This is a genomic window from Pandoraea sp. XJJ-1, from assembly GCF_026802345.1.
Lineage (GTDB): Bacteria > Pseudomonadota > Gammaproteobacteria > Burkholderiales > Burkholderiaceae > Pandoraea > Pandoraea cepalis.
This window is the reverse complement of the sequence record NZ_CP113827.1, coordinates 2926915-3153060: the sequence shown is the minus strand read 5'-3', so window position 1 is coordinate 3153060 and position 226146 is coordinate 2926915. Positions and strand designations below refer to the sequence as shown.

The window sequence follows — 226146 nt, the reverse complement described above, 5'->3', positions numbered from 1 at the left end:
CGATACGGTGGTGACGGGGAGTTGGGGCAACGACCTGACCTTGCTCGTCAAGGCCGCACGCGAACAGGGGATGGAGCTCAAGTTCTACACGTTCTATGGCAACGCCCTCGGCGCGCCGGCAGCACTGGGCGAGGCCGGGGTTGGCCGCGTGTATGCCGTGGCCGAATGGCACCCGAACGTGGGCGGCGAGGCGTCGGATGCGTTCTACAAGGCGTTCCGTGCGCGTTATCCGGAGGCGCGCGACGACTATGCGCTGCTGCGCATGAGCGTGATGATCGACATGATCGCCGCGGCGCTCGAGCAGGCCGGCACCACCGATGTGACGACCGTGGCGCGGGCGCTGCAGAACCGCCGGATTCGCGAGGCGCCGGTCGACGCATGGATGCGTCCGAACGACCACCAGCTGATCGAGCCGTTGTACGTGTCGGTCATGCGCCGCGCGGGCGAGCCGGGGGTGAAGTTCGACAACGAGGGCTCGGGCTTTGGGTTCAAGACAGTGCTCGAGCTGCCCGCCAATAAGGTGGCATTGCCCAGTACTTGCCGGATGGCCCGCCAGCGGTGAATGGCCGGGAAGGGCAGAAGGGCTGGCGTGACGGGAAAAATAATTGGTCGAAATTTTCCGGATAATCCGTTGAAATTGTCCGGATTATTTGGTGGAGCGCCCGGTTTTCAGCGCTCAAGCCGTTCGCTCGGCCCCGTCTGAGGCGGCGTGGCGAGGAAAAGTATGGCATCCGGGAGGCAACTCCCGTATAATCGCGCACTTGCAGTTTTGTTTATGTGCGGCAATGCCGCGCATGTTTTTGTAAGTTCACGGCACGGCCATTCTTCCGTGACCGCGTGTATCCAAAGGAAAGCAAATGACTACCGCAATGACCAAGAAGTCGGACGTCGTGGCGCAATTCGCCCGTGCCGCTAACGATACCGGCTCCCCCGAAGTGCAAGTTGCGCTGCTCACCACGCGCATCAACGAACTGACGCCGCACTTCAAGGCGCACATGAAGGATCACCACAGCCGCCGCGGTCTGCTGCGCATGGTGAGCCGTCGCCGCAAGCTGCTCGATTACCTCAAGGGCAAGGACGCAGATCGTTACCGCGCCCTGATCGAGAAGCTGGGCCTGCGTAAGTAAGCGATTGCGATTACGACGAGATGCCTGTATCAGCGTGCTGATGCAGGCATTTTGTTTTTGGGCGCTCCCTGACGGATGTCCTGAGGATGTCCGGCCGGTCGCGTACCTCACCGTTGGGCTGGGTTCTCCCCGGTTCCAGCAGTTCCTGTAGTTCCCACTTTATGGGGCCTCGTCGATAAGCAGGGCTTGTGTCATTCCAGCGTCGCCCGAGCGATGCCAATGCCTACGCGCCAAGGTGCCGGGCAACGCTGGAATGGCATAACACTCCCCCCTGCGAGGCGTCGGGATCACCCCGGCAGCGATATCGCGCCGCTGCTGCATTCGCGCGATTCGATATAGGAGTGCAAATGTTCAATAAAGTCGTCAAGTCTTTCCAATGGGGACAAAACACGGTTCGCATGGAGACGGGTGAGATTGCTCGCCAGGCATCCGGTGCCGTGCTCGTCGACATGGACGATACGGTCGTGCTGGCCACGGTCGTGGGTGCGAAGAGCGCCAAGTCGGGGCAGGATTTCTTCCCGCTGACCGTCGACTATCTGGAAAAGACTTACGCCGCCGGCAAGATCCCGGGTGGCTTCTTCAAGCGTGAAGGCCGTCCGTCGGAAAACGAAACGCTGACGTCGCGCCTGATCGACCGCCCGATCCGCCCGCTCTTCCCGGAAGGCTTCTACAACGAAGTCCAGGTGGTTGTGCAGGTCGTTTCGCTGAACCCGGAAGTGCCGGCGGATATCCCGGCCCTGATCGGCGCATCGGCAGCGCTGTCGATCTCCGGTCTGCCGTTCAACGGCCCGGTAGGCGCTGCGCGCGTGGCCTACGTCGACGGTCAGTACGTGCTGAATCCGTCGCGTGAGCAGATCGCCCAGTCGAAGCTCGACCTCGTCGTTGCCGGTACGGAGCAAGCCGTGCTGATGGTCGAATCGGAAGCGAAAGAGCTGCCGGAAGACGTGATGCTGGGCGCCGTGGTGTTCGGTCACGATCAAATGCAAACGGCGATCAACGCCATTCACGATCTGGTGCGCGACGCAGGCAAGGCCGAGTGGGATTGGGCCCCGGCCGCGAAGAATGAAGCGCTGATCGCACAGGTGTCGGCACTGGCGGACGCCTCGCTGCGCGCCGCTTACCAGACGCGCGAAAAGCAAGCGCGTACGCAACAACTGCGCGCCGTGACCAGCGACGTGATCGCCAAGCTGGGCGAAGCGGCGAGCGCCAAGGGCGAAGCCGCGCCGGACAGTATCGAAGTGGGCAACATCCTGTTCGATCTGGAAGCCAAGATCGTGCGTAGCCAGATTCTGGCTGGCGAGCCGCGTATCGACGGCCGCGACACGCGCACCGTGCGCCCGATCTCGATCCGCACCGGCGTGCTGCCGCGTGCCCACGGTTCGGCGCTGTTCACGCGTGGCGAAACGCAGGCCCTCGTGGTGGCCACGCTCGGCACCAAGAGCGACGAGCAGATCATCGACGCGCTGCAAGGCGAGTACCGCGATCGCTTCATGCTGCACTACAACTTCCCGCCGTTCTCGACGGGTGAAACGGGTCGCGTGGGTTCGCCCAAGCGCCGCGAAATCGGTCACGGCCGTCTGGCCAAGCGCGCTTTGGTGGCGTGCCTGCCGGGCGCCGACGATTTCGGTTACACCGTGCGTGTGGTGTCGGAAATCACCGAATCGAACGGTTCGTCGTCGATGGCGTCGGTGTGCGGTGGCAGCCTCGCCATGCTGGACGCCGGTGTGCCGCTGACGGCGCCGGTCGCCGGTATCGCGATGGGCCTGATCCTCGAAGGCAACAAGTTTGCCGTGCTGACCGATATTCTCGGCGACGAAGATCACCTGGGCGACATGGACTTCAAGGTGGCGGGTACGTCGAACGGCGTCACCGCACTGCAGATGGACATCAAGATCCAGGGCATCACGAAGGAAATCATGCAGGTCGCCCTGGCGCAAGCCAAGGAAGGCCGTCTGCATATTCTCGACAAGATGGCGCAAGCGCAGTCGGGCGTGCGTACGGAACTGTCGGAATTCGCGCCGCGCATGGTCACCATCAAGATCAACCCGGAAAAGATCCGTGACGTGATCGGCAAGGGCGGTTCGGTGATCCGCGCACTGACGGAAGAAACCGGCACGAGCATCGATATCTCGGACGACGGCGTGGTGACGATTGCCAGCCCGAGCGCCGAAGGCATTGCGGAAGCGAAGCGCCGCATCGAGCTGATCACCGTGGAAGTCGAAGTGGGCCAGGTGTACGACGGTACCGTGCTGAAGCTGCTCGAGTTCGGCGCGATCGTGTCGGTGCTGCCGGGTAAGGATGGTCTGCTGCACATCTCCGAAATCGCCAACGAGCGTATCAAGGACATCAACGAGTACCTCAAGGAAGGCCAGGCGGTGCGCGTGAAGGTGATCCAGCAGGACGACAAGGGTCGTCTGCGTCTGTCGCACAAGGCGCTGACGGACGAAGAAAAGCAGGGTAGCCCGGCGCTGGTCAAGCGCGAAGGCGACGCTCAGTAATTCCGATGTCGGTATGAGGCTTGGCGGCGCGCGTTGGTGCGTCGCTGTGCCAAAGAAAACGGCGACGCTTGCGCGTCGCCGTTTTTTTATCCATCGCACGGATCGGCAAAATAATGCGGAAAAAATGCGAGAAGGGTATTTACAGAAAATGGGTTTGTCTTTAGAATCTCACTTCTCTGTTCGGGGGGTATAGCTCAGCTGGGAGAGCGCTTGCATGGCATGCAAGAGGTCAGCGGTTCGATCCCGCTTACCTCCACCACGGATTCCGAAGCTTGATTTTCAGGCGCATCGAACAAGCAAGATTCTTGCGAAAACGATGCAAATCACTTGAAAATAAAGCTTCACAATCGAAGAAATGTTGTTTAGAATAGCGTTCTTCGCGAAATGCAGTAAAGCGAAACAGACAAGATTGTGACGATTTTGTCCCCTTCGTCTAGAGGCCTAGGACATCACCCTTTCACGGTGAGTACAGGGGTTCGAATCCCCTAGGGGACGCCAGAATTGGTGCCGGTAGCGAGTCGGTATCAGTTTAAAATGCCACGCAGTTGGTGGCGTAAAGCCCGCTGGAAGTTTGGCGGGTTTTTTTGTCGGTTTTGGAGCGGTAGTTCAGTTGGTTAGAATACCGGCCTGTCACGCCGGGGGTCGCGGGTTCGAGCCCCGTCCGCTCCGCCAAAACCTACGCAGTTCGGCAATCTGCGCGTAACAACGCTGCAGTGTCGAATCGCTGGCAGGAAAGCAAAGTGAATCACATCACGATGCTGCAGCAAGTTTGGAGCGGTAGTTCAGTTGGTTAGAATACCGGCCTGTCACGCCGGGGGTCGCGGGTTCGAGCCCCGTCCGCTCCGCCAAACGAAGAAAGCCCAGGCTAATGCCTGGGCTTTTTTTTGTCGTTCGACGTTCATGATTTCGAGTCCTGCAACGGGGCTTTCGGGGCGTTTCGATACTATTTTCTCCCGATGGCTGTCGCCCTGAAAGTGTGTGCGGATTTTTCGCGCAATTTCTTGAAGATGTGCAAATAGTGCGCATCGATGATGGGCGTTGATCGCGCGCGGTAAGCTGTCGGGCCGTGGTGATGTTCCGAGTCGGCCCGAGGCGTGTGCGTTCAGCCTTTGACGCGTACGATCCAGCGCAGATAGAGCAGCAAGCCGACGGCGGCGACCGCCAGGCTCGCGCTGTTGGCGAACCAGAATCCTGCGGCGCCATGCAGCCACGCCGGGGACAGCCCGCCGACGTCGAAGCCCAACACATAACCGCCCCCCAGTCCGACACCCCAGAGCGACACGGCATAGATGACGGTCGGGATCACCGCAACCTTCCATGCGCGCAACACGAAGACGGCACTCACCTGCAAGGCATCGAATACGTGATAGCCGGCGACGATGGCGAGTAATGGCGTCGCGACCGCCGCGACCAGCGGATCCGACGTATAAGCTGCCAGAACCCACGGCCGGCAGAGTCCCATGACGCTCGCCAGCAACACGCCCAGCAGGCCAGCAAACTCGACGCCGCGGCGCCCGACCCGGCGCGCCAAGCGAAAGTCGCGCTTGCCGATGGCCTGTGCGGTGAGCGTCGCCGTCGCAATCGCAATCGACATCGGCAGCATATACATAAGCGCGCCGAGGTTCGCGGCAATCTGGTGACCGGCGAGCGTCACGTCGCCCAGGCGAGCAATGAAGATGGCCATGAACGAGAACGCCGTCACTTCGATCAGGTAGCTCAGTCCCATGGGTATGCCGAGCTTGAGCAGCGCACGAATCGCCGGCCAGTGCGGCCAGCAGAATCGGGAAAAGGTGGCGAAGGCACGCAACTTCGCGTGACGTGCCATCAGTGTGAGTCCGAGCGCACATGAGACCCAGTTGATGGCGGTCGTGGCAATGGCGCAGCCGGTGCTGCCGAGCGCTGGAATACCCAGCCGTTCGATGCCGTAAATCAGTGCCAGATTCAGCGGGACTTTCAAGGTCAGTCCCGTGACCTGAATGGCCATGACGATGCGGGGCTGCGCCACGGCGGTGGACAGCGAGGAGTACACACGAAAGAGCAGCGCGGCGGGCAGGCCGAACGCGAGCATCTGGAGATAGGCGCTCGCGCGCGCTTCGAGTTCGGGGGATGCTTCGGAGAGTCGCAGAATGAACTGCGGATGCGATAGCAGCAGGACACCCGGCACGGCGAGAAACCCGGCGAGCCAGAACGCCTGCCGCACTTCCTCGCCGATGCTTTCGCGCTCTCCTGCCCCGAAGCGTTGCGCGGCGATCGGGGAGAGCGCCACGAGCACGCCCATCAGGCCGACATACACCGTGATGTAGATCGACCCACCGAGTGCGAGCGATGCGAGATCGAACGCCGAGGCGCGACCGACCATTGCCGTGTCCATCACCCCGAAGGCGATGACGGCCAACTGGCCGATGAGCACCGGCCAGGCCAGTTCGGCAATGCGTTTGATGTCGTGCCACATGGCGTTGCGTGAGCGTCGCTAGGGATGGGGGATGGGGTTAGCGCGGACGCGCCCCGCGCCGCCCCGGACGCTCCTGCAATACATAAAGGCGGAAGCGCTCGTCGCGGTCGGCCGCGCGGCGGCCTTCCCAGAGCTGGCGCCATTCGTAGGGCGCCAGCGACAACGGTTCGCTGTAGTCCTGCGAGTCTTGACGCAGCAGCACGTCGCAATCGTCGTTGGCCGTGCCGAAGCGCATCTTGCCGAAGTAGGCGAACGACGCGAGCTGCGCGTCGCCGACGCGAGCCGTGCGAATGCACGTGTAATCGGCGGGGAGATGGGCGGCGATCTGTGCGGCCACGTCGCGATAGGTTCTGCCGTAGTTCACGACGGGCAGCCACAGCGTCATGAGCAATACCCACATGAGGGTTGTGCCGCCAGACGACAGCACCACGCTGCGCCACAGGACTTTCGGGCTGCGCGACACGCGCCACGCCACCAGTGCGACCCAGGCGCCGGTCACGATCAGGGCGCTGATCAGCGTGACCCAGCTGAACTCGGGGGCGAAGCCCGGGACCAGGCGTCGCAGATTGCGCGCCGTGGAGGCCGGAAAACCGGTGATGCCGGCGAGCCAGACGATCCAGACGAAGCCTGCCAGCACGGTGAACGACAGCACGGCGAACCAATCGATGGCGTTGACCGTGCCGCGCTTGAGCGTGGGCAGGCCGAAGGCGGCGATGATCGACAGCGCGGGCAGCGCCAGCATGAAGAGCTGATTGCCCTGATGCGCCTGCAGCACGATCAGCACAAGAATCACGACGGCAAAGGCAAGCGCAATCGCGATGTGGGGCGCGCGTCGCATGCCGCGCCACGAGTAAAGCGACCACGCGGCAAGCGGCCATGCGGGCCAGGCAAACAGCGCCAGGTTCTTGGCGATGTAGCTCAGCGAGGCGAGCGTCGGGCCGCTGAAGGTGTCCATGCCGATATCCGTCCACTCGCCGAGCCATTGGCGTGCGCCGCTGGCAAACTTGAGCGCCGCTAGCGGCCACGTGCAGGCAATGAGCAGCGTCACCGGCGTGGAGATCAGCAGTAGCATGCGCAAGGGCAGGGCGCGGCAGACAATGGCAGCGGCAATGCCTGCGAACCAGAGCGAGAGCGTCATCAGCGGCGAGGACGCGAGCGCCATGCCGCCCAGGGCGAGGCCGAACCAGACGGCGCCCTGACGCGGCTTGTCGAGGCTGCGCACGAGGCCGTAAATCGCCATCGAGATAAGCGTGAGCTGTCCGACGGCGGCCGTTGTCTCGTGTCCACGCTCGGCCAGCCCGAAGCAGGCCAGCAGAATCAACAGGGCGCCGTCCGCGAGCGTGCGTCCATAGTCGCGCGGTTCTGGCTCGCCACCAAAGGCGTATTTGAACGGTTGCACTTCGGGGCGGCGACCGAGCAGATAGGTGCCGTACCAGATGAACGTGCAGGTCGCGTAGAAGCACAGCCCGGTGACAATGCGCGCGGCGTCGGGGGCGTCGAGCCACGAGAAGGCGCGTATGGCGAGCGCACCGAGCCACGAGACGAGCGGGCCGGTGTCGTAAATGGGTTTGCCCGCGATGTTCGGCAGCAGCCAGTCGGACAAGTGACCGTGTGCCATCGTCCACATGACGCCGAAACCTGCGGCGTCTTCGTTTTTCCACGGATCGCGACCGAACAACCCCGCCAGCACATAGATGACACAAATGGCGATCAACAGCGAACGCGGTAGCGCGCTGGTGGCGGAGGCGGTGATGCGAACTCGTTTCATAGGCCGGACGACAGGATCGGCACGGCGGCCGGATCGGGGAGACTCAGAGGGCGAGCCGGAACGGGCTCGAAGGTGAAACTCGGGGTGCTGCTCAGGGTAAAACCAAGGGAAAACTCGGGCAAATCGGAAAAGCCGACAGTATGACAGTAAGCCGTGCGGTGGCGCAGACCAGACCCAAGAAAAAAGGGCAGCCTGAGCTGCCCCTTTCCAATGCTTTCCACAACGCCGGGGTGTTGCCCCAAGGTGCTGGCCCGCCAGTCTCTGCCGGACCCCGCAGCGCGTTGTGTGGCGCGTCGCCGATAAAACTTAGGCGATCTTGCCGCCGGCGCGGTTGCCGAACTTCTGGCGGAACTTGTCGACGCGGCCAGCCGTGTCCATGATGCGCTGTTCGCCGGTGTAGAAGTTGTGCGAAGCCGACGACGTTTCGATCTTCACGAGCGGGTAGCTCTTGCCATCCTTCTCGGCCGTTTCCTTGGTGTGGATCGTCGAGCGGGTGATGAATTCGAAGTCGACGCCGGGCGTCATGTCGCGGAACAGGACTTCGCGGTATTCGGGGTGAATGCCTTCTTTCATGATGTACCTTGGGTTAAGTCGGTAGCCAGTCTGCGCGGGAGGAGGTTCGCCCGAGGTTTGTTACCCCGGGAGGCACCCCGTTGGCCCGCTAACGCCATCGTCGTCATGCGACGGGAGGGACGTCAACCACTTTCCGGGTGAGTAAAACGCGCATTATGCCATGAAAACAATGACTTTCGCAAAGTTTTCACGGGTCGCCGGCGGGCGTGGATGCCGCTGTGCCGGGCGCGGCGTCGCCAGTGCCGGCGCTCACCGCCGGATCTTGCAGGAAATAGCGCGAGAACAGCGCGTACAAGGCGGGATAGGCGTCGCGAAAGGCCTCCGGGGCCACAAAGAACGCCTCGGCGCAGACGGCGAAGAACTCCGATTCGTGTTCGGTGGCGTAGGGGTCGAGCAGCGACGACGAGGCAAACGCTTCCCAGTGGGCATCGGGAACGTTGGACACATCGTGGCAGAACGCCTCGTACGCGGGATCGAAGACATCGCACCAGGCTTCGGGCGTGAGGTCGCCATGCACGCGCCGCAGCATCGGCGGCACGCCGTCGGCTTCGCCGCCTTCCATGTCGATCTTGTGGACGAACTCGTGAATTACCACGTTGTACGCCAGGACATCGCTCGCTTGCACATCCTGCCATGACAGAACGACAGGCCCGCCTTCCCACGCCTCGCCGCTCGCCTCCTGAGCGATGTCGTGCACGACGCCGGCTTCGTCCTGCACGGTTTTGCGAATCAGGAACTCGCCGGGATACAGCACGATGCCCGTCCAACCGCGATACAGCGCGCTCGGCAAATTGAGAATCGGCAGGCAGGCTTGCGCGGCCACCGAGACACACATCGCTTCGGTCAACGGCAGGTCGTGCGCCGTCGAAAAGTGTTTGCGGCCCAGGAAATCGGTCGCGAGGGCGCGCAGCTTGTCGAGGTCGGCCGCGCTGCGGCGTGTCAGGAATGGCAGGGCGCCGACGACTTCGCGCCAGACGGCATCGTCGATCGTGGGGCGTGTGTGGGCGCGTCGGAGGCGGGCGAGCAGGGTTCGGAGCATGAGGAGCGAAGTCGGATGATTTGACGCAGTCGCGGTGAATCTCAGGGGAGGGCCTTTGAGCACCGATGGCGTACCGATGCCAATTTAACTGCTTTTGCGCCGCCGCAACGAGCGTGCCACACAGCGCGGCGGCGGTGCTCAGTCGGGCAGCACCTTGCCCGGATTCATTAGCCCGAGCGGGTCGAAGGCCGTCTTCAGCGTGCGCATCAGTGCGAGTTCGACCGGCGACTTGTAATGCGCCGAGGCGTCGCGTTTGAGTTGCCCGAGGCCGTGCTCCGCGCTGATGGTGCCGTGATGGGCATGCACGCTGTCATGCACGGCGGCGGTGACCGCCGTCTGATGCCGATGAAGGAATTGGGCGGGATCGACGCCTTCGGGCGCCATCACGTTGTAGTGCAGATTCCCGTCGCCCAAATGGCCGAAGGTGACCATGCGGGCACCGGGCGCCACGCGCTGCACGATCGGGTCGGTGGCTTTGAGAAACGCGGGCACCCGGGATACCGGCACCGCGATGTCGTGCTTGATGTTGAGCCCCGTGGCCGACTGCGCCAGCGGAATGCTCTCGCGCAAGTGCCATAGCGCATTCGATTGCGCCAGGCTGTTCGCGACAATGGCGTCGTGCACGATACCCTGATCGACGGCCGCGTTCAGCAAGCGCTCCAGCAGATCGCGCGCATGCGCTTCACTCTCGTTGTCCGAGAGTTCAAGCAGCACGGTCTGGGCATGAGGTTGCGCGAACGGATAACGCTGCTGCGGGAAGATTTGCGCTACGAGTTGGAGGCAGAAGTGGGACATCAACTCGAAGCCCGTGAGCAGCGGACCTGCCATGCGTTGCGCCAGATTCAGAAGGGCCAGGGCGTGCGCGGGGCTTTCCAGAGCGGCGAGCGCCGTCATGCGCGCCACGGGTTGTGCGAAGAGCTTGAGTGTTGCCGCGGTAATCAGCCCGAGCGTGCCTTCCGCGCCGATGAAAAGATCGCGAAGATCGTAGCCGGTGTTGTCCTTGCGCAGCCCGCGCAAGCCCTCCCACAGTTCGCCTTGCGGCGTGACCACCTCGAGGCCGAGGCACAGTTCGCGCGTATTGCCGTATCGCAACACGGCGGTGCCGCCGGCATTCGTCGCGAGATTGCCACCGATCGTGCAACTGCCCTCGGCGGCCAGGCTCAGCGGGAAGAGGCGCTCCGCGCTGGCGGCCGCCGCCTGCACGTTCGCGAGCAGGCAGCCGGCCTCGGCAGTCAGGGTCATGTTCTCGGCATCCACCTGTCGGATGCGATCGAGACGGCGCAAGCTGATGAGCACCTGACGCCCGCTCGTGTCGGGTGTCGCGCCGCCGGCGAGGCCCGTGTTGCCGCCTTGCGGCACCATCGGCACGCCGTGCCGGACACAAAGGCGCACGAGGGCGGCGACCTGTGCGGCGTCGGCGGGGCGAAGCACGGCGAGGGCGCGTCCGGTATAGCGTTTGCGTTGATCGGTGAGGTAGGCGTCCGTGTCGGCGGCCTCGAGCAGAACGTGGTCACGGCCCAGCAGGTCACGGCACGCGGTGAGGAAGGAGGAGTCGTTCATGTCAGGGGGCGTCACACGATTTGCGCGATCCAAGGTTGGGTAACGCTGAGTCTCGAGGGCAGGCGCTAACGCGCGGCTGCGGCACGGGCTTTCGCGGCTCGCTTGAAGGGCCGCAGATAAAAGATCGTCGAGAAGAAGAAGACGACGGACAGCGCCGTCTCGATCCACGCGAGCGAGGCCGATGCCCCCGTGTCCGTCATGCCGCGCACGACGCCTTCGGCAAGAAACAGCAGGATGAACATGCTGGACCACTGCAGCGTATACAGGTTGCCGCGCAGCACGCCGCGCAGCGGCAGCAGCAACAGCAACGCCTTGAGGACCAGCCACGAGCCACCGGGACGCAGCGGCGCGAGCCATAACTCCCAGGCGAGCGACAGTGCAATCAACGCCAGCAGGCTCGTCACACTGATCAGGCGCAGCCCGCGAGCCCCGCCGGAGGCGGCGGGCATCGGCGGTGGCGTGCGTGGGGGCTGCGCGGGCGCACGCCGGGCATCGGTGTTTTGGGGCATGTCGGGCGGTGTAGCAGTCATGGGCTTGTCGTGATGGCCGGCGTTACTGCGGGAGCGCCCATCGCCACGCGCCGGGGGTGGCGTGTGGCGCGGCGCAAACCCTCATTCTGCCAGCTTGCGCGCGGCGCGGGCGAGTCGTGCGCCGAGCGCCGACGCCAACTGACGTTCGTCGGCCGAGAGCGGATTGCCGTCATGCGCGAAATGGGTGGCGCCGTAGGGCGAGCCGCCGGTGCGTGTGCTGGAGAGCGCGGGTTCGGAGTAGGGCAGCCCCATCAGCAACATGCCATGGTGCAGCAACGGGATCATCATCGACAGCAGCGTGCTTTCCTGGCCGCCATGCAGGCTGGCGCTCGACGTGAACACGCAGCCCGGTTTCCCGGCCAGGGCGCCCGAGAGCCACTGCGGCGTGGTGCCGTCGAGAAAGTATTTCAGCGCGGACGCCATGTTGCCGAAGCGGGTCGGCGACCCAAGCGCGAGTCCCGCGCATTCTTCCAGATCGCGCAATTCGACGTAGGGCGGGCCGCTGTCGGGAATGTCCGGTGCGCTCGCTTCACATACCGTGGAAACGGCGGGGACGGTGCGCACGCGCGCTTGCGCGCCGGGCACGCTGTCGATGCCGGCTGCGATGCATTGGGCGAGTTGTGCCGTGGTGCCGTGGCGGCTGTAGTACAGGACGAGGATTTCAGTCATGAAGTCGAATCGGCGGGTCGGTGGTGGCGGGCAGATCGATGTCGGGGCGTCGACTCGAGGTAGCGAGATCAAGCGGTCTGGCTGCGCGTTGTGTCGTTGCAGGTCGCCCCGGTTGTCGGGAACGCCTGCGTCAGACGTAATGCGGAAAACCTGCCCGAGCCTTGGGCCTTGGGTGAAAGCCGGGTGGAGAAGGAACAGAAAAGGAACGGAAAAGTGCGGGTATTATAGGGTGTTCCTATTGGCGTAACGGCTTAACCGCTTAACCGCGAGGCCCCGTAACGGATCGCGTGGGATGAACGGTTGCCAGCCGCGCCAGCCCTTCCCCTTAGGAGCCCGATTTGCTCAGACTGCCCCGCATCAACTGGAACAACGTTCGCCAACTGCTGAGATACGCGCTTGCGCGGGCGCAGGACGACCGGATTCCGCAAGTGGCGGCGAGCCTGACGTTTACCTCGATCCTGTCGATCGTGCCGCTGTTCGCGGTGACATTCGCGCTGTTCACCGCCTTTCCGATTTTCAATACGTTTCGCGACGCCTTGCAGGGCTTCCTGATCGAGCACCTGATGCCCGAGAGCGTCAATGCCCAGATTTTCAATTACCTGAACCAATTCGCATCGAAGGCGAAAGGCCTGACGGCGTTCGGTTTGATCGGCTTGCTGGTGACGGCCGTGCTCACGTTAATGACGATCGAGTCGGCGTTCAACGTGATCTGGCGTGTGCGACGTCCGCGACCGATCGCACAGCGTCTGCTGATTTATTGGAGTCTGCTCACGCTTGGGCCGCTGTTGATCGGAGTGAGTCTGTCGATCAGTTCGTACGTCTTCACGCAATCGATGTCGCTGGTGAGCACGCTGCCGCCCGTTGTCACCTCGTTGCTCAGCCTGATTCCGCCGGCGCTGACCAGCGTGGTGTTCATGCTGATGTATCTCTACATGCCGAATTGCAAGGTGGACTGGCGCGACGCGCTGGTTGGCGGTGTCGTGGCGGCGCTGGCGTTCGACCTGACCAAGCGGGGCTTCGGCATGTACATCCGGCAGTTTCCGACCTACACGGCCGTGTATGGCGCATTCGCGGCGGTGCCGATCTTCTTGCTCTGGATCTACCTGTCGTGGCTGGTGGCGCTGATCGGCGCGACGATCACGTCGGTCCTGCCCGCGCTGCGCCTCGGGCATTTCCAATACCCCCGCTTTCCGGGGAGCGATCTGCTGGACGGCCTGACGCTGATCCACTTGCTCAATCTGGACCGCGAAGCCGGCGGTAGCGGTCGCACGATGGCGCAACTGGCGGGTACGATGCGCACGAGCCTCGATCATGCCGGTGACCTGCTCGCTCGGCTTGAGCGCATGGGATGGGTCGGACGGTTGACGATGCAGCCACCGGTGGAGCGTTGGCTGCTGCTCGCGAACCCGCGTACGACGACCCTGGCGCCACTGGTCGCGCAGCTGGCCCTCAACGTCGACGAGCTGGCGCGTCAAATGGAGCGTCACGCGCTCGATGGCGCGCATGTTGCCGACATTCTGCGCGAAGGAAAATGGGACGTGCCCCTGGCCGACGCGCTACCGCGCGATGTCACTCCGGACGACGGCGGTGGCGACGCGTCGTGTCTTGACGTGGATCACAAGGGTCACGAGCCCGAAGCAGGCGCTAGAGCTTGATACGGCCGAGACAGATATCCCGAAACATGACCCAGTCGCCCATCAGGCTGTAGATCGGATGGCGGAAGGTGGCGGGCCGGTTCTTCTCGAAAAAGAAATGGCCGACCCACGCGAACGCGTAACCACAGACGACTGCCGCGAGCAGCCACCACGGGTTGCCTGTCAGGGCAAGCGCTGCCAGAAAGGCGATCACGCCCCATGAGCCGACGAAATGCAGACGGCGGCAGACGGCGTTGCGGTGCTCACCGAGATAGAAGGGGTAGAAGTCCGCAAACCGGTGAAACGCCGGCGACTCATCGTGCCCAGGTGTCATGGCAAACCTCCTGCATTGGGAAGTTGATGCGTTCAGTCTCGCATGAATTGCACAAGCGCATCGAGCAGCGCGTCCGGCTGTTCCGTCATGATCGCGTGGCCGGCATTGACGACCTTGACCGAAACGGGGGCACCGGCGTCGCGCAACGCATCGAGCAGGGCTTGCGCTGCGCGGGGCGGCGTCATCTGATCGCGTTGCCCCAACACGGCGAGCACCGGACATCGAACCTGCGCAGCCGCCGCCATCCCTCGATCGTAGCGATTGCACGCCTCGAAGTCGGTAAGAAACACCTTGGCGGGATTGCGTTGCGCCACGCGCTCCATCAAGCGTTGATTGACGCCCCATGTCCAGAAACCGGGGCCGGGCGCCGATGGCTTGGCGGCGATCGTGCTGTGCGACCAGGCGTTGACGAGGGCGATGGCCTCCGGCTCACGTTCGGCGGCGGCCTCGAGGAGGACATCGGAGACTTTCATCGGGTAAGCGGTGCCCACCAGGGCGATACGGGACACCCGATCGGGGTGGCGGGCGGCGGCGTCCAGCGCAATCAGCGACCCCATGCTGTGCCCGACCCAGGTCGCTTTTCCGATGCCGGCGGCATCGAGCACGGCGACCACGCGATCGGCCATCGCTTCAATGGTCGTCAATGGGGCGCCCGTGCTGCGGTGATGTCCGGGCAGATCGAGCGCGAGTACGTTCATGCCGTGATGGGCGAGGTACCGGCTCTGTAACCCCCACACGCTGTGATCGTGCTGTGCGCCATGCAGGAAGACGACCGTCGGTAGCGCGGGATCCATCGATTTGCCGGCGGTATAGGCGTAGACGTTGTTGCCGCGGATGTCGAACTTCATCGTGCTTGTCCCTTGGCCGTGGATTTGACTGCCGCCTTCAGGCCGCGTTTGAGATCCTGGATCAGGTCGTCAGGGTCTTCCAGGCCGATCGACAGGCGTACGGTGCCCTCTCCGATACCCGCCGCCGCGAGCGCCGCGGCGTCCATGCGGAAATGCGTGGTGGAGGCAGGGTGAATGACCAGGGAGCGTGCGTCGCCGACATTGGCCAGATGCGAGAAGAGCTGCAGCGATTCGATGAAACGGCGCCCGGCCTCCCGGTCGCCCTTCAGATTGAAGCTGAAGACGGCACCCGCGCCGCGCGGGAGCAGTCGCTTGGCCAGTGCGTAGTCGGGATGCGACGCCAGTTCCGGATAGGCGACGCTTGCCACCGCCTCGTGCCCCGCCAGGAACGCCACCACCCGACGTGCGTTGTCGACGTGCCGCGCCATGCGAAGTGGCAGCGTTTCGAGACCTTGCAGCAGTTGCCATGCCGCCTGCGGATGCAGGCATGCGCCAAAGTCGCGCAAGCCCTCGCGTCGCGCGCGCAACAGGAATGGCGCGACCGAGCTCTCCTCGGCGAAGACCATGCCGTGGAAGCCGTCGTACGGCTCGGTCAGTTCGGGAAATTTGCCGCTTCGCTCGAAGTCGAACGTGCCCCCGTCGATCAGAATGCCGCCGATGGTCGTGCCATGCCCTCCGAGGAACTTGGTAGCCGAGTGATAGACGATATCGGCGCCATGATCGAACGGCTGAATGAGCCACGGTGTGGTGAACGTGCTGTCGACCATCAGGGGCACGTCCGCGTCATGAGCGATCTCCGCGACTTGGGCGATGTCGAGGACGTCGAGCCCCGGATTGCCAAGCGTTTCGCCAAAGAACAGCCGGGTCTCGGGGCGCACGGCGGCGCGCCAGCCGTTCAGGTCGCCAGGGCGCACGAAGGTGGTCTCGATGCCGAAGCGGCGCAGTGTGTAATGCAGCAGATTGTGCGAACCGCCGTACAGCGCGCTGGACGCCACGATGTGCGAACCCGCGCCCATCAGGGTTGCGATGGCCAGGTGCAGCGCGGCCTGGCCGCTTGCCGTGGAAATGGCGCCGACGCCGTTTTCCAGTGCGGCCATGCGCTCTTCGAAGACGGCATTGGTCGGGTTGGAAATGCGCGAATAGACATGGCCGGCGCGTTCCATGTTGAAAAGCGCGGCTGCCTGGTCGGCATCGGAGAAGACAAACGACGTGGTCTGGTAGATCGGCGTGGCGCGAGCCCCGGTGGCGGGGTCGGGGGCGGCCCCGGCGTGCAGGGCAAGCGTGTCGAAGTGCGGGACTGACATGTCGGAGAGGGCCTCTCGGTTGGCTTGACGTTGACTTGACGGCGACTTGGCGCTGGCGTGTGATGCGGACATCACGTATGCGGCAATCCTAGCACCACCGCCATGCATCTCGACAGGCGCTGCCGCCCCCATTGGCAAAATGCCGGTGCTGTCCGATGTCTGAGGTGCGGCGATGCCCGATCGATCCCCGGAATCGGCCGAAAACCCTCGTCGCACGGACATTGGCGCGTCTTGTTCCTTTCCTTTTCAGACGCTTTCCGATAGCATCTTTCGAACATGATCTAATCACAATAACGAGGGGACAGCGGCGCGCGCGCCGGCGATCCGTCTCGAACGCCGAAGTCTGGCAAATGCGTCCGGTGGCATCGTCCTGCCGCGGTTGCCCGAGCATCTCAACGAGGAGTGTGTGCCATGCGTGTGTCTGACATCCTGAAAGTAAAGGGCAACACCCTTTTCACCGTGACCCCGGAGACGTTGCTGGCCCAAGCCGTCGACACGATGGCGGAGCATGACATTGGTTCGCTCGTCGTGATGGAGTTCGGCGATCTCGTGGGCATGCTCACGTTCCGCGAAATCATCAATACGATCAGCAAGAACGGCGGTACGGTTGGCAGTTCCACAATTCGCAAAGTCATGGACGACCATCCGCTCACCTGCACGCCGGAGACGGATGTCGACGAAGTCCGGCGCATGATGCTTGAGCGTCACGCCCGTTATTTGCCCGTCATGGACAATCGCACGCTCATGGGCGTGATTTCCTTCTACGATGTGGCGCGTGCCGTCGTCGAGGAGCAATCCTTTGAAAATCGCATGCTCAAGGCCTACATTCGCGATTGGCCGGCCGAGGAAGCGGAAAACACCAAGTGAGTGAGGCCAGCCAGCGCGGGGCACGCGGCGAGGGCCACCAATCACGACTGTTGAAAGAGCGGCGCTTTGCGCCGTTCTTCTGGACCCAGTTTCTGGGTGCGATGAACGACAACGTGTTCAAAATCGCATTCACGTCGCTCGTCACCTATCACGCATCGCTTTTTCAGAACGTCGACGGCAAGACGGCGGCGTTCCTCATCTCGGCCATCTTCATCGCGCCGTTCCTGTTGTTTTCCGCGACCAGCGGGCAAATTGCCGATAAGTGGGACAAGGCGCGCCTGATCCGTTTCGTCAAGTCGCTGGAGATCGCGATCATGGCGCTCGGCGCGGCCGGCTTCCTCTGGGCAAGCGCGCCGCTGCTGTTCGTGTGCACCTTCCTGATGGGACTCCACTCCACACTCTTTGGGCCGGTCAAGTACGCCTATCTGCCTCAGCACCTGGCCACGCGCGAACTGGTGGGGGGGAACGGTCTGGTCGAAATGGGCACGTTCGTGGCCATCCTGATCGGCACGATTGTCGGCGGCGAACTGGCTGGCGCCGGGGCGGGCTCGCTGCCGTGGATCGGCGGCGTTTGCCTCGGACTGGCCTTGTTGGGCCGGCTGGTGTCGACGTGGGTGCCGCAAACGCCCGCGGCGCAGCCGGATCTGCGCATCAATTGGAATCCGTTGACCGAGACGTGGAGAAATCTGTGCATCGCGCGTACGGACCGTGCGGTCTTCCAGAGTCTGCTCGGTATCTCGTGGCTTTGGTTTCTCGGGGCGACCTTTCTCGCGTCGTTTTTCAACTTCGCACATGACGTGCTCGGCGCCGGTCCGGGTGTCGTCACGCTGCTGCTGGCCATGTTCTCCCTGGGCATCGGGATTGGGTCGCTGTTGTGCGAGCGGCTTTCGGGCGGCAAGGTGGAAATCGGACTCGTGCCGTTCGGCTCGATCGGCATGACGGTATTCGCGGTCGATCTTTATTTTGCGAGTCGGGGCGGCGCTCACGGCGCGGCCTTGCAGACGGTGGCGCAGTTCGCTTCGCAACCGGCCCATTGGCGCGTGCTGGTGGACCTGTTCCTGCTGGCGATGTTCGGGGGCTTCTACAGCGTGCCGTTGTACGCGCTGATCCAAAGCCGTAGCGCGCCGTCGCATCGCGCACGCATCATCGCAGCGAACAATATCCTCAACGCGTTGTTCATGGTCGTGTCGGCCCTCATGGCGATGGCGCTCACGAAGGCCGGGTTCACCATCGACCAGTTGTATCTCGTCACCGGCATTCTCAACGCGCTGGTGGCTGTCTATCTATACCTGCGACTCCCGGAATTCCTGATTCGCTTCGCGATGTGGCTGCTGTTGCACACCCTCTATCGCATCGACGTCAAAGGGGCGGATCAGATTCCGGACGACGGGCCATGCCTGCTGGTCTGCAATCACGTCAGCTTTGCCGATGCCGTGGTGATCGGGGCGTCGATCCGGCGTCCGGTTCGCTTTGTGATGGACCACCGTATTTTCCGCATCCCGGTGCTGTCGTGGTTCTTTCGTACGGTCGGCGCCATTCCCATTGCCCCGGCGCACGAAGATGCAGTCGCGCTCGAGTGCGCCTACCGGCAGATCGCAGACGCGCTGGCGGCGGGCGACGTCGTTTGCCTCTTTCCTGAGGGTAAGCTCACGGCATCCGGCGAGCTGCAGGTCTTCCGTCAGGGGGTACAGCACATTGTCGAGCGTACGCCCGTGCCGGTCGTGCCGATGGCGCTGCGCGGGCTGTGGGGAAGTTTCTTTTCGCGACATGGTGGCGCGGCAATGTCACGGCCGTTCAAGCGTGGCATTCTGAACCGGCTCGAGCTTGTCATCGGGGCGCCGGTGTCGCCTGCGCAGGCGACGCCGGAAACCCTGCGGGACAAGGTGCTCAAGCTGCGCGGCCCCTGGCCGGTGTGAGGGGGCGTCTCCTCGTGAATCGCGGCCGTGGCTCGGAAGTCTCCGATGCCACGCCCCAAAAGCGCCCAAAATGCCGCCGGCCGGTCGTTTAGCGCCCTCGACCGTCGCACAGGGCGGCGCGGTGTGGCGGGATCGCTGGCATAATAGGGCCTTCCCGTCCTCCCCGAACCCGATCCCCGTATGTCTGGCAATACGCTTGGAACTCTGTTTACCGTCACCACTTTCGGCGAATCGCATGGCCCGGCCATTGGCTGCGTGATCGATGGCTGTCCGCCGGGAATGGCGCTCACGGAAGCCGACATCCAGGGGGAGCTGGATCGCCGCCGTCCTGGCACGTCGCGCCACGTTACGCAGCGCAACGAACCGGATGCCGTCGAGATCCTCTCTGGTGTGTTCGAGGGCGTGACGACGGGGACGCCCATCGCACTGCTGATCCGCAATACCGATCAACGCAGCAAAGACTACGGCAACATCGTCCAGACGTTCCGCCCCGGACATGCCGATTACACCTATCTGCAAAAGTACGGCGTGCGCGATTACCGCGGTGGCGGACGCTCGTCCGCACGTCTCACGGCGCCCGTCGTTGCCGCCGGCGCCGTCGCCAAGAAGTGGCTGGCCGAAAAATTTGGCGTGCAGGTGTACGGATGCATGACGCAACTCGGCGACATCGAGATCGCACAGACGGATTGGTCGCAGGTGTCGCAGAATCCGTTCTTCGCCGCCAACGCGGAAGTCGTCCCGCAACTGGAAGCGTATATGGATGACCTTCGCAAGGCGGGCGATTCGGTCGGGGCGAAGCTGCGCGTTGTGGCGACCGGCGTTCCGGTGGGTCTTGGAGAGCCGCTGTTCGATCGCCTGGATGCCGATATCGCCCACGCGATGATGGGCCTGAATGCCGTCAAGGGCGTGGAGATCGGTGCGGGTTTCCGCAGCGTCAGGCAAAAGGGGTCGGAGCACGGCGACGAATTGACGCCGGAGGGCTTCGTCGGGAACAACGCCGGTGGCATTCTGGGCGGCATTTCGACCGGTCAGGATATCGACGTGTCGATCGCGATCAAGCCCACGTCGAGCATTCGTACACCGCGTCGCTCGATCGACGTTGCCGGTCACGCATCGACGGTGGAAACGTTCGGGCGGCATGACCCTTGCGTGGGAATTCGCGCGACGCCGATTGCCGAAGCGCTGCTCGCGCTCGTGTTGATCGATCACGCGTTGCGTCACCGCGCGCAGTGTGGCGACGTGCACGTGAACACGCCGGTTATCGCGGCGCGCGTGCCGGACTGACGAGGCGCAAGGCGAACGCCAGGCGTCGTCAGCCGGAGTGAAGGCCGCCGGGCGAACCGGCGGCGATACCGCATTACATATTCGGGTAGTTCGGCCCGCCCCCCCCTTCCGGCGTAACCCACACGATATTCTGCGTCGGGTCCTTGATGTCGCAAGTCTTGCAATGCACGCAGTTCTGCGCGTTGATTTGCAACCGCTCGGACTCGTCCTCGTTCTTCACGAACTCATACACACCTGCCGGGCAATAGCGTTGCTCAGGCCCCGCGTATTCGGACAGATTGATGCCAACCGGCACGCTGGGATCCTTGAGCGTGAGATGCGCCGGTTGGTTCTCCTCGTGGTTGGTGTTCGAGATGAAGACCGACGACAGACGATCGAACGTGAGCTTCCCATCCGGCTTGGGGTAGGCGATCGGCTGACATTGCGCGGCCGGCAGCAGGCACTCATGATCGGCCTTCTTGCGGTGAATCGTCCATGGCATCTTGCCGCCGAGCAGCTTTTGCTCAATGCCGGTCATGATCGTGGCCACGGTCAGGCCCTTCTTGAACCACTGCTTGAAGTTGCGCGCCTTGTTCAGCTCTTCGTGCAGCCACGATTGCTCGAACGCGGCCGGGTAGGCGCTGAGTTCGTCACGCTGGCGCTCGGCCACCAGCGCGTCGAAGGCGGCATCGGCTGCCATCATGCCGCTCTTGATAGCGGCGTGGCTGCCCTTGATCCGGCTGACATTGAGGAAGCCCGCTTCGCACCCAACCAGCGCACCGCCCTTGAAAACGAGCTTCGGCAGGGCCAGCAGACCGCCCGCTGTAATGGCACGTGCACCGTATGAAATGCGCTTGCCCCCTTCGAGGAAGTGACGAATCGACGGATGGGTCTTGTAACGCTGGAACTCCTCGAACGGCGACAGGTACGGATTGCCGTAGTCGAGCCCAACGATGAAACCGACCGCCACCTGATGATTCGGCAGGTGGTAGAGGAACGAGCCGCCGTAGGTTTGCGCGTTGAGCGGCCAGCCGGCCGTGTGGATGACGAGACCTTCCTTGTGCTTGGCCGGGTCGATTTCCCACAGTTCCTTGATGCCCAGGCCGTAGGCCTGCGGATCGCGGCCTTCGTCGAGATTGAACTTGCGCATCAATTGGCGACCCAGGCTGCCCCGTGCGCCTTCCGAGAAGATCGTGTACTTGGCGTGCAGTTCCATGCCCAGTTGGAAGTTCTCGGTCGGTTCGCCGTCCTTGCCGACGCCCATGTTGCCGGTCGCCACGCCCATGACCGCGCCGTTCTCGTCGTACAGGATCTCGGCGGCCGGGAAGCCCGGGAAGATTTCAACGCCCAGCGCTTCGGCTTGTTGTCCGAGCCAGCGCACGACATTGCCCAGGCTGATGACATAGTTGCCGTGATTCTGGAAGCAGGCGGGCAGCAGCCACGACGGCGTGGGGGTCGCACCGGTCTCGTTCAGGAACAGGAAGCGATCTTCAACGACCGGGGTGTCGAGCGGAGCCCCAAGGGCTTTCCAGTCGGGAATGAGTTCGGTCAGCGCTTGCGGATCCATGACCGCGCCGGACAGGATGTGCGCCCCGATTTCCGAGCCTTTTTCCAGGACACATACGGAAATCTCCTTCCCCGCCTCCTGCGCGCGCTGCTTCAAACGGATTGCCGTGGACAGGCCGGCCGGACCGCCGCCAACAACGACGACGTCATACTCCATCGACTCCCTCGGGCCGTACTGCTCAAGCAGCTTGGGATCCATTGATGCTCCTGTTATAAACGTTAGAATTCGTGGGTGCGGCCATTTTCCGGGAATGGGGGGCACCTCGCAACCGCATATTAATAGCACGATCGTTCGGTATGGTAGGTAAGCAACTCTAGCGGCACGCCATGCGGCGTCGCCGTTGTTCAATGGGTGTCCAGGCGCGAGGGAGAAGACGATGGGGCGTTCGCTGAATCTCGAAGGGAAAGTGGCGATGGTGACGGGGGCCTCGAGCGGACTTGGCATGCAGTTTGCCAAGGTGCTGGCCCAGGCCGGGGCAAAGGTCGTGCTGGCCAGCCGGCGTGTCGAGCGGCTCAAGGAATTGAGGGCGGAGATCGAGGCGCAAGGCGGTGCGGCGCACGTCGTTCCTCTCGATGTGACCGACTACGACAGCATTCGCGCCGGGGTGGCCCATGCCGAGACCGAGGCGGGGGCCATTGATATTCTGATCAACAACTCCGGTGTGTCGACCCAGCAGCGTCTGGTCGACGTTACGCCCCAGGACTACGACTACGTCCTGAACACCAACACGCGCGGCACCTTTTTCGTGGCGCAGGAAGTCGCCAAACGCATGATTCGGCGGGCAAAGGGCGACCCGCAGCGCCAGCACCGGATCATCAATGTGGCGTCGGTGGCTGGGCAGCGCGCGATTTCCATGCTCGGCGTGTACTGCGTGAGCAAGGCGGCGGTCATCCACATGACCCGTGCGATGGCACTCGAATGGGGACGTTACAACATCAATGTCAATGCGTTGTGTCCGGGCTATATCGACACCGAGATCAACCACGAGCATTGGCAGACCGACGCCGGTCGCAAGCTCGTTCAGATGCTGCCCCGCCAACGCGTCGGGGAACCGAGCGATCTGGACGGGCTGATTCTGCTTCTTGCCTCAGACGATTCCAGGTTTATCAACGGGTCGATCATGACGATCGACGATGGTCTGGCGGTCGGCTGAGCCTCGTCAGGCCTTGTGCCACGGCGATTTGGCGAATTGGGCAGGCTCGCTGCAATGCGGCAATCCGGGATTGTCCGAGGCAGTCAGCGTAGCGGCGACAAGCGCATAATTCTCGGGTGCTAATGGGGTCGTGAAGGACGTCGTGCTGACGTCGGATCCCGAAACATCTTGAGGACAACATGTTGAATCAAGGCTGGCGTGCGCTCGTCGGCGTCGCGCTCGCCCTCGCCGCAATTGCGCTGCCGGTGGCCGCGCAGCCCTACAAGGCCGAATACTCGCTGTCGATCATGCCCGATGCCGGCACGCCCTGGGGCAAAGGCACGCAACTTTGGGCGGACATGGTGCGCGAGCGTACGCGTGGGCGCATCAACATTCGACTGCACACAGGCGCCTCGCTCGTGGGTGGCGACCAGACGCGGGAATTCTCCGCATTGCGTCAGGGCGTGATCGACATGGCGGTCGGCTCGACGATCAACTGGTCGTCAGCGATACCCGAATTCAACGTTTTCTCCCTGCCATTCCTGCTGCGTGGCTGTCGTTCTCTCGACGCCCTGACGCAGGGCGACGTCGGGCGCGAGCTGTTTCGCCGCGTGGAAGAGCAGGGCGTTGTACCGCTGGCGTGGGGCGAGAATGGCTTTCGGCAACTGAGCAACTCTCGCCGTTCGATCCGTGCGCCAGAGGATATGCGCGGCCTGCGTTTCCGTGTTGTCGGGTCATTGCTGTTCAACGACATCTTCACGGCATTGGGCGCCGTGCCGACTCAGATGACGTGGAACGATGCGGTGCGCGCGCTGCGCGCACGCAAGATCGACGGCCAGGAAAATCCGATTACGGTCTTCAACAATGTGCGGCTCGATACGTTGGGACAGCGCTTCATCACGGTGTGGGATTACGTCGCCGATCCCATCGTGTTCTCCGTCAACCGACAGGTCTGGGATAGCTGGTCGCCGCAGGATCGCGACATCGTTCGCGACGCAGCGATCGAGGCGGCGCGATTCGAAGTGACGCTCGCAAGAGAAGACGCGATGCGCGGCGAGAATGCCGCGTGGGACGATCTGGCAGCGCGCGGCGTGAAGGTCACGCGACTCACGCCGGAACAACGCCAGCGCTTTGTCGACGCAACGCGTCCCGTCTATGCGAAATGGAAAGTGCTGGTCGGGCGCGATCTGGTCGACAAGGCCGAGGCCGCCGTGAGAGACGAGGCAACGATCGCCAAGACGCACGACGCCGGCGCGCGCAAGTAGTTGTGCCGGCTCGCGTCGGAAATGTCTGTGGCGGTGGTCTCACGCGATTCTGAAAAGGCAGCCGCTCGGCGCCAATCGCCGAGGGTTGGCGCACACCAAACGCTCCGACGCGCTACACTTTCTCCCCATGACGTCCTGTCACTACGCGGCAGGGCGTCGATTTTCAATATGGGGAATTTGCAGTGTCGTCAGAATACAAAGAAGTCTTTCGGATGAGCATGCCCATTCGCTGGGGCGATATGGATGCCTTCGGGCATGTGAATAACACCGTCTACTTCCGCTACATGGAGCAGGTCCGTATCTCGTGGCTGGAGTCGCTCGACATCGCGTCGGAAGAAAGCTCGACGGGCGAGGGGCCGGTGATCATCAACGCGAACATGACGTTCTTGCGTCAGTTGCGCTATCCCGGCGATATCGATTGCCGCATGTCGGTAGGCGCGCTGGGCCGAAGCAGCGTCGACACACGTTTTGAGCTGCGCCGCGCCGATACGCCGGATATCCTCGTCGCCGAGGGCGGTGCGAAGATCGTTTGGGTCAACTACAAAGCGGAAAAGTCGGTGCCGCTGCCGGAGGCGGTGCGCGCGTTGATGGCGTGAGGCTTGTTTCGAAGGGGGCGCTGCCTGCCCCCTGGCGTTCCTCAGTTGCCGAGGAGTCGCTGAACGAGTTCGGTCGCCGTGCCGGCGCCGTACTTCTGCATCAGGCGGGCGCGGTAGATGTCGACGGTACGCGGGCTGATGTCGAGAACCTTGCCGATCTGCTTGCTTGTCTTGCCCTGCACGAGTTGCGCCGCGATTTCGCGCTCGCGCGCGGTCAGTGCCACGGCGACGCGACGTGTGGCCGACATGTCCTCAAAGGTCCAGAGGCCGGCGGCGTGGGGGTCTTTCACGTCGAGCGAGCGACCCGTCACGTGGCACCAGAACAGTTCGCCGCTGGCCCGGCGCATGATGCGCTCGTCAGCATAGACGCCCTGCGCGCTCATGATCGGCGGAATGCGCTCGCCAATGCGCTCGAACTCCTTGGGGGACGGATACAGTACCTGGAACGACTGACCGATCAGGGCCTCGGGCTCGTAGCCGAAGATCTTGCCAAGCTGTCGATTGCAGTCCTCGATGATGCGCTGGCGCGAAATGACCAGGCCGACGGGAGCGATATGAAAAGCGGTCTGGTAGTCGAACGTCGGCATGGGGGAGCGGCGCGGATCCTGTCTGGGCGCGTGCCGGTGGATCGCGTGTTACGGCCCGGCGCGCAAGGAGATATGTAATTTCACGTATTGTGCCCGATTTGCCCGGCACCGTAAGCTCTATGATTGCATGAGGTGCGTGGCCACAGCGATTCAACGGGCGGCGCAAGCCTCGCAACGCGCAAGCGCGCGACATAATTTCAATTCTCAACCGAGGGAAAGGGACACACGATGAACAAGGTATACGCCAGCGCCAAGGAGGCGCTCGCCGATGTTGTCGCAGACGGGCAAACGCTTGCTGTCGGCGGCTTCGGCCTGTGTGGCATTCCCGAGGCCCTGATCGCCGCGTTGCGCGACTCGGGCGTCAAGGGGCTCACCTGTATCAGCAACAACGCCGGCGTGGACGGCTTCGGTCTGGGATTGCTGCTCGAGACGCGTCAGATCAAGCGGATGATTTCGTCGTACGTTGGCGAGAACAAGGAGTTCGAACGCCAATATCTGGCCGGCGAACTCGAGCTCGAATTCACCCCGCAGGGCACGCTGGCCGAAAAACTGCGCGCCGGTGGCGCAGGCATTCCGGCGTTCTTCACGAAGACGGGCGTGGGTACGGTAGTCGCCGAAGGCAAGGAAATCCGTGAATTCGACGGTGAGACGTACGTCATGGAGCGCTCGCTGCGCGCCGATATCGCGCTCGTGAAGGCCGCCAAGGCGGATCGCGCGGGCAACCTCGTGTTCAATCGTACCGCCCGCAACTTCAACCCGGTGGCGGCCATGGCCGGCAAGATCACCATCGTCGAAGTCGAGGAACTGGTCGACACCGGTTCGATCGACCCGGACGACGTGCACCTGCCCGGCATCTTCGTTCAGCGCATCGTGCTGAACGCGCATCCGGAAAAACGCATTGAACAACGCACGGTTCGTGCCAAGTAAGCGCCGAGATCAAGGAGATAACCATGGCATGGAATCGTGATGAAATGGCTGCGCGCGCGGCGCGAGAGCTGGAAGACGGCTTTTACGTGAACCTCGGCATCGGTTTGCCCACGCTGGTGGCGAACCATGTGCCCGACGGCATGGAAGTCTGGCTGCAATCGGAGAATGGCCTGCTCGGTATCGGCCCGTTCCCGACGGAGGACGAAGTCGATGCAGACATGATCAACGCGGGCAAGCAAACGGTGACGACGCTACCGGGTTCGTCGATCTTCTCGTCGGCGGACTCGTTCGCGATGATCCGTGGCGGCCACATCAATCTGGCAATCCTCGGGGCGATGCAGGTCAGCGAAAAAGGCGACCTCGCGAACTGGATGATCCCGGGCAAGATGATCAAGGGCATGGGCGGCGCGATGGATCTTGTCGCCGGTGTCGGTCGCGTGGTCGTGCTCATGGAGCACGTTGCCAAGGGCGACGCCCACAAGATTCTGAAGGCCTGCGATCTGCCGCTGACCGGCCTTGGCGTGGTCAACCGCATCATCACCGACCTCGGTGTGATCGATGTGACGCCGGACGGCCTGAAGGTGGTCGAGCTCGCGCCGGGCGTGACGAAGGAAGAAATTTCGCAGAAGACCGGGGCACCGCTCGATACGAGCGCTGTCTGACGCATGGGTGACGTGGCCGTCGTCTCTTGTGGCTTGAATGCCAGGGGCGTGTGACACGCAGTATTGCTGAGGGTTGCCGTGGCCGTTGAACCCGGTGATCGATGGAAGGCGAAGCGGGCGGGGATTTCCCCGCCCGTTTTGTTTTGGCGGTGCCGGTGAGTCGGCCACGATTCGGGTTCTGCGCGACACTGAGCGCCGTGTTGCGGGCATCGCTGCAAAGGTAGACGGCAAGCGCGGTAGAATTCGGTTCTGGAAACCGATCCGATGAGTCTGTCATGTCGAGCTACGCGCCGCGCCTGTCGAACGTTCAGTGTCTGAGCCCTTCCGGGTTGCATCGTATGGCGTACACGGAATGGGGCGATCCGAAGAACCCGCGCGTTCTGTTGTGCGTGCATGGGCTGACGCGATGCGGTCGCGATTTTGATGCACTGGCGAAGACGTTCGCAAACGACTACCGTGTCGTGTGTCCCGACGTGGTTGGGCGCGGACAGTCGTCGTGGCTGCGCAATCCCGCAGGGTATGTCGTGCCGCAGTACGTCTCCGACATGGTGACGTTGATTGCGCGCCTGGGCGTGACGTCCGTGGACTGGTTCGGCACGTCGATGGGCGGGTTGATCGGCATGGGCCTCGCGGGCTTGCCCGATACGCCGATTCGCAATCTGCTGCTCAACGATGTCGGACCGCACATCGACGTCGCCGCGCTCGCACGTATCGGTCAATATGTCGGTACGCCGAAGCGTTTTGCATCGATCGACGAGGGGGCCGACTACCTCTGGTCGATCTCGTCGTCATTCGGTCCGCATACCCGGGAGGAATGGCGCGCATTGTGCGAGCCGCTGCTCAAGGCCGACGGCGATGGATATGTGTTGCGTTACGATCCGTCGCTCGGAGCGGCATTTGCCGCGATTTCGCCCGAGGCCGTAGCGGCGGGAGAGGGCGTGCTCTGGGCGTCGCTTGCGGCATTTTCCGGACGCCTGTTGATTGTGCGCGGCGAGCAGTCGGATCTGCTGTCTCGCGCGACGCTCGAACAAATGCTGGCGCTCGCGCAACACGCACGCGCCGTGGAAATACCCGGCGTGGGACACGCGCCGACGTTTGTGCATGCGGATCAGATCGAGATCGCACGCCGATTTTTTGAGGGATTTGCCGACTGACACTCGCTCCGGTGGCGGGGTGCGGCGACAAGTCCGACGTTCGAAGAACACGAGGAGTCTTACATCATGGCAGTACAACGTTTCTACGTCGAAAAGCGCTGGTCGGACATGGCGGTGCACAACGGCACGGTTTATCTGGCAGGGCAGACGCCGGATGACCGCACGCAGGACATGGTCGGTCAGACGCGTCAGGTACTCGCGCATATCGACCGCCTGCTCGCCGAGGCGAACAGCGACAAGTCGCTGATTCTTTCCTGTCAGATCTATATTTCGGACATGAAGTATTTCGGCGAAATGAACCAGGTGTGGGACGAATGGGTGCCCGCGGGTAATGCACCTCCGCGTGCCACTGTGCAGGCGTTGCTCGCCGACCCTGCCATGCTTGTAGAAATCGTGGTCGTGGCGGCTCAGCGCGAAGGCTGAGTCTCACGACCCGTATCATCAGGGGCGCGCGTCGCCCCATGTTCCGACATGAACCAACATCAAGCACCGACCTCCGCTGGCACGAATTCGACAACGGCGCCCGACGCCCGGAATTCGACCCCGGGCGTGGGTGATGTGCCTCTGCCCGCCACGCTCGACAACGCGCTCGCGTTCGCCACCACCCTGTGCGGCGAGCATGTGCTCTCGTCCGGCGAGCCAATCATGGCGCACGCACGGGGCATGCTCGCGATTCTCGATACGCTGCGCGTGGACGAGGCAACGCATCAGGCCGCGGCGCTCTTCTCCGCCGTCGAGTTCCTGCCGGATCCCCAAACCACGTTGACCCAAACCTTCGGCGCCGAAGTGGCGGCGCTCGTGATCGACGTGCGCAAGTTGCAGCGGCTCTCGGGCGCGGGCTCGCGTGCCGCGCAGGCCATGCCGACCGACGGGCGCGATCGCGACGCCGCGGCAGAACGCAAGTCGCAGGTCGAAGGGCTGCGCAAGATGCTGCTCGCGTTTGCGCAAGACATCCGTGTGGTGATGATCCGGCTGGCGTCGCGTCTGCAATCGCTGCGCTGGTATGCGGCACAGAAGAAGACACCCCCTGAGGAGATGCCGCATGAGGTGCTCGAGATCTATGCGCCGCTTGCGAACCGCCTCGGCATCTGGCAACTGAAGTGGGAGCTCGAAGACCTCGCGTTCCGCTTCCTGGAGCCGGTCACTTACAAGCAGATTGCCAAGCTGCTCGAAGAGAAGCGCGTCGAGCGTCAGACGTTCATCGAAGGCGCGATCCAGCGACTTCAGGACGAACTGGCGCGCGCGGGTGTCAGGGCCGAAGTGTCCGGGCGGCCGAAGCACATCTACAGTATCTGGAAGAAGATGCGCGGCAAGGCGGTCGATTTCGCCGAACTGTACGACGTGCGCGCGTTTCGCGTGATCGTCGACGACATCAAGGATTGCTACACGGTGCTGGGCATTGTCCACAACCTGTGGCAGCCGATTCCGAAAGAGTTCGACGATTACATCTCGCGTCCGAAGCCCAATGGCTACAAGTCGCTGCACACCGTGGTGATCGGCGATGACGGGCGGGCATTCGAAGTGCAGATACGCACGAATGAGATGCATCACTTTGCCGAGTATGGCATCGCGGCCCACTGGCGCTACAAGGAAGCGGGGCAGCGCGGCTACGGCGGCGCGTTTGCGGCGAACGAGGCCTACGACGAGAAGATCGCCTGGCTGCGCCAGTTGCTCGCGTGGAAAGACGATGTGGCCGATACGGTGGGCGCCGAGGGGGCCGCGCAGCCGTGGGCGCAGCTCAAGCGCGCGACGATCGATGATCATATCTACGTGCTCACGCCGCAGGCACGCGTGATCGCGTTGCCGCAGGGGGCGACGCCGGTCGATTTTGCGTATCACCTGCACTCGGAGCTGGGGCATCGTTGCCGTGGCGCGCGTGTCGACGGCGCGATGGTACCGCTCAATACGCCGCTGCAGAACGGGCAGACGGTCGAAATCGTGACGGTCAAGCAGGGCGGCCCGTCGCGCGATTGGCTCAACACGCAGTTGGGGTATTTGCAGAGTCACCGGGCACGCCAGAAGGTGCGTCAGTGGTTCAATACCATCGATCTCGAAGAAACGATTGCCCATGGCCGAACGCTGATCGACAAGACGTTGCAGCGCGAGGGCAAGACGTCGGTCAATCTGGAGGATCTGGCGGCTCGGCTCGGATTCCGGACGCCGGACGACCTTTACGCGTCGATTGCCAAGGATGAGTTCAGCCTGCGCCATGTCGAGCAGGCGCTGTCGGGCAACCTGCCGGGGCCGGAGCCGCGCGACGAGGACACGCTCGTCGCGAAGAAGAGCCTCGACACCAGCGTCACGCAGGGGGCCAAGAGCGGCGTGCTGGTCGTGGGCGTCGGCGCGTTGCTCACGCAACTGGCCAAGTGCTGCCGTCCGGCGCCGCCGGATCCGATCGTGGGGTTTGTCACGCGCGGCAAAGGGGTATCGATCCACCGTCAGGATTGCACGAGCTTTCACGCCATGAAGGCGCGGGCGCCGGAGCGGGTCATTCAGACCGCGTGGTCGGCCGATGTGCTCGAAGGGCGGGGCGTGGCGGCGTATCCGGTGGATATCCAGATCGAGGCGACCGACCGTCAGGGATTGCTGCGCGACATCTCCGAAGTGTTCTCGCGGGAAAAGCTCAACGTCACCGGTGTCAGCACGCAGTCGCGGGGCGCGCAGGCGTTCATGCAGTTCACCGTGGAAGTGCGCGATGGCGGGCAGTTGCAGCGCGCGCTGGCGCAACTGGGCGGGGTGGCGGGGGTGATGTCGTCGCGGCGGCGGTGATCGGCATTTGCGGCAGGCACAATATTCGCTTGGCGACTCGCTGAAATATTGCTAGAATCTCGTTCTCTTGTAGTAGGCTCGTAGCTCAGCTGGTTAGAGCACCACCTTGACATGGTGGGGGTCGTTGGTTCGAGTCCAATCGAGCCTACCAACGAATTTGATGCATGACAGTCCGCGAGACCCCGCAGACACAGACGCTGGAAAACACTCATGTTGAAGACGGCCCGAACTTTCACAGTGGTGAAGGTGCGACGTTAAGTCGAGGGTGTTTTTCGTCTGGATGCAAGGAATGAAGAGACGGCCTCGACGACAGTCGAGGCCGTTTTTTTTCGTGGTTTTGCCGCGTGGCGTTGGCCGCGCGTGATGCTTTTGCGCATGGGAGTGCGACATGATTTCGGTACGTTTGCCTGACGGCTCGCAACGCCAGTACGAAGGCCCGCTCACGGTGGCGCAAGTCGCCGGCTCGATCGGCACGGGGCTGGCCAAGGCTGCCCTGGCCGGCCGCGTCGACGGCAAGCTGGTCGATACGTCCTATCTGATCGAGCGCGATGTGAGTCTCGCCATCGTCACGGACAAGGACGCCGATGGCCTCGACGTCATTCGTCACTCGACGGCTCACTTGCTGGCCTACGCCGTCAAGGAGTTGTTCCCTGAAGCGCAGGTCACGATCGGCCCGGTCATCGAAAACGGCTTCTATTACGACTTCGCGTTCCACCGCGCCTTCACGCCGGAAGATCTCGATGCCATCGAGAAGAAGATGCACGAGCTGGCCAGGAAAGACGAGCCGGTCACGCGCGAAGTGCTCTCGCGCGACGACGCCGTGCGTCTGTTCCTGTCGATGGGGGAGAAGTACAAGGCCGAGATCATCGAATCGATTCCGGCGACGGACGAGATCGGCCTGTATCGCGAAGGCAAGTTCGTCGATCTTTGCCGGGGACCGCACGTGCCGTCGACGGGCAAGCTCAAAGTCTTCAAGCTGATGAAGGTCGCGGGTGCCTACTGGCGCGGCGACGCCAAGAACGAGCAGCTTCAGCGCATTTACGGCACGGCCTGGACGAAAAAGGAAGACCAGGATGCCTATCTGCACATGCTCGAAGAGGCGGAAAAGCGCGATCACCGCAAGCTCGGCCGTGCGCTGGACTTCTTCCACATGCAGGAGGAGGCGCCTGGCCTCGTCTTCTGGCACCCGAAGGGCTGGACGCTCTGGCAGCAGGTTGAGCAATACATGCGCCGCGTCTATCGCAATCACGGCTATCAGGAAGTGAAGGGTCCGCAGATTCTCGACCGTGCGCTCTGGGAGAAGTCGGGCCACTGGGAGAACTACAAGGACAACATGTTCACGACGGAATCGGAAAATCGCGCGTATGCGCTCAAGCCGATGAACTGTCCGGGCCATGTGCTGATTTTCAACTCGGCGCTGCACAGCTATCGCGATTTGCCGCTGCGCTACGGCGAGTTCGGTCAATGTCACCGCAACGAGCCGTCGGGCGGCCTGCACGGGCTGATGCGCGTGCGCGGCTTCACGCAGGACGACGGTCACATTTTCTGTACGGAAGACCAGATTCTTGACGAGTGCGTGAATTACACGGCGCTGCTGCATGCCGTGTACAAGGATTTCGGCTTCACGGACATGATCTACAAGGTCGCGACGCGCCCTGAGCATCGTGTGGGTTCGGACGAGAACTGGGACAAGGCTGAATTTGCGCTGATGGAGTCGCTGCGTCGTTCGAACTGCGAATTCGTGATCGCGGAGGGCGACGGGGCGTTTTACGGCCCGAAGATCGAATACACGCTCAAGGACGCGCTTGGCCGTCAGTGGCAGTGCGGCACGATGCAGGTCGATTTCTCGATGCCGGAGCGCCTGGATGCCGAATATGTGGCGGAGGACAACAGCCGCCGCCGTCCGGTCATGCTGCACCGGGCCATCCTGGGGTCGCTCGAGCGGTTTATCGGTATTTTGATCGAGCACCATGCTGGTGCAATGCCGGTTTGGCTCGCGCCGGAACAGGTCATTGTGCTGAATGTGTCCGAAAAAACGGCCGATTATGCCCAGGCAGTGACGAAAAAGTTGAAAGAACAAGGGCTTAGGGCTCGCAGCGATTTGCGCAACGAGAAAATTAGCTATAAAATACGCGAGCATTCCTTGCAGAAGGTTCCTTACCTTGTTGTTGTAGGGGATAAAGAGCAGGAAGCGAATACGGTAGCCGTGCGTGCCCGTGGCGGCGTGGATCTGGGTGTGATGCCCGTTGACGCGCTCATCGAACGTCTGGCGCAGGAATGCGCAACGTTCCAATAACGCCTGTCGGACCGCGCGGCTAAATTTTTTGTTTTTTTCGAGGATAAGCAACATCGCTACCGATAAAGCGCATCGCATCAATGGCGAAATCACTGCGCCTGAAGTGCGTCTAACCGGGGTCGACGGGGAACAGCTCGGCATCTTGAAACTCGCCGAGGCTTTCCGTCTGTCCGAAGAGGCCGACGTCGATCTGGTGGAAATCGCGCCGCAGGCGCAGCCGCCGGTGTGCCGCCTGATGGACTATGGCAAGTTCAAGTATCAGGAACAGAAGAAAGCGCACGAGAACAAGCTGAAGCAGAAGGTTGTTCAGATCAAGGAAGTCAAATTCCGGCCTGGCACCGACGACGGCGACTACAACGTCAAGTTGCGCAATTTGAAGCGGTTCCTCGAAGAAGGCGACAAGACCAAGATCACGCTGCGGTTCCGCGGCCGTGAGATGGCTCACCAGGAAATCGGCGCGCGTATGCTGGAACGTCTGAAGTCCGATCTCGAAGAGGTTGGCCAGCCGGAACAGATGCCGAAGATGGAAGGCCGTCAGATGATCATGGTCATCGCGCCGAAGAAGAAGTAACGCCGTGGCGGTATCGATCGATACCGCCGGGCTGCAAGGAATTGCCGCCGTGGCCCGCAAGGCCATGGCAGTGATGCAGGGTGCTGTCTGACCCTGAATACAAGTGGTCTCGGGTTCTACAAGGGGCGCGATTTTGGCGTCACACCTGTGATCATGTTAAAAACTCGGAGTTTTTCATGCCTAAGATGAAAACCAAGAGCGGTGCCAAGAAGCGCTTTCGCGTGCGTCCTGGCGGTACCGTTAAGCGTGGTCAGGCTTTCAAGCGTCACATTTTGACGAAGAAGACCACCAAGAATAAGCGTCACCTGCGCGGTGCCGTCGGCGTTCATGAGTCTGATCTGAACTCCGTACGCGCAATGCTGCCCTTCGCTTAAACCCCGACTTAGATAGGAGAGAAACATGCCTCGAGTCAAACGTGGGGTCACCGCACGGGCCCGCCATAAGAAAGTCATCGCTGCTGCCAAGGGTTTCCGCGGCCGCCGCAATAACGTCTTCCGCATCGCCAAGCAAGCGGTCATGCGCGCTGGGCAGTACGCCTATCGCGATCGCCGTAACAAGAAGCGCGTGTTTCGCGCCTTGTGGATTGCGCGTATCAATGCAGGTGTGCGTCAGCACGGTATGACCTACAGCGTGTTCATCGCTGGTCTGAAAAAGGCCTCGATCGAACTCGACCGCAAGGTGCTGTCCGACATGGCCATCAACGACAAGCCGGCGTTTGCCGCGATTGTCGCCCAGGTGAAAGCCGCCGTCGCAGCCTAAGCTGTAGTTAGCGTATCGCGCGCTTTACCGCGCGCCATTCGCCAGGAGGGGGCTCTCATCGGAGCCCCCTTTTGTTTTTCGCATGCCTTTTCGCTGGTTTTTTCGCTGGCATCTGCGGCCATTCCGACCGCCTAACTTGAGTCTGTAGCATATGGATCTGGAACTTATCGTCAGCGAAGCGCAGCGTGCGTTCGCCGCCGCTCCCGACGCCGCCGCGCTGGAAAACGAGAAGGCCCGCTTTCTCGGCAAGACCGGCCAACTGACCGAGTTGCTCAAGGGCCTCGGCAAGCTTGATCCCGACGCGCGCAAGCATGAAGGCGCACGGATCAACGCGGCCAAGCAACAGATCGAAGGCGCCCTGCAGGCGCGCCGCCAGGCCATGGCCGACGCGCTGCTCGACGCGCGCTTGTCGGCCGAGGCCGTCGACGTCACGCTGCCGGGCCGAGGCCTGGGCGCTGGCAGCCTGCACCCCGTGCTCACCACCTGGGAGCGCGTTGAACAGATTTTCCGTTCCATTGGTTTCGACGTGGCCGACGGCCCCGAAATCGAAACCGACTGGTTCAACTTCACGGCACTGAACAGCCCGGAGAACCACCCCGCCCGCTCGATGCAAGACACGTTCTACATCGAAGGGAACGACGACGCCGGCAAGCCGCTGCTGCTGCGCACGCACACGAGCCCGATGCAGGTGCGTTACGCGCGCATGAACAAGCCGCCGATCAAGGTGATCGCGCCGGGCCGCACGTATCGCGTGGACTCGGATGCCACGCACTCGCCGATGTTTCATCAGGTCGAGGGCCTGTGGATTGCCGAAGACATCAGCTTCGCCGACCTGAAGGGCGTGTACACCGATTTCCTGCGCAAGTTCTTCGAACGCGACGACATTCAGGTGCGTTTCCGCCCGTCGTATTTCCCGTTCACTGAGCCGTCCGCCGAAATCGACATGCAGTTCGAAACGGGCAAGAACGCCGGCAAGTGGCTGGAAATCTCGGGGTCCGGGCAAGTGCATCCGACGGTCGTGCGCAACATGGGACTCGACCCGGAGCGTTATATCGGCTTCGCGTTCGGTTCGGGTCTGGAGCGTCTGACGATGCTGCGCTACGGCGTGCAGGATCTGCGACTGTTCTACGAGAACGACCTGCGCTTCCTGCGCCAATTCATGTAATCGATGCCGACGGCCCCGGACGGGCGCGCGAAGCCGCTGCCGCCGGGCTCTCGGAAGTGAAGACTTAACTGCGAGCGAACTGATCCATGCAATTCTCTGAATCGTGGCTGCGTACCCTGGTCGACCCGGATTTGTCGACGGACGCGTTGGCGCATGCCCTGACGATGTCCGGGCTCGAAGTCGAGGAAACCGACCCGGTCGCCCCGCCGTTTACCGGTGTGGTCGTGGCCAAGGTGCTCGACGTCGCCCGGCATCCGGACGCTGACCGTCTGAACGTCTGCCAGGTCGACGCCGGTACCGGCGAGACGCTCACCATCGTGTGTGGCGCCCCCAACGTGGCGCCGGGCATCAAGGTGCCGTGCGCGACCGTGGGTGCGGCATTGCCCCCGGCCGAGGCCGGCGGCACCCCGTTCCAGATCAAGATCGGCAAGCTGCGCGGCGTGCAGAGTTTCGGCATGCTGTGCTCGGCGCGCGAACTGAAGCTCTCGGAAGACCACGGCGGTCTGATGATCCTGCCGGACGACGCGCCGGTCGGCATGAGCATCCGCGAGTATCTCGATCTCGACGACACGGTGTTCGTCGTCAAGCTCACGCCGAACAAAGCGGATTGCCTGTCGCTGCTGGGCATCGCCCGCGAAGTGGCCGCCATCACCGGCGCGCCGCTCAAGGACTTGCCGGGGCAGGGCGCTCAGCCCGCGACGATCGCCGACACGCTGCCGGTACGCATCAGCTCGCCGGAAGGTTGCGGGCGCTTCGGCGGCCGAATCATCCGCAACGTGAACGCTGCCGCAGCGTCGCCGCGCTGGATGGTCGAGCGCCTTGAGCGCGCCGGTCAGCGCAGCATCTCCGCGCTGGTCGACATCACCAACTACGTGATGCTCGAATTGGGCCAGCCGCTGCACGTCTACGACCTGAACCGCCTGCAAGGCGGGATCGACGTGCGCTTCGGGCGGGCGGGCGAAACGCTCAAGCTGCTCAACGAACAGACCGTCACGCTCGACGAGAACGTGCTCGCCATCACCGACGCCAGCGGTCCGATTGGACTTGCCGGCATCATGGGCGGCGACTCGACCAAGGCGGGCCTGGACACGCAAAACATCTTCCTCGAAGGCGCGTTCTTCTTTCCGCAGGCGATTCAGGGCCGGGCACGCAAGTACAACTTCACAAGCGATGCCTCGCACCGCTTCGAGCGCGGCGTCGACTTCGCCGGCAATGGGCGTGCCCTCGAGCGGGCCACGCAACTGGTGCTGGACATCTGCGGCGGCCAGGCCGGTCCGCTTGAAGACCAGATCGCACAGTTGCCCGAGCGTCGGCCCGTGACCCTGCGTGTCGCGCGTGCCATCAAGATTCTGGGCGTGCCGGTTTCCGAGGCGGAGATGAGCGAGATCTTCACGCGCCTGGGTCTGCCTTTCACCTTGCAGAATGGCGTGTTCAGCGTCACGCCGCCGTCGTATCGTTTCGACATCGAAATCGAAGAAGATCTGATCGAAGAGATTGCACGTATCTACGGTTTCGATCGCATTCCGGCCAATCCGCCGGTCGCCGCAAGCGAAATGCGCCCGACGCAGGAAGGCCGCCGCTCGCAACACGCGTTGCGTCACGCCGTGGCGGCGCGCGATTATCACGAGACGGTTGGCTTCAGCTTCGTCGACGTGGAGTGGGAAGCCGATTTCGCCGGCAACGATCACCCCATCAAGCTGCTCAATCCGATCGCCAGCCACCTGGCGGTGATGCGCTCGACGCTTATCGGCAGCCTGATCGCGAGCACGCGCTACAACCTGAATCGCAAGGCGTCGCGTGTACGCGTATTCGAAATTGGCCGCACTTACCATCGCGACAATACGGTCGCCTCGGGCGAGTTGAGCGTTGGCGGTTACCGTCAGCCGCTCACGGTCGCGGCGCTGGCCTATGGCCCGGTGCTCGACGAGCAATGGGGCGCGGCAACGCGTCAGGTCGATTTCTTCGACGTGAAGGGCGATCTCGAAGCACTGTTGTCCCCGCGCACGGCACGCTTCGTGAAGGCCGAACACCCGGCGTTGCACCCGGGACGCAGCGCGGCGATCGAAGTCGATGGCAAGCGTGTCGGCATCATCGGCGAGCTGCATCCGCGCTGGCAACAGAAGTACGACCTGCCGCATGCGCCGGTGTTGTTCGAGATCGAGGCGCAAGCGCTGCTGGTGCGCGACGTCGCGAGCTACGAGGACATCTCGAAGTTCCCGCCGGTCACGCGCGACATCGCGCTGGTGGTGGATCAGGCGCAGCCGGTGCAAGGGCTGATCGACGCCATGCTGGCGGCGCGTCACGACGATCCGGCATGCAGCGTCGTGCAATCGGTTCGCCTGTTCGACGAGTTCCGTCCGAAGGCCGGTGCAGCCTCGGGCTCGCTGGGGGCTCAGGACAAAAGCGTGGCGTTTCGTGTTACTCTGCAGGACCCCTCGGGTACGTTGCAAGACGAGACGGTCCAGGGCGCCATCAACGCACTGGTACAACGGGTAGAACGGTTCGGCGCACGTTTGCGCGCCTGAAACTCAGTCAACATCCGCTTGCGAGTTGGTTATCGCACTGTCATCGCCATCGCGTGGGACGTATGAACGAAATGAATCCTGGTGAATTTGAAGCCATGCTCGCGGCGCAGCGCATCGCGCTGGGTCGCAGCGACACGAACGAGGTCTCGACCGAAGCACCGACGCTGACCAAGGCCGAACTGGCCGAGTTGCTGTTCGAGCAAGTCGGTCTGAACAAGCGCGAAGCGAAGGATATGGTCGAGGCCTTCTTTGAATCGATCCGCGATGCGCTTGAGTCTGGCGACAGCGTCAAGCTCTCTGGCTTCGGCAATTTCCAGTTGCGCGACAAACCGCAACGACCGGGCCGCAATCCGAAAACCGGCCAGGCGATTCCGATCGCCGCGCGTCGGGTGGTGACCTTCCACGCCAGCCAGAAACTCAAGTCGATGGTGGAATCAGGCGTGCTGGGCAAGTGATTCCCGGCCGCCGCTTTCTGTGGCGGCCGTTGGTTTTTCCTCCGCTGTTTAACCGTCGTCCCATTCCGCTAACGCCGCGATGGATCACGTTGCCTTGCCGCCGATTCCCGCAAAGCGTTACTTCACCATTGGTGAGGTGAGTGAGCTGTGTGGCGTCAAGCCGCATGTACTGCGCTATTGGGAGCAGGAGTTCACGCAACTGCGCCCCGTCAAGCGGCGCGGTAATCGACGGTACTACCAACACCATGAAGTCCTGTTGATCCGGCGTATCCGGGAGTTGCTCTATGAGCAGGGCTTCACCATCAATGGTGCGCGCAATCGCCTCGATGCCGACACGCCGCGTGGCGCCCGCGCGGCTGCGGGGCACGGGGGCGAGTCGGCCGCATTGACCGAACCCGAGACGACCCTCGACGTGGCTGACTTACGCCATCGTCTGGAGGCGGTCATCGATCTGCTCAAGTCCTGAACAAGGCGTACGCATCGGTGGTGGCGGTCCTCGTGCGCTTGCACTGTCTTCGCTTTTGCCGTCAATGCCTGAAGCCACGCGATAGCGAGTGCTTGTGACGCATCCCGTGGCATTCGGCTGCTGGGGCGCGCCTCGAACCGTGCCTCGAACTTCGGGATTCTCCTAGTGCGGCGGTGGCCGAAATATCCGTAATCCGACATATGGCACGCCGTGGGGTGGGGCGGTGCTCGCGCCCACCCCGTCCCCCTGCCGGAACGCGGAAACGCCAAACGACTTCCGGGGGCGCCGCGATTGCCTTACACTTGCCGGAAACCATGGCGTCCGTTGGCGACGACCGCTGGATCCTATTGACGACCGGGCCAACACCGATCTTTGCGCGTTTTGGCACAAAGGCTGAGAGGATCTCCACCTATGGCGGAACCGAGCACAACGGGAGCGCGACACGGGCGTTGGATGACGCCCCATCGCTCGATCGCCGCGATTCTGATTTTCGGTCTCCTGATTCTGATCCTCGTCTGGACGGCGGTGCTATGGCGCATCGCCATCGAGCGTCAGGCAATTCTGCGCGACGCCGCGGCCTCGGCGTCGACCGTGACGACCGCACTCGAGCAGCATACGTTGCGGGCCATCCGTCAGGTCGATCAACTGACGCGTTTCGTGAAATACGAATTCGAGCGACGTCAGGGACACTTCGATCTGAAGCAAGCGCTCGCCGAAGGAACGGTCAAAGATCCCTTCATGGTGCAGGTCAGTTTGGCCGATGCGAGCGGCAACATCGTGGCCACGACGATCGCCGGCGGCGTTGGGATCAGCATCGCCGACCGCGAGCACTTCCGGGTGCATCAGGAACTCTCGAACGACAACCTGTTCATCAGTCATCCGGTGCTCGGGCGCGTGTCGCGCAAGTGGGTGCTTCAGTTCACCCGGCGGCTCAATCATCCCGATGGTAGCTTCGCCGGTGTGGTGATCGTGTCGCAGGCGCCAGACTACTTCACCACGGACTTCTACACGAACGCCGTGCTGGGCCAATACGGCGAGGTCGCCGTCATTGCCGACGACAACGCCATGCTCGCGCGCAGCACCGGCGCCGGCGTTGCCATCGCCGGCACGGGGGAATTGCCGCCGTTCTCGGCAGCGCAACGCCGTTCCGGTATCCAGCGTGATCCCATCGATGGCATCGAACGTATCGTGGCATACCGCCATCTGCGGGACTATCCGCTCGCCGTTCAGGTCGGACTGTCGCTGGATGAAGCGCTGACCGAGCATCGGCATGTCGCGCGGGTTTATTTAACGATGGCCACCTTCGTGTCGGTTGCGCTCATCGTGTTCTTCGTGCTTATCGCCTACCTGATGCAGCGGCTGATCGGACGGGATCAGCAGCTCACGCGACTGATTTCGTTCGACGCGCTCACCGGACTTCCCAATCGCTATGCGCTCATGGAGGCGTTGCGGCGTGCGCTGTCCGTGCCCGACCAGGTCGGCAAGGTGGCGCTGCTGCACATCGACCTCGATAATTTCAAGAGCGTGAACGACACGTTGGGTCATACGCAGGGTGACGAGATCATCCGGCAGGTGGCCGAGCGCTTTGCCCCGCGCATGCCACCAGAGGCCATGCTGGCGCGCTTTGCCGGCGATGAATTCATGGTGCTGCTCACAGGCAACGGCGCAACCGACGCCGCCGAGCCGCTGGGCGAGACGTTGCTCGCCACCCTCAAGTCGCCGATGGTGGCGGACGGCACGTCGTTCGCGCTTCACGCGAGTATTGGGGTGACCTTCTGGTCCAAACCGGAGGAAACCGAAGCCGACCTCATCAAGAAGGCCGATCTCGCCATGTACTCCGCGAAGGAGGCCGGCAAGAGCGTGGTGCGCGTCTATACGCAGCAGATGACGTATCAGGCGCATCAGCTCGTCGTGTGGGAGCGGCAAATGGAGCAGGCGTTGGTCAACGGCGAGTTTTTCCTCGCCTATCAACCCATCGTCGCGCTCGAGTCCGATTGCGTGCGCGGCATGGAGGCGTTGATTCGTTGGCGTCACCCGGAACGCGGCGTGCTGAGCGCGGGCGAGTTCATTCCCCTGGCGGAGACGACCGGACAGATCGTGGCCATCGGCGAGTTCGTGCTGACGCAGGCGTGCCGTCAACTGGCGGCATGGCGAGGCACGCCGATGGCGTCGCTGCGACTGGCCGTCAATGTCTCGTCGGTGCAGTTCTGGCGCGGCGACATTGGCGAGCTGGTCGAGCGTCTCATGAGGGCGTACGCCGTCGAACCGAATCGACTTGAGCTGGAAGTCACCGAGTCGGTCATGGTCAAGAATCCGGCGCTCGTAGAGATGAAGATCAAGCAATTCAAGCGCGCCGGGGTGCGCATTGCGCTTGACGATTTCGGTACCGGATACTCGTCGTTGTCCTACTTGACACGTTTTCCTGTCGACACGCTCAAGGTCGATCGCTCGTTCGTGGAGTCGATTCCCGATTCGTCACGTTCTTGCCTGATGATCTCGAACATCGTCAACATTGCGCGTTCGCTGGGTATCGAGCTGATTGTCGAGGGCGTCGAGAATGCGCGGCAACTGGATTGGCTGCGTCATTTCGTGCCACTGTGCGCACAGGGTTACCTATTCTCCCGTCCGGTGGAAATCGAAGAGATTGATTCGGTCATCGCGCGTTTGGGGATTTGCGAATAAAGCGGACCCATTGACCAATGCGAACAAGCGACGTATTCGGCTAATTAATAGATTAAATCGGTGATCGTAATAAATTCGTGATTTGATGTTTGGCGGTACGAGTTCATCGTTGGCGTGCGATAAAATCAGTCGTAGTCGTGATGAAGTCGGGCGGCATGAGCGGGTGGCCGTGCGCCGCGCACTGCGCTGGAGAGCGGGGGCGGCTGCCGTTGTCGGGGTGGGCAATGCGGAGCAGCCAGGGTCCGGAGGCGCGTGGCGCGACACGCCGTGGATCGCAAAAAAGGGGGAAAAGGGGGAACGAGTTCGACGCGCAGACCAGAATTGGCGGCAATTCACTGGCACTCAGAATGTCAGCCGCGGCCAGAGCTTCTGTCCGGGGAAATGACGGAAGCGCGACACGAATGCAGTGGATACGTCGCCAACGTAAGAAGTGAATAATATTAGAACGAGCGTTTGATTTTCGGATGAGGATTAGACATTGGCTTTATGCCGCCAGCGTCTCGGTTGGCGTGCTGGTCGCCTGCTGGATGGCGGCGGACAGGACTGCCACGTCGCTGGTCGGCGACAAGCTCGCTCAGAGCGTTGACGCGGGGCAAATGGTGGCCGACCGCGTCGCCGACGGCATGATTCACGCCATCAACACGGATCTGGCGATGGTGCGCGCCATCCCCGCCACGTTGGCGGAAGTCGGTTTGCTGCGTGACGTGCTGCGAGCGACGGGGGGCGACGCCCCGGCGCCCGAGACCGTGGATCGTGCCAACGAATTTCTGCAAGGCGCTCAGGGATACTTCGGCGTTGACCGGGTGTGGCTGATCGACGCTCATGGCGTGTGCGTGGCCGCAAGCAATTTCCGCGATGAGCCGTCGCCGATCGGGCAGTCCGTGGCCAACATGCCCTACGTCACGAATGCCCTGTTGGGCGGACGTTTCGAGAGTTATGCCGCAGGCTGGGAGCATCAGGCGCCCGGCCTTTATTTCAGCGCCCCGGTGTATCGCAAGGGCGCGCTGATCGGTGTCGTGATGACCAAGATCGGACTCACGCGATTGCGTCATTGGGTGGGTAGCGGAGAGTCGTTCATCGTTGACGGCAATGGCGTGGTCATCATGGCGAACGACCCTCGTTTCGAGGATCGTTTCATGCTCGATGGCAAGCTGGGCAAGCTGTCCGAGGCCGAGCGCATGGCGCTGTACCAGCACGACGACTTCGCGCGCATGCCCATCTCCCCGTTCAAGCGCGCCCCCGGTCGTTCGAACGCCTGGGTGCCTCAGGAATTGCTCGACCGGATGTCGGCATTCGACGAGTCCCGGAAGCCGTTCGTGATCACGTCGCGTCCGAGTTCGAGCAATGACCTGACCGTCTACGCGGTGGAGGGTGTCGACGCCTGGGAGGCACTCACGCGCGAGCATGCCAAGGACCTGGTGTTATGTTTCTTGCTGTATCTGGGCGGCGTCATCATCGTAACGCTCGCCGGCTGGACTTATTGGCGTGAGCGTGTGAAGCATCGCGAAGCCCGTCAGTCGAACGAGGTGCTGCGCGCGGCCAATCATCAACTGGCGTTCGAAGCCAGTTATGACGAATTGACGGGCAGCCTGACGCGACGCTACTTCTTCCATCGCTTCGAGCGGTTGCTGGAGAGCACGCAACGCAAGAACGAGCCGATGAGTCTTATCGTGGCCGATCTCGATCTCTTCAAGTCCATCAACGACACTTACGGGCATGCCATCGGCGATCAGGTGCTGTGCCGATTCGTGCTGGTGTGCTCGTCGACATTGCGCGGCGACGACCTGATCGGCCGCATTGGTGGCGAGGAGTTCGCGATTCTGCTGCCGGGGGCGAGCGAGCGCGATGCACTGCGCGTGGCGGATCGCATTCGTGAGCGCTGCAAGCGCGAATCGTTGGAAGGCAGTGAGCCGCCGCTGCGTTTCTCGGCGAGTTTCGGCATCACGGAGTGGCAGGACGGCGACTCGCCGATGACCATGGTCGAACGAGCCGACATGGCGTTGTACCGCGCCAAACGTGCCGGTCGCGACCGCTGCTGGGTTTTCTGATCGCACGGTTACCGATGTCACATTTGGTAACCAAAGATGATGTGCCCCATCACGCATTTCGCGGGAACATACCTGTCTAACGAGTCAAACGGGTGCTGCGAAAATCGATGAGCCGCTGACGGGCTGGCGTCGATCCGTTTCGCGCACGACTCGAACAGCTCATGCGGGAGACTTCATCGTGAAACGCTTACTTTGGCTGGCGGGCGGCGCTGCCGTCGCCCTGATGATGGCCGGTTGCGTGGCCGTGCCTTATGGCGCGCCGGCGTACGGCAACGCCTATTACGACGGTTATGGCTATGCGCCGGGCTACGCGGTTGCCCCCGCACCGGTCGTGACGTTCGGGATATCGGGCGGCTATTACGACGGTGGCTATGATCGCGGATGGCACGGCCGGGGCCGCGGATGGGGCTGGCATCACTGAGCCTGCACCGATCGGGCGGGCGCTATCGCACTCAGAACTCGGACAGCGCGAAATCCGCCTTCGCCACATCGCATTCCGGGCAACGCCAGTCGGCGGGCACGTCGGCCCAGCGCGTACCGGCCGCAAGGCCGTCGTTCGGTGCGCCTTCGGCTTCGTTGTAAATCCATCCGCAGATCAGGCAGATCCAGTTCTTGAAGTCGGTCGAGGTGTTCAGCGTGGTCGTCATGGTGTCGGGTCAACAGGAAGCGCTTAAGCGACCCGCATTGTAAGGCACACGCGGCGCAAGGTCCCGCTCACCCACCAAGGTGTCCGCACGCAACGTTAATCCAGATCCATGGATCGGCGCGGCAAGCGTGCAAATCAGGATTGAAGCGAAAGAAGGCGCATCGCGCCGGCGACGGCCGGCGCGACAAGCATCACCAGTGAATCTGGTTCAGAAAGATCGGTGCCATCTGCGCGAGCGAATTGATCAGCGAAATGGCGGTGTCGCGGTGCGACACTTCCCGCCACAAGCGGCTTTCCTTGACGACCCGATCACGGTCTTCCGCCGTTTTCACTTCAGGCGAGCGCAACTCGTTGATCAAGTCGATGACGGACGCGCGGTCGACCGTTTCCGTGACCGAGTGACGCGCGAGCAGATCGTCCAGATGGACGCGCTCCGCTTCGGTCGTGGACGCGTCGACAGGTGATGAGGCGGAGGTAACGGACGGCTTGTCGGATTGGGTCATACGAGACGTTCTCCCGGGGTTACTGGAAAGCGAAGCGGCCACTGACGTGCGGATCCGGCGAGGATCCCAAGTCATGCATGGCGAGGTATCGCGCAATTCCATCATAGGCCGATTCGCTTGTGCTGCGAACCCTTCCATGCGTGCGGGGACCCCGCTTTTCACACGAATTGCGGCGGGATTTTCCGCAGGCTTGCTTCACGTCAAAGGGTTTTGCCTGCGCACAGATGCGCGGTGAAACGTCAAGCTTAAAAAATTTATCCAATGCTGACGCTGAAACGGGCAATCCTCTTGACAGCGTGTAACGGCGGGCGTCTCGGCGGGCGAGTGCCCAGTTATCCAGTGGGTTATCCACAGAAGCTGTGGGTAACTCATCGGTCGTTGAGTGCGTAACGAGAAGGGCTCGCCGGTCATGGCTTGCAAGCCACACGAACACTTGACGAGGCGTTGTCAACGAAGCAGCGGGCGCAACATCAGCAACGCGAAGAACAGCGCGACGCCGACGGGGAGCAGACCGGTGAAGAAGGCGGGCCATGCCCTGCGTCCGCGGCGACGTGCGCCGAACGATGAGATCAGGCCGGCGCAAAGACACATCACACCGACGGCCCACGTGGGGTGTGGGCTTTTGAGTACCCAGGCGGCAGCGGCCAGCAAGCCGATCCAAGCGAGCGGCAACGCGCCCGGTGGAGGCATGCCGTCGGCGGGCGAGCGGAGGGTGCCGCGCGACTTGTCAGAAGTGTTGGGCGTGTCGGGCCTGTTGGGCGTGTTGGCGGGCATTGAGGTTCCGGAAACTCTGGGGGCGCAACGACGTGGGCGTGCGAAAGACGCAGGATAGCAAACGTCGTGCGCCGCCGCTCAGGACGCGAGACCGCGCAAGGCGTGTGTCCCGGAAGGCTTGGCGGCCGCGTGCATGTCGCCTGCCGGCGCGTCCACATGCCAGGTGGAGGTCGCGTCGACATCGCGCGTCGGCGCGAACGCGGGCGGTGTTGCGCAGCGGTTGTCGAGGTCGACGTATTGCTTGCGTACCACGCGTCCTGCAGCCGGTGTCGTCGCGACGGTCCGAAGGGCAGCGACGCCGTGGCGCATACCGCGTGCTCCCGGGGCGGACGCTTCCGGCGAGGCGCGCACGGCGACACACGGTTGATGAAAGGGATCGGTGGGTGCGGCGCCGGCGGGCGGCACCGATTGCGCATGGACCCGTGGTGCGCCGGATGCGATCAGCACGCAGAGTGCGACGATGCCAAACCGAAGCAGCATCACGCGGCGCACGGCGGACGGGAAAACCGGTAGAACCGGTGGCGTAGCGTGTCTCGGCGGCATGGGTCGGCTCCGTCGGGGCGATCGTTGGGGACGCGAGCAGGGCGAGCATGGCAAGCGGCTGCACGGCGTTTTCACGAAGCTGAAGCCAATATCGTGCCGGAACTGGTAAGTGGTTGATTTTGTGAAGAATGTCGAGGTATGCGGGACCGTTTTTGGCGATGCCCCGGCATCAAGTGTTGCAGTTCCGAAACGCGCGCCTGAGAATCGACGCATGCGCGGACCCGAATCGATCTGGATCGATGCCGGTCATGACATGGGCAACTTACCGATTTCTTGTCTGCTGTATATAATCACAGTATTCCACTTCGCGGCGAGACAGAACCTCTCATGAAAGCCAACTATTCCATCGCCGAAATCGAGCAGGCGATCAACTACTGGACGGGCCGTCAGGCCGCCGACAGCCACTGGTCGCTGTGCCAGTCGGCGCGCGCGCTGGCCAACATTTATGGCCAGATGATCTACCGCCGTGAGACGAGCATTGGCGCCGACGCGCTCGACGCCGAGCAAAGCCAGGCCATCGAGACGGCCCTGCATCAGATGGAACTCGGGCTCGCGCCGTGATTCCCGATGTTTCAGGCGGGGACGGGGTTCGGTGAGGGAGGGCGTGCCGACCATTGTTCGAGCCAGCGTTCGACGTCGACGGCCGACAGGGCGGGGGAGAACAGATACCCTTGCGCGACACGATACCCTTGCGCGAAGAGCAGCGCTCGCTGGGCTTCGTCCTCGACCCCTTCCGCCACGACCGTCAGGCGCAGATTGCGACCGATGCTGATGATGGCATTGGTCAGCGCCTGCACCGTTTCGTCGCGGGTAATGTCATGGACGAAGCTGCGGTCGAGTTTCAACTCCGAGACCGGCAGGCGGCGCAGATAACCCAGACTCGAGTAGCCGGTGCCAAAGTCGTCCATCGACAGGCGCACGCCCATGCCGTGGACTTCGTCGATGATGCGCAGCGTGGTCGGATTGTGGTCCATCAACACGCTTTCCGTGATCTCGATGGCGAGGCACGATGGTGGCAGATCGTGATCGGCCAGCGCGTCGGCAATCGTACGCGGCAGGTTGTGATCGTGGAAGTTGGTGGGCGACAGGTTGACCGACACATTGCCGATGCCTACGCCTCGCCGGCGCCAATCCGCCAACTGGCGACACGACTCGCGCAGCGTCCAGGTGCCGAGTTCCCCGATCAGGCCGCACTCCTCGGCCAGTGAAATGAAGCGCGACGGCGACACGTCGCCGTACTGCGGATGCGTCCAGCGCGTCAGGGCCTCGGCGCCGTAGACCGAGTCGTCGGACAGATCGATCTGCGGCTGATAGAAAAGCGCGAGCTTGCCGTGCCGCAGGGCGTCGCGCAGGGCGGTCTCCAGCTCGAGCCGCTCCTGCGCGTGGATGTTCATGTCTTCGTGATAGACGCGTACGCTGCCCGGGCTGGTCATCTTCGCCTGATACATCGCCATGTCTGCACGCTGCAAAAGCATGTCGAATTCCTTGCCGTGATTCGGATACAGACTGATGCCGAAGCTGCCCGACGGTGCGAGCGTCACGCCATCGATCTGGCATGGCGCGCGCAACGCGCTGCGCATGCGCTCGAGCGCAATATCGAGTCGCTCGGGATCGCACTCGGTGAGCATGGCCACGAACTCGTCGCCTGACAGACGCGCAACGATATCGGCGCCGCGCAGCGAGCGTCTCAAGCGCTGGGCGATCGTGCGCAGCAGGGCGTCGCCTGCCTGGTGGCCGAGCGAGTCGTTGACCTGCTTGAAGCGATCCAGGTCGATGAAGATGACGGCCATGCGCGCGTTCAGCTCCGCCGCGCTGGCAATGGCTTGTGCCGCGAGCACGCCGAGCATGCTTCGATTGGGCAGGCCGGTGAGGTTGTCCGAGAACGCCAGTTGGCGGATGCGCGTGCGCGACTCGTCGCGCTCGAAGGCCAGCTTGCACAGATGCACGCAGACGTCGACGAGTCGTTCATGCAGGGCGTCGGGGCTGCGCGGCGTGCGGTAATAGAAACCGAGCACCCCGAGGACCCGCCCGTCGTTCGCGATGATGGGCATGGCCCACGACGCGGCCAATCCGAATTCGGCCGCCATGTCGCGGAAATCGGCCCAGCGCGGGTCGTTCGCAATGTCGGTCACGATCACCGGGCGCGCATGAAACGCCGCCGAGCCGCAGGTGCCTACGTTCGGTCCAATGGCCAGGCCTTCGATGTTCTTGTGATACTGCGCGGGCAGGCTTGGCCCCGCTTGCGGGCGCAACCGGCCTTCCGAATCGACCCGCACCACCGAGGCCACGACCTCGGGCGCGATCTGCTCCAGTTCGCGGCAGATGAGCGTGAGCACTTCGACGAGGGGCGCATCGCGCACCATCGCGGCGAGCGCCTTGTGTTGCAGCACTTCCTGAATCTTCGATTGCGTGATGTCGGTGAAAAGCACCACGGCGTTGAGGAGTTTGCCGTTCGCGTCGAGCATCGGGTTCGTCACGACGGAGACCCACAGCGGCTGGCGCTGCAGCGTGCGCACGAGCACTTCGCTGTGGCAACTGCGGCCGTCGCGGGCGGCGACGAGGCAATGCGCAAGGGCCTCCTTGATATCGACGGCCGATGCACTGTCGGCGACGTCGCCCGTCGCGGTTTCCCCCAACGGCAGCCGGGTGGACTGGCCGACGACCTCATTCGCAGCGTAGCCGAACATGCGCGTGAACCCGGCGTTGACGTAGCACACGCAACCCTGTGCGTCGGTGATGAGCACGGCGTTGTCGGTCTCGTCGACGCCGAGCGAGAGCAGGTGCAGGCGGGCGTCGTCGGCCGCCTGGCGCTCCACGCGCGCGGTCACGTCGACGGCGAGCTTGATCACGAAGGCGAGATTACCGTCGTCGTCGATGACGGGGTTGTAAGTGGCTTCGAGCCAGATCGGGCGACCGTCGCGGCGGCGACGGCGAACTTGTCCGGTGTGCGAGCGCCGGGTGCTGGCGACGTGGGCCAGGGCATTGCCGCATGTGGGATCGCCGGGTTCGCACAGTAGTGCGTGCGGCTGGCCAAGCAGGTCGGCGCGCGCGTAACCGAACATGCCGAGCAGCTTGTCGTTGACATCGACGACGATGCCATCCGGCGTGAGCGTGAGCATGCCCAACGAGTGGTCGAGCGCCGCGAGCAGCGCCTCGCGCCCCGGCGCGGTGCCGGCGACGGACGGTGAACGGGGCACGACCATCGCAACGGCCTCCTCGGACGTCCTGTGGACATTGTCGGGTGTGACTTGGGCTGACACGCCAAAAACCGCTTTTAAGTATAGCGGCCTGCGGGGGCAGGCTCACATGGGGGAAACCGGGTATCAAGCCGCCTTGACGCGAATGCGAACACCGTCGACCGAAACGGTCTGACCGGCGCGGATCTTGCAGGTCTTGCGGGTCTCCTGCCGTCCGTCGACGCTGACCGCGCCGCTGGCTACCATCACTTTGCCCGCGCCGCCCGAATCCACGAGGCCGGCGAGCTTGAGCAAGTCGTTCAGGGCGACGAATTCGCCCGTCAGTTCAAAGGTTACGTTTTGCATGATGGACCGGATACTACGTAAAAACGCGATGCGCGTCGACTGCCACCGTGCTTGCGAGTCCGCAGCCCTATGACTCGATTACCTGTTCGATCCGGCGATCCGGGATCAGCCAGACGGCGGCGACCACGGCATAGAGCACGAGCGAGAGTGCCGGCATCACGAATGCCAGTCCGATGGCCAGCGCGTAGGCCACGACCGACAGCTTGCCCTTGACGTCGCGCCCCACGGCGGCGGCGAGCTTTGCATTTCCTCCTGCGCCATGCACGGCGAGCAATGCTCGCGTGAGGAGGTAGTACGCCACAGCCGCCATGAACAGCACCACGCCGTAGAGCGCCGTCGGCCAGGCGGTGAAATGGTTCTCCCCGAGCCAGCGCGTGACGAACGGCACCAGCGACAGCCAGAACAGCAGATGCAGGTTGGCCCACAGTACGCTGCCCGAGACTCGCTGAACCACATGGAAAAGGTGGTGATGGTTGTTCCAGTACAGGCCGACGTAGATGTAGCTCAGGATGTAGGTGAGGAACGTTGGGGCGACCGGCAGGAGATCGGACAGCTCGCTGCCGTGCGGTGCTCTCATCTCCAGCACCATGATCGTGATGATGATGGCGATCACGCCATCGCTGAAGGCTTCCAGTCGGCTCTTGCCCATTGTGTTCGTTGTTGTTGTCGGTCGCGGGTGGGGGTCACATCACGGCCAGGCGGTTGCGCCCGGACTGTTTGGCCGCATACAGCGCGCGGTCGGCGCGTTGCAGCAGGGTGCCGAATTCGGCATCGTCCGGGGTGAGGCTGCCGATACCGATGCTGACGGAAAAGCGGATGGGGTCGCTGGATCCGCCGGGTACGCTGGCGTTGCCGATCGCGACGAGCAGGCGTTCGGCGGCCTGCATGGCGCGTTGGGCGTCGGCCTCGGGCAGCAGCACCGCGAACTCCTCGCCGCCCAGGCGGCCGATCGGCGTGCCCTTGCGCAGCGTGGCGCGCACTACCTGCGTCAACTCCACGATGACGCGATCGCCGATGGCATGGCCCCACGCGTCGTTGATCCGCTTGAAATGGTCGAGGTCGAGCATCAGCACGGATAAGCGGCGTTGCTGAGCGCGTGCGGTGGAAAACAGGCGTTCGGCCTGTATCAGGAAGGCGCGGCGGTTGAGTGCGCCGGTCAGCGCGTCGCGCATGGCCATCTCGCCAAGCACTCGATTGACGCGACGCAGCTCGAGCGCGTCGACGACGAGCGCCGACAGATCCGCGAGCAGCGCGCGTTTCTCGTCGTCGAGCGTGCGGGGGCGGCGGTCCATCACGCACAGGGTGCCCAAGCGATGCCCTTCGGGCGTGCGCAGCGGCGCGCCCGCGTAGAACCGGATGTTGGGTTCTCCCGTGACCAGCGGGTTGTCGGCGAAGCGCCGGTCGGCACGGGCGTCGGTCACGACGAGCACATCGTCGCCGAGAATCGCGTGCGCGCAGAAGGCCATCGAGCGCGGGGTCTGCGGCGTGTCGATGCCCTGGCGCGCCTTGAACCACTGGCGCGACTCGTCGATCAGCGAGACGAGCGACATCGGTGCGCCGAACAAATAAGACGCAAGACGCACGATGCGATCGAACGCGGGCTCGGGTGGCGTGTCGAGAATTTCGTAACGACGCAGCGCCGCGAGGCGTTCGGCCTCGTCAACGGGCGTGTCGGGTATCGGCCCATGCCGCGGCGTGGAAGCGGGGGCATGCGATGCGTGGAGGTCGGCTTCGGATGCGGTCATGTCGCGATGGGTGGACGCCAAAGGCGACTCTCGATCGATGATGTCGGTGACGGCGTCAATTCTGCCCCGCCTGTCGTCACTTGGCAAATGCGACGACGTGGAACCCGTCGTGCCGTGTGTGCGCCAGAGCGCGTGGGCGGTCTGCGCGATCGCTTGAGTGACCTCGTCGGCGCTGCGATGGGCGCTGTCGTGCGCACTTCCCACGGGAACGGTCGGGCCGTGATTGAGCAGACGATAAGCTTTTGAGCGTTCGACGGGCAGGCGTTCGGTCATGGCGGGCACTCGGCGGGCGTAACGGGATGACAGGCGTGATGGCAATTGGCCCATGATAGCGTGGCCGAGAACCTGCCGATGGCACCGGTGACGAAAACGGGGATCCGAAAAAGGCGACCCGCAGGGTGAGCTGCGGGCCGCATAAACGGCACGGTGCGGGGAACGCGTGCCGGATCAGATCAGCGCGCAGTATGGCAGTCGTTCGTCCCAGTCCAGTCCCCATCCCCGACATGCGCGCTAGCCCTATACTGGCGCGACGCAACCCAACGAACGCGACGCTTGCCGCCACGGGAGGATTTGGCATGAGCCGAGTGAAATCGCACACTGCGGGGCAGGCTGATTGGCTGACGCCCGACGCCTCCGACGCCTCCGACGCCTCGACAAGCGTCGCGACGGCTGGCCAGAATGTGTACATCGGCACGGCGTCGTGGACGGACAAGTCGCTGATTGCGTGCAAGCGGTTCTATCCGCCGGGGCATGCGTCGGCCGAGGCGCGGCTTCGCTATTACGCGAGCCAGTTTCCGATGGTCGAGGTCGATAGCAGCTACTACGCCATGCCGTCGGCATCGAACACGCAGCTTTGGGCCGAGCGCACGCCGCGCGCGTTCGTCTTCAACATCAAGGCATTCCGCCTGCTCACGGGGCACCAGACGCCCCGCATTGCGCTGCCCAGGGATTTGCAGGCCGAGCTACCGCCGGGCCCGCGCGCGAACGTGTATTACAAGGACATTCCCGACGCGCTCAGAGACGAGATCTGGCGGCGCTATCTCGAAGCGCTCGCGCCGTTGCGGCAGGCGGGCAAGCTGGGGCTGGTGCATTTTCAGTTTCCGCCCTGGCTGACGGGGAATCGCGAGAGCCGCGCGCACGTCGAGGCGTGCGCGCAACGGATGCGGGGTTACGGTGTGGCGGCAGAGTTTCGTCACCGCGGCTGGTTCGACGGGGCGCACGGCGAGGCCACACTGGCGTGGCTGCGCGAGTTGGGCTGGGTCAACACCGTGGTCGACGAGCCGCAGGGTTTCGCCAACAGCATCCCGATGGTCTGGGCGACGACCACGCCGCTCGCCGCTGTCGTGCGCCTGCACGGGCGCAATCAGGCGACATGGAATGTGCGGGATAGCACCGCCGCGTCGGACCGCTTCAACTACGATTATCGCGACGCGGAACTGGTGGCGCTGGTTGATCCGATTCGCGTCATCGCCAAGGAAGTCGCCCGCGTGTATGTAGTGTTCAACAACAATTACGAGGATCAGGGGCAGCGCAATGCCAGGTCGTTGATGAGCATCCTCGGCTCTGATGCCGTCGCGCCGTGAGGGTGTCAGTCAGAGATGGGTCATGAGCGCCCCCGATGGCGCTTTGCTTGCTTGCTGAATAACGCAGCCAATAACGCGACGAACTCCTATCCTTGAAGCGTCCTTTCGGACACATTCAAGGAGAACGACGATGCGAATGCTTCTCAACATACGAATACCTCACGAGCCATTCAACAGTTTTGTGCGCGATGGCTCCATCGGAGAATTAATAGAGAGGGTTCTCGCAGAGATGAAACCGGAAGCAGCCTACTTCACCGAGCAGAACGGTACACGCGGAGCAATCCTCGTCGTGAACCTTGAGGAGCCGTCGCAGATTCCAAAATTCGCGGAGCCATGGTTTCTTACGTTCAATGCCGACTGTGAGTTTCGCGTGGTGATGGTGGCAGATGACCTCAAGAAAGCTGGACTCGAAACGCTTGGCTCGAAGTGGAAATAGGGCGCGCGGCACGGCGTGCGAGCGAGGCTAACCGCTCCCATGCCGTGGTGTGCTAACCCGGGACAGGCACATCACGCTGCCGCACAGCAGGAGCGCCGTGAGTACTGCGTTCAAAAGAAGGCGCCGATAGTCGACGTTGCCATGCCGGCGGCGCGACTTCCCATAGAATGGAACGTCACCGTCCACAACGAGGCGCTACTGCAATGAGCACGTACCTGATCAAAAGCGAAGACATCGCCGGGATGGATGGCGTCACGAAAACGCATTTCCGGAACCCGAATGCAATACGTACCAACAAATCGCTGGGCGACGCGACCGGGCTTAGCGGGTTCGGATTCCACATTGTTGAAGTCGAGCCGGGCCGTGAAACGACGGAGTACCACCTCCATCATCACGAAGACGAGTGCGTCTATGTGTTGAGTGGAACGGCAACCGCCGTGATCGGGGATGAGGCATTCGCCATTGGCCCGGGGGATTTCATCGGTTACCGGAAGGGCGGTCTGGCGCATTCGATCCGAAATACCGGTTCCGAGACCTTGCGTTGCATCGTCGTCGGCGAGAGACTTCCCCACGATGTTTGCGACTATCCCCGCCAGAACAAACGGATGTTCCGCAATCCCGGTATCGGGATGCCCTCGAATCTCGTGGATCTTTCAGCGATTGAGGTGGTGGGCGGTAGCGTCGGCAAGAAATGACGCCGTCCGCCGGTCACCCCAGGTTGGAGACCGGCCGATGCGAGGGCGGCTAGCGCCCCGCATGCGCCGGAGAAACGCTACACAATACTCTGCATTGCCTTGGCGAACCGGGCCACCGCGCCGTCGATGTCGTGCAGTTTGTCCAGACCGAACAATCCGATACGGAAGGTCTTGAAGTCGTCGGGCTCGTCGCATCGCAGCGGCACGCCGGGGGCGATCTGCAAACCGGCATCGGCGAATTTCTTGCCGGATCGAATGCCGTCGTCATCGGTGTAGCTGACCACGACCCCCGGCGCCTGAAAACCTTCGGCCGCCACGCTCTTGAATCCGTGCTCCGTCAGGAGCGCGCGAATGCGCGCACCGAGTTCAAGCTGTTCCGCTTTCACTTTGTCGAAGCCGTACGCCTCGGTCTCTTTCATGACGTCGCGCAATGTCGCAAGACTGTCCGTGGGCATCGTGGCGTGATACGCGAATCCACCGTTCTCATAAGCTTCCATGATCTGCAGCCATTGCCGAAGATCGCAGGCGAAACTGGTGCTCGTGGTGGTGTCGATCCGTTCGCGGGCAAGCGCACTGAGCATGACCATGGCGCAGCAGGGCGGCGCACTCCACCCCTTTTGCGGGGCGCTGATCAGCACGTCGACGCCGCACGCCTGCATGTCGACCCAGACCGTGCCGGACGCGATGCAATCCAGGACCAACATACCGCCGACGGCATGAATCGCGTCGGACACCGCGCGCAAATAGGCATCGGGCAACATCATGCCGGAGGCAGTTTCGACATGCGGGGCAAAGACCAGATCCGGCTTGTGTTCCCGGATTGCCGCGACCACCTCGTCGATCGGGGCCGGTGCGTAGGCCGCTTGCCTTCCCGGTTCGACGGGACGCGCCTTCAAGACCGTCGATTCCGACGGTATGCCGCCCATGTCGAAAATCTGCGACCAGCGGAAGCTGAACCATCCGTTACGAATGACGAGGCACTTCTTGTTCGTTGCAAACTGCCGGGCCACGGCCTCCATGCCGAACGTCCCGCTTCCCGGGACGATGACCGCCGACTTCGCGTGATAGACGCTTTTCAGCGTATCGGAAATATCGCGCATCACGCCTTGAAAGCGCCGCGACATGTGATTGATGGAACGGTCGGTATACACGACCGAATATTCGAGGAGTCCCTCGCGGTCGACATCGGGAAGTAGTCCTGGCACGTCCGCCTCCGACAATAGACGAGTATGAAAATCAAGAACAGGGGCTCACAAAAGCCACCTGCAGGTGAGCGGGAAGCCGATTTGCGTCGCTTCAGCGGTATCAAATCATAAATGCGGCTCGCCCGGGGAACAGTTTCGTTCGTTATCTTCGCACGCGGGCGCCGGACCTGTCGGCCAGCGCCCGACGCGATGCAGTAAGATTTCCCGAAATCCGACGGCGGTCGCCTGGGCCCCTTGCCGACCCGGACATGCCGCTCCCCCTGGCGCTGGACTGGAGACAAGCCCATGACGACTGATCGACGCATCACGTTCTATCACGCCCCCAACACGCGCTCGTCAGGTGTTTTGGTGCTGCTCGACGAACTGCAGGCCGAGCACGATCTTCATCTGCTGCGTTTCGCCACCGGCGAGCAACGTGGCTCGGAGTATCTGGACGTCAATCCGATGGGCAAGGTGCCGGCCATCCGTCATGGCGATGCGATCGTCACCGAACAGGCGGCGGTCTACATGTATCTCGCCGAACTGTATCCAGAGAAAGGACTCGCGCCGATGCCGGGCGATCCGCGCCGCGGCGCCTATCTGCGCTGGATGGTGTTCTATGGTTCGTGTGTCGAGCCGGCGGTGGTCGACAAGTCGCTGGGGCGCGACGGCGCCGAGCGCTCGCGCTCGCCGTATGGCGACTACGATGCCGTTATGTGGACGCTGGAGCGGCATCTGGCGCAGAACGACGGTCCGTGGTGGTTGGGCGAGTCGTTCACGGCGGCCGATGCGTTGTGGGGCAACGCCATGCACTTCCTCACGCAATTCAAGCTCGTGCCGCCGACCCCGGCCGTGATGAGCTACGTGGAACGCTTTCGCGCCCGCGACTCGTTCGTGCGCGCGCAGCAGCGCGATGCCGAACTGGCGAAACAACTCGCGGCGTAATGACCGGCCGAACCGGGGGCGGGCAACCCGCCACCCCGCTCATCCGCATCACGCCATCACGCCATCACTCAGGCAACACGTCGATGCGTGGTTCGCACTCGATGGGGAAGTTGACCGAATTGGCGATGTAGCACTTCGCGTGGGCCTGATGATGCAGTTCGGCCGCCAGCGCGGCGTTACTGCCCGCGCGGATCGTTACGTGCGGGCGCAGCACGATCCGCGCGAAACGGCCTTCCTGTGCGGTGTCGATCATCGTGCCCAGGGCGTGGTCGGTGTATCGCTCGACGATCACACCCGCTTCGGCACACAGGTGCAGATACCAGAGCTTGTGGCAGGCGCTCGCGGACGCGACCAGCAGGTCCTCGGGATTCCAGCGCGCGGCGTCGCCACGAAAGGCGGGGTCGGCGGAGCCGGGGATCGTCGGTTTGCCATCGGCGCGAATGTCGTGATTGCGCCCGTACGCGCGGTAGCCCGACGTACCGCTGCCCTGATTGCCGGTCCACTCGACGTCGACCTGATATTGATGTTCGCCTGATGCCACGAAGTATCTCCCTGGTAGGCCAGCGTGAGTTACGCCAGCGGTTCTGTCGTCAGCGCCCGTGTAAGGCCATGCATCGGGCGGCGCATCGCAACGTCGAACGGGTTCGTCTGCGGGCCGATCAACTCGGCCTGACGCCGCAGCAATTCCACCACCATCGGCAGACGATCCTGCGACAGCCGGGCGGCGAGCGTGCCCACGCTCAGCGCGGCCACCGCGTGCCCGGTGCGGTCGAACACAGGAACCGCCACTCCGGCCATGCCGTCGAGCACGCCGCTGTTGCTGCCCGCATAGCCCAATTGACGCACACGCTCGATTTCGGTGCGCAAATAGACCTCGTCGAGCACCCCATACCCACGCAAACGCGGCACGTTAAAACGAATGATCTCTTCGCGCTCGGCCTCCGGCAGGAAGGCGAGAATCGCCAGACTCCCCTGGCCGACGCCCAGCGCCACGCGACCGCCGATGTCGCCGGTGAACGAGCGGATCGGGAAGGGCCCTTCGCACATATCGAGGCACACGGCATCGAAGCTGCTGCGCACCAGCAGGAAGATGGTGTCGCCGAGGCTCGCGCAAAGCCGCAGCAGCGACGGACGGCACAGCGTGCGCATGCCGCTCGGGTTGCCGGCCTGCGCCGCCATCGCGAAGAAGTCGATGCTGAGCCGGTAGAGCTTGGAGGTCTCGTCCTGTTCCACGACCTGCTCGGCGATGAGCGCATGCAGAATTCGGTGCACCGTCGCCTGACTGAGGCCCACGGCCTTGGCGAGGTGGGTCACACGCTCGCCCTCGGGCTTGGCGTCGCCCAATGCGCGGATGACGGCAAAGGTGCGTTGCAGAATGCCCGCGCCAGCCGCGTCCGACGACGGCGACGTCGGCGTGCGGGGTGAATCGATGGTGTTCATTACTGTCTCGAATATTCCGTCAAATGGAATACTAGCGTAAGCCAATACCTTTTGAAAACAGGTGCGATCCACCGAAGCTGTAAAGAACATCCAATATTCGCAGTAGGTTAGGGATTGTACCGAGGTGGTGACGCGAAATGAATTCATGTGTTCATTCGTCAAATATTCCGTCAAACAAAATAATCTGAATATTTATCTCATTTCACGGAATCGTTATCTTGCGGCGGGCAATTTGGCTCGCTACTGTTCGATGCAATTGCATTTCTTGCGGCGCGCAAGTGCCCGAAGGTCGTAACCATGTCTTTTCTGACTTTGACGGATGTTTCCAAGACGTTTGGCGAGCTGAACGCCGTCTCGAATGTCAACCTCTCGGTGGAGAAGGGCGAGTTCGTCTCGCTGCTTGGCCCCTCGGGCTGCGGCAAGACCACCACCTTGCAGATGATCGCGGGCTTTGTGGAAACCACCACCGGGCGCATTACCCTCGATGGGCGCGACATCACGCACATGCGTCCGAACAAGCGCGGCCTGGGCATTGTGTTCCAGAGCTACGCACTGTTCCCGCATATGACCGTGGCGGATAACGTCGGCTTCGGCCTGGAGATGCGCGGTATCGACAAGGCCGAGCGTCAGGCGCGCATTCGCGAGGCGCTGGCCCTCGTGCGCCTCGATGCGCTCGGTCATCGCTTCCCGCGCGAACTCTCCGGCGGTCAGCGCCAGCGCGTGGCAATCGCGCGCGCGGTCGTGATCGCGCCGCCCGTGCTGCTGCTCGACGAGCCCATGTCGAACCTCGACGCCAAGCTGCGCGAAGACATGCAGTTCGAGCTGCGCGCGATTCAGCGCAAGATCGGCACGACCACGATCATGGTCACGCACGATCAATCGGAAGCGCTGTCGATCAGCGACCGGGTCGTGGTGATGGAGGCCGGGCGCATCACCCAGGTCGACACGCCGTATCGTGCCTACGAGCGTCCGCAAACGCCGTTCGTCTCGAAGTTCATCGGCAAGGCCAACATGCTGGCCGGCCGTGTGGCGGCGCGCGACGACGAGCACCTGCATGTCGAGATAGGCGCGCAACTGACCCAGCGCGCGCGGCTGTCCGACCTCTCGCCGCGTGAGCGCGTGATGGCCGTGGGGGACGCAATCACGCTGTGTCTGCGTCCCGAAAAGGTTCGTCTGTGCGCACCCGCCGACGGCCGGATGGCGGCCACGGTCACGAGCCGCTTCTTCCTCGGCAGCCAATGGCTGTACCGCGTGGACAGTCCGCTGGGCGAAGTGCTCGTGTGTTGTCAGAACGAAGGCGGCGAGCCGCTCGCCGAAGGCGCGCCGGTCGGCCTTGACTGGCAGGCCGAGGCCGTGCGCTTCATTACGCCGAACGCGGGAGAGCACGCTCATGGCTGAGACATTGCAGGTGGCTAGCCCCGAGACGGCGCCGGCGACGCGTGCACCCTGGCATGCGTATCTGCCGATGTGGTTGATGAGCGCTCCGGCCATGCTGCTGTTCGTGGCGCTGGTGCTCATTCCGCTGCTCATGACGCTCGCGCTCACGTTCTATCAGTTCGATCCGTCGAGCGGCCCGATCGCGGCGTTCCAGTTCGGTAACTACGCCGAGGTACTGTCCGACGCGTACTTCCACACGATCTTTCTGCGCACGTTCGGCATCTCGCTCACCGTCACGGCGGTGTGCGCCGTGGTGGGCACGTTCGAAGCCTATGTGCTTTCGCGCATGGGCGACCCGTGGCGTTCGCTCTTCTTGCTGGTGATTCTCTCGCCGCTGCTCGTGTCGATCGTGGTGCGGGCGTTCGGCTGGAGCATGCTGCTTGGCTCGGGCGGCCTGATCAATCAGACGTTCGGCCTCCTGGGCATGGGCCCGTACAAGCTGGAATACACCCACTTCGCGATCATCGTCGCGCTGGTACATGTGATGCTGCCGTTCATGGTGATTCCTGTGTGGACGTCGCTGCAACGGCTCGACCCTCAGACCGAGAACGCCGCGCTGTCGCTGATGGCATCACCGGCCACGACGCTGCGCCGCATTGTGTTGCCGCAACTGGTGCCGGGCATTCTGTCGGGCAGTCTGATGGTGTTCGGCCTGTCGGCGAGTGCATTCGCGATTCCGAGCCTGCTGGGCGGACGCCGCCTCAAGGTCGCCGCGACCGCCGTATACGACCAGTTCCTGAGTTCGCTGAACTGGCCGCTGGGCGCGACCATCGCCGTGCTGCTGCTCGTAGCGAACCTGATCGTGATGCTGACGTATTACCGCCTGCTCGATCGCCGCTATTCGCGCAGCATGGGCTAAGGCCAGGACACGGTCTCCCGCAGAACAGAACCCACTCGCCATCATGCGTAAAAACAGCCCCCTGGCGCTCGCGTTCCATACGCTCGTCATTCTCTTCGTCCTCGCGCCGATGATCATCGTCGTGCTGGTCGCGTTCACGCCCGAGCAAACGCTCTCGCTGCCCACGCGCGGCGTGTCGCTGCGCTGGTTCCGCGCGATTCTCGACTACCCCGACTTCATCGCGTCGTTCTTCACTAGCCTGAAGCTGGCGTTCCTGTCGGCAACGCTCTCGCTGGCGATTGCGTTGCCCGCCGCCCTGGCCATCGGCCGCGCGCGCTTTCCGGGACGCAACTTCCTCAACGGTTTGCTGCTGTCGCCGCTGGTGATTCCGGGCCTCGTGCTCGGCATTGCGCTGCTGCGCTTCTTCGCCATGCTGGGCGTGAGCGGCTCGTTCGCGGCGCTGACCTTCGCGCACATGATCGTCGTGACGCCGTTCATCATGCGCCTCGTGCTGGCGTCGATCAGCGGACTCGACCGCAGTGTCGAGCATGCGGCAGCGTCGCTCGGCGCGGGCGCATGGACGACCTTCCGCCGTGTGACCATGCCGATGATCCTGCCGGGCATTACCGGCGGCTGGCTACTCGCCTTCATCAACAGCTTCGACGAGCTGACGATGTCGGTCTTCATCACCTCGCCGCAGACGGTCACGCTCCCCGTGCGCATGTACATGTATGCGACCGAGTCGATCGATCCGATGATGGCGTCCGTCTCCGCGCTTGTCATTGCAGTGACGCTGGGCGCGATGTTGCTGCTCGACCGTGTCTACGGCCTGAACCGCATCCTGATCGGTCAGCATTGAACGTGCGCTCCAAGAAGAATCTCATGTCTCACGCTTCCCATGCTTCCCGCGCGTCGCAAGACACCTGCGCGCCGGGACATCCGCAACTGGCGCGCCTGGTCGAGACGGCGCGCGCGCCCGTCACGTTTTATCTCGACGGCGCCCCGGTGCAGGCACTCGCTGGCGACACTCTGCTCACGGCCATCCTCATGCACCAGCGCCATGTCCGGATAAGTGAATTCGGCGGCGCACCGCGCGCGGGTTTTTGCCTGATCGGTGCATGCCAGGATTGCTGGGTGCGCTGCGAGACGGCGTCTGGCACCGGTGGCGATGCCCAACTGACGCGTCTGCGCGCCTGTTCGACACCGGTGCAAGCCGGCATGCGGATTCTCACGCGGGCGCCCGATGCCGACGAAGCGCACGGAGGCTCGCATGTTTGAGCACGCTGAGATCGTGATCGTCGGCGCCGGTCCTGCGGGCATTCGCGCTGCGCAGACGCTGGTGGCAGCGGGGCAGCGTCCGGTGGTGCTCGACGAAAACATGCGCTGGGGCGGACAGATCTACCGACAGCCGCCGGCCGGCGCGGGCTTCACACGGACCAAGCAGGCGCTGTACGGCTTCGAAGCGGCCAAGGCCGACGCCATCCACGGCGTCATGGCCGCGCTCTTGCTTCAGGTCGACTATCGACCCGCGACCCTCGTGTGGGCTTGTGATCCGGCGCGGCTCCATACGATCCACGACGGCCGGGAAAAACCCGTGCCGTTCACGCATTTGATCATTGCCAGCGGTGCGACCGATCGCGTCTTGCCGCTGCCGGGCTGGACGCTGCCGGGCGTGTACACGCTGGGCGGCGCGCAAGTCGCGCTCAAGGCACAGGGGTGTGCGATTGGCGAGCAGGTGGTGTTCGCGGGCACGGGGCCGTTGCTGTATCTCGTGGCCTACCAGTACGCGAAAGCGGGCGCGAACGTGGCCGCGGTGCTCGACACGAGCGCGTTTGCCGGTCAGGTCAAGGCCACGCCGCGGCTGCTGAATCAGCCCGCCACCCTCGCCAAGGGGCTCTATTACGTGGGATGGCTGCGCGCGCATGGGGTGCGCATCGAGCATGGCGTCACGCTCGACGGCATTGACGGCGCCGCCGGGGTGCGCGCGATTCGCTGGCGGCGCGACGGCCGCGAACACACGTTGGCGTGCAGCGCCGTGGGGCTGGGCTTCGGCCTGCGTCCCGAGACACAACTGGCCGATTTGGCCGGGTGCCGTTTCGTCTTCGACGACCTCAATCGTTGCTGGCTACCTGAGCGCGACGCCGCCGGTCGCAGTTCGCAACCCGGCATCTATGTGGCGGGAGACGGCGCGGGTATCGCCGGCGCCGACGCGGCGGAACTCGCCGGCCGTCGTGCGGCGCTGGCTTTGCTCGAGGATCTCGGCATCGCCGCTCCGGCAATGCCCGACGTGCCCGACGCCGACGCCATCGAACGCAAGCTCGCGAGCATTGGGCGCTTTCGTGTGGGGATCGAGCAGGCGTTTGCGGCGCCCGACGATCCGTCGGCGCGTTGGCCCGACGACATGATCGTGTGTCGATGCGAGGAAGTCGATGCGCGCACGCTGCGCGACTGCGTGCGGGAGGACGGTGTGACCGACATCAATCGGCTCAAGGCGCTCACGCGTGTCGGCATGGGGCGCTGCCAGGGCCGCATGTGCGGCGAGGCGGCCTGCCATCTGCTCGCGCGCGAGAGCGGCCAGACGCTGGCACAAGCGGGGCGTCTGCGGGCGCAGGCCCCGATCAAACCGATTCCGATCGCGCCGATGTTGTTCGATGAAAACGTTGCGGCCATTCCCGAGGAGGCGCGCGATGAGTGAGACCCTGCATTACGACGTTGTCGTCGCCGGTGGTGGGCTGGTCGGCGCCTCGGCGGCGCGTGCGCTGGCCGAGCGTGGTTTGCGTGTGGCGTTGTTCGAGCGGCGTTATTGCGGCGCGCAGGCCAGCGGCGTGAACTACGGCGGCGTACGCTGCCAGGGCCGCCCGGAAGAACAACTGCCGCTCGCCATGCGCGCGCGCAAGTTATGGGATCGCCTGCCCGAATTGATCGGGATCGACGGCGAATTCGTGCGCTCGGGACACTTGCGTCTCGCTCGTCGCGAGAGCGATCTCGAACCGCTCGACGCCTGGTCGGCCATGGCCAGCCGCTACGGTCTCGCCTCGACTGTGCTGCGTGGGGCGGCGTTTCGCGAGCGTTTTCCGTGGCTGGGCGACGGCGCCGTCGGCGGCTCGCTGTGTCTGAGCGACGGCCACGCGAACCCGCGTCTCGTATCGCCCGCGTTTGCGCGCGCCGCCCGCGCGCTCGGCGCGCACGTGCGCGAACGTACGCCGATTACCTCGGTGGCGCACGATGGCGTGCGCTTCCAGCTTGCGGCAAAGCCAGTCGACGGCGAGCCATTGCACCTGAGCGCCGACTGGCTGCTCAATACCTCCGGCGCGTGGGCGAATCACATCGCGGGCACGTTCGGCGAGCGGGTGCCGATGCATGCCATCTATCCGAACATGTGGGTCACCGAACCGCTGCCGAAGTTCATTGGCCATAACCTCGGCGTGTACGGCGGCGGCGTGTATGCGCGGCAAGTCGAGCGCGGCAACTGTGTGATCGGCGGCGGACGCGGCACCGGCGACGGCGAGTACGCCCAGCCGTCGGCCGATACCACGCGCGCCGTGATGCGCGAGGCCTGTGCATTGCTGCCGGCGCTGCGCCATGCGTTGCTCATTCGCACCTGGAGCGGCGTGGAGGGCGAGACGCCCGATAACAATCCGATCATCGGCATGAGTCGCACCACGCCGCATCTGGTGCATGCCTTCGGCTTCTCGGGGGGCGGCTTTCTGCTGGCCCCTGGCGTAGGCGAAGTGCTGGCGGATCTGGTCACGCACGGCGAGACGGCGACACCGATCGAGGCGTTTGCCGTCGACCGGTTCGCGCCGGTCGCGGCCGATGCGTGATCGGCAAATGCATCCCGTACGTCCCGAGTTCGTCACAACACTACCTTCCTCACACCCAGGAAACACAAGGAGAACCACGATGAAGCTATCCCGAAAGGTCGTCATGTGCGCTGCGGCGCTGGCATTGGGCGCGAGCAGCGCGGCCTGGTCGCAGTCCAAAACGTTGTACGTCGGCATGAATGGCGGCTCGATGGAAAAGGCCTATACGACGCAGGTCTTCCCCGAGTTCGAAAAGGCCAACAATGTGAAGGTCGTGGTGGTGCCGGGAACGTCGTCCGACGTGCTGGCCAAGCTGCTCGCGAATCGAAACAGCCCGCAGATGCACGTGGTGTTCCTGGACGATGGCGTGATGGCGCGCGCGATCAGCATGGGGGTGTGCCAGAAGCTCGACGATTCGCCCACGCTCAAGGAGCTGTATCCGTTCGCGCGCGTGAAGGACGACATGGCCGCTGGCGTGCAGCTGGGCATGACCGGTATCGGCTACAACACCAAGATCTTCAAGGAAAAGGGCTGGGCCGCGCCGACGTCGTGGAGCGATTTCGCCGATCCCAAGTACAAGGGCAAGGTGGTGTTCCAGTCGGCGTCGAGCAGCACGTTCGGCTTGCATGGTTTCCTGGCCCTGAACCGCATCTGGGGCGGTAGCGAGACCAACGTCGAGCCGGGCTTCAGCAAGTGGGCGACCACCGTGGGCCCGAATGTCGTCGAGTACATTCCGAATTCGGCCAAGCTCTCGGAAATGATCCAGACCGGCGAAGCCGCGATCTTCCCGCTGACGCCGACGGCCGTGAGCGAGCTGCAGGACAAGGGCATTCCGGTGGCGTACGTGGCCCCCAAGGAAGGTGCCGTGCAGTTGCTGGTCGACCTGTGTGTCGTGAAGAACAGCCCGGATAACGCCATGGCGCAGAAGCTCGCGCAATTCCTGCTCTCGGCCAAGGGGCAGACGCTTGCCGCCGCGGCGGGTGCGTACATCCCGACCAATCCGCACGCCACCGTGCCGCCCGCGATGCAGAAGCGTCTGGGCAAGATCGACGAACTGGTGAAGAACATCACGACCGTGGATTGGGACGCCATCAATCAGCGTCGCGCCCAGTGGGATCAGCGCTGGAACCGTCAGATCGAGCAGTAATCTCGATGCCATGCCCCTGGCGCATGTCCAGCATGCGCCGGGAAGACGGAAAACGCCGGGCCGCTCATGAAAGGCACCCCGAAAGTTGGATGGATGTCCGACGTTTGGGGGGGGGGCATCAGGGCGCCCGGCGTTTTTTGCTCGGGTGCCAGATGAGTCACATCGCGTCCGACTTGGCAGCGAGTGCGGCAAAGGCGCCGACAAGGTCGGCGTGCTCGGCGGGGATCATCAGGGCCTGCAGCGCGTGGGCGGGCTGGTCGAGCATCAGGTAGCCCAGGCTCCACGTCGGAAATGCGCCGGGCGTGTGCGGCGTGCCATCGAGCAACACCTGGATGTCGCGATGGTGACGCGATGCCTCGATGCGCTGGCGTGCATCGGCAAGCGGTTCGCTCGGTCCTTCGATGTATTGATAGAACATCGTGCCATCGTAGAGCAGCACGCCGGTGATGCCGTAGGTGGCGTTGAACCCGCGTGAGTTGACGATGATCTTGGCGAGCTCCCGCAGATCGAGATCGGGCAAGGCTCGGCTCAAGTACGCGTAACACTCGATCATGCTTCGTTGTCTCCGTCATACAGGCTGGGCGTCGGCGCGCGATATTGGCGTGGACGCTGCGTCAGCGCGCATTAGAATACCGCATGTGCGAAGCCTGAGACTCACGCGTCATGCCGATTAAATTTCTACGTGGATTCACCCAGCCGGTGCGCACCGATGCCGCGAACCGGCGTCTGGGCTGCTCGCTGGCTTTCGTGGCGGGCGGCGCCAACGCGGGCGGCTTTCTTGCCGTCGGTCAGTACACGTCGCACATGTCGGGCATTGTCGCCTCGCTCTCCGACAATCTGGCGCTCGGGCAGCTCGTGCTCGTGTTGGCCGGATTCAGCGCCTTGCTGGCGTTCCTGCTCGGTGCCGCAACCTCGTCCATCCTCATTCATTGGGGGCGGCGCCATCAGACGCACAGCGAATATGCGGTACCGCTCATGCTCGAAGCGTTGCTCCTGCTGGCGTTCGGCGTGATGGGGGCCAATCTTGAAAATCGGCGGCTGTTATACGTGCCGGGCACCGTCGGGTTGCTGTGTTACGTGATGGGGCTGCAGAATGCCATCATCACCAAGATCTCCCGGGCCGAGATTCGCACGACACACGTTACCGGTCTGGTCACGGACATCGGCATCGAACTGGGCAAAATGAGCTACTGGAATCGGCCCGGGGTGGCGCGTCATCTGCCGCGCGTGGCCGGGGACCATCAGAAGCTGCGTTTGCTGTGCGCGTTGCTGGGCATGTTCTTCCTGGGCGGGCTGGCCGGGGCGCTGGGTTTCAAGCACCTCGGCTTCGTCGCGACGGTTCCGCTCGCAGGGATACTGATCGTGCTGGCCATCGTGCCGCTGCTCGACGATCTCGCACGAAGCCCCCACTGAACCCTGCACCGACGAACCCTGACGCCAGTCAGCGCTCAGTCGGCCATGGCGGGAATGGCCCCGTCCTGGAAAAGCACGCGCGGTGCATCCATCGTGCCGTCTTCCTCGTCGACCAGCACTTCGTAGGCGGCAATGCCCGCGAAGCCGGAGGCCATCGATTGCGCGATGCGCACGGCGCCGAATTCGGTGCTCGCCTGGCGCAACTCGCCGGGCTGCAAGACGCCGTCTTTGTTCTTGCGATAGGGCACGACGATGAACTTGATGGATTTGGCGTCGCTCATGGTGTCACTCAAGATGAAATGGCATGATCGGAAATGTAGCATGAGTACTGTATAAAAATACAGTGTATTTTTGAAGTCATTCCAGCGCTCTTGGCCCTTGGGGGCGTGCATGCCTAGGCGGGCTGTCGTCGGCCCGGTCAGGTCCGGCGGGGCGGCCGAGTCCAAACAACATCCCGTAATGTCTACATAACTAGTAAATGGTCGTATCTTCGCGCGCGGCTTGATAGCCTGCGGGTCGAATCGCGAGTTGCGACCAAATGATGACAAGCATTGAGAGCGTTGAATGAATGCAGGCAATCTGATTTCGGCAAACCGGCTGCAAGACGGCCTGGTCGTTTGGCTGGACAAGCAGCATAACTGGGTCGATGACCTGGCGCAGGCACACGTGTTCGACGCGCAGGAACTCGAGCCGGCGCAAGCGGCTGCGAAAAGCGCGCTGGCCGCCAATCTGATCGTCGATCCCATGCCGCGCCCGGCGCAACTGAGCGACGCCGGCCCGGTGCCGGAAGATTTCCGGGAACAACTGCGCTCGCGCGGGCCGTCGGTGCGTGAAGATTTGGGCAAGCAGGCCGAGCAGGGCGGTGAGCCGGCGGCACTGGTGCATGCGCCGGCATTGACCGTTGCCCCGGAGCACGCCGGCATCTATCGCTACGACCCGTCCGAGCGCGAGTTCCTCAAGGACCGCGCCAACGAGTTCGGTCAGAAGGTGGCGCGACGCCTGTCCGGCGAACTCAGCGAAGACGATTTCAAGGTCTATCGCCTGATGAACGGTCTGTACCTGCAACTGCACGGCTACATGTTGCGCGTTGCGATTCCGTACGGAACGCTGAGCGGCATTCAGATGCGTCAGCTCGCCTATGTGGCGACCCGCTACGACAAGGGCTACGGCCACTTCACCACGCGCCAGAACCTTCAGTTCAACTGGCCGACGCTCTCCGACTCGCCCGAAATCCTGTCGGCGTTGGCCGACGTGGACCTGCACGCCATCCAGACGAGCGGCAACTGCATTCGCAACGTGACGACCGACCAGTTCGCCGGCGCCGCGAAGGACGAAGTCCTCGACCCGCGCGTGTATGCCGAGATCTTGCGTCAATGGTCGACCGACCATCCGGAATTCACCTATCTGCCGCGCAAGTTCAAGATCGCGATCACGGGTGGCCAGGCCGACCGTGCCGCCGTGCGCTTTCACGACATTGGCATTCTGGCGCGTACCAACGATCGTGGCGAAGTGGGATTCCAGATCTACGCGGGCGGTGGCTTGGGACGCACGCCGATCGTTGGCACGCTCGTGCGCGAGTGGTTGCCCGAAGCAGATCTGCTGCGTTTCGTCGAGGCGATCCTGCGGGTGTACAACGCGCTGGGTCGACGTGACAACATCTATAAGGCGCGCATCAAGATCCTCATCAAGGAAATGCAGCCCGCGAAGTTCATCGAGATGATCGAGGAAGAGTTCGCGCGCATTGCGCTCACGCATCGGCCGTTGGGCGATGCCGTCGTCGAGGGGATTCGCGAGCGTTTCATCGTGCCCGAGTTCGAGACGCTGCCGAGCGAGTCGACGGCGTTTGCGCAATCGTACGAGCGCGATATCGCGTTCCGTCACTGGGTCGATACCTGCACGCACGAGCACAAGGTGCCCGGCTATATCAGTGCGGTCGTCTCGCTCAAGCCGGCCGGCGGTATTCCGGGTGACGCCAGTGCGCAGGAGATGCTGGTGCTGGCCGATCTGGCGGAGCAATATTCGTTCAACGAGCTGCGCGTCACGCACGAACAGAATCTGGTGTTGCCGCACGTCAAGCGTGACGAACTGCATGCGCTGTGGTCGCGCCTGAAGGCGGCCGGTCTGGCGACGGCCAACATCGGCCTGATTTCGGATGCGATCGCTTGCCCGGGCCTGGATTACTGCGCGCTCGCCAATGCGCGTTCGGTACCGGTGGCGCAACGCATTGCGCTGCGATTCTCCGAGGCGCAGCAACGCGATATCGGGCCGGTGACGCTCAATGTATCCGGCTGCATCAACGCCTGCGCGCATCACCACGTCGCGCACATCGGTATTCTCGGTGTCGACAAGGCGGGCAAGGAGAACTATCAGATCACGCTGGGCGGCTCGGCCGACGAGAATGCCGCGGTCGGCAAGATTCTCGGCCCGGGCGTCAGCTATGAGGACGTGCCGCAGGTGATCGAGAACATTCTCGGACGATATCTCTCGTTGCGAAACGAGGGCGAGCGCTTCATCGATACGCTCGGACGCGTTGGGGCAGAAGAATTCAAGGGAGCTTTGAATGTTGATTGATCGAAACGGACTGCCGGCGGCAGACGTCTGGACTTATCACGGCGCCGACGCGTCGGCCACGGCGGCGCTGCCGGGCAACAAGGACGTGTTGCCGCTCGACGCCTGGCTTGCCGCGAACGAGAAGGGCGTGGCGCCGGCCGGTGTGCGCGTGCAGGGGCACGACGATGCGGCACGTATTGCGCCGCTGTTGCCGCAACTCGACCTGATCGTGATCGAATTCCCGAAGACGCGCGACGGGCGGGGATTCACGCTGGCGAAGCTGCTGCGGGACAAGTGGCAATTCGAAGGGGCGATTCGCGCGGCGGGTCCGTTGCTGCCGGATCAACTGGCGATGTTGTGGGCGTGCGGCTTCGATAGCCTGCTGTCGCCGTCGGACGTGCCCACGGCACGCTGGCATGAGGCCGCCCAGGCGGCAGTGGGTCGCGCCTCGCGTCCCCGCACGCTGCTCGAGCGTCTGTCGGCCTGAGGACCACGCTCTGAAGTTCCTGCGGCCGGCACCGTCCGGCCGCGGTCCTTGATGGCGGGCGTGCGCCGCCGTCGGACACCGCAAAATTCACCCCTGCGTAGAACTCCTACGAGACACGCCAAGTCAGATATCGGGCGTCGTCGACTGTCCGGGTGTGCTACACCATCATCGGGTGTCCAAACGACAAAACCCGCACAGTCAATGACTGTGCGGGTTTTAATCTGGTCGGGGCGAGAGGATTTGAACCTCCGACCACCTGCACCCCATGCAGGGCAAGAAATGCACTATTACGCTTGCAAATCATACGCTTGCCATTAATCCATCTAATAAAATGCTCAACTTTTGCGCACGAGCGCACGGGCTTGTCCGAGAAGTTGCGGTCAATTATTAGATGCTTTTTCGGCATCCGGGAGGGCGATTCTGACAGACGAAGTGGGAATGTCTCGGGCTTTGATGTAGCCCTCGGTCGTCGATCGATCGGTGTGGGCACCAGCAATTTGCAGCTCGTCGATTTTGTATCCTGATCGCTTTGCATCAGTCATGGCCTTGGCGCGAATGTCCTTGATCGTGTAAGGCTTGCTCCCCAAGCCAGCGCGCTCCATGGCCCCTTCCCATGCATCCCGGCATGACTGATCCGACTTGGCGTTACCTCGCCGGTCGCGAATAACGTAGGTGACACTCGCGGGTTCCAGTTTTCGAGCTCGTTTGAGAACGGCATCGATCTCGGGAGTGATCGGCCAGTCGACAGCTAGGCCGCTTGAGTCCTCGGTCTTGCTCGGCAGAAAGTGAATCACCCCAGCCTTCTCGTCCACCTGCTGCCACGTCAGTGACCGTATTTCGGTCGAGCGCTGGAGCGTCAGGTAACAGAGGTCGACGAAGCATTGCATCATGTCGCCCGTCGGCGTCTTTGCTTCCACGCCGGTAATGCGATGTCGCTTGCCGATGAGCAGGGCGCTACGAATCGCCAGAAAGTCTGCGTGGGGGATATAGACAGTGCGCACCTTGGGTTTCTTCACGGTGATCTCGCGGCAAGGATTGATGGAAACCAGTCGGCGCGGCGCAATGCACCATGAGAAGAACTTCTGAATCCACGCCTTCATTGCTCGCTGTGCCGGGAGCTTCTCTCCCCAATTGTCGGCCAACCAGTCCGCCAGGGTGGCCGCGTCGAGCATGTCAACATCCCAGTCTCGGAACGCGGTCTTGAACACCTCGCCGCGCCGGACCCATTCATTGCGGTATGTCTCTGCGTAGTCCCGTTTGAACCGATCCATGTAGGCATCGACGTGCTTTGGTAGGTTACCGGCGCCTGCGTTGACATCTTCCTTGCGCTTCTCTTCCGCAACGCGTTCGAGCATGCGCGTTTCGCCTTCATCTATGCGGCAAAGCTTGATCCACTTTCCGTCAGGTCGGTACCAGTGGAAGCTTCCGAATTTCTTATACACGCGGGTCGGAAGGCCGTGCCCGGTGGTACGTCGCTTGGCGTTCATGCTGCTTTCCTGATCGGATGAATAGCGGGGCGAGTCGTGGCGGCGCTACCCGGCAGCACTCCTGCCTTCTTGGCCTGCAGGGCCTCAAAGGTAGCCCACGTCATGATCACGTGACCGTTGCTTCGCCGAGTGACCTCTACCCCCAATTCCTTTTTAAACCATGCCGCCTGCGCTGAGCAGCGCTTCTTTCCTGTGATCTGGACCAGATCGTCGTCACTGATCAATCGGCTGTCCATCTTCAACTCCCAATCTTTCGCGGTCACCCGCAGAATCTCTTTCAGTGCTTCGGCTGTGGCCGAGTGGGTGGTCATGCTTCGAAAATCCTTGCTCGTCGGTACTGTGCCCAAACGTCACGCCGTCTACGGTCGGCTTCCATGGCAGTGATCGGTTCGATGGGTGGCCTCGTTTGCATGTGATGAACCGGGCAGTAATCCACCGATTCTGTCCATCCACCAGATCCGCCGAAGAACCGGTTTGTGTGCTGGTATCGCTTGCAGGCATTGCACAGAGGCGCATCGCAGGTGTACGGAGACGGGTATGAACCGTCTACCCGCCCCGTGAAAGGCTGCCCATTCTTCGCATGCCCAGCGATAGGCCACCCGAGGTGGAAGTCGCAGAGCCATTCAGCGTGGCCCCCACAGACGACGCATTCGTTTGCGCTCACGGAAACACCCGGCAGTCGCCCAGAATGATCTCGTTCTGTCTCATGAGCGGTCCTTTGCGGTTGGCGTGAGCATGTCATCCATGAGGCGTCCGCAAAGCTCGATGACTTCGAGAATGTCTTCCGCATACGCCGCGCTCTGAATTTCCGCTACGCGTTGGGCTGCCTCGCCATAAAGATGCCCAAGCAGAGCTTGACGCGCCTGCATGTCGACCCGGTCATGATGACTGGACTTGGCGACGGTTCTAACCTCTAACATGCACTGCGTCACAAACAGGTAGACGTCATCACCACGAAACATGTGGTCAGGCGGCTGCTGAACATCGAACACCAACTTTATGGTGGGCATGACTGCATAGCGAGTTTTGGTGCGTTCAGTGCGCACCGCGTCTAGGAACTTGTTCACGATTTCCGCTCCTCATCAATACTCACCCACAAAGTGCCATCCGGGCCGCACAGGGATTCATTCATTCGAACCTCCCCGCCCCTGAGCGTTGCATCGCCAGTCACCTTATCGAGCGCTTTAGGGTGAGCGCAGAAACCGTACATACCTGTCAGGCGATCGAGCCCCCGCGGCTCGATATAGTGCTTGCAGTCCTTGCAGTAGCGAACGCTCACGATTTCCGCTCCTCCGCTGCCTGAGCGGCATCAAGCGCATACGCGCGGAAGTCTTCGCTGCCGGTCTCGATGTGTTCGAGGTTTCCGATGCTGTTGGTTTTGAACTTCCCCATCGGCAGAAACACGCGCTTGAACTGGCCGTGCCACTGTCCCATGCCGGTGAGCGTGCCGTCGCGGTAAAACTTTGGGCCGCAAGCACTGCATAGGTGTTTGCCTTCGAGGTCGAGATTTCCAAGGCTCGCATCCCAGCGGAACCACTGGGTCGGTGTCTTCGGCTGCATGCCGAGCGCCGTGTTCTCGCAGCACCCGCAATGTTCACATTGATAGAGGCTCATTTCGCATCTCCCTTCGCCTGATTGGCGGCAATGGCGGCGGCCATTCGGCGGGTATGCTCCTTCTTGCGCGCCTGATCTACGGCGTAAATGTCGCGGCCGAACAGTGCATACGGGCCGTCCTCGGTGTCACTGACGGACAGCAATTGCCATCCATCACCTTCCGGAACGGTCGGCGTCCAGTAGTGGCAATCAGATTCGCCGGCGTCGCCATAGCGGTCATACGCGTCGGAATTGTCCGCTTCCATCGATACGAACTGCGTTTCGATGCCAAGGGTGGCAAGTAGCCATTCGTAGTTCACATCCTCGTCCGCACGGGGCATTGCCGGATGGTTGTACCAGCCTTCGGCATCGCGAGTCACCGGGCGACCATCGAACAGTTTGTCGCGCAGACCTTCGAGGTTTGCTGCCTCCCCGCCATCCGCCGACAGCGCGGCGCGGCGTTTGAGTTCTTCGATTGCTTCGAGAGCGGCGTCCACGCCTCCGGCATCTTCTTCCGGTAGGTCAAGAGCAAGGTGGACGGCAGCAATGTCGGCGCAGGCGCTGTCTAGCGCGTGGCGCTCAGAAAGCTCAAGGGGTTCATCCCCGCCATCCGCCGACAGCGCGGCGCGGCCTGCTTTCCATGCGGTAAACATGTTGTGGCGGTATTTGGTAAATCCAATCTCTCCGAACCATTTATTAAATGCCATTCTTTCGTTATCGCCTACGTTCGCAGGCACGCCATATACGGCAATGATGGCGCGGGCCATATCAGCAAACGTAGAGATGTAACTTTGCGGGTGCAGCGTCACCGGGTGATCTGGCTCGGCAGCTTCCCATGCCTCGCGCAGCAGATTTCCAACCGCGTTGATGTCGCCCACCTTCGCGGGAGACGAGAGGGCGGCTTGCTGCTCCTTATGCGCCCCAAGACATGGGTCAAGCTCATCGTCTCGGCAGCTACATCCGATGCAGTAACCATACTTGTCCAGGTTCTTAGTAATGCCAGCGCCCACCTGCGGCGCATCTGCGGTACCCATCGGCATCTGCTTGATGGTGTCAGACCACTTGCCGAGGAACGACTGCGGCGCATCTGCGGCGCGCTCGGGGTGCAGGCGCTTGCGCAAGTGATCTGCTGCTTCATCCGGCGTCGTCGGCCAGTCTCTCCCATTGCACAGCCCGACCATTGCGTTGCGCCATGCGTCGCGCTCCATGATCGCGCGCAGGTGCGAATCGTCGCTATCGCGCTCGCCGCCATTCACGGGCGCACTGTAATTCTCGGCCGAAACGTTGCGAAGTTCGATATCTTTCGACCAGCCGTTTGCCACCATATCGAGATAGACGGTATGCGCATCCCAAGCAATGGGGGCGCTCACGCGTCGCCGCCACTTGTTAAACGCGTATACGTCCCACAAGCCCTGCGTGCCGCCATTCACGGGCGCGGCGTAGTCACGACAGGCCCGCGCTATTTCATTGCACGTTTCTTCGCAGCATTTGCCCGACGCGTGTTCATCGCGATACAGTTCAGCAAATCGTGCGCACCGTTCCGCAACCGGCTCAGAGGCATTCACGGGCGCGGGGTAGAGCTTGTCTCCAACTTTGATTCCAGTGGCGCGCACGATCTCAGCAATCGGCTTAGTTCCGACCCAACGCAACTCGTAATCGCTGCATACCTCGGCCACCGCCTCTTGCCCTGCGCCCGGTGCGGCTGGCGTGGGGGCGGCGGCACTGTACGCGATCTGCCACGTGTACCAATCCACGTTCAGAGCCTTGGCGCGCGCCTCATCAAAGTCTTGGCGCATCCGCACATCAAACGTCACGGTCTTGTGGTCAGGCATTGTTTTGTTCCTCGATCGGCTTGGCCATGTTGTCGTCGACCCACTTGCGCATGTGATGCCAGCGTGCGCGCGCCATCAGTTCGGGGTCGATGTTCACGCGCACGGTGATCATCCGGCGATCACAACGGCGCAGTGGGCCGCAAACTTCGACTTCGACCCAGTCCCAGGGATAGAGGGCTTCGTCGTTCTCGTAGACAATCTCGCGGGCCATCGCCGGCGCGATGTTGAATGCCTCCGCAACTGCATCCGGGTCTTCTGGGTCGAGCGGCTCCATATTCAAGCCACGGGCATGGCCCAAAACGCCCAGCGTGCAGAACTCGCCATCGGCATTTACGAGCGAGTCAGCCGCTAGCACCTTATCGGGCATCGCGTCCATCGCCATAGCCAGTTCACGCAGGGCTTGTTGCCCACGTCTTCCGCGGATTGCAGATGCCACGCGGCCACGCCACAGTCCGAAGCCTTCGCAATCGTCGCTGTATCCGCTTCTGCTCATGCTTCCACCTCATTCGGATTGACGCGCGGCACGCGGGCGTTCTCGGGCCAGTAGTCGGTCCATTCGATTTCAGCGACATGACGAGCGCCTTTAACGGTTGCGCGTATGCCAGCCACTTCTGCGGTGTGCTCGATGGGGTCGCAGAACCTGCTCCACCAGTGACCATTCCACCAACCCCACATCTGACCTTGGCAGAATGCCCCTTCGAAGGTTCGAGCGTTCCACCACCCCACATGCGGAGGCGTTCCCTTGTGCCAGGTGCGAGGCTTGAGCGTCTCCACCACAGACTTCGGCGCAGGCTCGGTATTCAGCCCTTCGGGGCGGGGTTCGTAGGGGCTCATGCTTTACTCCGATAAGCTTTCGTGAGGGCGGCGCTGACTGCATGGCCGCGCAAGCGTGCGATGTTTGCAATCTCTGCCCGGTGCTTATGACTGGCCGGCGACTGGCGCAGCAGGCCAAAAAAGCTATTCGTGGCCTGGTAGACGTCTTCTGCCGGTATTTCGATGAGACGCGCCGCTGCTTGGCGCCGCGTACGCGGGCGGATGGTCCGATTCCACGGCTTGAGGAAGTGGCCGACAAAGTCGATTCCACGATCTACTGGCTGAAGAATCGTCTTGGTGGGGTTCAGATGGGCATGCAGGCGTTCGGGCAGAAACGCGTTGATGCGGCCATGCGCCTCGTTTAGCCACTGTGGTGACTCATGCAGAAGTACGAAATCGTCGACGTACCGGACATACCTCGGCGCGCGGATCTGGTGCTTCACGAACTGGTCGAGGGCATCGAGGTAGACGTTCGCGAAGAACTGGCTCGACAGATTGCCGATCGGTAGTCCGAGGTGCGCCGGCTGCTCCGTCAGGCGCTTATGCTTCGGCACTTTGGCGAGTAGATCTGGCTCGCAGCGCATGTCCACGTTCTCGCGTGGGTCATGCCACAGAACCATCTTCGTGAGTACCCGCCACCACTTCGACGGAATCTTCGCCATCAACTGCTTGTGTAAGACTCGCTTGTCGATGCTCACGAAGAAGTTGGCGAGGTCGCATTTCAGGTAGAAAGCTGGTTTCGACCAGTTCTGCGTGCAACTGCGCACCTGGCTCTCCAGCCGCTTCGCCGCATACAGGGTGCCCCGACTTGGAATGCAGGCACAGGAGTCCGGTACAAACGAGGCGTAGAAAGGCGGCGAGATACGGTTGTAGAGCAGGTGATGGACGATCCGGTCCCGGAAGTCTGCCGCCCATACTTCGCGCGGCTTTGGCCTCGTGATTACAAAGCAGATCGACTGGCCGGGGCGATACGAACCGTCCATCAATTCGTCGTACAGCACCCGTAGGTTGCGTTCGAGATTCACTTCGAACGCCAGGGCATTGCCAGAGTTGCGTTTCGTGCGCCTGCAGTCGAAATATGCTGCGACAAGCTCGGCGAACGTGAATCCATCGTTCTCTACTGCGTCCCAATCTGCGGACGGCCACCGCGCGCAACTCGTTGTTCTGGTTGTTGTAGTTCTGGTTACCATTGTTGAAGTTCTGATACCAGGCGAAGCCGTAGAAGTCGCACTATCCACGTCGCCCAGCCGAAGGCATGCCGATCAGCCGGGAAACTGCGCCAGACCAGACACGGCTGATGCCGTCGGTATCTGTTATGCGCCTGTCGGTGCCCTCGTGAGGCAGCGGCGCGACCAGATTGAAAATAGCGCGCAGTCGCGTGGGCCGTGACCTTAGCGAAGCGGGCGCTTTGCGGAACTGCTTTTCCAGCCGTTGGCTTGTTTGCCGATGCTGGTTGTCTGCTCGACGGCACTAGCGTATGCCGGGCGGGATATGAGCCTTTTGTCCATGCCGAGACGCAACAGCAACTCGATCACCTGGAGCCGCTCCAACAGTTCGGTCAGGTGAGGCGATTTGTCCGTTGCCACATTTGCCCTGAACACCAGCACCATGATCTCGATGCACTCCGCGCTAATCTTCTCGCCGATGGAGCGCTTGAAGTCACGCGGCATGTTCTTGACCAAATCAGTGACCTTATCGAGCAACGTGTAGGCCGCCCGATAAATGGGGAGTTGTGTGTGCTGGGCCACGGATCAAATGGTCAAATGACTGAAGGAATAAATCTGCGGACGGCCACCGCGCGAAACTCGTTGCTCTGGCTGCCGGAGCTCTGGCCACCACTGAGGAGGTACTGACACCAGGCGAAGCCGTCATCGCGCTCTTCGCCAGACCAATACCAGTTCGCCGAGAATTCGCTTTTCAGATTCGCGTAGAGCAACGCCTGTTCCGTGCGTGTCGGCAACTCGCCGCCCTGTTGAGCAGCCCAATCGCGAGCCGCGGCGAAGTTCACCTCGACGGCCTCGCCAGGCAACTTGATCAGGTAGTGGCTCGGGGTTCCGTCTTCATTGAGCACAATTCCGGCGAAGCGCTCTCCGACCGCGAGTGGGATCGCTGCGTCATGGATACGAATCTCGGTACCGTTCGCCTGTTCCTTGAATTGCTCGATCAACTGACCGAGTTCGGTGTGCTTGGCCTCAATTGCCTCAAGCGTGATAGTCATTGCGATGCTCCGTTGAAATGGGTGAATGACTTAATTTTTGAATCTGCGGACGGCCACCGCGCGCAACTCGTAGTCCTGGAAGTCGCAGTACTGGTCACCACCGGTGAAGTGCTGACACCAGGCGAAGCCGTCATCGCGCTCTTCGCCAGACCAATACCAGTTCGCCGAGAATTCGCTTTTCAGATTCGCGTAGAGCAACGCCTGTTCCGTGCGTGTCGGCAACTCGCCGCCCTGTTGAGCAGCCCAATCGCGAGCCGCGGCGAAGTTCACCTCGACGGCCTCGCCAGGCAACTTGATCAGGTAGTGGCTCGGGGTTCCGTCTTCATTGAGCACAATTCCGGCGAAGCGCTCTCCGACCGCGAGTGGGATCGCTGCGTCATGGATACGAATCTCGGTACCGTTCGCCTGTTCCTTGAATTGCTCGATCAACTGACCGAGTTCGGTGTGCTTGGCCTCAATTGCCTCAAGCGTGATAGTCATTGCGATGCTCCGTTGAAATGGGTGAATGACTTAATTTTTGAATCTGCGGACGGCCACCGCGCGCAACTCGTAGTCCTGGAAGTCGCAGTACTGGTCACCACCGGTGAAGTGCTGACACCAGGCGAAGCCGTCACCAGCATCCTCGTTGCTCCAGTACGCGCGTTGCTCGAAGCGCTCCGGCATCTTGGCAAAGGCGATGGCTTGCTCGGGGCGCGTCATCAGGTCGGCGCCGAGTTCTTTCGCCCAGTCGAGTTGCGACTGCCACGTTCCGATCTTGTTGTTGATTGCGACGATCACCGTATGTTCGACGTCACCGTTTGCATCGACGATGCCGCAAAGGTAGGTTTCGCCGTCATTGAGCGGCGGGATTGCGACCTGAGTCATGGATTGCTCCTAAAGGGAAGTTCGGCGATTGAATGGCAGCCGAGAGCCGGAAGAAAAGACGGGCTCTGTACTCGCAGCCCAAAACCACGGGGAAATCATCCCGGCTGTTCGCCATCGCGTGGACAGCTACGGCCGCCGGGCGCCTCGGAAATCAGGCTGTCTGCGTCTCGAGAGCTTTGCGCAGGTATGGGTCTACGTCCGGTTGGCGCAATAGCCACGCGCGGTAGTCGTAGGGGATGTCCTTGATCGGCGTGCCCGCGTGTTTGCCGAAGGGCATGCGGGTCGGGATGCGTGCACGTTCGGAGAACTGATAAACGTCTTCCCATGTCTTCATGTCTTCGCCGCAATGCTCGATGATCGAGAACAGAACGCGAGCGCAGAGATAGCAGTCGGCCAGTGCGTTGTGCGCGTCACGAAGTTCAAGGCGCACTGATTCAAGATCGGTCGACAGCATGTAACTCAAAGCACCAAGCGTGTGCGAATCTGCTTCCGACCACAGAAAACGTGCCATCGCGAGGGTACAAATTCGCTTGACGTTGAGCGAGCCAGTCACCTTCCAGTCGAAGTCGACGTTGTGCCCAATCATGTACTTGATGTCGTTCGGCAAACGGAATTCGGTATTTGGCGGCGATCCAACCAGATCGGACGGCAAGATGTGATGAACGGCCATCGCGCCGAAGGTGATCGACTGGTCAGTGCTGTATCGCTGAAGGAAGACGTCTCTCGGTGCGTGCACGGCAACGTCATCGCTCATTGCCAGCCAGCCCGCCTCGATCAAGTGAGGATCGTTGGCGCTCGTGGTTTCGGTGTCGAAGATATAGGCCGACATCACTTGATCTCCAGGCGCGTCTTCTGTTCGAGATGGGCGCCGGGGACGGCGTGGCCTGCCTTCAAAGCTTCTTTCAGCTTCTCTTTGTCGAGGGCGGGAGGCGGCGGTTCGGGGGTCTTCAGAAACGATGGGGGAACCTGCTTTTCATCGTCGATTACCAGTGACTGCGGGTTCTTGCGGATCGAGAGTACGAAGTAGGGCGACTCGATCTTCTGGAGCTTTGCGTGCTCCATGTTCGCCTTCAGGTATTCTTTGACGTGCTCGCTCTTCTTGCGAATGCCCTTTGCCCGCTCAATCATTAACTTGGCCTGCTCTTCGATGGCCGCAGCGCTCGATTCGAGGTTGCGCGCGAACATGGCGACGTTGACCGACTTCGTTTCGATGTCCCCGCTGATCGATTCCAGCGTGTCGTTAAAGGTTTGCTCGTCGAGCCCAAGTTGTTCAAGTTGGTCGATTTGGGCGCGGTACTCGCCGGCGATGGCGAAAAGGCTGAGACTCATATCTGATTTCTCCCTGATTCCTCAATCAAGCTTCCTGCAAGGCTTCTTCCAGGTCAGCCTTACGCTTGTCATAGACTTTCTTAAGTTCAGGCTTTTGTTGTGCTGTAGCGGCCTTGTAGGCGGTCCTAAACACGCCTTGTAGGCTTTCGAGGGAATCGCTTTCTCGCAACGCAACGATTGCGTCGTCCAAATTCAGACGCGGCTTGCCATCTTCGTGGGCTTTCGGCGTGACCGTATGCGTCTCTCCATCGGCGTCCGGATTCCCCTCTGTGGGGATAGCGAATGTCTGGAACGCAGCATATTTGTATGCCGCGCTCATCGCCTTGTTAGTGGCTTTATCGCCGCTGTCCATTGCTTCGCCGTATGTGCGAACGACGCACTTGCTGCCATCCTCAGCACACACGAAATCGAATTCGGCTTCGACGGTGACGTAGAAAAGGACGCCACCCTTGGCCGTCTGACGCTCCTCGCAAGATCTCGAGAGCATGCGCGGCAGAATGCACAGCCCGTTTTCGGCGAGTAGCGGGGAAAGAGCGTTGTACACGTCGTCAATCCCTCGGAACTGGTAACCCTGCTGCTGGTTGCGACGATCCTTGCTGATCCCGGTCTCCGAAAGTGCCTTCTGGACCTTGTTGATCGCCTGATACACCTTGTTCGTTGTTGTCATGATTTACCCCAAGCTCGAATTCCTCACGTTGGCCGACCTCGGCCCACCATTGCGCGTCCATGTCATACCTCAAGCCATCCGGGTACCAACGTTGTTGTAAAGGCCCTTGGCCGGCGCGTGCGACTTGTGGAGCATCCAGTTGTTGCCGAGGGCTTTTTTCGACTTCTGAGCTAGTCCAGCGAGCCAGCATTCTTTGCGTTCTGCATCCGTCAGCATCGAGCGGTCGAACTGGAGCAAGTCGAAATTCTTCGGAAAGGTACGAGCGTTCATTTGAAACTCCCGAATGTCAGATATTCGAAGGCGTCAAGGCACTGAGCAGCGACACCAACTAGAGAAAAAAAGGCGACGAGAAGCAGGAACCCTGCGTAGACGATGGACGTTCCGTGCGACACCTTGAACTGCGGGCAATCCGCAGAGCAATGCCCCGCTTGGCTGCAACGGATGCAGTGGTCAGCATTCAATTCCGCACCTCGTCTTCCAAGAAAACGTTGATCTCGGCCTCAAACGCAGACGACAGCAATTCGCCAGCGCGGTTGGCGTCCTGGCGGATAAGCGCACTCTGCAATTCGCAATACGCACCATAGTTCGCATCGAGAAGGCGCTGAAGGGCAGCGATCGCGTCAGCAGATTCCGCGGCACGTTCTCGCGCAGCCACCAACAGGTCGGCGGCATCTTGTTGGCGCACGTATGCGCCGAGATCCTGCGTAGCAATGCAGGGAAGAGGTGCATTCATGGTGTTTTCCTCCGCGAGACGTTGGGAGAAATGGATGAATTACTGAATTGACAATCTGCGGACGGCCACCGCGCGCAACTCGGTGAACTGGAAGTCGCCGTAGTACTGGAAACCACTGGTGAAGTACTGACACCAGGCGAAGCCGTCTTCAGTCGCGTGCTTCTGATTCGACCAGTACGCACGCTTCTCGAATCTTCCGGCGTGGTTTGCGTAGAGCAACGCTTGCTCGACACGGCTAGGAAGATCACCACCGATCGACGCCGCCCAGCACATGGCTTCTTCCAACGTCTTTTCGACATCGCCCGGTAGAAGAACGATGTGATGGCTAGTGCCATCGGCGTTGGTAATCGAGCCGATGTAGGTTTCACCTTCTGCCAGAGCGATACCTTGCTTGTTCACCTGCTGGCTCGTGCCAAGCGTCTTGGCGATAAACGCCTCAAGAAGTTCCTGCTTCGGCACTGTCAACTGAGCCGAACCAATCGCAAACGTGATGCTGTCTCGTGCAGTCATGGATATCTCCTCGTGTATATGGCGCGGCTCTCGGATGAAAGCCGCCTCAGATACAGCTCACGCAGTGCCCCGGCTACTCCCGGCCTAACCGGCTCCGGGGCGCCTGCGTTCTTTCGTGGGGCGTCATGCACTCACCGGTAGCCAACTTCGGCCCAGCGCGGTGTGCATGTCCCACGTAACGACCTGATGTAGGCCGTGTGGCGAGTCCCCGGAGGGGAGGCCACGTCTTCAGTTGTTAAGGAGCGATCCGGTGTTCGGGAGGCGCAGCGATGTGCTGCGTTGGATTGAAGTATAGAAAATCTGAACCATTTGAGTCAAGAGAAACTGTACGTTGTGCTGAAAAAATGTACCTATTGAATTTTATTTTCAATAGATTTAATTATTTTGATGTAAAAAAACCCGCCGAAGCGGGTTTGAGTGGGGGGGGGCTTGAGTTATCTAAGGCTGGCCTTAGCTCGGATCTCTTGATCCGCACATTCCAACAGAACCACGTAGCTTCCGCCTGCCGCATCTGAAAGCGTTTGGCAGTAATTCCAGATGCGCTGTTCTGGGTTGAGCTTTATTAGGGCACGTGCGGCCGCAGTCTCTTGAGTGCGGCATTCTGCTTCGACTGCATAGCTTCCGCCTGCCGAAGCAGATACGTTGGAGCAGTACTTCTTAATCAACTCGTTCCCGCTCAGTTGCTCAGCGAATGAGGCATTGCAGGCGAGGGCAAGAAAGCCGCCCATGACGAAGCGACGCATGTTATTCAGCATATAGGTCGACATAAATCGGCTGATTGATCTTTATCGCAGCATGTTTTCTCTGCGCTCGATGCATACCCCAATGATGTGAAGATGATCTTTCTCGCTGTGAAGCGTTGGGTAATCGTCGTTTAGCGGAACGAGTTCGAAGATATCGTTTCCATGCACGTCTACGCCACGCGGGCGGTACTTCTTGAACGTCGCCTCTTCGCTGGTGTTTTTCGCGACAACAAACTGACCTGGCTTAGGCCGTAGTTCCGGGTCAATGATCGCAAGATCGCCTTCGAAAAATCTCGGCTCCATCGAGTTTCCCCGGATTCTCAGGCCGAAGGTACGCGGCGAGCAGGGAATGGCGACCTCGATGACTTCGAAACCGCCTCCTAAGGAGAACGGATCTACGACCTCGACCATTAATCCCGCCTGAACGTAACTTATGACAGGAATCTTCCGAGAGTTTGGCGTCGGCGCCACGAACTCCACGTTGGAGTGCGCCAGCTGTTGAAAGCCAGGAATTGGGACCGCGTAGCCACTAATCCGTGCAATTTCCTTTATTTGGGCAAACCCGGGCTCATGTCGTCCGTTTTCCCAGCCGGACACATTGCTTTTCGTTTTTCCTAGCTTTTCCGCCAACTGCTCTTGCGTGAGTTTGGCGGCTTCGCGGCTTGCGCGTACCCATTGGCTGATGTCCATCGAGCGAGTGTAGAGAAAATCTCTACTCCAAAGGTCAATAAATTCTTGACTTTCCATGTGCAGAATTTCTATACTTTGCTTCATGGAAAAACCTCTCGACAAGGCGATTCGCATCGTCGGATCCGCAACCAAGCTGGCAAGCGCTCTTGGCGTTACCAAGAGTGCCGTAGGTCAATGGGGAGAAGAAGGGCGGCGCGTCCCGGCTGAGCATTGCCCTGAAATTGAGCGCCTTACCGATCACTCGGTCCTTTGCGAAGAGCTGCGCCCCGACATTAACTGGATGGTCGTGAAAGAGCGCCTCCGATCGCGCCCCAGCGCTCCACAAGAGGGCGCGGGGGCCGCAAGTGATCCGGGGGTAGTCGCAGCGTAGGTTCATTTGTTAAGCCGTCTGAAGGTTGGACGGCTTTTATTTGGCCCTTTGGCCAACCGGTAATTCAACCGGTAATCCGATGAAAAGTCCCTATCAGGGAGCCGCAAATGCAGCAACAAGAAGACCAACAAAGTCGCGCCAGCAAAGGGATTGATCGAATCAATCTCGATTTGTCGTCCCCCACGAAGGTGTTTGTTCCGCAATCCGACGTCGATTCCTGCTCGAGCTATCGCGAGGCAGTTCGATTGGCTTGGGAGCGCCGTGCGCAGAAGGGCATGACGCAAAGCCTTCTCGCATCGTTTTGCGATCTATACGCCCCTCATGTCTCTGACTACCTCTCGAAAGATGTTGTTGACGCCAAAGGCGGTCGCCGCCGTGAGTTGCCGGCGGAAAAGATTGATGACTTTGAGCGAGTGGTAGGCAATCGCGCCGTATCTCAGTACCTGATGCGCAAAGCGATGCTGACGATCATGGAAGAGGTGATCGCGGCGAGGACGGCATGACGGAAGACGAAGCCCTCAAGAAAGCGCGAGAGGCGATGGTGCGGGCCGTGAATCTATTCGGGATTGACCAGGCCGCGATTCAGAGATCACTCGATGCGCAGGCACGGCGTGATCCGGCGTTGAAAGATGCATTTGCCATTACCGGTCGAGTGCTCATCCAATCCGAACAGCACGAAAAGCACTGACCATCATGCTCGATCTCATCGTCGCATCCGTCCCGCTTCTAGCTATTGCCATCCCAACCCACTTGATGTTCTGGAGATAAGTCTTGGCCGCTCTATACCGCGAGTTCCGCATTGATCGCCGAGGCGTCCTCCCGAACCTGATCGCGTTCGTGAAGGCGAATGCGCTTGCCTGTTCCGAGCGTGGCGAGCCCATTCGTCTGATCGTGACGACAGACGAGAAGAAGCGCAACGCGGAACAGAACCGGTTCTATTGGGGCGTCGCACTGCGCGATGTCTCTGAACAGGCGTGGGTCGACGGAAAGCAGTTCGACAAGAACACCTGGCACGAGTACTTCGCGCGCATGTTCGGTGTATGCGACGAAGTCACATTGCCGGATGGCGAGATTATCACGCGCCGCAAGTCGACCACGCAGATGTCAGTAGGCGAGTTTTCTGCCTATATGGAGCGTGTGCAGGCGTGGGCTTCTAACAATCTCGGCGTGGAGTTCGATCGATGAAAGGCCGTGCTCCCACCATCAAGCAAAAGCATTTCCACGACGATCTTTGCCGGCACGTTGGCTGCGTCGCATGCCGCTTCGAAGGCGGTTTCAACGATTACGTTTCAGTGCATCACATTGATGGGCGAACCAAGCCAGAGGCGCATTGGCTCGTGCTGCCGCTTTGTGGGGCCCATCACCAGGACAACGGCACGGCGGTGGCCGTCCACCCTTACAAGGCCCGCTTCGAGGAGCGCTACGGCGCGCAGATGGATTTGCTGCGCTGGTGCATCGAGTGGCTACAGCAACGAGACATGGAAGTCCCTGACGGCGCTTTGACCGCTGCCGGGATGATCGGGAGCACGTAATGACCGATAAGACCAACGACGCAGCAGAAAAGCGCATGTTCATCGAGCGTCAGATGTCGAAGAACATCGGCCGACTCAAAACGCCTCAGGCAAAGCGGGTGCAGGCCCACAAGCTGATTCAGTCGCTCGTCATGGGCATGAAGGGGGCGCGCCATGCGTGAGTATGGCAAGGTCAGCCCGCAATTTTGGATTGGCACGACTGGCAAGGCATTGCGTAAGCATGGCGTCGAGGCTCAGCTTGTTGCGCTCTATCTCATGACGAATCCGCACGCGAACATGCTTGGGCTTTATTACCTGCCGACCATGTTCATTGCGCACGAGACCGGCATGGGCTTAGAAGGGGCTTCGAAGGGGCTATCAAGCGCCATAGAAGCAGGGTTTTGCTCATATGACGAGGCGTCGGAGGTGGTGTGGATACATGAAATGGCCTCATACCAGGTAGGCACGTCACTAAAAGCAGCCGATCTGCGTGTCAAGGGAGTACAGAACGAATATGACTCGCTCCCTGAGAACCCTTATCTGGCGGTCTTCTATGGGAAATATCGAGACGCATTCCACATGTCATCTTGCCGCGGGTCGACATACGAATGTGAAGCCCCTTCGAAGCCCCTTCTAAGCCAAGAGCAGGAGCAGGAGCAAGAGCAGGAACATAACAACAACCCTGACGGGTTGTTTGTCGACAGCGATGCTGACGACCTGTCCCACGGACGACCGAAGTCCGAAAGTACCGACGCACAGACGTCTGGTAAGCCTTCCTGCCCGCACCAGCAAATCATCGCGCTCTACCACGAGCTTTTGCCTGCCAACCCATTGATTCGCGACTGGACGCCTGCCAGGGCAGCGCACCTTCGCACTCGATGGGCTGAGGACGACAAGCGGCAGAAGCTCGAATGGTGGCGTCGATTCTTTGCCTACATCGCTGACTCGGAGTTTCTGACCGGGCGATCAACGGGCAAAAGTGGGAAGCCATTCACACCTGGGCTGGACTGGATCGTGAAGGCGGAGAACTTCGCCAAGATCCGCGAAGGCCGATTCCATGACCAGGAGGCCGCATGAGCGCTGCCGACATTTCGCGGGCTATCCCGCAATCAATCGAGTCCGAGCAGGCGGTAATCGGGGCTTTACTGTTCGACAACGATGCCATTGACCGGATTGGAGAGCTGAAGACCGAGCACTTTTACCGCGGCGACCATCGGGCGATCTTCTCCGAAATCACGAAGCTGATCGGTGCAAACCGGCCTGCGGACGTGTTCACAGTGTTCGAGAGCTTGGGCGATCGCGCTGTGGATCTCGGGGGAATGCAATATCTCGACCAGCTTGCTCGCAACGTGCCGGGAAGCGCAAACATCGCTCGCTATGCCGAAATCGTTCGTGACCGGGCGATGAAGCGCGGCCTGTCGAGCCTGGGGTCGATGCTGCAGGACATGGCATTCAACCCCGACGGCGCCAGTGCGGCGGAACTTGCCGAACGTGCCTATGCGCAACTTGAGGCATTTTCGGCTAACGATGATCGCGACGACATGGTCGGCATCGAGTCTGCGATGACGGAGTACGTCGAACTACTCGACCGTCAGCACGAGGGTCAGATTGTCGCGACGCCCACAGGCTTCACTGAGCTTGACGACAAGCTCGACGGTGGCATGAACGGCGGCGATCTGATCATCGTCGGTGCACGGCCATCGATGGGTAAGACGGCATTTGCGATGGGGATCGGGCGCAATGTGGCAGAAGGTAAGGCCGTCGGGGTGTTCTCGATGGAGATGCCGCGAAAGCAACTCATGCGCCGCTTGGTGGCTTCTCTCGGCGGGATCCCGATGGGCATCTTGGGAGACCCGCGCCGCATGAGTGACGAGCACTGGCCGAAGCTGACTCATGCAATGCAGCGTGCCAAAGATTTGCAGTTTTTCATCGATGACCGGCCGGCACGCACCTTGGGTGAAATCCGCGCCCGATGCCGCACTCTGAAGCGCAAGCATGGCTTGGGCCTTGTCATCGTCGATTACCTGGGGCTCATGGGCGGTGGGGAAGGGGATAACCGAACACAACAGGTCGGTGCTAACTCGCGCGGTCTAAAGGTGCTGGCGAAGGAACTGGACGTGCCTGTGATCGTGCTGGCGCAACTGAATCGCGGGCTGGAAAGCCGCCCCAACAAGCGCCCAATGATGAGCGATCTGCGCGACTCGGGGGAAATCGAGCAGGACGCTGATACGGTCATGTTCCTTTACCGGGATGAGGTCTACAACCCCGACTCTCCCGACAAGGGCGTCTGCGAAATCATCATCGCCAAGCAGCGCAACGGTGAGACCGGCCATATCGCGCTCGGCTATCAAGGAATGTTCACGCGCTTCACGGATATAGATGTCGGTCGCGAGTATGGGCGCCGACCAGAGCCAACGAAGCGCAGCCGGGGATTTGAGGGATGAAAAGCCTCTCACTTGAACTGCCAATGCCTCCAAGCGCAAACCGTATTTGGCGAAATGGTGCAGGCCGCAATTACCGATCGGCCGAATACATGCGGTTCATTCGTGCGGTCAGCGTGGCTGTGGTGGCCGCTGGTGCTCCGACCTTTGGAGATAAGCGGTTGGAGGTGCATATCCGGCTACATCCCGCTACGCGCGCTAGGCAGGACATCGACAACCGCGTGAAGGCTTGCCTGGATGCGCTGACTCATGCCGGCGTAATGGATGACGATTCTCAGGTTGATGTGCTCGTCGTAGATCGTGGACCAGTTGTGAAAGGAGGCAAATCGATCGTTCGACTGGCAGTTTTCGATCCGGCTGCTGAGGCAGTCGAATATCTGATGCGAGGGTGATATGGGACGACAAGCAACCATCTGGACGCAGGAGCGCAAGGACGAGTTGAAACGTCATTGGGAGGCTGGCATGCCGCATAGCGAACTTTCGAGGCTGTATCCTGGGTATTCTCCTCGCTCGCTGGCGAACCAGGCATTGCAAGTCGGTGCCCACCGTCCCGAGAAACAGGACACTGCGCGCACACGAATTCTCCGCCATCTACAGGAGCAGCCCAACCAGACCGTTGTGGATGTGACGCGTGTGATGCCATTCTCGGCGGACCACGTTCGCGGCGTTATGCGCGCGCTGCACGCCGACGGCGAGATTCGGATTGTTGACTACGGTCGTGGTGCCAGCCACGTCTATGCCTACGGGGGCGGTCCGGATATGACGCTTGAAGAATGGCGGGCAGGTAAAGCGGCGACAAAGGCCTCGGCGAAAAGGAAGCCAAAACGCAAACGAGCCGTCTCGTTCAACGAGGCGCGGGTGATCTATAGCGTGGCGACTGCGGGAGCTTTCCCCGTACATCGCGACCATACGGTTGCTGCGTTGTTTGGCAGTCCTTGATCGGCACGCAAAGAAGAATTCAAATCATCAACTGAATAGGGTGGCACTGATGACGCTAGACGAGCGACTGGATAACTGGGGTAAAGCGAACAGGGTGGGCGGCCCTCGGCCGGGTTACTGCGCGCCCTGGGCGAAGCTGGCCGACGTCATCGCGAACGGCCGACAGAGCACGCCCATGGTTGTGTATGACGAGGCAGATGCAGAGCGTGTCACGCGTGCATGGCGTCGCCTTGGCGTGCTGCACCAGCGGTTGCTTAAGGCGCTGTACATCACGAACCTTCCGGTTGAGCTGATTTGCCGCAGGCTGGGAATCCGCCAGAGGCCGACGAGCATCTTTGACCTCGAACTTGCGCGCGCGAAAAATATGATGCGCCAGCACCTAGAGAAAATAGATACCGAAAAACTTGTAAACCGAGAAAACTCACCATATACTGACCAGGACAATTTGATTCCGGCCGAACTTGCCGAGACCGCAGCCTAAGGGGCTGCGCTCGCGCCGGAGAAATAGAAGCCCGCCATTGAGCGGGCTTTTTCCATTTCCGCGCAGATCGGCGTGCATCGGTCGCTTCGTCCGACAGGGCATAGACCAAACATCCGCGCCACTGCCCGGGCCAGCCGGCTAGTGCCCGACTCTTTCTCGAATAACCCCGGCAGCGCGCTACGTGTCGCTCCCCATACCTCCTTGTGGGGGAATGGCGGCGGGAGCGCGTGCATCACTTCATCGGATCAATCATGGCGCAAGCAAAGAAGGCGGCGCCGGACTGGGAGCGCATCGAAGCGGATTACCGGGCCGGCGTGTTGTCGGTTCGCGAGATCGCCGTCGCTCAGGGTATTTCCCACACCGCAATCAACAAGCGGGCGAAGGGCGATGGATGGGAACGAAATCTCGCCAAGCGCATACAGGACAAGGCTGACGCTCTAGTTTCCAAGCGCGAAGTTTCCAGTCGAGTTTCCACGGAAACCTCTTTTTCCGACCGGGTGATCGTTGAGGCAAATGCCGAGGTGATTGCCGGGATTCGGATGGCTCACCGACAGGACATCGCCCGGTCACGCCGGGTGGCAATGTCGCTGCTCGATGAGCTGGAAGTCGTCACCGAGAACCGCGCGCTGTTTGAAGAGCTGGGTGAGCTTCTGCGCCGCGAAGACGAGCGCGGCAACGACCGGCGCAACGACATTTACAACAAGGTCATTTCGAGTGCGGGCCGCGTGTCGAGCATGAAACAGCTCGCGGACACGCTCAAGACGCTGGTGGGTCTGGAGCGAGAGGCGTACGGCATCGGTGCCGAGCTTCCGCCGGACAACCCAGCACCATCCGGACTTGGTCATTTCTATGGAGAGCTTGACGCAGCGGCCGACGCTTAATCCCGCCTTGCGTGAGTTCTGGCAACAGCCGGCGCGCAACCGTGTGCTGTATGGCGGCCGGGCCTCATCGAAATCTTGGGATGCCGCAGGATTTGCGACGTTCCTGGCGCATAACTACAAGCTGCGCGTGCTCTGTGTGCGGCAGTTTCAGAACAAGATCGAGGAGTCGGTCTACACGCTGCTCAAACACCAGATCGAGCGGTTCGGCTTGCGTGATCATTTCCGCGTGCTGGACAACAAGATCATCGGGCGAAAGAGTGGCAGTGAGTTCATGTTTTACGGTCTGTGGCGCTCAATCGACGAAATCAAGTCGCTTGAGGGTGTTGACATCCTCTGGATTGAGGAAGCGCACAACCTGACAGAGACGCAATGGAAGACCTTGGAAGCTACCATCCGTAAGGCTGGTTCGCAGATATGGGTGATCTTCAATCCGCGATTAGCGACCGACTTCGTCTACAAGCGGTTCGTCCTGAACCCGCCGCGCAAAACTGTCGTCAAGCGCATCAACTTCGACGAGAACCCGTTCCTGTCGAAAACGATGCTGGATGTAATCAGTGCTGCGAAGGATGAGGACTACGCTGAGTTCGAGCATATCTACCTCGGCGTGCCGAAGGACGACGACGAGGGAACCGTCATTAAGCGGTCGTGGATCATGGCCGCGATAGATGCCCACGAGGCTCTTGGATTTGAGCCTTCTGGCCGGAAGCGCCTGGGCTTCGACATCGCCGATAGCGGGTCCGACAAGTGTGCGAATGTCTTTGCACACGGCTCTGTCGTGAGTTGGGCTGACGAGTGGAAGGCCGGCGAGGACGAGCTACTGCAAAGCTGTTCGCGGGCTTATGCAGCAGCCAAGGATAGAGGGGCCAGCATTACCTACGACTCGATCGGGGTTGGGGCTAGTGCCGGCGCGAAGTTTGCAGAAGTGAACGCCGCGCGTCGCACTGAAGGCGAAAACCTCATGATCACCTACGAGAAATTCAACGCAGGTTCGGCTGTATGGGATCCTGACCGAAAGTACCAGCCGAACGTGACCAACAAGGACATGTTCGCCAACCTGAAGGCCCAGACGTGGTGGATGGTGGCGGACCGATTCCGCAACACATTCAATGCGGTACGCCGCGGCGAGCACTTCGAGCCTGATGAGCTAATCAGCATCTCCAGTGATACGCCACACCTTGAGCGCTTGATAGACGAACTATCTACGCCTAAGCGCGACTACGACCAAAACGGACGTGTGAAGGTAGAGAGCAAGAAGGACCTCGCGAAGCGCGAGGTGCCGTCGCCAAACTTGGCCGACGCCTTCGTAATGTGCTTCTCGCCTGGTACGGACGCCATTGATATGTGGGCCAAGTTGGCCGGATAGACAACGGAATTTCTGGCCCCATGAAACGAAAGGACCGAAAACTGGCTCGCGCGCCTGTCGCGGCCGTGCCTGTGCGCGCCATCCAACAGGCCCAAAGCGGAAAGCGTTGGGCATCCGGTGACTCGTTCCAGAACTTCGAGGCCCGTGTTGGGCTGGGCACGAATAACCAGGCGTCGCAGTACTCGTACGGCTTCGACTTCATCTCGCGCAACCGCGTGCAGCTCGAGGCAATGTATCGGTCCTCGTGGATCGTCGGCGCGATGGTGGACACCGTCGCCGACGACATGACGCGCGCAGGCATCGAGATCGGTTCTCAGCTTGATCCCGACGACAAGGACAAGCTGAACAACGCGATCGAGCGCATGTCCCTGTGGGACCGTCTGAACGAAACCGGCAAGTGGTCGCGCCTGTATGGCGGCGCGATTGCCGTGATGTTGATTGACGGTCAGAACGTGAGCACGCCGCTGCGTCCCGACCGCATCGCGCCAGGACAGTTCAAGGGGCTGTATGTGCTTGACCGCTGGCTGGTGCAGCCGTCGCTCACGGACCTAGTGACTGAGCTGGGCCCTGACATGGGCATGCCGAAGTACTACAGCGTGGTGGCCGACAGCATGGCGCTCACGCGCCAGCGTATCCACTACAGCCGCGTGCTTCGCATGGACGGCGTCGAGTTGCCGTACTGGCAGAAGATCGCCGAGAACCTGTGGGGCCAGTCCGTCATCGAGCGCCTTATCGACCGCCTAGTGGCGTTCGACAGCACGACGGCCGGCGCGGCGCAGTTGGTCTACAAGGCCCACTTGCGCACGCTGAAGGTCGAAGGGCTGCGTGAAATCATCGCGGCAGGCGGCCCGGCGATGGAAGGGCTGATCAAGAACGTCGACATGATTCGCCGCTTTCAGTCGAATGAGGGGATTTCTCTCATCGACGCGAAAGACGACTTGCAGGTCGACCAGTACAGCTTCAGCGGACTCGACAACGTGCTGCTGCAGTTCGGGCAGCAGTTGTCCGGCGCGACGCAGATCCCGCTCGTTCGCCTTTTCGGTCAGTCGCCCGCCGGGCTCAGCGCCACGGGCGAATCCGACCTGCGCAACTACTACGACGGTATCGCCCAGCAGCAAGAGCGGAAGCTGCGCAACCCGATTACGCGTCTGCTCGATGTGCTGATCCGCTCGGAACTAGGTGTCGAACCTCCCGACGGTTTCTCGTGGGAATTCCGCCCGCTGTGGCAGATGACTGCGCCGGAAAAGGCCGATACGGCCGGCAAGGTTATCGGCGCTGTGGTCGACGCCGTGGATGCCGGCCTTATGACGCAGGCCGGCGGCATGAAGGAAATCCGCGCGTCGGCCCACACTACAGGCGTCGGCACGAGCATTACGGACGAGCAGATCGAAGACGCCGACGACGAACCACCGCCGGCCGCCGAACGGAACCTACCCGACGATGCAGCGGACCCGAACGCAGGACCGAACTCGCAAGAGCCGCCGGAATCCGGTGAAGGCAAGGGCGGCCGAGGGACGGTACCGAACCCGGCTACGAAAGATCGCCAAGCAGGTGGGCGATTTGGTAAATGGCTTTCCGGCTGGCGATCCTGAGCACGCCCCGACGATCGAGCAACTGTTGAGGCGGTACGCCGAAGCCCTGACGCCTTGGGCAGAGCGCACCGCCGCCACGATGCTCGAAGACGTGAACCGTCGGGACGCGCAGGCGTGGGCCGAACATGCGGAAGAAATGTCCCGCGCGCTCAAGGTTGAGCTGCGTACCGCGCCGACCGGCGAGGCCATGCAAGCGCTGATGGCCGAGCAGGTGACATTGATCAAGTCGATCCCCCTCGACGCCGCGCAGCGCGTGCATCGCCTGACTATCGAGGGTCTTGAAGACGGTACGCGCGCGCGCGAAATCTCGGCAGAGATCCAACGATCCGGCGACGTGGCGAAGAGCCGCGCCGACCTGATCGCCCGCACCGAGGTGGCACGCAGCGCTTCGACGCTGACACAGGCGCGTGCGCAGCATGTTGGGTCCGAGGGGTACATCTGGCGCACGGCCGGCGACGGCGATGTGCGGCACTCGCACGCTGAGATGAACGGCAAATACGTCCGGTGGGATTCGCCGCCGACGCTCGACAAGATGACCGGCCACGCCGGGCAGTTCCCAAACTGCCGGTGCTATCCGGAACCAGTAATTCCCGAGGATTGACGCATGGCAATGCGCTTTTACACCGTCCAGAATCTGGGGCCGAAGCGCTCGCTCACGCCTGAAGGGTTCCTGCTCTGCGAAGACGTACCCGTCGCGCGCACCGGCGAGATGCTATACGCGTCGGGCGAAGTGCCGGTCGAGGCCGGACTCGACGGCTTGATTCGTATCAGTCGAACGCCCGACGAGGTCTTCCGGGACGCCACGATGGCCAGTTGTATGGGCAAGGACATCACGCTTGACCATCCGGGCGACTTCGTTGAACCGGCGAACTACTCTGGCCTGACGCAAGGCGTGATGCTCAACCCGCGACGAAGCGCGTCGGAACCCGACCTGCTTGTTGCAGACCTGCTGATCAAACGGCCGGATGCAATCAAGGCCGTGCAGGACGAAGAAATCGAAGAAGTCAGCCTGGGATACGAGGCTGACTATGAGCAGGTATCACCCGGCCGCGGGGTTCAGCGGAACATCGTTGTCAACCACGTAGCCATCGTCCCGCGCGGCCGCTGCGGCCCGCGCTGCGCGATCGGAGATAAGGAACCAGAGATGAAGACGAAAGACAGCAAGCCCAAGAAGCGCACCTGGCTCGACCGCGTGCGCACCGCGTTCAAGGCACAGGATGCCGAGGCCCTCGAAGAAGCCCTCGAAGAAGGCCAGACGGCCGACGAGGACGAGCCCGAGACGGAAGAGGAGCGCAAGAAGCGCGAAGCCGAAGAGAAGGACGGCAAGACCGGAGACGCACTCGGGCAGATCCTCAGGCGCCTCAAAGCTATGGATGCCGACATCCAAGAGCTGAAGAAGGCTGCCGCCGAAGATGATGACGAGGATGACGGTAGTCAAACCGGCGACGAGGGTGATTTGACCAACCCTGTGCCTGCCAAGAAAACCAGCGAGGAAGGTGTCGAACTGTTCACCGGCGATTCCGCCGCACACATCATGGCGCGCGCCGAGATCCTGTCGCCGGGCATCAAGCTGCCGACGCTCGACGCGAAGATGAACACAAAGGACCGGGCCGCGGCGCTGTGCAAGTGCCAGCGGAAAGCGCTCGACAACGCCTACCAGACCGAAGCCGGCAAGGCCGCGATCGATCCTTTCCTGGCCGGTCGCACGGCGGACTTCGACGCGATGCCGATGGCCAGCGTGCACGCGACCTTTACCGGCGCGGCTGAGCTGATGAAGGCCCGCAACAACGGCGGCAGCGGCACCGGCAAGGTCGCCACGCGCGACTTTGGCACGCGCAAATCGGTGGCCGACATCAACGCGGCCAACCGCAAGTTCTGGGACCGTCAAGGTTCCGCCTCGTAAAGGGAATCCCGAACATGAGCAACGCAATCCTGTATCGCATGCCTTCGGGCATCCCGGGCGACGTTTCGCGCCCGTCGCAATCGACCATCGAACCCGCAACGTTCGATTCGGCGAATCCGTTCGCCTCGTACGGCATCCCCGTCAAGAAGGTCGGCGGCAAGATGCGCCCGCTGGCTGCTAGTGACACCGCCGATCTGATTGTCGGCTTCCTGGTGCGCCCGTACCCGACGACTGGCGGTGCTGGTTCCGAGCCGCAGGGCACGGCGACGCCGCCCACGAGCGGAATCGGCGACTTGATGCGCCGCGGCTATATGACCGTGCGCAACAACGCAGGGGCGCCCGCCGAAGATGGCGTCGTGTATGTGCGGGTGGCGGCCGCTGCTGCTGGCAAACCGATCGGCGGTATCGAAGCCGCTGCAGACAGCACGAACACTGTTGTTATCGTCGGCGCGAAGTTCAAGAACGCGGGCGATGCTAACGGCAACGTCGAAATCGAATACAACATCTGACGAGGACGGCAATGACCACTCATCACAAAACCCTGCTTGCCTCGGCGGCCGGTATCGCCATCGCACGCGCGCCTGGCATCATCCGTGCGCGCACGCGCGACGGCCTTCAGACCTACGACGCGCAGACCATCGACAGCACCGGCGCGTTCCTGATCGGCGAGCTGGAACGCCTCGACCCGGCGTTGCACGGCCCTCTGGCTTCGGTCACGTGGTCGCGCGACATCGACCTGCGTGAGGACGTATCGATCGCTGACGAGACGTCGTCGTTCACGAACTCGTCGTTCGCTGCCGCCGGCGGCGCATCGCCGAATGGCAAGTCGTGGATCGGCAAGGACGCGAACGCCATCGCGGGTATCGCGCTGGACATCGGCAAGACGGCGAACCCGTTGACGCTGTGGGGCATGCAACTCGGCTGGACGCTGCCGGAACTGGAATCAGCGCAGAAGCTCGGCCGCCCGGTGGACCAGCAGAAGTTCACCGGTATGCAGCTCAAGCACAACATGGACGTCGACGAGCAGGTGTACATCGGCGACGGTGTGGTTGGTGTGACCGGTCTGGTGAATCACGCTCTCGTGACAAACCTGACGAACGCGCAGACCGGCAACTGGGCAACTGCTACGCCCGACCAGATCCTCGCCGACGTCAATGAGCTGTTGTCGAGCACCTGGGCAGCCTCCGGCTACGCGATCTGCCCGGGCGAGTTCCGTGTGCCACCGGCGAAGTTCAGCTTGCTGGTCAGCGCGAAGGTAAGCAGCGCAGGCAATATCAGCGTGCTTGAATACCTGAAGCAGAACACGATTTCGAACTCGATCAACGGTCGCCCGCTGAACATCCAGCCGCTCAAGTGGCTGTATCAGCGTGGCACGGCGAACGCGGACCGCATGGTGGCTTACACCAAGGAACAGGACAAGATCCGTTTCCCGATGGTGCCGTTGCAGCGCACGCCGCTCGAGTATCGCGATATTCGCCAGCTCGTGACGTACTACGGTCGTCTGGGGGCAGTCGAACTCGTGTACCCGGAAACCGTCGGCTACCGCGACGGCATCTGACTAGGGGAAACCATGCCGAAGATCTACGTAAAGAAGGCTTTCACCCTGAACGCAGGTAGCGAGCCGAAGCAGTTCGCTGTGGGCAACCACAGTGTTTCGGCGGAAGTTGCCGACCACTGGTTCGTCAAGGCACACGTCGGTGAACCAGAGCCCGCCAGTGAAAGCGAAAAAGCCGCCGATGAGCTGCTCGCCGATCTGGCGAAGCGGGAAAAGGCGCTGACCGAGCGCGAACTGGCCGCCGATGAGCGCGACGCCGATCTGGCGAAACGCGAGGAAGCGGTAGCGGCCCGCGAGAAGGTCGCCGAGCAGGCTGCAGTCGAGGCGGCAGCGGCTGCCAAGGCTGCTCCCACTGCCAAGAAGTGAGGGGTATGATGCCCTTCACCGGGCATCATTCTTCAGCTTATGACACCTACCGACTTCCGATCGTACTTCCCTGAGTTCTCGGACACGGCCAAGTACCCCGACAGCCAGGTCGAATTCTGGATGGTTGTCGCGGTGTCGCTCGTCGACCCTGATCGCTGGGGTGTACTGGCGGATCAGGGCGTCTGCCTGGTTACAGCTCACCATCTGGTGGTTGCCAATCAGGACCAGACGGTTTCCGCCGCTGGGGGCATCCCCGGCGAGGTCAAGGGCGCTACCGCTTCAAAGTCTGTCGACAAAGTCAGTGTCGGCTACGACACCAAGTCGGTCACGATCGACGGCGTGGGGTTCTGGAACATGTCGAAGTACGGCATTCGCTATCTCACTCTCGCAAGAATGTTTGGCGCCGGCGGCCTGCAACTCTGACGCTCGTCCCGGCTGTCTGCCGGGAACTCATCATGCCATTCAAAATGCCCGTCGACCGCTTGGACGACGTGCTCAAGGCCATTGCTGGGATCGTCAACGAAGAAATTCTCGTCGGCATTCCGGCATCCACCGCCGACCGTAAGGACGGCGATGCGGGCCCGATCAACAACGCCGAGATCGGCTATGTCCAAGAGAACGGCTCGGCCGCGAACAACGTCCCGGCACGCCCGTTTCTTGTGCCTGGCGTAAAGAGCATTCAGGACCGCGCAGCAAAGGAACTCGGTGACGCTGCTGGGCTTGCGCTGGACGGGAAGCGCGATCTGGCGCTTCAGCGGATGGATCGAGTCGGTTTGCTCGGTGCCAGCACGGTGAAGGCCAAGATCGGCAGCAATATCCCGCCGCCGCTCAAGCCGGGCACGATACGCGAGCGCGCGCGGCAGCGCGGGACGGCCACTCGTCGCAAGGGTGAACAGGCGTACCTCGACATGGTCGACGCTGGCGCGCAGGCCGCTGGCATGAGTCTCGCCGAGATCCAATCTGCGGCCGGTATTGTCCCGCTGATCAATACCGGCCAGTTGCGCAATGCGATCACGTTCGTGCGTCGCAAAAAGAAGAGGTAGGCATGGCCTTACTCGACGTTACCGACGTCCTGTTCGATCCGGATTTCATGGACATCGGGCTGACGGTCACACGCAATGCGCAGGCCGTCGACGCCCGTGGCCGTGCGACCAACACGCCCACGCAGCAGGCGTTCTCGGGTGTCGTGACAAGCGACAAGGGCGACATCCTGCACCGGAACGCCGACGGCTCGAGAATCATCGGGTCCATCACCATCCACACGACGTTCCGCCTGACCGATGGCAGCGCCGGCTTTGACGCCGACGAGGTCACCTGGCAGGGACGCGTGTACACGGTCGTCAACGTCAACGACTACTCGCATTTCGGGCGCGGCTTCGTCTGCGCCACGTGCGACCTCAAACCGCTTTCGGGGTAACCCATGAACGACAGCTCGACCGGTGGCTTCCTGTCCCCTGTGCAGTCGACGCCGCCGATCGAGGATTCCGCGCTCGAGGACTTCTTGCAGACCATGATCGCGGGTATCACCGGACTCGATGGCCAGCTCGTACGACCATACCCGCAACCGACGGCGCCGAAGATTCCTGAGCCTGGCACGAACTGGTGCGGATTCACTGCGTCCGATTTCGAGCCGGACGCGAATGCAGGTCTGACTCACCAGCCAGCCGCCGACGGCAGCGATACCTACCTTCGGCACGAAGACATTGAGGTCAAGTGCCAGTTCTACGGCCCAAACGCCAGCCAGTACGCGCGCATTCTGCGCGACGGCCTGTTCGTGCCACAGAACCGTGAACAGCTTCAACTGAACGATTTCGGCCTGATCGATACATCGGGCATCGTCGGCGCACCTGACGTGGTCAACCAGCAGGTGCGGCGCCGCTACGACATCACCGTGCGACTGCGCCGCAAGGTGACGCGCACGTACCGCGTGCTCAACCTTCTATCCGCGCAGACGTCGACCACTACTGAGTAGGCCGACCCTCATACCTTTCACCAACGCAGAGGATCACCATGTCCAACGGATTGCCGGTTTCGCGGCTGATCAACGTTTCGATCAACATGTCGCCGCTGGCTGCACAAGGCGCGAACCTGAACACCGCGCTGCTGCTCGGAGCATCGGCCGTCATCGACACCGGTGAGCGCATGCGCATCTATGAGGGCAGCGACATCATCACTGCCGTCGCAAACGACTTCGGGACGTCTGCCCCCGAGTACGAGGCAGCGGCGCTTTACTGCCAGCAGACGCCCCAGCCCGCGCAACTGTGCATCGGGCGCTGGGCGAAGACCGCAACGTCTGGCGTGTTGCGCGGTGGCGCGCTGTCGACCGCACAGCAGGCGATGACCAACTGGACGTCGGTCACGACGGGCGCATTCAAGATCCCGGTCGATGGCACGACGAAGACCGTGTCCGGCCTCGACTTTTCCGCGCAAACGAACCTCAATGGCGTGGCGACCGTCATCAACGGCTCGCTCACGGGGGCGACTTGCGTCTGGAACGGCTCGCAGTTCGTCGTCACATCGAATAGCACCGGGGCCACGTCGGCTATCGGTTACGCGATCGCGCCGGCAAGCGGTACCGACATTTCGGCGCAGCTTGCGCTGACGTCGAGCCTTGCCGGTACCCCGGCGCCTGGGATTGCGGCCGAGTCGCCGACCGATGCGGTGGCGATCTTCCTTGATCGCTTTGCGAACCAGTTTCTGGGGCTGGCGTTCGCCGACAGTGGCGTCACCGACGACCAGCACGTCGCGGTCGCCCAACTGATCGAAGCCGACCAGAAGCACCTATACGGGGCGACGACGCAGAATCCGCAAGCCCTCGATTCCACGGTTACCACCGATCTGGCAAGCCTTTTCAAGGCACTCAACCTCAAATACAGCTTCACGCAGTATTCGAGCGCGAGCCCGTATGCAGGTGTTTCGTTGCTCGGGCGCCTGTTGACCGTCGACTTCAACGCCAACAACACGACGATCACCCTGATGTACAAGCAGGAACCGGGGATCGTGGCCGAGTCGCTGACTACGACTCAAGCGAACGCCTTGCAGGCGAAAAACTGCAACGTGTTCGTGAAGTATTCGAACGACACGGCGATCGTGCAGACCGGCGTGACGCCGAGCGGAATTTTTATCGACTCGGTCTACAACTCGATCTGGTTCCAAAACCGGATCCAGACGGATGTCTACAACCTGCTTTACCAAAGCCTGACGAAGATCCCGCAGACCGATGCTGGTAACGCGTTGATCGCCGCGGTGATCGAGTCCGCATGCGCCGCAGCCGTGAACAATGGGTACCTGGCCCCAGGTGTGTGGAACTCGGGCGGGTTCGCTGCGCTGAAGCAGGGCGATACGCTCTCGAAGGGCTACTACATCTACACGCCCTCGATCGCCTCGCAGGCACAGTCCGACCGCGAGGCACGCAAGTCCGTGCCATTCCAGATCGCGGCGAAGGAAGCCGGCGCGATCCATTCCGTCGATATCCTCGTCAACGTCAACCGATAACAGGGGCAACAAATGCCGACCTATAGCTTTCAGGACGTCCAGGCCAACATCGTTGGCCCGGGCATCGCAACGTCGCTCGGTTCGGGCGATGCCGTGGCAGAAGAGGGCATCAGCATTGAGCCTGCCGGTGATAAAAACACCATGACGGTCGGTGCTGACGGCGAGGGCATGCACAGTCTGCACGCCGACAAATCGGGCAGCATCACCGTACGTCTTCTCAAGACCAGCCCGAAGAATGCAATTCTTCAGGCGGCCTACGACGCACAGACGCTGAGCAGTGCAGTTCATGGCAAGAACATCATCACCGTGTCCAACTCGGTAGCCGGCGACTTGCATACCGGCCGCGACTGTGCATTTGCTCGTAAGCCGCGCGTCGTGTACGACAAGGCGGGCGCGATGATGGAGTGGGTATTCCACAGCATCAAACTTGACGGCATCCTGGGGACGTACTGATGGCCGCTGACATCGAAATTCGTGGCATCAAATACCGCGTAGGCAAGTTGTCGGCCATGAAGCAATTGCACGTGTCGCGCAAGATCGCGCCGCTGATGCCCGCGATCTTGCCGATCATGCTGAAGTTGGCCGGAACAAAGAAGGACGCCACGGACGCAGCCGGATTGGACGATGGTGGGAAGCGTGCCGGTCTACTCGACGACATTGCGACGCTGCCGCAGGTGCTGCAGCCATTCGCCGACGGGCTTGCCAATCTTCCGGATGAGCACGCCGACTACGTGATCGGCGAGTGCCTGGCGGTCGTGCAGCGCTTCCAGGGGAATGCGTGGTTTTCCATCTGGGCATCGGCGGCAAAGCAACCGACCTATGACGACATCGACCTCGCAGTAATGATCGAGCTGTCGATCAAGGTGATTGTGGATAGTCTCGGCCCTTTTATTGCCGGGTGGCTTATCAGCCCCGCGAGTCACCCGCCTACGACGGCATAGACTGGGCTCGGCTGCCTGGCGGCGAAGACTGGCTATTGGCGCCGGTGCTCGCAGACATGTGCAAGTACGAATCGCTGCTCGACGGTGTACTCGGTCTGCACGACATCGCCCTCATGAACGACGCGCTGGCCGTGCGCAACGACAATCGTGCGCTGGCCGAGCGCCTGAGAGAGAAAGAGAATGGCTGAGCCGACCGTCATCCGGGAATTCCTCGTCGCCTTGGGGTACAAGGTCGATGAGAAGGGCCTCAAGGAATTCAAGGGCGGCGTCGAAGACGCGACGAAGAGCGTCGTACGCATGGTGGCCGTCATCGAGGGTGCAGCCCTGGCGATCGGTGCTGGCGTTGCTGCCTTCGCGTCGAAGCTCGAGAGCTTGTATTTCGTCTCTCAGCGAACCGGCGCGACCGTCACCAGCCTGAAGGCCGTCGAATTCTCGGCCAAGAATCTTGGCATTTCGGCCGAGACGGCGCGCGGCAGCGTCGAGTCGCTCGCGCGCTTCATGCGCAACAACCCGGCCGGCGAGAGCTACATCGCCAGTCTTGGCGTCCAGACCCGCAACGCCAACGGCGAGCTGCGCGATACGGTCGACATCATGGCCGACCTTGGCGGTGTACTCGCCAAGAAGCCGACTTATCTTGCCAGCCAGTACGGCAACCTTCTCGGCATCGATGAGAACCTGCTGCTCGCGATGCGCAGCGGCGAGTTCGCGAAGTACCTGCAGCAGTACCGCGAAATGGCCGCGAAGACCGGCTTCGACAAGGCGGCGGACGACTCACACAAGTTCATGGTCGCGCTGCGCGATCTGGGGGCTGTATGGGACAACTTCGCCGCGCGGCTCGAAAGCAGTCTTGTGCAGCGCCTTGGGCCGAAGCTAGCCGAGTTCCAGAAGTGGTTTGAGCGCAATGGGCCCGTAATTGAGCAGCGGGTCGGTGACATCGCTATGGCGGTTATTGCTGCCGCCGAGGCGATCGGACCGGTGCTCGGCAAAATCGTTGACATGTTCGTTGACCTGGACAAGTCGACGGACGGATGGTCGACGAAGATCCTCGGCGCCATCGTCATCTTTAAGGCTCTTGGCGGTTTCCAACTCATCGGTGGCATCTGGAAGATGGTCGCCGCACTGCGGGCCTTAGGCGGCGCAGCGACAGCAGCCGGCGCGGCGGCGGGAGCCGGTGGCGCTGCCGCTGGTGGCGGCATCGCAGCAGGCGTGGCCGGACTACTGAGCCGCTTCGCGCCGCTCGCGCGCATCGGCGGCGCAATCGGACTCATGTTCCATAGCGAGGGGCTGAATCAGGGGGAAGACAAGTACCTGGCCGAGCGTCGCAAGCTGGGCATGACGGTGACGAACCCTGACGGCACGACGTCCAACGTGGCACCGCCCGGTGGCGCCGCGCCCGGCCAAGACAAGTCGCTTCCGCGAGGGCTTCGCAATAACAACCCGGGCAACATCCGCTACGGCAGCTTCGCCAAATCGCAAGGGGCCGTCGGCAAGGATTCGGGCGGGTTCGCTGTGTTTCAGTCGGCCGAAGACGGGTTGCGAGCGCTGGGGGATCTGCTGCGCAGTTACGCGCGACGCGGTCTGAACACCGTGCGCGGCGTGATCAACCGCTGGGCGCCGCCGAGCGAGAACGACACGGGCGCCTATGTCGGCGCCGTGGCCAAGCGTCTCGGCGTTGGCGAAGACCAGGCATTGAACATGAACGACCCGAAGGTCATCGCGGGTCTGACCGCCGAGATCACTCGGCACGAGAACGGGCGTAACCCATATGCGCCCGAAGCAATCCTCGGCGCGGCTGGCGGCGGAACGCGCCAAATGAACGTCACACAGACCAACCAGACCAACATCACCGTCTCAGGTGGCAGCGATCCGCAGGCCACAGGCCGTGCGGTGCGCGATGAACAGGTTGGCGTTAATCAGCAACTCACTCGAAACTTGCAAGGGGCACTGTCGTGAGCATCCTCGACGTTTTCGACGTGATGACGATCATCCCCAAGACGCTGGGAACGATTCGCATCGGTGTGACGATCGAAGAGGTGTACACCGACGAGTTGCAGATCACCGAGCACCCGGTCGAGCAAGGGGCTCAGATCACCGACCATGCGTTCAAGCGCCAGCCGGACGTCGTGCTCAAGTGCGGATGGTCGAACGCAGACTACGCGGCGCTGCTCGGTTCCAGTGTCGTCCAGTTCGACAATTTCGGCAGCACAACGCAGTCTGGTTACATCGACGCGGTTTATTCGAAATTGCTCGAGCTGCAGGCTTCACGCATACCCTTCGACGCTGTGACGTCTCGCCGCAAGTACTCAAACGCCCTGTTGCAGGGCCTTCGCGTGGTGCACGACGCGAAGACGAGCGGTGCGCTGATGCTCACGGCGACGCTACGACAGATCCGCATCGTTCAGACCAAGGCGACAAAACTTCCGCCGCGGGATAGCCAGGCAGATCCGTCGCGCACCGCTGAAACGCAGAACACCGGCTCGAAACAGGCGGTGCCGGCCACGCCGGCGCCTGGCGGATCGGTCACACCGCAATGACATGGCCAATTTCTACGAAATCCCGCTCTCGCCCACGCCGCAGACCTTTCGCGTAACGCTTTCCGGTGTCGAGTACACCTTGACGGTGCAGTACCGCGCGGCCGGGGGCGCAGGCTGGATTCTGGACATCGCAGATGCCGCCGGTGCGCCGATCATTGGTGGCATCCCGCTAGTGACCGGTGCCGACCTGCTCGAGCAGTACGCATACCTTGGGCTAGGCGGCCGGATCTGGGTGCAGGGTGCTGACGATCCGGACAACGTGCCCACGTTCGACGACCTCGGGGTCGGCTCGCATGTTTTCTGGGTGACGGACTGATGACCGACCAATATCTTCGAAAGGCGTCTCTCATCATCGGCGAGAACGCTGGCGACGCGCTGGACCTGTCCGAGCTGCGCTTCTCGTTCGTGGTGAAGCGCGGCGATTTCCAGACGCCGAACTCGGCGCGTATCCGGGTCTACAACATGAACCCGGCCACGATGGCACGGGTGCAGAAGGAATTCAAACGAGTCGTGCTGCAGGCCGGGTATGAAGGGAACTACGGCCTGATCTTCGACGGTACGGTGGTGCAGACTCGTCGCGGGCGCACCAGCCAGGTCGACACCCACCTGGACATTACGGCGGCCGACGGCGACGCGGCGTACAACTTCGCTTATGTGAGCACCACGCTGGCCGCCGGCTCGACCGCGCAGGATCACTTCAATGTCGCGGCTCAGGCGATGGCGAAGCACGGCGTCGGGGTGGGGTACACGGCGGGGTTGCAGTCGAACCCTCTGCCGCGCGGCAAGGTGCTTTTCGGGATGGCGCGGGATGCTCTGGCATGCACGGCGAGAAATACCGAAACGACATGGTCGATCCAAGACGGCAAGCTGCAGGTGGTGCCAGAGTCTAGCTATATGCCGGCGGAAATAAGAGGGGTGAACGCTAACACAGGCATGATTGGCTTGCCGGTCCAGACACAGAACGGCGTGCAAGTACGCACACTGCTTAATCCCAACTACAAAATAGGGACGCTGATCCAACTCACGCCCAGTTCTGTGCAGCAGTTGGAATATGGGCTGGCTAATTCCGAGCAGCCACGGAATGCCTTCATCCAGACGACGAACCCGTTGAACGCGGACGGCTACTACTACGTGATGGTCGCAGAGCATCAGGGCGACACACGTGAGAACGATTGGTACACGGACCTGATCTGCATTTCAGCCGACCCGACGGTCATTCCCAGCGAAGAGATGCAGCGAAAATCGACGTTCGGCGCAGTCGGTCCCGTTCCCGGTTCCGTCAAGACCAACGGTTAGCGAACGCCCGGGAATCTCTTGCGGAATTCGTTCAGCGACGCAGACGGCTCGATAACGGTCGCTTCACCTGACGCACTGATGGTCGCGCGAGCCATGTTGCCGGTGGACGACGGCGTGACGTTGCCATACCGATCGACGATTATCACTGAGTCGGGGTCACCGGAGAGCGTCTTTCCCCAGCAACCCTGATTCGTGCGTCCGCCGCCGGAGATATCTGCGCGGCGCATGTCGCTCGCGTGGACGACAGGAAGGCCGCATTTCTCTTTCGTGTACAGCACGTAAATGAGCTTCTCGCTCGGGACGACGTCGCCAACCTGATTCTGTCCGGGAGGGAACACGTAGGCCTCTTTCGCTCCTGCAGTGGCCGAAGTCACAGCAAGCATCAAGAAAATCAGCTTCTTCACCTGAATCCCCCTTATGAATCGACAAGAGCGCGTTGGCGACCCCAACCAGACGTTGCTGCTCGCCCTTCGAAGCGTTCTGTCTGACGTATGGACCGCGTTGCCCGGCATCATTCAGTCGTTCGACCCTGTAGCCATGACCTGCACGGTGCAGCCGGCGATAAAGATGCGCGCCCGAGGTCCCGACGGCTCGGTCACGTCCATCCCGCTACCGCTGCTGGTCGACTGCCCAGTTCAGTTTCCCGCAGGTGGAAATTGTACTCTAACCTTCCCGGTCGCCCCGGGCGACGAGTGCCTGGTGGTGCTCGCCTCGCGCTGCATTGACGGCTGGTGGCAGTCTGGCGGCGTGCAGGAGCAGGTCGAACCGCGCATGCACGATCTGTCCGATGGCTTCGTTTTACTGGGCACGCGCTCGCGGCCGCGCGCGTTATCAGGCGTGAGCACGGCATCAGCCCAGCTTCGCAGTGACGACGGCGCAACGTTTATCGATCTCAACCCGTCGACCCAGAAGGTGAAGATCGTCGCGCCTGGCGGCCTCGACGTCGTCACGCCGCTGGCCTCGTTCTCGCAGGCGGTGACCATCACGGGGCTGCTGACGTTCATCGGCGGCATGGTGGGCAGCGCGGCGAGCGGGGCAGCGGCCGTGTTCAACGGCATCCTCAATGTCATCGGCCAGATCACGGCAAATGGCAAGCGTGTCGACGACACCCACACGCACAACGGTGTGCAGCCTGGCTCCGGCAATTCCGGCACTGTGAACTGACCATGCGATACAGAAAAGAAGACGCCGACGGCGATTATGTCCTCGGCGGGACCGCTGCATTCCTGGTGGATTCGCCCGAGGCAGTCGCCCAAGCCGTCGGCACGCGCCTGCAGTTGATCCAGGGTGAATGGTTTCTCGACACGACGGCCGGCATGCCGTGGGAGCAAGTTCTCGGCAAGAACACGCAGGGCACCGCCGACAGCGCCATCCGGCAATGCATTCTCGGCACGCAGGGCGTCGTCGAGATCACCGAGTACTCGAGCAGCCTTGACGAAGACACGCGCGCGCTCGCGGTGGTAGCGACCATCACCACAATCTACGGCACCACCACAGTACAGGTAACGCTGTGACCATCACGACGACCGCACCGACCATCGACGCCACCGGCATTCATGCACCGACTTTTGCCGATGTGCTCGACTTCCTTCAGACGCAATACCGGGCGATCTACGGCGCCGATACCTACCTCGAACCCGACAGCAAGGACGGCCAGTTTCTCGCGGTTATCGCGTCGGCGATCAATGACGCCAACAGTGTGGCCATCGCGGTGTACAACTGCTTCAGCCCGGCGACGGCGCAGGGCGCGGCGCTCTCGAGCAACGTGAAGATCAACGGCATCGCTCGCCATGCTTCCTCGTACTCGACCGCAGACGTGCTTCTCGTCGGGCAGGCAGGCACGACGATCACCAACGGACTGGTGCAGGACGCGAACCGGATCAACTGGGCGCTCCCGGTAACGGTCACGATTCCGCCGTCCGGGCAGATCACTGTCACCGCCACATGTACCCAGATCGGTGCGATCGAGGCCACCGCGGGGACGATTATCACAATCATGACGCCGACGCGCGGCTGGCAAACGGTCAACAATCCCTCGGACGCGGCGCCCGGCGCGCCGGTTGAACTGGATCCCGCCCTGAAGGCTCGACAAGCGACTTCTACCGCCATTCCATCGCTTACGGTATTCGAAGGAACGGTGGGGGCCGTGGCCAATGTGCCCGGGGTGACCCGGTATAGAGGCTACGAAAACGACACCGACGTCACGGACGCCAACGGCCTTCCGCCACACACAATTGCGCTCGTAGTTGAAGGGGGGGATGCGAACGCGATCGCTCTGGCCATCGCTGCAAAGAAGGGGCCCGGCGGGGGAACCGACGGCACAACGTCAATCACTGTCACAGACATCTACGGGCGTCCGATCGTCATTCGCTTCTACCGGCCAACCGACCAAGCCGTGACGGCGGCAGTAACTTTCAAGGCGTTGACCGGCTACACGACTGCTATCGGGCAAAGCGCCCAGCAGGCAATCTCGGACTATGTGAATTCGGTTGCAATCGGCGGCGGCCTTGCCGGTGCTGTCGAGTGGGACGAATGCGTTGCGGCGGCGAAATCTGTGAACGGCGCAAACACATTCAAGATCGTGTCGCTGTCTCTGTCGGGGCCGGCTGGTGCCGGTAGTCCCGACGTTCCCCTCGCGTTCAACCAGGCGGCGACGTGTACGCCCGCGAGCATCACCATGACACCGGTTTGATATGGCCGACATCACCGATTACACGGGCAAGATCACAGCCGAGCACGCGGACAAGCCGAGATACATGGCGATGGTCGCGGCAGTGGCGCAATGCTTCGTCGACGCGCAGAACGGCGTCGCGGCCATGCCTTCCGCATTCGACCTGGACGATGCGGTAGGTGTCCAGCTCGACGCCGTAGGTCTGTGGGTGGGCGTGAAGCGGAACGTCGCCACGCCATTGACTGGCGTGTATTTCTCGTTTGACACAGTCGGGCCAGGATTCGACCAGGGCGTGTGGAAGGGGCCGTTCGATCCCGATACGGGCATCACGTCCCTCGACGACGACACATATCGCCTGTTGATGCGAGCGCGGATCGGTGCCAACCACTGGGACGGCACGCTTGCTGGCTCGAAAGCGATTCTTGCCCAGATATTTGGCGGCGATACGCACGTTTTCATCCAGGACAACCAGGACATGTCGATCACGGTCGGCATATCCGGGAAGGTGCCTTCCGCACTTTTTCTCGCTCTGCTGTCAGGCGGCTATGTGCCCATCAAGCCCCAGGCCGTGCGCGTGAACTACTACCTCGTCACGTCCAACGATGGCACGCCCGTCTTCGGTTTCGATATGGCAAACGATCTTGTCGCCGGTTTCGACACTGGCGCGTGGGCTCGCGCCCTGTAAAACCCTCACGTCAACTCAGACAAATTCATGGCAACCACGAATGATTTCCTGCCCTTCGCGGTAGGGGCAAGTGCGAACGTGCTTTCGCAGAGCGATTACGCGGCCCTCACCGCGCTCGCGAGCGGTTTCCAAGCTGGGACTGCCGTCTCAGCGCAGCTCAACAAGGTGTGGCGCCAGTCGAGCATCATGTCGGCAGTGCTCGCTCAGTTCATCGTGAGCAATAGCGGACAGTCCGCGGTGGATGATGGCACGACGCCGACCCTGCTCGCCAATCTGACGGGCGCCATCCAATCCCTGACTCGACAGCAGGTCGTGCTCGCTGACGCGGGGGCAGCTAACGCGTACACGGCGGTCAATTCGCCGGTGCTCACGGCATTGCCGTCGGCGACCGGCCTTGTCCAGCGCGTGTCCATCGCGAACGCGAATACCGGCGCGTCGACGTATGCCCCCGACGGGCTGGTGGCAAAGCCGATCCTCGGCATGGGCCTTGCGGCGTTACAGGGTGGCGAACTTCCCGCGAAAGGGATCGCGACCCTGTTGTATGTCGTCGCGTCCAACGTGAATTCCGGCAACGGCGCATGGGTGCTGATCGAGTGCACCGGCGGTGCCCAGCAAATCGCACCCGCGACTCAGCCGCAGCATGCGGCGCAGCTCGCGCAACTGCCCGCAAAATCGCAGAGTCTTTCCGCGTCGGTCGCCGCCAATGCGCTGACGGTGAACTTTACGCCGCTTGGCGTTATGCAATTTCCTGCCGCGTCGCTCACAAGCGGCGTGCCGGTGCCGCTTTCTGCTGCCGAGATTGGCAACCTATCGCTGGTAGTCCCCAGTGGTGCGACGCTTGGCGCGACGTCGGGGCAGTCTGCAACACTCGTTTTTCTGCTCGCCTATAACGGCGGCATTCCGGTACTTTGCGTAACAAACCTTGCTGGCGGGCTGGTTCTTGATGAAACCAACCTGATAAGCCCCACGACGATCAGCGCAGGGGCGACTTCGGCGGGCGTGATTTATTCGGCGTCAGCAGTGAGTGCCAATAGCCCGTATCTCGTCGTCGGCATGATGCAAATCACCGAGGCGACAGCGGGCGTCTATGCGACGGGACACACGCTGCTCCGCCCTACTGGTGGTCAAGTCCTTGCCGCGCTTTCGAGCTTCGGGTATGGGGCCAAGTGGCAGAGTTTTCTCGGTAGTCGAGGCTTCGGTACGACTTATTACAACATTTCCGCCAAGGGGCGAATGGTGTTTGTCGAGGTCACGAACTCCGTGCCTGTCGATGTGACGATTAACGCTTATCCGCCGGGTGGCTCTGCCATCCCGGTTGGGTATGGGCGCGATAACACGACAACTGGCGGTCAGCAGACCGGGGCGGCAGGCTTCGTTCCGCCCGGATGGAGCTATACCGTCAACTCCTCCAGCTCGCCCACTATCGCGGCATGGAGCGAACTGCAATAAGGATACCAAGATGCCCTATTTTCAAGACACGAGCGGCCGACTTCACTTTCTGAGCGAAGACGATATTGCGAACGGAGGGGAGTCTTTTCTCCCCTCCGGATGTACTTCGATCACCGATGCGGAAGCCGAAGCAATCGAAAATCCCCCGCTCACACTGAGCGAGTCACGGAAGCTGCAGGACGCCATGATCGACGCGGCCTACGTGGTAGCGGCGCAGATGGATGTCTCTTACTCGACCGCCGCCGGTGTGACCAAAACGTATCAGGCTGACTGTGGCGGATCGACGGGCCTTGACAGCCAAAGCGTGCTACTCAAAGCGGTGACCGGATACGACCTGGCCGCCGCGGTGCCGTCCGGCTTTACCTGGAAGTCTGCCGACAACACGCTGGTCGCCTTCACGCTCGACGACCTGAAGGGGCTGTACGCGGCCATGCTCGAGCAGGGCCGTGTTGCATTTGCCAAGCGCGCCGCGCTGAAGGCAGAAATCGCGGCTGCCACGACGATCGAAGGCGTTCAGGCCATCACCTGGGGTTGATGCGTTGGCGGTCATCTAAACAGATGAAAGAGCGACACTTGCCGCAGTCGCCAGTGAGCAGATTCGACAGAACATCCAAGCCGCCTTCGGGCGGCTTTTTCATTTCCGGGGACTAATGGAACCGAGCGAAATCATGGACATGCCCGAGGAAGATTTTCGGCGCCACGTTGTTCTGCGCATGAGCGCGCAGGACATGGCCATCGCTGAGAACACGGCGTTGACGCAGCAGGTTGCGGGCGACACGGCATTCATCCGCAGTGCCTGGGCGGACGGCATCGTCGCTGTGCGCATTGGTTGCCGTCTGGCTGCCGCTTGGCGCTTTCTCATGCGCAGTGTGTTTCTGCCGTTCGTAGCGCCGTTCGGCGCGCTCTACGGCATTTGGTACTACAGGCATTTTCACGAATTCCCGGACTGGCTTAGCGCCACGTTCAAATTTGTTATGGCGGTGCTATGAGTCCGGAAGATTTCATCTCGACGATCGCGCCGGCAGCCCAGGCCTGCATGCGGCGCACTAAAATTCCCGCTAGTTTCACGATTGCCCAAGGCGCACTGGAATCGGGCTGGGGGGCGTCGAAGCTCGCGACAGCAGCCTTCAACCTGTTCGGCGTCAAAGCCGATCGCGCATGGAAGGGGCCGACGGTCATCATGCCGACCGCCGAGGTCATTGCGGGCAAGCGGATAACGGTGTCGGCACAGTGGCGCCGCTATTCGGGCTGGCAAGCATGCATCGACGATCACGCCGCGTTTCTGATGGGCAACCCCCGGTACCGGGCGGCATTCGATTTTGCCGACGGCATTCGGTTCGCTGGCGCGATCGCGGCTGCCGGATATGCCACGGACCCGGACTACGCCCGAAAGCTGACTGCCACCATTCAGGCGCGCAAGCTGGATCGGTTCGATGTGATCGGAGGCGCTGCCAAGCTTGGTTAAGCGCCGCGAGCAAGAGCGATCGCTCTGCCTCATGTAACCGCCGCCTTCGGGCGGCTTATTCGTTTACGGAGTTCATATGGAGCGATGCAGCCACGGGTTGCCGCTTGAAAATCCATGCCAAGCGTGCACCGCCGATGGCTTGGCGAAGGTCGCAGGTGAGCACCTCGTCAAGGAAACCATCGTCGAGGTTGAGTACTACCCCGATCACAGCGCGCCGCGCAACGAATCGGCGACGTTCCGCCACACCAAGGCGGCCGGACATAAAGCAGGGCTGCGGTGCGCGATCAGCGGCCAGCCTGACCCCGAATATCACCACTTGTTCTGTGAGTGGGCCGACGCGGACGCGGTTGACTGGGAGACGGTGCGTGGGATCGCCCTCGGCGAAATCACTGAACTACCGGTGCTCGATCGGGTGACGGATGCGCCGACCGGCGAGACGTTCCCGGCCAGCGAATCACTCATCTGGCTGATCTGCAAACTGGCTGCGCTGCGCGGATTCGACTGGAAGGCATTCGATCCGGCCAAGCCGGACATGTTTGTTGACTCGATGCAGAACATGCTGCCGGTCGCCGTCAAGTTCCATCGATCACCGACGCACGGCATCCACCACCGAAGTTTTCCCACCTATGTGTTCCAGGCGTACCCCCGCAAGTTGGGGTTCGTATTCACGCCAGACGAAGTGCCTCACCAACCAACCTGAAAGGAATGTCATGAACATCAAGCAAAAAATTGCGGTGTATCTCGGCCTCGTGCTGCTGTTGATCGCGGTCCTGGCGCTGTGGGGCGTGTTCGCCTACAACGGCAAGACCGACGTCGGCGCGTTCATTGCGCAGATCGGCGGTCTGGTGACCATCATTATCGCAGCAATCAGTGCGGTGGGCGGCTTCCACTCGGCGCAGTCGGGCAGCTCGGCACTTCTTACGGGCGTCTCGCTTTTGCCGCCGAACGATACGGCGGCTGTTCCGTCGTCCGGTACCAACGCTGCCCAAGAACCCGTGACGCCGCCGGTTGGCGCCCCACAGTGATCCGCGCCGCGCTCGCGTGCGCCGCCTGCCTGGCGTTGTCGGCCTGCGTCGGCACTGCCCGGTATGAGGTGCGGCCGTTCTATGACTCGACCGGTCGGCTGATCTGCTGCGCGGCGTCCGTCTCGAGCAGCAAGGACGTCGGCACCGTCACCGTACGCGTCAGCAACACCCCCGACGGCTTCAGCCTCGACTTCGGCGAGACCGGCGTTTCTGCGAGCGCGCCGATCACCGCCGGCGGCGGCATCGCATCCAGCATCTCGGCCGCAGTCACCAGTGCGGCGGCTGCCGCCGTCAAGTTCACCACCCCGTAAGGAATCCACCATGAAGCGTTTTGCCATTCTGGCCGCGTGCGCGGCCATGCTTTCGTTCGTCCTCGCGGCCTGTTCCACGACCGGCCAGTCCGTACCGACGCCGGCGCAGGTCGCCGCCCGCGTGTGCCCGCCTGTCGAAGTGGCGATCGCATCGCTGCAGCAGGTCAACGGCATGAGCGACACGGCGCTGCACGCGCTTTCCAACGCGCAGCCTGTCGTGAATGCGGTGTGTGCGTCGGGCTCGACGGTCGACTCCGTCAACCTGCAGACGCTTGCCAGCGCGGGCCTTCCCGCGATCATCACCGTGGCGAAGGCGTCGCCGCTTTCCGCGCAGGATCAGGACCGCATCGTGCTGGGCGTGACGACCGCGCAGATTCTGTTGACTGCGGCGATCGCGGCGTGGCCGCAGGATGTGCCAACGGCTGCAACGGCTCCGGCGGCGAAATGAGCCGGTTCCTGACGCGCCTGGTCATCGAGAACGCCACCGGTTGCGATGATGGCCGGTGGCGGCTCGCGGCAGCGCTGGTGTATCAATCCGACGTTGCCGACGAAGTTTTCATCGTGCCGCGCGGATTCATCACCGACCTAGCGTCGGTGCCCAGGCTGCCGGTCGTGTATTGGCTGACAGGAGGGACATCGAACGAGGCGGCCGTCGTGCATGACTGGCTTTACACGACTCAACCGGTGCTGCGGACGGTAGCCGACAAAGTGCTGCGCGAAGCGTCAGCGGTCACGTGTGTGCCTGCGTGGCGCCGGTGGCTCATGTACTGGGGCGTTCGGATCGGTGGCGGCTCGCATTGGGGCGCTGCGCTTAAAGCAGAATATTAGATGTCATCTAATATCAAGATGATCTAAGTCACGACACGCTGCCCATGAAAAAACCCGCACAGCCAATGACTGTGCGGGTTCTATTCTGGTCGGGGCGAGAGGATTTGAACCTCCGACCACCTGCACCCCATGCAGGTACGCTACCAGGCTGCGCTACGCCCCGTGAGAAATGCGTCGTCTAGATGCATTGCTCGAAAGAAGGCGAGTATAGCAGAGCTTCGCTCGGGAAAGAAAGAGGACGTGCGTGTCGTACGCATATTTTTTTGCATCCGGCACGCGCAGCGCGACGTCTACCGTTGGCGAAACCCCATGATGGTTATCCCGAATGTTGCATTCGGAGGGCCACACGATAATGGAATTCTGCCTAATCCTGCCCTTGGGGGCTCGGAGACAAGCGATGCCGCAAATCCTGGGATTCGAGGCCGCGCGCGACCTGCTGCTCGCCCAGCGCGCCCACTACGACGTGGCGTACCGTGATTTCCGTTGGCCCGTCCTCTCGCATTTCAATTGGGCGCTGGATTTCTTCGACCCCCAAGCCCAGGGCAACGACCGTCCGGCCCTCTGGGTCGTCGAAGAAGACGGACGCGAGGCACGGCTGTCATTTGCCGAAATGTCGCGGCGCTCCAATCGCGTCGCCAATTTCCTGCGAGCGCAAGGCGTGTCGCGCGGTGACCGCGTGTTGCTCATGCTACCCAATCAGGTCGAACTCTGGGACCTCATGCTCGCCTGCATGAAACTCGGCGCCGTCATGATTCCCGCGACAACGCTGCTCGCCGCCGGCGACCTTGCCGACCGGCTCGAACGGGGCCGTGTGCGTCACGTCGTCACCACCGCACGCGATGCCGTCAAGTTCGCCGCCTTGCCCGGCGACTATCGGCGCATCGCCGTTGGCGCCAACCCGCCCGAAGGATGGACGCCCCTCGCGCCCGCCTATCAAGCCTCAGACCACTTCACCCCCGACGGTGCCACGCTCGCGACCGATCCATTGCTGCTCTACTTCACGTCCGGGACCACGTCGCGCCCGAAGCTCGTGCTTCACACGCACCAGAGCTATCCGGTCGGCCATCTCGCCACGATGTACTGGCTTGGCCTGCAACCCGGCGATATCCACTGGAACATCAGCTCGCCAGGCTGGGCGAAACACGCGTGGAGCTGCTTTTTCGCGCCGTGGAACGCGGGCGCCACCATCTTCGTCTACAACTTCTCGCGCTTCGATGCGCGTGCCGCGCTCGAGACGGCCACGCGTTGCGGCGTCACGACGTTGTGCGCGCCGCCCACCGTCTGGCGCATGATGATTCAGGAAGATCTCACTCGCCATGCGGTGAAATTCCGTGAACTGATCGGCGCGGGCGAGCCGCTCAATCCCGAAGTGATCGACCAGGTCAAACGCGCCTGGCACATCACGATTCGCGACGGCTATGGTCAGACCGAAACCTGTTGCCAGATCGGCAACTCTCCGGGGCAGCCCGTCAAGGCGGGGTCGATGGGGCGCCCCATGCCGGGTTATCGCGTCGTACTGCTCGATCATGACGGCGCCGAAGCCGACGAAGGCGAAATCGCGCTCGTGTTGTCGTCACGCCCGACGGGTTTGATGCAAGGCTACGAGGACGACAGCGAGAAGACCGCCGACGCCATGCGCGAGGGCTACTACCACACGGGCGACGTGGCGATGCGCGACGAGCACGGCTACTTCACGTACATCGGACGCGCGGACGATGTCTTCAAGGCGTCCGACTATCGCATCAGCCCGTTCGAGCTCGAAAGCGAACTCATCAAGCACCCGGCCGTCGCCGAAGCTGGCGTGGTGCCGAGTCCCGATCCGGTGCGGCTTGCCGTTCCGAAGGCCTTCATCACGCTGCGCACCGGTTTTCACGCCGACGAAAAGCTCGCCCTCGACATCCTGCGTTTCTGCCGCGATCACCTCGCCCCCTACAAACGCATCCGACGCATCGAGTTCTGCGATCTGCCGAAGACCATTTCCGGAAAGATTCGCCGCGTCGAATTGCGGCGTACGGAAGCGGGGCGCAATCTGGAAAGCCGCCGCGAGATGGAATTCTGGGACGTCGATTTCAACGACCTCAAGTGATGCCGCGTGGCCCCGGCCTGCATGACCCCGCCAGGGCCCCCGCCGAGCGTTGCGCTCAGCGCAGGTGCTGAATCACCAGTTCGGCACCGAGCATGGCGAGACCCACGAAGAAGCACCGGCGGAAGACGGGCGCACTGACGCGCCCTCGCACCCACTGCCCGAAGTACATGCCGCCCAGTGCGGGCGCCAACGCCAGCAGCGACACGCCGATCGCATGGCCGTGGAAGATGCCGTCGCGTGCCAGCCCGGCGGCGAGCGCCACGGTCGACACGGTAAACGACAGGCCGAGCGCCTGCACGAGATCGTCGCGCTCGAGATCAAGCGCCTGGAGGAACGGCACCGCGGGAATGACGAACACCCCGGTCGCCGCCGTGACCAGTCCGGTCACCACACCCATGCCCGCGCCGAGCGCGCTCACGCGCGCGGCGGACCAACGCTTGGGCACATGCAGCCGCACCGCCGCCAGCCCCAATGCCGCATAAACGAGAAGCGCGATGCCCAGCGCCATGCCCGCAACGTTGCCGCCGTTGGCCAGCCATCCGCCACCGGCCCATGTGCCGACGCAGATGCCGACCAGCATCGGCCACAGACGCCTGGCCAGCGCGGCAAAGCGCGGCCCCGCCAGCAATTGCCAGACATTCGTCACGAGCGACGGCACGATCAGGAGCGCCGCGGCCTGCGCCGTCGGCATCGCCAATCCGAGCAGCCCCACGGCCACCGTGGGCAGGCCCAGCCCGATCACGCCTTTGACGAAGCCCGCGAGCACAAAGGTGGCAAGCCCCAGGAGGAGTAGGGGGATGAGGTCGGTGAGGTGTTGAGTATTCATCATGGCGTCAGTATCGATGTGCCATGCTGGAACGCCAATGCGGCATTCGCGCAGGCGGGCTCAGGCAGGCGCTGAGGCTGCGATGTCGGGCCGAGGTGGCGTCCGGCGCGCTTTGGCGTTTTCAGTTATGCTCAGGCCAAATTCACGCCGTGCCAAAGCATCGCGCCAGTCCAGAGGGATGGAAGTTGGAAAAACAGAATCGTCAACACGAACACACCGCACACACCGGGCCGCATGCCGCTCACGCGCCGCTTGATCGGCGCCTGGCGCTCATCATGCAGCCCGATCATCTCGCGCTGCTCGGCGAAGGTCTGTCGGGCATCGAACGGGAAACCCTGCGCGTCGAAGACAACGGCGCGCTCGCGCTGACGCCGCATCCGCGTGCGCTCGGCTCGGCACTGACCAACGAAGAGATCACCACCGATTATTCGGAATCGCTGCTCGAGTTCATCACGCCGCCGCAGCGCGATGCGGCCGACGTCATCGCCCGCCTGGACGAAATTCATCAGTTCGCCTACCGCAAGCTCGGCACGGAATTGCTATGGAGCGATTCGATGCCGCCCGCGCTGCCGCCGGAAGCAGTGATTCCGATCGCCGACTACGGCACGTCGCACATCGGCAAGCTCAAGCATGTCTATCGCCGCGGCCTCGCGCTGCGCTATGGCAAGCCGATGCAGTGCATCGCAGGCATTCACTACAATTTTTCGCTGGCCGAACCGTTGTGGACATTGTTGCGCGAGCACGAGGGCGCAACGCAGTCCGCACGCGATTATCAGTCGGCGCGCTATGTCGCGCTCATCCGCAATTTTCGTCGCTACAGCTGGCTGCTGATGTACCTGTTCGGTGCGTCGCCGGTGCTGCACGCCGAATTCCTGCGCGGACGCGAGCACGGCCTCGATGCCTTCGACGAAGGCACGCTCGGGCTGCCCTATGCGACCAGCTTGCGCATGAGCGATCTGGGCTACCAGAACAGCGCGCAGTCCGAAGTCTCGCCCTGTTACGACTGCCTGCCCAGCTATATCGACGCGCTTACGCAAGCCGTCAGCCAGCCGCATCCCGCCTACGAGGCGCTCGGCACGCAGCGCGATGGCGAATGGATTCAGCTCTCGACCAATCTCCTGCAAATCGAGAACGAGTTCTACGCCACGATTCGCCCGAAGCGGGTGACGTATAGCGGCGAGCGCCCGGTGCAGGCGCTCGCGCGTCGCGGGGTCCAATACGTGGAAGTCCGCTGTATCGACATCGATCCCTTCCAGCCGGTCGGTATCGACGTCGACACGGCGCGCTTCATCGACGCCTTCCTGCTGTTCTGCGCGCTGGAAGACAGCCCGTCGTGTTCGGACGCCGAGAACCGCGAGAATCGCGATAACTTCGCTCACGTGGTCAAGGAAGGCCGGAAACCGGGGCTCGTGCTGCATCGCGGTGGCGAAGCGATCACGCTGTTCGATTGGGCCGAGACATTGCTCGATCGCATCGACCGGACGGCGGCCGCATTCGACCTGCAGCGTGGCGGAGCGCATTACGCGCATACGATGGCGCTGCAACGTGCCAAGGTGCAGGACGTGTCGCTTACGCCGTCCGCCCGTGTGATGATCGCGCTCGAACCACTGCGCGGCACGACGGGGGGTGCGTTCCAGGCGTTCGCGCTCGCGCAGAGCCAGCGTCATGCGCAGACGCTGCGCGACATGCCGCTCGATGCGCGCGTTGTCGAGCACTTCGAAACACTGGCCCGGAAGTCGCTCGACGCCCAAGCCGAACTGGAGCGCACGCAGGTCGGCGACTTCGATGCATTCGTCGCCGATTACCTGGCAGGCACGCTAGGGGCTGCCACCGCCTGACGGACAGTCCGCAGCGCAGGTACACGAAAAAGCGCCTCATGCGAGGCGCTTTTTTCATGGATGACGCGAATGACGCGAGCGGTGCCTGTCAGCCCAATACCCCGAGCTGCCACGTAAAAAAGACGGCCAGCCCGACGCCGATGGTGAGCAACTGGTGACGCGTCGCGGCGCAGACGGCGATGGCCACGAGGGCCGCGACGAGTTGCGGATTACGCCACGTCAGCTCGAGACCGTTGCCATGCGGCGCCAGCGTCATCGGCACAATGATTGCCGTGAGTACCGTCACAGGGACGAACGACAACGCCTCGCGCAGCCACTCGGGAAACCGCACGCGGTCGCCCAGCAGGAAGATCCCGGCCTTGACGGCAAACGTGACGGCGGCCATGCCGCCAATCGCCACGACATAATTCATTGCGCACCCCCGCGACGCTTCGCGTGCAGCGCCAGCATGCCCGACGCAATGCCGAGTGCCACGGCCACCAGCAAGCCGAGCTTGTAAGGCAAGCCATGACACAGGAACGCGGCCACCCCGGCGACAATTGTCGCGATGGCCCACGGCATGCGGGCCATCTGCGGCACGATGATCGCGATGAACGTAGCGACCATCGCGAAGTCGAGGCCCAGCGTTTGCAGACGCGGAAACGCGGCGCCGAACAGCAACCCGGCAAGCGTCCACACTTGCCAATTCATGTACATCGACAGACCTGAGCCCAGGAAGTACCAGTGGCCCATCGGATCGTCGGGGTGGCGATGGAAATGGCTACTTGTCACCGCGAACGTCTCGTCCGTCAGCAGGAATCCCAGCAGGGCACGCCACCGCAAATTCAGATGCCCCACATGCGGCAACAGGTTGGCCGCATACAGCATGTGCCGCAGATTCACGATCAGCGTCGTTGCCCACAGCACGAGATAGCCCACGCCCGTCGCAAAAAGGCCGGCAGCAATGAACTGACTGGATCCAGCGAAAACGGTGAGCGACATGAGCTGGCCGTGCCACGTCGCCAGCGGTGTGGTCGCCACCAGGGCACCGAAGATCAGGCCGAACGGGGCCGCGCCAACGATCATCGGCAGGGTGTCACGGGCACCTGCGGCAAAACTAGCCGCACGGGTCGGAGCCAGCATGGAGGCGCTTTCCTGAAGGTAAAGAGTTGAAGACGGAAACGGGCGAAGGCGTGAGCATAGCCGCTATATCGGGCCGCACGCTTGTACGTTCTTGCGCTTTGGGCGTGAAGGCGGCTCGACAGTGAAAAGCGGCCACCCGTTGGGTGGCCGCGCATTGTGGCGATGCGGGCCCACGTCAGCCGCTTGCGCGGGCTGACGTGGGCCAAGCGTCACGGGTGCTTGAACATGTCGAGAATGCGCGCTTTCTCGCGAGCGTCGACACCGCCCGGCGACGGGGGCTGACCCTCGGCGGGCGGCGGGGCGGCAGGCGAGGGCGAATTGCTCCCGAAGAACGGCAACGAGAATCCGCTGCTGCTGTCGTCGATCCCGATGCTCGCGACAAACCCGTTGCCCGGCATTTTGCTGGACTCATAAAGCTCGCCGTTCACGACGCTGACCCCTTCGGGCATCGCCATTTGTTGCTCAGGCACGCCGTTGAGCGCCACGCCCATGTACTTGGTCCACACTGGCAACGCCAATTGCGCGCCGAACTCACGGCTACCGAGCGTCTTGGGTTGGTCAAAGCCGAGCCATGCCACGGCAACGAGCGAATGCTGGTAACCGGCGAACCAGCCGTCGAGGGCATCGTTGGTCGTGCCGGTCTTGCCAGCCAGGTCGGTGCGCTTGAGCACGTTCGTGCCCGCGCCGGTGCCGCGTTGCGCCACCGATTGCAGCAGGCTGTTCATGATGTACGCGTTCGGCGCGGAAATCGCGCGGGCGGCGTTTACCCCGGCGACCACCGGCGTGGCCTTGTTGAGCAAGTTGCCGCGCGCGTCGCGAATCTCGCTGATCAGGTACGGGGCGACGCGATACCCGCCGTTCGCGAACACCGCGTAGGCGCCGGCCAGTTGCAGCGGTGTGGTCTGCCCGGCGCCCAGCGCCATCGGCAGATACGGCGGCACCTTGTCGGCGTCGAAGCCGAAGCGCGTGGCGTAATCCTGGGTGTACTGCGTGCCGGCAAACTGCAGCAGACGAATCGCCACAAGGTTCTTCGAGCGTTGCAGCCCTTCGCGCACCGTCATCGGGCCGCTGAAAGCGTCGTCGTCATGCGGATCCCACGCCTGCCCGCCGGTCTGCGCGGGCGGCAGGTTGAGCGGGCCGTCCATCACCATCGTCGCCGGGCTCACGCCTTTCTCGATGGCTGCCGAGTACACCACCGGCTTGAACGTCGAGCCCGGCTGACGCCATGCCTGCGTTGCCCGGTTGAACTTGCTCTGATTGAAGTCGAAGCCGCCGACCAGCGCGCGGATGGCGCCGTCGTCCGGCGAGAGCGAGACGAGCGAGCCTTGCACTTCCGGCAACTGCGTGATGCGCCACTTGCCGCGTGCATCTTTCATTACACGGATGATCGCGCCCGGACGGATGCGGATCTTTTCGCTGGCCTTCGCCGAGAGTGCCGACGCGGCAAAGCCAATGCCGTCGCCGTTGACGACCACGGTGTCGCCCGAGAGCGGCACGGCCGTGACCTGAGACGTGCTGGCGGCCACCACCACGGCGGCGACCAGATCGCCGTTGTCGGGATGTTCGAGCAGCGTGTCTTCGATCGCCTGCTGACGATCGGGCATCGCGGCGGGCAGTTCCACGAAGCCCTCGGGGCCCCGATACGCATGACGGCGCTCGTAGTCGAGCACGCCCATGCGCACGGCTTCGTACGCGGCCTGCTGTTTCTTCGAGTCGAGCGTCGTGATGACGGTCAGGCCGCGGGTGTAGGTGTCTTCCTTGTATTCGTCGTACACGGCCTGACGCACCATTTCGGCGACGTACTCGGCATGCACGTTGTACTCGTTGCCGGACGTGCGCGTGCGGATCGACTCGTGCAGGGCATCTTCGTACTGACTGCGCGAAATGTAGCCCAGATCGAGCATGCGCTTGAGAATGTATTCTTGACGAATCTTCGCGCGTTTCGGATTGACGATCGGGTTGTAGGCCGAAGGCGCCTTGGGCAGGCCAGCCAGCATGGCCGCCTCGCCGAGCGTGATGTCCTTCAGATCCTTGCCGAAATAAATGCGTGCAGCGCTTGCGAAGCCGTAGGCGCGTTGACCCAGATAGATCTGGTTCATGTACAGCTCGAGAATCTTGTCCTTCGACAACGCCGACTCGATCTTGTACGCCAGCAGCATTTCGTAGATCTTGCGCGTGGCCGTCTTCTCGCGCGAGAGGAAGAAGTTGCGCGCGACCTGCATCGTGATCGTACTGGCGCCCTGCGCGGCTCCGCCGTGCAGTACGTCTGAAACACCGGCACGCAGAATACCGATGAAGTCGACGCCGCCGTGATCGTAGAACCGATAGTCCTCGATCGCGAGCACGGCCTTCTTCATGACGTCCGGAATCTGATCGATGGTGACCAGGCTGCGGCGCTCTTCGCCGAATTCGCCGATCAGCACGTTATCGGACGTATAGACCCGCAGCGGTACCTTCGGCCGGTAATCGGTGATGACGTCCAGCGGCGGCAGGTTCGGGCGCATGACGATCAACGCATAGCCAACGAGCAGCGCGCCCACGAGCGCCAAGCCTACCAAAGTGGTAAAGATGACGGCGAGCGTGCCGAAACCGCGTTGACGACCTGGGGCGAGCTGCGAGGCGGCGTGTGCAGACGGCGCCTGGGGCGTGACGACGGGGGACTTGGGAGGCGCCGAATGAGACGGCGCACGAGGCGGCAAACAATGCTTCAAGGACATACCCAACGAAAATTGCAGGATGGGAACAGGCCGGCCGGCCTAGCGCTGCGTGGATCCCCGCCGCGCGGCGAAATCGGAGCAGTATGCCACGCCCGGCGCGAACACGCGCGTTTCGGGCGATCACCCACTCGCCAACGACAATCACGGTGCGCTTCGGCGATCCTGTGCGGGGTCGGCGCACCCAGCGCACCGCTCACCCGCCAGGCCGCACCATACCACGCTAACCGGGGACTCGCCCGATGTGTGACATCGGGCGGGCGATACAACGTCAACCCAAGCGTTTGAGAAAGACCGTCATTTCCTTTTCCGCCTGACGGTCCCCGTGCGCCTGTGCGGCGGCAATCCCACGCGTCCACGCGTCGCGGGCACCCTCGCGATCGCCCGCGCCGTGTCGCGCTTTCCCCAACAGCTTCCACGCGGCCGTGTAGGCCGGATCGAACGCCACGCAACGGGTCAGGTGATCGGCCGCGACCGGGAAGTTCTGCGCATCCAGATAGGCCTTGCCGAGCCCGAAACGCAACAGCGCGTTGTCTTTGCCGGCCGCCAACAGCTTTTCGAGTCCCTCGATCATAATTCGAATATATCAGATGGATATATAAAAAATGTCATAAGATCATGCCCGGTTCCCACGCCATCGGCTTGGTGCGAAAGACTCGGAAAGAGGCTCGTATACCCGCGGGACGCTAAAGTCGGGGTCTCGCCACGCCGATGACATAAATAATACCGGCCCGACAGAGGCCGTACAGGGACCCGAACCCACGACACAAGACGGAGACGACAGTATGTTGCGTAGCTTTTCCATCAAGGCGCGCCTCGGGATGACGATGGCGCTGTTGGCGGCGTTACTGATTCTGTTGGGCGCGCTCGGCATTGCGGGCATGACGCGCACGGGCAACGCGCTTCGCGAGACGTACGCCAATCACCTCGCCGCCACGGTGGCGCTCGGCAAAGACAACGCCACGCTGGCGCGCACCCGCGCCATTCTCGATCGCGTGGTGCTGCATCCGGAATCGCCGGATGGGGACAAGATTGCCACACGTGCACGCGGCATGATCAAGGACGCGAATGCGGCATGGGCCGCCTATCAGGCGTTGCCGCGCGGCCCCGAGGAACAGCGGATGGCCGACGAGGTCGCCGCCCGGCGCGCCACCTTCTTCGAGCAGGGCATGAATCCGATGCTCACCGCCATCGACGCGCGCGATCGTACGGCCATGGACGAGATCACGATGAACGTGCTGCCCAAGCGTTACGCCGAGCTTACGAAGGCCAGTGACGCGCTGGCCGCGTACAAGCTGAAGCTCGGGCACGACACGTACGAAGCGTCGATGGCGGAGCTGGCGGCATTCCGCTGGCTGAGCATCGGCGCAACGGCGCTGGGCGTGCTCATGGCCATCGCCTGCTACTTCTCGCTGCGCGGCGCGATCATGCGGCCGCTTGGCGAAGCACTGGCACATTTCGAGCACATATCGGCAGGACAACTCGACAATCCGGTGCACGCGCGCGGCAAGGACGAAATGTCGATGCTCATGCGCGGTCTCGAGGCGATGCAGTCGCGTCTCGCGGACACGATTCGCGGCGTGCGCCGCAGTTGCGATGCGATGGCGACCGCCACGGCCGAAATCTCGGCGGGCAATACCGACCTGTCGGCGCGCACCGAAGAGCAGGCCGCCTCGCTGGAGGAGACGGCCTCGTCGATGGAGCAACTGACGGCCACGGTCAAGCAGAACGCCGACAACGCACGTCAGGCGAGCCAACTGGCGGTCAATGCGTCGGATATCGCATCGCGCGGCGGCCAGGTGGTGGCGCGGGTGGTCGACACGATGCAGGGCATCTCGACCAGTTCGTCGCAAGTGGTGGACATCATCGGCGTGATCGACGGGATTGCATTCCAGACCAACATCCTCGCGCTCAACGCTGCCGTGGAAGCGGCCCGTGCCGGCGAGCAGGGCCGCGGGTTCGCCGTGGTGGCGGGCGAGGTGCGCACGCTGGCACAGCGCAGTGCCACGGCCGCGCGCGAGATCAAGGCACTCATCGAAACGTCGGCGCAGAAGGTGGCCGACGGCTCGACGCTGGTGGCCGAAGCGGGGCGCACGATGAACGACATCCTGCAAGCCGTGCAGCGCGTGACGGACATCATGGGGGAGATCTCGGCGGCGTCCGACGAGCAGAGCAGCGGCATCGAGCAGGTGAATCGGGCGGTCACGCAAATGGATGCCGTCACGCAGCAGAATGCCGCGCTGGTGGAGCAAGCGGCGGCGGCGGCCGCGTCGCTGGAAGATCAGACACATACGCTTCGCGAGGAAATGGCGCGATTCCGATTGGGCGACGAAAGTCAGGCGAGCGGCGCGGCAAGACGTCCGGCCTTGCATGCCGTGGAAACATCGCCCCTTTCCCTGGCGGCCTGAGCGGTGTGGCCGGTCACCGCCCGTTAGCTCGATGGGGGCGTGGCGTGGGCATGGAATGGGTGTGTTCGTGGCGGCCGTGGGCCGAACCGGGTAACATTGCCCATCTTTTGCTCAGTTGAGGGTGGCGAAGTATGAAGCGAGTGGCGCTGATGGCAGCGGTGGCCGTGCTGGCCGGGGGAGTGGCAGGGTGTGGCCCGGTCAACCAGATGAGCGTGCCCGATCCGGCCGCAGGACGACTGCTCGATCAGGGGACGGGAGCCGATCGCTTCATGGTGCTCAACTGCATTTATCACGGCTGGAGCGAGTTGTCGCCGAACGTCGAATCGACGTCGTACGCCCGTCAGGGGGCCGACCGTGTGCGTGTCTATCGCGGTCAGGGCGCCGACGGCAAAGCCGTCTACAACCCGTACGTCGACGTCATGCAAGGCGGCTTCGGTGCGCGTTTGCAATACTTCGAAGTTCCCGGCAGCCACCTGCCGCGCGACTACGAAAAGACGGTCAGGCGCTGCATGGTGCCGTATTCGGGCAGCAACGACTGACGTTCGGCCGCCTGACGAGGATCGCTCAAGCGCGATCATGAAAAACGCCACGGGAGACCGTGGCGTTTTCGTTGGTGCCGGCGACGAGGCCGGCGAGTGCCTGCAACGGGGCCGCGATGACGGCGCTCAGCCGTGGAAATCCTCGCGCGCTTCGACGACTGCCTTGACCACACCCCGACGCACGAGGAAATCACCGAATTTCTCACCGGCATCGCGCATCTTCGCGTATTGCGCGAAGAGCGGCGTGAGTTCGGCCACGATCTGATCTTCGTTGAGCGATTCCTTGTACAGCTTGTTCAAACGCTGCCCGTGGAAACCCGCGCCGAGGTACAGGTTGTACTTGCCGGCCGATTTGCCAACCAGGCCGATCTCGGCGATGTAGGGACGGGCGCAGCCGTTCGGGCAGCCGGTCGTGCGAATGGTGATCGGTTCGCCTGCAAGCCCCGCATCGTCGAGCACCTTCTCGAGTCGCGTGACCAGGCCGGGCAGGGCGCGCTCGCTCTCGGCCAGCGCGAGACCACACGTCGGGAAGCCGACGCAGGCCATCGAGTGGATGCGCAGCGCACTTTGATGCTTGCCGTCGAGCAGGCCGTATTCCTTCACGAGGGCGTCGATCTGCGGCTTGGCGGCGTCGCTCACGCGTCCAATGATCAGGTTCTGGTTGCCGGTGATGCGGTAATCGCCCTGATGCACCTTCGCGATTTCGCGCAGCCCGGTCATCAGGCGGTAGTCGTCCCAATCCTTCACGCGACCGTTCTGGATGAAGAGCGTGAGATGCCAAAGATCGTCCGCGCCCTTGAGCCAGCCATACTGATCGCCGTTGGTCGTGAACGCAAACGCCCGCTCGGGCGCCAGATCCCAACCGAGATATCGGTTGAGGGTTTCCTTGAACCACGCCACGCCACGGTCGTCGAGGGTGTATTTCAGACGCGCATGCTTGCGATTGCCGCGGTCGCCGAAGTCGCGTTGCACGAGTAGCACCTTCTCGGCGACGTCGACGATGCGATCGGCCGGCGTATAGCCGATGACGGTCGCCGTGCGCGGGTACGTTGCGGCGTCGCCGTGCGTCATGCCCATGCCGCCACCGACCGTCACGTTGAAGCCTTCGAGCTTGCCGTCGTCGCCCACGATGGCGATAAAGCCCAGGTCGTTGGCGTAGAGATCGACGTCGTTGTTCGGCGGTATCGCGATGGCGATCTTGAACTTGCGTGGCAGATAGTGCTTGCCGTAGATCGGCTCGTGATCCTCCTTGCCCGCGCCCAGACGCTTGTCGCCCAGCCAGATCTCGCGATACGCCGTGGTCTGCGGCAACAGGTGCCGATCGATCTTCAGGCACCAGTCGAGCGCCTCGGCATGGGCGGGCGAATGGTGCGGATTGTTCGAGACGAGCGTGTTGCGATTGACGTCGCCGCACGCGGCAATGCTCGTCATCGCAACTTCATCGATGCCCTTGATGAGGGGGCGCAACTGGTGCTTGAGCACGTTGTGATACTGCACCGTCTGCCGCGTGGTCAGGCGAATCGTGTTGCCGCCGTACTTCTGGGCGAGATCGTCGAGCTTGAGCCATTGCTCGGGCGTGCACACGCCGCCCGGCATGCGCAGCCGGATCATGAACTGGTAGGCCGGTTCGAGTTTCTGCTTCTGCCGTTCGCTGCGCAGGTCACGGTCATCCTGCATGTAGGAGCCGTGAAACTTCAGCAATTGGGCGTCCTTCTCGAAGATCGCGCCGGTGAGCGGGTCGGCCAGACCTTCGGCGATGGTGCCGCGCAGGTAGTTGCTGGCGTCCTTGATCTTCTCGACTTCGGAGCGCGGCGCCGTCGAGGCGTCGCCGGCTTGCGTGGGTTGCGTCATGGGCTCGGCTCTATCGGTCAGCGCGGGATGCCGCGCGGGTTTTGTCGGGGTAGACGGCGAAACGCGGTCGGAATCCGCGGCATCCGCGATCAGTACACATCGCGCTGATAACGCTTTTCGCGCTGCAACGTCTTCACATACTCGGCGGCGGCGTCCGGCGTCAGCCCCCCGTGTTGCGTCACGATGTCGATGAGCGCGGTGTTCACGTCGCGCGCCATTGCGTCGGCATCGCCACATACGTACAGGTGCGCACCTTCCTGCAACCAGGCATACAGTTCCTTGCCTTGTTCACGCATGCGGTGCTGTACGTAGACCTTGTCTTGCGTGTCGCGCGAGAACGCGAGGTCGATTTTGGTGAGCGCGCCGTCCTTCACATAGCGTTGCCATTCTCGCTGATAAAGGAAGTCGGTGCGGAAGTTCCGGTCGCCGAAGAAGAGCCAGTTCTTGCCGGGGGCGTCGAGCGCCTGACGTTCCTCGACGAACGCCCGGAATGGGGCAATGCCGGTCCCGGGACCGATCATGATGACCGGTGCGTGGCTATCCTGCGGCAGCTTGAAGTTACGGTTCGCCTCGATATAGATCGGCACCGTCTGTCCTTCGCGGGCGATGTCGGCAAGGTAAGTCGACGCCACGCCGCGACGCGCGCGGCCGTGGCTGTCGTAGCGAACGGCGCCCACGGTGATGTGCACCGCGCCCGGATTGGCGGCCAGACTCGACGCAATCGAGTACAGACGCGGCTGAAGCGTGCGCAGCGTGCCGACGAACTCGGCCGCCTTCACCTTGCGGGCCGGGAACTGGCGCACGACGTCGATCACGTCGCGGCCATGGAGATAGTCGCGCAGTGCCGTTTCGTTGCCCGCGCCAAGCAGGGCCTTCAGTTCGCTGGATTCCGCCAGCGCCGCGTATTTTTCGAGGAACGCGCGCGAGAGCGTTGTGATGTCGTAGGCGCGCAGGAAGGCGTCGCGCAGCGACAGTGTGCGGTCCTGCGTCGTCGTGGTGGCCTGCGGGTCGAGCGCTAACGTGTCGATCAGCGTGTCGACGAGCGCCGCGTCGTTCTGCGCGACCACGCCCAGCGCGTCGCCCGGCTCGTACGTGAGGCCCGAGCCTTCCAGCGAGAGTTCGACGTGATGGACTTCCTTGGAGGAGCCGCGTCCGGAGAGCGTGACGTTCTCGATCACGGCGGCATCGAATGGATGCTTGCGGCTGTATTGGCTCGATGCTGCGGCCGGTGCGATGCTGCTCGCAAGCGCGGCGAGGCTGAAACCTTCCGTCACGCCGGCGCTCTTGCCCGCGGCGGCCGGGGCCGCCACCCGCGACAGCGCTTCGACGGCCTCTTCGACCCAGCGCTCGGCCGGCGCGTCGTAGTCGACGTCGCTGTCGACGCGGGGCACGAGCCGTTGCGCACCCAGCGCGGCCAGCCGTGCGTCGAAGTCCTTGCCGGCCTGGCAGAACTTCTCATAGCTCGAATCGCCCAGGCTGAGGACCGCGAAGCGGGTGCCTTCGAGTTGGGGCGCCTTCGCGCCGTGCAGGAATTCGTAGAAGTCGCGCGCATCGTCGGGCGGCTCGCCTTCGCCTTGTGTCGACACGGCAACGAGCAGCAACTTGTCGTTCTTCAGGCGCGAGGCCTTGTAATCTCCCATCGCGAACAGATCGACCTTGAAGCCTGCGGCGACGGCGCGCGCCTTGGCGTGCTCGGCGACTTCCTGGGCGTGCCCGGTCTGCGAGCCATACAGAATCGTCACCGACGGGGCGGCAGGCCCGGCCGTTGCCGCGACCGGCGCCGGCGCACCGGCGTGTCGCACAGAGTGATTGATGCCCGCGAGAAATCCTCGCACCCAGGCGAGCTGCTCGCCGGAAAGGCCCTCGACCAGTTGGCTGAGCATCTGGGCTTGCTGAGCGGAAAGCGGTGTCGTCTCTTGCATGTCGTTCATGACTCCAGGGGCCGGACCTGGACGGACGCCGTGGCGGGGCCTACCCGTCGGGCGCCCCCAGACAGACCGGCAAGGGGATACTCACCACGATATCGGCTGGCTCTTAGAAATTAAAATAATAAAATTTAATTTTTATATATCTAATTCACATATGAGCATAAGGCGCAGGCGAGCTGGCGCAGCGCGAACCTGCGACGCATGCGGCGGTTACGTCGCAAGTCCCCGTGCGACGGCTTTCCGGGTCGGTGGGCGCTGGGAAAACGTGCTATGCTCCTCGCCGTGATTTATCAGGTCCTTCCAAGCACCACTTGATTCTCGCAATCCGCTAATCGGTCAGGCCGTGTCGCGGAAGGTTTCGTAACCCGCTATTTCTCGAGACACTCGTAGAAAAGGTGAGCGCAAAATGAGTTTGATGGAACAATTCCAAACGAACTCGTACCTCTTCGGCGGCAATGCCCCCTACGTTGAAGAACTGTACGAATCGTATCTAGACAATCCGGCTTCCGTGCCGGACAACTGGCGCCAGTATTTCGACGCGCTGCAAAACGTTCCCGCTGTTGATGGTTCCAACGCCAACGACGTGGCTCACGCCCCGATCGTGGAGTCGTTCGCCCAGCGCGCCAAGGCCAATGCCTTCGTGCCGCGCGCTGGCGCCTCCGACCTGGCCGTGGCCCGCAAGCAGGTGCACGTGCAGTCGCTCGTCGCCGCCTACCGCTTCCTGGGCGCCCGCTGGGCCAATCTGGACCCGCTCAAGCGTCAGGAACGTCCGGCCATTCCGGAACTGGAACCCGCGTTCTACGACCTGACCGAAGCGGATATGGACAGCGTGTACTCGGCCGAGAACACGTACTTCGGTTTCGAACAGGCCAGCCTGCGCGACCTGCTCAAGTCGCTGCGCGACACGTACTGCGGCTCGATCGGCGCCGAGTACATGTACATCAGCGACCCGGTGCAAAAGCGCTGGTGGCAAGAGCGTCTGGAGAAGGTGCGTGCCACGCCCAACTTCACCGCTGAAAAGAAGAAGCACATCCTCGAACGCCTGACCGCCGCTGAAGGCCTCGAGCGTTACCTGCACACCAAGTTCGTCGGCCAGAAGCGCTTCTCGCTCGAAGGCGGCGAATCGTTCATCGTGGCGATGGACGAACTCGTCCACCACGCTGGTGCCAAGGGCGTGCAGGAAATCGTGATCGGCATGGCCCACCGCGGCCGTCTGAACGTGCTGGTCAACACCCTGGGCAAAATGCCGGCGGACCTGTTCGCCGAATTCGAAGGCAAGCACGTCGACGATCTGCCGGCCGGTGACGTGAAGTACCACAAGGGCTTCTCGAGCGACGTTTCGACGGGCGGTGGCCCGGTCCACCTGTCGCTGGCGTTCAACCCGTCGCACCTGGAAATCGTGAACCCGGTGGTCGAAGGCTCGGCCAAGGCACGTATGGACCGTCGTGGCGAAGCCGACGCGGCCAGCGTGCTGCCGGTGCAAGTTCACGGTGACGCCGCATTCGCGGGGCAGGGCGTCGTGATGGAAACGCTGAACCTCGCGCAGACGCGCGGTTACGGCACGCACGGCACGGTGCACATCGTCATCAACAACCAGATCGGCTTCACCACGTCGGATCCGCGTGACGCCCGTTCGACGACGTACTGTTCGGACGTGGTCAAGATGATCGAAGCGCCGGTGCTGCACGTGAACGGCGACGATCCGGAAGCGGTCGTGCTGGCCATGCAACTGGCCCTGGACTTCCGTCAGGAGTTCAAGAAAGACGCCGTCGTGGACATCGTTTGCTACCGCAAGCTGGGCCACAACGAGCAGGACACGCCGGCGGTCACGCAGCCGCTGATGTACAAGAAGATTGCCCAACACCCGGGCACGCGCGCGCTGTACGTCGAGAAGCTGGTCACGCAAGGCGTGATTACAGCCGAGGAAGGCAACGCGTTCGTCGCGGCCTACCGCAAGGCCATGGACGACGGCCACCACACCGTCGACCCGGTGCTCTCGAACTACAAGAGCAAGTACGCGGTCGACTGGGTGCCGTTCCTGAACAAGAAGTGGACCGATGCCGGCGATACGGCCGTGCCGCTGAACGAACTCAAGCGTCTGGCCGAGCGCATCACCACGATCCCGGCGAACTTCAAGGTTCACCCGCTCGTCGAGAAGGTCATCAACGACCGTCGCAAGATGGGCGCGGGCGAGCAGCCGCTCGACTGGGGCATGGGCGAGCATCTGGCCTTCGCCTCGCTGGTCTCGTCGGGCTTCGCTGTGCGCCTGACCGGTCAGGATTCGGGCCGCGGCACGTTCACGCACCGCCACTCGGTGCTGCATGACCAGAACCGCGAGCGTTGGAACGACGGCACCTACGTGCCGCTGCAACACGTGGCCGACGGTCAGGCCACCTTCACGGTGATCGACTCGGTGCTCTCCGAAGAAGCCGTGCTGGGCTTTGAGTACGGTTACTCGACGGCCGAGCCGAACACGATGGTGCTGTGGGAAGGCCAGTTCGGCGACTTCGCCAACGGTGCGCAGGTCGTGATCGACCAGTTCATCTCGAGCGGCGAAGTGAAGTGGGGCCGCGTGTCGGGCCTGACGATGCTGCTGCCGCATGGCTACGAAGGCCAGGGTCCGGAGCACTCGTCGGCGCGTATCGAACGCTACCTGCAACTGTGCGCCGACACGAACATGCAAGTGGTCCAGCCGACCACGCCGGCACAGATCTTCCACCTGCTGCGTCGTCAGATGATCCGCCAGCTGCGCAAGCCGCTGATCGTGTTCACGCCGAAGTCGCTGCTGCGCCACAAGGAAGCCGTGAGCGACCTGTCGGAACTCGCCAAGGGCGGCTTCCAGACGGTGATCGGCGAAACCGATGCTTCGATCGACGCCAAGAAGGTCAAGCGCGTCGTCGCCTGCTCGGGCCGCCTGTACTACGACCTGATCGCCCGCCGTCGTGAAGACAAGTCGACCGACGTTGCGATCGTGCGTGTGGAACAGCTCTACCCGTTCCCGCACAAGGCGTTCGAGAACGAACTGAAGAAATACGAAAACCTTACCGAAGTGGTGTGGGCCCAGGACGAGCCGCAAAATCAAGGTCCGTGGTTCTACATCGAACACCACCTGATCGAAAGCATGAGCGCCGGTCAGAAGCTGGCTTACGCGGGTCGCGCGGCTTCGGCCTCGCCTGCCGCGGGCTACTACGCCAAGCACTACGAACAGCTCAAGCAGCTGCTCGATACGGCTTTCGGTCGCCTCAAGGGCGCGACCGTGGTGCAGTAACCGGTTAGGTCTTACAGCGGTCGTCCTCCCCCTGGGGACGGCCGCTGCCGTATTTCCGAATTGAACGTTTATCGAATCCAGGATCCAGAAATGGCCATTGTTGAAATCAAAGTCCCCCAATTCTCCGAGTCGGTTTCTGAAGGCACGCTGCTCGACTGGAAGAAGAAAGTCGGCGAAGCCATCGCCCAAGATGAAACCGTGATCGAAGTCGAAACCGACAAGGTCGTGCTGGAAGTGCCGGCGCCCGCCGCCGGCGTGCTCGTCGAAGTGACCGCCGCCGCTGGCGACACCGTGACGTCCGAGCAAATCATCGCGAAGATCGACACGGACGCCAAGGCAGGCGCCGCCGCACCGGTCGCTGCCAAGCCGGCAGAAGCCGCCGCGCCGGCCGCTGCCGCCTCGAGCGCGGCGCCCGCCGCCGGTGGCGCATCGGGTGGCATCGCCAGCCCGGCCGCTGCCAAGGTGCTGGCTGAGAAGAACCTGTCGACCACGGACGTGGCCGGCTCGGGCCGAGACGGTCGCGTGACCAAGGGCGACGCCCTGGCCGCTGGCGCCAAGCCGGCTGCCGTCGCATCGTCGATCCCGGCACCGGCCCCGCGCGCCGCGCTGCCGTCGGTGGCCGCTTCGGTGGGCCGCGACACGTCGCTTGAAGGCCGTCCGGAACAGCGCGTGCCGATGTCGCGCCTGCGCGCCCGTATCGCCGAGCGCCTGCTGCAATCGCAACAGACCAACGCCATTCTGACCACGTTCAACGAGGTCAACATGAAGCCGGTGATGGATCTGCGCAACAAGTACAAGGACAAGTTCGAGAAGGAGCACGGCGTGAAGCTGGGCTTCATGTCGTTCTTCGTCAAGGCCGCGGTCCACGCGCTCAAGAAGTACCCGGCCGTGAACGCCTCGATCGACGGTAACGACATCGTCTACCACGGCTACTTCGACATCGGTATCGCGGTCGGTTCGCCGCGTGGCCTGGTGGTGCCGATTCTGCGCAATGCCGACCAGCTGAGCCTGGCCGACATCGAGAAGAAGATCGCCGAATACGGCAAGAAGGCGGCCGACGGCAAGCTGTCGATCGAAGAAATGACCGGCGGTACGTTCTCGATCTCGAACGGCGGTGTGTTCGGTTCGATGCTGTCGACCCCGATCATCAACCCGCCGCAGTCGGCCATTCTGGGCGTGCACGCCACGAAGGACCGCGCGGTCGTGGAGAACGGCGAGATCGTCATCCGCCCGATGAACTACCTGGCCATGAGCTACGACCACCGTATCATCGACGGTCGCGAAGCCGTGCTGAGCCTCGTCGCCATGAAGGAAGCGCTGGAAGATCCGGCGCGCCTGCTGCTCGACCTGTAAGCGATAGCGCGCATTGCGCGGCGCTGCCCGGCCATCTTCGCATGGCCGGCGCGCCGCGCCTCCCCCTGCCGTCTACCTTCAGTGAGTCACAATCAAAATGGCAAAAGAATTTGATGTAGTCGTAATCGGCGCCGGCCCCGGTGGTTATATTGCCGCCATCCGCGCCGCCCAACTCGGTTTCTCGGTCGCTTGCGTCGAGAAATGGACCAACCCGGCCGGCAAGATGGTGCTCGGCGGGACCTGCCTGAACGTGGGATGCATTCCGTCGAAGGCGCTGCTCGCCTCGTCGGAAGAGTTCGAGAAGATCGGTCATCACCTGGCCGATCACGGTATCACCACGTCGGACGTCAAGATCGACATCGAGAAGATGCTCTCGCGCAAGCAGGGTATCGTCGACAAGATGACGGGCGGTATCGAATACCTGTTCAAGAAGAACAAGATCACGTGGCTCAAGGGTCACGGCACGATCATTGCCAAGAACGACGGCGGCTATCAGATCGATGTGAAGGGTGCCGAGGCCGAGTCCGTCACGGCAAAGAACATCATCATCGCTACCGGTTCGAAGGCGCGTCATCTGCCGGGCATGCCGGTCGACAACAAGCTCATCTCGGATAACGAAGGTGCTCTCTCGTTCGACACTGTGCCGAAAAAGCTGGGCGTGATCGGCGCCGGCGTGATCGGTCTGGAACTGGGTTCGGTATGGCGCCGCCTGGGTGCCGAAGTCACCGTGCTCGAAGCCATGCCGGAATTCCTGGCGGCGGCCGATGCCGGCGTTGCGAAGGAAGCGGCCAAGCAGTTCAAGAAGCAGGGACTGGACATCAACGTCGGCGTGAAGGTCGGCGAGGTCAAGACCGGCAAGAACAACGTCACGATCAGCTACACGGACAAGGACGGCAACGCCAAGACGCTCGACGTCGATCGTCTGATCGTGTCGGTCGGCCGCGTGCCGAACACCGATGACCTCGGCCTGGGCAACATTGGTTTGGCGACCGATGAGCGCGGCTTCATTCCGGTGGACGACCACTGCCGTACCAAGCTGCCGAACGTGTACGCGATCGGCGACGTGGTGCGTGGCCCGATGCTCGCGCACAAGGCCGAAGACGAAGGCGTGCTGGTGGCGGAAGTCATCGCTGGCCAGAAGCCGCACATCGACTACAACTGCATTCCGTGGGTGATCTACACGTCCCCGGAAATTGCCTGGGTCGGCAAGACCGAGCAGCAATTGAAGGCCGAAGGCCGTGAGTTCAAGCCGGGTCAGTTCCCGTTCGCGGCCAACGGCCGTGCGCTGGGCATGGGCTCGTCGGACGGTTTCGTGAAGGTGCTGGCCGATGCCAAGACCGACGAGATCCTCGGCGTGCACGTGATCGGCCTGAACGCTTCGGACCTGATTGCCGAAGCCGTGGTGGCGATGGAGTTCAAGGCGGCGTCGGAAGACATCGGCCGTATCTGTCATCCGCACCCGTCGCTGTCGGAAGTGATGCGTGAAGCCGCCCTCGATGTCGAGAAGCGCGCGCTGAACAAGTAAGTCGCTTTACGCTGACAGTACGATCAAAGGCGAGGCAACTCGCCTTTGTTTTTTCCCCGATTTCCTCTGCCCCCCGGCCGGTCGCCGCACCGCATGAACGTTCGCGAATACTATCAACAGGAACTGGCCGCGCGCGGCTACGAGCCCGATGAGGCGCAGGAGCGCGCCGTCGAGCGTCTGCAACAGTGCTACGACGAATGGGCGGCATACAAGGCCAGGCGTTCGAGCACCCTCAAGAAGTGGCTCGTGCATCCCGATCTGCCCAAGGGCGTGTATCTGTGGGGCGGGGTGGGCCGTGGCAAGAGCTTCCTGATGGACAGCTTCTACTCGGTGGTGCCGCTGCAGCGCAAGACGCGTCTGCATTTCCACGAGTTCATGCGTGAGGTGCATCATCAGTTGCAGGCGCTCAAGGGGCAGCCCGATCCGCTCGACGAATTGGCCAAACGCATCGCCAAGCGGTATCGCCTGATCTGCTTCGACGAATTCCACGTCTCCGATGTGGCCGACGCCATGATCCTTCACCGCCTGCTTGCCGAGCTGTTCAAGAACGGCGTGCAGTTCGTGATGACGTCGAACTATCGTCCCGACACGCTGTACCCGGACGGCTTGCATCGTGATCGCGTGCTGCCTGCGATCCGGCTGCTTGAAGAGAAGCTTGACGTGCTCAATGTCGACGCCGGCATCGACTATCGACGCCGCACGCTGGCGCAGGTGCAGGTCTATCACTATCCCCTTGGCAACGAGGCGAATCGAGCGCTGCGTGCGGCGTTTGCCGAGATCGCCGGGGTTCCCGACGAGAGCCCGGTGCTGCATATCGAGCAGCGCGAGCTGAAGGCCCTGCGTCGCGCGGGCGGCGTGGTGTGGTTCAACTTCCATATGTTGTGCGGGGGCCCACGTTCGCAGAACGACTATCTCGAACTGGCCAACCGCTTCCACACCGTCGTGCTATCGGACGTGCCGAAGATGACGCCGCGCATGGCGTCGGAGGCGCGCCGCTTCACATGGCTCGTCGACGTTTTCTACGACCACAAGGTCAAGCTGCTGATGTCGGCGGAAGTCGCGCCCGAGGAGTTGTACGTGGAGGGCACGCTCGCTAACGAGTTTGCTCGGACGGTGTCGCGTCTGGTGGAGATGCAGTCATTGGAATATCTTGAAGCTCCGCGTCGCGTGGTGGATACGTCGCTCACCTGAGCGTTGCGCGCGGCGTGTAGACCGCTCGCGGGTTTGCGCTCAGCGTGAACGCGTGCCGCGATCGCCATGATCGCGCCCACGCGGGGCGTCGGCGGGCGGTGGCGGGGGCGCTTGCCGCTGTTCGCGCAGATGGTTGTAGATGTCGCCGCGCAAGTCGCCCTGCGGCCGTACGGCCTGAGGCGGCGGCCGTGACGGTTCAGGCCGTGCGCCGCCGCGGTGATTGCCGCGTCCGTCGGGGCGCTCGGCGCCCTGTGCAAACCAACTCTGGAAAAACCGGCTGTTCGACCACGGATGTGCCGTTGCGCCATGGGCGGTGACGGCCAGCATGACGCAACACGTCATCCGGACAAGTCGGGCGAGCCGCATGGTGCCACCTCCTTGTCGGTTGAACTGCCGCGTACCCTGCACGTACCATGCTCTGCCGAGTGGGCGAGCGCCGGAACGTGTCACGTATTTGCGGCCACGTTTCCAGAGTAAAAGGGCGCGGCGTCGCTTGCTGTAAAGATTTGTAAAGCAATGTAAGCCAGCAGGGGAGAGTTGCAGTACGTCGCCTACCATGCGCAGTTTGATTGACGGAGTTTTGCCATGCGTAAGCTGTCAAGGATCGCGATATCCCTCGGGGCACTGATTGTCGTGCTGGGTCTACTTTTCGGCACGCCGTATTACACGTTGTGGCGGGCGCGCGACGCGGCCGATGCGCGCGATGCGGCGGCGCTGTCGTCGTACGTCGACTATCCGGCCGTGCGTGAAAGCCTGAAAACGAGTCTTCACGACGAACTCTCGCGTCAGATGGACAAGCAGCGTGGCAACGCCTTCGGGGCCCTTGCCCTCGCGCTCGGTGGGTGGGTGTCGGATCGCGTTGTGGAGGCGTTGCTCACGCCGGAAGCGGTGGCGGCCATGCTGCGGGGTGACAGCACCGGATTGCCGCCAGCGCCCGGAGCGCCCGCGCCGCGCGATGCGGCACCGCAGGCGCAGGACAGCGCCCCGCTGGCGGCTCCGCCGGCCGCAGCCGACCCCTATGCCGCCAACTTGCCCGACGCGCGCTCAGGTGATGCGTCGCCGTCGTCGGGCAACACACCGCCGCGCACCACCACGCGGACCGAGTTTCAGGACTTCAATCATTTCCTTGTCCATGTGTCGCGCAGCGACCGTCCGACGCGCATCGTGACGTTCACGCTGACGCGACGCAATCTCGTGCAGTGGCGTCTGACCGCGATTGCCTTGCCGCCGTTGTAATCGTCGACGGCGGGCGGGCGCTCGGCGCGCGCGGCGATTTCGGCTAGAGGACTTCCTCAGCACGGCGTTACGCCTTTGGCGTAATCTGCAAAGCGACTCGCGCGAGTAGCGGTGCGGTGATGACGGCTATCGTGAGTCCTACGACAATCAATTCCGTATCCGGGAGGATGACAATCATGAAGCAAATTTCGAACGCGACGTCGTGGCGACGTCTGGGGGCGCACGCGCTCGTTGCAGTGGCATTGTTGGGTGGCGTTGCCAAGGCGGCAATCGCGGCCAATGACATGTCGCCGGTCGGCGTATGGAAGACCATCGACGACAACACCGGCAAGCCGAAGGCGCTTGTCACGATCTCGGAAAAGGACGGTGAATACGTGGGCGTCGTCACCAAGGGCCTTGGCGAAAACGACGATCCGGCGCGTGTGTGCACGGCCTGCACCGACGCGCGCAAGGGACAGAAGATGCTGGGCATGCAGATCATTCGCGGCATCCGCAAGGATGGCGAAGTGTATGACGGCGGCAAGATCCTCGATCCGGAAAATGGCATGGAGTACAGCTGCAAGATCACCGTGATCGACGGCGGCAAGAAACTCGACGTGCGTGGCTACCTCGGGATTTCGCTGCTCGGTCGCACGCAGACCTGGATCCGAGACCAGTAATCGGCGTCGCGTCGGGGGCGTTGCTACGATTCTTCTGCACCGCCACTGCGCGATAGGCAGATTCGGCAGGACGCCCAAGGCAAGAAGACCCGGACGAGTACTCGTCTGGGTCTTTTTTGTTGGCGTGCGAGCGCGACGCTAACGCAACACGCAACAACGTCACAGCGCGGTGGCCGCAACGTGTCATGAGATCGCCGACCTCGACGACTTCGATCACGTTCACAGCCGTCTGTCGGAATGAGCGACCGCTCGACGCCAGACACGGCAAAGCCCGGCCAGTGTCGCTTCACTGTCCGGGTTTGCCGTCGTCATTGGGCCTGCACCCCGCCGACGTTCCCCCCTCTCGCGATCTTGCGACGCTTCGGTACGTCGCGCTACTCTCCCATCCCCTGTCTCGTCACTGTCCCGCTGCCGTCTAGCTTTATTTGGCCACGCCGCCCAGCAGTCCCGTCACCGGCGCAAGGAGGCCGCTTGCGCCGCCCGTGCCGCTCGTGCTACCGGAACCGACGCTGGCCAGCGTCGCAAGCGGCGCAGTGACCGTGTTCAGCAGCGCCGTGACGGGGGCCAGCGCAGTGCCAGCACCGCCGCTGGCGCCCGAGGGACTCGTCACACCGCCCAACAGGCCCGTGACGGCCCCCAATGGATTGCTGCCGGACGCGCCCGTCGCACTCGACAGCCCGCCGAGCAAACCGGTGAGCGCGCCCAGCGGATTGTTGCCGCTCGCCGTGGTCGGCGTCACCGTGGTGTTCCCCACGTTGGCGAGCACGTTGCCGAGCGCATTCGGTTGCGTCGCGCTGGTGCTCCCTGAGAGCAGGCCGCCCGCACTCGTGACGGTGTTGCCCAGCGCCATGAGCGGATTGCCAAGGCTTGCGACAGCGGCGTTCGGTGCGGCCGCCTTGACCTGCGCGCCGGTCGAATTCAATGCGCCGCCCAGTGTGCCGAGCAGACCGGCCGCCGGAGTGCCCAGACCGGTGGTGTTGCCGAGCGTCTGCGTTGTCGTCGTGAGCGTATTGGTGATCGGTGTGATGGCCGACGAGAGGGCCGTCGTCGCTTGAACGACGGGGGCGCTCGTCAGTGCCTGAGTGAGTGCCGAACCGCCTTGCACGCCCCCCTGGCCAACGGTCGCGACGGCGGTGCCCAGCACGCCCGTGAGCGTGTCGATCGGTGTGTTCGCCAGCGGGCCACTCTTGCCGATGCCGGCAACGCCGCTGCCGAACAATACCCCGGCATTGCCGAGATCGGACACAACACCGCCCGTGCTCGCGAGCGTGGTGCCGACCGGGTTCGTGCCGGACGTGCCGAGCTGGCCCAGTCCGCTACCCACGCCTATGCCCAGGTCCGTGACGGCATTACCCGTTTGCGTGAGCGCGCCGCCGAAACCCTGCGTGGCTTGCGTGGATACACCCGGCACCGTCGTGCCGGCGACCTGATTGCCGAGCGCGCTCACCACCGAGCCGACCGAACTGACGACACCGGCGCTGCTCGTGGTCGGATTCGTGGGGTTGGTCGGCGTGACGGGATTCGTCGGGTCCGACGGGTTGGTCGGCGTGTTCGCCGTGGCGCCGCTGCCGCCGCCCGAACTGGAGCAACCGGTAACACTGACGATGCTCGCCACCAGCACGGCAAGCATCGTGGGACGCAAAAGCTTCGACATGAGTTTTCTCCTCGTTGGGGTCGTGGTCATCGAGGTGCGCTCAGACCTTGGTCGACGCACTTCGGCCATTGGCGACCAGACCGGCGATGTCCTGATCGGCCTCGAAGCGAAGACGGAAGGTTTCGCTCTTCAGGGTGCGGATGCTCTGCACCAGGAAATCGTGAATCGCGGCGAGTTCGCTCTGGTCGTATGCCGCGCTGACCGCCGTGAGTTCGCGCGAGACTGAGGACAGGAACTGTTCGATCTGAGCGCAACGCTCTTCGATGGGGTGGATCATCACCATGCGCCGGTCGTGCGGGTTCTTCTCCCGCTCGACGAAGCCCGCGCGCTCGAGCCGATCGATGACCGTGGTGATGCCGCCCGAGCTGACGCCCATGAGTTCGGCGAGCTGGCCCGCGGTAATCGACTCGATTTCAAGGATGAGATCGAGCGCGTTCAGGTCGGTGACATTCAGGCCGAGCTGCTCGGCAAGCGCTGCGTGATACAGCGCCGTGTACACGGCGAGCCGGCGTCCGAGCGAGCGGACGATGCCGGCGACGAGATCGTTACGGTTCGTGTGTCGGTCGCTCATGGTGCCGTGCGATGTGTTGAGCGGGGAGGCCGTCGACGTCGCCCCGGAGGCGGCGCCCGAATCGACGCCGTATGTGTTGTGGCGGTGGCCGGCGGCGAACCCGTTGCCGGTGTCGCGCATGGCGACGGGTTCGGAAAGTTGCGGGGCGCAATCGCCATGACCGCGCATCAGAACGCTGGTGTCGGGAATGAAGCGGGCCATGGCATCTCCTTATCGATGAATCACGTGGTGCGCGCGCGATTCGCGCGACGCACCATTGGACTGGCGATTACTTGCCGACGCTGGCCACACTGCCGAGCAGGCTGGTGACCGGTGCGAGCAGTCCCGTCAGACCGCCCGTTGCGCCGCCCGAGCTACCGCCAGCCGTGCTCGTCACACCGGAGAGCAGGCTCGTGACCGGGGCCAGCGGGCTGCTGCTGCCGCCCGACGTGGCGCCACTCACCCCGCCGAGCAGGCCGGTGACCGGCGCGAGCGGGCTGCTGCCCGAACCGCCGAGGCCGCCGAGCAATCCCGTGACCGAGCCGAGCGGGTTCGACGAACCGCCTGCGGTCGTCGTGCCCAGGTTGCCCAGCAGCGATCCGAACGGATTCGCCGAGCCGGTGGAGGTGCTGCCGTTCAGGAACGTGCCGACGCCACCCACGGTGTTGCCGGTGGCAATCACCGTGTTGCCGAGTGCGGTGACGACCGGGTTCGACGACGTACCCTGCATCGTCGTGCCGACCGTGGCGACGCCGCCGCCGACCGTCTGCAGCAAGCCCTGTGCCGGACTGCCCAGGCCTGTGGTCATTCCCACGGTGCGGGTGGTGTCGGACACGACATTGGTGATCGGCGTGATGGCCGACGAGAGCGCCGTGGTGGCCTGAACCACCGGGCCGCCCGTGAAGGCCTGTTTCAGGATCGCACCGCCGGCGATGCCACCTTGGCCGACGGTCGCGACCACGTTGCCAAGTGCCCCGGTCAGCGTATCGACGGGCGTGCCTGCCAGCGGACCGCTCTTGCCGACACCGGCGACGCCGCTGCCCAGCGACACGCCCGCCTGACCGAGGTCGGTCACGACATTGCCCGTGCTCGCGAGCGTGGTGCCGACCGGATCCGCCGAGGCACCCGTTTGGCCGAGACCGCTGCTCACGCCGTTGCCGAGGGCGGTGACGGCGTTGCCGGTCTGCGTGAGCGCACCGCCGAAGCCCTGCGACGCTTGCGTGGACACGAGCGGCAATTGGGTGCTGGAAACCTGATTGCCCAAGGCGCTGACGACGTTGCCGGCGGAACTCACGACGCCGCCTGCGCCGGTGGCGGTCGTGCCGACGGCATTCGGGGTGCCCGAGGTGCCGCCCGAAGCGCCGCTCCCGCCGCCGCCGCTGGAGCAGCCGGTGAGGGCGATGAGGCCGATGGCGGCCGAAGCCAGGAGGGTGCGTTGAAGTGCGTTGGTCATGATGTCTATCTCCCTAGATCGTTCTGGATGGATGCCTGGTTACTTCTTGGCGCCGAGCAAGCCGCCGAGCAGATTGGTCACCGGCGCGAGCGGGCCGCTGCTGCTACCCGAGCCTGTGGCTCCGCCGACCGTGCCTGTCACGGAACTGAGCAGCGCTGTCACCGGGGCCAGAGCACCGCCTGCCGCCGTGCCACCCGTCCCCGTCGAAGCGCCGCCGGTGGCGGTGCCAAGGGCACCGGTCAGGCCAGAGACGAGGCTCGTGACCGGAGCCAGCGGATTGCTGCCCGAGGCGCCGCCCGTGGCACCGCCGAGCCCGCCGGTCAGGCCAGAGACGAGGCTCGTGACCGGGGCCAGCGGGTTGCTGCCCGAGGCGCCGCCCGTGGCACCGCCGAGCGCGCCGGTCAGGCCGGAGACGAGGCTCGTGACCGGGGCCAGCGGGTTGCTGCCCGAGGCGCCGCCGGTGGCACCGCCGAGCGCGCCGGTCAGGCCGGAGACGAGGCTCGTGACCGGGGCCAGCGGGTTGCTGCCCGAGGCGCCGCCGGTGGCACCGCCAAGCGCGCCGGTCAGGCCGGAGACGAGGCTCGTGACCGGGGCCAGCGGATTGCTGCCCGAGGCGCCGCCAGTCGCGCCGCCGAGCGTGCCGGTGAGGCCGGAGACGAGGCTCGTGACCGGGGCCAGCGGGCCGGCGCCCGCGCCACCACCGAGGCCACCGGGCAGCCCGCCAAGGAGCGAGGTGAGCGGGGCGAGCGGGTTGGTGCTCGTCGGGGTACCGTGGACCGCGCCGCCCAGACTGGCCACCGTGTTACCCACGCCCGCCACGATGCCGCCGACGTCGGTGGCCACCGGATTGTTGAGCTGACCGGCGATCTGCGTGCCGACACCGGCCAGGCCGCCGCCGATTTGCGCCAGCAGTCCGGAAACCGGTGTGCCGAGGCCTGTCGTGTTACCGACCGTTTGCGTGGTATTGGTCACGACGTTCGTGATCGGCGTGATGGCCGACGAGAGTGATGTGGTCAGTTGCTGCACCGGGCCGCTCGTGATCGTCTGAGTCAAACCGCTGCCGAGGCTTTGGCCTGCCATCCCTACCGACGTCACGACACCGCCAAGCAGCGTAGTCACGCCATTGACCGGCGTATTGGCAAGCGGGCCGGTTTGCCCGAGGCCGGCGACGGCGCTACCCAGTTGCGTGCCGGCCGTGCCGAGGTCGGTGACCGCACCGCCCACGCTGGCGAGCGTCGGATTGAGCGGATCGCTCACCGAACCTAGCTTGCCGAGACCGTTCGTGAGGCCATTGCCAAGCGTCTGCACAGCGTTGCCGGTCGAGACGGCGGCGCCGGCGAGACCGCTTTGTGTTTGCGTGCTGACCAGCGGCAGTTGCGTGCCGGCCAGCGTGGTGCCCAGATCGCTGACGGTCTTGCCGACTTGCGTCACGACACCCGTGCTCGCAGTGGCGGCCACGGTGCCGATCGGGTTGGTGGCGGCGCTGCTTCCGGTGCCGCCGTTCCCGCTGCCGTCTCCATTGCCGCCGCTTCCGTTCCCACTTCCGCCGCCGCTGCCATTGCCGCCGAGGCCCGAACCGTCGGTCACCGTGCCGGCGCCCGTGCCGCCGCCGCCGCCGGTGCCGGCGCTGGTGCCGCTATCGCCGAGCGAGCCGCTGGTGCCGCCGGAGCCGGAACTCGCGCAGCCGGTCATCGTGACGATCGCGAGCAGGCAGGCGGAAGCGAGAAGATGGCGTTGAATGTTTTTCATGATGATGTCCTCTGGTCTGTATCGTTGGTCAGGCGAGCGCGTCTTGCGCTGCCAATCGGCTGTTCATGCGTTGTGCGATGAGTGCGAACAGGAGCGCGTTGACGATCGCGCTATCGGGGCCCGTCATCGCGTGGGCCGAATGCGTGTGGTCGGCGCGAGCGGCGATGGGCGAATCGGTCGGTGTGGCGGTGGCGCGTACGCCACCGCCTTCTGCACCGCCCCTCCCTGGGCTTGCGCCTCTACGATCGTTCTCGGCAGCAGCGCTGCGCTGCGTTGCCGCGATGCGTTGCTGCCCGCCAGACAGGGCGGCGGGGCGCGGCATCGTTTGATTGGTATTGCCAATGATCATGGTGTCCCCCGGTGATCTTCAGCGTTGCGATGCAGGGATATCCGCAAGAGCTGTGCCAATCGCCAAGGCTGGGTTTGAATAAAACTTCTAGTTTTTCCGGAGGCGGGCTGAAAAGCCTGTATTTACTTGCGTTTCGGAAAACAAGAATCTTTCGGATCGAGAGATCGACCGTCTTCGGAAGGGGCGTGGGGCAGGGTTAACACCACCGAAAAATGAGCGGTTTTCGTCGAAATGCCGTTCCCGTTACGGGGGGTGTTACGGGGAACGTTACGTAACGTTCCCGGCGAGACCGATGTCGGTGTCGTGTAGAAATACGAAGTAAATTGCCAAGCCATGCGACGCTTGAGCGTGCAAGGCGCGCAAAGGGTGGATGCTGGCGTGTCGCGGCGATGGCGAGCCGAATCTCGTTTCTGGGCGAGGCGTGTGTCGGGGGATGTCGGGAGGCGGGGGATGTTGAACGAAGTGCAACGGTGATCAACAGCGACAACACGGGGTGAATCCGTTGAATCAGATGAATCGATATTTAGCGGCGTGCTACAGGTATTGCGCGTGCACGTGTGGCGTGACACCCATCATGGTTTTCCCTCGCGGGCGTTGGATTATCTGGATTTGGAGTATTGTTTGATCCATCGATGTAACGCTTTCTTACATTCTCCAGGGTGATTGGAAGCAAGACTCTAGTTTTTGTTTGCAGGTTTAAATTAGCATCGAAAAAAAGCGTACGCCGCGACAAAAGCGGTATCGACAAGCGTAGAAATATTGGCGTACAACGCAAAAGGGGTTCGCAAGCCTGATCGCGCAACGAATCCGAGGCCGAACTCAAGCATTGATAAGCGATATGGCGCACGTGCGTCGGCGACCGAGAGGCCGTCGATGTTCCGTTGTGTCCGAACGGGCGCTTGGCGCCTTTTTAGTGGGAGCGTGATATGAAACTCGGCAATCGCATTCGACTGTTTGCTCGCGACGAACGCGGGGTCACGGCACTGGAGTACGGCATTCTCGCCGCGATCGTGGCCGTGCTGATCGGTGGCGCGGTTTATACGAACCTGTCAGGGGTATTCACGTCGGTATTTACGAAGATCACGTCGGTCGTGACGAACGTCGGTTCGTGACGTTCCGGTATCGCGACCTGTTTGGTGCCGGCGTGAGTGTGGTGGCACAGGTGTCAAGATTGTGGTTGGTAATATTGGGAAGGACACCGTAATTTTCTGGCGTCCTTCAGGGTGGCGGGCGGCAGTATTCGCGAGGACGCGAATCATGCGGGCAAAGCGAACAGGGGAGGCCGGACGGCAGCGCAGCCTGTCCCGGCAGACAGGGGTCACGGCGCTGGAGTACGGCATTCTGGCCGCCATCGTCGCCCTCTTGGTCGGCGCGACGGTGTTCACCAATTTGACGACCGTGCTCACGAATGTGTTCAGCAACCTCACGTCGGTCGCAACGTCCGCCGTGAATCACTGACGCGAGACGCAACGTGCTCACCTTGCTGTGGCTGTTGTGCCTGCCGATCGTGATCACCGATCTGGTCGCGCGCCGTATCCCGAATGTCTGGCTGTTGGGCGTAGGAGGGCTGGCACTGATCTGGATTGCATGGCGAGCGTGGCATGGCGAGCCTCGGGTCATGTGGGTTCACGGGCTCGGCGCGCTGTTGGGATTGATCGCACTGCTACCTTTTTGGTGGCGCAACGTGATGGCGGCGGGCGATGTCAAGCTTTTCGCGCTGATTGGGCTGGTGGCGGGGTATTCCGCGCTGCTGCCGGTTTGGTGCCTGGCCAGCGTGGCGGCTGGGGGGCATGCGCTGGTGTTGTTGACCTTGCGGTTGAAGTGGCTATCGCGATGGTGCGATGGCCTGAGCGCTTCCACCGCCTGGCAACGCGTTCTGCAGTGGCGAGCCGGACGCATCGGATTGCCCTACGGGGCCTATCTGGCAGCGGCGGCGCTTGTAGTGCGGTAAGTGCGGTCGTAACAAAGGTTGCATTGAGTCAGGCAGCGGCAGGTCGTGCGGGTCTCCACGACACCTGCCACAGGTGAAGACAGGCAATGACGAGTGCGGCGGCAAGCGGCACCGAAATAACGAGAGGCGCGGGCGACGCCGCGCAAATTAGTATGACCAATGCGTCGCCAAACACGGCCACACAGTGCCGTGAGCGACGGGGAGCATCGTCATGAAGCGGTTTGGGGCACGGGCAGGGTCAGGGTTGCGAGGCACGCGCTCGCGTGGCGTCGCCGCGCTGGAATTCATGCTCATCCTGATGATCCTGCTGCCCGCGTTCTATGTTGCCGTCGCGTTCTCCATCACCATTCTTGCCCGGCAGATGCTGACGCAGGCCGCCTCCGAGGCTGGCCGCGCCATGCTGCGCGCCGGCACCATGGCGCAGCGCCAGGGATACGCCACGCAGGCGATCAACACCACGTTGACCTGGCCGTCGGCGTCGGCGGTGAGCACCGGTTTTACGCCCGACGCGACCTACCCGTGTCCGGCGTCGGGCACCAGCGCCAGTTCGCAATGCATCGTTCACGTCACGTTGACGCTGACCCAGCCGATGACCGTCAATTGGCCGGGGCTGGGAGCGCTCGTGCCGCAAAACATTGTCGGGACGGCCGCGATCACGCTCGACACATCGACGTTGGGCGGCAGCTAAATGAGAGACGCGAGCATTACAGGAGAGCGGCGCGCAGGTGCCACGAACATTCGCCCCGAGCGCCCAAATGAGATGTGCGGTTATGCCAGGTTGTCATGCCGTCGGTTCGCCGGCGTCCCGCAAGTTGTGACTGAACGGCCTTCAGGCCCCAAGCCATGAACAAAGCCACCAAGATTCTTGCTGCTGTGTTGGTTGTCGCCGGTGTGTTGCTCGCGCTGTTCGCGCTGCGTCTCGGCACGTCCAACGCGCCGGCGCCGGCCGCGACGCCTTCACCGGTAACCCAGACGCTCACGCAGCGCTATCCGGCCGTGGTGGCGGCCAAGGCGCTCGCGCCGGGCCAACCCATCGACGCAGACGGCGTGAAGCTCGTCTCGTTCGATAGCCAGACCGCGGGCGGCTTCGCCAACCCGGCCGACGTCGTGGGCCGCGTGCCCCTCGTTGCCCTCGCGGCCGGCGTGCCCGTTACGCAAAACGCGCTCGCACGCGGCCTCGCCCTGCAGCTCGCACCGGGCGAGCGGGCCGTGGCCATTCCGGTCTCCGAGACCGTCGGCGTGAGCAACCGCATCCGTCCGGGGGATTACGTCGACGTCTTCTTCACGATGAAAACCAATCGACCGGCGGGACCGGCGATGGGCTTGGTTGATGACACGCAAGCGCGTCTGCTGGCCTCCCGCGTGCGGGTGCTGAGCTATGGCAACGCATCGCTCGACGATGTGTCGCCGCCGCCGGCCACGCCGAGCGTGGCGTCCAGCGTGCAAGCCGCCACGACCACCGCCCCGGCGCCTGCGCAACCGGCCATCAATGCGCAGGCGCCCATGCCGGCGACTGCCGCGGTCGTGGCCGTGCCGGTGGCCGACGTCAACCGGGTGGTGCTTGGCACACAGCAGGGCAAGATCACGCTGGCGCTTCGCAACCCGGGGGACGACGCCAAACCAGACCCGTCGCTGTTCCCGGCGCCACCGCCCGTGCTCGCGGGCAAGGCCGGACTCAAGGCGGACGACAAGTCGGCGCTCGAGACGCCCGAGAACCAGGCCTATGCCGGCATTGCCGCGACGGGGCTGGCGGGTGCACCGACGCGCGCGCCGACGGGGACCCCCCATATGGCGGGTGCACGGGGGAGCGGCGGCGCCACGATCGAAGTCGTTCGCGGCGCGCAGCAAAGCACCGCTGCTTATTGACGCCGCCGATGCCTACAGATTCGACCCGAAACGCTACGCCAGTTCACCCACACAGTGACCGATATCGCCACGCCATGATCAGAAGCCAGGTTCGCACTGCCAGACGACAGACCCGACGCGTGACGGGCATGCTGTTGTGCTTAGCCGCGCTGCTCGCGTGCGCCGCCACAGTGTCGGTGCGTCTGGCCGATGCGGCCGACACCGGCTCGGGCGCCGGATCGCGCTCGCTGACGCTGGGGGTTCACGAGCAACGCGAACTGCAAGTGCCCGGCGCGCTCGAGCGCGTTGCCGTGGCCGATCCGGCGGTGGCGGATGTCGTCGTGCTCAAGGGCTCGGGCGGACGACGCGGCTCGGTGCTGGTCGTCGGCAAGCAGGCGGGCACCACGCAGATCGCCGCGTGGCCGCGTGGCGGCGAACCGGTGCGTTGGGAAGTGCATGTGAAGGGCAGTCTACAGGGCGCCCTGGGCGATACCGGCACGGCCAGCGTGGATGCGCGTGGCGGCGCGGCGCTCATCAAGGGGCATGCGAATACCGTCATCGAGCACAGCGCACTGCAATCGGCGGCGCTCGATGCGGCGGGCAAGGGCGGCGTCGTCGTCGATCGCTCGACGGTCGGGGACACTGGGGTCGTGCAGGTCGACGTGAAGATCGTCGAGATCAATCGCAATATTCTCAATCAGTTGGGGGCGCGCTTCGGCGCGTCGAAAAAGACCGGCTCGGGCACCTTCGGCGTGAGTTCAGCGCTTAACTCCGCCTTCGGCGGCGCGGGTGGGACGAGCGCCGTGCCGAACTTCGGTTCGTTCTTCGGCTCGGTTACCCGCGGCGCGTTCAGCATGGCGGCGGAGATCGATCTGCTGCAATCGAACGGTCTCGGCCGGGTGCTTGCGGCGCCGACCCTGGTGGCCCTCTCTGGCCAGAGCGCGAGCTTCCTGGCGGGTGGCGAGATTCCGGTGCCGCAATCGGGCGGCCTTGGCACCACCACCATCGTCTACAAGCCGTTCGGCGTCGGGCTCACGGTCACGCCGACGATTCTTGCGCCGAACCGCATTGCGCTGAAGGTGGCGCCCGAGGCGTCGGACATCGACTATACGAATGCCATCGTGACCGACTCGACGCAAATTCCTGCCATCACGACACGTCGTGCGGACACGACCGTCGAGTTGGGCGACGGCGAGAGCTTCGTCATCGGCGGCCTGATTTCGCGCACCACCACCGCCGCCGTCGACAAGGTGCCGCTGCTCGGCGACCTGCCGCTCATCGGCGCATTTTTCCGCAATCTGAAGTACAACAGCGCCGAGAAGGAGCTGGTGATCGTCGTCACACCCCATCTGGTTAAGCCGGTGGCGAAAGGGGTGGCGATGCCGTTGCCGGGCGATACGCGCGAGCGTCGCCCGGGCCCCGTGTGGGGCGCCTACTTGATGGGTGTAGCAAGCGACAGCGAACTGCCAGGTTTTTCGAAATAACGTCGATACGGGTACCAAGAGGGTACGGAGCGGCGCAGAGGCGAGAGCCCGGGGCAGGGAAGTCAGGAGTGCATAAATGAACGCACCGACGCGAATACTGGACACCATGACAGAGTTGCATCGCTTCCTCTTTTGCAGCGCGCATGCGGGCCACGGTCAATGGCTCTCGGCGGCGTTGCGCGACGAGGGCGTGGTGTTGCAGGAGGCGGGCCGTCCGGCGCAATTGCAGCAGCGCATTGGCGATCTCGATCCGCAGGTCGTGCTGCTCGATTTCTCCGGCGAACCGACCGGCCATGCCGACGACGCCGCCGACGGCGGCTTCGCCGGTGCCATCGAACTCGCGCACATGCTCAAGCGCGTGGCGCCCAAATTGCCTCTGGTGGCGGTGGGCTCGATGGTGCGGGCCGACGGCATGAAGGCGGCCATTCGCGCCGGGGTCCACGATTTTATCGATATGCACTCGACGCACGAGGAGGCGCTCGAAGTCATTCGCCGGGTGGTCGATCAAACGCCACCGCCCAGTGTCGTCGCGCCTCAACGTCACGGGCGCTTCGTGGTGCTGCTCGGCGCGCGCATCGGTGTGGGGTGCAGCACGCTCGCCGCGCATCTGTCGCAACTCGGGCAGGAGATGGTCGTGGGCGCGCATCCCGACAAGGCGGTCCGGGCGGCGAAGGTGCCGGCGAACAAGGACGATAAGTTCGATGCCTCGCTACTCGGTCATGTGGCGCTGCTCGATCTCGGTTTGCCGTCCGGTGACGGCCTGCTGTATCTCAACACGCAAAGTCAGTTCAGCTTCGCCGAAGCGGTGCAGAATCTGCGTCGCTTCGACGAAACGCTCGTGCATACGGCGGTCTCGCATACGCCAAGCGGCCTTGCGGTGTTGCCGCTGCCGCTCGATCTCGGCGACATGCGTAGCGTGGCGGCGGCCGATGCGCTGGCGCTGACCGACCGTCTGCGGGCGTTCTTCGATCTGATCGTGGCCGACCTCGGCGGCTTCTCGAATCCCGCGTTCGTCGCGAGCCTCGTGCGCGCGGCCGACGAGGTCTGGCTGGTCGTCGACCAGAGCGTGGGCGCGATCGTCTCGCTCGCGTCGATGTTGCGCGATCTCGAAGAGAAGAGCGTAGAGCGCCATCACCTGCAGCTCGTGCTCAATCGCTACGACCCGCGTTACGGCATGGCGGCCGATCAGATCGCCAAGCGCTTCGAGATTCCGCTGCTCGCCACACTGCCCGATCGTCCCTTGGCCATGCTCTCGGCCACCAATCAGGGCAAGCTGATTCTCGATACCGCGCGCGGCGATCCGTACGTGCGCGCGTTGCAACCGCTCGTCGAACGACTGATCAGCGCGCAACATGCGGGGGCGGCAGCACAACGTCATTCGTCGGGCTGGCTGGGCCGATTCATGGGAAAGCACTGATATGACCGACTCCATCGAATTTGCCGACGACAAGCGCGCGTTTGCCAATTCACAGCAGTTTCAGGACATCAAGACGGCAGCGCACGAACACCTGCTCGCGCGGATCGAGGAACTCGGTGCCGAATTCGGGCGCTGGAGCCGCAGCGCGATTCAGCAGTTCGTCGATCTGGAGATGGACGGCTTCGTGCGACTGCGCCGCATCCCGATCAACGAATCGGAATTGCGCCAGATTTCCGATGCGCTCACGAAAGAGCTGGCCGGCTTCGGACCCATCGAGGATCTGCTCGCGGATCCTGCGGTGGAAGACATTCTGATCAACGGGTACAACGACGTGTATGTGTCGCGCGAGGGTGTGCTTGCGCGTGAAGCGTTGCGCTTTTCGGACAATCAGCATCTGCTGCGCATCGTGCGACGCATTCTTGCTCCCATCGGGCGCCGTCTCGACGAGTCGAACCCTATGGTCGACGCGCGCCTGCCCGACGGTGGGCGCCTGAACGTCGTGATCGAGCCGTTGGCCGTCGACGGGCCGGTGGTCTCGATTCGCAAGTTTCGCAAGGATCCGCTCAAGCCGTCCGACCTGCTCGCGCTCGGCAGCTTCAACGAAGAGATTTACGCGCTGCTCGACGCGGCAGTGCGCTCACGCTGCAACATTCTTGTCTCCGGCGGGACCAGCTCGGGCAAGACGTCGTTACTCAACGCGCTGGCCAGTTTCATTCCGGCTAACGAGCGCGTGGTGACGGTCGAGGATACGGCCGAACTCTCGCTCAACCACCCGCATGTGGTGCGGCTCGAATCGCGTCAGGGCGGCTTCGACGGCGCGGGCGAGGTGTCGATTCGCGATCTGATTCGCAACAGTTTGCGCATGCGTCCCGACCGCATCATCGTGGGCGAAGTGCGCGGGTCCGAAGTGCTGGAAATGATGCAGGCGATGAACACCGGCCACGAAGGCTCGATGGCGACGATCCACGCCAACTCGCCGCGTGAATGCCTCTATCGCCTGGAGATGCTGGCGGGCTTCGCCGGGTTTCAGGGCAGCGAGAGCAGCCTGCGCCGGCAGATCACGAGCGCGCTCGATTTCATCGTGCAGATCGGCCGTCTGTCGAGCGGGCGCCGACGCATTCTGTCGATTACCGAGGTGACCGGGGTGTCGGATACGGTGATTTCGACGCAGGAGCTGTACCGTCACGAATCGGTCGTGGGGCCCGACGGCGAAGAGAAGGATCGTTGGGTCTCGCTCGGCCTTCAGCCGCACTCGCCGAAATTGCAGCGGTTCAAGGAGCAGACGCGCCATGCGGCGGCCGCCGCAGCAGCGCAATCGCAAAGCAACACGCCGCCGGATTCGGGCGGCGGTGGTGGCTTCTTCGGACGCCGTCGATGAATGCCATCGTGCTGTGGGTCATTGGCATCGCCCTGCTGCTGATCGCCGCAGGGTTGGAGCTATGGCGCCGCACGCACCAGCGCGTGAGAGCGCAGGCGACGCGCGCGTTTCTTGAACGGCAGCTCGCCCAGAGCGCGCCGCGGTTCGCGGCGAGCGAGAGCGACGCCGCGCGCGCGCCGCGTCGCAAGTCGTTGCCGTGGGAGTTTTTCTTCGAGCGCGCGGGCGTGCAGACCGATCCGATGTTCTACACGATGCTGGTCGCGCCCGGCCTGCTGCTGGTGATGCTGTTCTGGATGTGGCACGGGCCGCTCTCGGCCATCGTCGTACTGTTGATGTACGCGGTCGGCACGGTACTGCGCTACTGGTTCAAGGCGGCGCGCCGGCATCGCAATATCGTGCGGCAGTTGCCGATCTTTCTCGACGGCATGGTGCGGATGCTGACCGTCGGCAATAGCCTGCCGGCCGCGTTCCAGACCGCCGCGGGCAATGCCGACATGCCGCTGCGCGAGCTGCTCGACCGTGCCGTGCGACAGGTGCAGGCAGGTGTGGATCTCGACGTTGCGCTCAAGCAGATCGCACGTGTCTATCACGTCGAAGAGATTTATCTGTTCGCGTCGGTGGTCGACCTCTCCACCCGGTTCGGGGGACGCGCCGACCAGATCCTGTCGCGCATGGCGGGCTTCATGCGCGATCGCGAGCAGGCGCAAGCGGAACTGTACGCGTTGTCGTCCGAGACACGGCTATCGGCATGGGTGCTGGCTGCGCTTCCGATCATCGTCAGTGCCGTGCTGATGTTGCTCAATCCGAGATTCTTCGAGCCGATGTTCCAGGAGGCGTCCGGTCAGCGGCTGCTCGCGATCGGCCTGGGACTGGAAGTCTTCGGCGGCTTCCTGTTGTACCGGCTCGCCAAGTCGCTGTGAGCGAGAGGGACTGACCGATATGCGCCTCGCCAACTCGCACCTGTGGATGATGCTGGGCCTGTTGATGGTCGCGGCCGGGCTGTTGCTGGCGGCGTCGGCGTTGCTGTTGCGTGCGATGCGTCAGGGACGCAGTGAGCGGATGATCGATCAGGTGCTGGCTAGCCGCCAGCAACAGGCGCTGGCGGCACTGCGTGAGGCGAGTACGCCGGGCGGGCGTCAAGCGGGGCCTGACGACGACACGCTGGCGACCCATGAGGGCCGACGGCGCGGCTGGCGCGCGTTGTTCGACCGTGCCGCGGCGCTGGGCAAGCAGTGGTCGGAAACGCGGCTGGGTCAGCATCTGATTGCCGCCGAGGATCGCCTGCTGCTCGCGCAATGCGGCTACGACAGCGTGCGGGCCAAGTCGCTGTTCCTGTTCACACGGGTGGCGCTCGCGGCGGTGTTGCCGCTGCTCATCTGGTTGTGGTTCCCGGGCAGCGGGGGTGTTGGCACGATGCTGCGCCTGATCGGTGCGGCCGGAGCCGGACTGCTCATGCCGAAGTTCTACGTGCAACGCAAGGCGACCCAGCGCCGTCGCGAACTGATCGAGGAGCTGCCATTGCTCATCGACTTGCTGCGGTTGCTGCAGGGGGTGGGCCTGTCGATGGATCAGAGCCTGTATGTGCTGGTGTCGGATTTTCGCGAAGTGCTGCCGATCCTGTCCAAGGAATTCGACAACGCCAATCGTCAGCACGCTTCCGGGCGTGGTCGCGAGGCGTCGCTGGGCCGCTTGCGCGAGGTCTACGACAACGACGATTTGCGCGCGCTGGTGCGGCTCATCGTGCAGGTCGAGCAGCATGGCGGGGCGGTGCAGGAGCCGCTGCAACAGTTCAGCGATCGCTTGCGCGAACAGCGCCGGCAGACGATGAAAGAGCGCATCGGCAAACTCACGGTGAAGATGACGCTGGCGATGATGCTGACCCTGTTACCCGCGCTGATGCTGGTGGTGGCGGGGCCGGCGATCCTGTCGCTAACGAAATCGATGGAGGCTATGCGGTGACCCGACGAATTCAGACACGACGCCTTGCCCGGGCCGCTGCCGCGACCCGCGTCCCACCGCCACCGCGCGCCCGTCGCGCGATGGCCGGCTCGCTGATGGCCGTGCTGTGCGCGGCGGCGCTTGCCGGGTGCAGCGGGCCGCGTATCGGCGGCTACGGTGCGCCGTCGGCGGCGGCGCTCATGCAGGCCGAGCAGAACGACGAGGCCATGGCCAAGGCGGCCAAGCCCGACACACGCGGGTTGTATCTGTCGATGATTCGCCAGATGCAGGAGCAGGGCGCGTATTTTGCGTCGCTGGCGCATATCGACGAATTTCGGATGCAATACGGCGCGGCGCCGGACATCGACATTCTCCGGGCCGATGCCTTGCGTGAGACGGGGCAGCCCAACGCCGCAGAGCAAGCCTACCGCCCGTTGCTGATCGGGAGCGAAGCGGCGGCGGCGTGGCACGGCATGGGGCTGGTGGAAGCGCAACGCAAGGATTACGCGGCGGCGGCGCGGGCGCTGCACGAGGCCGTGACGCGCGCGCCTACGCAGGCGTTCTACCTGAGCGATCTCGGTTTTGCGCTGTTGCGCAGCGGCGATACGGGGGCGGCTCGGGTTCCGCTCGCTCAGGCGGCCGAGCTGCGGCCTGACAGCCGCAAGGTGTTGAGCAATCTGGCGGTGTATCTCGTGGTGACGGGCGAGCGCTCGCGGGCCGATGAGGTGATGACGCGCGCCGACATGCCTCAGGCGACGCGCGACGCCATCGACAAACTGGCCGCCGACATCCGCGCCGAGGGACAGGCGCGCCGGGCGGCTGCCGATGCAGCGGCGGCACGCGCCGCCGCGCAGGCCGCGGCATCGATTCCGGCACCGCTGGCGCAGGCCCGGCTTGCACGTGCCGCGGTGGCGGCCGATACCACCGATGGCACCGATGGCACCCGCAGCGACATGCCGATGTCGCTGATGGACCGTTTCAGCCGCTCGCAGTGATGCGGTGGCTTCCGCCTTCATGCATGGCCCAGGGCGCACGACGAGAATCACGCAATATCAGGGAGACGGGATGATGGCAGGTCAGAAACCACACGGAACATCGGGCGCCTGGCCGCGGCGGGTGGCGCAGCTCGTTGCCGCCGTGCTCACGCTTTGGGCGGGCGCGGTCGCGGCGCAACTCAATGCGCCGATCACGGGATCGATGGGCGGCGCTGACGTACGCAATGTCGCCGCGCCGGCACCGGCTGTCTCGGCAACCCCCGCAGCGCAAACGGCGGCAGCGCCTGCAGAACAAGCGAGGCGCGTGCCGCGCAACGTTGTTCGGCGCGATACGGCACTGCGTGTCGGCGAGCATGCCCGCGACGGAATGCTCGGCGACGAAACCGAAGCGTTGCTCGCGCTGCAGGCGGGCAACCTGGCCGCCGGGCCGGGGCTGCCGATGCTCGGCTCAACGGCGTCGCGTGCCTACAAGCGCTATCTGGATAGCTTCACGTATCCGATTCCTCAGTTCTATCCGGCGATCGTCCAGGGCGATACGGGGACCGGCAACAATGGCGGGGGCAGCGCGGGCGCTGCGCCTGCCACAGCGGGGGCTGGCGCGAGCCAGTAACGTGTCATGACTGTGCGTGCGCGTTTGCGCCGAACGAATCGTATGGCCTCGTCACGTGGGGCGCAGCGGGGATCGGTTCCGATTCTTGCCTTCGTCTTCGTGATCGTGGCGCTGATTCTGGCGTTCGCCATCGATGTGGGCTATGCGTTCATGCAACGACGCGATCTGCAGCGCGCGGCCGACATGGCCGCGCTCGCCGGTGCGCAGACGCTGCCGGGATGCGCCAACGCCACGTCGTATGCGAGCGTCGCACAGGCCAACGTGACATCGAACATGGGCAGCAGCGTCACCGGCTTGCAGGTGACGACGTCGTGCGGCATCTGGACATCGCCGTCGGCCTCGGCGACCGGGCCGGGCACGTTCGTCGCGACCAATGCCGGCAATGCGGCGAGTGGAAATGCAGTGTCGGTGAAGTTGTCGTTGGGGGTGCCGTCCTTCTTCCAGCTCGCCGGCACCCGAACGATCACCGCCACCGCGATTGCACGCAAGGCGCCAGCGGTGGTGACGTTCACGGTCGACTCGGGACTGCTGGCGCTTAATACGAGCAACTCGGTGCTCGCGCCGCTGCTTCAGTCGGTCGGCATCTCGCCAACGCTCTACGTCGCCGCAGCACAGCAGCTAGTCGGCGTCAATATCACGCCGCAGGGATTGTTGCAGGCGCTTGGGGTTCCGGTGACCGGCGATGTCAGCGTGGCGTCGCTTTCGGGCGTGGCCGCGGTGAAGAACCTGACCGTCGGGCAATTGCTGAGTGCGACGAATATCGCGCTGGCAACGCAGAACGGTGCGCTCTCGGCGTCGGTCACGGCGATGAACAATCTCATCAATGTGTTCGCGGGCAGCCCGGTGCTGAATCTGCCGATCAACTTGCTGGGCACGGCGACGACGCCCGGCCTCATCGCCAACATCGACGCGGCGGGGGTGAGCGCAGCGAACGCGCTCACGGCCAATATCGGTGTCGCCGATCTGATTTCCGCAGCCGTCGTCGGCGCTAACGGCAGCAACGCCGTGGCGATTCCGTCGCTACCGATTCTGGGCGGTACGGTGTCGGTCGTGGCTCGGGTCATCTCGCCGCCACAGGTTGGCGTGGGCGGTGTCGGGGCGACAGCGACGACCGCGCAATTGCGGCTGTTCGTGACTGTGAACTCGTCTGCAGGTACGCTGGGTGGGCTGCTCAATGGGCTGGGGACGCAGTTGAATTTGCCGCTCGTGCTGGAGGCGGCACAGTCGACAGCGACAGTGACGGCCTTGCAATGCGGTGCGACCCCTTCCGCGACTCTCCAAATCAATTCCGGGCTGGTGAATGCCTGTGTGGGTGGCACGGCCAGCGGCGTGAACATCGCAAACGATGCTGCGAGCTGCACCACCCTCATGACGCAGCGCACGAACATTGCGACGTTGCTGGGATTGATTAACGTGGGTGGAAACGTCAACCTCTCGCTCGTGACCAATTCGCCCGCGCCGCTGACGTTTACCGGACCGTTTCCACAAACCGTCGGGCCGGTCGGCTCGAGCGTGAATCTGAGCCAGATCGTCAGCGCGTTGGTCACTGGCCTGTCGCTCGACGTGAGTGCGTCTGGGGCGGCGTCATCCAATACGATCGGTACGGGTCTCGTTGGCAGCGTGCCAACAGCGGCCGTGGGCGCCACCGTCTCGACGGTCAACCTGTTTCTCAGTACTGCCGCCGCAGGGCTCACCACCACGACCAATGCGCTCGGCACCACGTTGGGTGGCGTCGCCACCCTCAACCTGCCCCAAGTGGTCGGTGGCGTGGACGGCCTCATCACTGGGCTGGTCAATACGCTTGGCTCAATCGTGAACGGTTTGCTGGGCGGCTTTTCGGATCTGGTGTGCAATCTGTCGGGCAGCGGGGCAAATCAGTGCCGCGTCAATGCCGTGTCGGGGTCGATCGGTAGCGCCGACGTCTCGCCCGTGCTCGGCAGTGTGGTCTATACCTTGCTCAATCCGCTGCTAGGGCCACTGAGCACGCTACTCAACACGTTACTCACGTCGCTCGGCATCACGCTCGGTACCACCACGGTGACAGTCGACAGCATCAACTGCCAGAACGGACTCGTCCAACTCGTCTATTAGCGAAGCGGCACGATCGCGCAAGCGAACCGGAACAGGAGCGGAACAGCGAGGCCCCACAGCGGGCGACGGATATCAGGACTGAAATTCACCATGACGGGCGCCTGGCGCGACCGGCAACCAGCGGACAAGCATGAAAAGCAAGCCAGTACGTGAAGATCTCGATGTGTACGTGTGGGAGGGCAAGTCGGACATTGCCGACCGCGTCGCGCATTGCCTCGCGAGCTTCGACATGGAAGTCATTCGTGCCGACGGCGTCGACCTCTCGCGCGAGCGCACCAAGGCGCGTCCATCCATCGCCGTGGTCAGCGTGTCGGTGATCGAAGGCGCATCGACCAATGCCCAGGAGTGGCAGTTGGGCCACGGCATGCCTGTCATCTGGGTCGCGACCACGCCGCGCGAGAACGATCCGCGCGTCTATCCGCCCGAGTACAGCAATATCCTCACGCTCGACTTCTCCGGCGCGGAATTGCGCACGCTCATCTTCAAACTCTCGGGCGCCATCGCGGAAGCCGACCGCGCCCCCGCGCCGGTGGACCCGCTGGTTGCGCAGTCGAGCGCCATGCTGGGCTTGCTCGCGGAGGTCGACGCCTTCGCCGATTGTGATTCGAACGTGCTCATTCACGGCGAGACCGGGGTGGGCAAAGAGCGCATCGCGCGCCTGCTGCACGACAAGCAAAGTCATTACGGGCAAGGCCCCTTCGTGGCCGTGAACTGCGGTGCGATTCCCGATGGCCTGTTCGAGTCGCATTTCTTCGGCCACGCCAAAGGTGCGTTTACGGGGGCGCTCTATTCGCACAAAGGCTATTTCGAGCAGGCCAACGACGGCACGCTCTTCCTCGACGAAATCGGCGATCTGCCGTTGTATCAGCAGGTCAAGCTGTTGCGGGTGCTGGAGGACAGCGCGGTGACGCGTCTGGGGTCGGCGCAACCCGTGAAGCTCGACTTTCGGCTCGTGGCGGCGACCAATAAGCACCTCAAGACGATGGTGCGCGATGAACTGTTCCGTGCCGACCTGTTCTACCGTCTCGCCGTGATCGAGTTGCATATCCCGAGCCTCGAGGAGCGCGGCCCCGTCGACAAGCTCGCCGTTTTCACGGCCTATCTCGGCAAGGTCGTCGGCGACAGCGAGGTCGGCGCGCAAGTGCCGCCGTGGCTGCGCGAACTGGTCGAGGGCGGGGTGTTTCCCGGCAACGTGCGTGAAATGCGCAACATCGCCGAGCGTGTCGGCATCATCTATCGGCAATTGGGGGGCTGGGACGAGCGGCGCATCCGCCCGATTTTCGACGCGCTTTCCATGGGCACCCCCTCACGCAGTGATGACGGCGCACGAGGCGCGGTGCTCACCGATCGCGCCCGTTGGGATGCCACCGAACGCGCACGCATCGTCGCGTCGCTCGACGCCAACGGCTGGCGACGCCAGGACACCGCCAATGCCCTGGGCATCAGCCGCAAGGTGCTGTGGGAAAAAATGCGCAAGTATCAGATCGTTGGCAACGATTCGGAACTGGCCGGCGAGTTCGAGGCGGGCACCGGTAGCGATCGCTAGTGCGCCGTGACCGGACGGCATTCGGCGCGCCTGGTTGGCAAACCGAAGGAAACGACTGAAAAGCCAGCGGCGGTCCGAGAGATGCCATCCGCCCCTCGCCATGGGATCGTGCCCCGATATCGCCGCGTGTTGCGTGGGCAATTCCTCGATTCGTCCCTAAATGACGGGATTTGTCTGACATCGAAGTTCCGTCCAGGAGAACTCGCACGGTGTGTGGAGTTGCGCGGTATCAACAGATGAATTCAGGCGGGCACAATAACGCATTCGGCGCTTGGAAGCGGGCGCGTCAATGGATAGAATTGGCGGCTATTGCGGGCGTGCGGTTATCATTCCACAAATACGCAGGTCTCAGATCCTCGGGGCGGAGTCCGGAGGGGGCGAACGAATGCGGCGAACAAGGATCGTGAAACGGTCCGGTCGATAAGAGGAAAACAGATCAGATGAAAATCAGTGATTGCCGGGGGCGGTATTGGTTGGGCGTGGGGGTGGCATGCCTGGCAGCCTGGGGAACGCCAGCGGGGGCGGCGGACGCAGTGAAGGACGTGACGGGCGCATCGCCTGCCCAACTTGCGGCGCCGACAGTGCCTGCGCAGTCGGCCAACGCGCCGGCGGCGGCCTCGGGGACGATCCAGGAACTGCGCGATCGCATTCAGAACAAGGAAGTCTCCGAACTTCGCACAACTTACAACGGCCGCTATGGCGCGAGCCTGTTGTTCTATCCGCAGACGCTGGGCTATTACGTCGCACTGTTCCATGAGGGCCAGTTCTGGCGCGTCGTGAAGCTCGGCAACGAGAAGAAGGCGGAAGCACTTTATGGCGACTTCGTGCGCCAGACGCAGGTGCTCGCCGACGTCGAAATCCGTCGCATCAAGCTCGAAGCGCAAAAGGCGCTGATGGAGCGCCAGCTCGCCGCGAGTGAAGCGCGCCTGAACGCGGTGCAGAACGACCTGACGATTCAACGCCAGCAGGAACAGGCGCTGGCCGAGAACCAGCAGGCAGTGCGCGAACAGGCCTCGGCACTGGAAACCGAACGTACCGCAGCGCGTCTGCGCCTGAACGACCTGCAAGGCCAGATCCGCTCGCTTGAAGCCGAGCAGAACAGTGCCGATTCGAGCCTCGTGCGCTCGGTCAAGAGCCCCGCCCATCGCGGCAAGGCAACGCGTCATCGTTAAGGCGATGACCTGCCGGACATCGTTCGGTCGACGGCTCAAATGCTGGGAAAACCGCCTTCGGGCGGTTTTTTTATGGGCCGCCGCGCCAGCGCTTCGCCGCCGGCGGCGGTGTCGTGCGTGGTGCACCGGTACACGCAATTGGCGGAGCTGTCGACTCGTGAATGCGCATGCCGGGCATATGTCGCGCATTTGCAACTCGAAACGCGGCGCCGCTCGCCCAATCCCAGGGTGCGCCGGGGTGGCAAAACCCTTGTCGCGCCGCACTGGTCACGGCGCACGGCTCGAATTATCCTAGCGTAGCCTGCCATGTCAGACGTCCGGCACTCAGCACCTGTCCGGACTGGCGAGGGAACCGGCGCCCAGTTAGAATAGCGCCCATTTTGTGCAGCGCAATAAAGCGATTACCCAAACCTTATGACGCAAAACATACGACACGGGCAGCGCCCTCAGGCTTTGCCCGCGCTCATGGTGGCGGCCATCGGCGTGGTCTTCGGCGATATCGGCACCAGTCCGCTCTATGCGCTCAAGGAATGTTTCGATCCGCAACACGGCATTCCGTTTACCCAGCAAGCTGTGTTCGGCATCATCTCGCTGCTGTTCTGGGCCCTGGTGATTGTCGTTTCCTTGAAGTATGTGCTGTTCGTGATGCGCGCGGACAACCGCGGCGAGGGCGGCGTGCTCGCGCTCATGGCGCTCAGCCTGCGCAGCGTGCGGAGCGGCAGCCGATGGGCGGCGGTGCTGATGATGCTGGGCATGTTCGGCGCCTGTATGTTCTATGGCGATGCGGTCATCACGCCGGCCATTTCCGTGCTGTCGGCGGTCGAGGGGCTAGAGATTGCCGCCCCGTCGCTCGCGCGCTTCGTGCTGCCGATCACCATCGTCATCCTGATCGTTCTGTTCTGGATGCAGAAGTCAGGCACGGCCAAGGTCGGACGCCTTTTCGGCCCGGTCATGGTCATCTGGTTTGTGATTCTCGGCGTGCTCGGCGTGTACAACATCATCGCCGCGCCCGAGATCGTTCAGGCGATCAACCCGTATTACGGCATCCGCTTCATCCATACGCACGCCCTGCAAGCCTATATCGTGCTCGGCTCGGTGTTCCTGGTGTTGACCGGGGCCGAGGCGCTCTATGCGGACATGGGGCATTTCGGCATTCGGCCCATCCGATTTGCGTGGTCGCTCCTCGTGTTCCCGGCGTTGACACTGAATTACTTCGGCCAGGGGGCATTGCTGCTGACGACGCCAAAGGCCATCGAAAACCCGTTCTTCCTGATGGCCCCGGACTGGGCGCTGGTGCCGTTGGTGATGGTGGCAACGGCGGCGACCGTGATCGCTTCGCAGGCGGTGATTTCCGGCGCATTCTCGCTGACCAGTCAGGCCATTCAGCTCGGCTATGTCCCGCGTATGAAGATCCTGCATACGTCAGATCGCGAAATCGGCCAGATCTACATGCCGGTGATCAACTGGGCGCTGTTGCTGGTGATCATCTGGATCGTGCTGGCCTTCAAGTCGTCGAGCAATCTCGCGGCCGCGTACGGTATTGCCGTGACCACGACGATGGTCATCACGACCATTCTGGCGTGCGTCGTCATGGTCAAGGTCTGGAACTGGAACAAGTTCCTGGTGGCGTTGATCATCACCGGCTTCCTCGTGGTTGACTTCGCCTTCTTCGGCGCGAACCTGATCAAGGTGGAAGAGGGCGGATGGCTGCCGCTAGCGCTGGGGGCTTTCCTGTTCTTCATGCTGATGACCTGGCACAAGGGGCGCCAATTGCTGCGTGAGCGCACGGCCGCCGACGGGATTCCGCTCGCGCCGTTCTTGCAGGGGTTGCTCGCGCATCCGCCGCATCGCGTGGCGGGCACCGCCATCTACCTGACGGGCGGCAACACGCAAGTGCCGGTGAGCTTGCTGCACAACCTCAAGCACAACCGCATCCTGCACGAGCGCACGATCTTCCTTACCTTCCGCACGGTCGATGTGCCGTATGTCGAAGATCTCAATCGCATCGAGGTCCAGGATCACTCCGGCGGCTTGTTCAGCGTAGTCGCAACGTTCGGTTTCAACGAGACGCCCGACGTCAAGGAAGTCCTGAATTTGCTCGAGGGCAAGACGGACATGCACTTCGAGCTGATGGACACGTCGTTCTTCCTCGCGCGCGAGACGGTGGTGCCGACCAAGTTGCCGGGCATGTCGATCTGGCGCGAACGTCTGTTCGCATGGATGCACCAGAACGCCGCCAAGCCGACCGACTTCTTCAGCATTCCCGCGAACCGCGTGGTCGAACTGGGGACCAAGATCGAAATCTGACGGCGAGTCCCGTGCCCTGAGGGGCCGGGCACGCTGCGCCGTTTGACATGGCCGTGCGTGAACTCGATGCAACGAACCCCCAAGGATTGGCGAGGCCGCCAGCCCTTGGGGGTTTGGCGTTTTGGCGGACCGAAAAAAAGCCCGCCTTCCGGAGAGGGCGGGCCGGTCGCAACGAGACGGGACGCGGCGCGAGGTAACGCTTGCGCGTGCGTCGGACTCGTGAGCGCTGGGGCTCGACTTAGCGCTTGAGCTTGGCGAACGCGGCTGCCATGGCGTTCACCGTCTCCGGTTCACGCTGACGTTGACCGCCGCCGCCACGTTGGCCGCCGCCATTGCCACCGTTGCCGCTGCGTGCGCCACCGCCGCTACTGCTCGGACGATCGGTCGCCCCCGCCACCGGCAGGTCGTCGTTCAGGCGCATCGTGAGCGAGATGCGCTGGCGGCGCGGATCGACTTCGAGCACTTTCACCTTCACGATGTCGCCGGCCTTCACGACCTCGTGCGGATCCTTGATGAACTTCGTCGACATCGCCGAGACGTGCACCAGGCCGTCCTGATGCACGCCAATGTCGATGAACGCACCGAAGGCCGCCACGTTTGTCACCACGCCTTCGAGCTGCATGCCCGGCTTGAGGTCGGTGAGCTTTTCGACCCCCTCCTGGAACGTCGCCGTCTTGAACTCCGGTCGCGGATCGCGGCCCGGCTTCTCGAGTTCGGTCAGGATATCCTTGACGGTTGGCAGACCGAAACGCTCGTCGACGAATTCGGTCGCCGAGACACTGCGCACGATCGAGCCGTTGCCCATCACGTCGCCAATGCTCTTCTTGATCTTCGCCAGAATGCGTTCGACGACCGGATACGCTTCCGGGTGGACCGACGACCGATCCAGCGGATTGTCGCCGCCGGTCACGCGCAGGAAGCCGGCGGCCTGCTCGAAGGTCTTGTCGCCCAGGCGCGGCACTTTCTTGAGCGCTTCGCGATTCGGGAACGGGCCGTTGCTGTCGCGGAAGTCCACGATGTTCTTTGCAAGCGTGCCGTTCAGGCCCGAGACGCGTGCGAGCAGCGGTGCCGAAGCGGTATTGACGTCCACGCCCACGGCGTTCACACAGTCTTCGACCACGGCGTCGAGCATGCGCGCCAGCTCGCGCTGGTTCACGTCATGCTGATACTGGCCCACGCCGATGGCCTTCGGCTCGATCTTGACGAGTTCGGCCAGCGGATCTTGCAAGCGGCGGGCGATCGACACCGCGCCGCGCAGCGACACGTCGAGGTCGGGGAATTCCTTCGCAGCGAATTCCGACGCCGAGTACACCGAGGCCCCGGCTTCCGAGACCACGATTTTCTGAAGCTTGAGCTCGGGATGGCGCTTGATCAACTCCAGCGCAAGCTTGTCCGTCTCGCGCGAGGCCGTACCGTTGCCGATACTCACGAGTTCCGCCCCGGTGGCAGCGGCGATCTTGGCGAGTCGCGAGAGCGAGCCGTCCCAATCGCGGCGCGGTTCGTGCGGGTAGATGGTGTCGGTGCCCAGCACCTTGCCGGTGCGATCGACCACGGCCACCTTCACGCCGGTCCGCAGGCCCGGGTCCAGACCGATCACGCCCTTCTGACCGGCCGGCGCGGCGAGCAACAGCGCCTTGAGGTTGCGAGCGAACACGCGAATGGCTTCGCTCTCGGCACTCTCGCGAATTTGCGTGAGCAGTTCCGATTCGAGATGCGGCTGCACCTTTACGCGCCAGCACCAACGGCAGACATCGCCTAGCCACTTGTCGGCGGCGCGGTTCTGCTGGCGAATGCCGAAGTGCCCGGCAATCACGCCTTCGCACGGATGCGGGATTTGCGTGTCGAGTTCCTCGCCAAGGCCCAGCTTGACCATCAGAATGCCGAGGTTACGGCCGCGGAAGAGGGCCAGTGCGCGATGTGACGGCACGGCGGCGATCGGCTCGGCGTAGTCGTAATAGTCGCGGAATTTCTCGCCTTCCTCGCTTTCCTTGCCCTCGACGACCTTCGACGACACGACGCCCTGATGCCACAGATAGTCGCGCAGCTTGCCGAGCAACTCGGCCGTTTCGCCGAATTGTTCTGACAGGATGTCGCGGGCGCCGTCGAGCGCAGCCTTGACGTCCGCTACGCCTTTTTCGGCATCGACGAACTTTGCCGCCTCGGCCTGCGGGTCGAGTGTCGGGTCGGCAAGCAAGGCCTGCGCGAGCGGTTCGAGGCCGGCTTCGCGGGCGATTTGCGCGCGCGTGCGCCGCTTTTGCTTGTACGGGAGATAGAGGTCTTCGAGCGTCTGCTTCGTGTCGGCCGCCTCGATGGCGGTGCGCAGCTCGTCGGTCAGCTTGCCTTGCTCGTCGATGTTCGCGAGGATCGCCGCGCGGCGCTCTTCCAGCTCGCGAAGATAAAGCAGGCGTTCTTCGAGCGTACGCAACTGCGTGTCATCGAGGTTATCGGTGACTTCCTTGCGGTAGCGAGCGATGAAGGGCACGGTGGCGCCTTCGTCGAGCAGTTGCACGGCGGCGGCCACCTGACGCGGCTGCACGTTGAGTTCGTCGGCGATGCGTTGAACGATCTGAAGGGCTACGTTTTGCGTCATGAGTGTTGCGAGTTACCCAAGTGCCAGGAGCGGGGCATTTTGCCATAAACCGCGGGCGCGTCCGGGCAGGCAATGTTAAAATTTGGCATCACTCTGCTCAACCTCATGATTTCCTTCGCAAAATTGTTTTCGCGCCAGTCTTTGTGTCGCCATGCCGCGGTGGGCGCGTTCGGCATCGTGACGGCGGCCGCCGTCGTGCCGGGCACGTCGTTCGCGCAGGGGCTCTCGGCGACCGAGGCCGCAGGACGCACGACCGAACAGCTTCGCGTGCCGAAGGTGCCGTTCGATGCCACGGCCGATCGCACACCGTCGCCGGCCAGTGCGGCGAGTGCCGCCATCGCCGAAGATGACAAGCCGGTCGCGTACGACGACGCGCTCGATCTGCACCCCGCTGATGACGACTTCGCCGGCCGCCGTGCGGTGCTCGATCGGCAGCGCGCCTGGATCGACTATCGCTTCGAACAGGCGAAGTACGAGTGTGCGTCGAAGTTCTTCGTGAATTACTGCATCGACAACGCGCGTGACGATCAACGCGCGGCCCTCAAGGCCGTTCGCAGCCAACGGCTGGTGCTGGAAGACCAGGAGCGCAAGGCGCGGGCGCAGGAGCGTGACGAGCGTCTGGCGGAGAAGCGGGCGCAAACGGCGGCCGAAGCGCCGCAGCGCGCGGCGGAGCGTGCGCAGAACGTATCCAATTACCAGACCAAGCAGGCCGAGTATCAGCAGCGTGTGACCGAGCGCACAGGACAGGCGCCGCAGCGTGCCGCCAACGCCGAGCAGTACAATGCCAAGCAGTCCGGGCAGCAGCAGAAGCTCGACGACGCGAAGGCGACGGCAGCGCAAAAAGCGGCTGAGCGCGAAGACAACGTGCGCAAGTTCAATCAGAAGCAGCAGGACGCCATCGAGCGCCAGAAGAAGTCGGATGCGCGCCGCAACGAGTCGCAATCGGGCAGTTCGCCGGCACAGAAGCCGTTGCCGGGGCAGTGAACGCCAGCCCCGGAATCTTTTGAGAGTCGCAGGAGAGTGAGCACGATGCAGCAGGATCTTCACTCCGTCGGGCGCCGCATCATCGAGTTGCAGATCGAACACCGCGATCTCGACTTCCTGATCGACAAGTTGCTGACGGAACCGGCGTACGACGAACTCCGGGTCACACGGCTCAAGAAGCGCCGTTTGAAAATCAAGGACACGATCACCCTGCTGCAAGTGCAGCAAATGCCGGACCAGCCCGCCTGAGCGGGCGTCCCACGCAACGTTTGCGACACGCGTCCGACCGTCGGCGCGATTGCTTTTTTCATTGCCGGCGTCGCGAATCCACTCGATGCGATGCGCGGCACCTTTGAGTTTTCCTGCCGTTTTGACCGATTCCGCCGCCTCCAGCGATTTCCCTGACATCTCCCCGAGCCCCGCCGAGACGCCCACGTTCTATGGACTCAAGCCGCTTGCCGCCAAGCGCGAGCGCGAGTTGCAAGAGATCTTCGGCGACGGCGGGATGCTGGCGCGCACGATCGACGGTTATCGCTCGCGTGAACCGCAGACCGAGATGGCGCGCGCCGTGGCCGCCGCAATGGACACGCACGACACGCTGATTGCCGAGGCCGGTACCGGCACCGGCAAGACCTACGCGTATCTCGTGCCCGCCATGCTGTGGGGCGGCAAGACAATCATCTCGACCGGCACCAAGCACTTGCAGGATCAGATTTTCGCGCGCGACATTCCCACGGTGCGCAAGGCGCTCGCGGTGCCGGTGACGGTGGCCATGCTCAAAGGGCGCGCGAATTACCTCTGTCATTACTATCTCGAGCGCGCCCAGCAGGAAGGACGCTTCGCGTCACGTCATGAAGCGGCCCAGTTGCGCGAGATCACGACGTTCGCGCAAATCACGCACAGTGGCGACAAGGCGGAACTGGCCTCGGTGCCGGAGAATGCGCCCATCTGGGCGCAAGTCACGTCCACCCGCGACAACTGTCTGGGTCAGGAATGCCCGCGCTACAAGGATTGCTTCGTGATGCAGGCGCGCAAGGAAGCGCAGCAGGCGGATCTCGTGGTCGTCAATCATCACCTCTTTTTTGCGGACGTGATGTTGCGCGACACGGGGATGGCCGAGCTGCTGCCGAGCGCGAACACGGTCATCTTCGACGAAGCGCATCAGTTGCCCGAGACCGCCACGCTGTTCTTCGGTGAGACGGTCTCGACCGGGCAGATGCTCGAACTGGCGCGCGACTGCGTGGCTGAGGGGCTGATTCATGCGCGCGATGCGGCAGACTGGGTCAAACTCGGTGCGAACCTCGAGCGGGCGGCGCGCGATGTGCGTTTGACCTTCGGGCAGGACAATACGCGGATGTCGGTCGCACAATTGGCCGACGATCACGAGTTGTTCGGCGCGCTCGATAGCGTGGACGTCGCATTGCAAGACATGATCGAGACGCTCCAGCACCAGTCCGAGCGAGCCGAAGCCTTGGGGACTTGCTTGCGTCGCGCGCTGGAGTTGCATCAGCAGTTGGAACGTTGGCAGACCGGGGCAACGCCGCCCGTGCCAGGCGAGTCGCCGCTGCCGCTGCTGGATCCGGATGCACCGCGTGTCACCGACGGCAAACGCGAAAAGGCGGCCAAGGCGCGCGAGGCGGAAGCTGCGCGGCTGGCGGCCGACGCGAAGGCATCGGGCACTTCGACGGACGAGGGGGCGGCGGAAAAAAACTACACGCCCCCGGAGACGGTACGCTGGATCGAGGTGTTCTCTCAGGCGGTTCAGTTGCATCAGACGCCGCTTTCGATTGCGCCGATCTTCTCGAAACAGCGTGCCGGAGCGCCGCGGGCCTGGATCTTCACGTCAGCTACGTTGTCGGTGAAGGGCAATTTCATGCACTATGCGGCGCAGTTGGGGCTCGATGCGGGCAAGTCGCTCACGCTCGCTAGCCCCTTCGATTATCCGAATCAGAGTCTGCTGTACGTGCCACGCGGATTGCCACAGCCGTCAGCGCCGGGCTTCACCGACGCCGTGCTCGACGCCGCCTTGCCGGTGCTCGAAGTGAGTGGTGGCCGGGCGTTTGTCCTGTGTACGACGTTGCGCGCGGTCAACCGCGCCGCGGAACGTCTGCGTGAGGAGTTCGACCGCCGTGGCTGGCCGTATCCGCTGCTCGTGCAGGGCGAGGCGAGCCGCACCGAACTGCTCGATCGGTTTCGCGCGCTCGGCAACGCCGTGCTCATCGGCAGTCAGAGTTTCTGGGAAGGGGTCGACGTGCGCGGCGAGGCGCTCTCGCTTGTCATCATCGACAAATTGCCGTTCGCGCCGCCGGATGATCCGGTGCTGGCCGCGCGGCTCGACGCGCTCACGAAGAAGGGGCTCAGCCCGTTCGCCGTGCATCAGTTGCCGCAGGCGGTCATCACGCTCAAACAGGGCGCGGGACGGTTGATTCGTTCTGAACTCGATCGTGGCGTGTTGATGATTTGCGATCCGCGTCTGGTCGACAAGCCGTATGGCCGCCGGATCTGGCAGAGCCTGCCGCCGTTCAAGCGCACGCGCGAGCTACCCATTGTGCGCGGCTTCTTCGATGAGATCGCCGCCGACGCGGGCGACTGACTCGCCGACCCATTGCCGCGGCATTCGCCGGAATCGACCCGGCGCAGCTGCCACCAAAACAAAAAAGCCCTCGCGTGAGCGAGGGCTTTTCGATGGGGCAGACCGAAGCGACGTTTACCGCCAGAGCTGCCACCAGGACTTCTTGTCGCCGCTGTTGTCGGTGCGATGGCCGACCGTCAGATAACCGCTCTTAGGATAGGTCTTTTCCATCACGCGACGAGCGTCGTCACGCAGTTCGGTCATGCCGAGTTTGTCGTACGACTTGATCATGATGCCCAGCGCATCTTCGAGCGCCGGTGCCTGATCGTAGTCCTTCAGCGCGCTTTGTGCGCGATTCACGGCCGCCAGGTACGCACCGCGACGATAGTAGTACTCGGCGGCATGCACTTCGTGGGCGGCCATGGCGTTGACGGCGTAGCGCATGCGCAGCGCGGCGTCGTTGGCGTACTTGCTGCTCGGATAATGCTCGACCAGGTATTTGAAGCTGTCGTAAGCCGCGCGCAGTGCCTTCGGATCGCGCTCGCTGAGATCCTGTCCCGAGAAGCGGCCGAACAGGCCCAGGTCGTCATTGAAGTTGATCAGACCCTTGAGGTAATAGGCGTAATCGATCGACGGGCTGTCCGGATGCAGGCGGATGAAGCGGTCGATGGCGGTGAGGGCCTGCGCCGGCTCGTTGTCCTTGTAATAGGAGTAGGCCGTGTTGATCTGCGCTTGCTGCGCATGCGGGCCGAACGGATCGCGCCCTTCGAGCAGCTCGTAGTACTTGGCGGCCTTCGTGTAGTCGCCGCTATCGAAGCTGTCCTTGGCTTCCGAGTATAATTTGTTCGTCGACCAGCCGGCCGTTTCGTCGACCTTCTCCGGCAGAATGCCGCAGGCGGCAAGGCTGCCGACCACGATTGCGGCCAGCGTCAGGTGTTTGACAAGTTTCAGGGCTTGCATGCTCGTTAGCTTCACTTCTCGATGACCCATTCAATTCTGCCGGATTATAGCGTAACCGCCTCATTTGCCACGGAAAATGCAGAGGATTCGTCTGACGACGACCTCGATTCGCTTTCTGAGGCTTTTCCAACGGCAGCCGACGGCGCCCCTCCCGGTGCTCCCTTATCCGGTTCCGCCTTGTCGGGCGGGGCTGGCGTCAGCGCGCCGCTTGGCGCCACCTTACCCGAGTCGCTGGCCGGGGAGCGACTGGACAAGGCGCTCGCGCAATGTTTTCCCGAATACTCCCGTAGCCGGTTGCAGGCGTGGGTCGAAGACGGCCGCGTCACGCTCGACGGCGAGGCCGCCAAGGTGCGCCAGAAAGTGGCGGGCGGCGAGGCCGTCGTCATCACGCCGGCACCACTGCCCGATCAACTCGCGTTTGCCCCCGAGCCGGTGCCGCTCGACGCCGTCTACGAAGACGCAACACTGGCCGTATTCAACAAGCCGGCGGGCCTGGTCGTGCATCCGGCGGCGGGTAACTGGTCCGGCACCTTGCTCAACGGTCTGTTGTATCGCTATGGCCAAGCGGCCGCCGATCTGCCGCGCGCCGGTATCGTTCACCGGCTCGACAAGGAGACGTCGGGCCTGATGGTCGTGGCGCGCACACTGGTGGCGCAAACCGATCTGGTGCGCCAGTTGCAGGCCCGCACCGTCAAACGCCATTACGCCGCGCTGGTGTGGGGACGCCCGCCGCAGCGCACGGTTGTGGACGCTCCCATCGGTCGCGACCCGCGTGAGCGCACTCGCATGGCGGTCGTGCCCGGGCAGGGCGGTAAGCCGGCGCGCACGCGCGTCGTGACGGTCGCCAGCGCAGAATGGGAAGGTTCCCCGGTGTCGCTCGTGCTTTGCTCGCTCGATACGGGGCGCACACACCAGATCCGCGTTCATCTCTCGCACCTCGGCCATGCGCTGTTGGGCGATCCCCTCTACAAACCCCGTCACAAACGACCGGTGTTGCCGGGCGATTTTGCGCGTCAGGCGCTGCATGCCTGGCGATTGGGGTTGATTCATCCCGAGGATGGCCGTCTCGTGCACTGGCAGGCACCTTTGCCGGATGACCTGCGTGCGCTCGTGGCCGCGCTCGGGCTCGAGTTCGATTTTTCAACGCTCCCCGATTCGCTCGATGACTTCTTCCCTGCCTGAGTCAGACCTGATGCCCGCGGACTGGATCGTCCCCGACTGGCCCGCTCCGGCCAACGTTCGCGCCGTCTTCACGACGCGCGCGGGCGGCGTGAGTCAAGGGCCGCAAGCCACGTTCAACCTGGGGACCAAGGCGGACGACGAGCCGGCCGCCGTGCGGATCAATCGTGCGTTGCTCGCGTCGCGCACGGGCGTACCGTCGGCATGGGTGGCGCAGATCCACGGCCCGCGTGTGGTCGATGCGCGCGCGGCGCTCGAGGCGGCCGATGCCGGCGACCCGCTGCAGGCTGATGCCAGCGCGACGAGCGAGATTGGCCTTGCGAGCACCGTCATGGTGGCGGATTGCCTGCCGGTGCTTCTGTGCGACGCGCAAGGGCGTGCGGTGGCCGCTGCGCATGCCGGCTGGCGCGGACTTTGCGCCGGGGTGATCGAGCAGACAGTGCAGGCATTGCGAGCCCGCTTGCCGAAGGGCGACGCCGATGCGCCGGTCTTGGCGTGGCTCGGCCCTTGCATTGGGCCCCAAGCGTTCGAAGTCGGCCGGGAGGTGAGTGAGGCGTTTCTTGCCGCGGCAACGCCGGACGAGCGTGAAGCGACGCAGTCTGCGTTCGTCCCGCACGGCGATCCCGATGCGGGGAAGTCGTTGGCGGATTTGTGTGCGCTTGCACGGTTGCGACTGGCCCGTGAGGGCGTGACGCAGGTCTCGGGCGGGCAATGGTGTACGGTCGGCGATTCGGCGCGATTTTATTCCTACCGGCGCGACCGGACGACGGGTCGCATGGCGGCACTCGTGTGGCGCACGGCCTGACGCCGATTACCGCGCAAACGAGTCCGTCCGGGGTTCTGTCACGGCAACGGCGTGGGCGGCGAGCGCGGTGAGGCGTCGCGATCCGACGATGAAGGGACTTGCGCGACGGCGTCATCGGTTCGCGGCGGGCGGGCACGCCGGAGGCGGGCGCCTGCGATGTACAAACAGAGCATCGTCGGCGCGAGGCCACCGCAGACAAAGATGACGATACCCAGTGCGACGGACGGCGCGGTGATGGCGACCATCGCAATGACATAAAGCCAGCCAAGAATGACGATCAGCATTGGGGCAAACGCGCAGGCAAAAATAGGTGGGGCGACGGAAAAATGCACGCAAGACGGACGCTGCAAGCATTGACACACTTGCGCGCGCACGCAAGAATGCTTCGCAGGTGGGGCGTATCGCTAAGCAAGCGCTGCGTGCCGCCGCGTTTCGGGCGCTGGCCCGTGAACGCAACGAACGTGACACTCAGGCTATCATGAATCGCGCCAGTGCCAACTTCGATCCGGCCTCGTTGGCCGCCTCGTTCGCCAAGCAGTTTCCCTCCGCTTCGCTCTCCGCTCAGGACATGTCGCAGTGGTTCACGGCTGCCCAACAACTGTTCGGGGCGCTGCCGGGGGCTGCCGGCTCGTCATTCTCCGGTGCCCCTGGGACACCGTCCGCCGCAAACCCGTTCGCCGGGCTTTTCGATCTCATCGGCAAGGCCGGCAGCCTGCCGCCGCTGACGTCACCGCACGTCGATCCGGCGCGTCTGAATGCCCTTCAGACGGAATATGCGCGCGAATTTTCCGAACTTGTTGCCAGCTTCACGCAGCCCGGACTGGACACGGCGCCGGCCTTGGGAGACCGGCGCTTCGCGGGCGACGGTTGGCGTAATCCGTTCTACGCGATGCCCGCGGCGCTGTATTTGCTCAATGGACGCTTCTTGCTGCGCATGGCCGAACTGGTCGACGCCGACGCGAAAACGCGCGAGCGGATTCGGTTTGCGGTAGAGCAATGGGTGGCGGCCAGTTCGCCGGCCAACTTCATCGCGACCAATCCGGACGCGCAGCAGCGCCTCGTGCAAACGAAAGGCGACAGCCTGCTCACCGGCATGCAGCACCTGCTTGCCGACATGGGCAAGGGCAAGGTGTCGCAAACCGATGAGGCCGCGTTCGAAGTCGGTCGCAACGTGGCGACGACCGAAGGCGCCGTGGTCTTCGAGAACGACCTGATCCAGCTCATCCAGTACAAGCCGCTCACGCCAACGGTGCATCAGCGGCCGCTACTCGTCGTGCCGCCTTGCATCAACAAGTACTACATCCTCGATCTGCAGCCGGAGAACTCGTTGATCCGCTATGCGATCGAGCAGGGCAATACCGTGTTTGTCGTGTCTTGGCGCAATCCCGACGCATCGCTCGCTCACAAGACCTGGGACGACTACGTAGGCGAAGGGCCGATCGCCGCGATCGACGTGGTGCGTGAGATCAGCGGGCAACCGCAGATCAATGCGCTCGGCTTCTGCGTGGGTGGCACGCTGCTCTCCGCCGCGCTCGCCGTGCTGGCCGCGAACGGCCAGAAGGGTGCCAAGTCGCCGGTCGCCAGCGTGACCTTGCTGACCACGCTGCTGGACTTTTCCGATACCGGCGTGCTCGACGTCTTCATCGACGAGCCGCATGTGCAATTCCGCGAGCAGACGATCGGCGGCGGCGCCGGGCATCCGCCGGGCCTCATGCGTGGCGTGGAGCTGGCGAATACGTTCTCGTTCCTGCGCCCGAACGATCTGGTCTGGAATTATGTGGTCGACAGCTACCTGAAGGGCAATGCGCCCCAGCCGTTCGACCTGCTTTACTGGAACGGTGACGGCACCAATCTGCCGGGGCCGATGTTCTGCTGGTATCTGCGCCATCTCTATTTGCAAAACGAACTGAAGCGCCCGGGTGCGGTGCGAACGTGCGGCGTGCCCTTGGATCTGGGCGCCATCGACGCGCCGGCATATGTGTTCGGCTCACGCGAGGATCACATCGTGCCGTGGACGTCGGCGTTCCGTTCGCTGCCGTTGTTGGGCGGCGAGCGACGCTTCGTGCTGGGCGCTTCCGGTCACATCGCGGGCGTGGTCAATCCGCCGGCCAAGAAAAAGCGCAGCTACTGGCGCAACGACGACGTGGGTACCGATGCCAACGACTGGCTGGCCGGCGCGACGGAGCACCCCGGCAGTTGGTGGAGCGACTGGAGCGAGTGGCTTGCAGGCTACGCAGGAAAACGCGTCAAGGCGCCAAAAGCGTATGGTAATGTTGTTTATGCCCCTATCGAACCGGCGCCCGGTCGCTACGTGAAGGCCAAGGCCTGAACGGGCGGCACCCACGGGCATCCCCCGCGGGTTCGACTCATTTGGAAACGAGGAAAGAGACATGACGGATATCGTGATTGTGTCGGCTGCGCGTACCGCAGTCGGTAAATTTGGCGGCTCGCTCGCCAAGGTGGCGGCGCCGGATCTGGGCGCCATCGTGATCGACGAGGTGCTCAAGCGCGCCAAGCTCAAGGGCGAGGACGTGAGCGAAGTCATCATGGGTCAGGTACTCACGGCCGGCTCGGGTCAGAACGTGGCGCGACAGGCTTCCATCAAGGCGGGTCTGCCTGCGATGGTGCCGGCCATGACCATCAACAAGGTGTGCGGCTCGGGCCTGAAGGCCGTGATGCTCGCCGCGAACGCGATCACCGCGGGCGAGGCCGATATCGTCGTGGCGGGGGGGCAGGAGAACATGAGCGCCGCGCCGCATGTGCTGCCGGGCTCGCGTGACGGCTTCCGCATGGGCGACGCCAAGCTGATCGACACGATGATCGTCGACGGCCTGTGGGACGTGTACAACCAGTTCCACATGGGCATCACGGCGGAGAACGTCGCGAAGGAATACGGCATCACCCGCGAAATGCAGGACGCATTCGCCGCCGCTTCGCAGAACAAGGCCGAGGCCGCGCAAAAGGCGGGCCGTTTCGACGCCGAGATCGTGCCGGTCCTGATTCCGCAGCGCAAGGGCGATCCGCTGGTGTTCAACACCGACGAATTCGTTCGCCATGGCGTGACGGCCGAGTCGCTCGCGGGTCTGAAGCCAGCGTTCGCGAAAGACGGCACGGTGACCGCGGCGAATGCGTCGGGGATCAACGACGGCGCGGCCGCTGTCGTCGTGATGTCGGCCAAGCGCGCCGAGCAACTGGGGCTTACGCCGCTCGCGCGCATTGTCGCGTACGCGAACGCGGGCGTGGATCCGAAGGTGATGGGCATCGGCCCGGTTCCGGCATCGCAGCGTTGCCTCGCGCGTGCGGGGTGGAAGGCCAGCGATCTGGACCTGATGGAAATCAACGAAGCCTTCGCGGCGCAGGCACTGGCCGTGAACCAGCAGATGGGTTGGGATACTTCCAAGATCAACGTGAACGGTGGTGCGATCGCCATCGGACACCCGATCGGGGCGTCGGGCTGCCGTATTCTCGTGACGTTGCTGCACGAGATGGCGCGCCGGGATGCGCGTCGCGGCCTGGCATCGCTGTGCATCGGCGGTGGCATGGGCGTCGCGTTGGCGCTCGAGCGCGTCTGACGCGCATCGGCGAGCGTTCGAAAAAAATCGAATCGGTATCGTCCGTGCGTGCAGTGCGCACGGGCGCACGCTGAAGTCGGCAGGAGACGAAAGGCGCGCGCGGGAACGCGCGGCTTGTGCGTCAGTCAATTGGCAGTCGCAACAGGCGGCAGAGATGCCGCTATTTTGGGGGAAGCTTTCCATGACTCAACGCATTGCATATGTGACAGGTGGGATGGGCGGTATTGGTACGTCCATTTGCCAGCGGCTGCACAAGGATGGCTTCAAGGTGGTGGCGGGTTGCGGGCCGAATTCGCCGCGCCGCGTGAAGTGGCTGGAAGACCAGAAGGCGATGGGGTTCGACTTCATCGCGTCCGAAGGTAACGTTGGCGACTGGGAATCCACGACGGCCGCGTTCAACAAGGTCAAGGCCGAGGTCGGCGAGGTCGACGTGCTGGTGAACAACGCGGGCATCACGCGCGATGTCGTCTTCCGCAAGATGACCCGCGAGGACTGGGATGCCGTCATCGACACCAACCTCACGAGCCTGTTCAACGTGACCAAGCAGGTCATCGAGGGCATGTGCGAGCGTGGTTGGGGCCGCATCATCAACATTTCGTCGGTCAACGGGCAAAAGGGGCAGTTCGGTCAGACCAACTACTCGACGGCCAAGGCCGGTATCCACGGCTTCACGATGTCGCTGGCACAGGAAGTGGCGACCAAGGGCGTCACGGTCAACACGGTGTCCCCGGGGTATATCGGGACGGACATGGTGCGCTCGATTCGTCAGGACGTGCTGGACAAGATCGTGGCCACGATTCCGGTCAAGCGCCTGGGCGAACCGGGTGAGATCGGGTCCATCGTGGCGTGGTTGGCATCGGAAGACTCCGGCTTCTCGACGGGGGCGGATTTCTCGCTCAACGGTGGCCTGCACATGGGCTAAGCGGGATCGGGGCGTAGGGGGCGCGACGGGCGACACCCGCGCCGCGCGCCCCGTTGCGGGTTAGGGCTTTGCCGCATAGCAGCAAACGTCCTAGAATCGATAATATGTGACTAACCCCGACCGCCGGTCGGGGAAGTCCTTCATAAAAGCAGGAAACCCACCGCATGGCCGCGAGCAAGAAGACTGACGAACGCCTGATCAAAAAGTATCCGAACCGGCGTCTGTACGATACCCAGACCAGCACGTACATCACCCTTGCCGATGTGAAGCAATTGGTACTCGAGACCGAGGAGTTCAAGGTCGTCGATGCCAAGTCGGGTGAGGATCTGACGCGCAGCATTCTGCTGCAGATCATTCTGGAAGAAGAAACCGGTGGCGTGCCGATGTTCTCGAGCGCCATGCTGTCGCAGATCATTCGTTTCTATGGGCATGCGCTGCAGGGCATGATGGGCACGTATCTCGAGAAGAATATCCAGACGTTCATCGAAATTCAGAACAAGCTGGCCGATCAGTCGAAGGGCATCTACGAAGGCGCGTCCTTCAACCCGGACGTCTGGGCGCAATTCATGAACATGCAGGCGCCGATGATGCAGGGCATGATGACCAACTACATCGAGCAGTCGAAGAACCTGTTCGTGCAGATGCAAGAGCAGATGCAGACCCAGGCGAAGTCGATGTTCAATACGTTCCCGTTCCCGGGAGCGCCGGGCGCTCCGGGCGACCCGAACAAGAAGCCCTGACGGTTTGGCCGACGTTGCGATGGGGCACGGGGCGCGCAACGTCGCGATCGGCAACATAGTTGGAACGCCCCACGGGCGAACAGGGTAAAATACGCGGTTGTTCGCCGCGAGGGACTTCTTGCGGCGGTTTCGGCGGCAGGCAGGATCTGCGTCTCGCGCGGTGTTTCGGCATTGTGGGGGATGCGCCAGGAGTGGCTGAGGTCGCTGTTTCGCCGGTCGATCGTTCCCCGTATTTTCTAGATCAGGATTTCGCCCCATGTCCCGCCCATCGCCCGCCGGCACCCCCAAGGTCGGCTTCGTTTCGCTCGGATGCCCCAAGGCGCTGGTCGACTCCGAGCAAATCCTGACGCAACTGCGTGCCGAAGGTTACGACATCGCCGGTACCTATGACGGTGCCGATCTCGTGGTGGTCAATACTTGCGGCTTCATCGACGACGCCGTTCAGGAAAGCCTCGACGCCATCGGCGAGGCGCTGGCCGAAAACGGTAAGGTGATCGTCACCGGTTGCCTGGGCGCCAAAAAGGATGCCGCCGGTCAGGACATCGTAACGGCCGTGCACCCGAAGGTGCTGGCCGTCACCGGTCCCCACGCCCTGGGCGAAGTGATGAGCGCGGTGCATACGCATCTGCCGAAGCCGCACGACCCCTTCTCCGATCTTGTGCCGCCCGCCGGCATCAAGCTTACGCCGCGTCATTACGCGTATCTGAAGATCTCCGAAGGCTGCAACCATCGCTGCACGTTCTGCATCATCCCGTCGATGCGCGGCGATCTCGATTCGCGCCCGGTGGCCGAAGTGATGCTCGAGGCCGAGAACCTTTTCAAGGCCGGTGTGAAGGAGCTGTTGGTGATCTCGCAGGACACCAGCGCCTATGGTGTCGACGTGAAGTACCGCACCGGTTTTTGGGCGGGGCGTCCGCTCAAGACTCGCATGACCGAACTGGTCACGGCGCTGGGCGAACTGGCCAAGCAGTACGGCGCCTGGGTGCGGTTGCATTACGTCTACCCGTACCCGCACGTCGACGAGATCATTCCGCTGATGGCCGAAGGCCACATCCTTCCGTATCTCGACGTGCCGCTGCAACACGCCCATCCGGATGTGCTCAAGCGCATGAAGCGCCCGGCCTCGGGGGAGAAGAATCTCGAGCGCATTCAGGCGTGGCGCAAGCTGTGCCCGGATCTGACGATCCGCAGCACCTTCATCGCAGGTTTCCCGGGTGAAACCGAGGCCGAGTTCGCGTATCTGCTGGACTTCCTTCGCGAGGCCGAACTGGACCGCGTGGGTTGTTTCGCCTATTCGCCGGTCGAGGGGGCCAAGGCCAACGAATTGCCGGGTGCCTTGCCAGACGAAGTGCGCGAGGAGCGCCGCGCGCGCTTCATGGAAGTGGCCGAAGAGATCTCGGCGCAGCGCCAGCAGCGCAAGGTCGGCACGACGATTCAGGTCATCGTCGACGAGATCAATCAGGACGGTGGGGTGGCGCGCTCGGCGGCCGACGCCCCCGAAATCGACGGCCTCGTGTACATCGAGCCCACGCCCACGGCGGCCAAGCGCCTGAAGGTCGGCGAGTTCGTGAACGTGACGGTGACTGGCGCCGACGGCCACGATCTGTGGGGCGAGGTGGTCTGATGGCGCTCACGCATACGTCAACAGGTCCGCAAGTGCTGGCCATGGGCGAAGCCATGGTCGAGTTCAACCAGTCGCCCGACGACCCCCGCCAGTATTTGCAGGGCTTCGGCGGCGACACGTCCAACTTCGCCATCGCTGCGCGTCGCCAAGGCGTCAACACGGGCTTCGTGAGCGCGCTCGGCGACGACCGCTTCGGTCGCATGCTGCTCGATTTGTGGCGTGAGGAAGCCGTCGATACGGACGCCGTTCGCGTCGATGCGCAGGCTCCGACCGGCGTCTATTTCGTGTCCCACGACGCGAGCGGGCACCATTTCGACTATCTGCGCGCGGGCTCCGCCGCGAGCCGTTACCGGCCCCAGGATCTGCCGCGCGAAGCGTTGGCGAGCGCATCTTTCCTGCACCTGTCGGGGATCAGCCTGGCGATCAGCGCGAGCGCTTGCGACGCCGCTTTCGAGGCGATGTCGACGATTCGCGCCGCCGGCGGCAAGGTGTCGTTCGATACGAATCTGCGCCTCAAGCTGTGGCCGTTGGCCCGCGCCCGCGCCACCATGCGCGAAGCCTTCAGCCTGACCGACGTCTGCCTGCCGAGCTGGGACGACGTGACGGCGGTCACTGGGCTGGACGATCGCGATGCGATCCTTGACGCACTGCTCTCGTATGGCGTGAAGGTCGTGGCGCTCAAGCTGGGTCGCGAGGGTTGCTATGTCGCCACGCCGGACGAGCGTCGTATCGTCGCGCCATATCCGGTAAAGGCCGTTGACGCCACCGGGGCCGGCGATTGCTTTGGCGGCGCTTTCGTGGCCCGTCTGGCGCTGGGCGACGATCCGTTCGCGGCGGCGCGCTACGCCAACGTCTGCGCAGCGTTGTCGACAACCGGTTACGGCGCAGTCGCGCCCGTACCGCGCGCCGAGCAGGTGCTCCAGACACTGGCGGGCTGATCCGCATCAATGCTTGACCTACCGGGGCACGTCGATGCTCCGGTTTCCCCTCGCTTCGCTTTCCCCCGACTTCCGTCGCTTGCGCCACTTCCCGCCACTTCCCGCCGCGTCCCGCCGCAGCGCAATGCGCGGCACCCGACACGGCCGCCGCCCCCGCAAGCTCGCTCATCGAAGTTTCCCTCCACTGCGTCTGCCATCGCGGTAACCCCTGCGGCGCTATACTCATTGCCAACTGAAATTCACCCGGAGAAGAGACATGCAACGAGAAGTCGTGATCGTCAGCGGTGTGCGCACCGCGATTGGAGATTTTGGCGGCAGCCTGAAGGATTTCGCGCCGACGCAGCTCGGTGCCATCGTCGCCCGCGAGGCCATGGCGCGCGCCCAGGTGGGCGGTGACGACGTCGGCCACGTGGTGTTCGGCAACGTCATTCATACCGAACCCAAGGACATGTATCTGGCTCGCGTGGCGTCCATCGAGGCGGGCGTTAGCCAGCATGCGCCCGCGATGACCGTCAATCGCCTGTGCGGCTCCGGTCTGCAGGCGGTCGTTTCTGCCGCGCAGTCGATTCTGCTGGGCGACACCGACGTGGCGATGGCGGGCGGCGCGGAGAGCATGAGCCGCGCGCCGTACGTGATGCCGGGTGCCCGCTGGGGCACGCGCATGGGCGAATCGCGTCTGGTCGACATGATGCTCGGCGCGTTGCACGATCCCTTCGCCAATATTCATATGGGCGTGACGGCAGAGAACATCGCGAAGAAATGGGGTATCACGCGCGACGATCAGGATCGTCTCGCGGTCGAATCGCATCAACGCGCCGCGCGCGCCATGGCTGCGGGCTATTTCAACGACCAGATCGTCCCTATCGCGATCAAGTCGAAGAAGGGCGAGGTGTCGTTCACCGCCGACGAACATGTGCGTGCGGAAGTGACGCTGGCCGACATGGCGAAGCTGCGCCCCGTGTTCGAGAAGGACGGCACCGTCACGGCCGGGAACGCCTCGGGGCTTAACGATGCGGCCGCCGCGCTGATTCTGATGGAACGCGCCGAAGCCGAGCGTCGCGGCGCCAAGCCGCTCGCGCGCCTGGTCAGCTACGCCCACGCCGGGGTCGATCCGAACTATATGGGCATTGGTCCGGTGCCAGCGTCGCGCAAGGCGTTGGAGCGCGCCGGGCTCAAGGTTGGCGACATCGATGTGGTGGAAGCCAACGAAGCATTCGCCGCGCAGGCGTGCGCGGTCACGCGCGACCTCGGGTTCGATCCGGCCAAGGTGAATCCGAACGGTTCCGGCATTTCGCTGGGCCACCCGATCGGCGCGACTGGTGCCCTGATCACGGTCAAGGCGTTGCACGAGTTGCAGCGTATCGGCGGGCGCTATGCACTGGTGACGATGTGCATCGGCGGCGGCCAGGGCATTGCCGCCGTGTTCGAGCGCGTGTAAGTTACTCCCGGGGGCCGGTGTCGTTGCCGGCCCGAGTCTTTCCGGAGCCGTAATGACGCAAGACAACCGTAAGCCCCTCGACACGCCGGAAGCCAATGGCTGGCATTGGCAAACCAATATTCTGCATACGGACACCCACGTGCCGGCCGGTTTCGCCGCGATGCCGGTGCCGGTGGCCCGCGCATCGACGGTGATCTTCCCCGATCTGGCCGCCATGCGCTCGCTCGACTGGAAGAACGACAGCCAGTGGCGCTACGGTCTGCATGCCACGCCCACATCGATGGAGTTGATGCGGCGCTTGGCGGCGCTCGAAGGCGGCAAACACTGCCTGCTGTTCCCGTCGGGACTTGCCGCGATCTCCAATGTGTACTTTGGCCTCGTCAAGAGCGGTGACGATGTCCTTATTCCAGACAACGCCTACGGTCCGAACCGAGAGCACGGTGACTGGCTCGCCGAGTCGTTCGGCATCACCGTGCGCTACTACGATCCGATGATCGGTGACGGTATCGGCGCGCTGATTCAGTCCAACACGAAGGTGATCTGGCTCGAGGCCCCGGGCTCGGTGACGATGGAAGTCCCCGACGTGCCGGCCATCGCGCGCGTGGCGCGCGAGCGGGGCGTACTCACGGCCATTGACAATACATATTCCGCCGGCCTGGCATTCCGTCCGTTCGACCACGGGGTGGACATCTCGGTGCAGGCCCTCACCAAGTACCAATCGGGCGGCAGCGACGTGCTGATGGGCTCGGTCGTGACCGTCGACGATAACGTGCACCACCGTCTGAAGCAGGCGCGCATGCGCATGGGCGTGGGCGTGTCAGCCGACGATTGCAGCCTCGTGTTGCGCAGTCTGCCGAATATGCAGCTACGTTTCGAGGCGCACGATCGTGCCGCGATGACGCTGGCGACGTGGCTGGGCACCCGTCATGAAATCGCGGCCGTGCTGCATCCGGCATTCGAGGATTGCCCCGGTCATGCGCATTTCCATCGCGACTTCACGGGCGCGGGTGGTCTGTTCTCCGTGGTGTTCGACGAGCGCTACACGCCGGCGCAAATCGACGCATTCATCGAAGCGCTTCGCTTGTTCAAGATCGGTTTCAGTTGGGGGGGCGCGCACAGCCTGGTGGTGCCCTATCGCGTGCTGTCCATGCGCTCGGCAACGCCGTGGCCGCATAAGGGCGCGCTGGTGCGCTTCTATGTCGGTCTCGAAGACGTGCGCGATTTACAGGCCGATATCGAAGCCAGTCTGACGGCGCACCTCGGCGCCTGAGGAAGGGAACGCGCGCCCACGAAGGGCGCTGCATCGTCGGCGCATCGCGCCGGCGATGTCAGTCCTTGCGGAACAGCGAGAGCAGGGCGTCCAGACCTGCGTAATTCAACGCGACAGACGCCTTCTCCCGCACCACCGGTTTCGCGCGAAACGCCACCGACAGCCCGGCGATGGCCATCATCTGCAGGTCGTTCGAGCCATCGCCCATGACGATTGCCTGAGCAGCGCTGACACCGAGATGTGTCGCCACTTCGGTCACGGTGCGCGCCTTGACCTCGGCGTTGACGATCTCGCCGAGCACTCGGCCCGTGAGCTTGCCGTCGACGATCTCCAGCGTATTGGCGCGGGCGACATCCAGGTTCAGACGCGCCTTCAGTCGCTCCGTGAAGAACGTGAAGCCGCCGGACACCAGCAGCGTGCGGATGCCGAGTGCCTGAACGCCGCGCAACATGGTTTCGGCGCCGGGCGAGAGTTGCAGGCGCTCGTCGAAGACCTTTTCCAGGGCGCTCGCGTCAAGTCCCTTGAGCAGCGCCACGCGCCGCGTGAGGCTCTCGTTGAAGTCCTTGATCTCGCCGCGCATGGCGGCTTCCGTGATGGCCGAGACTTCCGCCTTCAGCCCACAGTAGTCGGCAATTTCGTCGATGCACTCGATGGTGATGAGCGTCGAGTCCATGTCCATGGCCACGAGCTTGAAGTCTGTGAGGCGTCGGTGGCTGTCGACGAGCACGGTGTCGACTTCGTGCTGCTGTGCGAACGCCCCCATCGCCGCGCGCAGGGCGGGCGTGTCGACGACATCGGCAATACGCGCCGCGCCTGGCGTGAACGTGACGTTGGCGCCGGGTACGAAGGCGCCGACGGCCGCCTGCAGATGCGGCGGGAAGGTCGTGGCGGGTGCGGTGGGCGTAGTGGACGTAGTGGGCGGGGTGCCGCCCAGAATGACGAGATCGTTGGCCATCTTGAAGTCGAGAGTCTTGCGTTTTGCGTGCGATCGACATTCTACCGGGTTGCGGCGAGCCGACGCTGGTTTCCCGACGTTTCCCCACGATGTCCCGCCATATCGGGCTTCGCGCATCTCCCGGATGCCTTGCTTCAGCCGTCGTGCGCGATACGGCGTGCGTGGCTCGGCGGGAGTGCATCGAACTTGTGCCAGACGCGTCGCAGATGTCGGCTCGAACCAAAGCCGGTGCGCTCGGCGATATGTTCCAGGTCGAGCTGGCTGTTGCCGAGCATCTCGCGCGCGAGCGCGATGCGCAGCCGATGCAGGTAATCGATGGGCGCGACGCCGGCGTGCTCGCGAAAGAGTCGCGTCACGTGCCGTTCGCTGGCGCAGGCGATGTCCGCCATCGAGGCGAGTGTCCAGTCGTGCGCGGGATCGGCGGCGATGGCATCCTGCACGCGATGCAACGCTGGGTGCAAATGGTTGCGGCCTTCCAGCCACGGCGACAACTGCGGGTCGGCGCCCGCGCGCCGGGCGTAGACGACCATCTGCCGCGCGACGGCCGCCGCACACAACGGGCCGGTGGCGTCGGCGATGAGCGTCAACATCAGATCCAGGCCGGTCGTGACACCGGCACTCGTCCACACGTTTGCGTCATGCACGTAAAGTCGATTGTCGGCCACCCGGGCGCTGGGGGCCAGCGCGCGCAGGGCGTCGCAACTGCCGTGGTGCGTGGTGCAGGCGCGGGCGTCGAGCAGTCCTGCGCGCGCGGCCAGCAAGGCGCCCGTGCAGATGCAGGCCAATTGATGCGTGGGGCGCACGACCCGCCGAAGCCACGCGATGGCAAGGGATTCGGCGTCTTCGGTGGGCGCCGCGGAATGGTCAGGTGTCGTGCCGCCGTCCGCCGCCCATACCGGCAGTGGCTTCTCGACGGTTCCCGTGACGACCAGCCAGGCGTCGTCGGGCACGTTGTCCGGCAAGATGTCGAGCGGCGAGACGTACAAGCCGATCGAGGTGGCGACTGAGCGCTGCGTGCCGACGTAGTGCAACACGAAGCGCACGTCGTCCTGCTGGTGATTGGCCATGCGCAAGGCTTCGGCGGGGGCCGCCACGTCGAGCAGCAGCGCGTCGGGCATGACCAGCAGGTAGACGGGTTGCAGTCGCGGCATGGCGGCAGGCGTTCAGGTCAGATTCGGACAGCGGGGGCAAGGCGGGTTGATCACGACATTACACCGCGGCGAGCGCTTCCTCAACCGTCACGATGCGTGCGAAGCGATCGACGAGCACCGTTTCCGTGCGCTCCTTCAGCTCGGCCACCGACAGCTCACGCCCGGTGCGCGGGTGCTGCATCGGGAACGTGAGGGTGGCTTCGGTGACGAAGTCCACGGCGTAACCCGCGTCGGACGCCGCGCGCGTGGTTGTCTCGCAGCATTGCTCGGTACGGATGCCGGAGACGATCAGGCGCGTGATGCCATGCTCGACGAGCCACGCGCCGAGCGTGGAGCCGGCCAGGGCACTATGCTTGACCTTGTCCACCGTTAACGCCGGGGCGATATGGAGTTCTTCGAGCGTGCGAACGAAGCCGGAATCGCGCGAGAACGCGCCCGACCCGATGTGGAAGACCTGCACGATCGGCACGCCGCGCGCCACGGCACCGTCGACGAGGGCCTGCTGACGGTCGAAATACGTGGCGAGATCGTCTTCACGCCAGTACGGGCGTTGGCGAAACGACTCCTGGGCATCGATGACGAGCAGGGCGGTACGGGCGGTGTGGGCAGCTTGGCTTTGCGACATGAGGGACTCTCCGTGAGGTGGGAACCGATGGCACCATCTTACGGCGTCCCCTGACGCCTCGACAGGCCGCCTCCAGACCGGAACCGGACCGATCCGGACATTGTGTTTGGCGGCCCCGTCGCCCTCGTGGGCTGACGTTGTCAGCGGCGCGTCGGACCTTCAGATCGCGGCGCTGGTGCCAATGCCTGCGGCTTGCGCGCGTTGATAGAGGGCGGCGGCAAGGGCAACGTCCTGCGCGCCCATGCCAAGCGACTTGAAGACTGTGACGGCTTCGGCATCGGTGCGCCCGGGATGATGGCCAATGACCAGCTCGCCGAGTTCCGCGAGCAGATCGGCCGGTCCGATGCTGCCCGCGGCAGCGGCGGCGAGATAGTCGCCGGATTCGTTGATCGTCGACTCGCGCCGGTCGACGAACAGTTGCGCGCGCGCCATGAGCGCCGTGTCGGCCTCGCGGTGACGCGGCGTGCTGCTGCCCACCAGATTGACGTGCGTGCCCGGCGCGATCCAGTCCGCTTGCAGCACCGGTTCCGTGGCGTTGGTCACCGTGACCACGATGTCGGCGTCTCGCACGGCTGCTTCGACGCTCTGCGCGGCTTCGAGGCGAAAATCATAGTTCGGCTGCTCCTTGTCGACAAACGCCTGTGCGGTGGCGAGCGAGCGGCTCGCCACGCGCACGTGCTGCAGCTCGCGCGCCGCGGCGAGTGCCGCGAGATGCCAGTGGGCCTGATGACCGGCGCCGATCAGCGCGAGACGGCTGGCGTTGTGGCGGGCGAGCCGACGTGTCGCGAGCCCCGTCACGGCGGCAGTGCGAATGCCCGTGATCTCCGCCGCGTTCATGACCGCGAGGAGTTCCCCCGTCAGCCCGCTCATCAACAGCACGCACCCTTGATGTGGATCTTTGCCTTGGGCGCTATTGCCGGGAAAGAAGGTGCCGACCTTCGCGCCGTAGACTGGTATGCCGGACGCCGTGCCACCCAGGAACGCAGGCATCATACCGAGCATGCCCTTGGCCCCGAGCGCTTCCGGTGGGCGAATGATCTGACGCAACGGCAGGTGAATCTGCTCGCGGGCCAGCGCGCCGAACATATCGGACATGACGGGAATCGCGTCGGCCACGGGCATGAGCGCGGCGATTTGCGTGGCGTCGAGCAGCAAGACAGGCGGCGTGGGGGAGGTGGCGGACATGCGAAATCCTGGTGACGTTGCTGGAAAATGCCGGAAGCAGCCGCAGGCCAAGCGACGACGCGACCGTCGGGTCGCGTCGGGGTGCGGCTGCGGCGTGATGCCGTGCGAAGGCAGCGCGACGCCGCTCAGCCGTTCGCTTCCGCCGCGAGGGCGGCTTCGATGTGCCGGTTGAACGTTGCCGTGTCGGTATTGGTGCCGCACAGCAGGACGCCCACGCGTTTGCCCATGAGCTTTTCGCGCAGGGGCCCCATCAATGCGGCGGTGGCAGCGGCACATGCCGGCTCCACGGCGAGCTTCAGTTGGCGGAACAGCGTGAGCATGCCCGCGCGCATCTCGTCGTCGGTGACGGTGACCAGTTCGTCGATATGGCGTCGGCACAGCGTGTAGCTGTACAGCTCGGTGTGCGGCGCCATCAGGCTGTCGGCAATGCCGCTCATCGGCCCCATCTTGACCGGACCGCCTGCGGCGAAGCTCTGAGCCATCGCATCGGCACCCGCCGGCTCCACGCCATACACCTGCACGTGCGGGGCGAACAGCTTGAACGCTGTCGCCACCCCGGCAATCAGCCCGCCGCCACCGATGGGCACGATCACGGCGTCGAGGTCGGGGGCTTGCTGCGCCCACTCGTAACCGAGCGTGGCCGTGCCCAGCACGGTGCGGTAACCGTTGAAAGGATGCACGAAGTAACGGCCTTCCTCCTGCTCCACGCGCTTGACCACCTCGAACGCTTCATGCACGTTCTCCGCCAACATCAGATCCGCGCCGTATTCGCGGCACAGGGACGAGCGTGCCGGGCTGGCGGTCTTGAGCATGACCGTCTTGGCCCCGACACCCATCGCGCGCGCGGCATAGGCGACCGCCACGGCATGATTGCCGGCGGATACGCACGTCACGCCCGCTTCGCGCTGCGCTTCGTCGAGCGAGAGCAGGTTCGAGAACGCGCCGCGCGCCTTGAACGTCCCCGACGCCTGCAGCAGCTCGTACTTGAACGTCACCCGCGTGTCGCCCAGCGTCGGAAAGTCGTTGCGCGTGAACACTGGCGTGGTTCGCACATAGGGGCGCAGCTTTTCGTGGAGTTCGGCAATGGCGTCCCGGGTCGGAACGGGTTGCGTGTCGATGGTTTCGGCGTGCGGGGCAGGGGTCAGTTGCGTCACTTGGACAGGGTCTCCGTAGTCGTGGAATCCCCGGGGACGGGCGCACACCGGTGAACGCATGTGCGCCTCGGCGCCCGGGGGGCGCTGGGCCGTCGCTGAAATCAGCGCAGGCCGAGCTTACGGGTGCGCAGCAGCGCGGTAATGCTGATAAGGGCAGCGAAAATCAGATAAAAGCTCGGCGCGAGCTTGTTGCCGGTAGCGCCGATGAGCCACGTGATGATGAACGGGGCGAAACCGCCGAACACCGTTGCTGCGATGTTATACCCGAGCGAGAGGCCGGTGGTGCGCACCTGCACCGGAAACAATTCCGTGAGCAGGGCGGGCAGGGCGCCGAAGTACGTTGTCATCAGCAGGCCGAGCACGATCTGGAACACCATCAGCGCGCCGAACGTCGGGTGCGCATCGAGCAGGCTGAACATCGGGTAGACCAGTACCAGCAATGCCACGGCGGCCGTGAGCATCGGTTTGATCCGGCCATGCGTATCCGACCAGTGGCCGACGATGGGCGCCACGATCAGTTGCACCACGCCGGTGAGCAGTACCGCCGAGAACGCGGCCGACGACGGCAGGCCCAGTTGCTTCACGGCATACGTGGGCATGTAGAGCACCAGGTACGTCGCCACGGTGGCCATCACAACCACGCCAATGGCGAGCAGCAGCCGTTCCTTCTGACTCGCGAACGTGTCGCGCAGCGGGCTTTGCGTGGGCTCGATGTCGAGGAACTCGGGCGTCTCGTCCAGACGGCGGCGAATGTAATACGCGACCGGGCCGATCAGCAGGCCGAAGAAGAACGGCACGCGCCAGCCCCACGACATCATGGCCTCCGGCGACAGATTACCGGTCAGCAGCGCGCCGAACCCCGCGGCGAGCAGCGTGGTCAGCCCTTGCGAGGCGACCTGCCAGCTAGAGAAGAAGCCGCGGCGTTTCGGTGCGTGCTCGGCGAGAAACGCAGTGGCGCTGCCGAATTCGCCGCCCGCCGAGAAGCCCTGCACCATGCGGGCGATGACGATGCCGACCGGTGCCAGCACGCCGATGGTGGCGTACGTGGGCATGAGCGCGATGAGCAGCGTGCCGACCATCATCATCAGAATCGACAGGGTGAGGGCCGCCTTGCGACCGGCGCGGTCGGCATAGGCGCCGATCACAATGGCGCCCAGCGGCCGCATGAAGAACGACACGCCGAACGTACCGAGGGTGAGCAGCAGCGATACCGTGTCGTTGCCGGTCGGGAAGAACAGTTTGGCGATGGTCACGGCGAAAAAGCCGTACACCACGAGATCGAACCACTCGAGCGCATTACCGATCGAGGCCGATACGATCACACGCCACGCGTGCGGGGAAGTGCGGGCGGCCGGGGCCGTCGCGTTGGGGGATGCGCTTGCGCTCATGGGCGAGATCTCCAATACCTGTCTGGCGTACGTGATTGTTATCTTGCGGAGGAATGTCCTGTGCGCCCTTGCGATAGGCGTCTGCTACTGCGTAAGGCATGTTGCAAGGCAACGGGCCGCATCCGGCAGTCGGAATACGGCCCCGTCAAACGTTCGTCGACGCGCCGGCCTGCGCGAGTCGGGCGTGGGTTCAGACGCCGACGGTGTTGCTGTGGATCAACTTGCGCAGGAACGATTCGCACTGCGCGATCTGTTCGAGCGACACGAACTCGTTGGGCTTGTGGGCTTGTTCGATATTGCCAGGGCCGCACACAATCGACGGCACGCCTGCGCGTTGGAACTGACCGGCTTCGGTGCCATAAGCGACCTTGCGCTTGTCGGTGTCCTTGGTCAGCGCGCGCACGAGTTGCGTGATCGCGTCCTGCTCCGAAGCGTCCAGTGCCGGGGCCGCGGCAATCCGCTTGAACTCGATACCCGCGTTCGGGTGCTCTTTCTGCATCTTCGGGATCAACTCGTCCGTGGCGTATTGCTGAATGCGCTGGAAGATCCCGTCGGCATCCACGCCCGGCAGGTTGCGGTATTCGAAGACGAACTCGCACAGCGCCGGAATCGTGTTGAGGGCGATACCGCCCGAGATCGTGCCCGTCTGCGCCGTGGTGAACGGCACGTCGAACAACTCGTCGAACGGACCGTTCTGCTTGAAGTGATCGGCCAGATCGCGGATGTAGCAGATCAGGCGCGCGGCGTATTCGATCGCGTTCGAGCCCTTCGGCGTGAGCGACGAGTGCGCCGCATGACCGCGCACACAGCACTGGTAGGCGTTGATGCCCTTGTGAGCGACGATCACGCGCATGCTCGTCGGCTCGCCGACGATACAGCCGTCCGGGCGAATACCGCGCTCACGCAATGCGGCGAGCATGACCGGCGCGCCCACGCAACCGATTTCCTCGTCGTAGGAGAACGCGAAATGGAACGGCGTCTTGAGTTTGGCGTCGCGCATTTCCGGCAGCAGCGTCATGACCGAGCCGATGAAGCCCTTCATGTCGCACGTGCCGCGGCCGTACAGGTTGCCGTCGCGCACCACTGGCTTGAACGGATCGGTGTCCCATGGCTGACCGTCGACCGGCACCACGTCGGTGTGGCCCGAGAGCACGATACCGCCCTGGGTGTTGCCATCCGCGGCCGGCAGCGTCACGAACAGATTGGCCTTGCGCTGGGTGGCGTCGTAAGACAACCACGGCTCGACGCCAGCGTGCTTGAGGCTGTCGCGCACCGTCTCGATCAGGCCGAGGTTCGATTCGCGGCTGGTGGTGTCGATGCTGACCAGCTTCGTGATCCAGTCGAGCGATGCCGGCTGGGCCTCGTTGGCAACCTGCGGGGCGATGGCTTGGGGGGAAGCGCTTGTCATTCGAATCTCCGGGAATCTCCAGTCATACGTCGCTACGTACCGGTACTGGGGAAATATTACTCAAAAACAATTTAGACGTAAAAGGTTGAGTGAACAACCATTCCCGCCTTGTGGGAAAAGACGTGCCGGGCTTGGGTTGCCCCGGGGCATGCGAGCGTCAGGCCGCTTTGGCGTTCGGCGTGCCGAGCGCGCGCAGTGTCTCCTTGATCGCGCGGACGCGGTCGGTCAGTTGCACGTGCTTTGCTTCGATGCGCAGCTTGTCCTGTCCCGCGAGCTTGATATGGCGATGCGTCTGCACCAGCGCGATGATGCGCATCGGATCGACGGGCGGGGTCGGCTCGAATTGCAGGGCAATGGCGTCTTCGCTCGCGTCGATCTTGACGATACCCAGTGGCTTGGCGAGCAGTCGCAGGCGGTGCGTCTCGATCAGCGCCTGCGCCTGTTGCGGCAGCTTGCCGAAGCGATCGACGAGTTCTTCCTGGATCGTGTCGATGGCGTCGGCGTGGGTGCCGTTGGCCAGGCGCTTGTACAGCGAGAGGCGCTCCTGTACGTCGCCGCAGAAGTCGCTCGGCAAGATGGCCGGGACATGCAGATTGCTCTCGGTGGTCGCCGAGAGCGGTGCGGTGAGATCCGGTTCACGTCCGGCTTTCAGTGCGCTCACGGCGTCGGCCAGCATGTCGGTGTAGAGCTGGAACCCGATGTCGTGAATTTCGCCCGATTGCTTGTCGCCCAGCACTTCACCCGCGCCGCGAATCTCCAGGTCGTGCATCGCGAGATAGAAGCCCGCGCCGAGTTCTTCCATCTGCTGAATCGCTTCGAGACGCCGCTGTGCCTGCTTGGTCAGCGCCTTCGGATCGTGGACGAGCAGATAGGCATAGGCCTGGTGGTGCGAGCGCCCGACGCGCCCGCGCAACTGGTGCAATTGCGCCAGACCGAACTTGTCCGCGCGATGCATCAGAATCGTGTTGGCGGTCGGCACGTCGATGCCGGTCTCGATGATGGTGGTACACAGCAGCACGTTGGCGCGCTGCGAGACGAAGTCGCGCATTACGCGTTCGAGATCGCGTTCGTGCATTTGTCCGTGCGCCACGACGATGCGGGCCTCGGGCACCAGGGCTTCCAACTGTGCCTTGCGGTTCTCGATGGTTTCGACTTCGTTGTGCAGGAAGTACACCTGTCCGCCGCGCTTGAGTTCGCGCAGCATGGCTTCGCGGATGACGCCATCCTCTTCGCGGCGCACGAAGGTCTTGATCGCCAGACGCTTCTGCGGTGCCGTCGCGATGACGGAGAAGTCGCGCAGGCCTTCGAGCGACATGCCGAGCGTACGGGGAATCGGGGTGGCGGTCAGGGTGAGCACGTCCACCTCGGCACGCAGCGCCTTGAGGGCTTCCTTCTGCCGCACGCCGAAACGATGTTCTTCGTCGATGATGACGAGGCCCAGACGCTGGAACTGGATGTCGTTCGACAGCAGCTTGTGCGTGCCGATCACGATATCGACTTGTCCCTCGTTGATGGCCTTCACGCTCGCGTTCACTTCCTTGGTCGTCTTGAAGCGCGAGAGTTCGGCGATGCGTACCGGCCAGTCGGCAAAACGATCGGAGAAGGTTTGCGCGTGCTGTTCGGCGAGCAGCGTGGTCGGGGCCAGCAAGGCGACCTGCTTGCCGTCGAGCACGGCAATGAAGGCGGCGCGCAAGGCCACTTCGGTCTTGCCGAAGCCGACGTCGCCGCACACGAGGCGGTCCATCGGACGGCCGCTCGTCATGTCACTCATCACGGCCGCAATGGCGGCCGCCTGATCCGGCGTTTCCTCGAAGCCGAAGCTATCGGCGAACTTCTCGTAGTCGCGCGGAGACAGTTCGAACGCGTAACCGGAACGCGCAGCACGACGGGCGTACAGGTTGAGCAGTTCGGCCGCGGTATCGCGAATCTGCTGCGCCGCCTTGCGCTTCGCCTTTTCCCATTGGCCCGAGCCTAGCGAGTGCAGCGGTGCGGTATCGGGATCGGCGCCGCTGTAGCGCGAGATCAGATGCAACTGCGAAACGGGCACGTACAGCTTGCTGTCGCCCGAATATTCGAGATGCAGGAATTCGGTCTCGCCTTCGCCGAGATCCATGCTGACCAGGCCCTGATAGCGACCGATGCCGTGCTGGCTGTGAACGACCGGGTCGCCCACCTTGAGTTCGGCCAGATCCCGCACCATCGAGTCGACCGACGTCGCTTGCTCCTGGCGGCGCTTGCCAGCGCGGCGTGCGAGGCCTTCGTAAAGCTCGTTCTCCGTGATGAAGGCGAGATCTTCCGTCGGCAGCAGGAAGCCTGCGGCCAGCGGGGCGATGCCGATGGCAAAGCGAGCGTCGGATGTCAGGAAGTCTTCGAACGACTCGACGGACGATGGGCGCAGGTCATGGTCATGCAGCAGTTGCAGCAGCGTCTCGCGACGACCGGCCGAGTCGGCGCACAGCAGCACGCGGGCTGGCGTGCGGGCGAGGTAGGCGCGCAGGGCGGCCAGCGGGTCGTCGGCACGACGGTTGATGGCCAGTGCCGGCAACGGGATGGCCCAACTGCCGTCGCTCGGCGTAGGCAGCGTCAGGCGGGCGAACGGCTTGGCGAGCGTGAAGAAGTCCTGATCGAGCAGGAACAGTTGCTCGGGCGGCAGCACCGGCCGCTCGCGATCGTGCGACAGGAAGTTGTAGCGTTGACGCGTGTCGTTCCAGAAACGGTGGATGGCCGCGTCGAGATCGCCGACGAACACCAGTTGGGCGTCGGCGGGCAGATAGTGGAACAGGGTGGCGGTTTCGTCGAAGAACAGCGGCAGGTAATACTCGATGCCGGCCGACGGCACGCCGCTGCCGATGTCCTTGTAGATCGGGCTGCGGGTCGGGTCGCCTTCGAACACTTCGCGCCAGCGCCCGCGAAAGGCGGTGCGGGCCGCGTCGTCGAACGGGAATTCGCGCCCGGGCAGCAGGCGGACTTCCTTGACCGGATACAGGCTGCGCTGCGTGTCGGGGTCGAACGCGCGAATGCTGTCGACGGTGTCGTCAAACAGATCGAGACGATACGGCAGGGCTGAGCCCATCGGGTACAGGTCGATCAGTCCGCCGCGCACACAATACTCACCAGGCCGCATCACTTGGCTCACATGCTCGTAGCCTGCCAGCGTCAGTTGCGACTTCAGGCGTGCTTCGTCGAGCCGCTCGCCCTGCGTGAAGAAGAACGTGTAGGCCGCCATGAAGCTCGCGGGGGCCATGCGGTAGAGCGCAGTGGTGGCGGGCACCAGGACGATGTCGCAGCGCTTCTCCCCGAGGTCGTGCAGGGTGGCGAGCCGTTCGGAGACGAGATCCTGATGTGGCGAGAACGTGTCGTACGGCAGCGTTTCCCAGTCGGGCAGCAGCCGCACTCGGGCGTCGGGCGCGTACCACGTGAGTTCCTGCTGCAGGCGCAGGGCATCGGTGGCCTGGGCGCACACGACGGCGAGCAACGGCAGGCGCTCGCGGTTGTCGTTGAAATAGCGGGCGATGAGCAGGGCGTCGCTCGACGCGTGCGAGCCGGCAAAGGCGTAACGCTGTCCCGCTTTCACGAGCGGCACAGGCGCGGTATTACGGGATAGAGCGTTGGCGGCGGACATAGAGGAACGTTGCAGAAATGGCAAAGCACGGGGCTCCTTTCGCATGGGGCCCCGTGACAGTCAGCGTCTATTATAAAATCCCTGCTTTCCTCTTACCTGCGTTTTATTGTGAGCGACCGACTTTTTGCCGTCATCCCGTGTGCCGGGGCGGGTGTACGCGCCGGGGCCGACGTGCCCAAGCAATACCGAAGCGTGGGCGGACGCGCCATGCTGCACTATGCGCTCGCCGCGTTCGACGCCTGCTCCGAGTTCGCTCAGACCGTGCTGGTGCTGGCGCCTGACGACAATCATTTCGACGGCAGGCGCTTCGGTCCGCTGCGTTTTGCGGTGCGACGTTGCGGCGGGCCGTCGCGGCATGCGTCGGTGCTTGGCGGGCTGCAGGCGCTCACCGAGTTCGGGGCGCAGGACAGCGACTGGGTGCTGGTGCACGATGCGGCGCGTCCCGGCATTACGCCGGCGCTGATTCGCGCGCTGGTCGAGGCGCTGCGCGACGATCCAGTCGGCGGCATCCTGGCCTTGCCCGTGGCCGATACGCTCAAGCGCGAGCAGGCGCCGACGGCGAAGGGTGGGTTGGCGGCCGTGCAGGCGACCGAGTCGCGCGACGGCCTTTGGCAGGCGCAGACCCCGCAGATGTTTCGCCTCGGCATGCTGCGTCACGCGCTGGAAGACGCGCTCGCCTCGGGGGCCGAAGTGACCGACGAAGCCAGCGCCATCGAACGGATCGGCCACGCGCCGAAGCTCGTTCGCGGCAGCCTGCGCAACTTCAAGGTGACCTATCCCGAAGATTTCGCGCTCGCCGAGGCCTTCCTCGGCGCTGCCAAGTCCGTGTGAGGGCTCGGCATGCGCCGCAGCTCCGAAACGACGCCCCGCATTCTTTCGCATTTGGCGACTCTCCATGACTGAACAAGCTGTTTCTCATTCCCCGCTCGCGATGTTGTCGAAGCTGCGCATCGGCCAGGGCTACGACGTGCATGCCCTCGTGCCGGGACGCCCGCTCGTGATGGGGGGCGTGACCATCCCGTTCGATCGCGGCCTGCTCGGCCATTCCGACGCCGACGTGCTCCTGCACGCCATCACCGATGCCGTGCTCGGCGCGGCGGCGCTGGGCGACATCGGACGCCACTTTCCCGACACCGATCCCACGTTCAAGGGCGCGAACAGCGTGGTTTTGCTCCAGGAAGCCATGCGGCGCGTGCGTGAGCAGGGCTATGAGGTCGTCAACGTCGACTGCACGGTGATTGCGCAGGCGCCGAAGCTCGCGCCCCATATTGCCGCGATGACGCAGTCGATTGCCGACGCGCTGGGCGTCACCGTCGGTCAGGTGAACGTGAAGGCGAAGACGAACGAAAAGCTGGGCTATCTCGGCCGTCAGGAAGGGATTGAAGCGCAGGCGGCAGCCCTGCTCGTGGCCGGCTGAGGTGATAGCGGCGCTGCACGCAACGCGGTGACGCGCGGGCAGCACAATCCATCACGCACAACGGCGCTACCGGTTGAACCCGGTAGCGCCGTTGTCGCTTTGGCGGTTTGCGCCGGCCTCGGCGCGTGGGTGCTTCAGCGCTTGCGGACTCAGGCAGCCTCGGCGGCGATGACTTGGGCGGCGGCATTGACGACGGCGGCGATACGGCCGACGTCACGCAGTTGCGCGGTACTCATCCCGTGCTCGGCGGCGAGCAGGTGGGCGTGCGACTTCACACAGAAGTGGCACTTGCCGATGATGGATGCCGCCAGTGCATACATCTCGAAACGACGTTGATCGACGCCCCCGCGCGTGGCGTAGCCGTTCATGCGAAGCTGGGCCTTCTCGTTCTTCAGTTCGGCGTTGTCGGCCATCTCGAGATACGGATACCACGTGTTATTCATGCCCATGAGCGCGGCAGCGGTCAACGCGCCTTCCAGCTCTTCGGGAGCGAGTACGCCCGATTCGCGAATCGCCTTGATGATCGGCTGGCTCTTGGCTGCAAAGGCAGCGGCGAGGGCTACACCAACGGCGTCGTTGCCTTCCAGCGAGGAGCGGGCGATGGTGCCGTCGAGGTTCAGGCGGATGTCCTTGGCGTAGTCAGGGATTTGCGCCTTAATCGCGGTGATGAATTCCATAAATTTCTCCTATTGCTTTGGGCTGAAAAAGCCCGCTTTCGCGGGCTTCACAAGACGACGCTTACAGCGTTGCACCGCCAACAGCGCGGTTGCACGGGCAGAGTTCGTCCGTTTGCAGACCGTCCAGAATACGCAGCACTTCTTCCGGGTTGCGACCGACGTTCAGGTTGTTCACCGAAACGTGCTGGATGACGTTGTCCGGGTCAACGATGAACGTGGCACGCAGGGCCACGCCGGCGGCCTTGTCGCGCACGCCGAGTTGGTCGATCAGGGCACCGGTCGTGTCGCCGAACGAGTAGTGATTCAGCTTGTTCAGGTCCTTGTGCTCACGACGCCATGCCAGCTTCACGAATTCGTTGTCGCCCGAACCGCCGAGCAGGACAGCGTCACGCTCTGCGAAGTCGTTGGCCAGCTTGCCGAACTCAACGATTTCGGTCGGGCACACGAAGGTGAAGTCCTTCGGGTAGAAGTAAATGATCTTCCACTTGCCGGGGAACGAGGCTTCGGTGATCGTTTCGAAAGCCGAGACGCCGTTTTCTTCGTGGTTGTTGAAGCCAGGCTTGGCAGCTTCTACCGAGAATGCTTCGAGTTTGTCGCCGACAGTCTTCATCGATTGACTCCTAAATTAGTGCGGTTTAAGTCGAGATGTCGCTGGGACATCGCAACCAGCAACTGACCGAAATCTGCTGATCCCGATCAACCTATGCATCATACGCTATCGAATAATCGACAGCAATAGTTTATTTTTATTTTGGGGATAGTTAAAACAAATCCCGTCGATAGGATCGTGCTCAACATTGGGCGGGCAAGCCTTGAGCATAGACAAAATTCCGCAAACCGTTATTTAGCAAGCGGAAATGACACGGTGATTTCAAGGCCGGGACCCGGCCGTACATTGTGCAGCGAGGCGTGACCTTTGTAGCGTGTGGCGATGCGCTGAACGATCGCCATGCCGAGGCCGGTGCCGTCTGCCTTCGTGCGGGCGGTGTCCACCCGATAGAAGGGGCGGAAGACCAGAGTGAGTTGGTCCTCGGGAATGCCCGGGCCGGTGTCGCGCACGCGCATCTCGACGCGTTCGCCGAGAATGCGCGTCGTGATGTGGACGTTGGCGACATTGGTGTCGGCGTCGCGGCCATATTTACGCGCGTTCTCGATCAGGTTCGTGAGCAGACGCTTGAGGTCGGTGCGTTCGGCAAGTACCGGGGCGGCGTCGGCGAGTTCGGTGCTCAGGTTCAGGTCTTCGCGGCCCTCGAAGGCGAGTGCCGTATCGCGGACGATGTCCGACAGATCGAGCGACTGCATCGTTCGCGATGCCGGCCGGGCGTAATCGAGGAATCGGCCGATGATGTCGTCCATCTGTTCGATGTCGCTGATCATGTCGCGCTTGACCGATTCGTCGGACGGACTCATCTCCGTTTCCAGTCGCAGCCGTGCCAGCGGCGTGCGCAGATCGTGCGAGATGCCCGCGAGCATCAGCGCCCGGTCGGCGTCGAGGCGTTCGAGTTCCTCCACCATCTGATTGAAGCTGCGGTTGGCCTCGGCGGCCTCGCCCATACCGCGCTCGGGGAGCGGGTCGGGGCGTTGTCCTTCGCCGATGGCGCGGGCTGCGTGGGCAAGCCGGGCGAAGGGTCGGTTGACGAGCGCGGTGATGAACGCGGCGCCGATGAGCGAGAGGGCCAGCGCGAACGTTCCCCAACTGAAGAGTTGAAGGCCGGTGGCCGTGTCGATCCGGTCCTGTTCGATGGCGACCCAATAGTCGTCTTCATCGATCTTGAAGCTGATCCACATGGCCGGAATCTCGTTGACCGAGGCGGCGATGACGGTGTCTGTCCCCAGCCGGCGCTGCACGTCGCGCACGATCAGGTCCTGGACCACGCCGCCCGGCTGTTTCTCGATCTTGTCAGCCGGCTCGCGTGGGTACACGCGAATCCCTTCGTTGCTCTCGAGATCCTGCAGTAGGGCGCGACGCAGATCGGGCTCCGAGTAGAGCAGCGCGGTGCGCGTCAGCTTGACGATCGATACGAGCTGCTGCGCGACACGTTGCGCGCGCGGCTCACGCTCGATCACGCGAAAGCTCTGGTACCAGGCGGCCAGGCTGACGCCGATGAGCAGTGCAATGAGGAAGAAGGTACGCCAGAACAGACCGCCGAACAGCCCGCGTACCATCCGGATCGGATGCATGGGGTTGCTCCGTCTAAAGCGTGACTTGCGCGAGTCGGCAGACCCGACGTGCTGGATGGCGAGTGTCCGGACGAGAGACGCGGTACGCCGTTGGATGCGGCGTGAGACGCGACGCAACGCCGGTGGGCGAGCGTGTCGCGACCGGCGTTGTTTTGCTGCTTGAGACGCAATGGCGGAGGATCACGCGCCGCCGTCCGGAATGAACACGTAGCCGAGGCCCCACACGGTCTGGATAAAACGTGGGCTGCCCGGATCCGGTTCGATCAGCTTGCGCAGACGCGAGATCTGCACGTCGAGGCTGCGATCGAACACTTCGTATTCGCGCCCGCGTGCCAACTCCATCAGCTTTTCGCGCGACAGCGGCTGGCGCGGATGACGCGCGAATACCTTGAGCACCGAGAACTCGCCCGTCGTGAGCGCGATCTCCTGGCCGTTCTTCGTGAGCGTGCGCGTGGCGAGGTTCAGGGAGAAGTCGCCGAACTCGAACGTTTCCATGGTTTCACTGGGCGCGCCGGGGAGTTCGGGCGGTGCCTGACGGCGTAGCACGGCGTGAATGCGCGCGACGAGTTCGCGCGGATTGAAGGGCTTGGGCAGGTAATCGTCTGCGCCCATCTCGAGGCCGACGATACGGTCGACATCCTCGCCTTTGGCCGTTAACATGATGATCGGCGTGCGGTCGTTGGCGCCACGCAGGCGGCGACAAATCGACAGACCGTCTTCACCGGGGAGCATCAGATCGAGCACGAGCAGATCGAAACGCTCGCGCACCCAAAGCTTGTTCATGGCCGTTGCATTTTCCGCCACGAAGACATTGAAACCCTGTTCCCCGAGGTAACGACGAAGCAGGTCGCGCAGTCGCGGATCGTCGTCGACAACCAGAATTTTGGGAGAGTTTTTGTTTTCCATGCCACGTATCTTAGCCCGAAATGTTACGAACTGATGGGGCCGCCAAAGCGGGTTACAAAGGGTTACACAATTTACCCTACAGCTTGCGCGCTGACCATAGGCTGTGGGTACACTTGCACCCCTGCCAGGGGGAAAACCTGCCGCACGGCATGAAGGACATACGCACAAGATGAGATGGGCTGCTGAGTGGACGCTACTGATCGGGGGAATCATGCTCTGGGGACACCTGGGCGTGACGTATGCCCGTCCTGTCGCGCATTTCAGTGCGCAGCTGCATCGGGTGAGCGCCCCGCGCTTGCACCACGCGGGGCCTGCGCCGTCGCCCCGCAATCCGACGAAGCGTGAGCCGTCGCAGAACGATTCCGGTGCTGCGCGCCGCAACGACGAATTTCCCCCCGCGCCGCCGGGCCGCCGTCCCAATGGTCATATGTCGCCGGAAGACCGGCGCCTGCTACGGCAACATATTCAGGACGCCGTGCGCGAGTTGTACACTCACTAACGATAAAGACGCGCGCGCTCATGGCTGATGGTTCATGGATCAAGAGGGCACCGCAGCGTCGCCAAACGCTTCCCAAAAACGCCAATGATGTCACGATGACGCGAGCGTCCCATGAAGCCCACCCCAAACTTGCCAGCCTGCGTCGACGCCGGCTTTTTTTGCGCCTGCCGAAAGGGCATTGAGGCGACGAACGGTGTCACGGCGATGATCGCCGTGCTGCGTCGCCTGCCGTCGTCAATGTCGTGGATGCCTGGGCGGCTGACGTCTGGTGTGCTTGCCATCCTGTGGCTGGCGTGGCCGCTCGTCGGTCACGCGTTGTCGACGCGGCCTGCCGGCGCGGCGCATGCGGCGAGTGCGACGGCGCCACGCGCAACCGGGGCCGCCGGTGCTGCCGATGCATTTGCCGATCGCGCTACGCGCCCGCTCACCGCCGGCGACGCGCGCTACTTGCTCACGCGCACCGGCTACTCGCCTGACGCGCGCGAACTCGCCCCGTTCGTTGGACGCACGCGTGCGCAAGCCGTCGATCTTCTGTTGTCGCGAGCGCGCCGCATGGCCGTGACGCCGCCGCCCGCCTGGGTTGAAGATCCGCCGCTGTATGGCGCGCCGGTCAAGTCCATGACGGCCGAGCAGCGTCGCGAGCTGAACCAGCGACGCAACCGTATGGCGGCGTCGCTGGCGGCATGGTGGGCACAGGAGATGGCCACGACGCCGTCACCGCTCACGGAGCGCATGACGATGTTCTGGCACAACCACTTCGTGTCGAGCGACGACAAGGTGCGTGAGCCCGTCATGCTTTATCGGCAGAACGTCTTGCTGCGCGCGAACGCGCTCGGCAACTTCGGGACGCTGCTGCATGCCGTGTCGAAGGATCCGGCCATGCTGGTTTATCTCGATGGCGCGGGCAGTCGGAAGGGGCGGCCGAACGAGAACTTCGCGCGTGAAGTCATGGAGTTGTTTACGCTCGGCGAAGGACATTACACGGAGCAGGATGTGCGCGAGGCGGCGCGCGCCTACACCGGCTGGGGCATCGATCGGGCGACGATGACGTATGTCTGGCGCCCCAACCTTCATGATGTGGGCACTAAGACGGTGCTGAACCAGACCGGCGACTTCGATGGCGACCAGATGCTCGACATCCTGCTGGCGCGTCCGGAGACGGCGACGTTCATCACTGGCAAGTTGTGGCGCGAATTCGTGTCACCGACTCCGGATCCGGTGCAGGTGGCGCGTATCGCGAACCGCTTTCGCGCGAGCGGCTACGACATTCGCGTGACATTGCGTGCGTTGTTGCTGACCCCCGCCTTCTGGGACGCCCGAACCCGCGGGACGTTGGTCAAATCGCCGGCTGAATTCGTGACCGATACGGTGCGCGAGTTCGACATCGGCTACGACGATCCGCTGCTGCTGGCGCGACAGATGCGTGTTCTCGGGCAGGACCTGTTCCGTCCTCCCAATGTGAAGGGATGGCCGGGCGGCGACGCGTGGATTGACAGCACCACGTTGCTTGCGCGCAAACAGTTTGTCGAGCGCATGTTCCGCGCGACGGAGAACGCGAATGCGGGAGGGGCGTCGATGGTGTCGCCGACCGTGTCGATCTCTGCTCGAACGGGTGTACAGCGCATGGTGTTGGGAGCGGTGCCATCGATGCCGAGAACGGTAGCGGGGGTGCGCTTCGATCTGTCGCGCTGGCTGCAACCTTACGCGCTGGAGCCGGTCGATGTTCCAGACGCGGCGTCGCGCGAGGCGTTGCAGCGGGCCGTGCTGCCCCTCAAGCCTGCGGCGATGCAACCCGCCGGCGTGAACAGCACGGCCTACTTGCAGGGGTTGTTGATGGACCCCGCGTATCAGTTGAAGTGATGACGTGATAGCGCGTGGTAGGGCAGGCGCGTCACTCAACGACCGCTCCGCAGGGTTGCGAAGTGGGCCGAGTGGCGTGAGGAGAGCCGTGACGAGTGGCGGGACGAGAAGTGGGCCGAGAGAGGTGTGAGATGCGTCGACGCAATTTTCTGACTTTTGCAGGGGGGCTTGGTGCGGCGTGGCTGGCGCCGATGCCCGTGTTGGGCGCTGCACCTAACTTGTCCGGGACACGGACGGGCACCGGCGGTAACTACGGCAATCTGCTGATCCTTGTCGAACTCAAAGGCGGAAACGACGGGTTGAACACGGTCGTTCCATATGCCGATCCGCTTTATGCCGCTTTGCGCCCCAGCATCGGGATTGCACGCGATCACGTCGTGCAACTTGATGAGCGAAGCGGTTTGCATCCGGCGATGGGGGTGTTGTTGCCGATGTGGCGGGCGAACGAGTTGGCGATCGTGCAGGGGGTGGGGTATCCGCAGCCGAACCTGTCGCATTTCCGGTCAATCGAGATATGGAATACGGCGTCGCGTTCGGACGAGTATTTGCGCGACGGCTGGTTGTCACGTGCCTTCGCGCAACGGGCAGTGCCCGCAGGATTCGATGCCGATGGCGTGATCGTGGGCAGCGCCGAGCTAGGGCCGTTGGGCGGCGGCGCGAGTGCGGTGACGCTGACCAATCCGGCGCAATTCCTGCGGGAGTCCAATCTTGTGTCGGCGAATGCGGCACAGGTGAGCAATCCTGCGCTGGCGCATGTATTGCGGGTGGAGAACGATATTGTCAGGGCGGCGAACGGGTTGCGTCCGCGCCAGGGCCAGTATGTGTTGCGCACGCCGATGCCGGCGGGGGCGTTCGGCAATGGGGTGAAAACGGCGCTGCAGGTGGTCGCGGCGGCCGATTCGTCGGCGGGCGTGCCGCAGGCGGGGCGTGGGGTAGCGGTGGTGCGTTTGACGCTTACCGGGTTTGATACTCATCAGAATCAGCCGGGACAACAGGCGAATCTGTTGCGTCAGTTGGCGCAGGGGATGATGGCGTTGCGGGCCGGGTTGATCGAGCTGAACCGCTGGGAGTCGACGATGATTGTCACGTATGCGGAATTTGGTCGGCGCGCGCGACAGAACCAGAGTCAGGGGACGGATCACGGCACGGTGGCGCCGCACTTCATCGCAGGCGGTCGCGTGCGAGGGGGGCTGTACGGCGACGTGCCGCGTTTGGACCGGCTCGACGGCAACGGCAACCTGCCGTTCGCCGTCGATTTCCGCGAGGTATATGCGACGGTGCTGCAGCGCTGGTGGGGGCTTGACCCGCAGCCGGTGCTGGGTGGCCCGTTCAAGCCGCTGGACGTGTTGCGGGCATGATGCGCAGAGGTTGGCGGACTTGAGTGGCTGCGTGGCTATGTGACTGATTCGTTTTGTCGCTATATCGCTGTATCGCTGTGCCGCTGCCGGGGGGCGACGCGACGTTGTGAGCCGGGGAGGGATATCCGCCGGCGTGCGTCAGCGTGCGCGCCAGGCACGCCAGAATTTGCGCAGCGGGGTGAGATCGATGCGTTGATGCAGCACTTGGTAGTCGCTGGCGGCGACTTCGTCCATCAGAGCCAATTGCAGCGCGGCGAGGGCGAGGAGCGGCCTTTGCTGGCGACGATCCCGTGCGGGCATGGCCGCTGCCGCCTCGCTGATGGCAACGCGCGCGCGCGCGTGCTGAAACTTCATGAGTTCGACGAACGCGGGGGAGTACTTGCCGTTCTGGAGATCGGCGGCGGTCACACCGAATTGCTGCAGCTCGTTGATGGGGAAGTAGACATAACCGGCACGGGCATCGACGCCGGCGTCGGTGATACGTCGACCGAGCGTGATCGCGTGGCCGAGCGCGTGGGCGCTGGCGGGCGTTTGCGGGTCGTCGAAGCCATAGACATGGGCCGCGAGCACAGCGGGGGCACCGCCGGCGGCGTCGCAATAGTGGGAGAGGCCTGCGAAGTCGAGATAGCGCATCTGGGCGAGATCCATCTCCGCGCCATGCAGGACGGCGTCGAACGTGGCGTGGGCGAGGCCGCGCTGTTGGACGACGGGGGCAAGCGCGCGGGAGACGGGGTGCGCCGGCGAACCGGAGAAGAGCCGCGCGAGTTCCTGGCGCCACCAGTCGAGCTTTGCGTGGGCGACGCCGGGGTCATGCACGGCGGCGTGGATATCGGCGATTTCCTGACAGAACGCGTGGGCGGCGTAAGCGGCGTCGCGCTGGGACGGCGGTAGCTGGAGTAGTGCGTAATAGAGGGCGGAGCCGGGAGGGCCGGCTTTCTGGCGGCAATATGCGTTGGCCTGAGCGGGGCTGGCGGGGGTGCCGGAAGTATCGTCGGCGGTCTCGTGGGGTTGCATGCGAATGGGGTATCGGTTGGGTCAGGTGCCCGGGTGCCGGTGCGCGGGCGCGCCCGTGGGACAGATGCCATGAATTGGGGCGAATTCTAGCATTGAGGGGTTGGCGGTGCCGGTGGCGTTGGCGCGGAAAGGGCGGGGCGGCGTTGATGCGGCATGAGATTGCCGGTGAATATCACTTCGTGTAGAATTCTCGCCTGCTTTGACGCATGCGAGCGGGGCGGCGACGAGTCGCCCTTTTTCATGTCCGACAGGACGCATGCCGTCGACCCGATGCTGGGGTGTCGTGCCTGACCAGGGCGACCGACGCCCACGGGCTGCGAGGATGGCGAAATTGGTAGACGCACCAGGTTTAGGTCCTGACGCCCGCAAGGGTGTAGGGGTTCGAGTCCCCTTCCTCGCACCAACTCCCCGTTTTGGCATCGGTTACGTAGGTCTCACTTCTTCCCGGAAAATCTCGCAAACGCTCGCTGAATAAGGCGGAGCGGGGGCTGGGAGTCCTCGCTCGTATCAGGCGTGAATAGCTCGATCTGGCATCGTCGACAGCTTGATGCCCAGCGCATGCATGACGCGCAGTATCGTGGAGAAACGCGGCTGTGCGTTTGGGGCGAGTGCCTTGTAGAGACTCTCTCTGCCGAGCCCTGCCGCGGTTGCGACTTGCGTCATGCCTTTCGCTTTGGCAACGTCTGCAATCGCGGACAGAAAGATCGCCGGGTCATTTTCTTCGAGCGCGGCGTTGAGGTATTCGGCGATCATTTCGTCGCTGTCCAAATACTCGGAAGCATCAAAGCGTGTGATGTCGGCTTTACTCATTTCGATCACTCCTTCGTGGTGGTTTCCCACAGTGCCCTGGCCCGCGCGATATCGCCTGGCTGAGTCGACTTATTCCCTCCGCACAAAAGCAGGTAAGTGATCTCACCCGCTTGCCCGTAATACACGCGGTATCCCGGACCAAAGTCGATTCTCATTTCCCAAAGCCCAGCCCCAAGCGATTTCGAATCGCCAAAGTTGCCGAACTCTGCGCGCTTAAATCCCGATGCAAGACCAGAAGCTTAGAAAGTGCCAACGCCGCTGAGGTTACTGGCGAGCAAATGGTAGCGGGTCTGGTGCCCGCTTCGCCGCCCCTGCCACGTCCACCGCCCACCTCGGGGAGCTCAGGCGATGACCGGCTGCTCCGCGGCAGCCTGCTCGCGCATGCGACGAGCTTCGTCGCGCAGGAACTGCTGGTAATCGTCCAGATCGCCGTCGAAGGGCTCGACGCCGCCCTTGGTGACCAGCCAGAACTCATCACACACGGCGCGCAGGAGCGCCCGGTCGTGACTGACCAGCATCACCGTACCCTCGAATTCGTTGAGCGCCACGGCGAGCGCTTCGCGTGTGGCCAAGTCGAGGTGGTTGGTCGGCTCGTCCAGCAGCAGCAGGTTGGGGCGCTGCCACACGATCATGCACAACACAAGCCGCGCTTTTTCACCGCCGCTCATCGTGCTGACCACCTGATGGACCATGTCACCACTGAAGTTGAAGGTGCCGAGGAAGGTCCGAAGCGATTGTTCTGTGCCACTCTGGCCCGGGGCGCGCATGTGCGTCGGTGTGTCCCTGGCAAGGCGAATCATGTGTTCCATCGGCGTGTCGAGCGGACGCAGCACGTCGAGTTCCTGCTGTGCGAAGTAGCCGATGTTCAGGCCCTTGCCTTCGCTGATCTCTCCGTCAATCGGCGCCAGCGCGTGCGCCACCGTCTTCACCAATGTGGACTTGCCTTGGCCATTGGCGCCAAGAATCCCGATGCGCTGCCCCGCCAGCACCGAACGGTTGATGCCCCGCACGATGACCGTGGGCGGCGTGCCCGGCAGCGCGCCGGTCGGCGCGGGGTAGCCAAAGCTTGCGTCCAGCATCGACAACAGCGGGTTCGGGACGTTGAGAGGTTCCTTGAACTCGAAGTTGAACTCGGCATCGGCAAGCACCGGTGCGATCTTCTCCATCCGTTCGAGCGCCTTGACCCGGCTCTGCGCCTGTTTCGCCTTCGAGGCCTGAGCCTTGAAACGGTCGATGAATTTCTGTAGGTGGGCCATCTTCTCCACCTGCTTGGCCATCGCGGCCTGCTGCAACACGAGCTGCTCAGCGCGCATGTCTTCGAACTTGCTGTAGTTGCCGCCATAACGCACCAGCTTGGCGTTGTCGACGTGCACCGTCACCTGCGTCACTGCATCGAGGAATTCGCGGTCGTGGCTGATCACGACAAGGGTTCCCTGATAGCGCTTGAGCCACGCTTCCAGCCAGACCAGCGCGTCGAGGTCGAGGTGATTGGTCGGCTCGTCGAGCAGCAGAAGGTCGGATGGGCACATGAGCGCGCGCGCCAACTGCAGTCGCATGCGCCAGCCGCCGGAGAAACTGCTGACCGGCTGGCTAAGCTGCGCCGCACTGAAACCCAGACCCAGGATCAGCGCTTGGGCACGTGCGGAGGCATCGTGCGCCCCGGCGTCGTGCAGGCTCATGTAGGCGTGCGCCATGCGCATGCCGTCGTCGCTGGCCTCGGCGGCGGCCACTTCTGCCTGCGCGGCCAGCAGCACGGTGTCACCCTCGACAACGAAGTCGGTCGCGCCCTGCTCGGTCTCCGGCATCTCCTGCGCGACCTGGCCCATCTTCCACGTAGTGGGAATCGAGAACTCCCCGCTGTCTTCATGCAGCGTGCCGTTGAGAAGACCGAAGAAGGAGGACTTGCCGGCACCATTGCGGCCAACGAGGCCAATTTTTTCGCCGGGGGCGAAGGTGACGGACGCGCGGTCGAGTACGACATTGGCGCCGCGGCGCAGCGTGAGATTACGGACGGAAATCATAAGGGGCTACTTCAGGGAGGACTGGCATGATAGCCGACCGGACGTGCAGGGCGTCGATTTTCTGATCCGCTTGCGCTTTGCTTAGCGAGCGAAATAGTGGGGAATGACAGCGCTTGGCCAAACCCGGAAGGTCGTCATCAGAATCTCCCAGGCATTTAAGAGGGCTCCATTCGCTCAAGTGTTTAGGTCCCGTCAAATCCCGAGGTGGTTCGCGTTCGACGCCCCTCGCGTCGCAACAACGCTGCTTCCGCGCGGCATTTGAGGGCTGCCCGGGTCTTGCTGGGGGAAGTCCAGCCAGCACCGCCAAGTGACGCCCCGGATACCCTGCCAAGCATCGGAAATCTGCGTTTGTGCTATTCTTGAACTATTCATGAATTATTTAATTTGCCGCGAAATGGGGGGCATATGGCTGATGAGCTGCTTCGTGTGGACGAGATGTGTCGTCTGCTGCGGCATGAGCCACGGACGGCGCAAGACATCATGTCGGCGTTGTCCATCAGCCAACCGACGCTATCGCGAACGATTCGGGGAGCCTCCGAAGTATTCACGAGCTTCAGGGTTTCCGGTGAAAGAACGCCAAAGTATGGCCTGTTAAGGCAGCTTCCAGGGGGGCTCAATCCGCGACAAACGGTATATCGCGTGTTGACCGACGGGGCGATCGAGCCGTTTGCTGGCGTCGAGTTCTTCAGTGGTGGCACCACCCTGGAAGTCTCCGGTCACGCAAACACGCTGTACGACGGTTTGCCGCCATACATGGCGTTTGTTTCCCCCTCGGGATTTCTCGGTAGAGAAGTCGCTCGGACGGCGGCGCTGGAAATGCACTTTCCAGAGAGCCTTAGAGACTGGCGCGACGAACATCGCATCGCCTACCTTTTTACGCGAGGACTGAACCTGCCCGGGAATCTGGTGTACGGGGACACGTCCTTGCAGAAGGAGATGGAGTTTCGTCAGCTTCTGCCAATCCCGTCCGAGCAAAAAACAGAGCAGTACGACGGCATGGCCAACCAGCTCAAAGACGCCGCGTTTGGGTCGAGTGCTGGCGGAGAACAGCCAAAGTTTCTCGCACTCACCGAAGACGCAGGGCATGTGATCGTTAAGTTTGCCAGGCGGGGGAGTCGCATGGCCGACCTCCTTTCGTTGGAGCAACTGGCGTCGCAATCGCTTCGCGTCGCCTCGGTGCCGGCCGCGGAGTCGACGATCATCGCTTCGGATGATTATGTTTTTCTGGAGGTGCGGCGCTTTGATCGTGTGGGGCGCCATGGTCGTATCGGGATGCTGTCCGCAGGGGCCGTCGACGACGAGTATTTCGGGAAGCGCGACACATGGTCGGAATTTGCGGCGCGCTGCGAGCAGGCGCGATACCTCTCCGAGAACGATGCATCGACGATTCACGTCATGGCAGCGTTCAGCGAACTTATCGGGAACGGAGATAGGCACTTCGAGAATATTTCAGTGCTTTTGGACGAGCGCGGGAGGTTCGATCGCGTGGCGCCGGCGTATGACATTCTGCCAATGCGTTATGCGTCATTGGGGGGAGGCGTGGATCCCGATCTTTTGCCGATCACCCCGAAAGTCGGCACTATCGGCGCAAGGCCGTTCGTGTGGGGCAGGGCGATCGAGGCAGCCAACGCATTTTGGGCAAGTGTTGCGCAAAGCGATTCCCCGTTGATTTCTCGCGAGTTCAAAGCGCTTGCGCTAATCAATCTGCAGGTGGCGCAGGACTTCATCGCGCCATTGGTGCCTGGCGGGCGCAATGCCAACAGGTAACGTCGCTTTGAATCCCCTAGGGGAAGGGGACAGTTACGTGTCAGATTCTCGTTGCCACCGCGCGATTCATGTATCGCCACTTGCGGCCGCGGGCGACAACCGGGCACAGGTCTGGTAATATACGTTTCATAGCCATTTCGTATATAAAGGTCCCCAACATGGGTATCGTCAAGATATCGGAGCAAATGCACGCGGCGTTGCGAAACACCAGCGGCGCGCTCAGCCGCTCGATCAACGCGCAAGCCGAGCACTGGCTGCGCGTCGGCATGCTCGCCGAACTCAATCCCACGCTGAGCTACGGCGACATCTGCCGCAAGCTCATCGAATCCGATGGCGTCCAGACCGGTGAGGTCGAGGTCGCCGCTTCCCCAACATCCGGTGCCCCCGTCACCGTATTCAACAAGGTGGCGTAATGGTGCGCGAACGCGTTGTCATCCGATCCCAAGAAGAAATTGCGCTGTCGCGTCGCGCAGGCGACATGGCCGCGCAGGTGCTTGCGATGATTGCCGAGCACGTCAAGCCCGGCGTCACGACCGATGCGCTCGACCGCCTCTGTCATGATTTCATCGTGGACGAACTGAAGGCGATTCCCGCCAATATCGGCTATCACGGCTATCCGAAGACCGTGTGTGCGTCAGTGAATCACGTCGTCTGTCACGGCATTCCCGGTGAAAAGACGCTGCATGACGGCGATATCGTGAACATCGACGTCGCCCTCATCAAGGACGGCTGGTTCGGCGACACGAGCCGCATGTATTACGCCGGCAAGCCGAGCATTCTTGCCAAGCGTCTGGTCGATACGACCTTCGAGGCGATGCTCGCAGGCATCCGGGCCGTGCGTCCGGGTGCAACGCTGGGTGACGTCGGCTACGCGATCCAGACGGTGGCGCATCGCGAAGGCTTCAGCATCGTGCGCGACTATTGTGGGCACGGCATCGGCACGACCTATCACGACGATCCCCAAGTGCTGCACTACGGGCGTCCGGGTACGGGGCTTACGCTGCGCCCCGGGATGATCTTCACCATCGAACCGATGGTCAATGCCGGCAAGCCGGACACGAAGCAACTGGCGGATGGCTGGACAGTCGTGACGCGCGACCGTTCGTTGTCTGCCCAGTGGGAGCACATGGTGGCCGTGACGGAGACTGGTTTCGAGGTGCTCACGCAATGGCCCGACGGCCTTGGCGAGTACGCTCGCTTCGGCACGCTCGACGGCAGCGCGGCAACCGCCAACGCCGCCTGACAATGGATGGCAGCGGCTGGGGCGCGCTGTGCGCGCCTCAGACGTCGTCCGGTGCGTCGTCGAGCGTCAGCAGTTGATTGGCGAAGCGACGGTACAGCCATGCGGCGCTCCCCGTGGAGACCGCGATCCATGCCACCGACATCACCGTTTGAAGCACTAGCGTGCCGAGCGCTACCGACTTGGCGGCCGGCGCGACGCGCAGCAATGCGGTGAACAGGGCCGTCGCGACAATGCCCGCAATCATCAACGGCAACACCGTCCCTATCGTTGTGCCGAACATCGTCCAGAAGTGCCCGCGCGAATCCTGCCAAGCGGCGCGCCAGCGCTTGCTGCGTCCCGCGCCAATCTGCGCAAAGATCAGCGATACGCGCGTCAGCACGTAGAGCACCGTACAAATCAACAGCACGCAAAACGTGGCAAGCCCGGCATACGAATTGCCGTGTCCCGTCGCCCGCAGCGCCAGCATCGCACCGACGCCGACGATCAGCCAAACCGTAGCGAAGCCGACGAAGACCTGGGTCGATGTCCAGAGATAGCGCCAGAGATCGCGCCCATACCACCGGCCTTGCCGTGCGGCGTCGGGGCCGAGAATCGTGTAGCGAAAGACATGGATGACGAGCACGGAGAACGCGACCACATTCACGAAAAAGACGCCGAACGACATGAGCGCAATGCGCAGACGGTAGAGGGCGGGTTCGCCGACTTGCGATGCGGTCCGTGCGAGCTGATCGAGCGAAACGCTAAGTCCAGACGTCACGAGGAACACGACGGCAATCGCCAGGCATAGCCATGGCCGTTGGCGCAACGCGTTGAAGCCGTCGCGCCATGCCCCCTTGAAACATTGTTTGAACGCGATCGGTTCCATGCTCTCCCTTGAGCGAATTTCGCTTCGTTAAACGAAGCACTGCGGCGTCGGTACGTCACGCTGCCGCCATTCTTGCAGATCGGCTCACGACTGACAATTGCACGCAGGGAGGGGGTGTCCGGCGGCGCCAGCACCACGACGGGCGTCGGATCAAGGTGGGGCGGAGGAAGCTACGCCTGCGCTGCTTGATGCGCATCGCAGGCGTTTGATGCTCAGTGCTCAGTACCTGGCGCCTGGCGTTTCACGCGGCCATGACCTTGCGAAGCACTTCGGCGTGCGTGACAACGCCCACGAGCCGGGCGGCTTCGTCGAGCACGGGCAAGGTGCCGTGACGTTGCGTCATCAGCAGCGGCACCAACTCTGAGAGCGGCATGCCGGCCGTCGCCGACGGTGGCTGCGCTTGCATGACGTCGCGAACCGCCGGGCGCTGCCCCGTGCCGATAGACATGCCAAAGCGCGGCCAATGCTGACGGCGCGCACGGCGCGTGTGAAGGTCGTGGCGCGTGATCAATCCAATGACGCGGGCGTCGCCGTCGACGACCGGCAGGGCCTCCAGCCCGTGGCGCTGCAACAGACGCCACGCCGCCGGCGCTTCGTCGTGCGCCTGAACCTTCGCCAGCGGCGGCGTCATGACATCGGCACAGGTCAACTCGCGGGCGCGGCGCGCATAGGCCTCGCGCTGGGTGTCGCGGAGCAGGCTGGCGAGATCGTCAGCGGAAATGTCGAGCAGTTCGCTGCGGCGAGCCAGCGCCTTCTCAGCGTCGGCCGTCGTGACCGGTATGGCGGACGCGTTGACCGGACGCACCGTGGCCTGCGCACGCATGGCGTGCGGGTAACGATGGCCGGTGAGCGCGTGATAGCCGATGGCCGCGCTGAGCAGGACCACCGACTGGACGGCAATCGGCTCGAGGACGAAACCGTATCCAAGGGCGTGGACAGCCGGGCCGCCGAGCACGGCGGTCAATGCCACGGCACCCGACGGCGGGTGCACACAGCGCAGCGTAAACATCAACGCGATAGACACGCCGACCGCCGTGGCCGCCGCGGCGATCGGCGACGGAATGTATATTGCGCACGTCACCCCGACGATGGCGGCGACCAGATTGCCGCCGAGTATCGACCAGGGCTGGGCCAGAGGACTGGCCGGCACCCCGAAGAGCAACACGGCGGACGCGCCCATCGGCGCAACGAGCCAGGGGATATACGTCGCGGGGCCGAGCATCCACAGCATCAGGCCGCCGGTCAGTGCAATCCCGCACAGCGCACCAAAGCCCGCGCGAAGCCGTTCGCGCCAGTGAACGGCCACCACGGCAGGCAGGAAACCTGCCAGCCAATCCCTCACGTCGCGTCGTGTCATTGCCATGTCGTCCCGCTCCACCATCTGCACCCGTTTAGGGCGGCGTGTTGATATTTTGTGCATGATATATCGTATATCGATGGATTGGGAGAGTATGAGCGCGAGATTTTAATGCTGCGCCGCAGCGAAATCTCGGACAGGAACCGGTTGACACTGAAGCGGCGCACCAAAATCAGGAAAACGAGACGCGAAAGGCGTGAACCTTGCCGGCAGGGGAAGCGGGGGCACTTTCCGGCGGATGGGCAGACGCGAGACGTGTGCGTTCATCCGGTGTGCGCCCGTAAAAAAAGCCCGGGCATGCCGAACGTCGATTGACGCAGGGCAGGCACCGGGCAAGCAGGGACGCAGGGAAGAAACTTTGACGCAGATGAAATCTATCGGGCGGCTACCGTGGCGTTGGCAGCGGAAGTCGCCGCCGTCGGGCCGTTGGCCGGCCCGTTGGGCGCCCCCGGTGTTGTCGACGTCGCTGGGGCATCGGCCACTGGCGCGTCACCCCAGCCGCCGCCGAGGGCGCGGATCAGGTTGACGGTCGAGACCGCGTTCGCGCCGGCGAGTTGGACCGCACTGCGCCGCGCCTGGAGCACCGTACGTTCCGCATCGATGACATCGAGATAGGCAATCGAGCCTTCCTGATACTGCATGCGCGAGAGTTGTGCGGCACGGTTGGACGCTGTCACCGCCTCGTTCTGCGCCCGCGTCTGCGCGGCAAGCAAGCGGAGGTTGGACAGGTTGTCCTCGACTTCCTGGAACGCGACGAGGACTTGCTGGCGATAGTTCGCGACGTCTTCCTCGTAGCGCGCCCGCGCCCGCGATAGATTACCGCTGCGCGCGCCGCCATCGAAGATCGGCATCGAGAGCAGTCCGCCCACCACCGGTCCGAGCAGGAAGGTACGGCTCGACCAGTTGAACAGGTCGCCCAGCGTGGCCGCTTCGAAGCCACCCGCGCCAGTCAGTGACAGCGACGGGAAGAACGCGGCTTTCGCCACCCCGATGCGCGCATTGGCGGCTGCCATGGCACGTTCGGCCGCCGCGATATCCGGACGCCGTTCGAGCAAGGCAGACGGCAGACCCGCCGGGATGTGCACGGCGACCGGCGTGAGCGGCGACGGCGCGAACGTGAACTGCGCGGGCGCCTTGCCGAGCAGAATCGCGAGGCTGTGTTCCGAGGCTGCCCGCAGACGCGCGACCGCCAGCGCGTCGGATTGCGCCGTGGCCAGCTCGGCCTTGGCGCGCGCCACGTCCAGCTCGTCGATATCGCCTTCGGCAAAGCGTCGCTGTACCAGCTTGAGCGCTGCTTCGCGCAGCGTCACCGTTTGCGTGTAGAGCGCCTGTTCCGCGTCGAGTTCGCGCAGACTGAAGTAGTTCTGCGCGACATCGGCTTGCAGCGCAAGCTGCACCGAACGGTAGAGCGCTTCGCTCTGCTCGGCGTCCGCGCGGGCCGCGGCCACGTTATCCGACACGCGTCCGAATAAATCGACTTCATAGCCAACGCTCGCTTGTGCGCGCCACAGGGTGTAAGGCGCGATGTTCGTGCCGTCCGGCTGCATCTGCGAGGCGGGCGAGAGCTTCTGCCGCGTGGGGCCGAACCCGGCGTCGAGCGTCGGGAACAGCGCCGCACGGGCCTGACGCTGCACCCCTCGCGCTTCCTGCACGCGGGCGGCGGCCGCCTTCAGGTTCTGGTTGGCCGCCAGCGCATCATCCTCGAGCGTGTTCAGCGTGGCGTCGCCAAATACCTTCCACCATTGGCCGCGCGCCATTGCTTCGGCAGGCTCGGCAGGCTTCCACGTCCCGGCTTCACCCGCCGGGAGCGACGCTTCCTTGAATGCCGTCGGCGTCCCCTTGTCGGTCACCGTCGGCACTTCGTACGTGGGGGCCATCGAGCAGCCCGCCACCACCAGCAGGGCCCCGAGCAGGCTCGAGATACCCAGACTTCGTTTGATCCATTGCGATTGCATGATTGGCATCCTTCAGACTTCGGCCTTGACGTTGGCGGGCATGGTCGATGCGTGAGCGCTGTGCAGCGGCTTCTTGCCCGCCAGCGTGCGCAGCAACACGTAGAACACCGGCGTCATCATCAGACCGAAGCCGGTCACGCCGATCATGCCGAAGAACACGGCAACCCCCATCGCGTGACGCATTTCCGAGCCGGCGCCGGTCGATGTCACCAACGGCACCACCCCCATGATGAACGCGATCGACGTCATCAGAATCGGTCGCAGACGCAGGCGGCTTGCCTCGATCGCGGCGGCCACGGGACTGCGGCCTTGCATTTCCAGCTCTCGTGCGAACTCCACGATCAGGATCGCGTTCTTCGCGGAGAGCCCCACCAGCACCATCAGACCGATCTGCGTGAAGATGTTGTTATCTCCTCCGGTCAGCCACACGCCGAACAGCGCGGACAGAATGCTCATCGGCACGATCATGATGACGGCGAGCGGCAGCGTCAGGCTTTCGTACTGTGCGGCGAGCACCAGGAACACCAGCAGCACCGAGATCGGGAACACCCACAGCGCTGAGTTGCCCGCGAGAATCTGCTGATACGTCAGGTCCGTCCATTCGAACTTCACCCCGCGCGGCAGCGTCTCGGCCGCAATGCGCTCCACGGCAGCCTGCGCCTGACCCGACGAATACCCGGGGGCCGGGCCGCCGTTCACGTCGGCGGCGGTGTAGCCGTTGTAACGCACCACCATTTCCGGGCCGAACGTTGGCGACACTTTCACCAGTGACGAGAGCGGCACCATGTCGCCATGGCTGTTGCGCGTCTTGAGCAGTCCGATGTCATCGGCATGGGCGCGGAACGGCGCATCGGCCTGGACACGCACCTGATACACGCGCCCGAACTTGTTGAAGTCGTTTACGTACAGCGAGCCGAGGTAGATCTGCATGGTGTCGAACACGTCGGTGATCGGCACACCCAACTGCTTGGCTTTCACGCGGTCGAGATCCACGTTCAACTGCGGCACGTTGATCTGATACGACGAGAACGTCGGGCCCAGTTCCTTCGTTTGCGAGGCCTTCTTGATGAACGCCTGCGTGGCGTCGTTCAAGGCGGCGTAGCCGAGCGCACCGCGATCTTCGATTTGCAGCTTGAAGCCGCCCAGCGTTCCCAGACCCAGCACCGGAGGGGGCGGGAAGACGGCGATGAACGAGTCCTTCATCTTCGAATACGCGCCGTTGAGCTGCCCGGCGATGGCTGCCGCCGAGAGCGTCTTGTCGTGACGCTCGGCGAACGGCTTGAGCGTGACGAACACGATGCCGGCCGACGACGAGTTGGTAAATCCATTGACCGACAACCCGGGGAAGGCCACGGCGCTCTGCACGCCCGGCGTTTTCAAGGCAACGTCGGTCATGTCGCGAATCACCTTTTCGGTACGATCGAGCGACGCGCCGTTCGGCAACTGGGCGAACGCGACCAGATACTCCTTGTCCTGCGCCGGCACGAAGCCGCTCGGCACGACCTTGCTCATCAGCATCGTGGCGCCGAGCAGGACGGCGAAGATCGCCATCATGATCGCCTTGCGCCCGATCACGCGCGTCACACCTTGACCGTACTTCTCCGAGCCGCGATGGAACACGCGGTTGAACGCGTTGAAGAAGCCCCCCAGGTATCGGTTCATCTGCCGCGTAAGCCAGTCGGGCTTGGCGTGATGGTCCTTGAGCAGCAGCGCGGCCATGGCCGGCGACAGCGTGAGCGAGTTGAAGGCCGAGATCACCGTCGAGATGGCGATGGTCATCGCGAACTGCTTGTAGAACTGGCCCGTGAGGCCCGACATGAAAGCGAGCGGCACGAACACGGCCACCAGCGTGAGCGCGATCGCGATAATCGGACCGCTCACTTCGCGCATGGCCTGATACGTCGCCTCCTTGGGCGAGAGCCCGGCCGCAATGTTGCGCTCCACGTTCTCGACCACCACGATGGCGTCGTCCACGACGATACCGATGGCGAGCACCATCCCGAACAGCGACAACGCGTTGATCGAATAGCCGAAGCCGAGCAGCAGGGCGAACGTCCCCACAATCGATACCGGCACGGCGAGCAGCGGAATGATCGACGCGCGCCACGTCTGCAGGAACACGATCACCACCAGCACCACGAGGGCGATGGCTTCGAGCAGCGTGTGCACCACGGCCTTGATCGACGAACGCACGAACTGCGTCGGGTCATAGACGATGCGGTATTCGACGCCCGGAGGCATGTCCTTTTGCAGCTCCGCCATCGCTTCGCGTACTTGATCGGAGATCTGCAGCGAGTTCGCCCCCGGCGACTGGTTGATCGCCAACGCCACCGCCGGCTGGTTGTCGAGCAACGAGCGCAGGCTGTATTGCGAAGCGTCGAGCTGCACGCGGGCCACGTCGCCCAGGTGCGTGACGGCACCGTCCGGCGAGGTCTTCAGGATGATGTCGCGGAACTCGTCTTCCGTGTTCAACCGGCCACGCGCGTTGACATTGAGCTGCAACGGCGTGTCTGGACCGGCCGGCGATGCGCCGATGACACCCGCCGCGACCTGTACGTTCTGTTCGCGAATGGCCTTCACCACATCAGAGGCGGTCAGGCCCCGTTGGGCCACCTTCGCCGGATCGAGCCACACCCGCATCGAGTAATCGCCCGCGCCCCACAACTGCACTTCCCCCACGCCCTTGATGCGCGAGAGGCGATCCTTGACGTTGATGAGCGCGTAGTTGCGCAGATAGGTCATATCGTAGCGCTGGTTCGGCGAGAGCAAGTGCACCACCATCGTGAGCGTGGGCGAGGACTTGATCGTCGTCACACCCAGACGCTGAACGTCGTCCGGCAGACGCGGCAGCGCTTGCGAGACACGGTTCTGCACGAGCTGCTGGGCCTTGTCCGGGTCGGTGCCCAGGCGGAAGGTCACGGTCGTGGTGAGATTGCCGTCGCTGTTGGCCTGCGACTGCATGTAAAGCATGTTCTCCACGCCGTTGATCTGCTCTTCGAGCGGCGCGGCAACGGTCTCGGCGATCACCTTCGGGTTGGCGCCGGGGTATTGGGCATGTACCACGACCGACGGCGGAACCACTTCCGGGTACTCCGAGATCGGCAACTGGAACACGGCGATCAGGCCGGCCAGCAGCGTGATGACCGAGAGCACCCCCGCGAAGATGGGCCGGTCGATAAAAAATTTTGAGATGTTCATGACGAGACTCTTGGGGGTCGTTCAGGACGCGGTTCGTGCGTGCGCAGGCGTACCTGGGCGCATTTCACGAACGCGTCGCCGTGGTGGCCGTGGCGACCGATCGGGTCGTGCCCGGCTTGGCGCTCGCGCTGTCCTTGGGAGGGGCCTGAGGGGGCCGGCTGGCGGTGCCGGTATCGGTGGCGTTGGTGGCCATGGCCGGCGCGACGATGTCGTGCCCGTCGCCCGTGTCGCCGGCCATCTTCACGGCTTTCGGCGTGACGGGATCGCCCGGACGCACGCGCTGCAGACCGTTGACCACGATGCGCTCGCCGTCTTTCAAGCCACCGGCGATCTCGATGAGGCCGCCGTGGCGCTCGCCCAACTGGACTTCGCGATACTGCACCTTGTTCTGCGGGTCGACGACGAGCACAAACTTCTTGCTCTGGTCGGTGCCGATGGCTGCCTCGTCGACGAGCAGTGCCGGGTGAGGCTCGCCCCCGCCCACGCGAATGCGGGCGTACAGGCCCGGCAAGAGCGCGCCGTCGGCGTTATCGAAGCGCGCACGCACGCGGATCGTGCCCGAGGTCGTATCGAAACGGTTATCGACCGAATACACGGTGCCCTTGCGCGAATAGCCGGACTCGTTGGCCAGGCCCAGGTCGACGGGGACGCCGTTCGGCTTCGCGGTATCGCGCGCGAGATAGCGCAGATAGGTCTGCTCATCGACGTCGAACGCCGCGTAGATCGGCGAAACGGAGACCACGGTGGTCAGCGCAGGCGATTGGGCGCCGGCCGATACCGTATTGCCCACCGTGATTTCTGCGCGCGAGACGCGACCTGCGATCGGTGCCACGATTTGCGTATAGCCGAGGTTGATGCGAGCGGTTTCGAGCGCGGCGCGCGCCGCTTTCACGTTGGCGGCGGCCTCGCGCGCGGCGTTTTCCTTCTGGTCGAAGTCCTTCTTCGCGATGGCGTTATCCGCGATCAGCCGCTGCGCGCGGGCGAGGTCGGTGCTGGTGAAGACGTCGCGCGCCTGCGCCGACGCGAGTTGTGCCGCCGTGCGGTCGACTTCGGCCGCGTACGGACGCGGATCGATCGTGAAGAGCGCATCGCCCTTTTTCACGAGCTGTCCGTCCCGGAAATGCACGGCGGTGATGGTGCCCGACACGAGCGGCTTGATGTCGACGCGATCCACAGCGTCGAGGCGGCCGGAATAGCTTTGCCAATCGGTCACGGTGCGTGAGATCACGTTGGCTACGTCGACTTCCACTGTCGGCATGACTTGCGCGCTGGGAGGCGTGCTGGCGTCGACGCGCACGACCGTGAGCGTGCCCAGGGCCACGAGCGCGACCGTAACGGCGGCGGCAATAAGAACGGGTTTGCGAGCGAGGGTGGTCATTTTTTTAAAATCTCCGGAATCGGATGGACTCACTGGGTGGCACCGGTGGCGGGTGGCGCCAGCCGGCGTGTCAGGAACGCGGCCACTTCCCGCAGTGCGGCGGGCAGGGCGGCCAGGCCGTGATGGGACGCGCTGCGATGGCGCGTGACCTGTGTCGGCACGCCGGCGGCGATGAGCTCCGCCGCGTATTTTTCGGCTTCGACGTGCAGCAGGTCATGTTCGGCAGAAGCGATCAGCGTGGGCGGAAGGCCCGCGAGACGGCGCGATTCGAGCGGCGCGGCATACGGATGCAGACGCTGCGTTGCGTGCGGCAAATAGGCCCGATAGCAGCGGGCGCACTCGCTGGCTTCGATATCGCTTGGCGTGCGCCCGTCGGCCAGGCGCGTCATGCTGGGGTCGAGCAGGGGGGCGAGCAGTACCTGTGCCGAGATGGCAATTTCACCGCGATCGCGCGCCATCATCGTCAACGCTGCGGCGATGTTGCCGCCGGCGTCGTGCCCGGCCACGGCAAGACGGCGCGGACTGGCACCGTAGCGCCGGGCGTTGCGGTGCAGCCAGCGCGCGGCGCACCACGCATCTTCCGGCGCGGCGGGGAACGGGTGTGCCGGGGCGAGCGAATACCCCACCGAGACCACCAGCGCGGGGATGTGCAGGGCAAGATAGCGGGCCGCGGCGTCGCCGTCATTGAGCGAACCGTGGCAGAAGCCGCCGCCGTGGAAGTACAGCACCACCGGCAAATGCGCTTCGAGCGGCACCACGACGCCCGCCGCCCCGGCGCGCGCGGCGTCGGCGCCGGCGTGGCCGGTCGGCCGATACAGACGCAGGGTGACCGGGCCGGCATGACCGGCGATGCTCACCTCTTCGATGCGCAGTCCGTCGTCGGTGCGGTGCGTTTGGCCCGGACGTCCCGAGGGCGACTTGGGGGTGGCTGACATATGGCGTTGGGCTCGCGAGCGCGATACCCCTCTGATGACATTCGATGGATCGAAGTCTAGAGGCGACGGACATCGGGATAAACGCCTATAATTTGGCAACACTATTCGGTCAGATCGACTAATCGATGTCGGCCTTGCCGGTATTGGCTTCTCCCGCCGACCAATTTGCTTATGCACTTGCGATGCGCGCGAAATAAGCCGGATTGGCTGATGCAACCACGTTTTCGAATGGGGAAATGTCATGGATCGCTTGCAAGCGATGCAGGTATTCACGCGAGTCGTCGAGGCAAACAGCTTTTCACGCGCGGCCGACAATCTCGGTTTGCCGCGCACCTCGGTGACCACGATTATTCAGAACCTCGAGGCGCATCTGGGGACCCGGCTGTTGCAGCGTACGACCCGGCGGCTCAACCTGACGCCTGACGGGGCCGCGTATTACGAGCGATGCCTGCGCATCCTCGCGGATATCGAGGAGACCGAATCGTCGTTCCGGGAGAGCAGCCAGCGCGTGCGCGGCAAGCTGCGCATCGACATGCCGGGTTCGCTCGGCAAGCTGGTGGTGCTGCCGGCGCTGTGCGAATTTCACGAACGCTACCCGGAAGTCGAACTTATGGTGGGCATGGGCGACAAGCCGGTCGACCTGATCCAGGAGGGCGTCGATTGTGTGTTGCGCGTTGGCACGCTTCAGGATTCGAGCCTGGTCGCGCGACGCGTGGGCCTGTTCCAAAGCCTGACGTGCGCGTCACCGGCTTATCTCGAGCGCATGGGCATGCCGCATTCGCTCGACGACCTGCAACGGCACACAGCGGTGCACTACTTTTCGAGCCGAACGGGGCGCGTCGTCGAGGACCAGTTCCTGGTGGACGGCAAGGAAGTCGAGATTCCCATGCCGGGGGCGGTCGCGGTCAACGACGCCGAGGCGTATCTGCAACTGGGACTCGCGGGGTTCGGGACGGTGCAGCTCGCGCGCTTCATGGCGCTGCCGTATCTGCAATCGGGCCAATTGGTCGAGATTCTGCACCAGTGGAAGCCGCCTCCCATGCCGATTTCGGCCGTGTATCCGCATAACCGACACCTATCGCCGAAGGTTCGCGTGTTTGTCGACTTCATCGCGGAACTCTTCGAACGTTGCCCGTTGCTGCAAGGGCTCGACGAAACCGCAGGCTCATGCAAGCCGACCGTGGCGGCCGATGACGCCGACGGTCACTGGGCCTCGTACGGCACGCAAATGGCGCCGCAAGACGTCGTGGTCTGACGGATTCGCCGGCACAGTGCCGGTCCACTTCGCAACGCTGGAAGACGCGCCCGCGCAGCCGCCCATCAGGCGCCGCGCGGGCGCTTCGTTTTGGGCAGGCCGGCGTGGAGTGGGGCGCGGGCCACGATGATGGGATGCCGCTGTCACAGTGATTGGCCATGCGGGCATGGCCGCATTCAACTCGCCAACTGTCGCTACCTTCGCGGCGACGCAAAGCGCACCGCGCTTGGGATAATTCTTAATCGAAAAAAACCAAACGTGTCGCGACCGGATTAATTTCGTATCGCGCTTGCCGCCCGGCGCCGTGTGCCGCGATGCAGTAAGGCGCCAGCGCTGCTGCGGGTGAGCGACCGTCGCTCGTCCCTCTATTGCGTCTCCTTCCCGACTTGAATCGATGGCTTTCGCGGCGCGTTTGCGAGACGACACGCCGTTTGGGTCTGTCGGAATTCATCAGAATCGCTTTCGCAGGTGTCCGATGTTTAATTGATTCAAGGAGCGAAGCACCATGAACGAGAACGATCTGGAACTGCAACTCAACGAAGACCAAATCCGACACATTCAAGCGATCACCGGGCAGCGCATCGGCGCGATCCGAGTCGTGTCGAGCTTTCCCGAACTGCGCGGCGTATACGGCGGGCAAGGGGCCGGGGTGCAAGGCCATCTGAACGGTCAGGGTTTGCAAGGCGCGCAGGGCGTACAAGGTGTACAGGGCATACAGGGGGCGCAAGGAATGCAAGGTGCTCAGGGTATGCAGGGCCCGCAAGGTATGCAAGGCGTCCAGGGCATACAGGGTCCGCAAGGCGCTCAGGGCGTGCAAGGTCCTCAGGGGTATCAGCACGCTCAAGGCATTCAGGGCATGCAGGGTCCACAAGGTATGCAAGGTGCTCAGGGCATGCAGGGTCCACAAGGTGTGCAAGGTGTCCAGGGCATTCAGGGACCGCAGGGTATGCAAGGCATGCAGGGTCCACAAGGTATGCAAAGTGCTCAGGGCATCCAGGGACCGCAAGGTATGCAAGGTGTCCAGGGCATGCAGGGACCGCAGGGCATGCATGGTGCTCAGGGCGTGCAGGGCCCACAAGGTATGCAAGGTGTCCAGGGCATGCAGGGCCCGCAAGGTATGCAAGGTGCTCAGGGCGTGCAGGGTCCGCAAGGTATGCAAGGTGTCCAGGGAATGCAGGGACCGCAGGGTATGCAAGGTGTCCAGGGCGTGCAGGGCCCACAAGGTATGCAAGGTGTCCAGGGCATGCAGGGCCCGCAAGGTATGCAAGGTGCTCAGGGCGTGCAGGGTCCGCAAGGTATGCAAGGTGTCCAGGGCGTGCAGGGTCCGCAAGGTATGCAAGGCGTCCAGGGCATGCAGGGTCCGCAAGGGTATCAGCACGGCCAAGGCGTGCAAGGCGCTCAGGGTATGCAGGGCCCGCAAGGCGTGCAAGGCGCTCAGGGCATACAAGGTCCGCAAGGCATGCAAGGCATGCAAGGCTCGCAAGGACTCCACTGATTCGACGTGACACCTTGGTCGGACACGGGCGCGAAACCGCAGAGGTTCTCGGCGGCTTGTGTCTTTTGCGTGTGATGCGGCTCGAACCGGTTGTGCGTCGAGTCGCGAATTCCGGGTGCTCCGGCGGGCACCCGGCATGGGAGCCGCTGTCATGTCGTCAACGCTCTTACCTTTATCAGCAGAACAGCGCTCGCGGTTGTTCAACGCGACCGGCGCGCCGTTACGCAGACTCCGTGTGGAACCTTCCACTGGCATCGGCGTTGCCGTCGATCGCTACTGTGCCCGGTGCCTGCTCACCGAAGACCTGCCTGGCGTGCATATCGAAGCCGACGGCATTTGTCAGGCCTGTCACGCGTTCGCGGCAGAAGCTGCTCGTGGCGACTACACGCAGCGCCGTCTACTGGACGTTGTGCAATCCTGTCGCGGCGAAGGCACGCCCGACGCCGTAGTGGCCTATTCCGGGGGCAAGGACAGTGCGCTCACGCTGCTCCTTGCTGTAAAGGAGTTGCATTTGCGCCCCATCGCCGTGCTCGTCGACAACGGCTTCATTCCCGATGAGGTCAAGGACAACGCGAGGACATTCTGCGCGCGCTTTGGCGTTGAGCTGGTGATCGAGACGATCGACATTCGCCAGGTGGCCCGCGAATCGCTGGCGTCCAGTTCCGGCAAGATTCCGTGTACCTCGTGCATCGGCGGCGTGTTCGCGGCGATGGCGAAGACGTGCAGAACGTACGGTGTCCGACTCATTCTCAGTGGACACCGATTTCCGCCGCTGGCGTATCCGGTGAGCGGATTCACGAAGCGTGACGCCGACAACGGCTTCTTCTGTGCCTCGCCTTTGCTCGCGCGAGGGCTGAGCGAGGCCGAGCAGATGCAGTGGATCCGGGACGCCGGTTGGCAACCCACGGCCATGGCGGGCAACACATCGAACTGCAAGCTGATCGGTGTGGTGGAGCAGCATCTCTATGACGTGCAAGGATTCAATCCCCACATCTACGAGGTGTCGAAGGAGATTCGCGCCGGCTTCTACGATCGACGCACGGGGTTTGGCAAAGTCGATCGTCCGGAGATTTCCGCCGAACACCGGCAATGGGTGCGTGAGCGAATGCTGCCCGATGCGCCCGAGACGGCGACCTCACGCGGCGCCGACAATGTCCCGGGGGAGGCCGCTGTACGAGGGCGCCAGCGCGACGAACCGGCTACGCCAAAGTGAGCGCCATGCACGACTCCATCATCGTGACCGACAATTTCTATCGCGATCCCGCCGACGTGCGCGATTTCGCGTTGAAGCAGACCTTCACGGTCAAGGGAAACTATCCCGGTGCGCGTACCGAGGCGTTTCTTCACGACGGCGTCACGTCGGCAATCCAGGACATCGTGAAGTCTCCCATCACTTATTGGCCGGTCGACACCTACAACGGTGCGTTTCAATACAGCGTGCAGCGCGATATCACGTGGGTGCATGCCGACCACACCACAGTGTGGTCCGGCGTGGTCTATCTCACGCCCGACGCACCCCCGACGGCAGGAACGGCCTTCTTCCAGCATATCGACACCGGCTTCGACCTCTACCCCGAAGGCGACGACCAGCGGCAACGTTGCGACGCCGATGCCGCCGCATGGGAGCGCTGGGAGATGACCGACCGCATCGCGAATCGCTTCAATCGCCTCATCCTGTTTCGCGGTAGACGGTTTCACGCGAGCCAGGGGCATTTCGGCGACTGCAAGGAGAACGGGCGCCTGTTTCAAACGTTCTTTTTCAACACGCAGTATTGACGTTCCCCTTCCTTTCGATCGGAGGTACTTTCATGACGGCTTCGGAACTCTTCTTCCCAGTGGGTTCGCTCGACCTGAGCGAGGCGCAATCAGCAGAGATCAAATCGGCGTTCGGACATGAGATGGCGGCCGTGCCGCTCTATCGTGTAGTGCCCGTGTCGTCCAGTGACCGGTACGTTGCGTTGGAGGGCGTGCCGGGTTTGCCGGGAATTCTGGTGCACTACCGCGACGAAGATCCTGCCCAAGGCGGAAAGATCATCGCGTCGGTCAGGGCGGAAATGGCGCGCGCACCGGACGACTCCGCCGTCTTCGCGGCACACACGAAGCTGATGGCGCCGCGAGCCGAGAGCGAGTCCGCCAAAAACGGGCCGCCGGCGGCCGGCAAGCGCAAGTGAGCGGCGCCGCGCGTCGTCCCGCACCATGCTGACCTCACCCGGCGCGACGGCGCACGGCAACGCTAACGCTAACGGCGATCTGTTGGTGATGGTCAAGGTCGCCGAGCGTTGCAATATCGACTGTCGCTATTGCTACATGTATCACGGTGTCGATCAGGGCTGGCGCGAGCGGCCGAAGCGGTTGCACGCGTCCCACCTCGATGTGCTGGTAACGCGTCTGGCGGAACATCGCAGTGCGTTTCCGACGGGGCGCATGACGCTGGAGGTTCACGGGGGTGAGCCGCTGCTGCTCGGCAAATCCCATACCGAGCGCTTCTTCTCGAACTTGCGACGGCGCCTGCCGGCGTCGGACCTCGCCATCATTACACAGAGCAACGGCGTGTTGATCGACGATGACTGGCTGGATCTTTACGCGCGGTACGACGCGAGCCTGGGCATCAGCTGCGATGGGCCGCCCGACATGCATGACCGGCATCGGTACGACTTCGCGCGACAAGGTACGGGCAAGCGCGTCGAGCAGGCGATTCTGCGATGTCTTGCGCATCGCGCATCGCAGCGGGTCTTCAATGGGGTGCTGGCCGTGATCGATCCAAGTCATGACCCGGTGCGCATGCTCGATTACTTTCGGTCGCTCGGACTGACGGCCATCGACTTCCTGCTCCCCGATGCCAATTTCGCAGCACCGCCCCGTCACATCCAGGCGTACACGCACGCTCGGCTGCTCAGCTTCCTGTGTCGAGGGTTCGATGCCTGGCTTGCCATCGACGATCCGGGCTTCAGCGTACGCATCTTCGAAACGTTCATTCGCGGCGTGCTCGGTCGTCGCTCGGAACTCGATGCCTTTGGCGGGGCGCTTGCGCCGATCGTCATCGTGGAGAGCGATGGCAGTTATCGCTTGCTCGACGTGCTCGCCATCTGCGAGGAGGGGGCCACCCACACGGGGTTCAACCTCACGTCTCACCCGTTGCGGGCCTGCAGCGATTTCGCGCGCACTCGCTACCCCGAGCCCCATGCGGCTTGCCAACAATGCGAGGCATTTGCGGCGTGCGGCGGGGGATACGTTGCCCATCGATTCGACGGGCGCAGTTACGACAATCCCAGTTTTTATTGTCACGCGCTGCTGGGCTTTTATCGCCACGTCAGGGCGCGGGTGCAGGGGGTGACGTCTCCGATCTCGCTCATTGCAAACCCAAAGGGCTGAGTCTGTGAAACATCGAACTCAGCCCTGCCTGGCTCAACGGTGCAAAAGCGTGTTCAGGAACTCGCCTGCGCCACACGTTCCGAGAGGTGCGCGAGGGCGTCGTCGACCTGATCGATGAGAATCAGGCAGAGATCGCCGGGTTGCAGGCGCGCGAGCGCCGTGTCGATGGCCACGAACTCGCCGTGAATCTCGTCGATGTGGCTGGCCCGTCGCGCGCCGACCAGACCTTCGCGCAACAGACCCAGCACTTCGCCGTCTTCGCGGCCGCGCTGACACTGATCCTGGTAGAGCAGCACGTCGTCGAACGCATCGCCAAGGATCTGTGTCTGACGGCGGATATCCTCGTCACGACGGTCGCCCGCGCCGGAAATCACGACTGAACGGCGTCGCGCCGGCATCGTCTCGACCGCCTGCGCAAGCGCGGCAATGGCGTCCGGATTGTGGCCGTAGTCGGCAATCACGGTCGCGCCGCGGTAGTCGAACACGTTGAAGCGCCCCGGCGCGGTGCCAGCGTCGTTCACGAAGGTGGCCAGCCCGGCCCGGATCGTCGCCGGATCGAGATTCAGCGCCCAGGCCGCACCAATGGCCGCCATCGCGTTCTCGACCTGGAAGCTGATGCTGCCGCCGCGCGTGAGCGGAATCGCGGCGAGCGCGTAGCGGGTCTGGTTGCCGCCGTGACACGTCACGATATTGCCGCCGTCGACATAGACCACGCGTTTGCCCTTCGCGCGATGCGTGGCCAGAACCGGATGTGCAATGTCCATGGCGAAGAAGGTCACGTCTCCCGGGCAGGCGTCGGCCATGCGCGCCACCATCGGATCGGCGGCATTGAGTACGGCCATGCCGCGCGGTGCCACATTGCGCACGATCACACTCTTGAGCACGGCGAGGTCTTCCACCGTGTTGATGTACGACAGGCCCAAGTGGTCGCCCATGCCGATATTGGTCACCACGGCCACATCGCAGCGGTCGTAGGCCAGGCCTTCGCGCAGCAAGCCGCCACGCGCGGTTTCGAATACGGCGGCATCCACGTCCGGATGCATCAGTACGTTGCGCGCGCTGCGCGGGCCGCTGCAATCGCCCGTGTCGATGCGCTGGCCGCTGATATAGATGCCGTCGGTGCCGGTCATGCCCACGCGCAGGCCTTGCTGGCCGATGAGGTGGGCAA

Annotated in this window: 223 protein-coding genes, 7 tRNA genes and 2 pseudogenes (2 of these 232 cut by a window edge); 144 read left to right on the top strand and 88 right to left on the bottom strand. The window is 63.3% G+C overall.

What is annotated here, in order from left to right:
• The 7 genes from OYT13_RS14415 to OYT13_RS14385 form a co-directional block, all read left to right on the top strand.
• Window positions 1–562, top strand: partial view of a branched-chain amino acid ABC transporter substrate-binding protein gene (locus OYT13_RS14415; protein ID WP_261938418.1) — the 3' end only. 713 nt of this gene lie to the left of the window's left edge; the window shows 562 of its 1275 coding nt (coding positions 714–1275); its start codon lies off the left edge, out of view; its stop codon occupies window positions 560–562.
• A 295-nt stretch (window positions 563–857) separates the two neighbouring features.
• Complete coding sequence (gene rpsO / locus OYT13_RS14410; RefSeq protein ID WP_017233294.1) at window positions 858–1127, top strand: 30S ribosomal protein S15; 270 nt, start codon at window positions 858–860, stop codon at window positions 1125–1127.
• 341 nt (window positions 1128–1468) lie between these two features.
• A complete protein-coding gene (gene pnp / locus OYT13_RS14405; RefSeq protein WP_026131825.1) occupies window positions 1469–3625 on the top strand; it encodes a polyribonucleotide nucleotidyltransferase in 2157 nt (718 codons plus the stop codon).
• Between the two features lie 183 nt (window positions 3626–3808).
• A tRNA-Ala gene (locus tag OYT13_RS14400) sits at window positions 3809–3884 on the top strand.
• Between the two features lie 163 nt (window positions 3885–4047).
• A tRNA-Glu gene (locus tag OYT13_RS14395) sits at window positions 4048–4123 on the top strand.
• A 97-nt stretch (window positions 4124–4220) separates the two neighbouring features.
• Window positions 4221–4297, top strand: a tRNA-Asp gene (locus tag OYT13_RS14390).
• A gap of 99 nt (window positions 4298–4396) precedes the next feature.
• A tRNA-Asp gene (locus tag OYT13_RS14385) sits at window positions 4397–4473 on the top strand.
• Between the two features lie 254 nt (window positions 4474–4727).
• Here OYT13_RS14385 and OYT13_RS14380 read toward each other — a convergent pair.
• The 7 genes from OYT13_RS14380 to wrbA form a co-directional block, all read right to left on the bottom strand.
• A complete protein-coding gene (locus OYT13_RS14380) occupies window positions 4728–6077 on the bottom strand; it encodes an MATE family efflux transporter (RefSeq protein WP_261938419.1) in 1350 nt (449 codons plus the stop codon).
• A 37-nt stretch (window positions 6078–6114) separates the two neighbouring features.
• On the bottom strand, window positions 6115–7845 hold the full coding sequence (locus OYT13_RS14375) for an ArnT family glycosyltransferase (protein WP_017233298.1): 1731 nt from the start codon (window positions 7843–7845) through the stop codon (window positions 6115–6117).
• A gap of 306 nt (window positions 7846–8151) precedes the next feature.
• Window positions 8152–8418: a type B 50S ribosomal protein L31 gene (locus OYT13_RS14370; RefSeq protein ID WP_017233299.1), complete on the bottom strand. Its 267-nt coding sequence runs from the start codon at window positions 8416–8418 to the stop codon at window positions 8152–8154.
• Window positions 8419–8605: 187 nt separating this feature from the next.
• Window positions 8606–9457 carry a zinc-dependent peptidase gene (locus tag OYT13_RS14365; protein ID WP_017233300.1) on the bottom strand — a complete coding sequence of 284 codons (852 nt, stop codon included), beginning with the start codon at window positions 9455–9457 and terminating at the stop codon, window positions 8606–8608.
• 138 nt (window positions 9458–9595) lie between these two features.
• A complete protein-coding gene (locus OYT13_RS14360; protein WP_150564570.1) occupies window positions 9596–11017 on the bottom strand; it encodes an FAD-binding oxidoreductase in 1422 nt (473 codons plus the stop codon).
• A 65-nt stretch (window positions 11018–11082) separates the two neighbouring features.
• Window positions 11083–11466, bottom strand: a complete 384-nt coding sequence (locus tag OYT13_RS14355) for a DUF2069 domain-containing protein (protein WP_150564575.1) — start codon at window positions 11464–11466, stop codon at window positions 11083–11085.
• Window positions 11467–11628: 162 nt separating this feature from the next.
• Window positions 11629–12216: an NAD(P)H:quinone oxidoreductase gene (gene wrbA / locus OYT13_RS14350; RefSeq protein WP_261938420.1), complete on the bottom strand. Its 588-nt coding sequence runs from the start codon at window positions 12214–12216 to the stop codon at window positions 11629–11631.
• Window positions 12217–12554: 338 nt separating this feature from the next.
• On the opposite strand from wrbA, the gene OYT13_RS14345 reads away from it, so the two are divergent.
• Entirely contained in the window at window positions 12555–13871 is a 1317-nt protein-coding gene (locus tag OYT13_RS14345) for a YihY family inner membrane protein (RefSeq protein ID WP_017233303.1), read from the top strand.
• Here the strand turns inward: OYT13_RS14345 and OYT13_RS14340 are convergent.
• From OYT13_RS14340 to OYT13_RS14330, 3 genes are read right to left on the bottom strand one after another with little or no spacing between them, the layout of a single operon-like run.
• Window positions 13861–14184, bottom strand: a complete 324-nt coding sequence (locus tag OYT13_RS14340) for a DUF962 domain-containing protein (protein WP_017233304.1) — start codon at window positions 14182–14184, stop codon at window positions 13861–13863. The two genes, OYT13_RS14345 and OYT13_RS14340, sit on opposite strands and share 11 nt — an antisense overlap.
• A 32-nt stretch (window positions 14185–14216) precedes the next feature.
• Window positions 14217–15032: an alpha/beta fold hydrolase gene (locus OYT13_RS14335; protein WP_017233305.1), complete on the bottom strand. Its 816-nt coding sequence runs from the start codon at window positions 15030–15032 to the stop codon at window positions 14217–14219.
• Window positions 15029–16336, bottom strand: coding sequence for an O-acetylhomoserine aminocarboxypropyltransferase (locus OYT13_RS14330; protein WP_017233306.1), 1308 nt, complete (start codon window positions 16334–16336; stop codon window positions 15029–15031). The genes OYT13_RS14335 and OYT13_RS14330 overlap by 4 nt, the downstream gene beginning before the upstream one ends.
• 411 nt (window positions 16337–16747) lie before the next feature.
• Between OYT13_RS14330 and OYT13_RS14325 the strand changes: the two genes are divergently transcribed.
• The 3 genes from OYT13_RS14325 (at window position 16748) to aroC (ending at window position 20403) form a co-directional block, all read left to right on the top strand.
• Window positions 16748–17203, top strand: coding sequence for a CBS domain-containing protein (locus OYT13_RS14325; RefSeq protein WP_017233307.1), 456 nt, complete (start codon window positions 16748–16750; stop codon window positions 17201–17203).
• Window positions 17200–19119 (top strand): MFS transporter, encoded by a 1920-nt coding sequence (locus OYT13_RS14320; RefSeq protein ID WP_017233308.1) that lies wholly within the window; start codon window positions 17200–17202, stop codon window positions 19117–19119. Before OYT13_RS14325 ends, OYT13_RS14320 begins: the two co-directional genes overlap by 4 nt.
• A gap of 180 nt (window positions 19120–19299) precedes the next feature.
• Window positions 19300–20403, top strand: a complete 1104-nt coding sequence (gene aroC, locus OYT13_RS14315; RefSeq protein WP_268566456.1) for a chorismate synthase — start codon at window positions 19300–19302, stop codon at window positions 20401–20403.
• Window positions 20404–20476: 73 nt separating this feature from the next.
• Here the strand turns inward: aroC and OYT13_RS14310 are convergent, their stop codons facing one another.
• Window positions 20477–22147, bottom strand: coding sequence for an electron transfer flavoprotein-ubiquinone oxidoreductase (locus OYT13_RS14310; RefSeq protein WP_017233310.1), 1671 nt, complete (start codon window positions 22145–22147; stop codon window positions 20477–20479).
• A gap of 178 nt (window positions 22148–22325) precedes the next feature.
• On the opposite strand from OYT13_RS14310, the gene OYT13_RS14305 reads away from it, so the two are divergent.
• The 3 genes from OYT13_RS14305 (at window position 22326) to OYT13_RS14295 (ending at window position 24942) form a co-directional block, all read left to right on the top strand.
• A complete protein-coding gene (locus OYT13_RS14305) occupies window positions 22326–23102 on the top strand; it encodes an SDR family oxidoreductase (protein ID WP_130026272.1) in 777 nt (258 codons plus the stop codon).
• Between the two features lie 179 nt (window positions 23103–23281).
• Window positions 23282–24346, top strand: a complete 1065-nt coding sequence (gene dctP / locus OYT13_RS14300; protein WP_017233312.1) for a TRAP transporter substrate-binding protein DctP — start codon at window positions 23282–23284, stop codon at window positions 24344–24346.
• A gap of 212 nt (window positions 24347–24558) precedes the next feature.
• Window positions 24559–24942, top strand: coding sequence for an acyl-CoA thioesterase (locus OYT13_RS14295; protein WP_261938423.1), 384 nt, complete (start codon window positions 24559–24561; stop codon window positions 24940–24942).
• A 41-nt stretch (window positions 24943–24983) separates the two neighbouring features.
• Here the strand turns inward: OYT13_RS14295 and OYT13_RS14290 are convergent, their stop codons facing one another.
• A complete protein-coding gene (locus OYT13_RS14290; protein WP_017233314.1) occupies window positions 24984–25529 on the bottom strand; it encodes a PAS and helix-turn-helix domain-containing protein in 546 nt (181 codons plus the stop codon).
• A gap of 228 nt (window positions 25530–25757) precedes the next feature.
• Between OYT13_RS14290 and OYT13_RS14285 the strand changes: the two genes are divergently transcribed.
• From OYT13_RS14285 to OYT13_RS14205, 17 genes are all read left to right on the top strand, one after another.
• Window positions 25758–26456, top strand: a complete 699-nt coding sequence (locus OYT13_RS14285; protein ID WP_017233315.1) for a CoA transferase subunit A — start codon at window positions 25758–25760, stop codon at window positions 26454–26456.
• A 23-nt stretch (window positions 26457–26479) separates the two neighbouring features.
• A complete protein-coding gene (locus OYT13_RS14280; protein WP_017233316.1) occupies window positions 26480–27118 on the top strand; it encodes a CoA transferase subunit B in 639 nt (212 codons plus the stop codon).
• A 275-nt stretch (window positions 27119–27393) separates the two neighbouring features.
• The gene (locus OYT13_RS14275; RefSeq protein ID WP_268566455.1) at window positions 27394–28272 is read left to right on the top strand and encodes an alpha/beta fold hydrolase; all 879 of its coding nucleotides are present in this window, start codon (window positions 27394–27396) and stop codon (window positions 28270–28272) included.
• Window positions 28273–28338: 66 nt separating this feature from the next.
• On the top strand, window positions 28339–28695 hold the full coding sequence (locus OYT13_RS14270; RefSeq protein ID WP_017233318.1) for a RidA family protein: 357 nt from the start codon (window positions 28339–28341) through the stop codon (window positions 28693–28695).
• A gap of 48 nt (window positions 28696–28743) precedes the next feature.
• Window positions 28744–31041 carry a RelA/SpoT family protein gene (locus OYT13_RS14265; protein ID WP_083902260.1) on the top strand — a complete coding sequence of 766 codons (2298 nt, stop codon included), beginning with the start codon at window positions 28744–28746 and terminating at the stop codon, window positions 31039–31041.
• Between the two features lie 74 nt (window positions 31042–31115).
• A tRNA-Val gene (locus tag OYT13_RS14260) sits at window positions 31116–31192 on the top strand.
• A 237-nt stretch (window positions 31193–31429) separates the two neighbouring features.
• A complete protein-coding gene (gene thrS, locus OYT13_RS14255) occupies window positions 31430–33337 on the top strand; it encodes a threonine--tRNA ligase (protein WP_017233320.1) in 1908 nt (635 codons plus the stop codon).
• 28 nt (window positions 33338–33365) lie between these two features.
• Window positions 33366–33908 (top strand): translation initiation factor IF-3, encoded by a 543-nt coding sequence (gene infC, locus OYT13_RS14250; protein WP_017233321.1) that lies wholly within the window; start codon window positions 33366–33368, stop codon window positions 33906–33908.
• A 176-nt stretch (window positions 33909–34084) separates the two neighbouring features.
• Entirely contained in the window at window positions 34085–34282 is a 198-nt protein-coding gene (gene rpmI / locus OYT13_RS14245; RefSeq protein WP_010806049.1) for a 50S ribosomal protein L35, read from the top strand.
• Between the two features lie 25 nt (window positions 34283–34307).
• Window positions 34308–34667: a 50S ribosomal protein L20 gene (rplT, locus tag OYT13_RS14240; protein WP_010806048.1), complete on the top strand. Its 360-nt coding sequence runs from the start codon at window positions 34308–34310 to the stop codon at window positions 34665–34667.
• Between the two features lie 151 nt (window positions 34668–34818).
• On the top strand, window positions 34819–35832 hold the full coding sequence (gene pheS, locus OYT13_RS14235; RefSeq protein ID WP_017233323.1) for a phenylalanine--tRNA ligase subunit alpha: 1014 nt from the start codon (window positions 34819–34821) through the stop codon (window positions 35830–35832).
• Window positions 35833–35918: 86 nt separating this feature from the next.
• Window positions 35919–38357, top strand: a complete 2439-nt coding sequence (gene pheT / locus OYT13_RS14230; RefSeq protein ID WP_268566454.1) for a phenylalanine--tRNA ligase subunit beta — start codon at window positions 35919–35921, stop codon at window positions 38355–38357.
• Between the two features lie 62 nt (window positions 38358–38419).
• Window positions 38420–38812: an integration host factor subunit alpha gene (locus OYT13_RS14225; protein ID WP_017233325.1), complete on the top strand. Its 393-nt coding sequence runs from the start codon at window positions 38420–38422 to the stop codon at window positions 38810–38812.
• Between the two features lie 79 nt (window positions 38813–38891).
• Window positions 38892–39278 carry a MerR family transcriptional regulator gene (locus OYT13_RS14220; protein ID WP_017233326.1) on the top strand — a complete coding sequence of 129 codons (387 nt, stop codon included), beginning with the start codon at window positions 38892–38894 and terminating at the stop codon, window positions 39276–39278.
• A 453-nt stretch (window positions 39279–39731) separates the two neighbouring features.
• Window positions 39732–41960 carry a bifunctional diguanylate cyclase/phosphodiesterase gene (locus OYT13_RS14215; protein ID WP_268566453.1) on the top strand — a complete coding sequence of 743 codons (2229 nt, stop codon included), beginning with the start codon at window positions 39732–39734 and terminating at the stop codon, window positions 41958–41960.
• Window positions 41961–42424: 464 nt separating this feature from the next.
• Window positions 42425–44008 (top strand): sensor domain-containing diguanylate cyclase, encoded by a 1584-nt coding sequence (locus OYT13_RS14210; protein WP_083902261.1) that lies wholly within the window; start codon window positions 42425–42427, stop codon window positions 44006–44008.
• A 178-nt stretch (window positions 44009–44186) separates the two neighbouring features.
• Window positions 44187–44429, top strand: coding sequence for a hypothetical protein (locus OYT13_RS14205; protein ID WP_017233329.1), 243 nt, complete (start codon window positions 44187–44189; stop codon window positions 44427–44429).
• A gap of 31 nt (window positions 44430–44460) precedes the next feature.
• On the opposite strand, the gene OYT13_RS14200 is transcribed toward OYT13_RS14205, so the two are convergent.
• The 4 genes from OYT13_RS14200 to OYT13_RS14185 form a co-directional block, all read right to left on the bottom strand.
• Window positions 44461–44655, bottom strand: a complete 195-nt coding sequence (locus OYT13_RS14200; RefSeq protein WP_017233330.1) for a rubredoxin — start codon at window positions 44653–44655, stop codon at window positions 44461–44463.
• Between the two features lie 190 nt (window positions 44656–44845).
• Entirely contained in the window at window positions 44846–45157 is a 312-nt protein-coding gene (locus tag OYT13_RS14195) for a hypothetical protein (protein WP_017233331.1), read from the bottom strand.
• A gap of 447 nt (window positions 45158–45604) precedes the next feature.
• Window positions 45605–45931, bottom strand: a complete 327-nt coding sequence (locus OYT13_RS14190) for a hypothetical protein (protein WP_017233332.1) — start codon at window positions 45929–45931, stop codon at window positions 45605–45607.
• A 78-nt stretch (window positions 45932–46009) separates the two neighbouring features.
• Window positions 46010–46474, bottom strand: coding sequence for a hypothetical protein (locus OYT13_RS14185; protein WP_261938426.1), 465 nt, complete (start codon window positions 46472–46474; stop codon window positions 46010–46012).
• A gap of 327 nt (window positions 46475–46801) precedes the next feature.
• Here OYT13_RS14185 and OYT13_RS14180 point away from each other — a divergent pair, with 327 nt between their 5' ends.
• The gene (locus OYT13_RS14180) at window positions 46802–47035 is read left to right on the top strand and encodes a DUF3717 domain-containing protein (RefSeq protein ID WP_017233334.1); all 234 of its coding nucleotides are present in this window, start codon (window positions 46802–46804) and stop codon (window positions 47033–47035) included.
• A gap of 11 nt (window positions 47036–47046) precedes the next feature.
• Here OYT13_RS14180 and OYT13_RS14175 read toward each other — a convergent pair whose 3' ends face one another.
• The 4 genes from OYT13_RS14175 to OYT13_RS14160 all read right to left on the bottom strand — a co-directional run bounded on the left by OYT13_RS14175 (window position 47047) and on the right by OYT13_RS14160 (window position 52034).
• On the bottom strand, window positions 47047–49677 hold the full coding sequence (locus OYT13_RS14175; RefSeq protein WP_017233335.1) for a sensor domain-containing protein: 2631 nt from the start codon (window positions 49675–49677) through the stop codon (window positions 47047–47049).
• 120 nt (window positions 49678–49797) lie between these two features.
• A complete protein-coding gene (locus OYT13_RS14170; RefSeq protein WP_017233336.1) occupies window positions 49798–50016 on the bottom strand; it encodes an RNA-binding S4 domain-containing protein in 219 nt (72 codons plus the stop codon).
• A gap of 67 nt (window positions 50017–50083) precedes the next feature.
• Entirely contained in the window at window positions 50084–50665 is a 582-nt protein-coding gene (locus tag OYT13_RS14165; protein ID WP_017233337.1) for a TMEM175 family protein, read from the bottom strand.
• Window positions 50666–50699: 34 nt separating this feature from the next.
• Window positions 50700–52034 (bottom strand): GGDEF domain-containing protein, encoded by a 1335-nt coding sequence (locus OYT13_RS14160; protein WP_017233338.1) that lies wholly within the window; start codon window positions 52032–52034, stop codon window positions 50700–50702.
• A gap of 302 nt (window positions 52035–52336) precedes the next feature.
• Here OYT13_RS14160 and OYT13_RS14155 point away from each other — a divergent pair, with 302 nt between their 5' ends.
• The 3 genes from OYT13_RS14155 (at window position 52337) to OYT13_RS14145 (ending at window position 54475) form a co-directional block, all read left to right on the top strand.
• Window positions 52337–53344 (top strand): DUF72 domain-containing protein, encoded by a 1008-nt coding sequence (locus OYT13_RS14155; protein WP_261938428.1) that lies wholly within the window; start codon window positions 52337–52339, stop codon window positions 53342–53344.
• A gap of 130 nt (window positions 53345–53474) precedes the next feature.
• Window positions 53475–53780 (top strand): panthothenate synthetase, encoded by a 306-nt coding sequence (locus tag OYT13_RS14150; protein WP_268566452.1) that lies wholly within the window; start codon window positions 53475–53477, stop codon window positions 53778–53780.
• A 203-nt stretch (window positions 53781–53983) separates the two neighbouring features.
• Entirely contained in the window at window positions 53984–54475 is a 492-nt protein-coding gene (locus OYT13_RS14145; RefSeq protein WP_017233341.1) for a cupin domain-containing protein, read from the top strand.
• 77 nt (window positions 54476–54552) lie between these two features.
• Here OYT13_RS14145 and OYT13_RS14140 read toward each other — a convergent pair whose 3' ends face one another.
• On the bottom strand, window positions 54553–55680 hold the full coding sequence (locus OYT13_RS14140; protein WP_026131832.1) for an aminotransferase class V-fold PLP-dependent enzyme: 1128 nt from the start codon (window positions 55678–55680) through the stop codon (window positions 54553–54555).
• Window positions 55681–55965: 285 nt separating this feature from the next.
• On the opposite strand from OYT13_RS14140, the gene OYT13_RS14135 reads away from it, so the two are divergent.
• Window positions 55966–56604 (top strand): glutathione S-transferase family protein, encoded by a 639-nt coding sequence (locus tag OYT13_RS14135; protein ID WP_017233343.1) that lies wholly within the window; start codon window positions 55966–55968, stop codon window positions 56602–56604.
• A 64-nt stretch (window positions 56605–56668) separates the two neighbouring features.
• On the opposite strand, the gene OYT13_RS14130 is transcribed toward OYT13_RS14135, so the two are convergent.
• Both OYT13_RS14130 and OYT13_RS14125 read right to left on the bottom strand, forming a co-directional pair.
• Window positions 56669–57145 (bottom strand): OsmC family protein, encoded by a 477-nt coding sequence (locus OYT13_RS14130; protein ID WP_268566451.1) that lies wholly within the window; start codon window positions 57143–57145, stop codon window positions 56669–56671.
• A 29-nt stretch (window positions 57146–57174) separates the two neighbouring features.
• Window positions 57175–58044 (bottom strand): IclR family transcriptional regulator, encoded by an 870-nt coding sequence (locus OYT13_RS14125; protein ID WP_017233345.1) that lies wholly within the window; start codon window positions 58042–58044, stop codon window positions 57175–57177.
• Window positions 58045–58341: 297 nt separating this feature from the next.
• On the opposite strand from OYT13_RS14125, the gene OYT13_RS14120 reads away from it, so the two are divergent.
• The 7 genes from OYT13_RS14120 to OYT13_RS14090 all read left to right on the top strand — a co-directional run bounded on the left by OYT13_RS14120 (window position 58342) and on the right by OYT13_RS14090 (window position 65269).
• The gene (locus OYT13_RS14120; RefSeq protein WP_017233346.1) at window positions 58342–59442 is read left to right on the top strand and encodes an ABC transporter ATP-binding protein; all 1101 of its coding nucleotides are present in this window, start codon (window positions 58342–58344) and stop codon (window positions 59440–59442) included.
• A complete protein-coding gene (locus OYT13_RS14115) occupies window positions 59435–60340 on the top strand; it encodes an ABC transporter permease (protein ID WP_017233347.1) in 906 nt (301 codons plus the stop codon). The genes OYT13_RS14120 and OYT13_RS14115 overlap by 8 nt, the downstream gene beginning before the upstream one ends.
• Before the next feature lie 43 nt (window positions 60341–60383).
• Window positions 60384–61178, top strand: a complete 795-nt coding sequence (locus OYT13_RS14110; protein ID WP_017233348.1) for an ABC transporter permease — start codon at window positions 60384–60386, stop codon at window positions 61176–61178.
• A gap of 23 nt (window positions 61179–61201) precedes the next feature.
• Window positions 61202–61597, top strand: coding sequence for a (2Fe-2S)-binding protein (locus OYT13_RS14105; protein ID WP_017233349.1), 396 nt, complete (start codon window positions 61202–61204; stop codon window positions 61595–61597).
• A complete protein-coding gene (locus tag OYT13_RS14100; protein WP_017233350.1) occupies window positions 61590–63014 on the top strand; it encodes an FAD/NAD(P)-dependent oxidoreductase in 1425 nt (474 codons plus the stop codon). Before OYT13_RS14105 ends, OYT13_RS14100 begins: the two co-directional genes overlap by 8 nt.
• Window positions 63007–64143 carry an NAD(P)/FAD-dependent oxidoreductase gene (locus OYT13_RS14095; protein WP_017233351.1) on the top strand — a complete coding sequence of 379 codons (1137 nt, stop codon included), beginning with the start codon at window positions 63007–63009 and terminating at the stop codon, window positions 64141–64143. The genes OYT13_RS14100 and OYT13_RS14095 overlap by 8 nt, the downstream gene beginning before the upstream one ends.
• Before the next feature lie 79 nt (window positions 64144–64222).
• The gene (locus OYT13_RS14090; protein ID WP_026131833.1) at window positions 64223–65269 is read left to right on the top strand and encodes an ABC transporter substrate-binding protein; all 1047 of its coding nucleotides are present in this window, start codon (window positions 64223–64225) and stop codon (window positions 65267–65269) included.
• Window positions 65270–65426: 157 nt separating this feature from the next.
• Here OYT13_RS14090 and OYT13_RS14085 read toward each other — a convergent pair whose 3' ends face one another.
• Window positions 65427–65822 carry a BLUF domain-containing protein gene (locus OYT13_RS14085; RefSeq protein ID WP_268566450.1) on the bottom strand — a complete coding sequence of 132 codons (396 nt, stop codon included), beginning with the start codon at window positions 65820–65822 and terminating at the stop codon, window positions 65427–65429.
• Between the two features lie 110 nt (window positions 65823–65932).
• On the opposite strand from OYT13_RS14085, the gene OYT13_RS14080 reads away from it, so the two are divergent.
• Complete coding sequence (locus tag OYT13_RS14080) at window positions 65933–66682, top strand: YoaK family protein (protein ID WP_017233354.1); 750 nt, start codon at window positions 65933–65935, stop codon at window positions 66680–66682.
• A 35-nt stretch (window positions 66683–66717) separates the two neighbouring features.
• Here OYT13_RS14080 and OYT13_RS14075 read toward each other — a convergent pair whose 3' ends face one another.
• Window positions 66718–66963, bottom strand: coding sequence for a hypothetical protein (locus tag OYT13_RS14075; RefSeq protein ID WP_017233355.1), 246 nt, complete (start codon window positions 66961–66963; stop codon window positions 66718–66720).
• 283 nt (window positions 66964–67246) lie between these two features.
• Here OYT13_RS14075 and OYT13_RS14070 point away from each other — a divergent pair, with 283 nt between their 5' ends.
• Window positions 67247–69253, top strand: coding sequence for a DUF2849 domain-containing protein (locus tag OYT13_RS14070; protein WP_017233356.1), 2007 nt, complete (start codon window positions 67247–67249; stop codon window positions 69251–69253).
• The gene (locus tag OYT13_RS14065) at window positions 69243–69719 is read left to right on the top strand and encodes a DUF934 domain-containing protein (protein WP_017233357.1); all 477 of its coding nucleotides are present in this window, start codon (window positions 69243–69245) and stop codon (window positions 69717–69719) included. The genes OYT13_RS14070 and OYT13_RS14065 overlap by 11 nt, the downstream gene beginning before the upstream one ends.
• A 380-nt stretch (window positions 69720–70099) precedes the next feature.
• Here OYT13_RS14065 and OYT13_RS14060 read toward each other — a convergent pair whose 3' ends face one another.
• From OYT13_RS14060 to OYT13_RS13960, 21 genes are all read right to left on the bottom strand, one after another.
• Window positions 70100–71206: a tyrosine-type recombinase/integrase gene (locus OYT13_RS14060; RefSeq protein WP_268566449.1), complete on the bottom strand. Its 1107-nt coding sequence runs from the start codon at window positions 71204–71206 to the stop codon at window positions 70100–70102.
• On the bottom strand, window positions 71203–71517 hold the full coding sequence (locus OYT13_RS14055) for a DUF4224 domain-containing protein (protein WP_268566448.1): 315 nt from the start codon (window positions 71515–71517) through the stop codon (window positions 71203–71205). The genes OYT13_RS14060 and OYT13_RS14055 overlap by 4 nt, the downstream gene beginning before the upstream one ends.
• A 393-nt stretch (window positions 71518–71910) precedes the next feature.
• Window positions 71911–72273 (bottom strand): hypothetical protein, encoded by a 363-nt coding sequence (locus OYT13_RS14050; protein ID WP_268566447.1) that lies wholly within the window; start codon window positions 72271–72273, stop codon window positions 71911–71913.
• Entirely contained in the window at window positions 72270–72485 is a 216-nt protein-coding gene (locus OYT13_RS14045; RefSeq protein WP_268566446.1) for a hypothetical protein, read from the bottom strand. Before OYT13_RS14045 ends, OYT13_RS14050 begins: the two co-directional genes overlap by 4 nt.
• Complete coding sequence (locus OYT13_RS14040) at window positions 72482–72820, bottom strand: hypothetical protein (RefSeq protein WP_268566445.1); 339 nt, start codon at window positions 72818–72820, stop codon at window positions 72482–72484. The genes OYT13_RS14045 and OYT13_RS14040 overlap by 4 nt, the downstream gene beginning before the upstream one ends.
• Window positions 72817–74631, bottom strand: coding sequence for a hypothetical protein (locus OYT13_RS14035; RefSeq protein WP_268566444.1), 1815 nt, complete (start codon window positions 74629–74631; stop codon window positions 72817–72819). The genes OYT13_RS14040 and OYT13_RS14035 overlap by 4 nt, the downstream gene beginning before the upstream one ends.
• Window positions 74624–75007 carry a hypothetical protein gene (locus tag OYT13_RS14030; RefSeq protein ID WP_268566443.1) on the bottom strand — a complete coding sequence of 128 codons (384 nt, stop codon included), beginning with the start codon at window positions 75005–75007 and terminating at the stop codon, window positions 74624–74626. The genes OYT13_RS14035 and OYT13_RS14030 overlap by 8 nt, the downstream gene beginning before the upstream one ends.
• A 113-nt stretch (window positions 75008–75120) precedes the next feature.
• On the bottom strand, window positions 75121–75465 hold the full coding sequence (locus OYT13_RS14025; protein ID WP_268566442.1) for a hypothetical protein: 345 nt from the start codon (window positions 75463–75465) through the stop codon (window positions 75121–75123).
• Window positions 75462–76469, bottom strand: a complete 1008-nt coding sequence (locus tag OYT13_RS14020; RefSeq protein WP_268566441.1) for an RNA-directed DNA polymerase — start codon at window positions 76467–76469, stop codon at window positions 75462–75464. Before OYT13_RS14020 ends, OYT13_RS14025 begins: the two co-directional genes overlap by 4 nt.
• A 366-nt stretch (window positions 76470–76835) precedes the next feature.
• Entirely contained in the window at window positions 76836–77192 is a 357-nt protein-coding gene (locus OYT13_RS14015) for a four helix bundle protein (protein ID WP_268566440.1), read from the bottom strand.
• 11 nt (window positions 77193–77203) lie between these two features.
• The gene (locus OYT13_RS14010) at window positions 77204–77662 is read right to left on the bottom strand and encodes a DUF1566 domain-containing protein (protein ID WP_268566439.1); all 459 of its coding nucleotides are present in this window, start codon (window positions 77660–77662) and stop codon (window positions 77204–77206) included.
• 30 nt (window positions 77663–77692) lie between these two features.
• Window positions 77693–78142 carry a DUF1566 domain-containing protein gene (locus tag OYT13_RS14005; protein WP_268566438.1) on the bottom strand — a complete coding sequence of 150 codons (450 nt, stop codon included), beginning with the start codon at window positions 78140–78142 and terminating at the stop codon, window positions 77693–77695.
• Window positions 78143–78172: 30 nt separating this feature from the next.
• Window positions 78173–78526, bottom strand: a complete 354-nt coding sequence (locus OYT13_RS14000; RefSeq protein ID WP_268566437.1) for a DUF1566 domain-containing protein — start codon at window positions 78524–78526, stop codon at window positions 78173–78175.
• Window positions 78527–78677: 151 nt separating this feature from the next.
• Window positions 78678–79355: a putative quorum-sensing-regulated virulence factor gene (locus OYT13_RS13995; RefSeq protein WP_268566436.1), complete on the bottom strand. Its 678-nt coding sequence runs from the start codon at window positions 79353–79355 to the stop codon at window positions 78678–78680.
• On the bottom strand, window positions 79355–79855 hold the full coding sequence (locus tag OYT13_RS13990; RefSeq protein ID WP_268566435.1) for a siphovirus Gp157 family protein: 501 nt from the start codon (window positions 79853–79855) through the stop codon (window positions 79355–79357). The genes OYT13_RS13995 and OYT13_RS13990 overlap by 1 nt, the downstream gene beginning before the upstream one ends.
• Before the next feature lie 25 nt (window positions 79856–79880).
• Window positions 79881–80522, bottom strand: a complete 642-nt coding sequence (locus tag OYT13_RS13985; protein WP_268566434.1) for an ERF family protein — start codon at window positions 80520–80522, stop codon at window positions 79881–79883.
• A 69-nt stretch (window positions 80523–80591) separates the two neighbouring features.
• On the bottom strand, window positions 80592–80792 hold the full coding sequence (locus OYT13_RS13980) for a hypothetical protein (protein WP_268566433.1): 201 nt from the start codon (window positions 80790–80792) through the stop codon (window positions 80592–80594).
• A 187-nt stretch (window positions 80793–80979) separates the two neighbouring features.
• Window positions 80980–81255 (bottom strand): hypothetical protein, encoded by a 276-nt coding sequence (locus tag OYT13_RS13975; protein WP_268566432.1) that lies wholly within the window; start codon window positions 81253–81255, stop codon window positions 80980–80982.
• Window positions 81256–81294: 39 nt separating this feature from the next.
• Window positions 81295–81765: a DUF1566 domain-containing protein gene (locus OYT13_RS13970; protein WP_268566431.1), complete on the bottom strand. Its 471-nt coding sequence runs from the start codon at window positions 81763–81765 to the stop codon at window positions 81295–81297.
• Window positions 81766–82199: 434 nt separating this feature from the next.
• Entirely contained in the window at window positions 82200–82532 is a 333-nt protein-coding gene (locus OYT13_RS13965) for a hypothetical protein (RefSeq protein WP_268566430.1), read from the bottom strand.
• Window positions 82533–82550: 18 nt separating this feature from the next.
• Window positions 82551–83282 carry a LexA family protein gene (locus OYT13_RS13960; RefSeq protein WP_268566429.1) on the bottom strand — a complete coding sequence of 244 codons (732 nt, stop codon included), beginning with the start codon at window positions 83280–83282 and terminating at the stop codon, window positions 82551–82553.
• On the opposite strand from OYT13_RS13960, the gene OYT13_RS13955 reads away from it, so the two are divergent.
• The 31 genes from OYT13_RS13955 (at window position 83254) to OYT13_RS13805 (ending at window position 104866) form a co-directional block, all read left to right on the top strand.
• Window positions 83254–83568, top strand: a complete 315-nt coding sequence (locus tag OYT13_RS13955) for a transcriptional regulator (RefSeq protein ID WP_327198096.1) — start codon at window positions 83254–83256, stop codon at window positions 83566–83568. The genes OYT13_RS13960 and OYT13_RS13955 overlap by 29 nt on opposite strands.
• 107 nt (window positions 83569–83675) lie before the next feature.
• The gene (locus OYT13_RS13950) at window positions 83676–84071 is read left to right on the top strand and encodes an XRE family transcriptional regulator (RefSeq protein WP_268566427.1); all 396 of its coding nucleotides are present in this window, start codon (window positions 83676–83678) and stop codon (window positions 84069–84071) included.
• The gene (locus tag OYT13_RS13945; RefSeq protein ID WP_268566426.1) at window positions 84068–84256 is read left to right on the top strand and encodes a hypothetical protein; all 189 of its coding nucleotides are present in this window, start codon (window positions 84068–84070) and stop codon (window positions 84254–84256) included. Before OYT13_RS13950 ends, OYT13_RS13945 begins: the two co-directional genes overlap by 4 nt.
• An 83-nt stretch (window positions 84257–84339) precedes the next feature.
• Window positions 84340–84753, top strand: a complete 414-nt coding sequence (locus tag OYT13_RS13940) for a recombination protein NinB (RefSeq protein WP_268566425.1) — start codon at window positions 84340–84342, stop codon at window positions 84751–84753.
• On the top strand, window positions 84750–85100 hold the full coding sequence (locus OYT13_RS13935; protein ID WP_268566424.1) for a Ref family recombination enhancement nuclease: 351 nt from the start codon (window positions 84750–84752) through the stop codon (window positions 85098–85100). Before OYT13_RS13940 ends, OYT13_RS13935 begins: the two co-directional genes overlap by 4 nt.
• Entirely contained in the window at window positions 85100–85261 is a 162-nt protein-coding gene (locus OYT13_RS13930) for a hypothetical protein (RefSeq protein WP_268566423.1), read from the top strand. Before OYT13_RS13935 ends, OYT13_RS13930 begins: the two co-directional genes overlap by 1 nt.
• Complete coding sequence (locus tag OYT13_RS13925; protein WP_268566422.1) at window positions 85254–86156, top strand: hypothetical protein; 903 nt, start codon at window positions 85254–85256, stop codon at window positions 86154–86156. The genes OYT13_RS13930 and OYT13_RS13925 overlap by 8 nt, the downstream gene beginning before the upstream one ends.
• On the top strand, window positions 86153–87523 hold the full coding sequence (gene dnaB, locus OYT13_RS13920) for a replicative DNA helicase (protein WP_268566421.1): 1371 nt from the start codon (window positions 86153–86155) through the stop codon (window positions 87521–87523). Before OYT13_RS13925 ends, dnaB begins: the two co-directional genes overlap by 4 nt.
• Window positions 87520–87912 carry a RusA family crossover junction endodeoxyribonuclease gene (locus tag OYT13_RS13915; protein WP_268566420.1) on the top strand — a complete coding sequence of 131 codons (393 nt, stop codon included), beginning with the start codon at window positions 87520–87522 and terminating at the stop codon, window positions 87910–87912. The genes dnaB and OYT13_RS13915 overlap by 4 nt, the downstream gene beginning before the upstream one ends.
• 1 nt (window position 87913) lies before the next feature.
• Window positions 87914–88459, top strand: coding sequence for a hypothetical protein (locus OYT13_RS13910; RefSeq protein WP_268566419.1), 546 nt, complete (start codon window positions 87914–87916; stop codon window positions 88457–88459).
• Between the two features lie 49 nt (window positions 88460–88508).
• Window positions 88509–88940, top strand: a complete 432-nt coding sequence (locus OYT13_RS13905) for a hypothetical protein (RefSeq protein WP_268566418.1) — start codon at window positions 88509–88511, stop codon at window positions 88938–88940.
• 251 nt (window positions 88941–89191) lie between these two features.
• The gene (locus tag OYT13_RS13900; protein ID WP_268566417.1) at window positions 89192–89821 is read left to right on the top strand and encodes a hypothetical protein; all 630 of its coding nucleotides are present in this window, start codon (window positions 89192–89194) and stop codon (window positions 89819–89821) included.
• The gene (locus OYT13_RS13895) at window positions 89790–91184 is read left to right on the top strand and encodes a PBSX family phage terminase large subunit (protein WP_268566416.1); all 1395 of its coding nucleotides are present in this window, start codon (window positions 89790–89792) and stop codon (window positions 91182–91184) included. The genes OYT13_RS13900 and OYT13_RS13895 overlap by 32 nt, the downstream gene beginning before the upstream one ends.
• Before the next feature lie 20 nt (window positions 91185–91204).
• Window positions 91205–92776 carry a DUF1073 domain-containing protein gene (locus tag OYT13_RS13890; protein WP_268566415.1) on the top strand — a complete coding sequence of 524 codons (1572 nt, stop codon included), beginning with the start codon at window positions 91205–91207 and terminating at the stop codon, window positions 92774–92776.
• Entirely contained in the window at window positions 92745–93377 is a 633-nt protein-coding gene (locus OYT13_RS13885; protein WP_268567885.1) for a phage head morphogenesis protein, read from the top strand. Before OYT13_RS13890 ends, OYT13_RS13885 begins: the two co-directional genes overlap by 32 nt.
• A 3-nt stretch (window positions 93378–93380) precedes the next feature.
• A complete protein-coding gene (locus OYT13_RS13880; protein WP_268566414.1) occupies window positions 93381–94679 on the top strand; it encodes a DUF2213 domain-containing protein in 1299 nt (432 codons plus the stop codon).
• 14 nt (window positions 94680–94693) lie between these two features.
• A complete protein-coding gene (locus tag OYT13_RS13875) occupies window positions 94694–95188 on the top strand; it encodes a structural cement protein Gp24 (RefSeq protein WP_268566413.1) in 495 nt (164 codons plus the stop codon).
• A gap of 11 nt (window positions 95189–95199) precedes the next feature.
• Window positions 95200–96237: a DUF2184 domain-containing protein gene (locus OYT13_RS13870; protein WP_268566412.1), complete on the top strand. Its 1038-nt coding sequence runs from the start codon at window positions 95200–95202 to the stop codon at window positions 96235–96237.
• 12 nt (window positions 96238–96249) lie between these two features.
• On the top strand, window positions 96250–96600 hold the full coding sequence (locus OYT13_RS13865; protein ID WP_268566411.1) for an STY1053 family phage-associated protein: 351 nt from the start codon (window positions 96250–96252) through the stop codon (window positions 96598–96600).
• A gap of 39 nt (window positions 96601–96639) precedes the next feature.
• Window positions 96640–97023 carry a DUF4054 domain-containing protein gene (locus tag OYT13_RS13860; protein WP_268566410.1) on the top strand — a complete coding sequence of 128 codons (384 nt, stop codon included), beginning with the start codon at window positions 96640–96642 and terminating at the stop codon, window positions 97021–97023.
• Window positions 97024–97091: 68 nt separating this feature from the next.
• Window positions 97092–97643, top strand: a complete 552-nt coding sequence (locus tag OYT13_RS13855) for a hypothetical protein (protein WP_268567884.1) — start codon at window positions 97092–97094, stop codon at window positions 97641–97643.
• A 2-nt stretch (window positions 97644–97645) separates the two neighbouring features.
• A complete protein-coding gene (locus OYT13_RS13850) occupies window positions 97646–98017 on the top strand; it encodes a hypothetical protein (RefSeq protein ID WP_268566409.1) in 372 nt (123 codons plus the stop codon).
• Window positions 98018–98020: 3 nt separating this feature from the next.
• Window positions 98021–98572 (top strand): phage neck terminator protein, encoded by a 552-nt coding sequence (locus tag OYT13_RS13845; protein ID WP_268566408.1) that lies wholly within the window; start codon window positions 98021–98023, stop codon window positions 98570–98572.
• 38 nt (window positions 98573–98610) lie between these two features.
• A complete protein-coding gene (locus OYT13_RS13840; protein WP_268566407.1) occupies window positions 98611–100095 on the top strand; it encodes a DUF3383 domain-containing protein in 1485 nt (494 codons plus the stop codon).
• A 12-nt stretch (window positions 100096–100107) separates the two neighbouring features.
• The gene (locus OYT13_RS13835) at window positions 100108–100548 is read left to right on the top strand and encodes a phage structural protein (RefSeq protein ID WP_268566406.1); all 441 of its coding nucleotides are present in this window, start codon (window positions 100108–100110) and stop codon (window positions 100546–100548) included.
• Window positions 100548–101036 (top strand): phage tail assembly chaperone, encoded by a 489-nt coding sequence (locus OYT13_RS13830; protein WP_268566405.1) that lies wholly within the window; start codon window positions 100548–100550, stop codon window positions 101034–101036. Before OYT13_RS13835 ends, OYT13_RS13830 begins: the two co-directional genes overlap by 1 nt.
• A 56-nt stretch (window positions 101037–101092) precedes the next feature.
• Window positions 101093–101224 carry a DUF6889 family protein gene (locus OYT13_RS13825; RefSeq protein WP_268566404.1) on the top strand — a complete coding sequence of 44 codons (132 nt, stop codon included), beginning with the start codon at window positions 101093–101095 and terminating at the stop codon, window positions 101222–101224.
• The gene (locus OYT13_RS13820) at window positions 101217–102989 is read left to right on the top strand and encodes a hypothetical protein (RefSeq protein ID WP_268566403.1); all 1773 of its coding nucleotides are present in this window, start codon (window positions 101217–101219) and stop codon (window positions 102987–102989) included. Before OYT13_RS13825 ends, OYT13_RS13820 begins: the two co-directional genes overlap by 8 nt.
• 23 nt (window positions 102990–103012) lie before the next feature.
• Window positions 103013–103570 (top strand): phage baseplate protein, encoded by a 558-nt coding sequence (locus OYT13_RS13815; RefSeq protein ID WP_268567883.1) that lies wholly within the window; start codon window positions 103013–103015, stop codon window positions 103568–103570.
• A gap of 1 nt (window position 103571) precedes the next feature.
• Complete coding sequence (locus OYT13_RS13810) at window positions 103572–103886, top strand: phage baseplate plug family protein (protein WP_268566402.1); 315 nt, start codon at window positions 103572–103574, stop codon at window positions 103884–103886.
• A complete protein-coding gene (locus OYT13_RS13805; protein ID WP_268566401.1) occupies window positions 103886–104866 on the top strand; it encodes a phage protein in 981 nt (326 codons plus the stop codon). The genes OYT13_RS13810 and OYT13_RS13805 overlap by 1 nt, the downstream gene beginning before the upstream one ends.
• On the opposite strand, the gene OYT13_RS13800 is transcribed toward OYT13_RS13805, so the two are convergent.
• Window positions 104863–105270 carry a hypothetical protein gene (locus OYT13_RS13800; protein WP_268566400.1) on the bottom strand — a complete coding sequence of 136 codons (408 nt, stop codon included), beginning with the start codon at window positions 105268–105270 and terminating at the stop codon, window positions 104863–104865. The genes OYT13_RS13805 and OYT13_RS13800 overlap by 4 nt on opposite strands.
• Before the next feature lie 13 nt (window positions 105271–105283).
• Here OYT13_RS13800 and OYT13_RS13795 point away from each other — a divergent pair, with 13 nt between their 5' ends.
• The 13 genes from OYT13_RS13795 (at window position 105284) to OYT13_RS13735 (ending at window position 113300) form a co-directional block, all read left to right on the top strand.
• A complete protein-coding gene (locus OYT13_RS13795) occupies window positions 105284–106030 on the top strand; it encodes a Gp138 family membrane-puncturing spike protein (protein ID WP_268566399.1) in 747 nt (248 codons plus the stop codon).
• A gap of 2 nt (window positions 106031–106032) precedes the next feature.
• Window positions 106033–106380, top strand: a complete 348-nt coding sequence (locus OYT13_RS13790; RefSeq protein WP_268566398.1) for a hypothetical protein — start codon at window positions 106033–106035, stop codon at window positions 106378–106380.
• Complete coding sequence (locus OYT13_RS13785; protein ID WP_268566397.1) at window positions 106377–107558, top strand: baseplate J/gp47 family protein; 1182 nt, start codon at window positions 106377–106379, stop codon at window positions 107556–107558. The genes OYT13_RS13790 and OYT13_RS13785 overlap by 4 nt, the downstream gene beginning before the upstream one ends.
• Before the next feature lies 1 nt (window position 107559).
• Complete coding sequence (locus tag OYT13_RS13780; RefSeq protein ID WP_268566396.1) at window positions 107560–108222, top strand: DUF2612 domain-containing protein; 663 nt, start codon at window positions 107560–107562, stop codon at window positions 108220–108222.
• Between the two features lie 27 nt (window positions 108223–108249).
• On the top strand, window positions 108250–109671 hold the full coding sequence (locus OYT13_RS13775; protein ID WP_268566395.1) for a hypothetical protein: 1422 nt from the start codon (window positions 108250–108252) through the stop codon (window positions 109669–109671).
• 10 nt (window positions 109672–109681) lie between these two features.
• On the top strand, window positions 109682–110206 hold the full coding sequence (locus tag OYT13_RS13770) for a DUF4376 domain-containing protein (RefSeq protein ID WP_268566394.1): 525 nt from the start codon (window positions 109682–109684) through the stop codon (window positions 110204–110206).
• Between the two features lie 133 nt (window positions 110207–110339).
• On the top strand, window positions 110340–110660 hold the full coding sequence (locus OYT13_RS13765; RefSeq protein ID WP_268566393.1) for a hypothetical protein: 321 nt from the start codon (window positions 110340–110342) through the stop codon (window positions 110658–110660).
• Window positions 110657–111136 (top strand): glycoside hydrolase family 73 protein, encoded by a 480-nt coding sequence (locus tag OYT13_RS13760; RefSeq protein WP_268566392.1) that lies wholly within the window; start codon window positions 110657–110659, stop codon window positions 111134–111136. Before OYT13_RS13765 ends, OYT13_RS13760 begins: the two co-directional genes overlap by 4 nt.
• A 76-nt stretch (window positions 111137–111212) precedes the next feature.
• The gene (locus OYT13_RS13755; protein WP_268566391.1) at window positions 111213–111836 is read left to right on the top strand and encodes a hypothetical protein; all 624 of its coding nucleotides are present in this window, start codon (window positions 111213–111215) and stop codon (window positions 111834–111836) included.
• A gap of 10 nt (window positions 111837–111846) precedes the next feature.
• Window positions 111847–112161 carry a hypothetical protein gene (locus OYT13_RS13750; protein WP_268566390.1) on the top strand — a complete coding sequence of 105 codons (315 nt, stop codon included), beginning with the start codon at window positions 111847–111849 and terminating at the stop codon, window positions 112159–112161.
• Window positions 112158–112472: a hypothetical protein gene (locus OYT13_RS13745; RefSeq protein WP_268566389.1), complete on the top strand. Its 315-nt coding sequence runs from the start codon at window positions 112158–112160 to the stop codon at window positions 112470–112472. Before OYT13_RS13750 ends, OYT13_RS13745 begins: the two co-directional genes overlap by 4 nt.
• 10 nt (window positions 112473–112482) lie before the next feature.
• Window positions 112483–112920, top strand: coding sequence for a hypothetical protein (locus OYT13_RS13740; RefSeq protein ID WP_268566388.1), 438 nt, complete (start codon window positions 112483–112485; stop codon window positions 112918–112920).
• Window positions 112917–113300, top strand: a complete 384-nt coding sequence (locus OYT13_RS13735) for a DUF1353 domain-containing protein (RefSeq protein WP_268566387.1) — start codon at window positions 112917–112919, stop codon at window positions 113298–113300. Before OYT13_RS13740 ends, OYT13_RS13735 begins: the two co-directional genes overlap by 4 nt.
• A gap of 86 nt (window positions 113301–113386) precedes the next feature.
• Here the strand turns inward: OYT13_RS13735 and OYT13_RS13730 are convergent.
• Window positions 113387–113463 (bottom strand) — tRNA-Pro (locus tag OYT13_RS13730).
• Between the two features lie 234 nt (window positions 113464–113697).
• Here OYT13_RS13730 and OYT13_RS13725 point away from each other — a divergent pair.
• On the top strand, window positions 113698–115386 hold the full coding sequence (locus tag OYT13_RS13725; protein WP_268566386.1) for an AMP-binding protein: 1689 nt from the start codon (window positions 113698–113700) through the stop codon (window positions 115384–115386).
• A 55-nt stretch (window positions 115387–115441) separates the two neighbouring features.
• Here OYT13_RS13725 and OYT13_RS13720 read toward each other — a convergent pair whose 3' ends face one another.
• Window positions 115442–116215 carry a sulfite exporter TauE/SafE family protein gene (locus OYT13_RS13720; RefSeq protein WP_261938438.1) on the bottom strand — a complete coding sequence of 258 codons (774 nt, stop codon included), beginning with the start codon at window positions 116213–116215 and terminating at the stop codon, window positions 115442–115444.
• A gap of 272 nt (window positions 116216–116487) precedes the next feature.
• On the opposite strand from OYT13_RS13720, the gene gshA reads away from it, so the two are divergent.
• Window positions 116488–118050: a glutamate--cysteine ligase gene (gene gshA, locus OYT13_RS13715; RefSeq protein WP_051060130.1), complete on the top strand. Its 1563-nt coding sequence runs from the start codon at window positions 116488–116490 to the stop codon at window positions 118048–118050.
• Between the two features lie 88 nt (window positions 118051–118138).
• On the opposite strand, the gene OYT13_RS13710 is transcribed toward gshA, so the two are convergent.
• From OYT13_RS13710 to OYT13_RS13695, 4 genes are all read right to left on the bottom strand, one after another.
• Entirely contained in the window at window positions 118139–118462 is a 324-nt protein-coding gene (locus OYT13_RS13710) for an AzlD domain-containing protein (protein WP_017233361.1), read from the bottom strand.
• Window positions 118459–119172 (bottom strand): AzlC family ABC transporter permease, encoded by a 714-nt coding sequence (locus tag OYT13_RS13705; protein ID WP_017233362.1) that lies wholly within the window; start codon window positions 119170–119172, stop codon window positions 118459–118461. The genes OYT13_RS13710 and OYT13_RS13705 overlap by 4 nt, the downstream gene beginning before the upstream one ends.
• Before the next feature lie 209 nt (window positions 119173–119381).
• Complete coding sequence (locus OYT13_RS13700; RefSeq protein ID WP_083902263.1) at window positions 119382–121889, bottom strand: penicillin-binding protein 1A; 2508 nt, start codon at window positions 121887–121889, stop codon at window positions 119382–119384.
• A gap of 268 nt (window positions 121890–122157) precedes the next feature.
• Window positions 122158–122460 carry a hypothetical protein gene (locus tag OYT13_RS13695; RefSeq protein ID WP_017233364.1) on the bottom strand — a complete coding sequence of 101 codons (303 nt, stop codon included), beginning with the start codon at window positions 122458–122460 and terminating at the stop codon, window positions 122158–122160.
• Between the two features lie 253 nt (window positions 122461–122713).
• Between OYT13_RS13695 and OYT13_RS25285 the strand changes: the two are divergent.
• The 3 genes and pseudogenes from OYT13_RS25285 to OYT13_RS13680 form a co-directional block, all read left to right on the top strand.
• Window positions 122714–123157 (top strand): annotated as a pseudogene (locus tag OYT13_RS25285) (Tar ligand binding domain-containing protein); the annotation flags it as partial.
• 57 nt (window positions 123158–123214) lie between these two features.
• Window positions 123215–124294, top strand: coding sequence for a methyl-accepting chemotaxis protein (locus OYT13_RS25175; RefSeq protein ID WP_442796495.1), 1080 nt, complete (start codon window positions 123215–123217; stop codon window positions 124292–124294).
• A gap of 131 nt (window positions 124295–124425) precedes the next feature.
• Window positions 124426–124833 carry a hypothetical protein gene (locus OYT13_RS13680; protein ID WP_017233366.1) on the top strand — a complete coding sequence of 136 codons (408 nt, stop codon included), beginning with the start codon at window positions 124426–124428 and terminating at the stop codon, window positions 124831–124833.
• 126 nt (window positions 124834–124959) lie between these two features.
• Here the strand turns inward: OYT13_RS13680 and OYT13_RS13675 are convergent, their stop codons facing one another.
• Both OYT13_RS13675 and OYT13_RS13670 read right to left on the bottom strand, forming a co-directional pair.
• Window positions 124960–126684 carry an NADPH-dependent assimilatory sulfite reductase hemoprotein subunit gene (locus OYT13_RS13675; protein ID WP_017233367.1) on the bottom strand — a complete coding sequence of 575 codons (1725 nt, stop codon included), beginning with the start codon at window positions 126682–126684 and terminating at the stop codon, window positions 124960–124962.
• An 89-nt stretch (window positions 126685–126773) separates the two neighbouring features.
• Window positions 126774–128615 (bottom strand): assimilatory sulfite reductase (NADPH) flavoprotein subunit, encoded by a 1842-nt coding sequence (locus OYT13_RS13670; protein ID WP_268566385.1) that lies wholly within the window; start codon window positions 128613–128615, stop codon window positions 126774–126776.
• A 403-nt stretch (window positions 128616–129018) separates the two neighbouring features.
• Here OYT13_RS13670 and OYT13_RS13665 point away from each other — a divergent pair, with 403 nt between their 5' ends.
• The 4 genes from OYT13_RS13665 to zapE all read left to right on the top strand — a co-directional run bounded on the left by OYT13_RS13665 (window position 129019) and on the right by zapE (window position 135949).
• On the top strand, window positions 129019–131880 hold the full coding sequence (locus OYT13_RS13665) for a 2-oxoglutarate dehydrogenase E1 component (protein ID WP_085982684.1): 2862 nt from the start codon (window positions 129019–129021) through the stop codon (window positions 131878–131880).
• Between the two features lie 90 nt (window positions 131881–131970).
• Window positions 131971–133233, top strand: a complete 1263-nt coding sequence (gene odhB, locus OYT13_RS13660; RefSeq protein ID WP_261938441.1) for a 2-oxoglutarate dehydrogenase complex dihydrolipoyllysine-residue succinyltransferase — start codon at window positions 131971–131973, stop codon at window positions 133231–133233.
• A gap of 97 nt (window positions 133234–133330) precedes the next feature.
• A complete protein-coding gene (lpdA, locus tag OYT13_RS13655) occupies window positions 133331–134758 on the top strand; it encodes a dihydrolipoyl dehydrogenase (RefSeq protein ID WP_017231547.1) in 1428 nt (475 codons plus the stop codon).
• A gap of 93 nt (window positions 134759–134851) precedes the next feature.
• Complete coding sequence (gene zapE, locus OYT13_RS13650) at window positions 134852–135949, top strand: cell division protein ZapE (protein WP_017231548.1); 1098 nt, start codon at window positions 134852–134854, stop codon at window positions 135947–135949.
• A gap of 39 nt (window positions 135950–135988) precedes the next feature.
• Here the strand turns inward: zapE and OYT13_RS13645 are convergent, their stop codons facing one another.
• The gene (locus tag OYT13_RS13645) at window positions 135989–136315 is read right to left on the bottom strand and encodes a hypothetical protein (RefSeq protein WP_268566384.1); all 327 of its coding nucleotides are present in this window, start codon (window positions 136313–136315) and stop codon (window positions 135989–135991) included.
• A gap of 219 nt (window positions 136316–136534) precedes the next feature.
• Here OYT13_RS13645 and OYT13_RS13640 point away from each other — a divergent pair, with 219 nt between their 5' ends.
• Together OYT13_RS13640 and OYT13_RS13635 are read left to right on the top strand one after the other, a co-directional pair.
• On the top strand, window positions 136535–137185 hold the full coding sequence (locus tag OYT13_RS13640; protein ID WP_017231550.1) for a DUF2939 domain-containing protein: 651 nt from the start codon (window positions 136535–136537) through the stop codon (window positions 137183–137185).
• A gap of 176 nt (window positions 137186–137361) precedes the next feature.
• Window positions 137362–137844: a DUF2147 domain-containing protein gene (locus OYT13_RS13635; RefSeq protein ID WP_017231552.1), complete on the top strand. Its 483-nt coding sequence runs from the start codon at window positions 137362–137364 to the stop codon at window positions 137842–137844.
• Between the two features lie 421 nt (window positions 137845–138265).
• Here OYT13_RS13635 and OYT13_RS13630 read toward each other — a convergent pair whose 3' ends face one another.
• The 5 genes from OYT13_RS13630 to OYT13_RS13610 all read right to left on the bottom strand — a co-directional run bounded on the left by OYT13_RS13630 (window position 138266) and on the right by OYT13_RS13610 (window position 143599).
• On the bottom strand, window positions 138266–139498 hold the full coding sequence (locus OYT13_RS13630) for a collagen-like triple helix repeat-containing protein (protein ID WP_261938442.1): 1233 nt from the start codon (window positions 139496–139498) through the stop codon (window positions 138266–138268).
• 40 nt (window positions 139499–139538) lie between these two features.
• On the bottom strand, window positions 139539–140270 hold the full coding sequence (locus OYT13_RS13625) for a MarR family winged helix-turn-helix transcriptional regulator (RefSeq protein ID WP_017231554.1): 732 nt from the start codon (window positions 140268–140270) through the stop codon (window positions 139539–139541).
• 67 nt (window positions 140271–140337) lie between these two features.
• Complete coding sequence (locus tag OYT13_RS13620; protein ID WP_150564480.1) at window positions 140338–141501, bottom strand: collagen-like triple helix repeat-containing protein; 1164 nt, start codon at window positions 141499–141501, stop codon at window positions 140338–140340.
• A gap of 39 nt (window positions 141502–141540) precedes the next feature.
• The gene (locus OYT13_RS13615; protein ID WP_268566383.1) at window positions 141541–143250 is read right to left on the bottom strand and encodes a collagen-like triple helix repeat-containing protein; all 1710 of its coding nucleotides are present in this window, start codon (window positions 143248–143250) and stop codon (window positions 141541–141543) included.
• Between the two features lie 28 nt (window positions 143251–143278).
• On the bottom strand, window positions 143279–143599 hold the full coding sequence (locus OYT13_RS13610; RefSeq protein WP_150564478.1) for a hypothetical protein: 321 nt from the start codon (window positions 143597–143599) through the stop codon (window positions 143279–143281).
• A 926-nt stretch (window positions 143600–144525) separates the two neighbouring features.
• Between OYT13_RS13610 and OYT13_RS13605 the strand changes: the two genes are divergently transcribed.
• From OYT13_RS13605 to OYT13_RS13530, 16 genes are all read left to right on the top strand, one after another.
• Window positions 144526–144711, top strand: coding sequence for a Flp family type IVb pilin (locus OYT13_RS13605; RefSeq protein ID WP_150607829.1), 186 nt, complete (start codon window positions 144526–144528; stop codon window positions 144709–144711).
• 145 nt (window positions 144712–144856) lie between these two features.
• A complete protein-coding gene (locus OYT13_RS13600; RefSeq protein ID WP_017234999.1) occupies window positions 144857–145057 on the top strand; it encodes a Flp family type IVb pilin in 201 nt (66 codons plus the stop codon).
• Between the two features lie 13 nt (window positions 145058–145070).
• Entirely contained in the window at window positions 145071–145550 is a 480-nt protein-coding gene (locus OYT13_RS13595; RefSeq protein WP_017234998.1) for a prepilin peptidase, read from the top strand.
• Window positions 145551–145761: 211 nt separating this feature from the next.
• Complete coding sequence (locus OYT13_RS13590; RefSeq protein ID WP_026132154.1) at window positions 145762–146238, top strand: TadE/TadG family type IV pilus assembly protein; 477 nt, start codon at window positions 145762–145764, stop codon at window positions 146236–146238.
• A gap of 155 nt (window positions 146239–146393) precedes the next feature.
• On the top strand, window positions 146394–147416 hold the full coding sequence (gene cpaB, locus OYT13_RS13585; RefSeq protein ID WP_268566382.1) for a Flp pilus assembly protein CpaB: 1023 nt from the start codon (window positions 146394–146396) through the stop codon (window positions 147414–147416).
• A 128-nt stretch (window positions 147417–147544) separates the two neighbouring features.
• The gene (locus tag OYT13_RS13580; RefSeq protein ID WP_150564475.1) at window positions 147545–148879 is read left to right on the top strand and encodes a type II and III secretion system protein family protein; all 1335 of its coding nucleotides are present in this window, start codon (window positions 147545–147547) and stop codon (window positions 148877–148879) included.
• 76 nt (window positions 148880–148955) lie between these two features.
• Complete coding sequence (locus OYT13_RS13575; RefSeq protein WP_268566381.1) at window positions 148956–150296, top strand: hypothetical protein; 1341 nt, start codon at window positions 148956–148958, stop codon at window positions 150294–150296.
• A gap of 1 nt (window position 150297) precedes the next feature.
• A complete protein-coding gene (locus OYT13_RS13570) occupies window positions 150298–151674 on the top strand; it encodes a CpaF family protein (protein ID WP_150564474.1) in 1377 nt (458 codons plus the stop codon).
• Window positions 151671–152594 carry a type II secretion system F family protein gene (locus OYT13_RS13565; RefSeq protein WP_261938447.1) on the top strand — a complete coding sequence of 308 codons (924 nt, stop codon included), beginning with the start codon at window positions 151671–151673 and terminating at the stop codon, window positions 152592–152594. The genes OYT13_RS13570 and OYT13_RS13565 overlap by 4 nt, the downstream gene beginning before the upstream one ends.
• 19 nt (window positions 152595–152613) lie before the next feature.
• Entirely contained in the window at window positions 152614–153633 is a 1020-nt protein-coding gene (locus OYT13_RS13560) for a type II secretion system F family protein (protein ID WP_268566380.1), read from the top strand.
• Complete coding sequence (locus OYT13_RS13555; protein WP_268566379.1) at window positions 153630–154607, top strand: pilus assembly protein; 978 nt, start codon at window positions 153630–153632, stop codon at window positions 154605–154607. The genes OYT13_RS13560 and OYT13_RS13555 overlap by 4 nt, the downstream gene beginning before the upstream one ends.
• 70 nt (window positions 154608–154677) lie before the next feature.
• Window positions 154678–155217 (top strand): DUF3613 domain-containing protein, encoded by a 540-nt coding sequence (locus OYT13_RS13550; RefSeq protein ID WP_268566378.1) that lies wholly within the window; start codon window positions 154678–154680, stop codon window positions 155215–155217.
• Window positions 155218–155259: 42 nt separating this feature from the next.
• A complete protein-coding gene (locus OYT13_RS13545; protein WP_017234049.1) occupies window positions 155260–157308 on the top strand; it encodes a pilus assembly protein TadG-related protein in 2049 nt (682 codons plus the stop codon).
• A gap of 130 nt (window positions 157309–157438) precedes the next feature.
• Window positions 157439–158854 carry a sigma 54-interacting transcriptional regulator gene (locus tag OYT13_RS13540; protein WP_261938450.1) on the top strand — a complete coding sequence of 472 codons (1416 nt, stop codon included), beginning with the start codon at window positions 157439–157441 and terminating at the stop codon, window positions 158852–158854.
• A 440-nt stretch (window positions 158855–159294) separates the two neighbouring features.
• Complete coding sequence (locus OYT13_RS13535; protein WP_083902309.1) at window positions 159295–160026, top strand: DUF2968 domain-containing protein; 732 nt, start codon at window positions 159295–159297, stop codon at window positions 160024–160026.
• Between the two features lie 414 nt (window positions 160027–160440).
• On the top strand, window positions 160441–162333 hold the full coding sequence (locus OYT13_RS13530) for a potassium transporter Kup (protein ID WP_039830364.1): 1893 nt from the start codon (window positions 160441–160443) through the stop codon (window positions 162331–162333).
• Window positions 162334–162571: 238 nt separating this feature from the next.
• Here OYT13_RS13530 and OYT13_RS13525 read toward each other — a convergent pair whose 3' ends face one another.
• Window positions 162572–164923 carry a Tex family protein gene (locus tag OYT13_RS13525; RefSeq protein WP_268566377.1) on the bottom strand — a complete coding sequence of 784 codons (2352 nt, stop codon included), beginning with the start codon at window positions 164921–164923 and terminating at the stop codon, window positions 162572–162574.
• Between the two features lie 141 nt (window positions 164924–165064).
• On the opposite strand from OYT13_RS13525, the gene OYT13_RS13520 reads away from it, so the two are divergent.
• From OYT13_RS13520 to OYT13_RS13510, 3 genes are all read left to right on the top strand, one after another.
• A complete protein-coding gene (locus tag OYT13_RS13520; RefSeq protein ID WP_157211471.1) occupies window positions 165065–165907 on the top strand; it encodes a hypothetical protein in 843 nt (280 codons plus the stop codon).
• A 45-nt stretch (window positions 165908–165952) separates the two neighbouring features.
• Entirely contained in the window at window positions 165953–166156 is a 204-nt protein-coding gene (locus tag OYT13_RS13515) for a YdcH family protein (RefSeq protein ID WP_017234055.1), read from the top strand.
• A gap of 85 nt (window positions 166157–166241) precedes the next feature.
• Window positions 166242–168500 (top strand): ATP-dependent DNA helicase, encoded by a 2259-nt coding sequence (locus tag OYT13_RS13510; RefSeq protein WP_039830365.1) that lies wholly within the window; start codon window positions 166242–166244, stop codon window positions 168498–168500.
• A 114-nt stretch (window positions 168501–168614) separates the two neighbouring features.
• On the opposite strand, the gene OYT13_RS13505 is transcribed toward OYT13_RS13510, so the two are convergent.
• Window positions 168615–169439, bottom strand: a complete 825-nt coding sequence (locus OYT13_RS13505; protein WP_150564466.1) for an outer membrane protein assembly factor BamD — start codon at window positions 169437–169439, stop codon at window positions 168615–168617.
• A gap of 21 nt (window positions 169440–169460) precedes the next feature.
• Here OYT13_RS13505 and OYT13_RS13500 point away from each other — a divergent pair, with 21 nt between their 5' ends.
• Together OYT13_RS13500 and pgeF are read left to right on the top strand one after the other, a co-directional pair.
• Window positions 169461–170621, top strand: a complete 1161-nt coding sequence (locus OYT13_RS13500) for an RluA family pseudouridine synthase (RefSeq protein WP_083902310.1) — start codon at window positions 169461–169463, stop codon at window positions 170619–170621.
• A complete protein-coding gene (gene pgeF, locus OYT13_RS13495; protein ID WP_157211472.1) occupies window positions 170602–171423 on the top strand; it encodes a peptidoglycan editing factor PgeF in 822 nt (273 codons plus the stop codon). Before OYT13_RS13500 ends, pgeF begins: the two co-directional genes overlap by 20 nt.
• Window positions 171424–171461: 38 nt before the next feature.
• Here the strand turns inward: pgeF and OYT13_RS13490 are convergent, their stop codons facing one another.
• Window positions 171462–171707, bottom strand: a complete 246-nt coding sequence (locus OYT13_RS13490; RefSeq protein WP_017234060.1) for a hypothetical protein — start codon at window positions 171705–171707, stop codon at window positions 171462–171464.
• Window positions 171708–171991: 284 nt separating this feature from the next.
• Here OYT13_RS13490 and phaC point away from each other — a divergent pair, with 284 nt between their 5' ends.
• The 8 genes from phaC to OYT13_RS13450 all read left to right on the top strand — a co-directional run bounded on the left by phaC (window position 171992) and on the right by OYT13_RS13450 (window position 181927).
• Window positions 171992–173752, top strand: coding sequence for a class I poly(R)-hydroxyalkanoic acid synthase (gene phaC / locus OYT13_RS13485; RefSeq protein ID WP_442796494.1), 1761 nt, complete (start codon window positions 171992–171994; stop codon window positions 173750–173752).
• A gap of 61 nt (window positions 173753–173813) precedes the next feature.
• Window positions 173814–174995 (top strand): acetyl-CoA C-acetyltransferase, encoded by a 1182-nt coding sequence (locus OYT13_RS13480; RefSeq protein ID WP_017234062.1) that lies wholly within the window; start codon window positions 173814–173816, stop codon window positions 174993–174995.
• 181 nt (window positions 174996–175176) lie between these two features.
• Window positions 175177–175917: a 3-ketoacyl-ACP reductase gene (locus OYT13_RS13475; RefSeq protein ID WP_026131972.1), complete on the top strand. Its 741-nt coding sequence runs from the start codon at window positions 175177–175179 to the stop codon at window positions 175915–175917.
• A 164-nt stretch (window positions 175918–176081) separates the two neighbouring features.
• Complete coding sequence (phaR, locus tag OYT13_RS13470) at window positions 176082–176657, top strand: polyhydroxyalkanoate synthesis repressor PhaR (RefSeq protein WP_017234064.1); 576 nt, start codon at window positions 176082–176084, stop codon at window positions 176655–176657.
• Window positions 176658–176913: 256 nt separating this feature from the next.
• Window positions 176914–178281, top strand: a complete 1368-nt coding sequence (rimO, locus tag OYT13_RS13465; protein WP_017234065.1) for a 30S ribosomal protein S12 methylthiotransferase RimO — start codon at window positions 176914–176916, stop codon at window positions 178279–178281.
• Window positions 178281–179219 (top strand): sugar kinase, encoded by a 939-nt coding sequence (locus OYT13_RS13460; protein ID WP_017234066.1) that lies wholly within the window; start codon window positions 178281–178283, stop codon window positions 179217–179219. The genes rimO and OYT13_RS13460 overlap by 1 nt, the downstream gene beginning before the upstream one ends.
• A gap of 256 nt (window positions 179220–179475) precedes the next feature.
• Window positions 179476–180657: a beta-ketothiolase BktB gene (gene bktB, locus OYT13_RS13455; protein ID WP_017234067.1), complete on the top strand. Its 1182-nt coding sequence runs from the start codon at window positions 179476–179478 to the stop codon at window positions 180655–180657.
• A 52-nt stretch (window positions 180658–180709) separates the two neighbouring features.
• Window positions 180710–181927, top strand: coding sequence for a cystathionine beta-lyase (locus OYT13_RS13450; RefSeq protein ID WP_268566375.1), 1218 nt, complete (start codon window positions 180710–180712; stop codon window positions 181925–181927).
• Between the two features lie 58 nt (window positions 181928–181985).
• On the opposite strand, the gene serB is transcribed toward OYT13_RS13450, so the two are convergent.
• The 8 genes from serB to mfd all read right to left on the bottom strand — a co-directional run bounded on the left by serB (window position 181986) and on the right by mfd (window position 193415).
• Window positions 181986–182882, bottom strand: a complete 897-nt coding sequence (gene serB, locus OYT13_RS13445) for a phosphoserine phosphatase SerB (protein ID WP_268566374.1) — start codon at window positions 182880–182882, stop codon at window positions 181986–181988.
• A gap of 134 nt (window positions 182883–183016) precedes the next feature.
• A complete protein-coding gene (locus OYT13_RS13440) occupies window positions 183017–184033 on the bottom strand; it encodes a GlxA family transcriptional regulator (RefSeq protein WP_268566373.1) in 1017 nt (338 codons plus the stop codon).
• 58 nt (window positions 184034–184091) lie between these two features.
• Window positions 184092–184658 carry a cysteine hydrolase family protein gene (locus OYT13_RS13435; protein WP_017234071.1) on the bottom strand — a complete coding sequence of 189 codons (567 nt, stop codon included), beginning with the start codon at window positions 184656–184658 and terminating at the stop codon, window positions 184092–184094.
• Window positions 184659–184817: 159 nt separating this feature from the next.
• Window positions 184818–185843 (bottom strand): ornithine cyclodeaminase family protein, encoded by a 1026-nt coding sequence (locus OYT13_RS13430; RefSeq protein ID WP_261938458.1) that lies wholly within the window; start codon window positions 185841–185843, stop codon window positions 184818–184820.
• A gap of 125 nt (window positions 185844–185968) precedes the next feature.
• A complete protein-coding gene (locus OYT13_RS13425) occupies window positions 185969–186997 on the bottom strand; it encodes a threonine/serine dehydratase (RefSeq protein ID WP_017234073.1) in 1029 nt (342 codons plus the stop codon).
• 101 nt (window positions 186998–187098) lie between these two features.
• Window positions 187099–188385 carry an MFS transporter gene (locus OYT13_RS13420; RefSeq protein WP_268566372.1) on the bottom strand — a complete coding sequence of 429 codons (1287 nt, stop codon included), beginning with the start codon at window positions 188383–188385 and terminating at the stop codon, window positions 187099–187101.
• 190 nt (window positions 188386–188575) lie between these two features.
• On the bottom strand, window positions 188576–189793 hold the full coding sequence (gene argE / locus OYT13_RS13415; RefSeq protein ID WP_017234075.1) for an acetylornithine deacetylase: 1218 nt from the start codon (window positions 189791–189793) through the stop codon (window positions 188576–188578).
• A 157-nt stretch (window positions 189794–189950) separates the two neighbouring features.
• The gene (gene mfd / locus OYT13_RS13410; RefSeq protein WP_268566371.1) at window positions 189951–193415 is read right to left on the bottom strand and encodes a transcription-repair coupling factor; all 3465 of its coding nucleotides are present in this window, start codon (window positions 193413–193415) and stop codon (window positions 189951–189953) included.
• A gap of 108 nt (window positions 193416–193523) precedes the next feature.
• Here mfd and ispD point away from each other — a divergent pair, with 108 nt between their 5' ends.
• Both ispD and ispF read left to right on the top strand, forming a co-directional pair.
• Window positions 193524–194246: a 2-C-methyl-D-erythritol 4-phosphate cytidylyltransferase gene (gene ispD / locus OYT13_RS13405; protein ID WP_150550100.1), complete on the top strand. Its 723-nt coding sequence runs from the start codon at window positions 193524–193526 to the stop codon at window positions 194244–194246.
• A gap of 100 nt (window positions 194247–194346) precedes the next feature.
• A complete protein-coding gene (gene ispF, locus OYT13_RS13400; protein WP_150564489.1) occupies window positions 194347–194832 on the top strand; it encodes a 2-C-methyl-D-erythritol 2,4-cyclodiphosphate synthase in 486 nt (161 codons plus the stop codon).
• Between the two features lie 149 nt (window positions 194833–194981).
• Here ispF and OYT13_RS13395 read toward each other — a convergent pair whose 3' ends face one another.
• The 4 genes from OYT13_RS13395 to ompR form a co-directional block, all read right to left on the bottom strand.
• The gene (locus tag OYT13_RS13395) at window positions 194982–195509 is read right to left on the bottom strand and encodes a carboxymuconolactone decarboxylase family protein (protein WP_017234079.1); all 528 of its coding nucleotides are present in this window, start codon (window positions 195507–195509) and stop codon (window positions 194982–194984) included.
• A gap of 61 nt (window positions 195510–195570) precedes the next feature.
• On the bottom strand, window positions 195571–196119 hold the full coding sequence (locus OYT13_RS13390) for a peroxiredoxin (protein WP_017234080.1): 549 nt from the start codon (window positions 196117–196119) through the stop codon (window positions 195571–195573).
• 230 nt (window positions 196120–196349) lie between these two features.
• A complete protein-coding gene (locus tag OYT13_RS13385; protein WP_268566370.1) occupies window positions 196350–197690 on the bottom strand; it encodes an ATP-binding protein in 1341 nt (446 codons plus the stop codon).
• A 180-nt stretch (window positions 197691–197870) separates the two neighbouring features.
• Complete coding sequence (ompR, locus tag OYT13_RS13380) at window positions 197871–198596, bottom strand: osmolarity response regulator transcription factor OmpR (RefSeq protein WP_017234082.1); 726 nt, start codon at window positions 198594–198596, stop codon at window positions 197871–197873.
• Between the two features lie 169 nt (window positions 198597–198765).
• Here ompR and OYT13_RS13375 point away from each other — a divergent pair, with 169 nt between their 5' ends.
• The 3 genes from OYT13_RS13375 to OYT13_RS13365 all read left to right on the top strand — a co-directional run bounded on the left by OYT13_RS13375 (window position 198766) and on the right by OYT13_RS13365 (window position 202313).
• Complete coding sequence (locus tag OYT13_RS13375) at window positions 198766–199095, top strand: hypothetical protein (protein ID WP_039830366.1); 330 nt, start codon at window positions 198766–198768, stop codon at window positions 199093–199095.
• 111 nt (window positions 199096–199206) lie between these two features.
• Window positions 199207–200955, top strand: a complete 1749-nt coding sequence (locus tag OYT13_RS13370) for a DUF1800 domain-containing protein (protein ID WP_268566369.1) — start codon at window positions 199207–199209, stop codon at window positions 200953–200955.
• 131 nt (window positions 200956–201086) lie between these two features.
• Window positions 201087–202313 carry a DUF1501 domain-containing protein gene (locus OYT13_RS13365; protein ID WP_268566368.1) on the top strand — a complete coding sequence of 409 codons (1227 nt, stop codon included), beginning with the start codon at window positions 201087–201089 and terminating at the stop codon, window positions 202311–202313.
• Window positions 202314–202451: 138 nt separating this feature from the next.
• Here OYT13_RS13365 and OYT13_RS13360 read toward each other — a convergent pair whose 3' ends face one another.
• Window positions 202452–203327 (bottom strand): squalene/phytoene synthase family protein, encoded by an 876-nt coding sequence (locus OYT13_RS13360; protein WP_268566367.1) that lies wholly within the window; start codon window positions 203325–203327, stop codon window positions 202452–202454.
• Window positions 203328–203643: 316 nt separating this feature from the next.
• Here OYT13_RS13360 and OYT13_RS13355 point away from each other — a divergent pair.
• Window positions 203644–203730 (top strand) — tRNA-Leu (locus OYT13_RS13355).
• 104 nt (window positions 203731–203834) lie between these two features.
• Here the strand turns inward: OYT13_RS13355 and OYT13_RS13350 are convergent.
• From OYT13_RS13350 to OYT13_RS13340, 3 genes and pseudogenes are all read right to left on the bottom strand, one after another.
• Window positions 203835–204137, bottom strand: a complete 303-nt coding sequence (locus tag OYT13_RS13350) for an addiction module antidote protein (protein WP_150562912.1) — start codon at window positions 204135–204137, stop codon at window positions 203835–203837.
• Between the two features lie 5 nt (window positions 204138–204142).
• A pseudogene (locus tag OYT13_RS13345) lies at window positions 204143–204295 on the bottom strand (type II toxin-antitoxin system RelE/ParE family toxin); the annotation flags it as partial.
• 183 nt (window positions 204296–204478) lie between these two features.
• Window positions 204479–206158: an ABC-F family ATP-binding cassette domain-containing protein gene (locus tag OYT13_RS13340; RefSeq protein ID WP_017234090.1), complete on the bottom strand. Its 1680-nt coding sequence runs from the start codon at window positions 206156–206158 to the stop codon at window positions 204479–204481.
• Between the two features lie 405 nt (window positions 206159–206563).
• Here OYT13_RS13340 and OYT13_RS13335 point away from each other — a divergent pair, with 405 nt between their 5' ends.
• The 3 genes from OYT13_RS13335 to map all read left to right on the top strand — a co-directional run bounded on the left by OYT13_RS13335 (window position 206564) and on the right by map (window position 209168).
• Window positions 206564–207925: a HipA domain-containing protein gene (locus tag OYT13_RS13335; RefSeq protein WP_268566366.1), complete on the top strand. Its 1362-nt coding sequence runs from the start codon at window positions 206564–206566 to the stop codon at window positions 207923–207925.
• Window positions 207926–208083: 158 nt separating this feature from the next.
• Window positions 208084–208338: a ParD-like family protein gene (locus OYT13_RS13330; protein WP_026131976.1), complete on the top strand. Its 255-nt coding sequence runs from the start codon at window positions 208084–208086 to the stop codon at window positions 208336–208338.
• The gene (gene map / locus OYT13_RS13325; protein ID WP_017234093.1) at window positions 208338–209168 is read left to right on the top strand and encodes a type I methionyl aminopeptidase; all 831 of its coding nucleotides are present in this window, start codon (window positions 208338–208340) and stop codon (window positions 209166–209168) included. Before OYT13_RS13330 ends, map begins: the two co-directional genes overlap by 1 nt.
• Window positions 209169–209205: 37 nt before the next feature.
• Here the strand turns inward: map and OYT13_RS13320 are convergent, their stop codons facing one another.
• From OYT13_RS13320 to OYT13_RS13295, 6 genes are all read right to left on the bottom strand, one after another.
• Entirely contained in the window at window positions 209206–210033 is an 828-nt protein-coding gene (locus tag OYT13_RS13320; RefSeq protein WP_268566365.1) for a hypothetical protein, read from the bottom strand.
• A 241-nt stretch (window positions 210034–210274) separates the two neighbouring features.
• Entirely contained in the window at window positions 210275–211390 is a 1116-nt protein-coding gene (locus OYT13_RS13315) for an HPP family protein (protein WP_026131977.1), read from the bottom strand.
• A gap of 374 nt (window positions 211391–211764) precedes the next feature.
• Complete coding sequence (locus OYT13_RS13310; RefSeq protein ID WP_261938465.1) at window positions 211765–213345, bottom strand: efflux transporter outer membrane subunit; 1581 nt, start codon at window positions 213343–213345, stop codon at window positions 211765–211767.
• A 12-nt stretch (window positions 213346–213357) separates the two neighbouring features.
• Entirely contained in the window at window positions 213358–216543 is a 3186-nt protein-coding gene (locus tag OYT13_RS13305; RefSeq protein WP_017234097.1) for an efflux RND transporter permease subunit, read from the bottom strand.
• A gap of 64 nt (window positions 216544–216607) precedes the next feature.
• Window positions 216608–217921 carry an efflux RND transporter periplasmic adaptor subunit gene (locus OYT13_RS13300; RefSeq protein ID WP_017234098.1) on the bottom strand — a complete coding sequence of 438 codons (1314 nt, stop codon included), beginning with the start codon at window positions 217919–217921 and terminating at the stop codon, window positions 216608–216610.
• Window positions 217922–217950: 29 nt separating this feature from the next.
• Window positions 217951–218856 carry an alpha/beta hydrolase gene (locus tag OYT13_RS13295; RefSeq protein ID WP_261938466.1) on the bottom strand — a complete coding sequence of 302 codons (906 nt, stop codon included), beginning with the start codon at window positions 218854–218856 and terminating at the stop codon, window positions 217951–217953.
• Between the two features lie 241 nt (window positions 218857–219097).
• Here OYT13_RS13295 and OYT13_RS13290 point away from each other — a divergent pair, with 241 nt between their 5' ends.
• Window positions 219098–220111, top strand: a complete 1014-nt coding sequence (locus tag OYT13_RS13290) for a LysR family transcriptional regulator (protein WP_017234178.1) — start codon at window positions 219098–219100, stop codon at window positions 220109–220111.
• Window positions 220112–220349: 238 nt separating this feature from the next.
• Here the strand turns inward: OYT13_RS13290 and OYT13_RS25170 are convergent, their stop codons facing one another.
• Window positions 220350–221585 (bottom strand): hypothetical protein, encoded by a 1236-nt coding sequence (locus OYT13_RS25170; protein ID WP_327198094.1) that lies wholly within the window; start codon window positions 221583–221585, stop codon window positions 220350–220352.
• 256 nt (window positions 221586–221841) lie between these two features.
• Here OYT13_RS25170 and OYT13_RS13280 point away from each other — a divergent pair, with 256 nt between their 5' ends.
• From OYT13_RS13280 to OYT13_RS13265, 4 genes are read left to right on the top strand one after another with little or no spacing between them, the layout of a single operon-like run.
• Window positions 221842–222819, top strand: coding sequence for an adenine nucleotide alpha hydrolase (locus OYT13_RS13280; protein ID WP_268566364.1), 978 nt, complete (start codon window positions 221842–221844; stop codon window positions 222817–222819).
• A 5-nt stretch (window positions 222820–222824) separates the two neighbouring features.
• Window positions 222825–223382, top strand: a complete 558-nt coding sequence (locus tag OYT13_RS13275; RefSeq protein WP_268566363.1) for a DUF6445 family protein — start codon at window positions 222825–222827, stop codon at window positions 223380–223382.
• A gap of 32 nt (window positions 223383–223414) precedes the next feature.
• Entirely contained in the window at window positions 223415–223777 is a 363-nt protein-coding gene (locus OYT13_RS13270; protein ID WP_017234174.1) for a hypothetical protein, read from the top strand.
• A 25-nt stretch (window positions 223778–223802) separates the two neighbouring features.
• A complete protein-coding gene (locus OYT13_RS13265; RefSeq protein WP_268566362.1) occupies window positions 223803–224978 on the top strand; it encodes a radical SAM protein in 1176 nt (391 codons plus the stop codon).
• 53 nt (window positions 224979–225031) lie between these two features.
• Here the strand turns inward: OYT13_RS13265 and cphA are convergent, their stop codons facing one another.
• Window positions 225032–226146: the end of a cyanophycin synthetase gene (cphA, locus tag OYT13_RS13260; RefSeq protein WP_268566361.1), read on the bottom strand. Its footprint extends 1462 nt past the window's final position; 1115 of the gene's 2577 nt are visible here — the last part of the coding sequence; its start codon lies beyond the right edge, outside the window — the gene reads right to left on this strand; the stop codon is at window positions 225032–225034.

Bases quoted from the DNA above. Each gene is read 5' to 3' on its own strand.
- rpsO (WP_017233294.1), top strand. From the start codon at position 858: ATGACTACCGCAATGACCAAGAAGTCGGACGTCGTGGCGCAATTCGCC.
- OYT13_RS14380 (WP_261938419.1), bottom strand. From the start codon at position 6,077: ATGTGGCACGACATCAAACGCATTGCCGAACTGGCCTGGCCGGTGCTC.
- OYT13_RS14375 (WP_017233298.1), bottom strand. From the start codon at position 7,845: ATGAAACGAGTTCGCATCACCGCCTCCGCCACCAGCGCGCTACCGCGT.
- OYT13_RS14370 (WP_017233299.1), bottom strand. From the start codon at position 8,418: ATGAAAGAAGGCATTCACCCCGAATACCGCGAAGTCCTGTTCCGCGAC.
- OYT13_RS14365 (WP_017233300.1), bottom strand. From the start codon at position 9,457: ATGCTCCGAACCCTGCTCGCCCGCCTCCGACGCGCCCACACACGCCCC.
- OYT13_RS14360 (WP_150564570.1), bottom strand. From the start codon at position 11,017: ATGAACGACTCCTCCTTCCTCACCGCGTGCCGTGACCTGCTGGGCCGT.
- OYT13_RS14355 (WP_150564575.1), bottom strand. From the start codon at position 11,466: ATGCCCGCCGCCTCCGGCGGGGCTCGCGGGCTGCGCCTGATCAGTGTG.
- wrbA (WP_261938420.1), bottom strand. From the start codon at position 12,216: ATGACTGAAATCCTCGTCCTGTACTACAGCCGCCACGGCACCACGGCA.
- OYT13_RS14340 (WP_017233304.1), bottom strand. From the start codon at position 14,184: ATGACACCTGGGCACGATGAGTCGCCGGCGTTTCACCGGTTTGCGGAC.
- OYT13_RS14335 (WP_017233305.1), bottom strand. From the start codon at position 15,032: ATGAAGTTCGACATCCGCGGCAACAACGTCTACGCCTATACCGCCGGC.
- OYT13_RS14330 (WP_017233306.1), bottom strand. From the start codon at position 16,336: ATGTCAGTCCCGCACTTCGACACGCTTGCCCTGCACGCCGGGGCCGCC.
- OYT13_RS14325 (WP_017233307.1), top strand. From the start codon at position 16,748: ATGCGTGTGTCTGACATCCTGAAAGTAAAGGGCAACACCCTTTTCACC.
- aroC (WP_268566456.1), top strand. From the start codon at position 19,300: ATGTCTGGCAATACGCTTGGAACTCTGTTTACCGTCACCACTTTCGGC.
- OYT13_RS14310 (WP_017233310.1), bottom strand. From the start codon at position 22,147: ATGGATCCCAAGCTGCTTGAGCAGTACGGCCCGAGGGAGTCGATGGAG.
- OYT13_RS14305 (WP_130026272.1), top strand. From the start codon at position 22,326: ATGGGGCGTTCGCTGAATCTCGAAGGGAAAGTGGCGATGGTGACGGGG.
- dctP (WP_017233312.1), top strand. From the start codon at position 23,282: ATGTTGAATCAAGGCTGGCGTGCGCTCGTCGGCGTCGCGCTCGCCCTC.
- OYT13_RS14295 (WP_261938423.1), top strand. From the start codon at position 24,559: ATGAGCATGCCCATTCGCTGGGGCGATATGGATGCCTTCGGGCATGTG.
- OYT13_RS14290 (WP_017233314.1), bottom strand. From the start codon at position 25,529: ATGCCGACGTTCGACTACCAGACCGCTTTTCATATCGCTCCCGTCGGC.
- OYT13_RS14285 (WP_017233315.1), top strand. From the start codon at position 25,758: ATGAACAAGGTATACGCCAGCGCCAAGGAGGCGCTCGCCGATGTTGTC.
- OYT13_RS14280 (WP_017233316.1), top strand. From the start codon at position 26,480: ATGGCATGGAATCGTGATGAAATGGCTGCGCGCGCGGCGCGAGAGCTG.
- OYT13_RS14275 (WP_268566455.1), top strand. From the start codon at position 27,394: ATGTCGAGCTACGCGCCGCGCCTGTCGAACGTTCAGTGTCTGAGCCCT.
- OYT13_RS14270 (WP_017233318.1), top strand. From the start codon at position 28,339: ATGGCAGTACAACGTTTCTACGTCGAAAAGCGCTGGTCGGACATGGCG.
- OYT13_RS14265 (WP_083902260.1), top strand. From the start codon at position 28,744: ATGAACCAACATCAAGCACCGACCTCCGCTGGCACGAATTCGACAACG.
- thrS (WP_017233320.1), top strand. From the start codon at position 31,430: ATGATTTCGGTACGTTTGCCTGACGGCTCGCAACGCCAGTACGAAGGC.
- rpmI (WP_010806049.1), top strand. From the start codon at position 34,085: ATGCCTAAGATGAAAACCAAGAGCGGTGCCAAGAAGCGCTTTCGCGTG.
- rplT (WP_010806048.1), top strand. From the start codon at position 34,308: ATGCCTCGAGTCAAACGTGGGGTCACCGCACGGGCCCGCCATAAGAAA.
- pheS (WP_017233323.1), top strand. From the start codon at position 34,819: ATGGATCTGGAACTTATCGTCAGCGAAGCGCAGCGTGCGTTCGCCGCC.
- pheT (WP_268566454.1), top strand. From the start codon at position 35,919: ATGCAATTCTCTGAATCGTGGCTGCGTACCCTGGTCGACCCGGATTTG.
- OYT13_RS14225 (WP_017233325.1), top strand. From the start codon at position 38,420: ATGAACGAAATGAATCCTGGTGAATTTGAAGCCATGCTCGCGGCGCAG.
- OYT13_RS14220 (WP_017233326.1), top strand. From the start codon at position 38,892: ATGGATCACGTTGCCTTGCCGCCGATTCCCGCAAAGCGTTACTTCACC.
- OYT13_RS14215 (WP_268566453.1), top strand. From the start codon at position 39,732: ATGACGCCCCATCGCTCGATCGCCGCGATTCTGATTTTCGGTCTCCTG.
- OYT13_RS14210 (WP_083902261.1), top strand. From the start codon at position 42,425: ATGAGGATTAGACATTGGCTTTATGCCGCCAGCGTCTCGGTTGGCGTG.
- OYT13_RS14200 (WP_017233330.1), bottom strand. From the start codon at position 44,655: ATGACGACCACGCTGAACACCTCGACCGACTTCAAGAACTGGATCTGC.
- OYT13_RS14195 (WP_017233331.1), bottom strand. From the start codon at position 45,157: ATGACCCAATCCGACAAGCCGTCCGTTACCTCCGCCTCATCACCTGTC.
- OYT13_RS14190 (WP_017233332.1), bottom strand. From the start codon at position 45,931: ATGCCCGCCAACACGCCCAACAGGCCCGACACGCCCAACACTTCTGAC.
- OYT13_RS14185 (WP_261938426.1), bottom strand. From the start codon at position 46,474: ATGCCGCCGAGACACGCTACGCCACCGGTTCTACCGGTTTTCCCGTCC.
- OYT13_RS14180 (WP_017233334.1), top strand. From the start codon at position 46,802: ATGAAAGCCAACTATTCCATCGCCGAAATCGAGCAGGCGATCAACTAC.
- OYT13_RS14175 (WP_017233335.1), bottom strand. From the start codon at position 49,677: ATGGTCGTGCCCCGTTCACCGTCCGTCGCCGGCACCGCGCCGGGGCGC.
- OYT13_RS14170 (WP_017233336.1), bottom strand. From the start codon at position 50,016: ATGCAAAACGTAACCTTTGAACTGACGGGCGAATTCGTCGCCCTGAAC.
- OYT13_RS14165 (WP_017233337.1), bottom strand. From the start codon at position 50,665: ATGGGCAAGAGCCGACTGGAAGCCTTCAGCGATGGCGTGATCGCCATC.
- OYT13_RS14160 (WP_017233338.1), bottom strand. From the start codon at position 52,034: ATGACCGAACGCCTGCCCGTCGAACGCTCAAAAGCTTATCGTCTGCTC.
- OYT13_RS14155 (WP_261938428.1), top strand. From the start codon at position 52,337: ATGAGCCGAGTGAAATCGCACACTGCGGGGCAGGCTGATTGGCTGACG.
- OYT13_RS14150 (WP_268566452.1), top strand. From the start codon at position 53,475: ATGCGAATGCTTCTCAACATACGAATACCTCACGAGCCATTCAACAGT.
- OYT13_RS14145 (WP_017233341.1), top strand. From the start codon at position 53,984: ATGAGCACGTACCTGATCAAAAGCGAAGACATCGCCGGGATGGATGGC.
- OYT13_RS14135 (WP_017233343.1), top strand. From the start codon at position 55,966: ATGACGACTGATCGACGCATCACGTTCTATCACGCCCCCAACACGCGC.
- OYT13_RS14125 (WP_017233345.1), bottom strand. From the start codon at position 58,044: ATGAACACCATCGATTCACCCCGCACGCCGACGTCGCCGTCGTCGGAC.
- OYT13_RS14120 (WP_017233346.1), top strand. From the start codon at position 58,342: ATGTCTTTTCTGACTTTGACGGATGTTTCCAAGACGTTTGGCGAGCTG.
- OYT13_RS14115 (WP_017233347.1), top strand. From the start codon at position 59,435: ATGGCTGAGACATTGCAGGTGGCTAGCCCCGAGACGGCGCCGGCGACG.
- OYT13_RS14110 (WP_017233348.1), top strand. From the start codon at position 60,384: ATGCGTAAAAACAGCCCCCTGGCGCTCGCGTTCCATACGCTCGTCATT.
- OYT13_RS14105 (WP_017233349.1), top strand. From the start codon at position 61,202: ATGTCTCACGCTTCCCATGCTTCCCGCGCGTCGCAAGACACCTGCGCG.
- OYT13_RS14100 (WP_017233350.1), top strand. From the start codon at position 61,590: ATGTTTGAGCACGCTGAGATCGTGATCGTCGGCGCCGGTCCTGCGGGC.
- OYT13_RS14095 (WP_017233351.1), top strand. From the start codon at position 63,007: ATGAGTGAGACCCTGCATTACGACGTTGTCGTCGCCGGTGGTGGGCTG.
- OYT13_RS14090 (WP_026131833.1), top strand. From the start codon at position 64,223: ATGAAGCTATCCCGAAAGGTCGTCATGTGCGCTGCGGCGCTGGCATTG.
- OYT13_RS14085 (WP_268566450.1), bottom strand. From the start codon at position 65,822: ATGATCGAGTGTTACGCGTACTTGAGCCGAGCCTTGCCCGATCTCGAT.
- OYT13_RS14080 (WP_017233354.1), top strand. From the start codon at position 65,933: ATGCCGATTAAATTTCTACGTGGATTCACCCAGCCGGTGCGCACCGAT.
- OYT13_RS14075 (WP_017233355.1), bottom strand. From the start codon at position 66,963: ATGAGCGACGCCAAATCCATCAAGTTCATCGTCGTGCCCTATCGCAAG.
- OYT13_RS14070 (WP_017233356.1), top strand. From the start codon at position 67,247: ATGAATGCAGGCAATCTGATTTCGGCAAACCGGCTGCAAGACGGCCTG.
- OYT13_RS14065 (WP_017233357.1), top strand. From the start codon at position 69,243: ATGTTGATTGATCGAAACGGACTGCCGGCGGCAGACGTCTGGACTTAT.
- OYT13_RS14060 (WP_268566449.1), bottom strand. From the start codon at position 71,206: ATGAACGCCAAGCGACGTACCACCGGGCACGGCCTTCCGACCCGCGTG.
- OYT13_RS14055 (WP_268566448.1), bottom strand. From the start codon at position 71,517: ATGACCACCCACTCGGCCACAGCCGAAGCACTGAAAGAGATTCTGCGG.
- OYT13_RS14040 (WP_268566445.1), bottom strand. From the start codon at position 72,820: ATGAGCCTCTATCAATGTGAACATTGCGGGTGCTGCGAGAACACGGCG.
- OYT13_RS14035 (WP_268566444.1), bottom strand. From the start codon at position 74,631: ATGCCTGACCACAAGACCGTGACGTTTGATGTGCGGATGCGCCAAGAC.
- OYT13_RS14030 (WP_268566443.1), bottom strand. From the start codon at position 75,007: ATGGACGCGATGCCCGATAAGGTGCTAGCGGCTGACTCGCTCGTAAAT.
- OYT13_RS14025 (WP_268566442.1), bottom strand. From the start codon at position 75,465: ATGAGCCCCTACGAACCCCGCCCCGAAGGGCTGAATACCGAGCCTGCG.
- OYT13_RS14010 (WP_268566439.1), bottom strand. From the start codon at position 77,662: ATGACTATCACGCTTGAGGCAATTGAGGCCAAGCACACCGAACTCGGT.
- OYT13_RS14005 (WP_268566438.1), bottom strand. From the start codon at position 78,142: ATGACTATCACGCTTGAGGCAATTGAGGCCAAGCACACCGAACTCGGT.
- OYT13_RS14000 (WP_268566437.1), bottom strand. From the start codon at position 78,526: ATGACTCAGGTCGCAATCCCGCCGCTCAATGACGGCGAAACCTACCTT.
- OYT13_RS13995 (WP_268566436.1), bottom strand. From the start codon at position 79,355: ATGTCGGCCTATATCTTCGACACCGAAACCACGAGCGCCAACGATCCT.
- OYT13_RS13990 (WP_268566435.1), bottom strand. From the start codon at position 79,855: ATGAGTCTCAGCCTTTTCGCCATCGCCGGCGAGTACCGCGCCCAAATC.
- OYT13_RS13985 (WP_268566434.1), bottom strand. From the start codon at position 80,522: ATGACAACAACGAACAAGGTGTATCAGGCGATCAACAAGGTCCAGAAG.
- OYT13_RS13980 (WP_268566433.1), bottom strand. From the start codon at position 80,792: ATGAACGCTCGTACCTTTCCGAAGAATTTCGACTTGCTCCAGTTCGAC.
- OYT13_RS13975 (WP_268566432.1), bottom strand. From the start codon at position 81,255: ATGAATGCACCTCTTCCCTGCATTGCTACGCAGGATCTCGGCGCATAC.
- OYT13_RS13970 (WP_268566431.1), bottom strand. From the start codon at position 81,765: ATGACTGCACGAGACAGCATCACGTTTGCGATTGGTTCGGCTCAGTTG.
- OYT13_RS13965 (WP_268566430.1), bottom strand. From the start codon at position 82,532: ATGTCGACCTATATGCTGAATAACATGCGTCGCTTCGTCATGGGCGGC.
- OYT13_RS13955 (WP_327198096.1), top strand. From the start codon at position 83,254: ATGTGCAGAATTTCTATACTTTGCTTCATGGAAAAACCTCTCGACAAG.
- OYT13_RS13960 (WP_268566429.1), bottom strand. From the start codon at position 83,282: ATGAAGCAAAGTATAGAAATTCTGCACATGGAAAGTCAAGAATTTATT.
- OYT13_RS13950 (WP_268566427.1), top strand. From the start codon at position 83,676: ATGCAGCAACAAGAAGACCAACAAAGTCGCGCCAGCAAAGGGATTGAT.
- OYT13_RS13945 (WP_268566426.1), top strand. From the start codon at position 84,068: ATGACGGAAGACGAAGCCCTCAAGAAAGCGCGAGAGGCGATGGTGCGG.
- OYT13_RS13935 (WP_268566424.1), top strand. From the start codon at position 84,750: ATGAAAGGCCGTGCTCCCACCATCAAGCAAAAGCATTTCCACGACGAT.
- OYT13_RS13930 (WP_268566423.1), top strand. From the start codon at position 85,100: ATGACCGATAAGACCAACGACGCAGCAGAAAAGCGCATGTTCATCGAG.
- OYT13_RS13925 (WP_268566422.1), top strand. From the start codon at position 85,254: ATGCGTGAGTATGGCAAGGTCAGCCCGCAATTTTGGATTGGCACGACT.
- dnaB (WP_268566421.1), top strand. From the start codon at position 86,153: ATGAGCGCTGCCGACATTTCGCGGGCTATCCCGCAATCAATCGAGTCC.
- OYT13_RS13915 (WP_268566420.1), top strand. From the start codon at position 87,520: ATGAAAAGCCTCTCACTTGAACTGCCAATGCCTCCAAGCGCAAACCGT.
- OYT13_RS13910 (WP_268566419.1), top strand. From the start codon at position 87,914: ATGGGACGACAAGCAACCATCTGGACGCAGGAGCGCAAGGACGAGTTG.
- OYT13_RS13905 (WP_268566418.1), top strand. From the start codon at position 88,509: ATGACGCTAGACGAGCGACTGGATAACTGGGGTAAAGCGAACAGGGTG.
- OYT13_RS13900 (WP_268566417.1), top strand. From the start codon at position 89,192: ATGGCGCAAGCAAAGAAGGCGGCGCCGGACTGGGAGCGCATCGAAGCG.
- OYT13_RS13895 (WP_268566416.1), top strand. From the start codon at position 89,790: ATGGAGAGCTTGACGCAGCGGCCGACGCTTAATCCCGCCTTGCGTGAG.
- OYT13_RS13890 (WP_268566415.1), top strand. From the start codon at position 91,205: ATGAAACGAAAGGACCGAAAACTGGCTCGCGCGCCTGTCGCGGCCGTG.
- OYT13_RS13880 (WP_268566414.1), top strand. From the start codon at position 93,381: ATGGCAATGCGCTTTTACACCGTCCAGAATCTGGGGCCGAAGCGCTCG.
- OYT13_RS13875 (WP_268566413.1), top strand. From the start codon at position 94,694: ATGAGCAACGCAATCCTGTATCGCATGCCTTCGGGCATCCCGGGCGAC.
- OYT13_RS13870 (WP_268566412.1), top strand. From the start codon at position 95,200: ATGACCACTCATCACAAAACCCTGCTTGCCTCGGCGGCCGGTATCGCC.
- OYT13_RS13865 (WP_268566411.1), top strand. From the start codon at position 96,250: ATGCCGAAGATCTACGTAAAGAAGGCTTTCACCCTGAACGCAGGTAGC.
- OYT13_RS13860 (WP_268566410.1), top strand. From the start codon at position 96,640: ATGACACCTACCGACTTCCGATCGTACTTCCCTGAGTTCTCGGACACG.
- OYT13_RS13850 (WP_268566409.1), top strand. From the start codon at position 97,646: ATGGCCTTACTCGACGTTACCGACGTCCTGTTCGATCCGGATTTCATG.
- OYT13_RS13845 (WP_268566408.1), top strand. From the start codon at position 98,021: ATGAACGACAGCTCGACCGGTGGCTTCCTGTCCCCTGTGCAGTCGACG.
- OYT13_RS13840 (WP_268566407.1), top strand. From the start codon at position 98,611: ATGTCCAACGGATTGCCGGTTTCGCGGCTGATCAACGTTTCGATCAAC.
- OYT13_RS13835 (WP_268566406.1), top strand. From the start codon at position 100,108: ATGCCGACCTATAGCTTTCAGGACGTCCAGGCCAACATCGTTGGCCCG.
- OYT13_RS13830 (WP_268566405.1), top strand. From the start codon at position 100,548: ATGGCCGCTGACATCGAAATTCGTGGCATCAAATACCGCGTAGGCAAG.
- OYT13_RS13825 (WP_268566404.1), top strand. From the start codon at position 101,093: ATGTGCAAGTACGAATCGCTGCTCGACGGTGTACTCGGTCTGCACGAC.
- OYT13_RS13820 (WP_268566403.1), top strand. From the start codon at position 101,217: ATGGCTGAGCCGACCGTCATCCGGGAATTCCTCGTCGCCTTGGGGTAC.
- OYT13_RS13815 (WP_268567883.1), top strand. From the start codon at position 103,013: ATGACGATCATCCCCAAGACGCTGGGAACGATTCGCATCGGTGTGACG.
- OYT13_RS13810 (WP_268566402.1), top strand. From the start codon at position 103,572: ATGGCCAATTTCTACGAAATCCCGCTCTCGCCCACGCCGCAGACCTTT.
- OYT13_RS13805 (WP_268566401.1), top strand. From the start codon at position 103,886: ATGACCGACCAATATCTTCGAAAGGCGTCTCTCATCATCGGCGAGAAC.
- OYT13_RS13795 (WP_268566399.1), top strand. From the start codon at position 105,284: ATGAATCGACAAGAGCGCGTTGGCGACCCCAACCAGACGTTGCTGCTC.
- OYT13_RS13790 (WP_268566398.1), top strand. From the start codon at position 106,033: ATGCGATACAGAAAAGAAGACGCCGACGGCGATTATGTCCTCGGCGGG.
- OYT13_RS13780 (WP_268566396.1), top strand. From the start codon at position 107,560: ATGGCCGACATCACCGATTACACGGGCAAGATCACAGCCGAGCACGCG.
- OYT13_RS13775 (WP_268566395.1), top strand. From the start codon at position 108,250: ATGGCAACCACGAATGATTTCCTGCCCTTCGCGGTAGGGGCAAGTGCG.
- OYT13_RS13770 (WP_268566394.1), top strand. From the start codon at position 109,682: ATGCCCTATTTTCAAGACACGAGCGGCCGACTTCACTTTCTGAGCGAA.
- OYT13_RS13765 (WP_268566393.1), top strand. From the start codon at position 110,340: ATGGACATGCCCGAGGAAGATTTTCGGCGCCACGTTGTTCTGCGCATG.
- OYT13_RS13760 (WP_268566392.1), top strand. From the start codon at position 110,657: ATGAGTCCGGAAGATTTCATCTCGACGATCGCGCCGGCAGCCCAGGCC.
- OYT13_RS13755 (WP_268566391.1), top strand. From the start codon at position 111,213: ATGGAGCGATGCAGCCACGGGTTGCCGCTTGAAAATCCATGCCAAGCG.
- OYT13_RS13750 (WP_268566390.1), top strand. From the start codon at position 111,847: ATGAACATCAAGCAAAAAATTGCGGTGTATCTCGGCCTCGTGCTGCTG.
- OYT13_RS13740 (WP_268566388.1), top strand. From the start codon at position 112,483: ATGAAGCGTTTTGCCATTCTGGCCGCGTGCGCGGCCATGCTTTCGTTC.
- OYT13_RS13735 (WP_268566387.1), top strand. From the start codon at position 112,917: ATGAGCCGGTTCCTGACGCGCCTGGTCATCGAGAACGCCACCGGTTGC.
- OYT13_RS13725 (WP_268566386.1), top strand. From the start codon at position 113,698: ATGCCGCAAATCCTGGGATTCGAGGCCGCGCGCGACCTGCTGCTCGCC.
- OYT13_RS13720 (WP_261938438.1), bottom strand. From the start codon at position 116,215: ATGATGAATACTCAACACCTCACCGACCTCATCCCCCTACTCCTCCTG.
- gshA (WP_051060130.1), top strand. From the start codon at position 116,488: ATGCAGCCCGATCATCTCGCGCTGCTCGGCGAAGGTCTGTCGGGCATC.
- OYT13_RS13710 (WP_017233361.1), bottom strand. From the start codon at position 118,462: ATGAATTATGTCGTGGCGATTGGCGGCATGGCCGCCGTCACGTTTGCC.
- OYT13_RS13705 (WP_017233362.1), bottom strand. From the start codon at position 119,172: ATGCTGGCTCCGACCCGTGCGGCTAGTTTTGCCGCAGGTGCCCGTGAC.
- OYT13_RS13700 (WP_083902263.1), bottom strand. From the start codon at position 121,889: ATGTCCTTGAAGCATTGTTTGCCGCCTCGTGCGCCGTCTCATTCGGCG.
- OYT13_RS13695 (WP_017233364.1), bottom strand. From the start codon at position 122,460: ATGATCGAGGGACTCGAAAAGCTGTTGGCGGCCGGCAAAGACAACGCG.
- OYT13_RS25175 (WP_442796495.1), top strand. From the start codon at position 123,215: ATGGCGGAGCTGGCGGCATTCCGCTGGCTGAGCATCGGCGCAACGGCG.
- OYT13_RS13680 (WP_017233366.1), top strand. From the start codon at position 124,426: ATGAAGCGAGTGGCGCTGATGGCAGCGGTGGCCGTGCTGGCCGGGGGA.
- OYT13_RS13675 (WP_017233367.1), bottom strand. From the start codon at position 126,684: ATGACGCAACCCACGCAAGCCGGCGACGCCTCGACGGCGCCGCGCTCC.
- OYT13_RS13670 (WP_268566385.1), bottom strand. From the start codon at position 128,615: ATGAACGACATGCAAGAGACGACACCGCTTTCCGCTCAGCAAGCCCAG.
- OYT13_RS13665 (WP_085982684.1), top strand. From the start codon at position 129,019: ATGAGTTTGATGGAACAATTCCAAACGAACTCGTACCTCTTCGGCGGC.
- odhB (WP_261938441.1), top strand. From the start codon at position 131,971: ATGGCCATTGTTGAAATCAAAGTCCCCCAATTCTCCGAGTCGGTTTCT.
- lpdA (WP_017231547.1), top strand. From the start codon at position 133,331: ATGGCAAAAGAATTTGATGTAGTCGTAATCGGCGCCGGCCCCGGTGGT.
- zapE (WP_017231548.1), top strand. From the start codon at position 134,852: ATGAACGTTCGCGAATACTATCAACAGGAACTGGCCGCGCGCGGCTAC.
- OYT13_RS13645 (WP_268566384.1), bottom strand. From the start codon at position 136,315: ATGCGGCTCGCCCGACTTGTCCGGATGACGTGTTGCGTCATGCTGGCC.
- OYT13_RS13640 (WP_017231550.1), top strand. From the start codon at position 136,535: ATGCGTAAGCTGTCAAGGATCGCGATATCCCTCGGGGCACTGATTGTC.
- OYT13_RS13635 (WP_017231552.1), top strand. From the start codon at position 137,362: ATGAAGCAAATTTCGAACGCGACGTCGTGGCGACGTCTGGGGGCGCAC.
- OYT13_RS13630 (WP_261938442.1), bottom strand. From the start codon at position 139,498: ATGTCGAAGCTTTTGCGTCCCACGATGCTTGCCGTGCTGGTGGCGAGC.
- OYT13_RS13625 (WP_017231554.1), bottom strand. From the start codon at position 140,270: ATGGCCCGCTTCATTCCCGACACCAGCGTTCTGATGCGCGGTCATGGC.
- OYT13_RS13620 (WP_150564480.1), bottom strand. From the start codon at position 141,501: ATGACCAACGCACTTCAACGCACCCTCCTGGCTTCGGCCGCCATCGGC.
- OYT13_RS13615 (WP_268566383.1), bottom strand. From the start codon at position 143,250: ATGAAAAACATTCAACGCCATCTTCTCGCTTCCGCCTGCCTGCTCGCG.
- OYT13_RS13610 (WP_150564478.1), bottom strand. From the start codon at position 143,599: ATGATCATTGGCAATACCAATCAAACGATGCCGCGCCCCGCCGCCCTG.
- OYT13_RS13605 (WP_150607829.1), top strand. From the start codon at position 144,526: ATGAAACTCGGCAATCGCATTCGACTGTTTGCTCGCGACGAACGCGGG.
- OYT13_RS13600 (WP_017234999.1), top strand. From the start codon at position 144,857: ATGCGGGCAAAGCGAACAGGGGAGGCCGGACGGCAGCGCAGCCTGTCC.
- OYT13_RS13590 (WP_026132154.1), top strand. From the start codon at position 145,762: ATGAAGCGGTTTGGGGCACGGGCAGGGTCAGGGTTGCGAGGCACGCGC.
- cpaB (WP_268566382.1), top strand. From the start codon at position 146,394: ATGAACAAAGCCACCAAGATTCTTGCTGCTGTGTTGGTTGTCGCCGGT.
- OYT13_RS13580 (WP_150564475.1), top strand. From the start codon at position 147,545: ATGCTGTTGTGCTTAGCCGCGCTGCTCGCGTGCGCCGCCACAGTGTCG.
- OYT13_RS13575 (WP_268566381.1), top strand. From the start codon at position 148,956: ATGAACGCACCGACGCGAATACTGGACACCATGACAGAGTTGCATCGC.
- OYT13_RS13570 (WP_150564474.1), top strand. From the start codon at position 150,298: ATGACCGACTCCATCGAATTTGCCGACGACAAGCGCGCGTTTGCCAAT.
- OYT13_RS13565 (WP_261938447.1), top strand. From the start codon at position 151,671: ATGAATGCCATCGTGCTGTGGGTCATTGGCATCGCCCTGCTGCTGATC.
- OYT13_RS13560 (WP_268566380.1), top strand. From the start codon at position 152,614: ATGCGCCTCGCCAACTCGCACCTGTGGATGATGCTGGGCCTGTTGATG.
- OYT13_RS13550 (WP_268566378.1), top strand. From the start codon at position 154,678: ATGATGGCAGGTCAGAAACCACACGGAACATCGGGCGCCTGGCCGCGG.
- OYT13_RS13545 (WP_017234049.1), top strand. From the start codon at position 155,260: ATGGCCTCGTCACGTGGGGCGCAGCGGGGATCGGTTCCGATTCTTGCC.
- OYT13_RS13540 (WP_261938450.1), top strand. From the start codon at position 157,439: ATGAAAAGCAAGCCAGTACGTGAAGATCTCGATGTGTACGTGTGGGAG.
- OYT13_RS13535 (WP_083902309.1), top strand. From the start codon at position 159,295: ATGAAAATCAGTGATTGCCGGGGGCGGTATTGGTTGGGCGTGGGGGTG.
- OYT13_RS13530 (WP_039830364.1), top strand. From the start codon at position 160,441: ATGACGCAAAACATACGACACGGGCAGCGCCCTCAGGCTTTGCCCGCG.
- OYT13_RS13525 (WP_268566377.1), bottom strand. From the start codon at position 164,923: ATGACGCAAAACGTAGCCCTTCAGATCGTTCAACGCATCGCCGACGAA.
- OYT13_RS13515 (WP_017234055.1), top strand. From the start codon at position 165,953: ATGCAGCAGGATCTTCACTCCGTCGGGCGCCGCATCATCGAGTTGCAG.
- OYT13_RS13510 (WP_039830365.1), top strand. From the start codon at position 166,242: ATGCGATGCGCGGCACCTTTGAGTTTTCCTGCCGTTTTGACCGATTCC.
- OYT13_RS13505 (WP_150564466.1), bottom strand. From the start codon at position 169,439: ATGCAAGCCCTGAAACTTGTCAAACACCTGACGCTGGCCGCAATCGTG.
- OYT13_RS13500 (WP_083902310.1), top strand. From the start codon at position 169,461: ATGACCCATTCAATTCTGCCGGATTATAGCGTAACCGCCTCATTTGCC.
- pgeF (WP_157211472.1), top strand. From the start codon at position 170,602: ATGACTTCTTCCCTGCCTGAGTCAGACCTGATGCCCGCGGACTGGATC.
- OYT13_RS13490 (WP_017234060.1), bottom strand. From the start codon at position 171,707: ATGCTGATCGTCATTCTTGGCTGGCTTTATGTCATTGCGATGGTCGCC.
- phaC (WP_442796494.1), top strand. From the start codon at position 171,992: ATGTCGCAGTGGTTCACGGCTGCCCAACAACTGTTCGGGGCGCTGCCG.
- OYT13_RS13480 (WP_017234062.1), top strand. From the start codon at position 173,814: ATGACGGATATCGTGATTGTGTCGGCTGCGCGTACCGCAGTCGGTAAA.
- OYT13_RS13475 (WP_026131972.1), top strand. From the start codon at position 175,177: ATGACTCAACGCATTGCATATGTGACAGGTGGGATGGGCGGTATTGGT.
- phaR (WP_017234064.1), top strand. From the start codon at position 176,082: ATGGCCGCGAGCAAGAAGACTGACGAACGCCTGATCAAAAAGTATCCG.
- rimO (WP_017234065.1), top strand. From the start codon at position 176,914: ATGTCCCGCCCATCGCCCGCCGGCACCCCCAAGGTCGGCTTCGTTTCG.
- OYT13_RS13460 (WP_017234066.1), top strand. From the start codon at position 178,281: ATGGCGCTCACGCATACGTCAACAGGTCCGCAAGTGCTGGCCATGGGC.
- bktB (WP_017234067.1), top strand. From the start codon at position 179,476: ATGCAACGAGAAGTCGTGATCGTCAGCGGTGTGCGCACCGCGATTGGA.
- OYT13_RS13450 (WP_268566375.1), top strand. From the start codon at position 180,710: ATGACGCAAGACAACCGTAAGCCCCTCGACACGCCGGAAGCCAATGGC.
- serB (WP_268566374.1), bottom strand. From the start codon at position 182,882: ATGGCCAACGATCTCGTCATTCTGGGCGGCACCCCGCCCACTACGTCC.
- OYT13_RS13440 (WP_268566373.1), bottom strand. From the start codon at position 184,033: ATGCCGCGACTGCAACCCGTCTACCTGCTGGTCATGCCCGACGCGCTG.
- OYT13_RS13435 (WP_017234071.1), bottom strand. From the start codon at position 184,658: ATGTCGCAAAGCCAAGCTGCCCACACCGCCCGTACCGCCCTGCTCGTC.
- OYT13_RS13430 (WP_261938458.1), bottom strand. From the start codon at position 185,843: ATGTCCGCCACCTCCCCCACGCCGCCTGTCTTGCTGCTCGACGCCACG.
- OYT13_RS13420 (WP_268566372.1), bottom strand. From the start codon at position 188,385: ATGAGCGCAAGCGCATCCCCCAACGCGACGGCCCCGGCCGCCCGCACT.
- argE (WP_017234075.1), bottom strand. From the start codon at position 189,793: ATGACAAGCGCTTCCCCCCAAGCCATCGCCCCGCAGGTTGCCAACGAG.
- mfd (WP_268566371.1), bottom strand. From the start codon at position 193,415: ATGTCCGCCGCCAACGCTCTATCCCGTAATACCGCGCCTGTGCCGCTC.
- ispF (WP_150564489.1), top strand. From the start codon at position 194,347: ATGTTGTCGAAGCTGCGCATCGGCCAGGGCTACGACGTGCATGCCCTC.
- OYT13_RS13395 (WP_017234079.1), bottom strand. From the start codon at position 195,509: ATGGAATTCATCACCGCGATTAAGGCGCAAATCCCTGACTACGCCAAG.
- OYT13_RS13390 (WP_017234080.1), bottom strand. From the start codon at position 196,119: ATGAAGACTGTCGGCGACAAACTCGAAGCATTCTCGGTAGAAGCTGCC.
- OYT13_RS13385 (WP_268566370.1), bottom strand. From the start codon at position 197,690: ATGCATCCGATCCGGATGGTACGCGGGCTGTTCGGCGGTCTGTTCTGG.
- ompR (WP_017234082.1), bottom strand. From the start codon at position 198,596: ATGGAAAACAAAAACTCTCCCAAAATTCTGGTTGTCGACGACGATCCG.
- OYT13_RS13375 (WP_039830366.1), top strand. From the start codon at position 198,766: ATGAGATGGGCTGCTGAGTGGACGCTACTGATCGGGGGAATCATGCTC.
- OYT13_RS13370 (WP_268566369.1), top strand. From the start codon at position 199,207: ATGAAGCCCACCCCAAACTTGCCAGCCTGCGTCGACGCCGGCTTTTTT.
- OYT13_RS13365 (WP_268566368.1), top strand. From the start codon at position 201,087: ATGCGTCGACGCAATTTTCTGACTTTTGCAGGGGGGCTTGGTGCGGCG.
- OYT13_RS13360 (WP_268566367.1), bottom strand. From the start codon at position 203,327: ATGCAACCCCACGAGACCGCCGACGATACTTCCGGCACCCCCGCCAGC.
- OYT13_RS13350 (WP_150562912.1), bottom strand. From the start codon at position 204,137: ATGAGTAAAGCCGACATCACACGCTTTGATGCTTCCGAGTATTTGGAC.
- OYT13_RS13340 (WP_017234090.1), bottom strand. From the start codon at position 206,158: ATGATTTCCGTCCGTAATCTCACGCTGCGCCGCGGCGCCAATGTCGTA.
- OYT13_RS13335 (WP_268566366.1), top strand. From the start codon at position 206,564: ATGGCTGATGAGCTGCTTCGTGTGGACGAGATGTGTCGTCTGCTGCGG.
- OYT13_RS13330 (WP_026131976.1), top strand. From the start codon at position 208,084: ATGGGTATCGTCAAGATATCGGAGCAAATGCACGCGGCGTTGCGAAAC.
- map (WP_017234093.1), top strand. From the start codon at position 208,338: ATGGTGCGCGAACGCGTTGTCATCCGATCCCAAGAAGAAATTGCGCTG.
- OYT13_RS13320 (WP_268566365.1), bottom strand. From the start codon at position 210,033: ATGGAACCGATCGCGTTCAAACAATGTTTCAAGGGGGCATGGCGCGAC.
- OYT13_RS13315 (WP_026131977.1), bottom strand. From the start codon at position 211,390: ATGACACGACGCGACGTGAGGGATTGGCTGGCAGGTTTCCTGCCTGCC.
- OYT13_RS13310 (WP_261938465.1), bottom strand. From the start codon at position 213,345: ATGCAATCGCAATGGATCAAACGAAGTCTGGGTATCTCGAGCCTGCTC.
- OYT13_RS13305 (WP_017234097.1), bottom strand. From the start codon at position 216,543: ATGAACATCTCAAAATTTTTTATCGACCGGCCCATCTTCGCGGGGGTG.
- OYT13_RS13300 (WP_017234098.1), bottom strand. From the start codon at position 217,921: ATGACCACCCTCGCTCGCAAACCCGTTCTTATTGCCGCCGCCGTTACG.
- OYT13_RS13295 (WP_261938466.1), bottom strand. From the start codon at position 218,856: ATGTCAGCCACCCCCAAGTCGCCCTCGGGACGTCCGGGCCAAACGCAC.
- OYT13_RS13290 (WP_017234178.1), top strand. From the start codon at position 219,098: ATGGATCGCTTGCAAGCGATGCAGGTATTCACGCGAGTCGTCGAGGCA.
- OYT13_RS13275 (WP_268566363.1), top strand. From the start codon at position 222,825: ATGCACGACTCCATCATCGTGACCGACAATTTCTATCGCGATCCCGCC.
- OYT13_RS13270 (WP_017234174.1), top strand. From the start codon at position 223,415: ATGACGGCTTCGGAACTCTTCTTCCCAGTGGGTTCGCTCGACCTGAGC.
- OYT13_RS13265 (WP_268566362.1), top strand. From the start codon at position 223,803: ATGCTGACCTCACCCGGCGCGACGGCGCACGGCAACGCTAACGCTAAC.